Origin of the sequence: Bacillus sp. FJAT-50079 (assembly GCF_018343515.1) — a bacterium.
Lineage (GTDB): Bacteria > Bacillota > Bacilli > Bacillales > Bacillaceae_C > Lederbergia.
In genome coordinates this window covers 1-230,686 of sequence record NZ_JAGYPD010000001.1, presented here as the reverse complement: position 1 = coordinate 230,686, position 230,686 = coordinate 1, and the positions used below count along the sequence as shown (strand labels likewise).

Sequence of the window (230,686 nt, the reverse complement as noted above, 5' to 3'; positions counted from 1 at the left end):
TGGATTCCGATTAAAAATCTCAGGACCGCTTTTACAGAACTAATAAATAAAGGAAGATTTTTACCTTTCATAGACCGCCCTAGCATTGTAGTTTCAGATCAAGTGACTCGAGCAACAGATCAGCTCTATCCAACTAAACTTGAAAAACAATTAATAGACACTGTCATTCAAGTGGAAGGTTTGGACCTACATTTTATTACTAATGAATTGTTCCGATACTTTTCAGAAAATCAATTTTTCTTAAAAGAAGTTGTTCAGGTTTGTAGGGGGATGCTCAATAAAATATTGAATCATTACGAATCTCTAGGTGGGACAAAGGTAAATCAATCGGTTTTTCATTACAAGCAGATTGTAAATGTTCATGTAAACAACTCCTATGAACTATTGGAAGAGCTTTTCTATCAGGACCTTTCTATTATTCGCAAGGAACAAGCTGAGTTAAAAAATGTAGACAAACAAGATTTGTTAATCAATCATGCGAAGGAATATATACATGAGTATTACAAAATGAACATTAAAGTTCATGAGGTGGCGGATGTTATTAATATAACGCCAAATTACCTTAGCTCTCTATTCAAGCAGAAAACAGGCGTTAATTTTAATGAATATGTCAACCAATTAAGAGTTGATGAAGCAAAAATATTACTTGTGGAGACTCCATTTAAAGTCAGTGAAATATCGGAACAAGTAGGGTTTCAAGAATATAAGTATTTCGTTGGAGTGTTTAAAAAACTTACGGGAATGACTCCGACAGACTATCGAAAATTTAGAAAGCTACAAGACTAGAAAAACTGGGGAGAGATGAGAAATGGAAAAAGTAACAATGAAGCTACCTGAGGATTTTATCGTTGGAGCGGCGTCTTCAGCTTGGCAAACTGAAGGCTGGTCTGGTAAAAAAGAGTTCCAAGATTCTTATTTAGACCTATGGTATAAAGAGAATAAAAATGTTTGGCATAACGGATATGGTCCGGCTTGCGCAACTGATTTTTACAATCGCTATAAAGAAGATATTGGCTATATGAAGGAAATTGGTCTCACTCATTTTAGAACATCTATTAACTGGTCGCGTTTTTTAGTGGATTATGAGAATGCTGTTGTTGATGAAGAATACGCAACATATATCGGAAATGTGATTGATGAATTAATTAAAAATGGTGTAGAGCCAATGATCTGTCTTGAGCACTATGAACAGCCTGCTTATTTATTTGAAAAATACGGTGGTTGGGGCTCAAAACACGTAGTTGAATTATTTGTAAAATATGCGGAAAAAGTATTCGAACGTTATGGGGATCGTGTAAAGCACTGGTTTGTATTTAATGAGCCAGTCGTTGTCCAAACACGCATATACTTAGATGCCATCCGTTGGCCATATGAACAAAATACAAAAAAATGGATGCAATGGAATTATAACAAAGGACTTGCTACTGCTAAAGTCGTGAAGTTATTTAAGGAAATGGGATTAAAAGAAAAGACAGGAGCGAAAATTGGGTCAATCCTAAACCCAGAAGTTACCTATGCTCGTTCATCTTCTGAACACGATCAAAAAGCGGCTAGAATGTATGATCTTTTCTTCAATCGAGTATTTTTAGATCCAGCGATTAAAGGTGAGTATCCACAGGAATTATTTGAGGTAATGGAAAAACACGATATTACTTTTGAGCATACAGCTGAAGAGCTTCAACTCATTAAGGAAAATACGATTGATTATGCGGGCATTAATCTGTATTTCCCGCATCGCGTAAAAGCTCGTACAACTGCATGGAATGATGAAACACCTTTCCATCCTGAATATTATTATGAAAAACACGAACTAGTAGGTAAGAAAATGAACCCATATCGTGGTTGGGAAATCTACCCACAAATTATGTTTGATATGGCGATCAGAATAAAAGAGAAGTACGGAAACATCGAATGGTTTATTACAGAAAATGGAATGGGCGTAGAAAACGAAGGCCGATTCAAGAATGAAGAACAAATCATTCAAGATGATTACCGAATTGAGTTTATAAGTGAGCATTTGAAATGGCTTCTAAAGGCAATTGATGAAGGAGCCAATTGTAAAGGCTATATGTTATGGGCATTCACGGATAACGTCTCACCAATGAATGCATTCAAAAACCGTTATGGCCTAGTTGAAATAAATCTAGAAGACAATCGAAATCGAGCGCTTAAGAAATCTGCTTACTGGTATAAACAAGTAATTGAAACAAGAGAATTCGAAGCGGAGAACGATGATTTTTATAAATAAGTTGAGATGAATAATCTACCTCCAAGCCCTTGAAATCAATAGATTCCAAGGGTTTGGTCCTATTAAGACAACAAACGAGGGAACTAACATGCAAAAATACATTGCCTTTGATATTGGTGGAACTTTTGTTAAATGTGGCGTTGTCAATGAGAATGCACATATCCTCATATCCAATAAAGAAAAAACTCCAAAGACACTTGACGGTTTATTGAATCTCATTGAAACATATCGCCAATCTTGTCCAGATGCTAAAGGAATTGCGATTAGTATTCCAGGTGCTGTTTCTGAAGAAGGGATCATATACGGCTCAAGTGCGATTCCTTATATACATGGGCCGAATATAAAAGCGTTAGTGTCAGAACGAACAAAACTACCCGTATATATCGCGAATGATGCAAATTGTGCAGGGTACGCAGAAGTATGGAATGGCGCTGCCAAAGGAAAAAACGATGTAATGGTGATGGTGATTGGAACGGGTATTGGTGGATCAATCTTTAAAAATGGACTTTTGCATAAAGGTGCAAACCTGCATGGTGGTGAATTCGGCTATATTCTTCTAAACACAAACATTACAGATAGCAATGACGTGTGGAGCAGAGTAGCCTCTACGAAAGCACTTGTGCGAAAAGTGGCAAAAGCAAAGCAGATCGACCCAGACGAGCTATCAGGAGAAGAAATTTTTTCAATGGCAGAGGCAGGGGACGAAATTTGCATGACGGCCATTGATGAATTTTATCATTTATTAGCTGTTGGGATTTATAATTTACAATATATCTATGACCCAGAAATTATCTTAATCGGCGGCGGCATCAGCGCAAGAGAAGATCTGATTATCAATATAAATAAGAAACTTGATGAGATTATTTCAGCCGTTGACCTAGCGAAAATTAAACCTATCATCGCATCTTGCAAATTACGGCAAGACGCAAATTTATTAGGAGCTGTATATGGATTTATGAAGGAAGAATAGGTGGAGAACATGGGGATGGGACGGATTGCTTATATGTGCAACCGTCCCACAACTATATCCCTGCATTCTTCTTTTTATTTCGATTTATTGTTGCTTTTATATTTTCCCCATTCCTCTAAGAAGTCTTTATGGTAGTGGGCTGTTCTTCTCGATCTTTAATAGTTATTAATAGAGTTGAATTACACGCTTCTGACCCTTCCTTTCGGTGGGATGAATCAATCACATATGGTGATTATGAAAGATACTTAAATGCTTTATGTCTTGTTTACCTGAATCATTTGCTGTGATGGATTACATCTGATACCTAATAGTTAAAAAGAAAAAAGAAGTAGTTTTGATGTTAATGGGAAAATGAGATAGTAAACAACAACGCTTATATTAAATTTTTATAAAACACCAGCTACTTTATATCGACTGTACGCCGTAATCTCTCCGATCATTAATATAACTGACTCCTAAAAAGCAGGCTTACTGAATAAAAAAATTTTTATCTAACCCCCAAAATCTTTTCCATTCATTTTTTATACTTTTAACAGATTGATGAGTCCGTCTATAAACTCCAAATTTTCGCTTCATACTTATTCTTAATTATATTATTTCTTTCTTTTGATCTGTAAGCTAATAAACTGGGATCAACATACTTTTATGAGGGATTTCTTTATAAAAATATTTTGACAAAATAAATAAATCTTTGACCTTGTTTACAACTTCCAATCGAGATCCATGTCAAAGGGAAATTAAAAAGCATCATCTAAGTTTTCGTTTGGTGTACGCTTCCATGTTTAACGCGGGAATATATTGTTAAGGGTGACATTCAATAACAGGATGTCATCCTATTTTATTGATTAATACACAAATCTTTTTAAACATGATCAACTAAAACTAGAAAAAAATATTGACAGACTAATCAAACAGGTATACACTCGTACATAGACGTATATATACGTATATAAAGGAGGAAGAAAAATGACAACAAAAGTTTATACAGTTCAAGAAATTGCAAGTAAAATCCAGCATACGAATGTAAATCCCGATGTATCTAGAGAAGATATTTTAAAACTGTGTGAAGATTGTATGGAATATAAATTTGATGGAGTAATGCTGCAGCCTTGCTGGATTGACGAAGCGAAGGCAATTTTAGCAGGATCAGATGTTAAAGTATGCACAGCGCTTGGTTTTCCAATGGGTGGATTAACTACGACAAGTAAAGCTCGTGAAATGGCTGAGGTAGTAGCACTCGGTGCAGAACAAGTTGATTTTATGCCAAACTTTGGTTTCTTTAAAAGTGGAATGTACGCTGAATTTGAAAGCGAAATCAAGGAGATTGTCAAAGCGGCGGACGGTCGTGTTACAAAAGTTATGCTTGAATTCGGAATGCTAACACAAGACGAAAAGGTGCGAGCTGCTGAAATTGCTTTAAATGCGGGTGTGACTTATTTGAAAAATTCAAGCGGTTGGGGAAAAGGTGGCCATGCAACGGTTGAAGATGTTCAATTGTTAAAGAAAATTGCAGGAGACAAAGCATTAGTCAAAGCATCTGGTGGTATTCGTGACTTCGAAAGTGCCTCCACCATTTTAAATGCGGGTGCAGTATTACTTGGTACAAGTGCAGGTGTGAAAATCGTAACAGGTGCTGGTGAGGCTTTAAGCGATTACTAATAAACCAAATCCCGAGTTTATTATTGTTGGTGGAGCCATCTATTATATAATTTAAACAAAGGTATAATGGTATGGGGAATAAATTCGGGAGGGTATTTTTAATGAACGAACTAATAAATGTAATAAATAAAAATGATCCAAGACCTTTATATAGTCAAATAGCCGATTGGATTCGTGAAAAAGTCTCTACAAAAGAATGGGAGAAAAATCATCAATTACTTGCAGAAGAAGAGTTAGCAAAGCAACTTGATGTTAGTAGGGGGACACTTCGGAAAGCAATTTCTTCATTAATAAAAGAAGGGATTCTAATTCAAATTCAAGGGAAAGGGACGTTTGTTGCGGAACCTAAAATATCACATCCTTTTGGACAAGAATTAATTTCTTTTGCAGAATCAATGGAAAGAGAAGGCATTAAGTTTGAGACGAAAGTAATTGAAAAAAGTATCATACAGCCAAAAGCATCAATTCGGCAAAAGTTTTCATTAAAAGATGGACAAACCGTGCTTTACTTAAAACGTGTCCGATACATCGGAGATGATCCGGTCATTGTACTTGAAAACTATATTGATATGGAACTTTGTCGAGGAATTGAACAAGTTGACTTTGAAAAGACACATTTGTTTGCAGCAATTGAAAAAAACAGCGGTCGAAAAATTAAGTATGGTTTCCGTCAGTTTGAAGCAAGAGCATTAGAAGAGGAACAAGCATTATTTTTATCGTTACCGATAGGTACTCCTGTTCTATATTTGGATCAAATTACGTATTTAGATGAATCAAAACCAGTCGAAATTTCATATGTATGGTTACGTTCTGATAAATATTCAGTGGCTTCTTTTTTACAGCGTGATTAAGATTTACAAGGGGTGAAGAGGTATGGAGACAGAAGCAAAAAAGATTCTAGTAATCGGCAGCTATAATGTCGGTTTAACATGCCAAACTGATCGTGTGCCTGTTTGGGGTGAAACGTTAATCGGGCATAATTTCTCCGAAAGTAATGGTGGAAAAGGAGCTAATCAAGCAGTTGCAGCAGCTAGACTTGGCGGTGATGTAGCGTTTGTTGGCTGTCTGGGAAATGATCGTTATGGAGATGAGGGACTTCGTATGCTCGAAGCTGAAAACATTGATGTTTCGGGCGTACGACGTTCAAACAATAAAAGTACGGGGGTTGGCTTCATTTTTTTAAACGCAGAAGGCGAAAATTGCATTCTGGTTGATCCAGGGGCCAATCATGATCTTTTACCAAATGATGAAAGCGTTTTAAGTAAGGTTGATGAAGCTGATATTATTGTTTGTCAGTTAGAAAATCGTATTGACACCGTAAGATCGGCTTTGCGTTATGCTTGGCAATCAGGAAAAACGGTGATTTTAAATCCTGCTCCTGCCAATATTGAAGCGTTAGAGTTGTTACAATATACAACAATTATTAATCCGAATGAATCGGAGCTGCTTATCCTAAATGGTGAAAATCCAAATGAAGCATTATCTATACAAAAATGCGAAGAACTTGCTTTTAACCTATTAGACAAGGGACCAGAAGCTGTGATTGTAACGCGAGGAGAAAATGGGGCATTAATTGTAACTCAACAAGCTGTGGTACAAGTACCTGCCTATAAAGTGGAAGCTGTTGATACGACGGGAGCGGGTGATTCCTTTACAGGAGCGCTAGCTGTTTATCTTGCGGAGGGACTACCATTGAAGGAAGCCGTGGAGAAGTCAAGTATTGTCGGCTCCTATTGTGTAACGAAGAGAGACGTTATTCCAGGCCTCCCAACAAGGGAGAAGCTTGAAGAATTTGAAAAACAAATTGTAGAGATATAATGAAAAGGATGAAAATAGAGATGACGAAAAAGCATGTTTATTTTAATCACGACGGTGGAGTCGATGATCTTGTTTCATTATTTTTATTATTGAAAATGGATAATGTCGAATTGACAGGAGTATCGGTTATTCCGGCTGATTGTTATTTGGAGCCAGCAGTTTTTGCAAGTCGAAAAATTATTGATCGCTTTGGAAATAGGGAGCTCGATGTAGCAGAATCAAATTCTCGAGGGAAAAATCCATTCCCAAAAGATTGGCGTATGCATGCCTTTTATGTAGATGCACTACCGATTTTAAATGAAGCCGGAAAAATTATCACACCGGTAGCAAAAAAGCCGGCACACCTTCATATGATAGATGCTATTCGTAATACCACTGAAAAAACTACTTTATTATTCACGGGTCCTCTCACTGACCTTGCACGTGCGTTAGATGATGCTCCGGATATTGAAGGGAAAATTGAAAGACTCGTTTGGATGGGTGGCACTTTTCGTGAAGCTGGAAATGTTCACGAACCTGAACATGATGGGACCGCAGAATGGAATGTATTTTGGGACCCAGAAGCCGCGGCTCGGGTATGGGAAAGCAGTATAGAAATTGATTTAGTAGCGCTTGAAAGCACAAATCAAGTACCTTTGACTTTGGATGTGCGTGAACGGTGGGCTAGAGAGCGTAAATATATTGGGGCTGATTTTCTAGGTCAATGTTACGCTATGGTTCCGCCTCTCGTTCATTTTTCAACCAATTCTACGTACTATTTATGGGATGTGTTGACAACTGCGTTTATTGGCAATAGTGATCTGGTTAAAGTGAAAACGGTTAATAGTATTGTCATTACAGATGGACCAAGTCAGGGACGTACGGTTGAAACGGCTGATGGCCGCCGGGTGAATGTAGTTTATGATGTGAATCGCGATGCATTTTTCGATTATATGACGGAATTAGCCAAGTTAAGAACGGAGGGGAATCTAAATGATAGAGAGAAAAAAGGTAATTATTGATACGGATACAGCTGGTGATGATACGATTGCGATATTAACAGCCCTTCATCATTTTCAAGTAGAAGGGATCATGATAACTGGTGGAAATGTCCAATTTGATCAGCAGGTTGAAAATGCGCTCTACACAATTCAGGTCGCTGGAAAAAGTGGACAAGTACCAGTATATAAAGGTTGTGAGCGTCCGTTAATGGGGCTGGGCGAAAGAGAACATCGAACTGTTGAAGATGTCCATGGTAAAGATGGAATGGGTGATTCATTTTTTGAAAAAGCAGTCCAGTCTCCAGCTGAAGGCCATGCTGTTGATTTTCTAATAGAATCTGTTCATAAATATCCTGGAGATATTCATTTATTAGCGATTGCGCCATTGACGAATATAGCAATGGCAATTAAAAAAGATCCTACAATCGTTCCGAAAATTCCTCATCTCTATATCATGGGTGGAACAAACAATGCTTTAGGAAATATTACCCCAAGTGCTGAATATAATTTCTGGGTTGATCCGGAAGCTGCAAAAATTGTCCTTCATTCGGGTATTCCAATCACTATGGTTGGCTGGGAAATGTGTACAAACTATTCAATTATGGATGACAGTGACCACGAGGAAATTGAGAAATTGGCAACAAAAGGGGCAAAGTTTTTCACCGATGTAAATCGGGTTGTTATGAAATTTAATAAAAGTGTCCATCAATTAAACGGCACTACGCATCCGGACACACTTTTAGCTGCGGTTGCAGCAAATGAAGATATAATGACTAAATCTAATCTTTATCATGTAGATATTGAATTAGTTGGCGAACTTACAAGAGGATATAGTCTTGTGGATATTAATAACCGTTTGGAACGAACAAAGAATGTTCGTGTTTGTGAAGCGATTGACCGTCATGCATTCAAAGAAATGCTTTTTGATGTATTGCGTGCGATACAATAGAAAACTTGTGAACATTGTCTACGAGCAAGCTAAAAACAGGCAAATATATAGAAACGGTGTTGCTCAAATTTGTTAAGCATAAGAGGCGGGTAGCCGCCTCTGTATGCTATCTCGTCTGTACATTTTATAATTCGACGATGATGGGGGAGGAAATATGCAATACATCTGGGGAGTCGGAGGAATAATCGGAATTTTGGCATTAGCAGCAGCCCTTTCGAGAAAACGCAATGCCATCAATCTAAGAACAGTCATTGGCGCGTTAGCCATTCAGCTTATTTTTGCATTTGCAGTATTGAAGTGGCAATTGGGAAGAAAGATTCTCCAATATTTTTCAGCGATTGTCCAAAACGTAATCGACTCGTCCAATGCTGGAATTCAGTTCCTGTTTGGAGGAATATTGAACGCAGATAACGCAGGGTTTACCTTTGCATTACAAGTGTTACCAATTATTATTTTCTTTGCATCATTAATATCAGTTCTCTATTATTTAGGAGTCATGCAGTTTGCAACAAAGCTAATAGGTGGCTTTTTGGCAAAAATGCTGAAAACAAGTGAGCCAGAGTCGATGTCAGCGGCAGCGAATATCTTTCTCGGTCCAACAGAAGCCCCATTGGTCATTAAGCCCTATATTGAGAAAATGACAAAATCGGAGTTATTTGCCGTCATGGTAGGAGGTATGGCGTGTGTTTCTGGTTCTGTTTTGGGGGGATATGCAATGCTTGGGGTTCCTTTAGAGTATTTATTAGCGGCTGCTTTTATGGGAGCTCCAGCAGGATTGTTATTAGCAAAGATCATCATGCCACAAACAGAGCAACTAAACACGGATGTGCGCATCCAAATGATCAAAGATGAGGAATCAAGAAATGTAGTAGATGCAGCTGCGCGTGGAGCAGCGGATGGATTAAAAATAGCAGCAGGTGTAGGTGCATTATTACTTGCTTTCATTTCTTTAATCTTTTTGATTAATACAATTATCGGATCAATTGGCGGGATCTTTGGATTTGGAACGTTAACATTAGAACAAATCTTGGGGTACATTTTCTTTCCGCTTGCCGTCCTCATCGGAGTTCCGTGGGATGAAGCGTTACAGGCTGCTTCTTTTATTGGACAGAAGTTTGTGCTAAACGAATTTGTTGCCTACACTGCTTTTGCACCTGAGATTGCTAATCTGTCTGCTAAAAGTGTAGCGATGATTAGCTTCGCGCTTTGCGGTTTTGCCAATCTAGCTGCAATTGCATTAATGATTGGTGGATTAGGAGGAATTGCACCATCAAGAAGACAAGATATTGCAGAGATGGGTTTACTAGCGGTAATAGCGGCGACATTAGCCAACCTGTTAAGCGCAGCAATTGCAGGAATGCTGATTTAAGAGAAGAAGTTTTCTATAATTAGAGGATCGCTTAAAGGGAGAGCTAACAGCGCAATAAATAACTTGAATCATAAAAGAAGCATCTTTAAAAAATAGATGCTTCTTTTTGATGGTAGGATATTAGATAATTGTTTTCGTGAAAAAATACTGGGATGGAATGTAATAATGACTTAATAATAAAAATATCCCGTAGACTACGGAGAGAATTTTATCATCGAATCGATAGGCAGATTCCCCTTACTTCTAGTTCAATGTTTCTACATACATTTCTTTCCGTTTTGTTAAAATGCGGTATATTCTTGAATCCCCATTAGCTATTTATTTCAGCCCACCATCGAATTCTTACTTTGACTCATCCGGATAGCTGTCTCAGTTCATCGTATAAATAATATCACCAACGAGGTCTTTAAAATCGCTCGCTACATTCGTTTGTTTTACGAGAGTAGCATTCGATTCATCCTTTTTATTTTCAAAAATAATAACTTGAACCATCGATCTTAATTTGATAATACCCAACATTATTATGAAAGCCTGCACCCGTTTGATTAAGCTCATGTTCATCTTCGTTACCACCCTCATCAGAGATGGTCATTGTTTTTTCTTTTGAAAAGTGGATCATTGCTTTTTCTCCATCCTCTGAAACAGCAAACCAATCACCGGCATATTTATCCGATGGTTTTCAACCTGCCAATGAAACGAGAGTCAACATGATTACTATTGCTGAACTTATATTTTAAAGCATATTGTCATCCTCCTCTAAATTTTGTTTGAAACTTTAATTCCCCATTTAATCTACGGACACAGAAGAGTTATTTTATGAAAAAATCATAAACGTTACTTGCCTTACATGGATTTATAGATTGAATTAATCGAGGAGTTTTTGTGGGGTTTATAGAAGTGATCGTTAAGGAAGTAGATAAGGGGAAAAGGTCAAAGCGGATTATTCATCCACTACTCATTTTGGAATAAGAGAACAGAGGGGGGGAATGCTTAATGTTCTCCGGGGTTCAAAGGAGTTCGTTATTATACTCCCAAATACAGTTATTTCACCTATGCAAAATAAAAATTATTAGATTTATTAGAAAGTTCTTGACGATTAAAAAGAGGGAGTTTATAATCCTAATTAGTAACACCGGTGGAGTTATTAATTCAAAAAAACGTCATTTTATAAACGAAACATAATAAAAACTACTAAAAATTCAGGAGATACTAATATGATGTTAGAAACTAAACATGATCAAAGTATGGTTAGAAAGCACCACATGTTGTTGTTATTTAAATTAATTAAGAGATTTGGTCCTATTTCAAGGGCAGAGTTGGCGAAAATGACAGAGATGAGTGCAACTAGTACAAGCAGGATCGTCAAAGAGCTGATTGACCAGCATTTTATCGTTGAGGTCGGACAAACAGAGGGAGGGGTTGGCAGAAGAGCAATCCTTTTAGAAGTAAATCCAAAAGGGGGGCTGTTATTAGGAGTAACAATTGAATTAGATTCGATAGAAGTAGGAATTGTTGATTTAAATGGAAGCGTCCTCATTAAACAAAAACAGGAAATAGATGCATCCGATTCACCTTTTGACATTCTTGATATGATTGCAGATTTATTAAACAAAATGAAAAATGAATACATCGATTTTAAAGATAGATTTATGGGGTGTGGTGTTAGTATTCCTGGAATTGTTGATTGGCCGAGTGGGAAAGTTGTGATGATCCCGCAATTTCATTGGAGCAATATTGAGCTAAGGGACTATTTGGAGAAGAAGATAGGAATGTCTGTATTTGTAGATAACCAAGTTAAGGCGATTCTTTTAGGAGAAATATTATACGGAAGTGCAGTGGGAATGGAGAGCGCGGCTTGTATTTATGTAGGGAGTGGACTTGGTGGAGCATTTATGGACAAAGGTGATGTCGTAAGGGGTATTAATAACATCGCTGGAGAAATTGGTCATACAACGATCGATCCGAATGGAATTTTATGCGATTGTGGACGAATTGGATGCTTGCAAACTTATATTTGCAGCTCAGCATTAGAAAAGGAAAGTGGCAAATCGATCAATGAAATTTTTGCTGCTAAACATAATAACGAAAGATGGGCTATAAATCTATTAGATCGAGCATCTGAATATTTAGCTATGACTATATCGAATGTCGCCTGTACATATAATCCGGAAGTGATTGTTTTAGCAGGACCAATGATCGAAAGAGACTCTGACTGGGTAGGCTCTATTAAAAAGAAGCTATCGCTGTTTTTATGGAGTGAAGTAGTTCAAGAGGTTAATATTCATTACCAATCAGAAGGATCAGCAGGAATAATTGGAGCAAGTTGTTTAGTATTAAAGGAATTTTTAGAATCCCCAATAGGGTTGGTTCAACAATAATGATATTTCTATTGAAGGGAGTGATTCATTCCTAAATTACTGATTGTCCTGTATTGCTTCGTTATATATTATCTGAAAAGTGGGGGTATGTAAGATGAACCTAGAATGGAGACAAATAACACTGCCTGAATTTGAAGTTCCACAAGATATTCCGGAGATTCCAAAAGAAGTTTATGAAGAGAGATGCAAAAAGTTATATAAGGAAGCCGAATCTAAATGGGTAATTGTGTATGGTGATCGCGAACATTTTGCCAACTTGCATTATTTAACAGCGTTTGACCCGAGATTTGAGGAAGCAATTTTAGTGCTTGGTCCAAATAATAAAAAGCATCTAATTGTGGGGAATGAGGGGCTTATGTATGTAAGTGTCGCTAAACCGTCATTAGAGGTCATTTTATATCAATCTTTTAGTTTAATGGGACAAGACCGCAGTGAAGCGCCTCGTTTAGATGCAATTTTGAGGAATATTGGAATATCAAAGGGTGACGATTTAGGGGTTTGTGGATGGAAATATTTAGAGGAAGAAGAGAGATCAAATTACTTTGGGATGTATGTACCATCTGTCTTGGTTGATGTTCTTTCCAAGGTTGTAGGAGGGCGTGAAGGCTTAAAGGATGTTACTCACATTTTAATGGATCCAGTTAAAGGTCTGCGGGCAAATAACGAAGTGGAGCAAATCGCTGCATTAGAATGGGGAGCGGCAAGAGCGTCAGCTGCAATTAGAAATATAGTACATGGAACAAAACCCGGTATTAGTGAGTTGGAGGCAGTGTCTCATATGGGATATGCTGGTGAACCGCTATCAGCCCATGTGATGTATGCGTCAGGAAATAGGGATATTGTCGCCCTGCGTAGTCCAAGTGGTAAAACAATCCAACATGGTGAGGGAATTTTCACAGCAGTCGGTTATTGGGGCGGATTATGCTGTCGAGCTGGTTTAGTAGAAGAACATAATGAGGAGTTTATAAAGAAATGGGCGATTCCATATTACAGAGGAATTGCTGCGTGGTATGAAGCGGTATCCGCCGGTTCTATTGGAGGAGAGGTGTATGAGAAAATATCGAACAAATTAGAAATAGGTGGTCTCCGTCCTTTGCTGAACCCAGGGCATTTATCAAGTACAGATGAATGGGTTCATACGATGTTCCAGCCTAATAGCAAGGAGAAAGTGGCCTCAGGAATGGCGATTCAATGTGATATCATTCCTACGCCTATGGATGATGGGATCGTGTTAAATTGTGAGGACACAGTAGTAATTGCGGATCAAGACTTAAGAAACCAATTAGCAGGTAAGTATCCAGATTTATGGAAGCGCATTCAGAATAGAAGGAATTTTATGCGTGAAGAGCTTGGGTTAACGATTAATGAAGATCTATTGCCATTATCAACAATTCCAGGCTATTATACTCCATTGTTCTTATCGTCGGATTATGCTTTGGCAGTGAAGTAATTTACAGAATATTGGTAATTTAAAAACTTAGGGGGTATATCATGAAAGGTCTTGGTAAACGGTTAGTCATCTTAGTGCTGTGTACAGTATTACTTCTTTTAACAGCGTGCCAATCTGAAAATACAGCCACTGGAAAATCTGGAGACAAAAAGATAAAAATTGGATTGGCAATGAAGACAGAAGTTCAGCCTCGCTGGAAATTTGAACTGAAGTTTATGGAGGAAAAAGCAAAAGAATTGGGAGCAGAGATTATTGTTCAATGGGCAAATGATGATGTTACAAAGCAGGGAAATCAAATTGAAAATCTCCTTTCACAAGGAATTGATGCTCTAATCGTTGTACCAGTAACAGATAAAATAGGACCTTATGTTGAAAAGGCCAAAATGGAAGGTGTGCCTGTCGTATCATACGATGCATTGCCTAAAGAAGTAGAGGTAGATCTGTTTGTAACTAGAGATAATTACAAGGTTGGAGAACTTCAAACGATGGCCGCGCTTGACTATGTTGGAGAAGGTGAAAGCAATATTGTTGTTTTGAAAGGAGACCCAGCAAGTACAGTGGCACAAGGGATTGCGGAAGCCTATGATGAAATTTTAAAGGATAAACAAAATATTAAAATTGTTGCAGAACAGTGGCATCAAAACTGGTCTACTGAAGAAGCGTTGAAAACAGCGGAAAATGCATTATCAGCCCAAAATGATAATATTAAGGCATTTTTGTCTTCGAGTGATGGTTTAGCAATGGGTGTTGCCCAAGCAGTGAAAGGAAGGGGCATGCAAGGACAAACATTTATTTCAGGCCTCGATGTAGAACTAGGGAGTGCCCGTATGATCGCTGAAGGTACACAAACGATGTCGATTTGGACAAAAATAGATGATCAAGCAAGAAAAGCTATTATTGGAGCAGTTCAACTTGCGAAAAAAGAAGAGTTAACTTCTGAAAGCACTACCAATAATGGAAAGTACGATGTTCCAACAGTTTTTGCGGATGTGATGCCTGTCGATCAAAACAATTTATGCTCATTTATTAAAGATGACGCCCCTGAAGGTTGGATGAAGATTGAAGATGTCTACAAAGATGTTGAAGCGCCAGAGGGATGTAAATAGGGTTAGAGAATAGGAAAGGGAGAGTTGCGAATAGAAGGCAATTCTCCCCTTTAGGAGGTCATAATATGGTCTTAGAAATGGACTCAATTAGCATTCGTTTTCCAGGTGTGCTTGCTGTCGATAATGCAAACTTGAGTGTGAAGGCTGGAGAAGTAAGATCATTAGTTGGTGAGAATGGAGCTGGGAAGTCAACATTGATGAAGGCACTTTCCGGCGTGCATCCTAGTGGTAATTATGATGGAGAAATTAGACTGGAAGGCAAAACGATGGGTTTTCAGGGAGTGGCCGATGCTGAGAAAAATGGAATTATTATGGTTCCGCAAGAGCTAAACTTAGTCGATGATCTTTCTATCGCTGAAAATTTATTTATGAATCAATTACCAGAAAATAAAGGGTTTATTGATTACTTCAATCTCTATTCAGAAGCAGAAAGAATTATGAAAGAGGTAGGGTTACACGTATCTCCCATAACAAAGGTTAAGGAGCTTGGGGTGGCTCAAAAGCAAATGGTAGTAATCGGAAGAGCCCTCTGGAATAAGGTTAAAGTTCTAATTTTAGATGAGCCGACATCAACCTTATCAAACTTAGAAAGTGAAATTTTATTTGCAAAGATCAAAGAATTTCAACAAAGAGGGATAGCGGTTATTTATATTTCTCATAGATTGGAAGAGGTTCTTGCCATTTCCGATAGCATAACGGTGATGAGGGATGGGAGAATTATCGATACAAAAGATGTTGAAGAGATGAATGAACAAAAAATCGTTTCTCTTATGATAGGAAGGGACTTAGATCAGTTCTTTCCGCCTATCGTTCGTAAATCCGGTAAAGAAATCTTAAATGTTCAAAATTTTACTGTGTATGATCCTAAATTACCAGGCCGTAAATTAGTTGATGATGTGTCATTTGCTCTTAAAGAAGGAGAAATACTAGGTTTGTTTGGCCTTGTCGGGGCAGGCAGAACAGAACTGGCGATGGGACTTATCGGAGCTTGGGATGCAGCGGCGGAAGGAAAAGTTTTTATGGAAGAAAATCTAGTGAAAATTGAGAGTCCTTGGGATGCTATCCAATCTGGGATTGGCTATCTTCCAGAGGATAGAAAAAGTCTTGCTATCATACCTGAACTATCAGTAAGTAAAAATATTTCTGTGTCCACACTTGAAAAGCTCGGTAATTACGGGATGATTGATTCCAAAATAGAATTAATTAAGAATCATAAATTTGTTGAAGATTTAAATATCAAGACGGCAAGTTTGGATACTACGATAAAATCTTTAAGTGGTGGTAATCAACAAAAATGTATTCTCGCGCGGTTAATTGCGGTCAATTCCAAGGTGATGATTTTAGATGAACCGACTCAAGGAGTTGATGTAGGAGCAAAGAGCGAAATATATAATATTCTAGATCAGTTGGCTAAGGAAGGGAAAGCTATTTTAATGATATCCTCCGATTTGCCAGAAGTGCTTGGGGTATCGGATCGTGTGATGATCATGCGCCAAGGGAAATTAGTTTCTACTTTAATCCCGGAAGAAACAGACCGTCAAGTAGCTCTTGAATATGCAACTTTAGGAAAAATCTCATAAGAGAGGAGAAGTAATAATGTCCAATGCAATGATCGTAAATAAAGAAAAACCAAAGGAATTTAAGCTGTTTGGAAAATTGAGTTGGAAACATATAGCTATAATCATCGCGATTGCTCTTATTATGGGGGTATTCAATCATTTAACGAATGGGGTATTTTTGTCACAACGAAATGTCTCTCTCTTATTAAGACAGTCAGCTATTTTGGGAATCGTTTCTTCAGGCATGGTGTTATTAATCATTGCTAGACAGATTGACTTGAGTGCAGGTGCAGCAGTTTACCTAGTGAGTGTCGTTGCAGGGCAATTGTCGGTTACATACCAACTAGGTTTAGTACCTACTATTATTTGTGCCGTTTTAGCAGGGCTCTTAATGGGAGCATTTCAAGGGATGATGGTCGCGAAGTTTAATATTCCTGCTTTTATTGTTACGCTTGCTGGAATGCTTATTTTTAGAGGGATTGGTTATGTGTGGACCAATGCTGCCACTGTCGGTCCCGTCTCTTCTCAATTTATATATCTAAGTGAAGGATATATTTCAATCATTGCTTCTTTTATCATTATCTTTCTAATTGCGTCTATTGCTTTATTTCTTACATTTAGAAATGCGATGAAGTTAAAGCAATGGATTTCATTTAAACAAGGCTTTTGGCTTAAAGCACTACCTATCTTCTTCCTTACAATTCTAGCTTTTTGGATCTTTCTAGGGTACCAAGGTATCCCAATGGCCGTTGTAATTGTTGGCGTTGGGGTTATTATAATGAATTTGGTCATGGCAAAATCTAAATTTGGACGGAATATATACGTTATAGGAGGAAATCCTGATGCAGCGAAATTGTCAGGAGTTAAAGTAACAAAACACTTATTTACCGCATTTTTGGTGATGGGGTTAATATATGGGATTGCTGGAGTGCTCATGACTGCAAGACTTGGGAGTGCGGCTCCGACAGCTGGCCAGTTATTAGAACTCGATGCCATTGCAGCGGCCGTTATCGGTGGGACGAGTCTTTCTGGAGGAATCGGTGTTATTCCGGGCGCATTAATAGGGGCATTATTGCTTTCTGCGATTGATAATTGTATGAGTTTGTTGAACGTATCTTCGTTTCTTCAAATGGTAGTTAAAGGTGTAATATTACTTGCTGCTGTTTGGTTTGATATCTCTATTAGAAAGAAAAAATAATAGACGAAAGCAGTTACTTACTTTTAAAAGAGGTGGTAATTCTATGAAAATCGTTGTTGGATGCCTTTATCATGAATCGAACACATTTAACCCATTTTATACACATTCATCGGACTTTGTATTAATTGAAGGAGAAGAAGTGCTAGATCGATTAGCTAGTACACAAGTGTTTAAAGAAGCAGGGATGGAAGTCATTCCGTCTATATATGCAGTTGGTCTTTCATCAGGAATTGTCACTGAAGAAGCATATAGATATTTCGCAAATAAAATTTTAGAAGTAATAAAGAATGAAGGGGATATTGATGGAATTTGGCTTCATTTACACGGGTCAATGACTGTTGAAAATATAGGTTCTGGAGAATGGCAATTAATTAAGGAAATTAGACAAATAGTAGGTGATGAGGTTCCTATTTCTTTAGCACTTGATATCCATGGAAATCTCCCTTCTGATTTGGTCGATAATGTTAATATTATACGTTCTTATCGTACGGTTCCTCATGTTGATCAACCTGAAACAGAGGTTATTACAGCAAAATTGCTTCAACAGCAAATCATTAACAATGCAAATGTTAGACCTGTTTATTTACGGCTTCCAATCATTATTGGAGGAGATACGGCGATAGGCGCAGAAGATCCATTGAGGACAATTTTTCAAAAAATAGAGGAATTAGAGTTGATGGAAGGAATTGCATCTGCTTCCTTTTTTATCGGCTTTTCTTGGGCGGATACGGAAAATACAGCGTCAACTATTGTAATTGTTCCGGAATCAAATGATGATAGAGAGTATGCACTGGAACAAGCGGTTGAGTTAGGCAACTATATATTTTCAAAGAGAGGTGAATTTACATTTAACTCCATTGCATTAGAACCTGATGATGCTATTAAATATGCGATTGAATCGAATGAGAGTCCGATATTTATTTCAGATACGGGTGACAATACAACAGGTGGAGCGCCTGGAATTAATACAATGATGTTAAAATTATTTGCTAATCAAGAAAATTTAAATGGAAAGAAAGTTTGCATCGCCTCTATATTTGATGAAAAGGCATATGAGCAGGTTGTTGGGAGTTCAGTGGGGGAATTAGTAGAAGTAAATGTGGGGAAAAACTATGACGAAAATAGTCAAAGCATATTTATAAAAGGAAGATTAATAGCGAAAGGTGATTTATTAGGCTACCTTGGAAGTACAAGTGATAAAGTTGGGAAAGTCTGTACTATTTCGATGGGAAATATGGATGTGGTGATCGCAGATAAGGCTGGATCATTTATTACAAATGGACATTTTATTGCTGCTGGTCTTGATCTACACGAATATGATATTGTTATAGTGAAACAAGGATATTTGTTTGCTCAGTTGAGTGAAATTTCGAAAATGAGTATTTTCTCTATTTCTCCAGGAGCAACGTATCAATATTTTAATAAACTAGAGTTTAAAAATATTGCTAGACCGCTTTACCCCTTTGATCATGAAGTAAGTCTAGTACAAGCTAAAACTACAATTCGGTAGATCATACAAAAAACTTCATGTATTAAACCTAAAATCGTTTGCTGAAAAGAGTGGGACGAACGCTTTTATAGAAAGATTCTAGCATAAAGAAGATGGGGAAATTAACCTCCATCTTCTTTATGTTGGGCCTAATGGCTTCAGCTAATCCCAACTAAATTGACAATCGTTGGTAAAGTTATATAATATGTAAACTTAGTTTAATAAATGTTTATATGAGAGGGGCGAGTGTATGTCCACGTTTAATTTGAAATATGATCAAGGACGAGTAAGGAAATATCATTATTTTATGTTATTAAGCTTAATACAAAAACATAAACAAATTTCAAGAACTCAATTAGCAAACTTAACAAAGATGAGTCATACAAGTATTGGAAAAATTATTAAAGAACTGATAAATGATGGGTTAGTAATCGAGGTAGGGCAAATAGAAGGGGAGGTTGGAAGACGGGCGACGCTATTGGAGATAAATCCTAATGGTTCCTACATTGTTGGGGTAGAAGTGGATTGGAACGCAATTAAAATTGGGATCGTCGCTTTAAACGGAAAAGTATTAGATAAACAGTATTTGGAATTTGATGCTAAACAAGGTGCAGAAACCGTGCTAGATAGAATTGCGGAAGGCATTTCCGCATTAATAGAACAGGTTGATCATGAGTTTGCTGAAAAGATTATTGCGGTTGGGATCAGTATACCCGGCCTTATTACGTGGCCAGACGGTGAGGCGCTCATTGTTCCTCAGTTTCACTGGGAAAAAGTTCAAATAAAAGCGTACTTGGAAAAAAAGATCGATTATATTGTATATGTCGATAACCATGTGCGCACTGTACTTTTAGCAGAAAGTTTATTTGGAAATATGACTGAATTTCACGACTCTGTTTGCATTTATATAGGGAGCGGAGTAGGTGGCGCTGTTATGATGAACGGTGAAATTTTACGCGGCCATCTTAATACGCTTGGAGAAATTGGCCATATAACAATGGAACCAAACGGAGCGATGTGTGATTGTGGAAGATTAGGATGTTTGCAGACGTATGTATGTTCCTCCGAAATTGAAAAGCAATCACAAAGACCGATTAAGGAGATTTTTGCTGCTTATGAAAGAGAGGAAAGTTGGGCGGTAACCCTGATTGATCGGGCTCGTCATTATCTTTGCTTAGCGATTGCCAATGTGATTTGTATGTATAACCCTAAAGGAGTTTTGCTGGCCGGTCCAATGATTCAAGAATATCCACTATTAGTGAAGGACATTGAAGCAATAGCGAATAAATATGTTTGGTCACCACTTAATCATTCTTTTCACCTCATCCATCCAAGCATTGGTAAAGATAGTGGAGTAATTGGAGCGAGTGCCCTCGTGTTAAATGAATTTTTGCGATTTTCAAATGATGATATATAGACCTTAAAGAAAACATCCAATTATTTAATTTTCAAATTGCGGTTGTATATTAAATAATTGGATGTTACAATACATTTATTAAACTTAGTTTAACAAATGAGGGGAATTCAATATAACTAAGCTCCTTGTTAACGTATTTATGGATTTTATATCTATTATATTTAAACTTAGTTTAATATGTATTTCAGAAAATATCTTTTTAAAGGAGAAATATCATGAAAATTATTCAAGTAAGAGATTATAAAGAATTATCAAAAGCAGCATTTGACGTAATTGCTGAAACATTAAAGCAAAACGAAAACGCAAGCATTAATACAACAACAGGCGCAAGTTATGACGGCACTTTTGAATTATTGGTTGAAGCAATCAATAATGGCGAGCTTAATATTGCGAATTCAATTTTTACAAATCTTGATGAATACGTTTCCGAGAGAGAGGCAGCTTTTTCAGTTTACACGTACATGCATAAAAACTTCTATGGCTTGATTAAAGAACACCCGAAATACATTGGTCTTTTAGATGGAAGTGTTGAGGATGTAGAAGCAGAACTCAATCGTTATAGAGAAATTCTAGAAAAATATCCACGTGATTTGCAAATTGTTGGACTTGGAACGAACGCACACCTAGCTGCAAATGAACCTGGTACACCATTTAACTCTCGTTTATTTTTAGCGGACAGTGATCAATCTACGATTGATAGTACAATGGGATACCATAATTTGACAGCTGAAGAAGCGCCTACGCAAATGTTGACAATGGGATTAGCCGATATCATGGAGGCAAAACATATTCTTGTCGCTTCATCTGGAGAGAGAAAAGCTGCAGCGGTAAAAGCTACGCTTGAAGGACCAATTAATGAGGATTTCCCTGCATCTATTTTAAGAGCACATCCAAATGTAACATTTATTATGGACGACACGGCAGCTTCTTTGTTAGAAAAAAAATATTAATATTCTATTCTAATCTAGCAAATAAGTAAACATGAAAAACGGTTAGTGCCTAAAAGATGTTTTCTCGTTTTAGGCACTGATCAATTAAATACAGCTAGAGTAAGGGTGACTTCAATGAGTGAAACAATCATTGGAATAGATATCGGAGGAACAACGGTCAAAATCGGTTTCCTGAATATGCAAGGTGATATCATTCATAAATGGGAAATAGAGACAAATAAGGAAAGACAGGGATTTTATATTATTGACGAAATTTGGAATTCAGTTTCTAGTAAGATTACGGAATTTCAAATAACCAATATTTTAGGAATAGGTGTTGGTGCACCAGGATTTGTTGATAAAACAACTGGTATCGTTTACGAGGCGGTAAACATTGGCTGGAAAGACTTTGAACTCGGAAAAGAATTAGAAAAACGGTCTGGTCTACCAGTATATGTCGAAAATGATGTGAATCTAGTTGCCTTGGCTGAGAATTGGATGGGTTCTGGAAATAAAGCGAAAGATCTTATTGCAATTACACTTGGGACAGGCGTAGGCAGTGGCGTGATCGCAAATGGTGAGATTTTAAATGGAATGAATGGTACAGCGGGGGAAATTGGGCATATTATTGCAGATCCAGAAGGATATGCTTGTAATTGCGGCCGTGTGGGGTGCTTAGACACGATTGCATCTGCTACTGGGATTGTGAATCAAGCGATGGATAAAATTGCTGAAAATCCTGAAAGCGGATTAGCGGCTCTGTATCACAAGCAAGGAATATTAGACGCTAAGGATGTTTTTGATCTAGCCAAAAAAGGCGACACGATTAGTGAGAGTGTTATTAACCGAACGGCTGATATTTTGGGATTTTTAATTGCCAATGCGGCTACGATGATTAATCCTTCAAAAATCATTATCGGCGGAGGGGTATCGAAAGCTGGGGAACAGCTGCTTCAACCAGTGACACGGGCTTTTCAAAAGTATTCCCTACCAAGAATTAGCGATAAATGTACAATTGAAATTGCCAAACTAGGTAATGATGCCGGAATGATTGGGGCAGCTTACTTAGTTGAACAAGAAACAGAAGAAGCTTTACATGTATAGAAGATTGATATTTTCTCGATTTGAAGAAAGCGCTTAAAGATGGAGTGGCAGCGAGTATTGAGTAAGAAGTTCTGGGGAAATTTTAACTAACCTGATTTTATTACAACAGAGGGAGTGTGAAGACCTATGGCTATGGAGCGGGCTATACAAAATAATGGAAATGAATTTCCTACTAAAAAGCTAAGTCTGAAAGAAAAAATTAGTTACGGTTACGGAGATATTGCTTCGAATTTTGTGTGGGGAATGGTCAATAGTTATCTATTATACTTTTATACGGATGTTTTCGGAATTACAGCCGCGGCTGTCGGAACACTATTCCTTATTACACGTATTTTCGATGCGCTAAACGACCCAATAATGGGAGTTCTTGTTGATAAAACAAATAGTAGGCATGGGAAGGCACGCCCATATTTACTGTATGTAGCTATTCCTTTTGGGATTTTAAGTGTGATTACCTTTATTACCCCAGATTTATCTTATGCAGGTAAGCTTGTCTATGCTTACATTACGTATACGGTTCTGGGCATTGTTTATACAGCAATTAATATTCCTTACGGGGCCCTGATGCCAATGATGTCAAGGGATTCAAAGGAAAAAGGTGAATTAAATAGTTACCGGGCGATTGGTCGGTCAATTGGAGCTATTATAGTAGCCTCCCTAACACTTCCTTTAGTAAATCTGCTTGGCGGCGGAAATCAGCAATTGGGCTTTCCGATTGTAATGGCTATTTATTCGGTTATTGGAATCATTTTATTCTGGCTTACTTTTAAGTATTGTAAAGAGCGAGTACAACCGCTTAAAGAAGTGAAGAAGAATACGAATGTAAAGCGCTCTATTCGTCAAATGTTTAAAAATAAATATTGGGTGCTTACTTCAATAAACTCATTTTTATGGTTTGTTAGATTAGGGATTATGAACGGTGTTCTTATCTATTATGTGAATTACGTACTGGAACAACCTAGTATGGTTCCTTATTATCTTACTCTATTAAACGCTGCTAATTTAGCAGGTGGTTTCTTTGCCCTATCTATTTTAAGAAAGTTCAGCAGTCGTAATTCAAGTATGCTTTTCTATGCGATTGCAGCAGTATTACTTGCTTCCCTTTATTTTGTGGATGGTCAATCCATCGTATTATTCTCTGTTATTTTCTTTATTGCCAATATTCTAATTGGTTACGGAGACCCTGCGAACCTTACGATGCTTGGTGATACGATTGATTATCAGGAATATAAGTTTGGCGAACGACCAGAAGGCTTACTCGTATCAAGTTACAGCTTTTCTACAAAGTTTGGTGTAGCACTTGGTTCGGCATTGCTTGCTTACGCTTTGGGGTGGGCTGGTTATAATCCAGCGGCAATTACAGATCAGGTGAAAAATATGATCTTGATACTAATGTTAGCGTTGCCTATTATCATCACCGTTCTTCAAGTCGTCGTATTATTCTTCTATAAATTGGATAAAGAACATGGAGACATTGTTAATGCTTTGAAACAAAAATAAGGAGGACATTAAAATGAAAGTAGTTGTGGGCTGCCTATATCACGAAACAAACACATTTAATCCGATCCTAACAGATATACATGATTTTGTATTAGCGGAGGGCGAAGATGCTGCTAGCCGTCTTGCTGGAACAGAAGTATTTAGAGAAAATGGCATTGAAGTTATCCCAAGTATTTATGCAACCGCATTATCATCAGGCATTGTCAAAAAAGAAGCCTATCGCTACTTTGCAGATAAATTTATTTCCACGTTAAAGCAAAATCCAGATATCGATGGGATTTGGTTACATCTGCACGGAGCGATGGTTGTTGAGGAAATTGGTTCAGGTGAACTGGCACTCGTGAAAGAAATACGTGAATGTGTTAGCCTGGAAATTCCGATCTCTTTAACAATGGATATTCATGGTAATATTGCATTAGACTATTATAAGTACATCAATATTGTGAAAGCATACCGCACAGTTCCGCATGTTGATCAGCTTGAGGTCGAGAAAGAGACCGCCCAACTATTAGTAGATTGTTTAAAAAATAATACAAAGATCAAACCAGCGTTTACTAGATTGCCAATGATTATTCCGGGTGAAAAGGCACTTGGGAAAAGTGAACCGCTCCGTTCGATTTTTGAAAAATTATATGAGATTGAAAAAATTAAAGGAATTTCAACGGCATCATTTTTCATTTGTCACGCATGGAGTGACTCAGAAAACACAGCTTCTTCCATTTTCGTTATTCCTGAATCAGAAGAATACGAAGAGTTAGCTGAGAAAGTAAAGGGAGAATTAGCTGACTATGTGTTTAGCAAACGCCATGAATTTGATTTTGATGCGGTTGTACTTGACCCAGAAGAATCAGTAGAAAGGGCGCTGAATGAACAGCTTAAACCAGTCTTCATTTCTGATTCTGGAGATAATACAACTGCTGGCGCAATTGGGATGAGCACCTTGCTGTTGGATTTATTTAAGAATAAGGATTTAGGCGACAAGAAGGTATTAATTTCCGCCATTTCCGATCCTGCCGCTTATGAAAAACTGAACTCTTACGAAGTTGGAGAAGCTGTCACGGTTGAAGTCGGAACAAAAATCGATGAAAATAGTCAACCTATTTTGTTAGAAGGAACACTTAAAGCAAAGGGTGATCTTCTAGGCTATTTAAACGCAACAAGCGACAAAGTAGGAGATGTATGCACAGTTTCTAATGGTAACTTAGATTTGGTTGTTGCGAATCGCGGTGAGTCGTTTATTACATTAAACCACTTTACCCGTGCCGGATTAAATTGGAAGGATTACGACATTATTGTAGTCAAACAAGGTTACTTGTTTAATGAGTTAAGTGCTGTTTCCAAGTTGGACATTCTCTCCATGACACTTGGAGCGACATATCAACGAATTGAGAAAATCAACTATCAGCATGTCCCAAGACCGTTATTTCCGTTGGATTAACATTCATATCTCAACGTGCAGCAATTAAATTCATTGCTGCACGTTTTTGCGTTTAGTAAAATGATTATATAAGTAAATCAAAGGGTTAACTCAATCGGCTTTAAGCAATAATAATAATAAATGCCCTACTACTTGATTTTTGGGGGTCAGTTAGAAAGTATGAGGGGTATGTAGGAGGTCATCCTGATGAATCTGGAAGCATTAATTAATAAATATTATAACGATTTAAACGAAAATGACTTACATGTCGTTAGTTATATTAGTCAAAATATAGAGCTGTGTAAGGATAAGACGGTTACAGAGATTGCAAAGTATTGTAATGTTTCACCTTCTACAATTATTCGTACGACAAAAAAGTTAGGTTTTAATGGTTATAGTGAATTTCGCTATTTTCTAAAAGAAGAAGCGGAAAGAATAAAAGAAATCAAAGTGCCTGACAACCAATATTTTAACAGTTCCGTTTTATTAAAAGATGTGGAAGAAACGATTAAGCTTTTTGAAGAAGATAAAAGCTTGGAGAAAATTTATAAATTATTTTTAGAGTCAAATCGTATTTTTGCTTATGGAACCGGACATGGGCAAAATTTAATGCTTAAAGAGTTTTCGAGATGCTTATTGAATAATAATATTTATTTAAATATCATACCTAGCAAAACGGAGCTTGAATTAATTTCCCATACAATCACTCCGAATGATATGTTGATCGTTGCATCTCTTTCTGGAAATATGAAATCGATTGATTCGATGATAAAAAATATTGCCGTTAAGCAAGTGCCAATGGTTTCTGTTACTGTTTTTTCAAGAAACGATCTTGCCTATTTAGCAGACTATAATCTCTATTATCAGGTTTCAAATTTAAACAAAGTTAATCAATTAAATAACACGTCATTTTGTACATTAAATCTCGTAATGAGCTTATTATACGAAGGATTTACAAACTATGTGAAAGGAAATGAGTAACTGGAGGGGAATGGACTGTCTAACGATCGATTGAGTGAAATGATAAAATGAGCAGTTAAAAAAGATAAAGGAGAGGCTATTTCAAAGGTATTTAAACAGCCCCTCCGATCGCAAATTCGTATTCAATTTAAAGAACAGATAGCCTAGGATTCACTAGCTGACGGATTTCTTAAAGGCTAAATATGTGAGGTAATGAGCATTGCATTACCTTCTAGCTCGAATTCACCTGCTTGTGCTGGAATGATAAAATGCTCGCCCTTTGTAATAGGATACTTGCACTCGTTCAATGTTAAAATAGCTTCGCCTTCTAGGACGGTTGCAAGTAAAAAGGGGGTAAATTTAAAACGAGCTTTTCCGGAAATGTCCCATTTATATACTGTAAAATAAGGTAATTCCACAAACTTTGTAATCTCGGCCCCTTGAATTATCGTTGTTTCAGGTGTTGATTTCGCATTTTTGTGAGGAATCATCGTTACATCGATTGATTTATCAATATGTAATTCTCGTAGATTTCCATTTTGATCTACACGGTCGTAATCATACAAACGATATGTTGTATCTGAGCTTTGTTGCGTTTCTAAGACGATTGTTCCCTTACCCAAAGCATGGATCGTTCCACTCGGAATATAGAAAAAATCCCCCGGTTTAATTTTCACTCGCTTAAGAAGGTGATTCCATTCGCTTTTTTCAATGCTTTCAATAAATTCTTCTTTTGTTTCAGCTGTGTGGCCAAAAATAATCTCAGCATCTTGCTCACAATCAACAATGTACCAACACTCGGTTTTACCTAATTCCCCATTTTCATGTACGTTTGCGTATTCATCGTCTGGATGGACTTGAACAGATAAATCTGTATTTGCGTCTAAAATTTTTGTAAGTAATGGAAATACATCTGATTGATGATGACCAAATAAGTGTGGCTGTTTCTTCCATAAATCAGTTAATGATTGCCTGGCATACTTCCCATTTTTCACGATTGATTGTCCGTTCGGATGTGCGGAAATACCCCAACATTCCCCCGTATAATCTGAAGGTATATCGTAACCAAACTTATCCTTTAGCGCAGTGCCTCCCCAAATTCTCTCTTGAAAAACGGGCTGTAAAAATAATGGCTCTGCCATTCTTATCATCCTTTCTATTTATCCTTTGAATAAATACAACGGTGTAAACATTGATATATTATAAGCACTCATCCTTCACATCTAGGCGGGGGATGAGTGCTAATTAGCCGTCCAACTATTTTATATTTATTGTTAAAACGGTTGTGTCTTTTGTTGTAGCGCCATAGTTATATTCAATATCAGAGACTTTGTCCATATTTGTGAAAATTAGAGGTGTGATGACAGATTTAGCTTTTTCCTTAATAAGGTCGATATCAAAAGTGATTAATTTTTGGCCGGCAGTGACCTTATCACCCGCATTCACAAAGCTCTCGAAACCTTCGCCGGATAAGTTTACCGTATCAATTCCGATATGTAATAATATTTCTACACCATTATCTGCTTTGATTCCTACTGCGTGCAAAGTCGGGAATACTTGAACGATCTCACCATCAATCGGTGCATATAAACCATTTTCAGTAGGTTCAAAAGCCATTCCATCTCCCATCATTTTTGAAGCAAATACTTCATCAGGAACTTCAGAAAGAGGAACCGCTGTTCCAACAATTGGAGCTTTTATTTCCATCTTTTTATTCTTTTTTAAAAAACTTAGCATTTGTTTTCCCTCCGTAAATGTAAAAATATGAGCGGGAATTGAAGAACTACATGATCCCGCCCAATGATAAACTGCAAGCGATTTTTAAAATAACCTATTATTTACAAAGCTTCAATACTAAATGCATCATTACATCAATGCCTTTTTTAATATCTTCATAGTCAGTCCATTCATCTGGATCATGTGAAATGCCATCTTTGCTTGGCACGTATATAAAGTTAGTAGGAGCGAAATCTGTCATGATCATTGCATCATGGCCGGTTCCGTTATTGATGATCGTATATTTATAGCCTAACTCCTTACATATGTTTTCCAGGATGTCTACATTTTCTTTGACCATCACGCTAGGTGGAGTAGGGTTGCTATAGCCAATTCGAGCCAATTCGATTAATTCGATCTCTACATTTGTCTCTTCTTGAATCTTGTTTATTTCTGCAATTAATAGATCTTTTAAATTAACATTTTTAAGAGTTTCTACGTCAAACGTTCTAATTTCTACTTTAGCTTGAACATATTCCGGAACAAATTGGTGTGAATTAGGCGAGATTTCCATTTCTCCTACCATTCCGGCAATTCCAGGTCCTAAAGATTTGACGATTTGATTCACAGCTAATGTAAATTGTGATGCTGCAAGCAGTGCATCCTTCCTGCTATCCATTGGTGCTGTCGAGTCAGCTAATTTGCCATGAAATTTCACTTTATATCTTCCGATTCCTGGGAGATACTCGACTAAACCAATGTCGATGTTATTATTATCAAGAACAGGTCCTTGTTCTATATGAAGTTCGATAAAGTTTTTAATCGAACCTTTTTCTCTTTTAGCAGCTTCCAAATCAGGAATAAGGCCGTATTCTTTCATTGCTTCTCTTTTCGTTAAACCATGTCTATTTTTAACGGTGTCGAGTTCTTTCTCTGTTAACGTTCCAACCATGGCGCGAGAATTGGAAACCCCAGTACTTGGTCCAAATGTTTCTCCCTCTTCGGCATTCATCGCGATGATTTCGATTGGATACTCATTTTTAATATTATTTTCATGGAAAACGCGAAGAATTTCCAACGCTGCGACAGTGCCAGCAACTCCGTCAAAAGCGCCTCCATTTACAACAGAATCATAATGGGATCCAATCATAATCACTGGTGCTTCTGGATTTTTCCCTTCTCTGCGTCCAAATAAAGTTGAGAATCCATCTTCCCATACTTGAAGGCCGATTTTTTCCATTTCTTTTCTCAAATATTCTTTTGCTAATGTATCTTCATGTGAATAGGATGATCGAGTTACTCCGTTGCCGGGGGTTGCAGTAAAAGTAGCTAATGTCTCGATGTCTCTAATGACCCTATCTAGATTAACGTTCATACTAATCTTCCCTTTCGAGTATATAAATTATATAGCTTTTCGAAACAATCGTAGCACTACATAATTAGAGGAACAACGGATGGCGGGCAATCAGATTTTTTATTCTGATTCTGAATAAAATTTCATCTTCGTAAAAAATAATATAGGTGAAAGAAAACTTCAGAAAAGAAGCCAGTGATGCGTTAAATATGATATGACTGTCTTTTTTTTAGTTGTGAATTAGATTTTATGGGGAGGAGAATCTGAATGTGTACTTATGTGGATGAAAATACATTTTTGTATATTCAAATATTGTTCCATTTTGGAAGATAGAAATGATATTCAACGATAAAATCGGATCATTGTTGTCTGGTTTTAGTGATTTTATCCAGTTAGATAAAGAAAAATGTTAATGATGAATCTCATGTGATTAATGGAAGAGAAAATGCAATTAAAGAAATGTGCGAAAAATCATTGCTCAGCAATTATTGGATAACGTTACATTAGAAGCTGGTTTGCGATGGTATCCATCTGGTAAAAACAGCAGCTTCTATTTTCTTTAATTTAAACAATATCTTTATCGAAATCGTGGAGAATAATGGAATAATTTCTAACATACCTAATGATGAGTACCGGCAATATTTACAGCCGGCAGGCCTAAACCATTTCAGTAGGTGAGATTCCCCCCTTCTATAAAGGATTGATCGAGAATCAATTTGCCTATGAAAAATTGGTCATGGAAGCTTATTTTGAGAATAGTTATCTTAAAGCATTTCGAGCACTTACCCTAAATAGAAGAACTATTCATGCGCCGAAAGCTAAAGCAATTTTGAATGATTTAAATAGAAGTAAATAAAAATTATTGGCCTTTATTGAAGTAAAGCCAAGGTTTTATCAAAAAATGGCAAACATCCTTTTTTTGATCGTAAAAGAAAGGGATGTTTTTTTATGGGGAAAAGTAGTTGAATATAAGCGCTGGGCCGCTGAATAATTTTTCACGATATGGATTAATATTCAGAATGAGATTAAGAAGTTTTAATGATGAAAATATATTGTTTGTACATTTTTTAAGTGTTAGTATGACCTCAGAAAGTCAATATGAAAAGGCTTCCCTAAATTGGTGGCAATCTCTAGAGATAAAAAGAGTATGTTTCCGGAAACATACTCATATTCAAGGGGGAATTCAACATTCTTAAGGTAAAGTAAATGAATGGATTTTTAATTAAGAATATATTACTTTTCTACATCAAAATTAGTGGGTGAGGATTATATGAGAACAAGTATCCAAAAATTTGGAAAAACACTAATGGGACCGTTATCTATCATAGTAGCATCAGGATTGCTTTTAGGTATTGTCTCGATCTTACAAAATCCATCTCTTGTCGGTGAGACGATTTCTAATGCTGTTATTATTCAAAATTTCATAGGCGGCGTACGGGCAATAGTTGGGATGATGTTTAGTTTGTTGCCGATTTTGTTTGCTATATCAGTTGCAACGGGAATGGCAAGAGAGGATAAAGAAATCGCCGGCTTTGCTGTAGTTATTGCTTTTATTATCTTCCATGTTGTAATCGGTTATTTATTAAAACTAAAAGGTATTACGCTCGACACTACGTCAGTCGAATATCTCGTAAAACAGGGATTAACTCAAATTCAAGCGTTTGAGATTTCAAATGCTTATGAAACGATGTTAGGTGTATTTACGTACCGAATGGGAGTATTTGGCGGTATCCTAGTTGGATTATGGACTGCTTTTATCCATAACAGATATCATACAAAACAACTTCCGACTGCTTTAAGTTTCTTTAGTGGAAACCGTTTTGTGCCAATCATGATCATTGTTACAATTCCGTTCATTTCCATTATTACTTACTTTATATGGCCATATTTTAGTACGGCTATCAATGGACTCGGAGGTTTGATTGGTAAAGCTGGGGCATTCGGCACGTTTATGTATGGATTTTCCGAACGTTTGCTCATCCCAACTGGATTGCATCACGTACTCAACCAGTTGATTCGTTTTACGCCAATCGGCGGTACTGCGGTTGTTGACGGTGAAACAGTATCTGGGGCATTAACGATCTTTAATGCTGTATTGGCATCACCACAACCAGATATTGATACATTAAGAATGTCAACTCGCTTTTTAACCCAAGGTTACCATCCATTCATGTTATTTGGATTACCAGCAGCATGTTATGCGATGTATAAAACAGCTTATTTTGAACAAAGACCAAAAATCAAAGGAATGCTTCTTGCAGCAGCATTAACGTCTTTTGTAACCGGTATTACTGAGCCAATCGAATTTGCCTTTATCTTTATCTCTCCAGTTCTCTGGGTATTCCATGCATTCATGGCTGGATTGTCATTCTTCCTAATGACGATAATGAATACTGCTGTTGGGAATGCTGGAGGGGGGATGATTGACTTAACGATTTTTGGAATTTTACAAGGTACTTACACTAGATGGTACCTGGTCGTGTTAGTCGGTCTTGCTTATGCAGTGATTTATTACTACGTCTTTAAATTTGTCATTCTGAAATTTAACGTTAAAACTCCTGGTAGAAGTGATGACACTGATTTAGACGAAGGAGAGTCAGCTGTAGAATCGGATGGCGACAGTTTGGGAGCTAATATCCTACAAGCCTTGGGCGGTAAAGAAAATATCGTCGAAATTGATAATTGTTTTTCAAGATTAAGATTAGTATTAAATGACACTTCAGTCATCGATGAATCAAAGCTCAAAGCAACTGGATCGATGGGAATGGTTAAAATTGATAGTAAAAATCTTCAAGTCGTTTATGGTCCAAAGGTTGAACAAGCAGCGCGTTCTTTAAAAAATGAAGTAAGAAAATAATTAGTGAAAAAGGGCTCGTCTTCATGACGTGACCTTTCATATATTAACATCCATAAGGAGGGAAGCTCATTAAAGCGATGATGCTTTGATGAAACAACATATGAAAACAATTTTTGTAAAAGATTATGATGAAATGTCTAAAAAAGGCTATGAACTAATTAAAAAAGTGATAGAAACAAACGAGGCACCGGTCGTATCTATGACTACGGGTGGAACACCAAGAGGTTTATTTAAGCTACTTGTTGAAGGGATTAATAATGGCTTAGATTTTAGCAATACGACGATGATGAACTTAGATGAATACATGGGTCCTAAAGATGCTGTGTATACGGTAAGAACATTTATGTATAAAAATTTATATAATATAATTGATACAAAACCTAAAAATATTTTCCTAATCGATGGGGAAGCTCAAGACACAGATAAAGAAATTGCTAGATATAAAGAAATCCTTGACCAATATCCTCGCGATATTCAAATTTTAGGACTAGGAACAAATGGTCATGTTGGTGCAAATGAGCCAGGAACTCCTTTTGATTCAACAATGTTCTTAGCAGAGCATGATGAGTCTACTATTCAAAGTACGATGAAAGAATATGGCATCTCAAAAGAAGAGTCTCCAACGGAAATGCTAACTCTTGGATTTACTGAAATATTAGCAGCGAAAAAAGTCGTACTGCTTGTATCTGGAAAACATAAAGCAGAGGCAGTAAAAGCTTTACTTGAAGGAGAAATCACTACCGACTGTCCTGCCACAGCATTAAGAAATAGTGATAATGCAATTGTAATCATTGATGAAGACGCTGCTTCACTTTTAGAAAAGGATTACAAATAAACCGTAGTAGATTTGTATGAAAAGACATAATATGTATCAGGCAATCTCCCAAAGCTCTAAGTAGGCTTTGGGAGATTTATTATTTACTTTTTGTATTGAATCTGTGGGGCTCCAATACTCGGAAACCGCATCCTGTTTTTAGGTTTGAAGCAATCATCCTCTTATCAAATACAGCCGTTTTGTATTGTTAATTTTTTTGATTTCTCTAGTTGATTGAATGAAGTGATAGGTGTAGGGGGTGTATTCTCTTATCATAAAACTCCCATCTGGAGCTTTGTTTGAAACATATGTAATTTCCTTTTTTCTATTTTGTAAAGTTGTTTGTAGTTCCCGGGCTAGATGAATTTTCTTTCTAAAGCGCTTTGTACTGCTAACAACTGTGATGGAGTGCCCAAATTTTAAGAGCACTTTCGTTTCGGTCTTAGCTTGAAACATAATATCTCGGATTTGAGTGAGCGCAAACCAAATGCAATGTTCTTTAGAGGGAGAATGGCTTGGAAACCAATACATGTCTAAGTCGCCACAAATCTGAACGGGAGCCATGTCGACTCCTCCAAGTATTAATTTAGAAGCTTTCTTAGCTCCGGCGTAGTCATTTCCATAATAGATGATGCTATGTTTAATGACTTCAAGAGGAGTCATCTTAACAAGAAAAGACTTTGTTTCTTCAATCACTTGAGTTATTGGGTTTCCCAACGTATCGAACTTCGGTATTAAAGCAGCAGTCCTCGGCTTAATAATATAATCCTCATACATTTTCATATCGATCGCTCCTTCATAGTAATTAAAATAAAATAATTGGTCTGAAGATCTCGATGGTGGATGATGAGTAACATTCACTTATGCAACAAATGGACATTTTTCCGGATTTATCCTCTATTCAATGTAGACAGAAAGTGCTTTCAAGGATGTTGAAGTTTTCACAATCCTTTTCCATTGCTATAAGAGGATGAACACTGTGCGATGGAGGGATAAGTCACGGTATTATATTTTTTAATTTTCACCTCCAAGCTAAACGATATAGAACGTTAGTTCTTGTTTAGTGTACAATAAAATAGGTCAAATGTCACGTGTAAAAAGGATGTGTTTTCATAAAAGGGAATAGTTGATAGATGAAATCAGCTTAATATTACAGTATATAGCAACAAATTAATATAAACGGAACACGCATCTAGTATAAAAGGTACTGCGTCAAGAAAATGTACCGATAAATTCCTTTTTCGCTAAATATTAATTACTCAAATCCTTCGTTTTTTCCCAAAAAAAGTATTTTTTGCTTAATAAATTTCTATTTTTGCTATTCGCTTGAAACGGCCATTTTTTCTATTGTATGGGTACCCGGGAATATAATAGAAAGCGCGCTTTCCAGGAAGGATTCTGAATGGAAAAGTTCGAAGATGTCGTGGAGCAGTTTACACCGATGATTTACCATGTGATTCACTCGCTAAATATTTATAAGAATATCGATGAGTTTTTTCAAACGGGGATGATTGCTCTTTGGGAGGCGAAGCAACGCTTTGACCCAGATAAAGGAAAGTTTAGCACATATGCTTATTCATATATTAAAGGGAGAATCATGACAGAACTGAGTAAACATAGGAAGGCGGAGGAGGTGAGTGTCTATCCTGATGAGGAATTTTGGGAAATGGCGGGTGATGCGGACGTAGATGTACCGTTTGAGCTAGCGACGTTGCTTTCGTATTGTGTGAATCTGACGGAGAGACAAAGAATGTGGGTCGTTTATTCGTTTTATTTTGGTATGACGACGAGGGAGATTGCAGAGCATGAGGGAGTGACAGTATCAGCGGTGAAGAAGTGGAGAGTGGGAGCGATGGAAAGGATTAGGGGGATATGGAAATAGCTTTAACCTATGCGGCGGAGGGGGGAACTTTGAAGGAGGTCTGGATTCGTGAAGTGCTTGATACTCCTCAGACTTTAATAAAATATTGTATCTTTGTATTTACTCAAAGTATAAGAGCTTAGCGTCCTGTTATTTGAATTGCTTTAACAAAATACTTCAAGTCCCAGCCTTACCAAAGGCGGGACTATTTAAGATTTATGCATATATTCAACAAAAATGATCCCCCTATGTAACCAACTATTTACAGAAGGATAAAAGAAAATTGACGTATATTGACTAATTATGCAGAAAATATTAAAAATACAAAATATTATTGACACCCTAAAAAATATGTGTTTATATAAATGTATGCTGTCGACAGTATGGTGTTATACAGTCTACTTAAAATAAAAGGAAGGAACATATTATGATTGAACTTAAACGAGAGATACCTTTATATGAACAGATTTACCAAAATATTTCGAAATTGATTTTAGAAAGAGAAATGGATCCTGGTGAACGGTTGATTGACACAAATATTGCGAAAAAGTTTAATGTAAGCAGGGCTCCAGTAAGAGAAGCTTTTCGGAAATTGGAACAAGATGGACTTGTTATAAATAATAAAGGGGTTATTACTATTTTAACACCGTCCTTAGAAGATGCATTGGAGTTATATCAGGTTCGCATCGGATTGGAATCAATTGCTGCATATTTAGCTGCGGAATTAGTTACTGAGGATGAGATTAATGAAATTGAGCAAACACTTATTGAAACAGAAAAAGCATTGAGAAAAAATGACCGCTCTAAAGTAATTTCATTGAATACCATTTTTCACGAACAAATTTTTGATATAAGCAAAAATGAACGACTCATTATGATGTTGGATAATATTAGATCCTTGAATTTTTATTGCCGCAATACGATCATCAAACATTATAACCGTGAAGAGTCTTTCCTAAAAGAACATTATGAAGTATTTGAAGCAATCAAATCTAAAAATCCTGAAGAAGCAGAAAGAGTAATAAAAAAACATATCAGAAATGAAATGGATTTTTTTAAACAAAAATATATGGAAACAACGTCGAAAGAAAATAACAATTGGTCGTAATAAAGACCAATTGTTTGTAAGTTATGTAAGCGTTAACAATTTGTTGAACTCAGAAGGGTTTGGGGTTTTCCCCTTATTTATAAAATACATGGAGGTAAATGATTATGGGAACCAACCAAGGGAAAGTTAGCAAATTTAAGGAAATAATGGGTTGCTATCCGACCGGTGTAACCGTAATAACTACATTTGACAATGAGAATAAGCCAGTAGGAATGACGGTTAATTCCTTTTCATCTGTATCGATTGATCCATTGCTCATATTATGGTCAATCAGAAAGAATGCAACAGAATTTGATACCTATATAAAAGCTAAGAAATTTGCTGTTAATATTCTGGACGGAAGTAATACAAAAGCTTGTAAAGTGTTCGCCAGTAAAGATAAAGATGAGCGCTTTGAACAGATAGATTGGCGTGTATCGAATTATGGATTGCCGCTGCTCAATGAAGTATATGGGATCATGGAATGTAAGACAATTCAACAAATAGATGCCGGAGATCATATCATAATCGTTGGACAGGTGACAGAATTGGAAAAACTAAGCGATACACCGATGTTATATTACAAGCGAGAAATGGGGCACATACCTTCTAATTGGGTAAAAAATGCTTAATAATTAGTGGACGAAAATATAATTAATAGAAGGTGAGCTTATGGAAAGTAAAGAAACTCCACTAAAAAATGTAAAAGTGCTTGAATTGGGAACATTAATTGCGGGTCCTTTTGCTTCAAAAATATTGGCAGAATTTGGAGCTGAAGTAATTAAAGTCGAATCACCTGAAAAAGGGGATCCACTTAGAAATTGGCGAATTTTGCATCAAGACACGTCCTTATGGTGGTATGTGCAATCGAGAAATAAGAAATCATTAACTTTAAATTTAAAATCCAAAGAAGGACAAGAAATTATAAAAAAGCTAGTTAGGGATATTGATATATTAATAGAAAACTTTCGTCCTGGAACATTGGAAAAATGGGGAATTGGTTGGGAGGATCTAAAGAAAATAAATCCCCATCTAATAATGGTAAGAGTTTCAGGGTATGGACAGTCGGGACCTTATAAGGATAAGCCTGGATTTGGTTCGATTGGTGAATCCATGGGAGGTTTGCGGTATTTAACCGGTTATCCTGATCGTGCACCGGTTCGAGTAGGTATAAGTTTAGGAGATTCATTGGCTGCTTTATACGGTGCGATTGGGGCACTAATGGCAATATATTATCGCGATGTAAATAACGGGACTGGTCAATTTATTGATGTAGCACTTTATGAATCCGTTTTCAGTGTGATGGAAGGTCTATTACCGGAATATAACTTTTCTAATTTTATTAGGGAAAGAACAGGAAGTTCCCTTGCAGGAATTGCGCCATCAAATACATACAAATGCTCAGATGGCAAATATGTCATTATTGCAGGAAATGGCGACAGTATTTTTAATCGATTAATGAAGGCAATTAACGAAGAAGCGGCAGCTAATGATGTTAGGTACGCTGACAACCAAGGTCGTGTAAAGCATTCCAAAGAGATAGACAAATTAATCGAGAATTGGACAATACAGCATACGCTAGATCAAGTTTTGGAAGTTTTAGATGAGGCTAATGTACCGTGCGGGAAAATTTACAGTGTGGAAGATATCGTTGATGATCCACATTATATAGAACGTGACATGATCATCGAAAAAGAGATGAAGGATGGCAACAACATTAAAGTACCAGGGATTGTACCAAAGTTAAGTGAAACACCGGGGATAATAAACTCTCTTGGACCTGAATTAGGTGAACATAATGCAGAAATACTAGAAAAACTTGGATTTGATGAGACTGAACAAATGGTTTTAAAGGAAAACGGCATTGTGTAAAAAAGAGGAGGGATTATTATATCTAAAACATTATTTGATAAAGTATGGGATCTACACATCGTCGACTCTTCACAAGATCAAGATTTGCTTTATATAGATCTACACCTCATTCATGAAGTTACTTCACCACAAGCATTTTCCTTATTAAGGGAGCAAAACAGAAAAGTTAGACGTCCTGATTTAACGTTTGCCACCGCAGATCATAATGTACCCACAAAAGATCGAGATGAACCGATTAAAGATTATTTATCTAGAAAACAGGTTGAGTTTTTGCAACGGAATTGCGAAGAGTTCAACATTCCCATATTTGATTTAAATCATCAAGATAACGGAATTGTCCATGTCATTGGACCGGAACTTGGTTTAACTTTACCGGGAAAAACGATTGTATGTGGTGATAGTCATACATCCACACATGGTGCTTTTGGTGCACTTGCATTTGGGATTGGCTCAAGTGAGATTACCCATGTCCTTGCAACACAAACATTGCCACAAACGAAACCAAAGACTATGCATATCCAATTAAAGGGAGATTTAAAAGACAATATTACGAGTAAAGATATTATTTTATACATTATTAGAACAATAGGTACAAATGGTGGATCAGGTTTTGTATTGGAATTTACGGGAGAGGCCATTGAAAAAATGTCAATGGAAGCCCGGATGACACTTTGTAATATGGCGATAGAAGCAGGTGCACGATCGGCTATGATTGCACCTGATGAAGTAACCTTTAAATATTTAAAGGATAGAAAGTTTACACCAAAAGGTGATCAATGGGAAGAAGCGCTCTCTTTTTGGAAGCAACTTAAAAGCGATGACGATGCCCAGTATGACCAATCTATAAGTATAAATGTTTCTGATATTAAACCGCAGATTACTTGGGGGACGAACCCTGGGCAAGTTATTTCAATAGGGGAAAAGATCCCTTCCTATAAGGAGGTTTCTCAAAATTTAACCCACAGTGAATATACGAAAATATTAGATTACATGGGAGTTAGTGAAAATCAATCTATCAATAGCTTATGTATCGATAAAGTATTCATAGGTTCCTGTACAAATTCACGTATCGAAGATTTACGGTTAGCATCCAAGATTGTTAAGGGATATAAGGTGCATGAAGGGATACATGCAATTGTTGTACCTGGCTCCTATCATGTAAAAAGAAAAGCAGAAGAAGAAGGCTTGGATGTCATTTTTAAAGAAGCCGGATTTGAATGGCGGGAACCTGGGTGCAGTATGTGTCTGGGAATGAATCCGGACTATTTAAAAGAGGGTGAACGGTGCGCATCCACTTCAAATCGAAATTTTGAAGGAAGACAAGGAAAAGGCGGTCGAAGTCATCTTGTTAGTCCTTTAATGGCCGCAGCTGCTGCAATAAAGGGGCGCTTTATAGATGTTCGCGAGTGGCAAGTAAATTAAAAATGAGGTGATTATCATCGAACCTTTCACAATTACGACGGGATTAGTTGCCCCACTTCCAAGATCCAATATTGATACAGACATTATTATTCCTAAGGAGTTTTTGAAGCGGATTGAGAGAAATGGATTTGATCAATTTCTCATGTATGACTGGCGCTTTGATAATAAGGGAAATAAAAAGGAAGATTTTGTATTAAATAGAGAAGAATATGCAAATTCAAGTATTTTATTAACAAAAAAGAACTTTGGAATTGGTTCTTCGCATGAAAATGCAGTGTGGGCGTTAAAAGATTTTGGCTTTAAAGTCATTATTGCAGAATCCTTTGCAGACATTTTTAAAATAAATTGCAGCAAAAACGGCATACTGCTAGTTGAACTGAATGAGCGGGTCGTTGATTATTTATTTGATGCAGAGTCAAAAGTGGATGGTGGATTATATTTAAAGATTGATTTGGAAAAGGAAATAATTACAAATGAAAATAGCGGAAGTACAATTGTGTTTAATATAAACCCACATTTAAAAACTAAGTTCTTAAATGGTTGGAATGATATTGATATGACGATACAGTCTCTTCATCAAATTGAACGGTATGAAAGAGAACGTCCAAGTTATTTAAGCCCTTCTATTTAAGTTAAGCAAAAGAATGGCCGTAAAAGGAGGCGTAACATGGGATTCCCAATTGAAGTAAATATTGTAGAAGTAGGGCCTCGTGACGGATTACAGAACATAGAGAAAAACTTGGAAACAAGTAAAAAAATAGATTTAATTAAAGGGTTAGTTGAGGCAGGAGTAACTGAAATAGAAGCAACATCTTTTGTTCATCCTAAATGGATTCCAAACTTAGCGGATGCGGAGGAAGTAATTAAAAAAGTACGAGATTTACCTGCAACGATGTTCGCGTTAGTACCGAATGAAGTTGGTTACAACAGAGCAAAAGAGGTTGGTGTCGACGGGGTAACGCTTGTTATGTCAGCAACAGACGGTCATAATCTCAAAAATTTAAATAGAGATACAGAGGCCTCTATACAGGAAACCATTCGCCTGCTTAACATAACAGAACGAGATCAAATGAAGGCACGAGTATCAATTTCGGTCGCTTTTGGATGTCCATTTCAAGAGAAGGTTGAGTTGGACGAAATTGTTAATATAGTAGAGAGACTTGCCGAAAATGGCGCAAAGCGTATAGGTTTTTGCGACACGATAGGGGTAGCAAATCCTAGACAGGTTAGCGAATGGATGAAAGTAATTACAAAACTATATCCACATATTTTATTTGAACTCCACTTTCATAATACTTATGGTCGCGGGTTGGCAAATATTGTTGCTGGTTTGGAGGGGGGAATAACCCACTTTGATGCTAGCATTGGAGGGTTGGGGGGGTGTCCCTATGCACCGAATGCTTCCGGAAATATTGCCACGGAAGATGTATTGAATATGATGGCGGAAATGAACATTAAAACAAACATAAATGAGGAAAAAATATTAGAGGTAACACAAAAGTTATTTCAATCATTGCATTGTGAAGTTGATAGTCAAGTATATAAAGTGAAACAAAAGACGATTAATATTTAATTTAAAAAGGGGAAATTTTTATGAATATGTTAACCGAAAGAACAGTTATTCATTATCCCGATCTTTATTTTGCGCAGTATTGTATCAACAATTTTGATATTAATCGTGGAATTTATAATGTTATTGACAGATGGTTTTTTGAAAAGAACTTTTTTAATGTAATAGAAAGAAGAAAAGTGATTATTGAATTTCTCATTTATATAAACGAGGAAAATACAACTAATCAAAGGATTAAATTTGGAAAGGGTGGTGTTTCTGATAGTCTAACAAATTTTTGGGAATGCATACATTATTCAGGACAATATTCATTAAAAAGAGAATGCTTCTAAGGTAATTTGAAAGTTTTACAATAATTTAATCTTAATTAAGGAGTGGTTAAATTGGCAACAGAAACCAAAACAAAAACAATCTATGAATCACCTTATAAGGGCATTAAAGAATATAAAATGTTTATTAATAATGAGTGGGTCGATAGTACCTCGGGTAAAATGTTTGATTCGGTAAATCCGTTCACTGGAAAGGTTTGGGCAAGAGCACCGGAAGGTACCAGTGAAGACATTGACCGCGCAGTACAAGCTGCAAAAACAGCATTTGAAAAGGGTGAATGGTCGAAGTTTACTGGTCTCCAAAGGGCTGAGTTGCTAAGAAGACTGGGTGATTTGATGAAGGAAAATGCGGAAAAACTCGCAATCTCAGAAGTAATGGATAACGGAAAGTTAATTAGGGAAATGCTTGGGCAAACGAAATCGTTGCCTAACTGGCTTTACTATTATGCGGGCTTGGCAGATAAAATTCAAGGTGAGACTATACCGATAGATGTACCGAACATGATTAACTATACCGTTAGAGAACCACTTGGTGTAGTTGGAGCAATTATTCCATGGAACTCGCCATTATTATTAACCTTGTTTAAATTAGGACCAGCAATTGCTGCCGGAAATACAATGGTGATTAAACCTTCCGAAGTAACACCAGCATCTTTACTTGAATTTGCTGAATTAGTGGAAGAAGCAGGTTTCCCGCCTGGAGTTATAAATATTGTGACAGGATTTGGTCTACCAGCAGGAGAAGCATTGGCACAACATCCTGATGTTAGGAAGCTTGCCTTCACTGGTTCAACAGCGACAGGGAAATCAATTGTAAGAAATTCTGCCGACAACTTCAAACAAGTGTCATTGGAGTTGGGCGGGAAATCACCAAACATTATCTTTGCGGATGCGGATTTATCCAACGCAGTAAATGGTGTGCTTGCTGGTGTATTTGCTGCATCTGGTCAAACATGTATGGCAGGATCTCGTGTATTAATCCAAGAATCGATCTATGAGGAATTTGTTGATAGATTAAAAGAAAGAACGAGCAAAATTAAACTCGGAAATCCACTAGATATGGATTCGGAAATGGGAACGGTAGCTTTTGAGGGACAATATAACAAGGTATTAAGCTACATTAAAATTGGACAGGAAGAAGGCGCTACACTTGTTTATGGCGGCAAAAAACCTAGCGATGAAGAACTGAAAAATGGTTTCTTTATTGAACCAACTATTTTTGGTGATGTCAGTAATGATATGCGGATTGCTCAAGAGGAGGTATTTGGACCAGTCGTATGTTTAATCAAATTTAAAGATGAGCAGGAGGCGCTTCAAATCGCAAACGATACACAATATGGTTTAGCGTCAGCTGTGTGGACAAAGGATGTACAGCGTGCTCATAGAATGGCAGGCAAGATAAATGCCGGTACTGTTTGGATAAATAACTACCGAAAAATTAGTTATCAGTCACCATTCGGCGGTTATAAAGCAAGTGGGCTTGGAAGAGAAAATGGTATACAAGCGGTTGAGGCGTATACCCAAATTAAAAGTGTATGGGTAGATACAGGTAATGTCATTACAGATCCATTTAAAGTTCTATAATCATATCCATTAAGGGGGAAGTACAAATGATAGAGATTGCAAATTCCGAAATGACCACATTTGAAAAGTTTAAAAAAGCTGGAAACCCGATGTTTAATGACAATAAGTTAAAGCTAGGCATTTTTGGTCCTAACGTAAATCAGTCCTGCTCCATGTCATTGGCAGAAACATCATTTGCACCCGATTTTAATACAAATGTTCAAATCGCAAAGATGATGGAGGATGCAGGGTACGAGTGCATCGTTCCCGTTGCGAGATGGCGTGGGTTTGGAGGGCCAAGTAACTTTAATGGAGTTTGTATGGAAACGCTATCATGGTCAGCGGCAATGGCAGCGGTAACGAAGGATATTTATCTTTTCTGTACTGCCCATTTACCAGCGATACATCCAATTGTAGCATCGAAAATGATTTCAACCATCGATAATATTTCTGGCGGTCGAATTGGTCTAAATACGGTAATGGGTTGGTTTGAAAGAGAAATGACAATGTTTGGTGAAGAAAAAAGAACCGAGGACCGATATGAATTTGCTACAGAATGGTTGGAAGTTGCAATCAAGATGTGGACTGAACAATTTTTCGATTATAAAGGAAAATTCTTTAATATTAAAGATGGGTGGCAGGCACCAAAGCCAATACAAGACCCGCGTCCGGTTTTAATCAACGCTGGTTCTTCTAAAAAAGGAAGAGAATTTGCCGCGAAGTATACCGATTTTCATTTTTCATTTATCGAATCAATGGAGCAGGCTAAAGATTGGACTGATTCCATGAAAAAGTTAGCTTGGGAAGAGTACAGAAAAGAAATCAATACATTTACTACTTGTTTTGTAGTTTGCCGCCCTACTGAAAAAGAGGCTCAAGAGTATTATAACTACTTTGTAAGGGAAAAAGGCGATGATGAAGTTACAGATATGATCACAAGATTATTTAACCTTGAATCAGCAACTCAATCAGCCGAATATAACCAGAAATTCAGAGAAAACTTTATTGCTGGATGGGGCGGCTATGCATTGGTTGGTACACCAGAACAAATCGCAGATAAGCTTATTAACATTTCAAAAGCTGGTGTTTCTGGAACCCTTGTTACCTTCCACGATTATATGAAAGAGATGCCATATTTTAATGAAACCGTTTTACCTCTATTGGAACAAGCAGGAGTTAGAAATCCTGTCATTAAAAAAGATTGAATAAAAGCAGTTTAATGATCGAAAAGTAATTATAATGGAGGTTTTATTTATGAGTCAGTGGAGATTTTATAGCAAGTCAGGGAATCCGCAATCAGATTTAATTGAGTCATGGCTAAGAAATAATGCAATACCAGTTGATCAAAAAAGTATATTTATGATAGATAAGGAGGAAGTACAAGAATTAATTATTCGAAATGGTGGAGATATTAGAAGTCTAGTATACCCAGATGAATTTTCGTACAAGCTCATTTTTCCGCAAAAGAAAAAAGAATTGCCATACCTTGAGAAAATACGAAATGGGGAAATAAATAAAGAAGAGGCTATTGATGTACTTACTCTGTATCCATCCATGTTGATGACGCCTATTTTGATGAGTGAAGATGAATTTATTGTAGGCTATGATTTGGAAAGTCTAGATACCCTCGTAAGGGAAGTAAAAGTTAAATAAAAACATTCATTAAGTAGACTCCATTTGGATTTTATCACTAAGTTTACAGGTGATATGCAGCGTATCGTTTGCAAAAAAAGAAGTTATCCTATTATATCAAAGAGGTTTGACTTCTTTTTTTGCTGTTGAAATTAATTATAGTAATTAGCCAAGCTATGTAAAAAATGATAAATGTGATGAGTCTATTAAGAAGCCAAAGTAAATACCCTCTATTCCAAATGATTAAAAAAGATTATTTATTTCCATTAAGAAGGTGCTTAATTTGAAAATTATTGGTGTGAGTGGAAGTGCGGCAACAAGTCGGCGAACCCGCGCTTTGATTAATGAGGTATTAAGGTCTGTTCGTGGACATGGTATTGAAACCGAGGTTATTGATCTAGCTGATACACAACTCGAATTTTGTGATGGCCGACCTTTTGATCATTATAATAGCAGTACAAAAGATGTTCTAGAAAAAATTCGCGATGCGGATGCTTATATATTCGGTTCACCAATGTATCGAGGAACGATGACAGGAGCTTTGAAAAATCTGATTGATTTGCTTCCAACTGAATTTATGAAAGGAAAGGCCGCTGGTTTAATTGCAACGGGAGGAAGTGACCATCATTATTTAGGATTGGAATTAGGCTTTAGAACGGCTTTATCGTTTTTTCAGGTTCACACAATACCCGGGATTTTATATTGTTCTAAGGTCGAAGTGATAAATGGTGAAATTGCTGATGAACATATTAAAAAAAAGGCCTATGAGTTAGGTGAGGATATCGTGAATTTGGCCAAATCAACGCGTGGTAAGGCCCTTGGCCCCAGTCTATATTAAAAGAATTATTATCCTAAATTGCGATAAATCTTTATAAATAAATTAATTGGAGGTAGTAAATTGAACCGATTTGAAAGATTTAAAGAAGCTGGAAATCCAATGTTTAATGATAATAAATTTAAATTGGGTATATTTGGTCCAAATGTAAATAACTCTTGCGCGATGACATTAGCTGATACTACATTTACACCTAATTTTGAGACAAATGTTAGAATTGCTAAAATGATGGAAAATGCGGGATATGAGTGTATTGTGCCTGTTGCTAGGTGGAGAGGGTTTGGTGGGGCAAGTAATTTTAATGGAACTTGTATGGAGACATTTACGTGGGCGGCAGCCATGGCTGCTGTAACTGAAAAAATTTATTTATTTACCACATCACATGTTCCAACCGTACATCCCATTGCAGCAGCGAAAATGATTTCAACTATTGATGATATATCAAAAGGTAGAATTGGGCTTAATACAGTTGTTGGCTGGTTCCCCCCAGAAATGAAGATGTTCAATGGAACAAAAATGGATCATGCAACAGGATATCGTTACGTTAATGAATGGATGGAGATTGTTCTAAAATTATGGTCAGAGCAATATTTCGACTATGAGGGAGAATTCTTTACCATTAAAGATGGCTGGCAATCACCAAAACCAAGTCAAAGCCCTAGACCAGTTTTAATAAGTGCGGGCACTTCGCCAGCTGGCAGGGATTATGCGGCTAGATTCACTGATTTTAACTTTGGTTTTACGGAATCAATTGATTATGCAAAAGAGTGGACTAAAAGTATTAAGAAGTACGCTTGGGAAGAGTATAAGCGCCAGATTAATACGTTCACAACTAGTTTCGTAGTTTGTCGGCCTACGGAAAAAGAAGCTTGGGATTTTTATGATTACTACGTCAGAGAACAAGGTGACTGGGAAGCTGGAAATATAATTGCTGATATGTTCGGTATTGAATCAGGATCTAACTCTAAGGAGTTTTTAGTCCAAGCAAGAGAGAACTTTATGGCTGGATGGGCAGGTTGGCCACTAGTTGGTACACCTGAACAAGTAACAGAAAAAATAATTGAGTTGTCCGATACTGGGTTGTCAGGTTCACTAATTTCATTCCTTGATTACGAAGAAGAAATGCCCTATTTTAATGAAACCGTTTTACCAATGTTAGAACAAGCGGGATATAGGAAACTAGTAGAAGAGGCCTTAGTCACTAGTAAATAAAAAACTAATCATCTTTGGGGGTAATTTTATGAGTTGGACAATGTATGGAAGCCGTGGGAATCCGTCATCTGAGATTACAAGAAAATGGTTGAAAAATAATGATTTGCCGTTTGAAGAGAAAAGTATCTATCGAATAACGAAAGAGGAAATTGAGAGAATTGATAAGTTATTAGAAGGTGGCATTCAATCGGCCGTTTATCCGGATGTTTTTTCTTATTTATTAGTTAACCCAAATAGAGGTAAAGAAAAGGAAGGAATCAACCAAATCCAAAACAATAAGATTTCAAAAGATGAAATGATTGATTTATTGGAAGTGCATCCATTTTTACTAATGACCCCTATATTAATTAAAGGTGAAGGTGAACAGGTAATTGTGGGTTATGATTATGATTTATTAAGTAAAGTATTCAAAAATACGGTGACAAATGAACACATCCACAATGGTTTAAGAAAGTTAATAACTCAATAGCAATTAATAAAAATTACCATAAATGAGCACATTAATTCAGATATTTCTCCACATTATTTAAATGGAGAAGCTGGAATGATGTGCTTTTTCACTTTATTTCAGAGTATGCAAAATTCGCGAACGACTTGATGCAGGTTGAATATAAAAGGAGTAAATGCGCTGTGCTTATTCCTATATAATATATCTTGCCCTCTCCCTAGTTGAATTGGAAAACGTGGCCGTGTTGACATTCAAGTAGGATAAAAATTGAGCTATACTGATTATCCTTTTCCTTAGTCATTAAAATTTAGATCCTTTATTAAGGAGTCGATTGGCTTATATTTTATGTGCTGGAAGTTAAAAAAACTCGAACATTAGATTTAATTTACCTAATTATAACATTCCGGAAATTTCAGCAATTGTAGTTAGTTTTGTTCTTTTAGGAGTGTGTTTATACTCCTTGCATGCATACTTGATTTAAGTATCATTGCGTGAATACTATCTTAAAACATTTCATTTTTATCCTACTATAAATCACCTCATAGGAATCTCCGCTATTTTAATTTCATTTAAGAGGTTACTCCAAAAATAGCAGGCGTTGCAGCCGATTAATTTATTTAAGTAATAAAAATGTCAACATGAACTCTGAAAATTATGACACTATGAATGATTGATGTTTAAATTATGTCATTCTATCATTATTAGTAAGCGCTTACTGATGAAAGAGGAGGACGAATAAGTGAAAACTTAATAATGTTTGTTCACGTTGATTTTTTTCTTTATAAAGATCGTAATTCACTTTTATACGAAAATTTGAGGGGGTTGTTGGGATGGAACTTGAAATGAATGGTGCAATGGCGGCGACAGCTAAGGAGCCAAAACTTTCATTTAGAGCCAGAGTTCAAAAAATGGGTGGGTTTTTAAGTGCGATGGTCATGCCCAATATAGGAGCATTTATTGCTTGGGGATTATTGGCTGCATTATTTATACCGACAGGATGGTTACCAAATGAACATTTGAATCAATTGGTTGGCCCGACGCTTACATATCTGTTGCCCGTTTTAATCGGTTTTACAGGTGGTTATAACGTTTATGGAAGAAGAGGCGGTGTCATTGGCGCAATTGCGACGATGGGTGTTGTTATCGGTGCTGACATTACAATGCTTATTGGTGGCATGATTATGGGGCCATTGGGAGCTATAATCATGAAAAAGATTGATGGAATTTTCAAAGGTAAAATAAAACCAGGGATGGAAATGTTAGTTGATAATTTTTCTTTAGGAATTTTCGGAGCAATGATCATGCTCATTGGTTTCGTTGCCGTTGAACCAATTTTCTCTATTATTCTAAACGTATTATCTACTGGAGTAGATTGGGCGACTACTCGGAATCTTATTCCGTTGACAAGTATATTTGTTCAACCGGCACAGGTGTTGTTTTTAAATAACGCAGTGAATCATGGGATTATGATTCCGTTAGGGATTGAGCAAGCAGCAAGTACGGGAAGATCGATTTTATTTTTAGTTGAAGCGAACGGTGGAACTTGGCTTGGATTATTATTGGCATTTTGTTTTTTTGGTAAAGGAGTGGCAAAAAAATCTGCACCGGCTGCGTCTGGAATTTTATTTCTCGGAGGGATTGGTGAAGTAGCTTTTCCTTATGCTTTAATGAAACCAGTCGTTATTTTAGGTCCTATTATTGGAAATGCCCTCGCCTTGCTAATTTTACAACTATTTCATGGAGGAACTGTTGCGGCTGTGTCACCAGGTAGTTTTCTTGCTTTATTAATGATGACTCCTAAAGGGGCCTTTATTATTAATATTACTGCTTATTTCGTTGCAGTCTTAGCCTCATTTCTCGTCGTTACATTTTTCTTAAAGCTTGATAAATCAAAAGTGATTGAGGATGAGGATAATGCTATCGCGACCTCATCAATCAATCAGTTTTCAAATGTAACGGCTCATCAACAGAAAGAAGAGACTAATCAAGATTCCCTTCTTAAAGGAAAAGCGATTCATCAAGTTATTATTGCGTGCGATGCTGGGATGGGTTCTAGTGTTATGGGAGCGTCCATTTTAAAAACAAAAGCTAGGAAAGCGATGCTTAATATAGACATTAAAAATGTCTCTGTTGATCATATTCCAAACGATGTAGATGTCATTATTACAAATGCAATATTAGAAGATCGTGTCCGTTCTATTATAAAAAATAAGGATATTCCGCTCTTTACGATTGAAAATTTTTTAGATAACAGTGAATATGATCGGATTGTTGAAAAGCTAAAAAAATATCAGTAAGTAGGTGGTTTCTATGGTTGTTTCATCTCGTACTCGGGCGGTGATTCATTTATTAATAAGATCCAACGGGTATATGACGGTTAAAGATATTGCGAATAAATTACAATTGACGGAGCGAACAATTTACAGAGAGATCCCTGATATTACAACCTTTTTAAATCGTCATCATATTAGATTAGAAACCGTTCCGGGGAAAGGGATGAAATTGCTTGGAAAGAGGGAATGGATTGATTCGATGAATACTTCCCTCAATGAATCAACGATTGGCTATGAATATAGCCCGCAAGAAAGACGTGATTTACTGTTAATCGAGTTATTACATCAAAACGATTATATAAAGGCCCAAGCAATGGCGATTAATTTAGAAGTTTCTATACAAACAATTAGAAATGATTTACGTGAAGTAGAGCAGATGGTTAAAGATCTAAACGTGACTTTTAGAAGGAAACGGGGAGAAGGCTTTTTTATAGACGGAAATCCTATTTTAAAAAACCACTATATAACAGGATTAATTTTGAGGAATGTTGAGTTTGATATATTTTTTGATTGGATTTTAAATGATGCCAGTTATCCCAATCAAATGTTTCTTTCGCTTTTAGAAAAGTATCAGTATAAGAAGCCATTAAAAGAGGTTTATCTATTTACCCGTGAACTAATTAAAGATGTTCAAATTAAAAGTACAGACCCACACTTTAAGGAATTTGTGTTTTTGTTAACTAGAATGATTTTATCGAAAGCTAAAGAAAGTGACTACATGCATTTCAATACGTCTATTCCTAAAGACTCTTATTATCATGATATGGTAAATAGATTGGAAAATTTTCTTAAGAAATGCTTTGAAATCAATCTTAATACAAGTGAAAAGAAATATTTAACATGGATGATTGGTATTACATTAGATAAAGACTCACGCCATTATTTTAATGGTTTAGCCGAAGATAATCTTACACAAAAAGTTAGAGAGCTCATTTATGAGGTTGAAAATAAACTAGGTTTTCATTTTAGTGGTGATCATAATTTATTTGAAAGCATTCGAAAACATTTAGATAAGACACTTTTAAGAATTGAACAAGGAATTATTTTATCGAATCCAATGCAGGAGGAAATCGAAACAACATATAAGAGCCTCTATGAAGCTGTTAAAGCGAGTATTGAACAAGTCTTCTCAAGAGAACGATTTCCTTCTTCAGAGATAGGATATCTAACTCTATATTTTATTGTTTCGAAGGATAAAGGCACGGAAAAAATTTTGAACATTTTGGTAGTTTGTTCGAGTGGGATGGGCTCTTCGAAAATGTTAGCTAGTAGGTTAGAAAGAGAGAGCCCGGAAATTTTTATTAAGAAGATCATTCCACTCATTCATCTGCACGAGGAAAATCTAGAGGAATATGATTTAGTTGTTTCCACGATCCCGTTATTTTTACCTGAAAACCAATATATCATGGTATCTCCCTTACTCAATTCAAAAGAAGTGAGTCAAATAAAGGAGAGGATTTTAAAACTGAAAAATGAGAAAAGGCGAAACCAAAGCCAAATGAATATTCGTCAAATAAAACAACGACGAGAAATCACGTTATCTTTAAAAGAAATAAGGGAGATGACGAATTGGGGTATCCATTTACTAGACAACTTTGAAGTGATTTCAGTTTTAAAGAGAGAAGCAAATGTGTTGGAGCTTATTCAGGATGATTTGTTTAAGAGAAAGGTTATTCTTACTGCAAATGAAATTACAGAGGCTATAAAAGATAAGAATCATTATTTTGTCATACCTAATACTAGTCTCGCTTATTTTGAATTTTTTTCAAAGAAACTAAAAAATCCATATTTATCCGTTTTAAGACTGGAGAAAGATGGGGATTACACGTTTGGCTCGAAAAATATTTCCAACATTCGATCGATCATTGCGATGGTATATCCGGCTGATAGTCATGTACTTTTAATTAACCTTTTAAGTGATGTAACGATGATGATGATTGATGATCCAGCTATTGTTCATTCTTTTGAGACAGATAAAAAGGAGAAATTAAAACTTATCATCGAACAAAGAATCAAGGAGCATCTAATTGAAAAAGTATAGAAGGGACTTTATATAATGAAAAGTATTTTTGATGAAAAAAATATCCAAATGAATGCATCTTTTAATAATAAGACAGAGGCGATTAAAGCAGCTGGGGAGATCTTAGTCAACAATGACTATGTTACTGAAGATTATATTTTGGATATGCTGCAACGGGAGGAGATTATGTCTACTTACATGGGCAACCATGTGTCAATTCCCCATGGAGTAAATGAATCACAGAGTAAAATAAAGCGCTCCGGTATTTCTTTTGTGCAAGTTCCCGAAGGTGTGAGTTTTGGAGAGGATAAATTGGCTTATATTATTATCGGAATTGCGGGAAAAGAGAATGAGCATTTAGAAATATTAAGTAATATTGCCCTAGTCTGTTCAGAGTTGGATAATATCGAAATATTAAAAAATGCTGAAACGAAAGAAGAAATTATCGAGTTACTTAAGGGGGCGTTATAGTGGGAAAAGCAATTCATTTTGGGGCTGGAGCAATAGGCAGAGGTTTTATAGGGGATCTACTTTTTGATTCCGGCTATGAAATCATCTTTGTAGATGTTTCTGCGGAACTAATAACTCAAATTAATGAGACACAAACGTACGACCTTTATTATCTAGAGGAAGGATATCGTAAAAAGGTCATTTCAAATGTAAGTGCTTTATCTCCAAGAACGGATGAAAGTAAGGTGATTGAGGCGATTGTTGAAGCTGAAACTTTAACGACTTCAGTATGGGCAGATAATTTAGTTAAAGTCGCACCGTTAATTGCAAAGGGGTTAAAAATCCGTCTGGAAAAAAATAAGAAAAAATTGAATGTGCTCGCTTGTGAGAATGCATTATTTGCCTCAGATATATTAAAAAAGGCCATTTTAGACAGCCAAGTCCCGATTACCTTAGATGAACTGAAGCAAATCGCTTGTTTTCCTAATACTGCCGTAGATCGAATGGTTTTTGAAGTAGAAATAAATGGTGGTAAAGCAGTTGAAATTGGCAATGATTATGAATTGGTCATTGAAAAAAGTAAACTGACAAATCCTTTAAAGGAACCGATCAAAGGGGCCATTTATACGACAAATCTTCAAAAGTACTTAGAAAGAAAATTGTATATTACGAATTGTGCCCATGCAATTGCCGCCTATTTAGGGTATTTGGAAGGATACGAGTTTGTGCAAGAAGCATTTGCAGATAAGAAAATTTACGAGAATGTAGTAGCAGCGGTAAACGAATCTGCTGAAATGCTTTCTGTTAAATATGGATTTTCTTGGGAGGACTTGCAAGCGTACATTACATTCGTTCTCGGTAGGTTTATGACTGATGGTGTTCAAGATCCGATTTCACGTGTAGCACGGTCACCAATTCGGAAGCTTCATCCAAATGATCGGTTAGTTGGACCAGCCTTGGCATGCGAAGAATTTAATATAAATAATCAAGCTTTGTGTAAAGGAATTGCTGCTGCCTTTCTTTTTGATTATCCAAATGATAAACAAGCAATAGAATTACAACATTATATAGCAACGGAAGGAATGGAGCAGGCTCTTGTTTATTATACGAATATAGATCCAAGCTCTAATCTCTTCACTTCTATTCTAGCGATGTGTGATGAACTGCAATCAATCAAAAATAAGTAAAATGGAGATGATGTTATGAAACTACAATTAGCTTTAGATGAGTTAACATTAGTCGATTCTCTTTTATTAGTCGAGAAGGTGAAAGACTACATAGATATTATTGAAATAGGGACCCCACTTGTTATGAGAGAAGGAATGAGAGCCGTTCGGGAAATGAAAAGGTATTTTCCGAATAAGGAAATATTGGCTGATCTGAAAATTATGGATGGAGGATACTTCGAGGCGAAAATGGCTTTTGAAGCTGGAGCCGATTATGCAACGGTACTAGGTGTAACGGATATTTTAACAGCAAAAGCGAGTATTGAAGCAGCTTATAAGCACGGAAAGCAAATCGTGGTCGATATGATTTGTATCCAAGATTTACCTAGTAAAATACGAGAAATGGAGGAAATAAAAGCTCATTATGTAGCAGTCCATACAGGTGCCGATCAGCAAGCGGCAGGAAGACAACCGCTTGACGATTTGAAATTGATGAAAAAGCATGTAAAAGAGGCGAAGATTGCTGTTGCTGGCGGAATAAACCGACATACGGTCGATTTATATGTCGCCCACCAACCAGATGTGATTATCGTTGGATCAGGCATCACAAATGCAGAAGATCCCGTAGCTGAGGCAATGGCAATAAAAAATGCAATGGTAAAGGGAGGTAAAAATGGTGAGCCAAAGAAATCACTTATTAACGATTATTCAAGAGCTTGAAGAAGATGCAAAAGAAGTAAATCAGGATCAGCTCGATGCTTTAGTAGAAGCAATTATTAAAGCAAAGAGAATATTCGTAGCAGGTGCTGGCCGTTCTGGTTTTGTTGCTCGAGCATTTTCAAATCGATTAATGCATCTAGGTTTTATCGTTTTCTTTGTTGGAGAGCCAACGACCCCGTCAATCCAAAAGGGAGATTTGTTAATAATTGGATCCGGTTCAGGTGAAACAAAGAGCTTAGTAACGATGGCTGAAACAGCTTTTACAAAGGGAGTTGACCTAGCAACAGTCACTATTTTTCCAGAGCATACGATTGGACGTTTAGCTTCGACGATCATTAAACTTCCGGGTGTTACAGCAAAATCGGACAATAAAACGGATAAAATCGCTTCTGTTCAACCACTAGGCTCTTCTTTTGAACAACTAACCTGGCTCGTATATGACAGTATTATTCTAGAGCTTCAGATCAGAACTGGACAAACAAATGAGCAAATGTTTGCAAGACATGCAAATTTAGAATAGGTGTCTTTAAAAGGAGGTGGATCGCCGCCTCCTTTTTGGAGCATGAAGTTAAGAAGGGAGTTTTTCTATGATAAAATCTGTCATTTTTGACTTCGATGGATTAATTTTAGATACGGAAACTGCTATTATTAAAGCATACGAAGAATTCTATAATGAGCATCAATTAATTTTTCCAATAAAGGAATGGGGAAAGAATATTGGCGGCGCGATGGTATTTGACCCTTATGAAACATTGTTAACTCACTATCCAACTGAAAATAAAAAGAATCTTGAAAGTCAATTTAATAAAAGATATCAACTGTTATTGGAGGGGACAGTGCCGCGAGAAGGAGTGATCGATTATTTAAAACGGGCGAGAGAAATAGGCCTGCGCACAGCAGTCGCATCTAGCTCTTCTAAAGACTGGATTGAAACTCATATGAAACGATTGGGAATAAGAGATTATTTTGACTTTATTTGCACGGCAGACGATGTAAGTAAAATTAAACCAGATCCGGAGCTTTATCAGACGGTCCTCGATTATTTTAACATTCATCCAAACGAGGCAGTTGTTTTCGAGGATTCTCCAAACGGCTCTTTAGCAGCGATTAAAGCGGGAATTCCATGTGTAATCGTACCAAACGAAGCTACCAAAATTTTAACCTTTGATGAGAGAGTACTCTTTAAAATGAAGTCAAAAAATGATATGACATTAGATGAAGTGATTAAAAGAGTAGTGAATTTTTATAATAAGTAATACATTATACCATTGGGGAAAAAGGGGGAAACGATTTGGAGAATTTTACGTACAGTCAACCAACAAATATTATTTTTGGAAAGAATACGCATGTAAATATTGGAGAGGAAGTAAAAAAGTATAGTAATAATATTTTGCTTCATTATGGAGGAGGGAGTATTAAAAATAATGGAGTTTATGATGCGATTATTTCATCGCTGAAAAAAGAAGGTATTAAATATCAGGAGTTATCGGATGTAAAGCCTAATCCTAGACTAACACTTGTCCGGCAGGGAATAGAAATATGTAAAACGCACGATATTGATTTTATTCTTGCTGTTGGCGGTGGTAGCGTAATTGATTCCGCAAAGGCCATTGGTGTAGGAATGCGATATAAAGGTGACGTATGGGATTTTTATACAAAAAAGGCCCTGCCTAAAGAAACATTGCCGATAGGTGTTGTATTAACTATTGCGGCGGCAGGCAGTGAGGCGAGTGGAAGCTCAGTCATAACGAATGAAGATGGTTGGTATAAGCGTCCTTTGGATACTGACGTCATTAAACCAGCTTTTGCTATTTTAAATCCAGAACTTACGTATACGTTGCCTAAATTCCAAACAATGTGTGGGGTGGCAGATATTATGTCACATGTAATGGAACGCTACTTTACGAATGTGGAACATACCGATTTAACTGATCGTTTGTGTGAAGCGACCTTAAAGACAGTTATTGATCAAGCGCGTATCGTACTAGAAGAACCAGAGAATTATGATGCAAGAGCAGAAATTATGTGGGCCGGAACACTTGCTCATAATGGGCTGTTAGATACGGGCCGAGTAGGCGATTGGGGAACACATATGATTGAGCACGAAGTAAGCGGCATATATGATGTAGCACATGGAGCAGGCTTGGCTGCCATCTTTCCAGGCTGGATGAGATATGTATACAAAGAAAATCCTGAGCGGTTTGTTCAATTTTCCACTAGAGTATGGGATGTTGAACACTCATTCGGAGACGAAGAATCGATCATATTAGAAGGAATTAGCCGATATGAAAATTTTCTAAAAGAAATTGCTTTACCGACCAAGCTAAGCGAACTAAACATTTCAAATGAAAAATTTGAAGAAATGGCAGAAAAATGTGTGAAGTACGGACCGATAGGAAACTTTAAGAAGCTTAATCAGGATGATGTATTCCGGATATTGGAGTTGTGTTTGTAAAGGAGTGTATGTCACTCCTTTATTTTTTTGTGATAAATAAAAAACAAGATTGGAATGAGGAGAGTGCTGCTATTTTTCCCTGAGATAAATTTTGTAGAAAAAGTAGAATATGGATTGGTTTCCTTAAATTATGAATTTTTGCAATTTTCCCTATTGAAAAACGAAAGTTAGTGTAGTATATTTTAATTAATTACGAATGAAACGTTTCACTCTATTAAAAACTGATTATTTTTAATAATTAACAACATATCTCGAGATATGTTGTGTAAGGGGGAAGGTTTTGAAATAATGAAACGTTTCATTATGAGGTGATTTGTTATTAATTCAACAATGAAAGATGTTGCAAAAGCGGCTGGAGTTTCATTAGGAACTGTATCAAAAGTTGTGAATAGGTCGGGATACGTTAGTCCGGAAATTAAAGAAAGAGTATTACTAGCCATTTCTTTATTGAATTATAAGCCGAATGGGATAGCTAGAAGTCTAAAGAACGCAAAAACTAATCTTATTGGGGTGGTATTGCCTAATCTAGAAGATATTTACCTTTTGAGAATTTTAAAATCAATTGAAAGTATTACAGCAAGAATGGGTTATAAAATCATTTACTGTTCCACTAATAATGAGATTAGTAGAGAGATAAAGCTACTCCAATGGCTTATTGAGAAACGGGTGGATGGTATTTTACTATATCCTTCTAGTGAGGAGCTTACTGATGTAGAAATACCATCTTCGATCCCTATTGTTTTATTGGAAAGGAGTCTGAAGCAATATCAAATTACAACGGTTATGCATGAAAATGTAGATATTTGTAGAAAGCTTATTGAACCGCTGGTTTTTAAGGGAAACCAAAACTTTATATTTTTACACGGTCCTCAAAGTGATTCGATTGAATTATCACGTATTAAAGGGTTTAAAAAGACAATTGAACATTTTGGACTTAATAAAGCCAATCAAATATTCGTAGAAATAGATATTAGAAACGGATGTAATGACTTAGCTAGTTATATTAAGGAGCAATTACATAGAGCAGAAATGGCAGAATGTATCATTGCTTCGAATCCTGTTTTATTAGCGGAAGCTGTTAAAATTTTAAGTAAATGGGACAAGAATATGGAGGTATCTGGCTTTGGGGAAGTAGATCCCTATGGTTTATTATCACCTAAACTACGGACAGCAATAGAGCAACCAGATGAATTAGTAAGTGTAGCGTTAGATGTGTTATTTGACAAAATTATCGATCAAACAAAAATAACAAGTAAATACTTTTACATAACATTAAAAATTAATGAGTAAAGTGTTTCTTTTTAAAGGAGGTGAAGGATGAAAGATTAAAAGGTAACTTTCTAATAAAATTGAAAATGAGGGGATTAAAATGAGGAAAAGCTTAATATTAATGGTAGTTTTGGCTGTTCTATTTTTAGTGGCATGTAATTCTGAAGAGGGAGCAACTGGGGAAACCAAAACAGATAATGGAAATGATAAAGATAAGGTGAAAATTGGTTTATCTAATTCAACACAAGATATAGATTTTTTTGTAGCGTTAAAGCAAGGAGTGGAACAAGGTGCTGAGCAGCAAGGTTTTGAACTGATTAGTGTAAACGCTAACAATGATAGTGCTAAACAAATTTCGGATATTGAAGATCTTGTACAACAGGGAGTCGATGCTATATTAGTGAATCCACAAGATGCTGAAGCAATTGTTCCAGCAATTGAGGTAGCTAATGCTGCTGATATACCAGTAGTTGCGATCGACCGCGGTGCAACTGCCGGAGAACTGCTAGCATTTTTAGAAACAGATAATGTGGAGATGGGAATGAAAGCAGCTGACTATATAGCGGAGCAGTTAAAAGAACGCTACGGTGATTATACAGGGAATGTTGTTGAACTTCAAGGTTTACAAGGTTCTACAGCCGCAAGAGACCGGGGAGAAGGCTTTAATAAACAAATGGAAGAAAAGTATCCGAATATAAAAATAATAGCAAGACAGCCAGCTGATTTTAATCAAGAAAAAGCGCTTAATGTAATGACAAATATTTTACAGGCAAATAGTGATATTGATGCGGTTTTTGGACACAACGATGACAATGCAGTCGGTGCAGCTAATGCAATAGAACAAGCAGGTAGATTTAAACCGCTTGATGATGATAAGCATATTTTTGTTATCGGTATTGATGGAAACCGCCAAGCGATTCAAGGTATTGAGAATGGGTCCATTGATGCAACAATTTCACAAGTACCAATTAAGATGGGCGAGATGGCAGTAGAGTATGTAAAAGAATATTTGGCGGGAAATAGTGTGGAAGAACATACATTTACACGAAATTTCTTAGTTACAAAGGACAACGTTGAAACAGAAGATTTATGGGCTAAGGAGTTAAAATAATTGAATGAAAGAGAGGGGATTTACTCCCCTTTTTATATAAATAAGGGGGATGGAATGTTTGAAAAAAACTTTACTGTCTATGAAAAATATTTCTAAAGGCTTCCCCGGAGTACAGGCGTTAGAATCGGTAAATTTTACTATAAATACTGGCGAGGTACTTGGGTTATTAGGTGAGAATGGGGCAGGAAAGTCTACATTAATGAAAATTCTCAGCGGGGTGTACACCCCTGACCAAGGAGAAATTTATCTAGAAGGAAATAAAGTTCTGTTAATTAATACGAAGGAAGCGCAAAAATTTGGTATCAGCATTATTCATCAAGAATTGAATCTATTACCTTTCTTATCTGTCGCTGAAAATATTTATATTCATTCTTTGCCTAGAAATGGGATCAACTTAAATAGAAAAAAGCTATATAGAGATACAAAGGAATTACTCGATGAATTAGGATTTCATATTGATCCTAACGCAATTGTAGGAGAAATGACAGTAGCGAGCCAACAATTAGTAGAAATAGCAAAAGCATTATCTTTTAATTCGAAGATCCTCGTAATGGACGAACCTACGTCAGCGATTACTGAACAAGAAGCGAAAAAATTATTTGATATTATTAGAGCCTTAAAGAAAAAGGGAATTGCCATAGTTTATATTTCCCATCGTATGGAAGAAATTTATGAAATTTGTGATCGTGTACTTGTTTTACGCGACGGAAAAAATGCTGGAGAAGGACTGACAAGTGAATTAACAACGGATGAAATTGTAAAGATGCTAGTTGGAAGAGCAATGACTAGTATTTATCCGGAAAGAAACTACATAAATAAACAAAAGGAAGTAGCATTAGAAGTTAAAAAATTAACGATAAAGGGAGTGATCGATAACGCCTCCTTTAAACTGTATAAAGGAGAAATACTTGGCTTCTCTGGTCTTATGGGTGCCGGAAGAACAGAATTAATGGAGGGGTTATTTGGCTTTAGAAAAAAGGACTGGGGCGAAACTTATATTAATGGAAAGAAAGTTTCTATAAAATCTACTAGGGATTCGATTCGATTAAAAATAGGATTTGTTCCAGAAGATCGCAGACAACAAGGAATGATAGGGGATTTTTCTGTTGCTGAAAATATAAGTATAGTAGTTTTAAAAAATATTCTAGGATCTTTTAAGAATATTAAATTTGTAAAAGAAAAGATGATTGCTGATCGCTACATTTCTAAACTAGAGATAAAAACCCCTTCTTCGAAGGCTAAGCTATCAAACTTGAGTGGTGGCAATCAACAAAAAGCTATCATTGCCAAATGGTTGGAGACTAAGCCCGAAATTTTAATTCTTGATGAACCTACGAGAGGAATTGACATAAGAGCTAAGCAAGAAATATATAAAATTATGAATGAAATTACACGAATGGGTACATCAATTATCATGATTTCTTCAGAGTTACCCGAGGTTCTAGGGATTAGTGATCGTGTTGTAGTAATGGCAAGAGGGAAAATAACTGGTGAATATAAGAAAGAGGAAGTTACTGCTGAGAAAATAATGAAATTGGCAACGAAAGGGGTGTAAGGAATTGGAAGTCAGGAAATCAATAACCCATGACTTAGATAATACGAATCCTCAATCAGGAATCAATAATGAAAATAAACAAAACATTGCCTTAGAATTATTATTTAAAAATAAAGTATTATTAGCTCTTCTTTTAATTTGTTGTATTTTATCAGTTACATCGGGACAATTTTTATCACTAAATAACTTTACTAATATTCTACTCCAGAGTGCAATCATGGGAGTCGTGGCAATAGGTATGACATTTGTCATCATTACCTCGGGGATTGATCTAGGAGTGGGTGCTGTTTTAGGACTAACCAGTGTTATTGCTGCAGGTATGGTTAGCGGTGGGGTACCCATATTTGTTGTATTAATAGCTACCATATTTATTGGTGCGGTTTGTGGCTTAATTAATGGCTTTTTCATCACACGATTTAATATGGCACCATTTATTGTAACACTCGCTATGATGGCTGCTGCCAGATCCGTCGCGATGGTATATACCGATGCAAAGACCATTTCTATTTATGATAACGCCTTTTTTAAATATTTAAGATCCGGAGAAATTATAGGGATACCAATAATGATATTGATACCAGTTACAATATTTCTCATTTCTCATTATATCCTGCGGTATACCATTTTTGGAAGACATGTTTACGCAATTGGAAATAATAAAAAGTCAGCAGAGCTTTCTGGAATTAATGTTAAACGAATTGAATTATCGGTTTATATCATTGCAGGTTTTCTATCTGGGATCGCTGGCATACTTATGACTGCTCGTTTAGGTTCTGGGACCCCATTAGCGGGATCAAATCTTGAGTTAATGGCTATTGCTGCCGTTGTTATTGGCGGGTCTAGTTTGATGGGAGGACGAGGAACAGTTTACGGAACGATGGTGGGAGTACTCTTAATCAATGTGATCAATACTGGTATGAATTTAATGAATATTTCTTCACATTATCAAGGTCTTATGATGGGACTTGTAATTCTGTTAGCGGCTTTAATTGATTCATATGGTAATAAAAAATAAAAATTATTTATAGGGGGATTTGTAATGCCGGAAATTAAACATGCAATGAAGAAGATTATTAATGATCCAGAAAGAGTCGTTGATGAAATGTTAGAAGGTCTGCTGTTAGCTCATCCTGATAAATTAAAAAGTATTAGAACTGATAATCGTTCACTAGTTCGTGTGGATTCACCGGTTCAAAATAAGGTCGGTATTGTCACGGGTGGTGGTTCTGGGCATCTTCCATTGTTTTTAGGATATGTCGGTAGTGGAATGTTAGATGGAGTTGCTGTTGGAGATATTTTCCAATCACCGAGTTCACAACAAATGCTTGATGTAATTCGTGCGGTTAACAGTGGAGCAGGGGTACTAGCACTTTATGGAAACTATGGTGGAGACGTTATGAACTTTGATATGGCTACTGAACTAGCAGACATGGAGAATATTAGGGTGGAAAGCGTTGTTGCAACCGACGATATAGCCTCCATGCCAAAAGGCGGTGAAGATAAACGGCGTGGAGTAGCAGGTATGTTCTTTATGTATAAATTAGCCGCCGCTATGTCAGAAACGGGCGCTGGTTTAGATGAGGTAAAGCGAATCGCCGAGAAAGCGAATGCCTCTGTTAGAACAATGGGGGTGGCATTATCTCCATGTACACTTCCGGAGGTAGGAAGACCGACATTTAACATTAATGAAGGTGAAATGGAAATTGGTATGGGGATTCATGGGGAACCAGGAGTTAAAAAGGGGAAATTAGAATCAGCTGATAGCATTGCAGAGACATTAGTGAATTCTATTCTTGAAGATATGCCAATATCGAAAGGAAGTAAAGTTTCGGTATTAATTAATGGATTGGGGGCTACACCTCTTGAAGAATTATATATTGTTTATAGAAAGGTTCATAATATTCTAGAAGCAGAAGGGATTCATATACATAAACGTTACATTGGAGAGTATGCAACTTCGTTAGAGATGGTAGGCCTATCCGTTTCAATTTTAAAGTTAGATGATGAGCTTGAGGAATTGATAGATGCACCGTTTAGTACACCATTTTTTCAACAGATATAATAGGAGGATTACTTGTGATAAATACACTTACAGCCAATGAAATAAATGATATATTTACTAGAATCAGTGAAATTATGGATCAGAATAGAGATTATCTGTGCCAACTTGATGGCGCCTTAGGAGATGGCGATCTTGGGTTAACGATGTCTAAAGGATTTAAGGGAATCAAAAAACATTTAGATACTACAAATGAGAAGGATATTGGCGTTCTTTTAATGCAAAGTGGATTAGAAATGGCCAATAATGCTGCCTCTACTATGGGAACGTTAATAGCTACTGCATTGATGCGTGCGGGAAAAATTTCACAAGGAAAAACAGAATTTAATTTGGAATCTCTCGCCAGTGCTTTTAATGCTATGGTGGATGGCATTAAAGATCGAGGGAAAGCGCAAATAGGGGATAAAACGATTTTAGATTCTATCGGACCTGCTGCGGTAGCTATGCAAGAAGCTGTTAATAATGGTGATTCATTGAAAGATGCAATTATCAATGCTTCAAAAGCTGCTTCAAAAGGTATGACTGACACAATTTATATGCAATCTAAACATGGCAGGGCAGGACGCTATTTAGAAAAATCAATTGGTCATCAAGACCCGGGAGCGACAGTAGGCGCCCTTTTTCTTCGGGGATTTGAGGAATATATTAATAGCAGGGTAAATAAATGATCGTGAATGACTAAGAGATCATTTGTAATATGACAAGTGTTTTTTCTCTTTAACGTTGAACAAGTGAGAAACTTTCAGGTTGGAAATGTATGAAATACTTTTAGAAATTAAATAAAGTTTAAGTGATAAGAGTATTATAAAAGTTAGTGAACACCGACTTTTATGATACTCATTTTTTTATTGGACCAACGTAGTTGCAAATTTTTCTAATACTATTGGAGACATTAACAGATAACTATGGTGCGGATCTCGTCTTATCAACGAAAGAACAGAAAATTATTGTCCAAGCGAAACGTTATAAGCGAAAAGTGGGAATAAAAGCAGTGCAAGAAGTAGCTTCAGCTAAAAATCATTACAAAGCAGATGAGTGTTGGGTGATAACGAATAATTATTTTACTGAACCAGCCAGAAAATTGGCTCACTCCAACGAGGTTAAATTGATTGATCGAAAGCAGTTGATGAATTGGATGCTGGAGATGAGTAGGGGAGCGTAGCTAAAAGGATTGGATGTTGATGTATGGCCATATAGCAATAGGATACTTTTTTATACATACATTACTCCTTACTTGGTGAACCAAAAATTCACAAAGTAATTCGTAACTATGTTATAAGGATTTGCCAATTGTTTTTATAAATTCTTGGGTCTTCTCTAATTGGAGAAGACCTTGTTTGTTTTATTCTCTAGTCTTTTGACACTGTAAGTTTTAAAAAAGGTAAACTTCTAGGACTTAACGTAACCCTACCTAGAATCAATCCTTTTTATATAAAGTAACTTTCACATATTTTAGGGAAGATCTTATCAGGGAATTTAACAGAGTCGCACGTTTTTTTCGCCAACTATTCTGTTTCTACCGCAAGGGGATATATGTATCGCAATTTCAACTAAGCAAAATATTAATGGCCACATTCATTAATATTTTGATATTGAATTGTTATTTAATAAAAAGTCGATAACTTCTTGGGCTGTCCCCAATTCAAATGATGAGCGTTTGCGTAATAAAGTTAAATTTCGAGGTACCCGAAAAGTGGAGCAATTAGCAATTGCCAAGAGCCCATGTTCTAATTCTAGTTGAATGGTAGAATACGGTAACATTGAAACGCCTAATCCATGGATGATTGCTGCTTTTATTGCTTCGAGATTGGATAACTCTAATACAACATTTACTGTGTTTCCAGACAGTATATTTTCCATAATGGATCGGATAAATAATTCCTTAGAATGAAATATAAATGGCAATGTTAATATTTCCTCAAAAGAGATGATTTGACCGTTGGCCCAAGGATGTTTTCCTGGTAAAACTAGCACTAGTTCATCTTGAGTAATACGAGATATTTGTATTTCATCTCTTAAAATTACGCTTTCGTAATTTATCGCTAAATCAATTTGATTATTAATGAGTTTCTCAATCAAATCTGCATTGCTTTCTTCTAGGGTAACATTAAATCTAACATATGGATTTGTCTCCATAAAATTAGATATAAAGCCTGGAAGAAAGTATGTCCCTGGAATTGTAGAGGTCCCAATAAAGAGCTTTTCTTTATGCTTACCACTCCTAACTAATGCATTTTCGGCTTCTTCTACCATATTAAAAATTCTACGTCCATATTCTAAAAGGACCTCACCGTGATTTGTTAATTTGAACAATCTACCTCGCCTTTCAATTAACTTTTTACCTAAAGTAAATTCTAAATTATTAATATGTTGCGAGATGGCAGGTTGGCTTATGTTAATTTTTTTTGATGCTTTGGTAAAACTTTTCATTTCAGATACAGCACAGAAAATATATAGATGGTGCAGATTCATCAAGTACACTCCTTTTGTATAAGTAAAACTTATGAAAAGGTAAGTTTTATATATTTTACACTATGATAACGCTATCATACAATGAAAGTGTGAAAGATTTGAATATTTTATATTTACGGAAACCTAGGGGGTAAAGGAATGTTCAGAATGAATAAGGTCGGAATAACATCATTACTAATAGCTTTAGTCCTGTTTACAGTAGGTTGTAGCTCTGGCAATACAAAAGAGGTTCAAAGCGAATCTACTAATTTATCTGAAGGAAAACAAGGTTCTGGCGAATTTGATTGGAAACAATTTTCGGGACAAGAAATATCATTACTTGCTAATAAACAACCATGGATTACGACATTAGAGCCACATCTTAAGGAATTTGAACAGCTCACTGGAATTAAGGTTAATATGATGATTTTTCCCGAGGATCAAGTACGACAAAAGGCATTGATTTCATTGCAAGCAAAAAGTGATGAGTTTGATATTTTAATGTCCCTTAAATCAAGAGAAGGACTGCAATACTATAATGCAGGTTTTTATGAAAATTTGGATGAATATGTATCAAATAAACAAATTACCTCTCCAGACTTTGATATGGAGGATTTCTTTGAAGGACCTTTAAACGGTGAGAAAATCGATGGAAATCTTATTGGTCTTCCTATCAATGTTGAGGGACCAGTACTTTATTACAACAAAGAGTTGTTTGAAGAATATGGGGCTGAAGTACCTAGCAAACTTGAAGATATTGAAAGTGCAGCAAGTAAAATAGTTAAGGGTTCAAAAGGGAAAATTCATGGAGTTACTTTAAGGGGGGTTCCAGGGGCTTTACCGTATACATTCGGTAATTTTATATATAACAATGGAAAGACATGGTTGGATGAGGGGAAATCGAATTTTCAAGATCCCGATAGGATAAGGGCTATTCAGCAGTATGCCGATTTGGCCAAAAATTATGGTCCTCCGGGGGTAATACAGTACACTTTTTATCAATCTTCCGCATTGTTTGCTCAAGGCAAAGTAGCTATGGAAATAGAGTCTACGAACGAACTTAATACTATTATCGATCCAAAAAGTTCTACAGTAATCGATAAAATTGGGGTTATACCAGTGCCACCAGGACCTGGAGGTAGTAAATTGACGCAATTGCAATGGGGAATCTCCATCAATAAATTTGCAAAAAATAAAGAAGCTGCCTGGTTATTTTTACAATGGGCTACATCGAAGGAAATGCAGCTTGAAATGGCACTTAATGGAATAGCGAGTCCAAGGCAATCCACTTGGGAAGATGAGAAGTTCATTTCTTCGATGGATACACCTTTAAAGAAAGAATGGGTAGAGGCGCTGAAGTTCATTATGAATAATGCTAATCCAGATGTTGGTCCACCAGCAGAAGATCAAGCTCAAGTAAGACAAATTATTGGAGAAATGGTTGGTAAAGTTATTTTAGGTGATAAGAGTGCTGAGGATGCAGCTAAAGAAGCAGATGCCAAATTAACGGAGGTTCTAAACCACAAATGAATCTAAGTTATTTAAAATCAATAGACCGTTGGTTACCTAAGAAAAAGGAGCACAAAAACTCACCTAGATCCCTAGATAGATTTGCTCCAATGATTATGGTACTACCTTCAGTAGTATTTACTTTATTGCTAATAGGCTTCCCCTTAATTTATGTGATTTATTTAATGTTTACTAAATGGTCCCCAGGTGTGTCATTCTGGGGTCTCCCATTTGTAGGTTTTGATAATATTTTACTAACTTTTAAAGATGCGCTTTTTTGGAAGGCGACATGGATTACATTGAAGATTTCTGGGATCTCTTTATTTTTTGAATTAGTTTTAGGGGTATACTTAGGTATTTTATTAAGCAAAGCCGTTCGGGGAATAAAAGTATTACGGATATTATTTTTCTTTCCAGCCATTATACCTTCCGTGGCAGCAGGTATGGTATGGGTTCAGTTATTTGAACCATCTCTTGGTTTTGTAAACTATGTCTTGCAAACTTTCAATTTACCAGCTGGAAAATGGCTAAACGATCCGGGTTCGGTAATTTATGCACTTTCAATCGTCGATATTTGGCAATGGACTCCATTTATTGCGTTAATTGTTTTAGGTGGTGTACAAGCCCTGCCAGAAGAACCATTTGAGGCAGCGTATATAGATGGAGCGAACAAAGCTCAAACTTTATTTTACATTATTTTACCAATGTTAAAACAAACGATTCTTATAGCCTTGATGTTAAGGTCGGTAGATATGTTGCGAATATTTGACACTATTTATGTTATGACCCAGGGAGGGCCGATTAACTCATCTACATCATTGAATATCTATGCTTACCAACAAGGTTTCCTTTATACGAATATGGGACAAGCGAGTACGATGATGTTGGTGTTATTGTTTATCGTTATGGGATTTAGCTATTTGTTAACTAGCTGGAGAAAGAGGTATGTATAATGAAAAACTCAACTTGGAAATCCAAACTAGCTATTTATATTCAATTAGCAATCTGTTTTGTAATTTTTATATTTCCAATACTTTGGATGTTATTATCCGCGTTTAAGCAAAATGTTGATATTACTTCATATCCGCCAAAGTTTTTATTTACGCCGACATTAGATCATTTTAGGGGATTGTTTAGCGCCTATCCATTTGGACAATATATATTAAATAGCATAATAATTACAGCTGGATCAACACTTTTGGGACTGATTTTAGGGGTTCCGGCAGCCTATGCAGCTGCTCGTTACAATTTGCAATGGACTGCATTTTTAAGTCTGATTGCTCGAATGGCTCCTGGAATTTTGTTTTTAATTCCTTGGTATGTGATCGCATCTCAATTAGGGTTAACTGATAATTATTTAACCTTAATCGTAACTCATACGGTAATTACAATGCCATTAATTGTTTGGTTAATGCTTTCTTATTTTCAAGGTATTTCAAAAGAAATAGAAGAATCAGCCATGATAGATGGTTGCGGGCCATTTAGGGTGCTTTGGCAGATTACTCTTCCTCTTGCACTTCCTGGCTTGTCCGTAGCAACAGCATTAGCATTTATTTTTTCTTGGAACTACTTTTTATTTTCATTAGTGCTTTCCGGATCTAAAACAACCCCTTTAACAGTAGCAGCATTTAACTTTATTGGAGTAGCAGCGGTTGATTGGGGAGGTTTAATGGCGGCAGCTACCTTAATTACAGTTCCAGTACTTATTATCGTTTCTTTTGTACAACGTTGGCTTGTCAGTGGATTAACAAGTGGTGCTGTAAAATAGCAAACTTTCTTGAAAGATTCATTATAGATTGCAAATAAGAGGGTGGGAAATTATGAGGAGTGCAAGATTTGTAGGTGAAAATAAAATTGAGATCAAAGATATAGAACTTCCTACATTATTTAATGAGGATGATGTAATTGTTAAGGTAACATGTTGTGGATTATGTGGTTCGGATAAAAGACTATTTAAAGAAGGTTCCCCTTATACTCCAGGGCATGAAATAGCCGGAATCGTTCACAAGGTTGGTCCCAAAGCACAAATAAAACCAGGTACTAGAGTCATTATATATATACCAATTTTTTGTGGAAATTGTAAGTTTTGTTTGGCTGGAGAAACAAATCGATGCCAACATATAGATGGCTTGATTGGATGGCAACGGGATGGTGGGTATGCGGAATACGTCTTAGTACCGTCCAAAAATCTTATACCGATTCCCGACGATATAACGGATAGTGATGGGGTATTACTACTAGATACCGTAGGAACGGCAGCCCATGCAATACGAATGGCAACTCGCTTAAATGTCAGCCCAACATCTGATAGTAAGGTTCTAGTTGTAGGATGCGGGCCACTAGGGTTAGGCACAATTTTGACATTTCAGGCGATGGGATATTCTGAAATATACGCTGTGGATCCCGTAGAAGATCGATTAACAATTGCAGAGGAATTTGGGGCAACTAGATATACTTCGGATATTGATCTTAAAGGAGAGTTTTCTATTGTTATTGAAGCTAGTGGAAGTGCCCCTGGTCGGAAAACAGCTATTTATGCAGTTGAACCGGGGGGAGCGGTAGTTATATTGGGGGAGAGCAATGATCCATTTGTCATTCATCCTACTCCACAATTAAGAAGAAAAGACTTTTATCTTATTCGTTCCTTCTATTTTAACTTGAATGAAGTGAAGGATAACATCGAATTATATAGAAAAAATCAAAACTCATTTCAAAAATTAGTTAGTAAAATAGTAACTTTTGATCAGTTGCAAGATACATTTATCGAATTTAGCCAGGGTAAAACAATTAAACCGTTCGTAAAGTTAAATTCATAGAAGCGCAAGTAATGGAAGGTGATTAAGATGAAGTACCTTGCAGCACAATATCAAGGGAATCAAAAATTACAGTTGGTGGAAAAAGAAATTCCAATCTTAGGGGAACAAGATGTACTTATTCGCATTGCAGCAGCCACTATATGCGGAACAGATTTTAAAATAATTGAAGGGAATTTTCCAGCTGAGCCTCCAGTAGTAATTGGACATGAATTCTCTGGATATGTAGAGGAAGTGGGCAGTGGGGTGAAATCGGTGCGCCCTAATGACCTTGTAACGATAGAGCCACATATTTTTTGTGGACTCTGTAAATATTGCCGAATTGGAAAAGAGCATCTATGCGCAAACAAAAAAGGGTTTGGGGTGCGCTTAGATGGTGGATTTGCTGAATACTGTGTAATCCCAGAAAAAACGGTTTATAAAATTCCAGATTATATGTCATCATCAGTAGCGGCACTAACTGAAAATGTAGGCTGCTGTATTCACGGAATCGAAAGGGCAAAGATTGATATTGGTGATCATGTGGCAATATTGGGCGGTGGCTTTGCAGGCATTGTATTAGCAGAACTGGCACGTATGAATGGTGCAGGGCAAGTTTATATAATAGAACCTAATTCATATCGCTTAGCGGAAGCGAAAAAGAGAGGATTCTTAACCATAGATCCAACGATAGAAAATGTCGCCGATAATCTTTTGAGGGCAACACACGGATTAGGCGCGGATGTGGTAATCGAAGCAGCTGGTAGGATAGAAACAGCAAGACAAGCTATGCAACTTATTTGCAAAGGGGGAACCATTTTGTTTTTTGGTGTAGTTCCTCCAAACGAATTCATGGAGTTTTCTCCTAATGATATTTTTTTAAAAGAGTTGACTGTACTGGGATCACACATTAACCCTTATAGTCATTATAAAGCTCTCGAGATTATTGAGAATCTTAATTTAGAAAGTTTAATTACGGCCCGATTTAACTTAGAACAGATTGAAGATGCATTTATATATGCTAAAAGTGGAAGAGGATTTAAGGTGGCTGTGTATCCGCACGGGGTACCTATATAAAATTAATAGCTTCATATTGGAGGAACATATGAGAATAAAAGAATCAGTGTTTATTGGATTAGATATAGGCTCAACCCATATAAAAGCCGCCGCATATAATAGGATGGGAGATATAAAAGCGATAGCACGAACATCTACACCAGCACATGTTACGAAAGATGGTGGAATCTATCATCTTGCAGAGGAGCTATGGGAAAATACAGTTAATGCTATTCAAACATGCATAGAACAAATAAGCACAAATGGATACAAAATTAAAGCAATTGGAATTGCAAGTGTTGCAGAAGCGGGTGTATTACTAGACGAAGAAGGGGAACCATTGGGTCCAATATTAGCGTGGTATGATCAACGCCCTAATCAATATTTAAATATGGTTAAAAGTCGTGTTAATCCTTTAGATTTTTATAGGAAAACGGGTTTATATCCCCAAGCAAAGTACTCTTTAATGAAGTTTATATGGATGAAGGAGTATATGTCGGAAAAGTGGAAAAAAGGAAGAGCTTGGTTACATATAGCGGAATACATAGCTTATTGCCTAACTGGTAAAATGCGAACTGAGGTATCTCTTGCAAGTCGTACAATGCTGTTTAATGTTAATCATCGTAAATGGGACGATGAATTGCTTATGGAATTTGATATTAACAAAGACTTGCTTCAGAAAACTATAAATGCAGGGGAAATTGTCGGTTCTGTACAGAAGAAAGTAAGTCAATATGTGAAAGTACCTGAAGGTATCCCGGTAACAATAGCTGGCCATGACCATATTGTAGGTGCATTTGGTATTGGTAGTACACTTGACGGAGATGTAACGAATTCATGTGGAACCGCTGAAACTCTTGTAATTAATATGCCTCACGTTGATATGGATCAATTTACTGGAGTACCGAACTTTACAATCGGTTGTCATGTAATTCCTGGTCGATACTACGCTTTACTCCCAGTTGGTACGACAGGAGGAATTGTTGAATGGTTTTTATCAATCACTGGTTGGAATTATGACCAATTTACAACTGTACTATCCCAAGAAAAAGGAAATCAAGATAGCATTGGATTTTACCCATCACCATTAGGCGATAGTGACTCCGAAAAACATGTACAAATGGCGTGGTTTGGCGGTGCACTTACTAATAGTTATTCTGCACAAATGGCAACATCTATTATTCAAGGATTAAGCTGTTTGTTCAGAAATAGAATTGAGGTACTGCAAGCTTTAAAAATCAGAATGGAAAGATTATTAGTAACTGGTGGGGCTACACAGAATCCATATTGGATGCAAACTAAAGCAAATATTTTAAATCGTTCGTTACAAATTGTTCGAGACTCTGAAGGTGTTGCAAGAGGCGCTGCTATACTAGCTGCAAAAGCAAGTGAAGAACTTGATGAGATCCCAGTTCCATCATCACTTACACTAACGCCTGATGTAATTCAAGCAAAAAAGATTGATCATTACTATATCAATGATTATTCAAAAAAAATTGAGATTGCTAAAGAGTTAATGGCTCTTTAAAAATTTGTTTTGATACAAATACAGAAGGGGAGATAAACATGACTTTAGTTTCTGGTTTAAGTTTACTTAATCACGCTCATAAACATCAATATGCGATTGGAGCTTTTAGCGTGGACCATATTGACAGTATAGATGCAGTAATACGCACGGCGGAAGAATTGGATTCTCCGGTAATCATTCAAACCGGACAAGCTACATTAAAACATACTCCTATGAATGTTTTAGCTGCCGCTGCCATAGAAAAAGCAACCCATGCAAAGATTCCGGTGATACTTCACCTCGATCATGGTAATGGATTTTCTCAGGCGATTCAAGCTATTCGTTATGGATACACGTCCCTAATGTTCGATGGTTCCCAGTTGCCAATTGAAGATAATATCTATATTACAAAGCAAATTAAGGAGGCGGCCAATGCAATCGGAATACCGCTAGAAGCGGAACTTGGCAGGGTTGGTACCCGTGGAAAAGATGAGATAAGACAGCTGACAGATCCTGATGAAGCAGTTCAGTTTGTCCGTGAAACATCTGTTGATAGCTTAGCAATTGCTTTAGGTAATATTCATGCTGCTTATGGAGAAAGCGTGCCAATCGATTTGGGCCACCTAAAAAAAGTTCACGATCTAGTTGGAGTACCTATTGTCTTACATGGGGGAACAGGAATCCCAGCCAATGATGTGAAAACAGCAATATCATATGGAGTTAGTAAAGTTAATATTGCTACTGAGTGGAGGAGAGCAACAATCGATTATTTACGAGAGAACCTATCCAATGCAGATAATAACGATTTTTTTGCTTTGATAGAAGGAGTCCGTCAAACAATAAGCGACATTGTAAGGGAAAAAATACAATTACTTGGCAGTGCGGGAAGAGCATGGGAGGGAAATGAAAATGACAGGGTATATGTACTATGATGGTCAGTGGCAGAAAAGTATTAGTGGAAGCACCTATGTTGTAAATGATCCAGCTTCCGGAAAAAAAATTAATGATGTCTTTTTAGGAGAAAGGGAAGATGTAGCTCTAGCAATAAATTCCGCAGAGCGGGGATTTAAAGCATGGTCTAAAATGACCGCGATGGAACGTTCAATTCCCTTATACAATGCATATAAACTACTAATTGAGCGAAAGGATCATATCGCTCGAATATTAACAAAAGAGCAGGGGAAACCATTAGCAGAAGCGCAAGGAGAAATCATCCAAGCTGCTGAGTTTCTACGTTGGTACAGTGAAGAAGCGAAACGAATTTATGGAGAAATCATACCGGCATCGACAGCCAATAAACGTGCGCATGTAATTAGACAACCGATCGGAGTTGTTGCTGCAATTACACCGTGGAATTTTCCCGCGTCTATGATTACCCGTAAAATAGCACCTGCACTGGCAGCTGGTTGTTCAGTCGTGGTCAAGCCTGCTGAAGCAACGCCACTTACGGCAATTGCTTTATTCGAGGTATTTCATGAATCAGGATTTCCAAAAGGTGTGCTAAATTTGGTTATTGGCGACGGTTCAACGATGGGAACAGAATTTCTTGAAAATAGAAAGGTGAAAAAGATCGCATTTACAGGTTCGACGAGAGTTGGAAAACAGTTAATAAGTGGTTCAGCAGAACAAGTAAAGAAGGTTTCTTTGGAATTAGGAGGGCATGCACCGTTTATTGTTTTTTCTGATGCCGATATAGATCATGCTGTGGAGGCATGTATTATTAGTAAATATAGAAATGCTGGGCAAACATGTATATGCACAAATCGAATTTATGTTCAAGAAGACATAGAGGAAATCTTTTCTAGTAAATTAGCCAAACGTGTTCAATCTTTACAATTAGGACATGGATTAGAGGATAATATTGAAATTGGACCATTAATAAATGAATCGGCTTATAGGAAGGTGCAAGAGCATGTAGAAGATGCTTTAGCGAAGGGAGGAAAGTTATTAACAGGGGGGGGAAGAAAGTTAATTGATGGAATGGCAGGTTTCTTTTATGAACCTACATTAATTTCAAATGCAAACGATCAGATGAAAATTTGTAATGAGGAAACGTTTGGACCAGTTGCACCCATTATAAAATTTAAGTCAGAAGAAGAAGTGATTGAGGCAGCTAATAATAGTGTTTATGGTCTTGCTGCTTATGTATTTACACATGATTTAGGACGGACCTATCGTGTTGGAGAAGCCCTAGAATACGGAATCATTGGTATTAATGATGCATTACCAGGTGCTCCTCAAGTTCCATTTGGGGGATGGAAAGAGAGTGGAATTGGGAGAGAAGGTGGGCATTACGGGCTAGATGCATTTTTAGAAATAAAATATATATCAATAGAGTTAAATGAAAGTGAAAAATGAAGGAGTAGTCATAATCTATGAAAGTAGTCTCGTTTAAACATCGAGTTGTTTCTATTCCAGTTCGTTACCCGGTAGTCTCTTGTGTTCGAAAATCGAAAAATATCGTTTTTGTCTTACTAGATGTTTTTACTGATGAAGGTTTTACTGGGATATCATATGCTCAAGCTTTTCATAAAGATGCTGCACAGGCTATATGTTCATGTTTAGATTATTTGGAACCAATTATTAAAGAGGAAGATCCGCGGAATATTGAAAAGATATGGTATAAAATGCTTGATGCGATAAAATTATTAGGTCATCAAGGCTTGCCAATGTTTGCATTATCAATGATCGATATTGCATTGTGGGATATATTGGGGAAAATTGCAAACCTTCCAGTATGTCGTTTATTAGGGGGGGAGCCACAAAACTTTGAGGCATATCAAAGTGATGGCTTGTGGCTTGTGTCCCCTAACGAGGCCGCTATTCAAGCTGATGAGTTTGTATCACAAGGATATAAAGCGATTAAAATGCGTTTAGGTAGACCAGATTTAGAAGATGATTTAAAGGCAATTCGAGAAATAAGAAATGTAATTGGTGAAAATATAGAGTTGATTGCTGATGTGAATCAAGGATGGACAATGGAAACTGCAACTGCAATGATCGAGAAAATGCGAAGCTATAACCTAAGGTGGGTTGAGGAACCTATTGAAGCTAACAACACGGACGGCTATTATAAATTGGTAAATAAGATGACGACATCTATTCCTATTGCTACGGGTGAAAATTTGTATGGGGTTGCTTCGTTTCATCATTTCTTAAAAAAAGACGCAGCGAGTGTTTATACTCCTGATTTACAACGAACTGGAGGAATTACCGGATGGAAGCGCATTAATACATTGCTTGAACAATATAATAAGCCCTCAAGTATACATTTATTTCCTGAATACGCGGTACATTTATTTCCGGTGATTCGAAATCATCTTAAAGTTGAATGGATGAGTTGGGCAAGCCCGTTGTTTAAAGAGCGAATTGAATGTAAAGACGGAATGTTAAGGACTCCTGAGCGGGCAGGTTTCGGTCTTGAGTGGGATGAAGTTGCTGTGTCAAAATATAAGATCGAAATGTAATTTAATAGATAGTTATAGGTGAAAACATAATATTACTTAAGGTGAAATTTGGATTTGTGAAAGATATTTATATAGATACTTACTCGAATTTTAGGGTAACATTATTATTTATTCCTACAAGGGAGATGCAATCAATAAGAAGTTGCTAATGGTGATCTGTTGTGATATTTTTTAAAATTTTAATACCCATATTTATAATATTTTTAGTTGGGTTTATTGGACAAAAGAGAATTGGCTTTGATGTACGCAACCTTTCCATAATGGCACTTTATCTTATGTCACCGTTTTTAGCTTTTAGGACATTCTACCAAACATCTCTGGATACCCAATATTTATTTATGCTCATTTATTCTATTATACTATGCTTTCTTTTAATTATTTTGGTTAAATTCATTGGCAAGTGTATGAGGTATACATATTCAGAAAAATGCGGAACAATTCTAGCAGCTGCTTTTATGAACAATGGGAATTATGGAACCCCTGTTGCATTATTTGTTTTTGGAGCAGCAGGTTTGGACTATGCAGTAGTCTTAATGGTTCTTCAAACTTTTTTGATGAGTACAGTCGGTCTGTACTTTGCTGCAAAAGGTGGAAGTCAAGGTGATGGAATAAAGGAAGCGCTTAAATCTGTTGTAAAAATGCCAATTATTTATGGTGCCTTAGGTGGTTTGTTTTTACAAGTAAGTAAAATATCAATTCCTGATTATGTCTTTACTGCTGTTGATTTTATAGCGGATGCGACTGTACCTACTATTATGATTATTTTAGGAATGCAACTGGCATTAATTTCACTTAAATGTATCCCTTTTAAAAAGGTTTCAATTGCTTTATTAATTAGATTAGTAATTTCGCCTTTTATTGCCTATATAATTACATTAGCTTTACCCGTAGATGATACTTTGGCAAAACTTATGATTCTAATGGCAGGAATGCCGACGGCAGCTAATACCACAATCTACTCACTTCAGTTTAATACTGAGCCAGATCTTGTTTCTAGCAGTACTTTAATTAGTACTCTATTTAGTCTTATTACTCTGCCTGTCTGGTTGTGGATTTTATTGTAGATGACTAGTTATAATGATATCTCATTTTTCAGGTTTTCCAACTGTGTGGGGATTGTGGCTTAAACGTAATTTATATAAACACACGGCATATTACGGATGTGACTTTGCCAAGGAACAACATTGTAGTTATAGTGGGATGTATCATTGAGATGCCATAATTTCGCCATTTTGTATTGTACAATGTAGCTTGATTAATAATGATAATGATTTTTCCCAATGGGATGTCTAAAAAGTTAGTTTCAATAACTTTCTAGACATCCTTTTTAGTTTATTTTTCATTATACATAAAATTAAAGAACTGGCCCTGACATTCTTTGAATAATCATGAAAGATAGACAAACTCATTTTTCCAGACTATTAATTTGCTAATAATAAATGAAGAATTGGAGTTTTTATTGGAAAGGGGAATGTGGTAAATGAGTAGGAGCATTGTTACAGCTAATCGCATTACTGAGCTACCCGATGAAAACTACTTCAAAAGCTTAGATCTAGTTCTAACATTCACGGCTAATTGTTTCGAATCAGGGATAGTTGAGATTTTAAAAGAAGTAGCAGAAAAGGAGTTGGAAAGCATCCGTATATTGAACAATCGGAATATGCTAAAAGGATCACTAAAAAAGTAGAGAAGGATTAAAATGATCTAAAAAAAGAATTAACTCCTGAGTTAGAAGACCTTTTAGAGATTTATGCTGAATCTTTTCATCATTTAATAGCAATTGAAAGTGAGGATCGTTTTATTGACAAATAATTTTTCAGTACTTTTGAGTTTAGGATGGATCGGTTCAATATATCATCCGATTTAATACGTGAATAGGAGATGTCGCGGAATTGTTAGGGAACAAGGCTTTTCTTTAGATTCAGGAGGGCTGAAGGGAAGCATGGACATTGTATGATTTTCCTCTTGTTAGCAATACCTGGGTGGTGATAAGTATTTGGAAGAACCTAAAAAATAAGGGGAAGCAAGAGCGCTTTTGGTAAGTCAGGCATTGTATGAACTATGTTAAAGAAACGAGAGAGGGAATAATGAGGTTTTAAAAGAAAGAATGGTGGCTGATGCCGCCCTTTTATGAGATCGTCCGCGTTCTTCTATTACCTAATTGAATATCCTTTACAAGGTGATGGAAAAAGGGCCCTCGTCAACATTTTCCTTTACAATCTCGTAAACTTCCGATATGATGGTGCCGACTAAGAAAACTGCATAGATCTGTTGCACTAGGGGTGCCGTAAAGGCTGAGATGGAATGAGGAGGAGCATTCTGGTCCCTTATTACCCGATCTGGATAATACCAGCGTGGGGAAGTGCAGCCGTTTTACGGATGACTTTACCGTATACAGCTGCATCTTCCAAAAGATGCAGTTTTTTTGTTGTCAATAATATATTTGCGGGAATCCGCAAGTCATGAGGAGGAATTTTATTATGTCAGAGTTTGTATGTGGAACGAGTAGAATTGTCGGGTTTAGGTTTTCACTTTATCCGATGAGTGATCGATTCGTCGACATTATTAAATCAACTTTGCAGGAAGTGGATACGAGTAAAGTTTGGTTGCAGACGGATGATATTAGTACTTGTATTCGCGGGAAGGTGGAACATGTCTTTGATGTAGCAAAGGCTGTTTACTTAATTGCTGCGAAAACGGGGGAGCATGTTGTTTTAAACGGAACGTTCTCTATCGGTTGTCCTGGTGATACGGAAGGAGATTCATATATGTCGGTAGACGATGTGCGAAATAATGACCTGAAGGTTGCTAATATTCAAATTGAAGCACCAACACAATTTGCTTTGTATCCAATGAACGATACGCGATATATGGAAATTATCGCGGATGTATGCAAAATCGCTCAGGAAAAAGGCACCTTCACTGGCGGAGTTCATTATGCAAGCCGCTTGGATGGGGATGCACATGATGTATTTTCAACATTGGAGGAAGCATTTGTTTTTACGCAAGAACAAGTGAGTCACACGACGATGACAGTGAATATTTCTGCGAATAGTCCATCGAGAAAATAAGAGTATATAAAGGAGGAAATCCATATGTTTAAATGGAATTTACGTGAAATCGTCGTTATGTCTGCTCTTGCCGTCGTTTTTGCTATTGTTTATTTACTTTTTTTTCAGGTTGGCAATGTCATGGTTGGAATAATGGGACCGATCGGGTATGAGCCAATATTTGGAATATGGTTTATCGTTTCTATTATTGCCGCCTATATTATTCGGAAGCCTGGTGCCGCGTTTATAGCCGAGACAATCGCGGCTTTCGTGGAGGTGTTAATTGGCAATGTCAACGGGCCAAGGTTAATTGTCTCAGGAATGATTCAAGGGTTAGGTGCCGAAATTGTATTCGCGGCAACGGGATGGAAACGTTATTCAGTCTGGGTGCTCATGGCTGCAGGTATGGGCTCTTCCGTTTTTAGTTTTGCTTGGGGCTATTATTTATCAGGTTTTGCAGCTCTATCTCCGACCTATGTGTTTTGGATGTTTACAATCCGGCTGATTTCAGGGGCAGTGCTTGCTGGACTATTGGGGAAATATATTAGCGACACATTGGCAAAAACAGGTGTCTTACATGGAATGGCATTGGGCAAAGAGTTGAAAAGGAAGCAAGCCGCATGACCACACCACTGTTGAATATTGAGGATTTCTCTTTCTCCTATGAAGAAACAATAATTTTAGAAGAGATTTCTTTCACGGTTCAAAAAGGGGAAACCTTAATGGTGCTAGGTCCAAGCGGTTCAGGAAAAAGTTCGCTTGCTTTATGTCTAAACGGTCTCTATCCGAATGCAGTGGACGGCCATAAGGAAGGGATGATATACCTTTCTGGGAAAAAAATCGAGGATTATTCGCCGGGGGAAGTTAGTCAACAAATTGGAGTTGTGTTTCAAGACCCGGAAGCGCAATTTTGTATGTTAACCGTAGAAGATGAAGTTGCATTTGGTTTGGAAAATATGAACATTCCCCAAGTGGAAATTCGCGATCGAATCGACTGGGCTCTTTCTCTCGTTGATTTGGAGGATTATTATTCTGCGAAAATAGCGACACTTTCAGGTGGAATGAAGCAAAAGTTAGCGTTAGCTTGTGTTCTCGCAATGAAGCCAAGCGTCATTATATTAGACGAGCCGACAGCGATGCTTGATCCATTGACAACGAGAGAATTTGCACAAATGATGAAAAAATTGCAGGTCGAACTACAATTTTCTCTTATCGTCATTGAACATAAGCTTGATCACTGGATTTCATTTATGGATCGATGCGTTGTGATCACGCAAAATGGACGCATCACCTTTGATGGCACACCACAAGATTGCTTTCAATTTTTTTTCGATGAACTGCATCAACAAGGAATTTGGCTCCCTAAATCACTTTTATTGAGTAATCAAATGGGCTTAGATGGAAATGTTCCGCTGACGGAAGAAGATTTGCTGAAAATAATGCATCTTAAAGGCTATTCACCAGATGATCTTCCCTTTTTCCCTTGCAAAGGGGAAATGGGGGAAGCGATTATGAAGGTTAAGCAGCTTACTTATAAACATATTTTACAAGGAATTGACCTTTCTATTCCAAAAGGGAAATTAACTGCCATAGTAGGTCCGAACGGTGCGGGGAAAACAACATTATCTTACGCTCTAGCTGGTCTTATAAAGCCTTCTTCCGGGGAAGTGTTTTTCAAAGAATCCTTACTGACAGATGTTGAAGCAAACCGAGCAGTCGGTTATGTTTTTCAAAATCCAGAGCATCAATTTATTGCAAATACGGTCTATGATGAGATTGCTTTTTCTTTGCATATGCAACAAAAGAGTATAGAAGAAATCAAACCTATCGTGGAACGAATATTAATAGCCTGCCATTTGGAGAAGCTTGCGAATCAACATCCATTTCAACTAAGTCAAGGACAGAAGCGTCGATTAAGTGTTGCAACGATGCTGGTCGACGAACAACCGATGCTTATCTTAGATGAACCAACCTACGGGCAAGATGCACGGACCGCAGAGGAACTCATGAAAATGATAAACGCTCAGATTGATGAAGGTTTTTCCGCTTTAATGATTACACATGATATGGAGCTGGTTGCTTCATATGCCGATCACGTAATTGTCATTGTTAATGGGACTGTTTTATATGCAGGAACGGCTCATGCATTATTTTTACAACATACGGAACTGCTTAAAAAGGCACATCTAGAACTGCCGCTTGTCTATTCTCTGCATGAAAAATTAATACGGGGTGAAAAACTTGCATCTGCACACGCTTAATCCAAGCATCAAAGCATTGACAGTCATCGTACTTGTCACTTTCATTTCTATTGTTTTCGATCCCGTTACTACGTTTTTATATTGGTTGTTTATTTTGGCCGTCACTTTTATTTTCGGTAAAGTTGAATTTCGCAAATGGCTGCTTATTTTCATTCCTTTTTTATTTGTTGCACTTGGTTATGTTTGGACAGCCATTGCATTTTCAAAACCTCCGCAAGGGACGGAATTGATTAGTTATTTAACAATTGGACCTATTAATGTAACGAATTATGGCATTTCTAGTGGCCTAGGTCTCGGAATGAGGGTGCTTTGCTTTGCTGGCTTGTCCATGCTATTTATCCTAACGACAGATCCAGTGAAATTTATATTAAGCCTTGTTCAGCAATGTAAATTGCCGCCAAAACTGGCTTACGGAATACTCGCTGGTTATCGCTTTTTACCATTATTGACGGAGGAAATCCGCATCATCCGCCATGCTCACAAAGTACGGGGAGCGAATCGAGAAACTGGAATGAAAGCAAAGCTGTTAACGGTAAAAAGATATGCGATCCCATTACTTGCAAGCGCCATCCGTAAAGCAGAGCGGGCCGCGATAGCAATGGAGTCAAAAGGATTTACCGGATCACGTAACCGAACCTATTACAAACGTTTGTATGTTAAATGGCAAGATTGGCTGTTCCTTAGCATAATGGTTTTTTTGTTCCTTGTTTGCGTGTTCGTTTCTATGAAACTGGGAACCTTTCGATCAGTTGGAGAATTTTTATAAGTTGTTGAGGTTAAGTCAATGATCACTGGCTTTCGCGAAAAAAAGAAAGAATATAATTTTGATTTTACCACGGCTTTGCTGTGGTAGTTTTTTATGGATAAAAAAATATAATTCGACATATCTTTTTGATCACCATCAACATTGGAAATCGTTTAAAAACAAACATGGAGTTAAAGTCCGTCCTCTTGTTATAGCCACTACGAATATTGCACAAGGAATTGCCTATATTTATAGCGGGGGTCAGTCTGTAAGGATTATAAATGATGCATTTACTTTAATTGGAACAGGAAAAATATTGGGCTTTCTTCCTTTGCCTGTGCTCTATATGATTATCTTGATTTTTATTTTTACTATGTTGCTAAATAAAACAAAATTTGGCCTATATGTGTAACAATTGAATACTCCAGATTTGCGAGATTCCCATGTTAGAGTGGCCTAGTGAAAAGAGATTTTTCACCAGGCTGTTTTTGATTTCACTAAAAATTATTGCTAAACAATTGGGAATTTGCAATCTATTGAATATTACAGAGAGTTAGTCGAGCAACGCTTTAACCAAAGAAAAAGATACGTAAAAATGATATATTACAACTGGATTACTTTGTATATATGAGAACTTTTTCTTGTTATCCTGCTGTTCAAAATGGAGGTCCTACTCGGAGAATACCAGATTATGTGCCAACAATTGCTTCTATGATGTTTATTCTATGTTTAGTATAAAGGGAATTATAAAGATGTTTCTCCTTAAGAGAGATATTTCAATAGATTCGTCATTACAAATTTAGATTTCTTACACTCTGTAAAGTTCAGATTTTTGGGATAATCCCAAAATATTGAACATTTGAAGAAGATATTAGACTTACATAATATATTTTAATCCTTAAAATTAAAGGTAGATGTAAGCGCTGTACATCCTTGCTGTCAAATACAGATATAGGGGGGAAAAGATGAAAAAGATAGTTGTCTTTTTAGCAATATTAATTGCTTTATTAATGTTGGCTATAGGATGTAGTAATGAAGTGGGTAACAAGAGTTCAAATGGTGGCACAGGTGAGTTGAACGATTCGCCAAAGAAGGTTCTGCGATTTATGACTAACGGAAATGACAATAGCGATAGTTTTAGGGCAATTACATCTATAGCTAAAAAATATCAGGAAGAAGTAAATCCTAATTTTTCTATGGAAATTGAATCTATACCTAATCAAAGTCAGTACTTTCAAAAGTTGCAAACGTATATTGCTAGTAATCAGATGCCAGATTTTTTTAAACTTCCCAACGGGCCAATAGCAGAGACTCTGGTAAAAGAAAACAAATTAGTAGATATTAAAGCAACACTCCGGGAGTTTGGGCAATTCGAAAATTATCATGAATCAGTTATTGATTTTCTTTCTTTTAAGGATGGAAGTTTATATCTTTTGCCAGAAGGAAGATACGGTGAGGCATTTTGGTATTATACTGAGCCCTTTAAAGAACTTGGTATTGAGGAACCGACTACATTTGAAGAATTCTTGGATATAAGTCAAAAATTAAAGGATGCCGGTTATACTCCGATTAATGTGGCGGGAAAGGAAAGATGGCAGTTAATCAGGTATTTATCTCATATCCCCCTCAGATTAACACACTATGATTTTATTGATGAACTTAAAACAGGAGAAATATCTCTCACCTCAGAAATTGGGATGAAATCTCTCAACTTTTTATATGATTTAGGACAAATGAAAGCTTTTCAAACCGGTTTTAGCAATACAGATTATACCGACTCAATCAACCAATTCTTAGGTGGTAAAGCCGTAATGCATTATAACGGTAGCTGGGAAATATCACAATTTGCGGAGAAATATGCAGATGGAGAAATAGATTACTTTTTTATACCTGACGTTGAAAGTGATGATAATAAAGGTCCAAATACATCCATAACTGCTGGCCTTGCATATGCCTTTAATGCAGAGACATTTGACGAACCTACAAAAGATTTCTTTAAGTATGTTGTTGAAAATTATCACCAAAGTGCTTTAGTTGAAGGATTTATGTCCCCGCTGAAGGGTGAATTACCTGAAGATGCAACTAAATTGTTGGAAGACTTTTCAAATGATCTAGATAAAGTTTTGCTTGGTGGTCTTTCATGGGATGACAAGCTAGATCCTGCAAGCACCGAAGCAATGGGGGTAGCAGCAAATGAATTAGCACTTGGAATGATCACTCCAGAAGAGTTTGCTAAGAGACTAGATAAAACCATTGCTGAAAATGCTCCTGCCTTCTTTAATATTGATTAAGCTACAAAAATTCAACTGCTGTAAAAGGCGGTTGAGAAAAACTAAAATTAAAATTAAGGATAGGATTCTATGTATAAGCATTTAAGCAACAAAACAGCGATATCAATATTTTTGTTACCAGCTATTTTAATATATGTAGCTACGGTATTTATACCCTTAATTTGGTCGCTAGGATACAGTTTTTTCAACTGGAATGGGTTAACGCCAATGAAGTTCAATGGTCTTGCTAACTATCAAAAGTTATTTTTCCATGATAGTACATTTTGGAAAACGATTTGGAATACAGGGAAATTCACTATATTAAACACTTTTATTCAGGTATTCTTTGGCCTATTCATGGCAATTTTACTAACTGCAATTCGAAGAGGGAGGGAATTTTTTCAAACAATATATTTTACACCTGTTATTATTTCAAGCGTGGCAATAGTGGAGATTTTTAATAATATTTATTCAGTTGAGCCACTGGGGTTGCTTAACTCTTTATTAGGAATGATAAATAGTGAGTTCCACAACATTGAATGGTTAACAAATCCAAATCTGTCCCTTTTATCAGGAACAATTGCGGAAGGATTTAGATACGCTGGAGTTTATATGGTTATCTTTTATGCTGCACTTGTTGCAATACCTGAAGAGATTATAGAGGCAGCAAAGATTGATGGAGCTTCTGGATGGAGTTTATTTAGAAAAATTAAATTACCATTGATAAAACCGGTCTTTATAACCTGTGTTGTGCTAGTTCTCAACGGCTCTCTTAAAGCATTCGATGTACCGTACCTGCTAACCCAAGGTGGACCCGGCACTTCAAGTGAATTAACCATTACGTATATGTATAAAGAGGCATTTAGTTCTTTATCATATGGATATGGCAGTGCAATAGCTGTATTTATAGCTGTTATGAGCTTCTTAGTTGTTATATTGGTAATGACACTTTCGACAAATAGAGGTGAGAAGCTATGATGACACCTAAAACCGCCATGACAACACCTACTAAGACAAATGAAGTATCAATAAAGATAAAGTTTTCAAAAGCTATATTTAAGAAAGCGCCGTTAAGCATTGCTGTCCTTTTCGTGCTCATTATTACCGTTTATCCGATCGTTTGGGTAATTTTGTCCAGCTTTAAAAATCTCGAAGAATTTCAAATCAACAATCCGTTTTCATTGCCGAAATCTTTTAATCTAAGTAACTATTTAAATGTATTTCAAAACAGCAATATTATGGTTTACTTTCTTAATAGTTTTATAGTTTTAATAGGAGTCGTAATAGGAATTTTATTCTTAAGTTCAACGGCTGCCTTCGCTATAGAAAAATTAAGATTTAAACATAATAATAAGGTATTACTATTCTTTTTATTAGGAATTATGGTACCTCTGCAAATTGCTTTGATCCCATTGTTTCAGATATACAGCAAACTTGGTTTTCTAAATTCATATCTGAGTATCATACTTCCTCAAATTGGGTTTGGACTTCCTATTGCTTTATATTTATTCGTAGCCTTTTTCAAAAACATTCCTGATGAAATTATTGAGTCGGCTACTATTGATGGATGTTCAGTTTATAGAATGTACTTCAGCATAATTTTACCCATGTCAAAAAGCATAATAGTTACCGTAGCAACATTGTTTGGCGTGTTTACATGGAATGAATTTATTTTCGCCTTTACATTTATTAGTGATCCAAGTATGTATACCGTAACCATAGGATTACGTGACTTTGTAGGTAATTATGGTCTTACGGATTGGGGACAAACATATTCGGCGATAACCCTAACGGTACTACCAACTTATTTTATTTACTTTTTTCTAAGCAAACATGTGATGAAGGGTATGACTGCTGGAGCTGTAAAATAAGGGGTCAATAAAATAATTGATGATAAATAAAAATAGATTATTAATTTTATCTGAAAGGATGATTGTTTATGCACAAACTATATTATCAGCCGGAAGGTTATTGGTTTGGAGATTGTATGCCCTTCTATTATGAGGGGAAATTCTACTTATTTCATCAAAGAGATGCAAGAAATCCTGGTCCATTGCCGCTTTGCGCACCATTTGGTTGGGATTTGGTCTTGACTTCTGATTTCGTACATTACGAAGATAAAGGTGAAGCCCTGAAAAAAGGTAAAGATGACGCTCAAGACCAATTTATTTATGCCGGGAGTGTCTATGAAGCAAATGGTACCTTCCATGCCATGTACACCGGTTTTAACAGAGACTATCCGAAGTACGGAAAAGATTCACAGGTATTGATGAAAGCCACTAGTACCGACCTCTTGAACTGGGAGAAAACTAATGAAATTCTAGTATCACCCCAAGAAGGATACGACCCAGATGATTGGAGAGATCCCTTTGTTTTTTGGGATGATGACTCTCAGGAATATATTATGATTCTTGGTGCTAGAAAGCTCCAAGGGAATAAAGTTCTTACAGGTTGCACGGTCTATTTTACCTCAAAGGATTTTGATAATTGGGATTTTAAAGGTGACCTGTGGGCTCCAAACTTATATTCAATGCATGAAATGCCAGATATGTTCAAAATGGGTGAATACTGGTATCAACTAATTACCGAATATAGTAATGAAAGCAAAACAATATATAGAATGAGTAAATCACTTGACGGACCATGGGTTGCTCCAGTTGATGACGCCTTTGATGGAAGGGCTTATTACGCTGCAAGGTCTTTCTCCGATGGGGATAAAAGGTATCTTTTTGGATGGGTCGCAACTAAAGAGAATGAAGACGATTTAGGAAATTGGCAATGGGGAGGCACACTTGTTGTTCATGAAGTATATCAGCGTGAAGATGGATCGCTAGGAGTCAAAATACCAGACAGTGTTTATGACGCCTTTGATAATAAGGAAAAATTGAATGATGAGCCCATTAGATTATCTACCGTTGATTCTAGTGAAGAAGTCCATTTAGCAAAAGATATAGGAGATTTCTTTAAATTTGAAGCTACAATAAAATTTTCTCCCGGAACCAGATCTATTGGCATTCGATTATTTGAAGACATCGATACGGGCGATGCGTATGAGTACATGTTAAATATAGGGGAAAATAAGTTGAATTTTGACAGAACACCTAATCAGCCATGGAACAGATACTTTGATAAGGGATTGGAAAGACTCATTCAGTTAAAGGGAAATAAAGAATATAATATTCAAATTATAGTTGATGGCACTATCGCTACCCTTTATGTCGATGGGGTTGCTCTAAATGTTCGGATGTATTCAAAGCCGGGATCATCCCTAGGCATACATGTGGTGGATGGGGATTTAGAAATCAAAAATACATCTATCGAAAAAAGCTTGAAATAACGAATTCTTATAAATGAAATTTAAGTAATGACTTTATGAAGCATCCTATTCCTCTGTTAAAATCGTGGAAAAAGGATGCTTTATTTAAAGAGAGACCTATACAAAAAAACAATGTATAGGTGCTCAGTATGTGATATCTTAAACTTCGAGAAGGGTGAAGGAAAGCTTCCATATTTTTTAAAAAAACAATAAATTAACCTTTGCAAATGCAGCTGCACTATTGCGACAACAAAAAAGGTAAGCAGAACTTTTAAATCAATCGAAGGTTGTTGTTTATGAAATTTTTAAAATTCTATTATAAATCAAAGTCGATAAACGTTAAAATCTTTTTGCTAGCTACCTTGTCATCGTTGATACCTCTATCAATTTTAACTATTTTTAGCTTCTTTTATTTTAGTCATGTAGCAGAAAAACAGGTTTCAACTACGACTACTAATTTTTTGGAAATTGCGGATTGGAATACAAATACATTTATCGTGGATATTGAAAGCATTGGTAATATGCTTCTGGGTGCCGGTTATGTCCAGGACTTTTTAAAACAGAAAACTCAAGAATCTTACAATTTACAAATAGCAACAAGGGATCTATTAATAAATGTGATTAACAATAAGGAATATATAAACGGAATATACTTAGGAAATGAAAATATTGAATATATTATTAAAAATAATGGGCATATCAAATATACAGATGAAATTTATGGTGAATTAAAAAATACACATACATTTCAGAAGATAAGATGGAATAAGGGGAGAGGCTCTTTATATATAGAAGATGATATTAATTTAATCAGGGATATGAACTCCATAAGTTATGGTAAAACAATTAACGACATAAATACATTTCGAAGTATTGGAATTCTACTCATAAGTTTTGATGATAGGGTTTTTAAAAAAATGTTCGGAGATATAATAACAGATGGAAATATTGTTGTTGCTGGGCAAGATATGCAAGTTTATTATAACAAAGACAGTGGAATGTTCACAAAAGGGCAACTGGATAATATACTCTCGGGTTTAAACAAAGAAGGTTTAATAAAAAAGGAGATTGATGGAAAGCAATATATCATTAATTATAAAACTAATTCCAAGACTAATTGGAAAATAGTAAGTATTATGCCCTATAAAAGTTTAATAAGCAGTACAATTAATCATCGCAATATTACCATAATTTTAATTGCCTTTTCTTTTATTCTAGCATTAATTAGTTCATCTTTTATTACAAATAGAATAACACACCAGTTGAATATTTTAAAAAGAGTAACTAAAAAAATGGAATCGGGTAATGGGAAAATTGACCGGTTATCTTTTGATATTGAAGATGAGATAGGAAGAATAGGCAATAAATTAATTACTTTATATAACAGGAATAACAAGCTGATAATTAAATTATATGAATCAAGGTTGAAAACCAAGGAAGTTCAATTATTAAATTTACAAAACAATATTAATCCACATTTCTTGTATAATACATTAAATTCAATGTATTTAATGTCAGAAAAATATAATGCAAAACCCGTAGCAAAAATGGCACTAAGTATGTCCGAATATTTTAGGTTAGTATTAAATAATGGTGATTTCATTACTACCATCCATAACGAAATTGAGCAGATAAAAAGATATCTAGAAATAATGAATGTAAGATACGGCGGTAAAATAAACATATCTATTGATATTGACCCACATATTGTAAATGAAAAAATAATTAAACTGCTTATTCAGCCGTTAGTCGAGAATGCTATCATACATGGTTTAGCGATGAAAGAGGGGAGGAAGGATCTGAAGATTGTTGGAAAGAAGTCAAAAAGTATAATAACTTTAGAAGTAATTGACAATGGTGTGGGGTTCGACTACAAACAAATCATAAGTATTGATAAAGGGTATGCACTTAAAAATATTGATAATAGAATAAAACTTTACTATGGGAATGATTTTGGGTTAACGATAGAAAGTAATATCGATAAGGGAACTATTGCAAGAATAACGGTTAATACAGAAGTCTGAGATCATAGAGGGTGTTATGATGTATACCATGATTATTATTGATGATGAAGATCTTGTCATTGAATCACTCATGTCGATTGTAGAATGGGATAAACATATGATTAATGTTGTAGGTACAGCAACTAATGGTCAAACAGGGATGAATATGATTCTTAATAAAAATCCCGATATAGTATTGACTGATATTAGAATGCCTGGTTTAAATGGTCTTGAATTAATAGCTGAATCCAAAAAACATCTACCCGATACAATATTTATAATTATTAGTGGGCATGCAGAGTTTAATTATGCTAAAAGTGCAATTGAGCTAGAAGTAATAGACTATTTAATTAAACCCATAGAAATAGACAGTATAATAAACGTAATTAAAAAGGCTATTCATCAGCGAGAACAGAAAAATAATGTACTTTTAAGAGGTGAGCAAATAAAAAAGTATAGAATTGCCTTGGTAGAAAAATACTTTTTAGACTTATTGTTAGGTATAAAAGTAAATAACGTAGAATTAAAACAAGAATACTCCAGCTTTGCGGTGTTTTGTATAGGACACAAGGATAAAAATTGGGCAAGTAAGTTTAATTTAAATGCCGCAAAAGAAAGAATGAGACATATATTAGACGATAGTAACTTTCAAGCTTTCCCTTATTTAATCGATGAGAAGGTTATTATAATAATAGCCCATATAAATCAAAGTTTTGATAATATAAAACTTGCTGAAAAAATAAATATACTAATTCAAAAAGAGATGTCTATACTCCCGACAATAGGGATAGGAAATATATACAGCGAGGAATTAGATATATATAACTCTTATAAAGAATCACAAAAAGCATTTCAGACAGGATTATATTTAGATAAAGATATCGTCCATTTCTCCGAATTTCTTAATATGAATAAAAATCTTCCATCAAATTACATAAAAGAAACTGAGGTTTTTTTCAGAACTAAAAAAGTGAATTACCAACTAAGTTGTCAACTTATTGATATCCTAATTGATGATGCTATTAAAGAAAGGCTCTCTTCTTCCACCTTAAGGAAAATTGGTTATGAATTTCTAAATCAATTAGAAGGCTTTTTTAAGGAGGAATATGGAATTGATATAAAATACTTTTTTAAAGAGAAATACTCCCTTTATGAACAATTAGACAACTTAATTTGTATAAATGAAACTAGGGAATTTCTTAAGAGAATAGTAAAATTATTTTTTGATCATGTAGAAAAAAATAGAGTATCACCGAAGGAAAAATTAATACTAGATGTAAAAAAGTATTTAGAGGATAACTATGAGAACGCAATTAACCTCGATGAAATTGCTAAAAATTTTTATATTAGCTCTTCCTATCTTAGTAGTTTGTTTTCAGAGTTTGTTGGACTTACAATTTCAGATTATCTATTGAAACTTCGAATGAATAGGGCAAAAGAATTATTGAGAACAACCAATCTTAAGGTTGATAAAATATCTAAATTAGTTGGATATGAAAATTATAGATATTTTAGTCAAGTATTTAAAAAAAATGTTAAAACAACACCCAGTCTTTATCGTTTACAACGATTAATTAAAAGATGAAACACTCCGGACCTAGTGCGGAGTGTTTGTGATTACGGACAGCGATTATTACTTCCTCTGCCATCTTTTTCCCTAGTGTTTCCCAACCATTACCACAAAAAGATTAACTTGCTTTATGGCCAAAGCAGTACAAACGGTTAATTCGCCACTATTGACCTAACTCTTGTCAGTGTTGTGGAACGATCGCCGGTACGGAAAATAATGCTTAATTGGTACCGTCTGCTAAAATAGGATAATATGGACAAGGCGATTCTAAGTAATTCGCTGGCTGAGCCATCTCTGTGCTTTATTTCAACCTACGTTTATATTTCATAGGTGTAACCCCCACGGCCTTCTTAAACACCTTACTGAAATATCTTCCATCTTGATATCCGACTGCATATGCCACATCTGAAATGTTTAACTCACTATTCATAAGGAGAACTTTTGCATTTTCAATACGAATGTTCTCAATGTAGTTAGAAGCATTTAGACCGAATTCTTGTTTGAACTTACGAGATATGTATTCCCTGCTAACAAAAAACTGGTCTGCAATGGATTGAAGTAATAAATGTTCATCAAAATGGTTATCTATATATCTTTTGATATCGAATATAATATTATGATTTTTCCTAAGTTCTTCTGCTAGGTCTCTAGCAAACAGTTTGCAATTTTGTACTAACTCTTTTTCAAGTAGGTCGATAGAAAGTCTTCCTTCTTTATTTAATGGGAAATAGAGCTGTTGGTCAACGGCTTCGGACTTTTCTTCGAAGAAAATCTCCTTAAAAAGATATGACTTCATTAGCAAAAACTCATGTCTCCAATATTCGAACTGATCAAGTGTGATAAAGTCTAATTTTTTAATCGCTTGAATAAATTTCCCAATCGCCTTTTCAATTTTTTCATTATCATTACTTTTAATAGCTATTACAATGGCCTCGCTATAATCTGAAAAAAATAGGTCATTCCGTTTGTCAGAATCTATATCTTTGAACGAATGAATCAATTGAGTGCCACATACATAGTTGCTTTGTCTTAAGGCAATCTTTGCTTCCCTATAACCTGTTTGTAAATCCTCAGGTAATTGATGGATTGTACTTATGCCAAAGTGAAAGGGGGTATGAAGAATCTCAACAAACGCTTTATTCATCTTCTGAAGGTTTTGTTGAAAGTGACTGAAATTTTCCCAAGTTATAATCAATATTTCGTTTTCTTTATTTAAGTGTTTAAATGCGTATCCCTCATGATATATAATCTCGTTACAAATATTTAGTATAATGGAATCAAGGCTATCAATCTGATTCGTAAATTTTTGAATGACCGTTTCTTGGAGCATATCAGTTCTAATGATAGCCAATTGAAATTTATTATATTTAGTAAGATTAAATTCTTTGTCTAGTTCATGAAAAGCTTCTTGATTCGGCTGTGATTGTAAAAGTAGATTAGAGAACATTTTGTCCAAAAATACCGGCTTTGTCTGGGAGATTACTAGTCCGCGCTGAATGTCATTACTCCTTTTGGCTTCATCTTTCTTCCAGTTGGTTATCGCATTTTCAAAGGATTTAATGATTTCGTTACGGTCTATTGGCTTTAATATATAGTCCAATCCACCGCTTTTAAGTGTATGTTGTACATATTGGAAGTCATCATGACCGCTTATCACAATCGTTTTACTATGCTGGTGATACTCTTGAATCCAACTAAGTAATTCCATCCCATTTTTACTAGGCATGATGATGTCTGTAAAAATAATTTCTGGCCTTTCGCTCTTGATTAACTCAATCGCATTGTTGCCATCATGAGCCTCTAATATTGTGTTGACTCCAGATTTATCCCAAGGAATAAGTAAGCGTATGGATGCCCTTACATCCTCTTCATCATCAACAATAAGTACTTTCATGCTATTACTCCTTCCTTAATGGAACCGATAATACAATTTTAAAACCATTTGGATTACGATTCGATATTTCGATTTGAGCTTGTTCATGAAAATATAGTTGTATTCTAGAAAGTACATTGTGTAAACCTATACTTTCGCTTTTCCCAATTGTTTGAGGGTCTTTTAACATTTGTTGAACAGATTGAAGTTTTCTTGAATCCATTCCGATTCCGTTATCTTCGACCGTTATAATTAATAGCTTTGCGTTTTGGTTTTCTATATTAATCCAGATTTCTCCTGGATATACATCCTGTTTAAATCCATGTTTAAAATAGTTCTCAACCAGAGGTTGAAGAATCATCTTTGGGATGAGCAAGTCTTTCAATTCATTTTCTAAATTGATATGATAGATTAAATTTTGTTTAAATCTTTGCTTTTGAAGTTCTAAATAGTCTTTAATATGATCAATTTCCTTTGCCAATGGCACAATGGGTTCACTAGTATTCATATTATATCGCATCATTTTACCAAAAGAGGTTGTTAGATCATATATTCTTGGGACATCATTTTGTAAAGCTATTGTTCCAATTGATTGCAAAGTATTATAGATGAAATGGGGATTGATTTGTGCCTGTAGTGCCTTTAACTGGTTGTCTTTGTTAGCAATCTCTAGGCGATATTCTTTCATGAATAAAGTATCAATTGTTCCAACCATGTTCTTTATTGTTTGGGCTAGTATACCAACTTCATCTGTACTATTCGTATTAATATCTAGTTTCATATCTTTTTGCTTAATCTCTTTAATTGATTTAATTAATTCTTTGATAGGAGATGTCAATCTTAATGAGATAAAAATTGTAGCAATAATGACTATAATTAATGAGACGGAAATTACCAAAGCATTAATTAAGACAAGTTGATTGGCGTTTTTATACAGTACTTGGTTTGGCATACGCTTAGCAAGCATCCAACTTTGGTTACCGTGCTTGACAGTCTCGTAAATGGTTATCCCACTAAACTCTCTGCTTTCTGATTCAAAATAACCCGAAGGTTTTTGTGTATTATGCAATGTTTGTGCCCATTCATCAGTGAGTTTCGTACCAATCAGATCTTCTTTAGAAGAATAAATCACTTTATTTTTATTATCAATCAAATAAATATCCTCTGAATTCTTCGAGTAAAGCAAGTCGCTCATCGATTTTATTGAATCCAATTTAAAGTCAATTGAAATGTAGCCGAGATATTCCCTTAAAGGTACTTCATAAATAGGTTTGTGGATCGTGATAACCTGATCTTTAGGTGCATATGGGAAGTCATTCATTTCGTAATTATGTGCCATATGAGTTGATTCGATATATGGATCTATTTTATTATCTGAAAAATCATCTGACTGTAATTTCGGATATATCTCATTTGTTCGTTTGAAAAAACCGTCAATCATGAGATAGCTTAATTGATTGCTATTAATATGCAGGTAAACTTGTACAATATCCTTGCTTTTTTTAGAAATGGAATTAAGGTTTTGGTATATTTCCTTTTCCATAATATAGTTTTTGTTTTTTGCAATGATATTTTGGTATAGGCTACTAGGGGCGTCGATATTATTATAGACATTCTGTGAAATATGATTAATAAGTTCAAGATATTCTTGAATACTGCTCGTTCCTTGGAAAACAGTATTTGCATTTTCTCTAATAAAGTCCCTCTTAAGAGATTCTTTCGTGTACATATAGGATACAAAGATGGACATTAACATGGGTACTATAATAGCTGTAAGTAAAAAGACAATCAGTTTATTCCGAATACTCCTGCGAACAAAATTCACTTTCAGCACTACCTCTCTTAACATTTTTCAATATAATAAGTATGAGATTAAAATATCTTTTTTTGTATCTAGCTTCAATTTCATAAGCGTTCAAAGAGCAACTTCCTCGTCTAGGGCTATGATGAAGGCACTTACGCTATTTTCGATTATATCATCTCATCCAAAACAAAAATCGGCATGTCAATATATTACACTAATCATGTCAGTACACGGTATAGAGAGATAATCGATCAAAAATAGTAAGGGAAAGGGTCTAATGAGATAAATCTTACTCTAACATAAGGTAGGCCTTTGAATTTAGCGTAATCACAAAATTCCACATTTTTGTTCACGAAAATATGTATTTATAATTTTTATTACTAGTTATAATTTATGCATAAGCTGAATTCTTACAGAGGTGCTTATAAATGAAACAGTTTACATGGGGGCTATTCTTTGCAGTGTTGATTTTGCTGCTTATTGGCTGTAGTAATACTAACCGTGATAAAAGAACAGCTCCTACTAAAAACGAGCTTGATCAAGAACAAGTAACCTTAAAAATATTTAATTTTAAAGTAGAGATGGCTGAACAATTAGATATGTTGGTACAAGAGTACGAAGTAGAACATCCTGAAGTTAATATTTTGATGGAAACGTGTGGGGGCGGTTGTGATTATAGTTCTGTCTTGAAAACTAAATTTAGTTCTGGAGATAAACCCGATATTTTTTTTGTTGCAGGATATAATGATTTGGATTTGTGGATAGAACAACTTGAAGATCTCAGTGATCAGCCTTGGGCAGAGGATGTGTTCGACTTCGCAAAAGACCCTATGACAAAAGATGGTAAGCTATATGGAATGCCACTGAATATAGAAGGCTGGGGTTATATTTACAATAAAGATTTATTTGAACAAGCGGGTATCACACAATTGCCAAAAACATTATCTGAGTTAACTGCCGCCGTGGAAAGTCTCGAAAAGGCTAATATTACCCCATTTATGAATGGTTATGGAGAATGGTGGATTCTAGGTAATCACTTTCTAAACATCGGATTCGCTCAGCAAGAGAATCCGATCGAATATGTTGAAGCGGTAAAGCAAGGAACCGAGAAGTTCAAATTTAATAAGACGTTTAATGATTGGGTAAATTTGCTAGATGTAACGATTAAATATGGGAACAGCAATCCTTTGCAAACGGATTACAATACACAGGTGACATCATTTGCGAGTGGTCAAGCTGCTATGATTCAGCAAGGGAATTGGATTGAAATACAATTACTAAAACTAAATCCTGATTTTGAATACGGTTATCTACCAATGCCGATCAATGATGATGCAGAGACGATGGATCGATTACCAGTCGGCGTAGCAAACAGCTGGGTAGTCCATAAGAACTCAACAGTAAAAGAAGAGGCAAAGGAATTTATAAATTGGATAGCTACTTCGGATATTGGTAAACGTTACATTATTGAAGAATTTAAATTTATACCAGCACTTGAAACAATCGAAGTTGATAGGAGTAAGTTAGGACCGCTAGCGTCTGACATTGTTGATTACATGGATAACAATAAAACAATTCCGTGGTTGTGGCAACGATATCCTGGATATGAAGCTAATAGTGCCCAAATGGCAAGTGCCATTCAGGCATATATTGGTGGGGGGGTAACAAAGGAAGAAATGTTTGAACAGTTTCAAAAAATTTGGGATGGATATTCTGAACAGGAAGAGTAATCTGGATGGTTTATCCCTTGTTAAAAGAGTACAAGCAGTTTTTTCTAGTGATGAAACAATCATGTGATGATGAAGGAAGTTGGCTTGTACTCTTTTTTATAAATTGTGATTTTCCTAATAATCAAATCAAAAGTAGAAAAGGGTAATATGATAATTTTATAATTCTGAATATTAGGAATTGTTTTATGCCTGGGCGTAATTCTTTTAAATTGATGGAGGTGGTGTAAAAAAATATAAATCGCATCATTAAATTAGATTTTAAACAAATAAAGGGGGATTAAAATGCAAAAGAAGTCATTGTCTATTATTGCGATCATTACAACACTTATCGTTTTCATTGCAGCTTGCTCAAGTTCTAATACAGGATCGAACACAGAAAAAGGAAATTCTAAATCTGGGGCTAAAGATGAAATTACGCTTTATACTATTCAATCAACTACTCCAGGTTTTGATGAATGGTTGAAGGAAGCTGAAGAAAAAAGTGGAGTGAAAATCAAGTGGGTTGCGGCTCCGACAGACTCTGATACTCGTCAACAAAAAATCTCGACTATTCTTTCATCGGGTGATGCCACTGTGGATGTTCTCGAAATTAATGATGAAATGGCTACTTCTTTTAAAAATACTGGTTGGCTTGATTCGTTGCAAGGTTCTGTTTTAACGGATGATATCATGGATCAGTTTCCTCAAGGGTATATGAAAGATATGTTAACCACTACTAATGAAGATGTGATTGGAATACCGGGTTATTCGGGATATCTTGCTCTTTGGGTTGATCAACAGAAATTAGATGAGGCTGGCATGACCTCTATCGAAAACAAAGACGATTTCGTGAAGTTTATGAAGGCGACGACAAAGGATGGTCAATATGGATATGGCGGTTCATGGGAAAAAACATATGTATTTAATGAGATTGCAACCTTTGTAAACCTTTTCGGTGGCGATTATTATGATTGGACAAATGAAGGAAGCCGTGAAGCAGTTAAATTTATGTATGACATGGCTAATACTTGGAAGGTAACTCCTGTTGATCAACTTGCTGATAAATATGAGCAAATGAACCAAAAGTTCATTGATGGCAAGTATGGAATGGTCCTTATGTGGGGAACAGGCAATGATTACCGTGAAGCAGGCCGCTATGGCCTAGACCAAATCCACATGATTAATATGCCGGAGTTTGAAAGGCGTGCGATTTTCACTGACTCTTGGAGCTATGTATTAAATTCCGCATCTAAAAATAAAGAAGCGGCCGAAAAATTCCTTAAATATGTAGCAAGTGAAGAAGGCGGATTAAATGGTTGGAACAACTTTAGTCGTTACCCAGCTAGAGCTGATGTGGCAAGTAACGAAGAAGTAACAAGTGATGTTAAAGAAGTATATACACAAATTCAACAAACAGCCGAAATTAATGGTCGTCCAATGCTTCCTCAGACGATGGAATTTATCAATGAAATAGGAACACTTTTCCATAACTATATTCAAGATAAAATTACGCTAGATGACTTTTGTGCTAAAGCTCAAGAGGCTGTTGAAAAGTATAAATAAACTGAATGTGTATAGATAATACGTAAGCATTGCCTTTTATCTATGCAAGAAAGGTGAGTTAGCATGTATGCAAGCAAAAGATATCTGTTAATCGCGTGGATATTTGTTCTTCCAGCACTGTTAATCAGATTTTTCACGACAGTATATCCTGTAATTGAAACCTTTCGAGTCAGTTTTTATAACGTAAATTTATTAAGAGGGATTAATGAATTTATAGGGTTTCAAAATTATTTTAGTATTTTTCAGGATGAAAAAATGATTACTTCCATTTACTTCACAGCAATCTTTGTCGTTGGCTCGATGATTGGGCATATCGTATTTGGAATTGGATTGGCATTAATATTAAATATGAAAATGGCTGGACAAAAGGTGTTACGAACAATCGTGTTACTGCCGTGGGCAATGCCCATGGTAGTAATCGCGATAGCGTCAAAGTGGGCCTTTAATAATGAATATGGCTTAGTAAATGACTTTATACGTTGGTTTAATCCTAATTTTAGTCTAGATTGGCTTATTCACACTGATACGGCGCGTGCAGCAGTAATTGCTGTAGATTTGTGGAAGGACGTTCCGTTTTTTGCAATTCTTGTTCTTGCTGGTCTTCAGTTTATTCCCCGGGATATGTATGAGGCGGCCAAAATTGATGGTGCTGGGGTACTTCAATCATTCTTTAGGATTACTCTTCCACTTATTTCAAGAAACATTTTGCTTTTAAGTATCTTTTTTACAATGTGGAGAATTACATCGTTTGATATTGTCTATGCAATGACAAGCGGAGGGCCGGGAGAAGATACAGCTTTGGTGGCTTATCGAATCACAACGGAAGCTTTTACGAATCTAAATACTGGTTATGCAGCATCCATAGCCATCGTGTTATTCATAGTAATGGCAATTTTAAGTGGTCTTAGTATGTATGGAGCAAAGAAAGTAAATTACTAGTCTAATCATTACCCTTTACTACTAGGGAGTAAGAAGTTAATAAGATATAGAAAATCTGAATTTTTAGTAGGTGAATAAAGTATGTTTGCCAAAATAGCACGGGAGAGAAAATCTAAAATTACAGTAAGTGAGTCACGGGTATATCCTAAAAGTGTAAAAAATATGATGTTTGAACTGTTTAAGTGGGCATTGGCAATTATTGTAGGGTTTCTTATCCTTTTTCCATTATGGTGGATTTTTGTTTCATCAATTACTCCATCGGGAGAGTTATTTTCAAATCCAATTAAATATTGGCCAGAAAACCCAACCCTTGAAAGCTATCGCTATTTAATTGAAAATGCAGGTTTATTCCGGAAAATTTGGGATACGGCTGTAATCGTAGGATTATCAATTTCCATTGGTATGATTGTCTCGGTAATGGCAGCTTTCAGCTTTGCTAGATTTAAAAGTAGAGGGTTATCACTTGCTGTAATCTTTTTATTAGGTTCTATGCTTATTCCTGATGTTGTAACAGCTCGTCCTTTATACGACTTTTTAAGATACGTGCAGTTGTACGACACATACACAGGTTTAATTATTCTCTATATCAGCAGTATCATCCCTTTTTCAATTCTAATTCTTCAAAGCTTTCTTAGTGATATACCAGCTTCTATTGAAGAAGCAGCATTAATCGATGGATGTAGTTTTTTTCAGTCATTATTTTATGTGACATTGCCAATCTTAAAACCCGCAATCGCAACCGTTTGTATTGTGAATTTTATTCTCTGTTTAAACAACTTTTTCACACCTTTATTTTATTCAAACGGCATCTCGGTTTTATCAACGGCAATTACCCAATTACCATTGAGAGATAATATGTATGCTGTACCTTGGGATCTTGTAAGTGCGATGGGCTTTATTATTATCTTGCCAATTACTATTTTTGTCGGTGTATTTCAAAGACAAATCATGGAAGGTATTATGGCAGGTGGCGTAAAAGGATAAGAAAAACACCTGATTATTAATATCAAAGGAGATATGTAAAATGAATATTAATGCATTTATGAATGGTTTATCGACCCTTCCTTTAATGAATAATGGGAGAACAAGAACAATTACCGCTGAAAATCCGCATGGTGAAAAAGGAAAAGGTGGTATTGCTGCTAGTAATCTAGGACCTTCTAGAAAAGGATCACCATGTCTTCGTGATGTAAAATCTGGCGAAACCGCTGTTTTGTGTGATGTAGCGGGTCCCGGTGTGATCCAACATATTTGGATCACAGTGACAGATCAAACAGAGAAAGATGTCTTTGTTTTAAGAGACCTTGTCTTACGCATGTATTGGGATGATGAGACTGTTCCTTCAGTTGAAAGCCCATTAGGTGATTTCTTTTGTAACGGATTTGCGAGAGGATGTACGGTTAATTCTTTACCAATCGTCGTGAATCCAACACGTGGGTTTAATTGCTATTTTCCAATGCCATTTCATAAAAAGGCAAAAATCACAATCGAGAATCAACATGAAGCAAGTATCCCGGCACTATTTTTCCAAATTGATTATTGTTTATATGATGAACTCCCAGAAAATACAGCATACTTCCATGCTCAATGGAACCGCCAAAAAATCACAAATATTGGAGAAGATTATGTTATTGTTGACAATATCAAAGGAAAAGGTCAATACGTTGGAACATACCTTGGGCTTGCAACACTAGAAAGATATTGGTGGGGTGAAGGTGAAGTAAAAATGTTCATTGACGGCGATGAAGAGTATCCGACGATTTGTGGTACAGGAACTGAAGATTATTTCGGAGGAGCATGGAGCTTTGCCACACAAAAAGATGGAAAAACGGTCGAAAATACATACAGTACACCTTATATGGGATATCCATATTATTCAAAAAGCGATGATGCAGTTCATAACTTTTACCATAATGACGATGTACCTCCAATGAGAGGATTTTACCGGTGGCACATTCTAGACCCAATCCGCTTCGAAAAAGATCTAAAAGTTACCATCCAACAAATCGGTGTATGTAAAAAGGGATTATTCGAGCGCCAAGATGATGTATCAACGGTTGCTTATTGGTATCAAACAGAACCTCATGAAGCATTTAAACCACTTGTTAAGAAAGAAGATAGATGGCCAAGATAACTTTTGTAAAAACAGTAGTTTTATAAGAAAGTAAACGCCCTCAGATTTGAGGGCGTTTCATTGATATAAATTGTTGGCTAACCATTTTTGTTCAAAGGAATAGTTTCACAAATATAATGGATTTTTGAATCAAGAAGATAGAATTAATGATAAAGCAAGTCAGGAGTGGGAAAATGTTCGATATTGTCGCTTTGGGAGAGTTATTAATCGATTTTACTCCTTCTGGAGAAACCGGAAATGGCAATCCATTATTTGAACAAAATGCCGGAGGAGCACCGGCAAATGTTTTGGCAGCCTTATCTAAACTAGGAAAAAAGACGGCGTTTATTGGTAAAGTCGGAGATGATGCATTCGGGAAGTTTTTAGAGGAATCATTAAAAAAGGCTCATATAGATCCGAAAGGGCTCGTTTTTTCAAAAGAGATTCCTACAACATTGGCATTCGTACACTTAGATAAGGATGGGGACCGTAGCTTTAGTTTTTATAGGCAACCTGGAGCTGATATGATGTTAGCTCAAGAAGATATTCCAATTGAAGTTATCGAAAAATCTAAGATGTTTCATTTCGGCTCCATCTCATTGACGCATGAAATATCAGCCGAAGCAACGCTTTACGCAGTTCAAAAAGCAAAGGAAGAAAACAAACGTATTTCATTTGATCCTAATTTAAGGGCTAGCCTTTGGGATGATCTGTCCCATGCTAAGCATATGATTAACCTAGGTTTACAATTTGCAGATATTTTAAAAGTGTCGGAAGAAGAACTCACTTTTTTAACCGGTGAATCTGACATGGATAAAGCAACGAATATGATTTATTGTCAATATGATATCCCTCTAATCTTTGTGACACTAGGTGAGAAGGGGTGTTATTATCGGCATGGCAGTTTAACTGGGCATGTACCGGGTTTTTCTGTGAAGGTCGTTGACACGACGGGGGCAGGCGACGCTTTTTTAGGTGGAGTGTTGTATAAACTTCTATATGTAGAAAACATATCGGCGTTATTGGATTCTGATGTAAGGGAGATCGTCACGTTCGCAAATGCGGTTGGTGCACTGGCGACTACGCAAAAAGGTGCTATTTCAAGCATGCCAACACTCGCTCAGGTGCATTCACTGTTAAATAATGAACGTATTTGATTTGAAGTGGAGGGCTTATCCCCATTATTAAGATCACTCTGTTGGTAAGTAAATAACTTTCATTCATAAAATGCTCTAAGATTAGGAGGTTTCTCCGATTGTGCTCTAGGTTTGACAATCGAATAATACAAATTTTGGTAGAGGCTTTACATTATTTTACTATCGGTAGTATTTAGACATAATCGGTAGTAACCGGAGCATAATCGGTAGTAATGCTTTGTTAATCGGTAGTAATATTGAAATTGTTTGCAAAATGTCGAAGGAGCGCGTGAAAGCGCAGCAATAAACTTCATCGTTCAAAAGAAAACCACCTCCACCGTCGCAAGGTAATAGGGTAGTTCTCGAAAAGGGGTTTCAAGTAGAAGTGTTAACAACACTTCTCTTTTTTTATAGTAAGCAATCAGTTAGCAAGGATAAATAATAATAGTTGTGCATTTAAATTCCTCATCTTTATACTTCTAAATTTTCTTACATCATATTAAAACTTCCCCAACTTTCAAATTTTTCCAAGAAAATAATTAACCACTTCCCGTTGTCTAAAGTAGACAATTGTGTTTAATTGTGACATTGTAACCGCTTACCACCAGGCGTATACTATGAATAAATCAAAAAGGGGGAGATTTATTCATGAAAAAATGGTTTAGTATTTTAAGTGTTTTGTGTCTTTGTCTATTCATAGCTGCATGTAGCAATGGTGGCGATAAAAAAGCCGACAGTGATAAATTGGTTATTTATTCTCCGAATAGTGAAGACATCATTAATACGCTTATACCGATGTTTGAAAAAGAATCGGGTGTTAAGGTGGAACTCATATCTGCGGGGACTGGGGAATTAATTAAACGAATTCAGTCTGAAAAAGATAATCCGTATGCGGATATTATGTTTGGTGGAAGTAAGGCGCAGGCATTAGGTTATCCCGAGCTGTTTGAAGAATATGTCTCAAAAAATAATGATGATATGTTACCTGATCATCGCAATGTCGATGGTTTTCTAACTCCTTATATTGCTGATGGAAGTGTGATTCTTGTGAATACGGATTTGATTGGCGATATAAAAATCGAAGGGTATGAGGATTTATTAAATCCAGAATTAAAAGGCAAGATTGCCGCAGCAGACCCAGCTAGCTCCAGTTCAGCCTTTGCTCAATTAACGAATATGTTAAAAGCGATGGGCGGAGATTACACATCAGATAAGGGCTGGGATTACGTTGGAAAACTGATTGAAAATCTTGATGGGAAAGTGGCCAGTGGTTCGGGAGCTGTTCATAAAGGAGTGGCAGATGGAGAATATGTCGTTGGTTTAACATATGAAGATCCTTCTGCAAGCTATGTCCGTGACGGAGCACCGGTGAAAATCGTTTATCCGAAAGAGGGAGCTGTTTTCCTAGATGCGGGCGTTGAAATTATTAAAGGGTCAAAAAATCTAGATAACGCGAAAAAGTTTATTGACTTTATTACATCAAAAGAGGCTCAAGATGCTTTTGGTACACAATTAACGAACCGTCCATTAAGAACGGATGTTGAACTTGGTGATCATATGACGCCGCTTGCGGACATTAACATCATTGAAGAAGACGAAGACTATGTGAAAGAACACCGTGACGATATTGTGAAAAAATACATTGATGTTTTCACTGAGGCACAACAATAAATCGCTTTTGCATGAGGAGGATTAACAGTGAGTATATCAATTCATTTTAATGACGTAGTGAAAAAATATAATGATACGACTGTTATCCCTGGAATCTCATTTGAAATCAAGAAGGGTGAGTTTTTCACTCTTCTTGGTCCTTCTGGTTGTGGAAAAACAACATTATTAAGGATGGTTGCGGGGTTTAACAGTATTGAGGGCGGAGAAATCGCATTTGATGATAAAGTGATGAATCATATAGCGCCACAGCATCGAAATATTGGGATGGTATTCCAAAATTATGCGATCTTTCCGCATTTAAATGTGAAGCAAAATGTTGCTTTTGGTCTTGGAAATCGTAAACTGCCTAAAGCTGAAATTGAAGAAAGAGTATCAGAGATGTTGGATATCGTTCAAATTAAGCAATATGAAAATCGTTTGCCAGAAAATTTATCTGGTGGACAACAGCAGCGTATTGCACTTGCGAGAGCGATTGTGATTGAACCTAGCGTATTATTGATGGATGAACCGCTTTCCAACTTAGATGCAAAATTACGAATTGAGATGCGCGAAGCGATTAAGGAGATACAAAGGAAAGTGGGAATCACAACAGTTTATGTAACGCATGACCAAGAAGAGGCAATGGCCGTATCAGATCGGATTGCCGTTATGAATTCGGGTGTGATCCAGCAGCTAGCCACACCACAGGAAATTTATCTTCGGCCTGCGAATGTATTTGTTGCTAGTTTTATAGGAAGGACAAATATTCTTGAACGAAAAGTGATGAAGCATAATGGAGAATATCATTTGATTTTTGATGATCAATATCGGGTTAGAGCAACCAATTTAAATTCCGATACGAAGGCAAATGAGTTCAAAGTGAAAGTATCTGTTCGTCCTGAAGAATTTATTATTAGCGAAGATCATGATGGGATGGAAGGTGTTGTAGTAGATAACGTCTTCTTGGGCATGAATATCCAATATTTTGTTGAGCTGAAGAGCGGTGAGAAAGTTCAAATTACGCAGGAATCGACGATTAAGGGAACGCTCAAACCGGGAACGAAGGTGAAATTGCGAGTAAAAGAAGAGAAGATTAATATTTTTGATTTTGCTAGTGAAAATAATATTTTAGAGGGTGTTACAAATGGCATCAACTAAAAGAAGAGATATGTGGACGTTCATTACGTTAGGAATTTTTATCCTTTATTTATTGGTGCTTGTGTTCCCTCTGTTTACTTTATTAAAAGAAAGTTTTAATAAAGGCGGAGCTTTTACTCTGGACTATTTCTATCAATTTTTCGGGAAAAAATATTATTATAGTGCTTTGTTCAATAGTTTAAAAGTGACGATTGCGGTGACGATATGTGCAGTTATTTTAGCTACACCACTTGCTTATATTATGACTACCTTTAAAATTAAAGGAAAGTTGTTTTTACAAATATTGATTTTAATTTCCTCGATGGCGCCTCCTTTTATCGGTGCGTATTCATGGATTTTATTATTAGGCAGAAATGGTGTCGTCACAAATTTTATGAAAGATTATTTGAATATCCATACGCCCGATATTTATGGATTCACGGGAATTCTAATTGTACTAACCTTGCAATTGACCCCATTGATCTATATGTATTTGATGGGAGCGTTAAAAAGCATTGACAATTCCTTGCTAGAAGCGGCAGAAAGTATGGGATATACAGGATTGAAAAAAATGGTGAAGGTGGTCATTCCACTCATCGTTCCAACCCTTTTAGCAGGTGCCTTACTCGTATTTATGAGAGCCTTGGCTGATTTTGGAACACCAATGCTTATCGGTGAAGGCTATAAAACAATGCCTGTACTTATCTTCAATGAGTTTATTAGTGAAATGGGTGGAGATGATGGTTTTGCGGCTGCCATCAGTGTGATTGTCATCATTTTAGCATTGGCTGTTTTTCTTGTTCAAAAATTCATCTCCAATCGAAAGGCATTTTCAATGAGCGCTTTGCACCCGATTAAAGAGAAACAAGAAAAAGGTTTGAAAAACATTTTAGGCCATCTATATGTTTACGGATTTCTTGCATTTGCAATTCTTCCGCAAATGTATGTCATTTATACCGCTTTTTTAAAGACATCAGGGCGCGTGTTTGTTAAAGGTTACTCTCTGGAAAGTTTTAAATTAGCTTTTGAACGTGGCGGAGATTCCATCTTTAATACGTTTCTGCTTGGGTTTATCGCTTTATTTTTTGTTGTGTTAATTGCGATATTAATCGCTTATGTAACAGTGAGAAGAAGGAATACAATGACGAATGGACTGGATGTTATCTCTATGGTCCCGTATATTGTTCCAGGATCTGTTCTAGGGATAGCTCTATTGCTTGCCTTTAATAGTAAGCCCCTTCTATTAAGCGGTACCGCCGCCATTCTTATCATTTCTTTTGTGATTAGAAGGCTGCCTTATACGATTCGATCGAGTGCAGCGATCGTTCATCAAATTAGTCCAAGTGTAGAAGAAGCAGCAGCAAGTTTAGGTACTTCTAATATGAAAACCTTCTTTAGAATTACATTGCCGATGATGCTGCCAGGGGTTATATCTGGCGCGATATTAAGCTGGGTTACCATTATTAGTGAATTAAGTACATCGATTATTCTTTATACAGCTCATACGAAAACAATGACGATTGCCATTTATACAGAAGTCATTCGCGGTAATTATGGAACAGCCGCGGCGCTTTCAACCATTTTAATGTTCATTACGATTGTTTCATTATTACTTTTCTTTAAACTAACGGGTAAAAAAGAAGTCGCGATTTAAAAAATACGATAGGGGTGACAATATGTGGATATGAAAAAGGGGAATTTTAAGGAAACAACAAAATCTCTTTTTCTTAAATATACGGTCATCCCTATTTTATTTGTTATTATCATTTTTAGCGTTTTTACTGCTTTTATTTTTAAAATAAAAATCATTCATGACTCTAATCAAGCGGCAACCGTAATCGAGGATGCAATTAGTCATGTATATCAAACATATATAGATGAAGCAATGAGGATGTCGGAGTCAGAAGTTTTAAAGAACTATTTGGATACTCGCAGGCATAGTCATTTAGTATATGAGGATTTTTATCAATTTAACAACAAGCAAGAAGTGAAAAGTGCATTTTATTTGATTGATCAAAACTATATTTTTTTAGCTTCTACAACGGAGTCGGATAGTGAACGTAATAAAGCGATTCTTAATGGGATTGTCCCTCAAATAAATAAAAATCCTGAAGAAATGTATATGGAAGTAGGTAAAATAGAACTTTCGCACAGCAAAACAGCGGTGATTACAATCGGGAAAGCCGTCATTGAAGAGAATGAAATAAAAGGCTATTTGATTTACATGCTTTATGAAGAAGATTTGCAAAACCTCGTCTTTGGCGAGAAGGTAGATATTGTTGTAGTAACCGATTATTATGATAATATTCTTATCACTTCCCATGAAATTGTAAGGGGTTTGATGAATAAGTTTCGTCCAACCTACGAAGCGAAGTCGACAGTAAAAATAAAGGATGCTCATTACTATATGAAAGAAATAAATAATGCTTATCACTCCTTTAAAGTTTACACATTGAAAAATGAAAACAACGATCGCTTATTTTGGTTCATTTATTTCGGCTTTTTACTTATTATCGGCGGATCGCTATACTTCCTTATAAGAAATTTAGCGGAGAAAATGTCTAGTAAAAATGTCGAATCGATTGAAAAGTTAATGGCGGCTGTTTCACGTTTAGAAAAAGGAGATTTGAAGTCTTATGTCGATATTCATACAGGCGATGAGTTTGAAATTTTAGCCAATCAATACAATGTCATGTTGGATAATTTAAATCGGTTAATGATGAAAAATAAGGAGCTATCTGATATTCGCAGGATTAACGAGATCAAGCTTCTTCAAGGTCAATTTAATCCTCATTTCTTATTTAATGTTTTAGAAACGATTCGTTATACGATGCTTCATAACATTGATAAAGCGCAGGAAATTATTTTTTCCTTGTCTAGATTATTAAGATATAGCTTAAAAGAGCAATCACAGATGGTTGCGCTTGAAAAAGATATGGAATACATTATTGACTATTTAACACTTCATAAATATCGTTTTAATGACCGATTAGAATATGAAATCGATATTCCCGACAAACTAAGGGAGGTATTCGTCCCAAAATTACTCATTCAGCCGCTCATAGAAAACTCCATAAAATATGGCTATAAAAGTAAAATGAATCTTAAAATTACGATTCAAGCGGAAATGTATGAAGGTCATATTTTAATTGCCGTGATGGATGATGGTCCAGGCATTGAAAAAAATCAGTTAGAGAGCATCAAAAAAAGACTGTATGAACATAAAGATGATCAAGTCGGTATTGGTCTGATTAATACGCATCGCAGACTTGTTTTACAATATGGTCCAGGCTTTGGCCTATCGATTCAAAGTGTGATTAACAAAGGAACAAAGGTAGAATTGATCATTCCATTTCATAAAGGAGTGGAGTAAAGTGTATAAAATTCTCATTGTTGAAGATGAAGATGTCATTCGTAAAGGTCTAATTTATTCGATTGACTGGGTAAGCATTAATTGCGTCATTGTCGGTGAAGCGGTAAATGGAGCGGAGGGCTGTGAGAAAATCATTCAATTACAGCCGGATATCGTCTTGTTGGATGTGAATATGCCGATAAAAAATGGCATAGACATGCTGAAGGAAAGCGTTGATAAACATATATTCAGCTCAATTATCCTTTCTGGATATGATGATTTTCAATATGCAAAAAGTGCTTTGAAATATGAGGTATGCGATTATTTACTTAAGCCCATCGTTCACGATGAATTGCTTCTTGCGATCGAAAAAGCAAAAGAAACGATTAATCATCGTAAGAAATATAGAGCGATCCAAAATAAAGCAGAAAATCTTGATGATCATTCTGTTTTAAACTTGCTCGTATGGAATTCAAATCGAGACAAATCAAAGCATGTAAATGCAATCATTGATTATATTCAAGAAAACTATCAAGAAAAAATCAGCATTGAAGACCTTGTTGAAGAGCTGGGAGTTAGTACAACGTATTTAAACAAAAAATTTAAAGAGAGTACGAACTACACGTTCAATGAATTTTTAAACCGCTACCGTATCCAAAAAGCAATTGAGTTGATTGAAAGGGGCGAGGATAAAATTTCGATGATTGCCCTTGATGTAGGTTATAGCAATTATCGGTATTTTATTAAGGTTTTTAAGAAATATACGAATTTCCTGCCAAGTGATTTCGGGCGCTAATGTAAACAGGTTAGGTCGGTGGCTAACTAATTGCCACTGACCTATTTGTTTTTGATATGAAAAGGTTGTTCTAGGTGTTACTAATTTTTTCTAACCATTGAAGTTTTTCTGTGAAGGTCGTTGATACGACCGGTGCGGGTGATGCCTTTTTAGGAGGTGCAAAAATGGATGTAGAAAATATATCTTCGTTAGTGAATTCTGCTATAAGGGAGATCGTCACGTTCGCAAATGCGGTTGGTGCACTGGCGACTACGAAAAAAGGTGCTATTTTTTCATTCACTGTTAAATAATGAAGCTGTTTGACTCGATGTGGAAACCTTTAGGATCACTCTGCTGGATGATTTTCATTGTGATCTGAGATTAGGGGATTTACCCACTTGTGTCCTGGATTTAGCAATCAAATCCCGGTGGTGAATTTACGTTATTTTACAATCGGTAGTATTTAGACAATAATCGATAGTAATCGAGGCATAATCGGTAGTAACACCGTGTTAATCGGTAGTAAAACCGAAATTGTGTGCGAAATGTTGAAGGAGCGCGACACATCTCTTTCAAAAAGGTTGGTTGGCACACTAAACTCATCTAGCTCTAGGAAAGAATTAGAAAAGTAGAGTGTAGGTTCAATAATTGATGAACCCTAAATTGTAAATTCCCCGTGAAAAGCCTAAATAGGTCAGTGGCTAACATATTTGCCACTGACCTATTTGTTCTGAAATAATCGCTCATGTTACGTCTTTTTAACGTTAGTCAACTCCATGTTTCCCTTTTCAAATATCGTGCTAAGTCAAAATCTAAATAGGAGTCGATCATCCTGGTATTTTGGTGGAAGGTAAGATTTTTCGTCATGTCATTAGGAATAATCAGGCAGTTGATGCCCGCTTTAATCGCTGCGAGCGATCCGTTTGCTGAATCTTCCACTGCAATTGCTTCATTTGGTTCAACCCCAAGCGCTTCTAACGTTTTAATGTAAAGAGCGGGATTTGGTTTTACTTCTTCAACATCTTCGGCTGTAAAGATGATTGGAAAATCATCAATGAGCCTATGCTTGTCAAGAAATCCAACAACCCATTCACGATTAGAACTACTCGCTAGAGCGAGCTTTGTGCCGCTATTTTTAATCCCGTTTAATATGTCTAGAAATCCGTTTCTAAGGGGGAGATCGTCTTTTATTTTTAAATAATGTGAGCGAGCTTTTTCCTTGAATTGTTGGCGATCAATCGGATGTGTAAGTGATTGGTCGATCAAATCGAATAATGAGCCATTCGTTGTTCCGATCACCCTTGCAAATGCCTCTAATGGCAAATCAAAATCATAATCCATCTTCAATAATTCTCGATATATTTCAAACCATGGTGTTTCAGTATCGATAATCGTTCCATCGAAATCAAATATGACTGCTTTTATCACTGTATTTCCCCCTCTAAATATCATTGCTCTATCTAATCACGCTTTTCTCTATCATATCAAAGTCACTACCTTGTATAAATATATGTAATATTGCACTAATATTGGTGCAATATTGCGTATGGATAGAATCGGATAATGATAATATCATTTAGTTATTACAAGAAGAGGTGATTGTATGGATATGATAAACACCATAGAACGGATTCCAGTACAATTAAACAAAATATTAAATAATAAGGTGGTCATTGAAAAAAATTTACTGGATTACTTGAAAGCGGATTCTAAGGTAAAGAAAATAGTTTTTATCGCTTCTGGAACTTCGTATAATGCTGCGTTTACAACGAAGACATTCGCTGAAGAATTTACCGGAATCCCAGTTGAAATTATATATCCTAATATATTTGTAAACTATTATAACCATTCTTTATTAAATGATGAGACTCTTTATATCTTCATATCTCAAGGTGGAAAAACAAAACTTGTATATGACGCATTAGAAATAGTGAAAGCTAAAGGATTCCTGAATATTTCTATTACGGAAAGTCTAGATAGTCCAATTGCCAAACTTTCCGATTTGCCCTTAGAGATGGGGTCCGAAAATGAAGAATATATTTTTAGAACGTTAGGATATTCTGCAACATGTGCGACGTTATATTGGATTTTTATCTCAATAGGTAAAATATATGACGGGATTACTGAGTCGATGGAACAATTTTTAATTGAAGATTACTTGAATATGGTGAATAATCTACCAGGGATAAGAAACACTACGCTTAAATGGTATGAGCAAAATAAATTCCAACTAATGCAAAAGAACAAATTCATCTTTTCAGGTACGAATGATCTATGGGCAGTATCTCAAGAAGCAGATATAAAATTTATGGAAATGTTGCCTGTATTTACGAATAGTTTTGAGCTAGAAGAATTAATTCATGGGCCGCAAAATGCGTTTGATAGCATGACGGGTTATTTCCTACTAAGCAGGAAAGATGAAGATTCAGATAAAATAGAACGGATTTCAGATTTCATCAATACTGAAATTTCACAGTGTATGGTGGTCGGAGAAGGCACTTCGAGAGAAGTAGATCTAAGCTTTTCTCCTAGAAGTAAGTATTTTAGTAGTTTAGAATATATTACAGTTTTCCAAGTATTGGCCTATCAATTGTCTACGGACAAAGGGCGTGATTTAACGAAAGGGGTTTACCCTCAAATTACAAAATATATTAATAAATTTGTTTAACATTTACCAATAAGGTCAAGGTGGTTTTGAGTTATGAAAAAAGTATTAATTGCTACACACGGGAAGTTGGCAGAAGGCATTGTTTCATCAGCGGAAATCATATTAGGAAAGCAAGAGAATGTATATTTTATCAATGCTTATGTTGACGAAATTCCTTTTAATGAAAAAATCGAGGATTTTCTAGAAAAAAATATAAGCGATGACGACCATTTAATCATTCTTACGGATGTGTTTGGTGGGAGTGTGAATCAAACGTCGTTACGTTATATTTCCAATGAACAAGTTAATATTATTACCGGGTTCAACTTGCCATTATTATTAGAAATATTAATGTTAAGTGAGGCTGATATCACTACGGAAAAGATCAAAGAAATTATTACTAATTCGAAAGAGCAAATTATCTATGTTAATGAAGAACTATTAAAAATAAATGAAACGGATGAATTTGATCTATAATATTTTTTCTAAAAGGGGAGTTAAAAGATGATTGTAAAAGTGAGAATTGATGATCGATTGTTACATGGCCAAGTAGCGTATAGTTGGAAATCAGCATTAGCATATAATGCAATTGTGATTGCCAGTAATGAAGCGGCAAATGATGATATTAGAAAAATGGCCCTTAAATTAAGCTGTCCTGATGGAGTAAAACTTGCCACAAGAACAATAGAGGATGCAGCAAAATTACTGAAGAACCCACAATTAGAATCGATGAAAGTATTTGTTATTTGTTCAAAGCCAAAAGATGCTTATGAATTATTAGAGCTTATTGAAGATAAGCCGGTTTTAAATGTCGGTGGTATGCAAATGAATGATGGAAAAGTATTGTTATCACCAGCGGTTTATGTATCAGAAGAGGATTTGCTTTATTTAGACAAAATTCAAGATAAGGGAATTGAAATTGAAGTTAGACAAGTTCCATCAGAAAATCCAAAAGACTATTCTTCATTAAAAAGAAAAATATCATTTTAATGATTAATTAAAAAGAAGGGGGACAACTATGCAAACCGCATTGTTAGTAGGTTCAATACTAGGAGTACTTTGGTTTTTTGAAAAAATGCTAGGAACACCGATGCTCATTAGACCAATTGTTGTATCTTCCATTATAGGTTTATGTTTGGGAGATTTAAAAACGGGGTTATTGGTAGGAGCAACGCTCGAATTAGTTTTTATGGGAGCGATCCAAGTTGGAGGCGCAGTGCCGCCAGATGTATTAGTAGGTGCAGGTTTAGGAACGTCATTTGCCATATTAAGTGGTAATGGTGCGGAGGTTGCTTTAGCATTGGCCTTGCCGATTGCCATTTTGGCTCAGTCATTAAAAGTAGTTGTTTTCATCGTTAGAAGTTGGTTTATGAATTTTGCCATGAAACTAGCGAAGGAAGCAAATATTAAAGGACTTATTACCTTAAATATGGCAGGGTTAATTCTCCAGTGTCTCATGTATTTCGCAGTAGGATTTGTAGCGATATTATTTGGTTCAGCGGCAGTTGAAACATTTGTAAATAATATTCCTGAAAAAATTATGAATGGATTAACGGTTGCCGGCGGATTATTACCAGCAGTTGGTTTCGGTCTACTATTACTACCAATGATGAACAAGTTTAATATTTTATATTTTATTTTCGGATTTGTTTTAGTAGCGTATTTAGAATTGCCTATCTTAGCAATTACACTGTTTGGAATTGTCGTGGCATTTGTTGTGACCTATGAAATGAAAGGGAAAACAGTTACAGCTGCCACTTCAAATGGTATAGAGGAGGATCTGTTTGATGACTGAGAAAAAGAAACTATCAAAAGATGAAAAAAAATTAATGCGTGAAATTTTTTGGAATTCCTTTATGCTAGAAGCTTCATATAACTATGAAAGGCAACAAGCTCTAGGATTTGCTATCGGAATGTGGCCAGCGATTAAGAGATATCATAAAACAAAAGAAGCGCAAGCCGAGGCGCTAACTCGACATATGAGTATCTTTAATACGACTCCCCATGTCGTTACAACGATTACTGGTGTTGCTACCGCATTAGAAAAAGAAGCAAGTGAAAAGCCTTCTTTCGATAAAAGCATTATTAATAATGTGAAAGTAGGATTAATGGGCCCATTTGCTGGAATCGGGGATTCTCTTTTCTGGGGAACGATACGTATTATTGCAGTAGGAATTGGGTTGTCTCTCGCTCAACAAGGTAGTATTTTAGGGCCGATCTTATTTTTATTACTTTTTAATATTCCGCATATGCTAGTTAGGTATTATGGTGGAGTGTTCGGATACAAATTCGGCACAAGTATTATGCAGACAGCTGATAATTCTGGAATCATGGCAATGATTTCAAAAGGAGCAACGATCGTCGGCTTAATGGTTATCGGGGGAATGACCGCCTCGATGGTCAAACTCAAATCGACATTGGTGTTCTCTGTCGGAGAAACGGAATTTCCAATGCAGGATTATTTAGATCAAATATTCCCGATGTTATTGCCACTTCTTTACACATTATTCATGTTCCGTTTATTAAAAAAGGGATACAAATCAACGACGATTTTATTGATTACAATCATTTTTGGTATCGTTGGATCTCTAATCGGTATTATATAATTTCTAGTTCATTATTGTGATATCATTACTGTAATCTGAGAAAACTTAGATTACAGTAATTTTTTTAGGAGATAGAATTTATGCCATATTTTACTCGCAGACAGCTGCTGATTCTAAATGAATTATTCCTTAAAGATACTTTGACATCAAATGAATTGGCCCTTTTAGTCGACTCGTCCGTTAGAACGATAAAGACGGAAATTTCTTATATTAGAACGGAATTGAAGCAATACGGGATCATGATTGAGTCAAAAACGAATAAGGGGTACACGCTTATTTTTACTGAAAAATCCAGTATGAATTTTTTAACGAATCTGCTCAAGTCAAGTAAGGTGAAAAGACTTAATAAGTTTAAGAAAAACAATTATGCACGTATTTTTTTTGTGATTCGACGTTTACTATTAGAGGATTCGTACATTAAATTGGATGAACTAGCCAATGAAATGTTCATTAGTCGATCATCGTTAAATACAGATATGATCGAAACGAAAAAAATCTTAAAAAAGTATCAACTGACTGTTAAATCAAAAGTAAACTATGGCATCAAAATACAGGGAACTGAGATGAATAAGCGGTTATGTATAGCTGAATATTTTTATCATAAAGATATTGGATTCGACTATAAAAACGATCATGGCATCCCGTATTTACAAGAAAATAATGATAAATATGTCCAATCCATTGAAAGCCAACTTAGAAAAATTTGCGAAGAGTTTAACATCATACTATCTGATTTTTCTTTAAAAAACATAGCTATTCATGTGCTGATTTCCATTCATAGAAACCGTATGGGGAATAAAATAACTGTACCAAGATCCTTTATTGAAAAAAACTATACTAAAAAAGCTTTTCAGGCAAGTCAAATCCTTTGTGAAAGACTAAATGCGATGTTTGGCTGTCATTTTCAAGAGGTGGATTGTGCATACATTTTTATGCATTTTGATAGTAAGCAATTAATAAATGACGTTACGAGCATTAAAGAAAAAGAGCAAATGGAAGTTAATCATGTCTTAGAGAAAATATTTGTGGAAATCAAAAATAACTTTGATATTGATATTTCAAAGGACGAAACACTGCGGACATTTTTAGCTCTACACATCCCTCAAATGATTAAGCGTATTCGAATTAATATGGTGATAAGAAATCCTGTTGTTCATGAAAACCTTCAAAGGTATTTATATGCAACTAAAGTTACGATATCAGCAACGGAGATCATTCAAAAACATTACAATGTAGAAATTAGCTTGGATGAATTTGGCTATTTGGTCCTTTATTTTAATGTAGCATTAAGGAACCTTCAAAAGAAACGCAAAATAACAATTGGTTTAATGAGTGGGCGAGGCAGAGCCGAAACCATCATGTATGTAGATGAACTTAATGAAAACTTTTCGAAGGAAAAATATGAATTAATTAATTTTCTTTCGAAAGAGGATATGATGAAAAATATAGAAGATATCGATATATTACTTTCTTCATATCCGATAGAATTATCTAGATCTATATTGCAAGTGGCTATTGAAAACGGAAATTATGTTGAGAAAATAAGGGAGTACTCGAATAAAATAGATCTTTATAAATTAGATATTGATACGTATTTCCAACCTCAATATTCGGATTTTTATCTGGAAGGAAAAGATAAAGAAAGTGTTTTGCATAACTTAATGAAAAAACTTCAATCCTTGGATATTATCGATCCCGATGTACAGATGGATGTGCCATTTGTTGCTCATGAAATCGGAAATAATATTTTGCATCTTCAAGACCTCTATAAAATATGTCATAAACCATTTTGTTTTATTGTCGTACTAAAGAACCCGATCATTTGGGATAAGGATATTATTAGGGTTTTGTTTATGATTAAAACGAAACGGGATGGAGATCATAAATTAAATATTTTATGTGATATGTTCTCTTATTGGACGAGAAACAAGGAGAAAGTAAATAGACTTATTCATAACAAAAGCTATGATTTATTTTTAAAAGATATTCAAAAATATTGAATAGATGTAACTAATCATTAAGGACGAGATCGCTATGAAAAAGACGAGTCAGAATGTATTGCTCATCGCAATTGGGTCACTTATTTTTTCAATTGGTGTAAATTTTTATATCATCCCTAATCAACTTTCAGAAGGTGGGATTCTTGGACTAACCATTATCGCGCATTATTTGTTCCAATGGTCACCTGGGTTCATCAATTTTATCTTAAACATATTATTATTTTTAATTGGATATAAGTTTTTTGATAAAAGGACGATTTTATATACAATCCTTTCAATCATTTTTAGCTCCGTGTTTCTATATGTTACGGAGGGGGCAAGAGAGCCGTTAACAAACGATACATTACTAGCTGCCATTTTTGCGGGATTGTTTGTAGGGATGGGTTTAGGAATCATATTTCGCGCGGGTGGAACGACCGGTGGAACAACCGTATTAGCGAGGTTGGCTAATCAATTATGGGGATGGAGCCTTGGAAAGGCGATGCTTATCATTGATATTGTTGTCGTTGCTGGCTCCATTTTAATTATTGGATTAGATAAATCGATGTACACGTTAATTACAGTATACATTGGTGCGAAGGCGATTGATTTTATTGTTGAAGGGTTAGATGAAAGAGTCGCGGTGCTAATCATTTCAAATTCTCCAGATCAAGTGTTAAATGAAGTGACGAATACGATGTCGAGAGGAATTACCGTTTTAGAAGGTAGAGGCGGTTATACTGGAGCCAATAAAGAAGTGTTATACATCGTTATTAATCGACAGGAAATTGTTGCCCTAAAAAACATTATTAAAGAAATTGATGAAAACGCATATGTTACGGTGCATAACGTCCATGAAGTAATGGGGAAAGGGTATAAGGCTAGTAAAGTTAGCTGAACTATATATAAGGAGGCTATCTTTTTAATTCGAGAAAATATCTGATTCTGGATTTGACGTAGCGTTTGATGGATGATACTTCATGTGAAAATAAAATATTAATTTATCTGATTTACGAATGCGAAGGTTTTACAGTGGAATAATGTAAATTCTTACGATGGATTTACACTATTTTACAATCGCTAGTATTTAGATAATAATCGGAAGTAATCCCGTGTTAATCGGTAGTAACTAGGGCATAATCGGAAGTAAAGCTGGAAATGTCGAAGGAGCGCGGCATATCTCTTTCGAAAAAACGTAATCGATCAAAAGAAAACCACCCATTAAGCTATGAACTGCTCCTCCCAATGTTAGATTTGTGTCTAACAATTGGCGGTGCAGTTCATTATCACGGGTGGTTTTTATTTTATAAATAATTAAGAATTTAAAACGGCTTATTTACATCGCTACCAGATAAAACATAGTAAATCTCTTCGTCATCGTTCTCCGGATTAAATAAGGCGAAATGATATTTATTATTGAATACATGATGAGCATGGATTGTATTTGCGTTCGTTTCTAATTCGATTTTTTCATAGATTTCGCCTGTATGAATGTCTAATGAAACGACATAGAATATCTCGCTTTCATCCTCGGTATTTTCGCTGACGATCGCATAAATGCGGTCGTCCGTTGCCGTCATATAACGCACAGCGCATTCGCCAAGCTCCACCCGATGTTGTACAGCTGATAAGTCAGTTTCATACCAAACGATCCCTTCGTTATCTGCATAAATTAATGATTCAGATGTGGCTGCTGGCTGAATCAATTGATAATACTCGAAACTAATTTGTGGATTTACTTCCTTAAGCAATGTTCCGTTAAAGTCATACAATTTAATGACGTTTTCGCGAAAATCCAAAAAGTAGATGCCATGTTCATTGGCGACTGGTTTATCGTTAAGCGTGTCAGCGGTAATTTGATATATTTCATTGCCAGTATTTTTATCGTATACGTGGGACGTTTGATCTGTGGCAATGGCAATTCCTCCTGATTCAAAGTAATTAACGAGAAGAAATCCATCATCAAGCTCAACAATCGGACGATGGTTAGATACAGCCGCGGTAGGGGTGGTCCATAAAAGTTCCTCCGTCTGCAAGTCGACAACTAATAAGTCTTCATTATGTTCGTCGGGTTCATTTGTTCTATCTATTAATTTAGATATGAATAACATATAGTTATCCGAAAGTGTTAGGTGATTTGCCATCTCATGGTCATTAAAATCATAGTTATGAAGGATCTTGCCATCTTCAATCGAAATTGCGGACACCATCGCATAAGCATTTGATTCTTCTGTCTGTGTAACATAAAAAACTCCATTATGCATTCCAGAATCAACGCTTCGATATGGCAATTCCCAGACGACTTTATCCTCCCTAAGATCATAGCGATAAATGCCGTCATCTTTAGCGGCCGTAATAAGTTCTTGATCGCCGTAATACATATAAAAGCGTAATTGCTCGGCATCATATGGATCTGCCCAATCTTTAGGGAATAATTTAACTGCCGTTTTTCCGTCAATATTTTCAAACGGGGTGACTGGCGCTTCGCTGATCGTCATCTCTTTTTCGATTTCTACAGGATCGTTACTCTTTTTTTCATCAGCTTCTATATTGTTATCCGCTTGTTCCGCTTTTTCTTTTCCGCATCCTCCAAGCACTAACAAGAGTGCTAAGAAAAGTAAACCGATATATTTTTTTATTTTCACCAATCCCTTTCAACAGTTAATTTATTTAAGTATGGCATATTTTAAAAAGGTGCAAAACTGCACTTTCGTCATAGTTAGGAGTACCTAAAAAAGGAAGGAGCAAATTTATAAAGTGCTTAAAAGATTCCTGGAAGAAGATCGTATGTAGAATGTTAAGAGTGAAGGATACGATTAAAGAAGTTGCGTTGGCTGCATTCATGGGATATACGGGAGCGTGGGAGGATTCACGCTCATTACATTAGGATAGAAGCAGCACTATATAACAATAATAATGCCATAATTAGGTTAAATTGCTTCTGATATTTTGCTATAAATGATTGAAAAAACGAACCAAACACACTCCATGTTGATGTTGAAAGAAAGCCGACAAATGCTAAAAGCAATGAAAAAATAAACAAGCTAACATGCGAATGATAATAGGGAAGGATAAATGTAGCAACAACTGTAATCCCATATAAAATCCCTTTCGGATTTATAAATTGTAAAATCATCCCCGAAAAAAAGTTATTGTACTTTTCTCCGCTATCATCTTCATTCGCAGAACTGCTTTTCAGTATAATAATTGCCAAATACACCATATATCCCGCGCCCAGAATCATCATGGGAAGTTCGATTTTAGGGATAAAGTTGCTTAGAAGCAAGTTAAAATAACTAGAGAAAATCATAATGACAAAGAAGCCTGCGCATACGCCGAAGCAAAATTTAAGCGTCTTTTTAAATCCAAATTTATTCGCGAATACCATCGCCATAATATTATTTGGCCCCGGCGTGAAGCTTGTAACAAATACATAGATAAGAAATGATAATAAAGGCATGTTCGACCCCTTTTTAAAAATTAATTTTTAATTTCATCTTATATTAGAGAATAAATGTTGTAAATTGGCATAGAGGGCAAGATGGGGATTCAAGTAACTAACGGCAATAATTTTCGCCAATCAAACCATACTATTTTTGAGGTGAAAAAATGTATAAATTATTGTCTCATAATGATTTGGATGGAGTTGGATGCGGCATTTTAGCAAAGCTTGCATTCGGCAAAGAAGTGAAAGTGCGCTATCAATCCGTATCTTCTATTAATCGTGAAGTGGAATGGTTTTTTGAACACGAAGGCAAGGATGTTTTTTTGTTTATAACGGATTTAGGTGTAAATGAAGAAAATGAAAAAAAGCTAGAGCAATTTTATCAAGCGGGTGGAAAGGTTCAGTTGCTTGATCACCATAAAACATCTTTGCATTTCAGCGATTATGAGTGGGGGCATGTCGCAGTTGAGGATAGTAGCGGAAATTTAACCTCAGCGACATCGTTGTTTTATGAATACCTTGTTCACCAACATTTAATGGAATCATCCCATGCAATTGATGAGTTTGTAGAGCTTGTTAGGCAATATGATACGTGGGAATGGGAGAAAAATAACAATGACCAAGCCCATCGTCTCAATGCCCTCTTTTATTTAATGTCAATTGAGGAATTTGAGGAAAAAATGATTCGTCGTCTTCAAGGGAAGGATCATTTTAGCTTCGATGAATTCGAACAGAAAATTTTAGATATGGAAGAAACGAAAATCGAGCGCTATATTCAGCGGAAAAAACGAGAGATTGTTCAAACTGAAGTAAATGGACATTTCGCAGGAGTCGTTTATGCGGAATCATATCATTCAGAGCTCGGAAATGAATTAGGAAAAGAGTACCCGCATCTCGATTACATTGCAATTCTAAATATGGGTGGGAAGCGAGTCGGCTTTCGAACGATTCATGATCATATCGATGTAGCTGAAGTGGCTGGCCAATTTGGCGGAGGCGGTCATGCAAAAGCATCCGGCTGCACATTAACAGAAGAAGCGTACAAGCAATTCGTTATCGATGCATTTCATTTAGAGTCATTGCGGGAGGATGCGAAACGAAATCGTTATAATGTGAAACGCTCGCCATTTGGATCTCTTTATAAAAACCGTAAAGAGGAAGTCTTTCTTCTATATTCTATAAACGAATGTGATTGGGCGATCGATCATTATCACACTAAATTAGATGAAGTGTTTCCAAGCTTTGAGAAAGCTGAAACATTTTTGAAGCGAAATTTTGCCGCATGGCTTGTAAGAGATGAGATTTTTGTTCAGTATTTGATGGACGAAGTCAAAAGTATGAAAAAGGAATAAGGAAGAGCGGACATAGAATCAAGCGGTTGAGGAATGATAATAGAAAGAACGAATAAAGTGAGGATATTGTATGAAAAAGTTTGCGATGTTTTTTCTTTGTCTCATTATCTTCCTTCTCCCATCACAAGCTTCGGCGGCCCGGAAAATACCTATTTTGATTTATCATTCGATCGACGAATTTAAGGGGCACGGATCTAAGGATCTTTACGTCCGTCCAGACAATTTTGAAAAGCAGATGATCTATTTGCGCGATCACGGCTATACATTATTAACGTTTGAGCAATGGGAAGACAGAAATAAGGTAGACAAACCTATCTTTATTACCTTTGATGATGGGTACAAAAATAATTTAAATGCATTTGCGATCTTTAAAAAATTAAAAAGTAATACATTTAAACCGAGAGGAACTATTTTCGTTATTTCAGACTTTATCGGCCGCTCCAACCGATTATCCAAATCGGATTTAAAAATGATGGTCGATTCAGGTCTGATCTCTATTCAATCTCATACCGCTACACATCCCGAATTAACAAAATCTAAAAACGTTAAATATGAACTTGAAAATTCGAAAGATAAAATTGAAAGAATAACTAGAAAACCTGTCATTGCGCTCGCATATCCATACGGGCTTTATAATAACAAAATAATAGAAGAAACGAAAAAGTATTATCAGTTTGGTCTTACAACTATTCCACAGCTATTTATCGAAAAGCGGAAGCCGAATGAGCTATATCTATTGCCGCGCATATATGTGAAGTACTCAACGACGTTAGAAGAATTTGCGCAGATTGTTGATGAAGGAGAAAAGTATTAAGAATTTAGTGCTTTTCTTTTTCCCTATACTTCTCGGCAGTCAGTCTCAATCTGAAAATATGTGATATACTTTTTTGGAATGATGTTTAAAGGACCAAATAGCAGGGTAGACAAATGATGCACAAGCTCTTTAAACACTGCTTTTATTTATATATATCTTTTTTGAAAAAAGGTGTTGACTTCTATTTGATAGAGTAGTATTATTTATAACTGTCGCTGCTATTCAAAGGAATTAGCGACAACGAAAAAAATTGAAAAATGTTTTTTAAAAAGTGGTTGACGCCACTGTGATAAGATGTTAATATAAATCTTGTCGCAAAAAACAACATAGTTCTTTGAAAACTAAACAAAACAGAAACGTCAATAATTTTTAAACAATGGTTTTAACCATTGCCAGCAAGAGTAAGGATCAACGACTAAGAACGTCACATCCTGTGACAATGTCGTTGTGACTCGCATTGTGCGAGCCTAAACTTCTTTTATGAGAGTTTGATCCTGGCTCAGGACGAACGCTGGCGGCGTGCCTAATACATGCAAGTCGAGCGAATGGATGGGAGCTTGCTCCCTGAAGTTAGCGGCGGACGGGTGAGTAACACGTGGGCAACCTGCCTGTAAGACTGGGATAACTTCGGGAAACCGGAGCTAATACCGGATAATTTCTTTCCTCGCATGGGGAAAGGTTGAAAGGCGGCTTCGGCTGTCACTTACAGATGGGCCCGCGGCGCATTAGCTAGTTGGTGAGGTAACGGCTCACCAAGGCAACGATGCGTAGCCGACCTGAGAGGGTGATCGGCCACACTGGGACTGAGACACGGCCCAGACTCCTACGGGAGGCAGCAGTAGGGAATCTTCCGCAATGGACGAAAGTCTGACGGAGCAACGCCGCGTGAGTGATGAAGGTCTTCGGATCGTAAAACTCTGTTATCAGGGAAGAACAAGTATCGGAGTAACTGCCGGTACCTTGACGGTACCTGACCAGAAAGCCACGGCTAACTACGTGCCAGCAGCCGCGGTAATACGTAGGTGGCAAGCGTTGTCCGGAATTATTGGGCGTAAAGCGCGCGCAGGCGGTCTCTTAAGTCTGATGTGAAAGCCCACGGCTCAACCGTGGAGGGTCATTGGAAACTGGGAGACTTGAGTGCAGAAGAGAAGAGCGGAATTCCACGTGTAGCGGTGAAATGCGTAGAGATGTGGAGGAACACCAGTGGCGAAGGCGGCTCTTTGGTCTGTAACTGACGCTGAGGCGCGAAAGCGTGGGGAGCGAACAGGATTAGATACCCTGGTAGTCCACGCCGTAAACGATGAGTGCTAAGTGTTAGAGGGTTTCCGCCCTTTAGTGCTGCAGCAAACGCATTAAGCACTCCGCCTGGGGAGTACGGCCGCAAGGCTGAAACTCAAAGGAATTGACGGGGACCCGCACAAGCGGTGGAGCATGTGGTTTAATTCGAAGCAACGCGAAGAACCTTACCAGGTCTTGACATCCTCTGACAACCTTAGAGATAAGGCGTTCCCCTTCGGGGGACAGAGTGACAGGTGGTGCATGGTTGTCGTCAGCTCGTGTCGTGAGATGTTGGGTTAAGTCCCGCAACGAGCGCAACCCTTGATCTTAGTTGCCAGCATTTAGTTGGGCACTCTAAGGTGACTGCCGGTGACAAACCGGAGGAAGGTGGGGATGACGTCAAATCATCATGCCCCTTATGACCTGGGCTACACACGTGCTACAATGGATGGTACAAAGGGCTGCAAGACCGCGAGGTTTAGCCAATCCCATAAAACCATTCTCAGTTCGGATTGCAGGCTGCAACTCGCCTGCATGAAGCCGGAATCGCTAGTAATCGTGGATCAGCATGCCACGGTGAATACGTTCCCGGGTCTTGTACACACCGCCCGTCACACCACGAGAGTTTGTAACACCCGAAGTCGGTGGGGTAACCCTTTTGGGAGCCAGCCGCCGAAGGTGGGACAGATGATTGGGGTGAAGTCGTAACAAGGTAGCCGTATCGGAAGGTGCGGCTGGATCACCTCCTTTCTAAGGAATATTGTTGGCAGCTAGGCCAACAAAAAAGACGTTTCTGTTTTTGTTTAGTTTTGAGAGAATTAACTCTCAAAATTTGTTCTTTGAAAACTAGATAACAATTGACAAGACATCATAAAAACAAGTAAGTTCTTTTTAATTTTTTTTGAAAATGGTCAGATAAAAGGCAGTTGACGAAGATAAGGTCGCTGAATTTTAACTGAATGATTAAGTTAATAAGGGCGCACGGCGGATGCCTTGGCACTAGGAGCCGATGAAGGACGGGACTAACACCGATATGCTTCGGGGAGCTGTAAGCAAGCGTTGATCCGGAGATTTCCGAATGGGGAAACCCACTGCTCGTAATGGAGTAGTATCCATTTCTGAATACATAGGAAATGGAAGGCAGACCCGGGGAACTGAAACATCTAAGTACCCGGAGGAAGAGAAAGAAACATCGATTCCCTAAGTAGCGGCGAGCGAAACGGGAAGAGCCCAAACCAAGAGGCTTGCCTCTTGGGGTTGTAGGACACTCTACACGGAGTTACAAAGGAACGAAGTAGATGAAGCGGTCTGGAAAGACCCGCCAGAGAAGGTAACAGCCCTGTATTCGAAACTTCGTTCCCTCCAGAGTGGATCCTGAGTACGGCGGGACACGTGAAATCCCGTCGGAAGCAGGGAGGACCATCTCCCAAGGCTAAATACTCCCTAGTGACCGATAGTGAACCAGTACCGTGAGGGAAAGGTGAAAAGCACCCCGGAAGGGGAGTGAAAAAGATCCTGAAACCGTGTGCCTACAAGTAGTCAGAGCACATTCATGTGTGATGGCGTGCCTTTTGTAGAATGAACCGGCGAGTTGCGATTTCATGCAAGGTTAAGTTGAAGAGACGGAGCCGCAGCGAAAGCGAGTCTGAATAGGGCGAATAAGTATGAGGTCGCAGACCCGAAACCAGGTGATCTACCCATGTCCAGGGTGAAGGTAAGGTAACACTTACTGGAGGCCCGAACCCACGTACGTTGAAAAGTGCGGGGATGAGGTGTGGGTAGCGGTGAAATTCCAATCGAACCTGGAGATAGCTGGTTCTCTCCGAAATAGCTTTAGGGCTAGCCTCAAGGTAAGAGTGTTGGAGGTAGAGCACTGTTTGGACTAGGGGCCCTCATCGGGTTACCGAATTCAGACAAACTCCGAATGCCAATTACTTGTCCTTGGGAGTCAGACTGCGAGTGATAAGATCCGTAGTCGAGAGGGAAACAACCCAGACCGCCAGCTAAGGTCCCAAAGTATACGTTAAGTGGAAAAGGATGTGGAGTTGCTTAGACAACCAGGATGTTGGCTTAGAAGCAGCCACCATTTAAAGAGTGCGTAATAGCTCACTGGTCGAGTGACTCTGCGCCGAAAATGTACCGGGGCTAAACGTATCACCGAAGCTGCGGATTGACACCTTCTGGTGTCAATGGTAGGAGAGCGTTCTAAGGGCTGTGAAGCCAGATCGTAAGGACTGGTGGAGCGCTTAGAAGTGAGAATGCCGGTATGAGTAGCGAAAGAAGGGTGAGAATCCCTTCCACCGAATGCCTAAGGTTTCCTGAGGAAGGCTCGTCCGCTCAGGGTTAGTCGGGGCCTAAGCCGAGGCCGAAAGGCGTAGGCGATGGACAACAGGTTGATATTCCTGTACCACCTAATTTCCGTTTGAGTAATGGGGGGACGCAGGAGGATAGGGTAAGCGCGCTGCTGGATTAGCGCGTCCAAGCAGGTAGGCTGGGAGTGAGGCAAATCCTTACTCCTAAGGCTGAACTGTGATGGCGAGGGAAATATAGTACCGAAGTTCCTGATTCCACACTGCCAAGAAAAGCCTCTAGCGAGGAAATGGGTGCCCGTACCGCAAACCGACACAGGTAGGCGAGGAGAGAATCCTAAGGTGATCGAGAGAACTCTCGTTAAGGAACTCGGCAAAATGACCCCGTAACTTCGGGAGAAGGGGTGCTCCCGCGAGTGAAAGCTTGCGGAAGCCGCAGTGAATAGGCCCAGGCGACTGTTTAGCAAAAACACAGGTCTCTGCGAAGCCGTAAGGCGAAGTATAGGGGCTGACGCCTGCCCGGTGCTGGAAGGTTAAGAGGAGCGCTTAGACTTCGGTCGAAGGTGCGAATTGAAGCCCCAGTAAACGGCGGCCGTAACTATAACGGTCCTAAGGTAGCGAAATTCCTTGTCGGGTAAGTTCCGACCCGCACGAAAGGCGCAACGATCTGGGCACTGTCTCAACGAGAGACTCGGTGAAATTATAGTACCTGTGAAGATGCAGGTTACCCGCGACAGGACGGAAAGACCCCGTGGAGCTTTACTGCAGCCTGATATTGAATGTTGGTGCAGCTTGTACAGGATAGGTAGGAGCCTTGGAAACCGGAGCGCCAGCTTCGGTGGAGGCATTGGTGGGATACTACCCTTGCTGTATTGACATTCTAACCCGCAGCCGTGATCCGGCTGGGAGACAGTGTCTGGCAGGCAGTTTGACTGGGGCGGTCGCCTCCTAAAATGTAACGGAGGCGCCCAAAGGTTCCCTCAGAATGGTTGGAAATCATTCGCAGAGTGTAAAGGCACAAGGGAGCTTGACTGCGAGACCTACAAGTCGAGCAGGGACGAAAGTCGGGCTTAGTGATCCGGTGGTTCCGCATGGAAGGGCCATCGCTCAACGGATAAAAGCTACCCCGGGGATAACAGGCTTATCTCCCCCAAGAGTTCACATCGACGGGGAGGTTTGGCACCTCGATGTCGGCTCATCGCATCCTGGGGCTGTAGTCGGTCCCAAGGGTTGGGCTGTTCGCCCATTAAAGCGGTACGCGAGCTGGGTTCAGAACGTCGTGAGACAGTTCGGTCCCTATCCGTCGTGGGCGCAGGAAATTTGAGAGGAGCTGTCCTTAGTACGAGAGGACCGGGATGGACGCACCGCTGGTGTACCAGTTGTTCCGCCAGGAGCATCGCTGGGTAGCTATGTGCGGACGGGATAAGTGCTGAAAGCATCTAAGCATGAAGCCCCCCTCAAGATGAGATTTCCCATAGCGCAAGCTAGTAAGATCCCTGAAAGATGATCAGGTTGATAGGTCCGGTGTGGAAGTGTGGTGACACATGGAGCTGACGGATACTAATCGATCGAGGACTTAATCTATACAATCAATGATGTTTGTCATGTTATCTAGTTTTGAGAGAATAAATATATTCTCTGAAGATGGATGAGCAACGTAACAGTTAGCGATTCCTGTGCATGTCTGGTGGCGATAGCGAAGAGGTCACACCCGTTCCCATCTCGAACACGGCAGTTAAGCTCTTCAGCGCCGATGGTAGTTGGGGGATTCCCCCTGCAAGAGTAGGACGTTGCCAGGCAAAGCCCCATCAGGGGCTATTGTTTTGCTTTTAAGTTTTTAAATCAAATTACATAAGGGCCCCTTGGTCAAGCGGTTAAGACACCGCCCTTTCACGGCGGTAACACGGGTTCGAATCCCGTAGGGGTCACCAATTTTTATTAAGGCATGTTAAATGCGCGACGTCCTGTCGTAACATATGTACTTGCATATTTTTGCATTGGAGGATTAGCTCAGCTGGGAGAGCATCTGCCTTACAAGCAGAGGGTCGGCGGTTCGATCCCGTCATCCTCCACCATATTAAATATGCCGGCCTAGCTCAATTGGTAGAGCAACTGACTTGTAATCAGTAGGTTGGGGGTTCAAGTCCTCTGGCCGGCACCATTTTCTTGAGTGGGTTGAAGTTCTTCTTAATAAAACGGGAAGTAGCTCAGCTTGGTAGAGCACTTGGTTTGGGACCAAGGGGTCGCAGGTTCGAATCCTGTCTTCCCGACCATTACGGGGCCTTAGCTCAGCTGGGAGAGCGCCTGCCTTGCACGCAGGAGGTCAGCGGTTCGATCCCGCTAGGCTCCACCATAAAGAAAATTAATCCTATATTGGCGGCGTAGCTCAGCTGGCTAGAGCGTACGGTTCATACCCGTAAGGTCGTGGGTTCGATCCCCTCCGCCGCTACCATATTTATAATTGGAGGTATACCCAAGTCTGGCTGAAGGGATCGGTCTTGAAAACCGACAGGCGGGTCAAACCGCGCGGGGGTTCGAATCCCTCTACCTCCTCCATATTTCATATCGTTTATTATTATCGCGGGGTGGAGCAACGAGCGTTACTTCACTGAATAAACTGCGAGTTGTACCGATCGAAATACTGCTTGAATGAGCTTCCTGAGATCGGGACAGTCAATATGTGTTGTGCATGCAGACATTAGTATAATTATTATTATCGCGGGGTGGAGCAGTCTGGCAGCTCGTCGGGCTCATAACCCGAAGGTCGCAGGTTCAAATCCTGCCCCCGCAACCAAGGTCCCGTGGTGTAGCGGTTAACATGCCTGCCTGTCACGCAGGAGATCGCGGGTTCGATTCCCGTCGGGACCGCCATTTTATATTTTTTACATAGATGTGGCTCAGTAGCTTAGTCGGTAGAGCAGCGAAGCAAAGCTTCCCTGAAATGGCTTCGAGCCGTACCCATCGAGCGACTTCTTGGTTGATCCTTCCGAGATGGGGACGAAGGACAACTAGTATCAAGGTAAGCGTGTTATTACATATTTGGCTCAGTAGCTCAGTCGGTAGAGCAAAGGACTGAAAATCCTTGTGTCGGCGGTTCGATTCCGTCCTGAGCCACCATTTTAAATAAAAGAATACAATGGCGACTGTGGCGAAGTGGTTAACGCATCGGATTGTGGCTCCGACACTCGTGGGTTCGATTCCCATCAGTCGCCCCATTTTTATGCGGGTGTAGTTTAGTGGTAAAACCTCAGCCTTCCAAGCTGATGATGAGGGTTCGATTCCCTTCACCCGCTCCATATTTTTATATGGGCCTGTAGCTCAGCTGGTTAGAGCACACGCCTGATAAGCGTGAGGTCGGTGGTTCGAGTCCACTCAGGCCCACCATTCCGCAGTAGCTCAGTGGTAGAGCTATCGGCTGTTAACCGATCGGTCGTAGGTTCGAATCCTACCTGCGGAGTTATTTTTATTTATATGCGCCTTTAGCTCAGCAGGATAGAGCAACAGCCTTCTAAGCTGTGGGTCAGAGGTTCGAATCCTCTAAGGCGCGTCCTATCATAAAAGAGCTGTCCAGAAAGTTAGTGATACTAGCATTCTGGACAGCTCTTTTGTTTGTGAATCCATCCCTTTTCTTTGGTGCAGAAGGGAAGAGTGTATTGGGGCTATTTTGAAAAATAGGGTTGAAGAAGAACGTATATATCATTCTTTTTTTGTATCGTTACTTGGTTTTTCTACAATATTAAAATGTTTACGGATGAATGCTTTTTCTTCCTCCGGAGACAATATGCCATACGCTTTTCCTATTGTTCCACCTTGTAATTCCCATATTGCATTATGATCTTTATCTACTGATGAGAAATCACTTTTTTCCCAACGTCTAAGAATGTCCAAATAAATATTAGAATGATTGTACTCTTTTTCATTTTTTTCAACAACTTCAATTAACCTTTTGACTCGATCTTGAGTTAAAGGAAGGAATCCCCATTTTTCATCTGCTTTGACCTTTTGGTGTGACATCGCATGGATTGCGTCTTGTACAGCATACTCAGTCATAAGTTCAGGCATTTCTTCTTCCAATGCTACAACCTTTTTTTCATCAATCTCAATGATTGTTTCCTCGATATTTGCTCCATCCTCATTTTTTGTAACAGCTACTTTTTCTTCAACGGTAACCCTTCCTTGATTTAGCTCGATGAAAAGAGTGTATGCGGTCAAACCTAGAACAATAATCCCAAATACAATTAGAAACGTTTTTTTGTTTTTCAAGAATATTCACTCCTAAATTAATAGTAATACACTAAATTTTGGAAGGCAATCGGAATTTGGGGAATCATTGAATGGGCTGCCCTTTTTCATTTGGCTGCATACGATAATATCATGCAGAAGCTAAGGGAGTGGACGCAAAAATGGGGTTATTTATGAATAAAAATGAGCATCCGGACATGTTTGAAAATGAGGATGGAATTCGAGCAACAAATCAAGCTTTTCATAAAATCGATTATTTTTCTGAATTTGTGGAAGAGCAAAAAAAGGCAAATGATTTATTGCAACGCGAATTTGATCAATTAAAAGATAAACATGAACAAGGGGAAGTTGGAATTCGCAATCAATTAAATGAGCTGAAAGCAAATAACCAAGAACAGAAGCAGTTTGAACGTGATGTTATGACGTTATTAAGGAAATTTGAAGGGAAAGTAGAAACTGAGCTCATTGAGCAATTGGAAAGTTTAAAGAAAACAAATCAAGAAATTGTAGAACGATTGGAAAAGTTTGAAGCGGAAAATGAACAGTTGACGAATAAAATGAACGAGTACTTACAGATTCAATCAAAAGTTGTAGATCAAATGTCCAAGCAGGAAGAAAGTCAAAAAGAAGTAATAAATCGTATGGAAAACCAAGAAGCATTAACAGAGAAGCTTATAAGACAAATGGATCATTTCCGTTCCATTTTCTTCGAACGTACACATTATATCGTAGATAAAGTTGAAAATGGATTTGAGCTGACAACTGCTTACATTCATAAATTAATGACTGGTTCTGATCAACCGATTACCCTGATGATCAAGAAAAAGCAAAACAGCTCTGAGTAATGGCGGCAAGATTCATTCGTGGACAATGTAATTTTTTTCATGTGAATATAGGAGTTGCATCGCATAATCCTTCGTAGATTGCCAACAATAATTTTTGAGGAGATAAAGCGTAAGTAATCCTCTGGCAAATGAACAAGGCTAGGAGGAAAAATGTGTGAAACAATTCGTATTCATTATTGGAATGGGCCTGGTATTCCTGGCCTCAGTTGTCCAGCATTCTTTTGCGGAGGAAAAGGGAAGAGCTTATTATGAGAAAACAGGAGATGTGATTTGGGACGTTAAAACAGATGAAAAAGTGATTGCTCTTACATTTGATGATGGCCCTCATTCCAAGTTTACACCGCAAATTTTAGATTTACTTGCCAAATACAATGCAAAGGCTACCTTTTTTGTCATTGGTGAACATGCAGAAGAATATCCCGACCTTATTCTTAGAGAAAAAAAGGAAGGACATGAAATTGCTAATCATACGTACACTCATCCTCATTCAGGTACAGTGGCTGAGTTAGAGAAGGAATTAATAAAAACAGACCAAGCAATTTTTAAAATTACTGGCACATATCCCATTTTTTATCGACCGGTAGGAGGAAATTATAACGAACGCATTATAAATACAGCTGTGCAAAATGGGCTTAGGGTCGTAATGTGGTCTTGGCATCAGGATACGGAGGATTGGAAAAGACCTGGAGTAAACCAAATCGTTTCCAAAGTATTGTCCGGTGCTAAAGCTGGTGATGTCGTCCTATTTCACGATGCTGGCGGTGATCGTTCTCAAACCGTACGAGCATTGGAAGAAATATTACCTGCTCTAAAGGAAAAAGGATATGAATTTGTTACTGTTTCAGAATTGATTAATAAAACAGGTATAGAGGTTTTACAATAGCGGAAAAAGTACATCACAATAGGAGTGGTGTACTTTTTCTGTTATTGCTACCCTCTTATAACTTACATACAATAGAGTGAAGGAGAAGAGGTGAGTAGTTTTGAAAGAGCTAGAAAAAAGGCTTGTGTATTTATTTACGGGAGAGTTTTTTTCAGTAATCGTTTTTGTCTTTCTTTATATGTATTCACTTCATCCAAATCAACATTATTCAATTCAATATGTATTCTTGATTTTAATTTTTATATTGCTGCAAGGGAGTTTTTATTGGTTTATTAAATGGAGACGATTAAAAACTAAAGCAAACGTATTACCTAACTTGAACAAAATTTATAGTAACCTAAAAAAGATGAATCTTATCCTTATATATATTGCACCTGTAATATTTCTAATTCATATGATTCAGGGTGTGTATGGTTCATTTATTCAGTGGTCCCTGACCGTATTCATTTATGTTTTTGCCATCATCGAATATGTTAACTATTATCATATCCAATTGACTAAATATAAAAAGGGGAGAGGAAAAAAATCTTCCATTGCTAAAGAGTTAACAATTAGAAAATAATCTGCAAATGAGGTGGTGATTTTTTGAAAGGCTGGATTATTCGCTTGGTAGTATTCGCCACAATTTGGATATGTTTTTTAGTGGAAAATATCGAGGATGATTTGACTTTTTCCTTATTATTAATCGGATGTGCGATTTCCTTTGCAATGTATTTTTTTCTTCCTGTCATGAAAAATCCGGTTTGGCTATATGTTTTTTTACATAGTCTACATTTTAGTCTTTTATTTTTGAAAGTTGATTTTGCGTGGATCTGGCTGTTTGTATTGTACATTACAATGGAGGCTGTCTTTCAATTACGAGCGAGAGCCTATCGATTTTTCGTAGCATATAGTTTTATTTTAATTGTTTTACTATGTATTTTAAAACAGGAATGGCAATTAACGTTTCTTTTTATTACATGTTTCTTCTTATTTTTGGCGCTTCGGCTTCATCAATATGTAGGGGAACGAGAGGAACAAAGGGAGATGTACGAACACTTACTTACAGAATATCGAAATGTAAAAAGATTGAATCTTGAAAATGAACGAGTGGCTCGTCTAGAAGAGCGGACACGGATTGCTCGAGATATGCATGATTCTGTTGGTCATAAGTTAACGGCCCTTCTTATGCAAGTAGAAATGCTCTCGATCCAAAACCGATCGACTGATTATGCCGATTTGAAGCAATTGGCTTTGCAAAGCTTAGAAGAAACGAGAATGGCTGTAAAAACGTTAAAACATGAAGAAGTGGCAGGCATTGCTTCGGTATTACAATTAATTCGCAAGCTTGAGGCAGAGAATCATTTGCTTGTCCGTTTTACAACAAAGCAAGGGGTGCTGATGACGGAATTAACAAATGTGCAAAGTGTTGTATTGTATCGATCAATTCAGGAAGGGCTAACGAATGTAATGAAACATAGCCCATCGAAAAAAGTGGAAGTAACCTTAGGACGCTCAGCAATTGGTGATATTGAATGGGTGATTGCCAATCCGATTTCTCATCCGAATTCATTTGAGATTGGCTTCGGATTAACGGCGATGCGAGAACGGGTAGAGGAGCAAGGTGGCAGGCTGCGAATTTATCAAACAGATCAGGAATTTATTATTGAAGGATCAATGCCAGTGAAGGAGAAAGCGTCATGAAGGTGAAAATTTTACTTGTGGAAGATCAGTTGATTGTGAGAAAGGGATTGCGAATGATTGTCGAGCAAGAGGAGCTGTTTATCGTCGTTGCCGAGGCAGGGACGGGTGAAGAAGCAATGGAAATGATGGAAAAACATGAAGTGGATGTCGTTTTAATGGATATTCGCATGCCGCAAATGAATGGAATTGAGGCAACAAAATGGATTAAACAGCGCTGGCCACATGTAAAAATCCTTGTTTTGACAACTTTTAACGATGATGAAGCAGCGATGGAAACATTAAAGGACGGAGCAAGTGGCTTTTTATTAAAGACAGCAGAGCCGGAAAAGCTTATTCAAGCGGTTCATAGCTGTTTGAAAGGTGGACTTGTATTAAATGAAGAGGTGGCAGCAAGAATGGTTCCTCGTCTTCTAGATAAAAGAAAAGTCGAGCCAGTTCAGGTTCCATTTTTAACAACGCGAGAACTTGAGATTGCTAAACTTGTCGGAGAAGGAAAAACAAATAAAGAAATTGCAAGCCACCTATATCTATCAGTTGGTACAGTGAAAAATCATATCACACAAATATTACAGCAATTAAATTTGCGCGATCGAACCCAACTTGCCATTTATGCAGTGAAAAATAACCTCGTATAATACTGTCCCATTTAATGGGGCAGTTTTTTTGTAGCGTGATTGTGATCAATTCTTTTTCTGTGAAAAGATTAATGAGAGTGATGTTTATGGAGCGAGGATAATGTTTTTTAAACTAGAAGGTAGAAAAAGATGGTTCAAATCGCCCTTCCAACTCGTTTTAATTGGAAGAAGGTAGAAAAGGATGATTCTAATCGCCCTTCTAAGGCGTTTTAATGAGAAGAAGGTAGATAAGGTCATTTCTAATCGCCCTTCCAAGTCGTTTTAATAGGAAGAAGGTAGAAAAAGATGGTTCAAATCGCCCTTCCAACTCGTTTTAATGAGAAGAAGGTAGATAAGGTCATTTCTAATCTCCCTTCCAACTCGTTTTAATGAGAAGAAGGTAGAAAAGGATGATTCTAATCGCCCTTCCAAGTCATTTTAGTAAGAAGAAGGTAGAAAAAGATGGTTCAAATCGCCCTTCCAACTCGTTTTAATGAGAAGAAAGTAGATAAGGTCATTTCTAATCGCCCTTCCAAGTCGTTTTAATGAGAAGAAGGTAGAAAAGGATGGTTCTAATCTCCCTTCCAAGTCGTTTTAATTGGAAGAAGGTAGAAAAGGATGGTTCTAATCGCCCCTCCAAGTCGTTTTAGTGAGAAGAAGGTAGAAAAGGATGGTTCAAATCGCCCTTCCAAGTCGTTTTAATTGGAAGAAGGTAGAAAAAGATGGTTCTAATCTCCCTTCCAACTCGATTTAATGAGAAGAAGGTAGATAAGGTCATTTCTAATCGCCCTTCCAAGTCGTTTTAATAGGAAGAAGGTAGAAAAGGATGGTTCTAATCGCCCTTCTAAGTCGTTTTAATGAGAAGCAGGTAGATAAGGCTCGCTTAATGATCTGAGAAATACCGTATTTATGAAAATAAGGTCAACCACGCTCATGATTGATTTTACTACCGTGCAACTAGCGGGCATCTCTGATCATTCATGATCAGAAAATGACTAAGGTCACCTCGATTTCATGACGAGCGGCAGTAGGAATGTCATTGGTATCACCGTAGAATGAAGTTAACGAGAAAGGGGAGGATAGAATGCTTGAAGTGGTCGAATTGACGAAGCATTTTAAACAACATAAGGCTGTTCAAGGGATAAACCTCTATTTAGAGCGGGGAGAAATTGTCGGGCTGCTTGGCCCAAACGGTGCAGGAAAATCGACAGCGATCGCTATGATGTCATCACTTATTTCACCGACGGCTGGAGAGGTTCGCTTTCAGCAAGTCGATGTGTTGAAAAATCCGCAACTGTTACGGGCGAAGTTAGGAGTCGTTCCGCAAGAGCTTGCTTTATATGAAGATCTTACAGCTAGGGAAAATTTGGAGTTTTTCGGGCGCATTCAAAAAATGAAGAATCCGGAGTTGAAAAGAAAAATAGATGAGGTGCTCACACTGATCGGGCTTGATGATCAAGGTAAAAAGCTTGTGAAGCATTTTTCGGGTGGAATGAAGCGGCGATTGAATATTGGTGCGGCACTTTTGCATGAGCCAGAAATATTAATTATGGATGAGCCGACGGTAGGCATTGATCCTCAATCACGAAATTATATTTTGGATTCGGTCAAACGATTAAACAAGGAATTAAATATGACGATTTTGTACACGAGCCATTATATGGAGGAAGTTGAGTTTCTTTGTGACCGTATTTATATTATGGATCGCGGCACGATTATTGCTGCTGGGACAAAAGATGAGATTAAACATATTTTAGCGGCTGAACAAACAATACAAGTGCGGATTGAGCGGCATAATCAGGCCTTTATTCACATGTTAAAGGCAGAGCCCGTTATTTCAAGTGTCGATGAGCGTGACCAGTTGATGACAATTGTTGCTTCGAAAGATGTTCCGTTATTTTCAACCATCTTTTCACTTGCGGAGGAAACGGGGGCAGTCATCCTCGGCATTGAGATTCAAACACCTACACTTGAAGATGTGTTTCTTCACTTAACGGGAAGGGCGTTGAGGAATTGACGATGTTATTATCTTTTATAAAAAAAGAATTATTGCTGCTTATTCGAAATCCGCAAGAATTGCTCGTCCTCGTTGCCATGCCTTTTATATTGATCATCATTCTTGGTTTTGCCTTAGGAAGTGTACTTAATGGGGAAGGGCAAGTGATCGAGGGAAAAGTCGGATTGGTGATGCATTCGAATGATGAAGAGGAGCTAACGAAGTTCAAAGAAGATCTTGAAAAGCTTCCAATTCCTGTTGAGATGAAAGAACAGCTCTTGCAGCAGGCTGAGCATGTATTACCGATTCCGATGCTCGCAGATACTATATTTGGCAGTGATGAGCTACGTTCAGTGATGACGTTGGAGGAACTGCCAATCGATCAGTTCCAAGCGGCAAAAAAGGAAGGGGAATATTCAGCGATCATTGAAGTGCCCGAACAGTTTACGAGTCAGTTGCTTTACTCTGCTTTTATTGAACAAACGGACGTGCCAGCATTAATGATCTATTCGAATGAAGGAAAGGAACTGTCTGCCTCGATCGTTGAGGATGTTATAACGGTTTTCCAAGAACAGTATACGCTTAGTGCGATGCTCGGCAAAGAATTGCAATCAGAAGAAGTCATATCTGTACCAAATGTAAAGGGATCAATTGAGACGGTTGCTAATCGCGAGCCAATTAGTGCTTTTAATTATTACGCAGTTGGAATGGGTGTCATGTTTGTATTATTTATTGCGTCAACAATTAGTGCGCGGACGTTTATAGAGAAGAAGGAACATCTATTTGATCGCATTTTACTTGCCAACGTACCTAGCTGGACATATTTAGGAAGTGTGTTTTTCTCGGCGATCGTGATTGCATTGTTGCAGCTTGGCATTTTATTCGGTGGTGCGGCCCTCTTTTTCAAGGTGTATTGGCCGAATTTCCTTTCCTTCCTATGTGTCACGATATCACTATGCGTGGCGGTTGCTGGCATTACCGTTTTACTCACGGCGCTTAATCATTATTTCAATACAGATGTGGCATCCAAATTATTTATGACCTCTTTTGTTGCCGTACTTTCCTTTGTTGGTGGGAGCTTTGTACCGGTTATGACGATGTCGGAAGTGTTGGAGCAAGTTGGACAATATACACCAAATGGGGCAGCGATGTCCGCATATTTAAATATCTTTCAAGGGGCTGGAGTGACTGAAGTGATCGATCATATTACTGTGTTGCTTCTATTTACAACAATCGTATCGGCGATCGCTTGGTTTGTTTTTTCAAGGAAGGGGGTGGCCGTATGAAGGGAATCATCCTAACGAAATTTCGTTTATTTAAGCGGAAGCCATGGTTGTTTTTGCTGATGACAGCCGTTTGCATGATGTTTGCTTTCTTTGTTGGAAAAAATGATGATGGCAAGGTGAAAATTCCTGTGTATAGTGAGCTGACGCAGGGGGAGTTTCATCAATTAAAGGAATCAGAGCTGTTTTTCTTTCAATCGATGAACGAAAGTGATTTGCGGAAGGCTGTGAAAGAGGGGAAGGTTGAAGCGGGGTTACTCGCCTATGATGATCACTATACCATTCTTATTACAACTCAATCAGCTAATATCCCTTTGCTTGATCAATATGTTAAAGCGGTATATTCTGAGAAAATACAAAAGGCTGAGCTGATTGCTTCCTTCGATAAGAAAAAAGTTGATCAAATTTGGGAGACGGCTGCGGCCAATCCACTCTTTGATATTAAGATCGGTAACTTTCAAAATAACGAGTTAAAGATGATTGATGCCTCTCTTCAAGGGATATTCGGCTTTTCCTTATTTTTTGTTATTTATACGATTGCTTATAATGTCATTCATATTTTAGATGAAAAGCGTGAACGGATATGGGATCGGATGATTGTGACGCCGACGAAAAAATGGGAAATGTATGTCGGAAATCTTTTGTACAGCTTTATGATGGGATACGCTCAAGTCGTTCTCGTTTTTGTTAGCTTTCGTTATTTTGCTGGAGTCGACTTCCACGGTGGCTTTGCTAAAACGCTCATTATTCTTATTCCATATGTCTTAACAATCGTTTCGCTCTGTATGTTGGTCGCGGCTTTATCAAAATCGACGCGCCATTTTAATGCGCTCATTCCGCTCCTATCTGTTAGCCTTGCGATGCTTGGAGGCGCCTATTGGCCGATTGAAATTGTTTCATCAGAAATCATGCTTTTATTGGGAAAATTCTCCCCGCTCCTTTATGGAATGGAGCTTTTAAAGGGGGCGACCATCCATGGATATGGCTATATTGAATTACTTAAACCGGCGAGTATTTTGCTGTTAATGTCTGTCGTCATGATGGGTGTTGGGATTAATGTGATGGAAAAAAGAAATGGATAGAAAGCAAAAAATCCCTGGAATTTTCTTCAGGGATTTTTTAAACCATACGTACTACTTATTCTTTTCATTGTTATGACCAAATTGTTTGCTTTTATTACGTTGCAAAAACTCTTCAAAATCAGCAAATGGATCTTCTTTAATCGGCTCTTCCAATTCAGGAGTTTTTTCTAACTCATCCGGATAAAACAGATAATCAATCTGAGTTGAAGTCTCTTCTTCTTCCGCGTTGATAGCTGGTCGATCCAATTCTTCAACAGCGGAAGGAATCAATTCTTCCATTTCAGGCTCCTTCTCTAACTCATCTGGATAAAACAGATAATCAAACGTAGTTGAATTCTCCTCCTCCATACGCGAGGAAACTTCTTCTTCTACCACAGCGTTAGATGGATGAGCCAACACTCCAGCAACGGATGGAATCGTCTTTTTTCTTTCAGCAGAATGATATCCATCTTTATCTGCGTCCTTCATTGCATTATTCATGATCACAAACCATTGCCTCATTTCATTGATGTGCTGGCGATATTTCAATTCGGAGTTAAATTTATGTAGGACTCCAGTCGTTTGATTACCAAAAAAGCGAATCATATGAATCGGTTTAGCCGGATCGTTGACAAGTATTTTGAGCACCATCGTTTCAATCCGTTCGGGAATGAACTGACTTGTCGCACGTTTTCCAAAATTCTCCTCATATTCTTTTCTTAAATCTATCTCCAATAAAAATCGCGCAGCTGATGAACGCCTTGTTGCTGTGGCGATTGGAAAGCCATTCTCAGAAATTTCAACAGCTAGTAAATCGGAATAGTCATATAAAAATACGTCATATGGCATTTTTTTATATGTTTGTGTCGTTAGTTTTACATGTTTCTCTATTGGTGCCAAAATACCAATTCGTTTCCCACTCTCATCATACGCGATTCTCGTTAAGGCATCGGAGGAAATGAATGATTGTGTTTCTTTAAAATCCTTATCAAGAGGAAGAAATGTCAACAAATATTTCTCATGCTCTTTTAAGATATGATCTTTTACTGCCAAAGAGCTAAATAAAAAGATGGATAATAATATCGATATGAAAATAATGAGAATTCCAGTTAGCACGTTTCCATTCGTTAAAAAAAAGATCATCAAAGCAAGCCCAATGCTGGGAACGAGGCAGCCGAACCCGACCGATTGATTCGCTGTCATGGAACATCCTCCTTTCTCTAAAAAGGCTCATATGAATACTACGATTGAATAATAAGAAGGTTCCAAAAGAAAATGACAGATGTCATCTCGATTTCATTACATAATCAACTAATCAACTTTTCTATCCTTGTTTAAAATGGCAGTAAGAGGTGATTGTTAATGGAGACGGTAGTAAAAATAAAAGAATTAACGAAAATGTTTAAAGATAAGAAGGCCGTAAATCATGTTTCATTTTCAATTAAGCAAGGTGAAGTTGTAGCGATTCTTGGACCGAATGGAGCTGGAAAATCGACGACAATGCTTATGATGCTTGGACTGTTGCATCCAACGAATGGTGAAGTAAAATTATTTCATCAAGAAGCAACGAGTAAGACAGTTCGTGAAAAAATTGGTGTTATGCTGCAGGAAGTAAGTTTAATGGATGGATTAAAAGTGAAAGAATTAATTAAGTTATGTAGGAGCTACTATCCAAACCCATTATCAATGGAGCTGTTGATCAAGCTGACTGGGCTGAATCAGGAAGAATTAAATAAAAGAACAGAGAAATTATCGGGCGGACAAAAGCGAAGAGTGGGATTTGCACTCGCATTAGCAGGTAATCCGGATTTAATGTTTTTTGATGAGCCGACAGTAGGGATGGATATTTCAGCACGAAAGGTTTTTTGGGACACAGTAAGGGGACTCGCAAATCAAGGAAAGACGATCCTTTTTTCTACTCATTATTTACAGGAAGCAGACGATATTGCTGACCGGATTATTTTATTCGATAAAGGGGTAGTCATCGCTGATGGTGATCCTAAAGATATAAAAGGGAAGTTATTAAAGCAGTCCGTTTCCTTTATCGCTAGATGTACAATTTCAAAGGAAGATTGGATCAAACTGCCTTTTATCGCTGAGGTGTTTGAGCAAGAAGGCCGAACCTTTATGATTACGGATGACACGGATGCGGTGCTTACAAAAATTTTTGAAGAAAGACTAAATATAGAGGACATCCAGATTGAAAAAGGCCGGCTTGAAGAAGCATTCGAACAATTGACCGAAGAAAGGGAGGCGATGTAAATGGCTATTTTCATTCATCAATGCAAAATAGAGATCATCCGTATCCTTCGTAATCCATACTATATTTTTTGGTCTCTTTTCATGCCGATTGTCTTTTACATTATTTTCACAAAGGTGATGAATCTTGATGTTCCAGATAAATCATTGTGGGATGCCCATTTTTTAATGTCGATAACGACATTCAGCGTGATGGGCAGTGCGATCATGACATTAGGAATCCGAATGGTAGAAGAAAATAAGGAGGGGTGGACAAGGTTCATCAAGGTGACGCCATTGTCAGGAAGCGTATATTTCTGTGCCAAAATGATCGGCCAGACGATGATCCATGTCTTATCGATTTTGATCATTTTTTTAACAGGTGTGTTAGTGAATGGAGTCTCTTTATCCGCTTTACAGTGGATCATGAGTGGGATCTGGATTTTACTTGCCTCGCTCCCTTTCTTAGCGATGGGTGTATTATTCGGCATGATGAAACGAGTGGATACAGCTGCGGGGGTAAGCAATGTTGTATATATGGTGCTCGCGATTACCGGCGGAATGTGGATGCCAATGGAGGTTTTACCAAAAACGATTCAGTCCATTAGTGCTTGGCTCCCAGCTTTTCATTTCGCGAATGGTGCATGGGAAATTATCCGCGGTCACGGCCCTCAATTCAGGAATTTTGCTGTTTTAGCGGCATACCTTCTATTATTCATGTTACTATCAACATATATAAGAAGGAAACAGGAAGCGGTGTAGGATTTGAAGAATTTTCGAATGTTCCCGGAAGCATTAGGCGTTTTCCCATATGTTTTTTTAATCTATTTAGTGATGCCGTTATTTTATATTTCACAATTAACAGGGACAAAAATGGTACTTGGCTATGCCCTTATCTTGCTATTTTTAGTGACATACAGGCAGCTTTACAGTCCAATATCAATCAAAGCCTATTCATATTGGCTCACTGTGCAGATTGGCATCATCGTTATCCTTAGTTTAGCGTATCATCCGAATAACTTATTTATGGGCTTCTTCCCGGCTAATTTTATCGGCTGGTTCGGAACGAAAAAGTATTTTGATCGCGCCTTGATTTTTTTTATCGTCGTATTATCTTTGACTACATTGATACTCTCGATCCAAGGGCTTATGGGGGAAATGCTTTATTTTTACCCCTTTTTACTTGTCATGTTTCTTTCTCCTTTTGGCATTCGATCAATAAATAAACGAATGGAATTGGAGAAGGAGCTTAAGGAAGCGAATGAACAAATTAGAAACTTAATTAAGCGAGAGGAACGGGTGCGAATTGCTCGGGATTTACACGACACATTGGGACATACGCTGTCACTCATTACTTTGCAAAGCCAGCTCGTACAACGATTAGCAGAAAAAGATCCGGAGAAGGTAAAGTCAGAAGCAAAGGAAATTGAAATGACATCTCGTTCAGCTTTACGGCAAGTGCGTGAGCTTGTCTCTGACATGAGAACGATGACAGTCGCCGATGAACTAGCTGATATGCAGCAAATATTTTCAGCTGCTCGTATTTCCGTTTATATTGAAGGTGAGTCAAACGTATCTGATATGCCGTTGTTGCAGCAAAATATTATCGGGATGTGCCTTCGTGAAGCAGCAACGAATATTGTGAAGCATAGTAAAGCAGCACATTGCTTTATTGAGTTTCGAAAAACTAGAGGGAGCTACACGATTATAGTGAAGGATGACGGAGTTGGATTTACCGGGCAAGAAATGAACAAAGGCAATGGGCTAAAAGGGATGAAAGAGAGGCTGGCGCTAATTGATGCGGAGCTCGATGTCAACCCAAGCCAGGGCACAAGCATTACAATGAACATACCAGTGGTGATGAAGGAAAAGAAAGCAGAGGTTGCCTTATGATACGGATCGTTATAGCCGAAGATCAGAGATTGTTAAGAGGAGCGCTTGGTGCATTGCTTGATTTTGAAGAGGACATAGAAGTGGTTGGTCAAGCAGAAAATGGTGAAGAAGCGTTAAAGCTCGTGCTGGACTTGCAGCCGGATATTTGTGTAATGGACATTGAAATGCCGTTAATGAGTGGGCTGGAAGTCGCTACTGAATTAAAGCAGAGGGCCTCTAATTGCAAAGTAATCATATTAACGACCTTTGCGCGCCCAGGTTATTTTGAACGGGCAGTGAAGGCTGGTGTCCATGGATATTTATTAAAAGATGGTTCGATTGAGGAATTGGCGGAAAGCATTCGGAGAGTGATTCAAGGGAAACGCGAATTTGCACATGAGTTAATTATGAATTCCTATCATGAGGATAATCCATTAACAGAGCGTGAGATTGATATTTTGCGATTAGCGGCAGCGGGGAAGACATCAAAGGAAATATCTAAAGAACGATTCCTATCGGCGGGCACTGTGAGAAATTATATGTCAGAGATTATCCAAAAGCTAGACTGTAAAAATAAAATCGAAGCAATAACGGTTGCCCGGGATAAAGGGTGGATTTAGCTTATTTTTATACCACATTCGTTGCAAATGGATATAAAATGAACTCTTGATGTGGATAACTTTACATGAACGCTTGTGGATAATATCAGGTAATATTGCGATTTATCTGTTTATAATGTGTATAAGCCTGTGGATAAGGGATGGAAAAAGGAGAAAACAATGAATTTTCTCCTTTTTCTATCTTCTATTCGGTTGTGCGCATATTTTTAATTGGTGAAATGACAAATTTACTTATTCCAATGATTTGCTTTTCCTCGATATATCCTAAACCATTTCGGCTATCCATGCTTCTATGGCGATTATCCCCCATGACAAAATAATGTTCTTTAGGAACGGTAATGGGACCGAAGTCTTCTGTTAATTTCATGTATTTTTCATTAGCAATTAATTTGTATTCATGAAGATAGCTTTCTTGCACCTGTTTATTGTTCACATACAGCTGATCATTCCTCATTTCAAGCGTATCTCCAGGTAAGCCGATGACTCTTTTCACATAATTATCACTGGAGCCTTTGATAATGACAATATCGCTTCTTTTCACATCGCCAATCCAGTTGCTTGTTTTACTTACAACGATACGTTCCCTATCATGAAGCGTTGGCTCCATAGAGGCGCCTTTTACTGTATATGGAGAAAATAAAAAGGTACGAACAACGATTACGATAATAACCGCTAATAAAATGGGCTTTAACCAGCCTGAATCTTTCGTTTGAGTAGTTAACATTTTTATCTCCTTTCACTAATTCTTTACTTTTTATTTTCCTTGAAAATAGGAGAGGTTTCAAGGAGGAAAAATGAAGGAAATACAATTGGCTAAAAGAAATTCTTCTTTAAAGTGAATAAAGTCCCTTGAAAATTTTGCTGAGTTTTGTAGAATAGTGGTACATTTTATAGGAGGAATGTATCATGTGGGAAGAGTTTAAGAAATTTGCGGTTCAAGGAAATGTATTAGATTTAGCTGTTGCTGTTGTGATCGGAGCGGCTTTTGGCAAAATTGTTTCATCATTAGTAGATGATATCATTATGCCACTCGTTGGATTATTGCTCGGCGGTCGAAGTTTTGAAAAAATGGCATATACGCATAATGAGACGGTCATTGGATACGGGATGTTCATTCAAAGCATTGTCGATTTCTTCCTCATCGCTCTATCTATCTTTATTTTTATTAAGCTAATTGGAAAATTGAAACGGAAGAAAGAAGAGGAAGTGATTGAAGAAGAAGTGGAAGTCGCCCCAGAAATCGAGCTATTGACGGAAATTCGTGATCTGTTAAAAAACCAAAAATAAATCGAAAAAATCCGGAGCAAATAGGTGAATGCTCCGGATTTTTTTGTTTATGGAATTAAATCATTATGTTTAAAAACTACTTAATTAGGGGAATCCCTTATTAAGCTTCTTTCGCTGCTTGAATTTCAAGATTGATTTTTACGTCATCACTAACAAGCACGCCGCCTGTTTCAAGTGCTGCGTTCCAATTTAATCCATATTCGCTGCGTTTAATCGTACCTTCTACGCTAAATCCTGCTTTTTCAGCGCCGCTCATTGGATCTTTTGCAACACCTTCGAATGTAACGGTAAATGTTTCGGGCTTTGTTACGCCATGTAAAGAAACATCGCCAGTAACAGCATATGTGTCGTCGCTTTTTCTTTCAATAGCAGTTGAAGTGAATGTTAAATTTGGGTGATTTTCTACATCAAAAAAGTCAGCAGAACGCAGGTGGTTGTCACGATCTTCATTTTTTGTATCGATGCTTGCTACATCAATAGTGAAGCTAATATTAGCTGTTGTTAAGTCAGCTGGATCTGCTTCAATATTCGCAGTGAAGTCTTTGAATGATCCTCTTACTCTAGAAACCATCATATGTCTTACTGAAAAATCAACGTTAGAATGCACATTATCAAGATTCCATTTTGAAACTGCCATTATAAATCCCTCCAATTAATGTTGTTACAAAAAGTAAGTTACTAATGTAATTATAGATGCTATTATTTGAAATGTAAAGGATAAGTTTTCAGACTTTGACATTGTATACGATTCACTTAATAATCAAAGATAAGAAAGTACATACTTTTTATTTACCTTTATTGAGAAGAGGATAAACTATTAGTAAAGGTCATTAGTTAAAAAGGAGTGATAAACAATGCGAATGGTTGATATTTTAGTGAAAAAAAGAGATGGTTTCGAGCTTGGCTCCGAGGAAATTCGATTTGTTGTGAATGGCTATACGAACGAAACGATTCCTGATTATCAAATGTCCGCTTTTTTAATGGCGGTTTATTTCCGCGGGATGACCGCAAAGGAAACAGCGGATTTGACGATGGCGATGGTGGAGTCAGGCGATCAAATCGATCTATCGGCGATTGATGGTGTGAAAGTGGATAAACATTCAACCGGAGGGGTCGGTGATACGACAACACTCGTGCTCGCTCCGCTCGTTGCGGCTGTCGGTGTTCCTGTTGCGAAAATGTCGGGACGCGGACTCGGGCATACAGGGGGAACGATTGATAAATTAGAAGCGGTGCCTGGCTTCCACGTTGAAATAAGTGAGCAGGAATTTATTGATCTCGTTAATCGTAATAAAATTGCGGTCGTTGGTCAGTCAGGAAATTTAACCCCTGCCGATAAAAAGATTTACGGGCTGCGTGACGTAACGGCGACGGTGAACTCGATCCCGTTGATTGCGAGTTCAATTATGAGCAAGAAAATTGCGGCGGGTGCTGATGCGATTGTTTTAGATGTCAAAGTCGGTGCCGGCGCGTTTATGAAAAATATCGATGATGCAAAAAAATTGGCTGAGGCTATGGTCGAGATTGGAAATAATGTCGGGCGTAAGACGATGGCGATTATTTCGAATATGAACGAGCCGCTCGGTTTTGCGGTTGGAAATGCGTTGGAAGTGAAGGAAGCGGTTGATACATTACAAGGAAAAGGGCCTGCCGACTTATTGGAATTATGCCTTATTCTTGGAAGCAAGATGGTTCTTTTAGCAGGAAAAGCTCAAACTGAAGATGAAGCGAGAAAGAAATTAGAAGAAGTAATCGCCAATGGCAAGGCGTTGGAGCAATTTAAAACATTCCTTGCAGCACAAGGCGGGGATGTTTCGGTCATTGATGATGTTGAGAAGCTTGCACAAGCATCATATAAACTGGAAGTAAAGGCAGCAGAAAATGGCTTCGTCTCGGCGATTGTTGCGGATGAAATTGGGGTAGCGGCAAGCATGCTTGGGGCCGGAAGAGCGACGAAGGAATCGGCGATTGATTTAAGCGTTGGGATTATCTTACATAAAAAGATCGCTGACCAAGTTGTTGTGGGAGATGTAATTGCAACGATCCATAGCAACAAGGAAGATGTCGAAGTTGTGAAAAAGCGCATCATTCAGGCGTATCAAATTTCACAGGAACAACCAGAACGTCCTGTTTTAATTTATCAATAATTCCATTGCTACCCAAATGTGAAAATATATGATAGGATAAATGAAAATGATTCTCAATGTTTGAGGGACAAATAGGAGGACTTTATTGAATGGCTGTTGAAACAAAAACGATTACGGATGTTATTAAAGAAAGAACATCGGTAAAAACGGGTTATATTGATAAAGAAATAAGTCAAGAATTGGTCTTATCATTATTGGATGATGCCGTCTGGGCACCAACACATGGGTTACGCGAACCATGGCGTTTTATTTTTGTAGCAGGTGATCGAAAGGAAGCGTTTATTGAAGCGGTTTTGCAATGCCATGATAAGGCTAGACATGAAGCCGTTCGCAGTAAGTTTGCAGATGTACCAGCCTTTTTAGTCGTTGTAATGAATGAAGATCCGCGCCAAAAAGTGCGTGAGGAAGATTTTGCTGCAACAAGCTGTATGTTACAAAACTTCCAGCTTCTTGCATGGGAACAAGATCTAGGTGTCGTATGGAAAACGCCGAACCATATTTATGATCCAAAATTCCGTGAGTCACTTGGAGTTCAAGCAGGAGAGAAAATCGTTGGTGTATTGAACATCGGTTATTTTGATAAAGAGATTGTCGCGAAGAAAGTTCGCAAGAGAACGAACCCAGCTGAAAAAATGAGTGCGTTTTAACGATCTGCCAGCGTTGTTACTTATGTTGAATCGCCTACTTGTGTTTGTAGATACAGAGCCTATTTTTCAGCGGTGTCCAGTGACAACGAACGGAAAAAATATCTGTTTTAAATGTTCTTTTTAAAAATAGGTTGACTATTTTTAAAGTACTGATTATACTCATAGCAGGTCGAGAAAGTATTTTCACTAATTAAAAATTAATAGCAAACTCTTATCAAGAGAGGCGGAGGGACTGACCCGATGATACCTCAGCAACCAGCAATTATTATTGCACGGTGCTAATTTCAGAAGAATACGATTGTATTCTAAAGATGAGAATGTGTAAGGATGTATATATGAATACAGCCCTTCTCTCATCTTCATGAGGGGAGGGCTTTTGACTTTATAGGATCATTTTTTTGATTAAAGTTAACTAAACAGATAGGAATAATAGAAAGGCGGATATGAAAGTATCGGCGTCTTTTTAAAAGATAACAGTATAAACTAGTGCCTACTAGACAACTAGCGGCCCTCAATTTAAAGATTTCTTTATTCGTTTAAGAAATTCTTTAAAATGAGGGCCCTTTTAATTCAAAAATCATTGGAGGAATGGAAAATGGCGAAAAAACGAATTTATTTAAACGCATTTGAAATGAATTGTGCAGGTCATCAATCACCGGGATTATGGACACATCCGGAAGACGAGTCTCATCGTTATAAGGATTTGCAATATTGGGTTGAACTCGCAAAAACATTAGAAAAGGGGCAATTTGATGCCATTTTTTTAGCTGATGTATTAGGAACATATGATGTTTATAAGGATTCAAGGGATCCTGCAATTAGGCAAGCAGCCCAAACACCGGTCAATGATCCACTTTTACTCGTACCAGCAATGGCTTCAGTAACGAAACATCTCGGTTTTGGGGTGACTGCATCCGTCACGCATGAGCATCCATATACTTTTGCCCGCCGCATCTCTACATTAGATCATTTAACTAATGGACGGGTGGGATGGAATATTGTCACCTCATATTTAAAAAGCGCTGCTTTGAATATGGGATTAGACGGACAAATTAAACATGATGAACGTTATAACATCGCGGAAGAATATTTAGAGGTTTGCTTCAAATTATGGGAAGGTAGCTGGGAAGATGATGCAGTAGTCAGAGACATTGAGAAGAAAGTTTTTACAGATCCTGATAAAGTTCATGACATTGAACATGAAGGAAAATATTTTACTGTCCCTGGGGCTCATCTTTGTGAACCATCACCACAAAGAACGCCTGTCATTTTTCAAGCAGGATCATCGTCGAGAGGAAGAGAATTCGCAGCTAAAAATGCAGAATGTGTATTCATTTCTACGCCGACGATTCCAATTGCGAAAAATTATGTACAAAAACTGCGTGATGAAGCAAAGGAAATTGGCAGAAAGCCAGAGGGAATTAAGATTCTTAGTTTATTTACCCCAATTGTCGGTAGAACGCAGGAAGAAGCAGAAGCAAAGTACCAAGATTACAAGCAGCATATTAGCTATGAGGGGGCATTAAGTTTATTTGGCGGATGGACTGGAATTGATTTATCTAATTATGAACCGCATGAAACGTTGCGTCATGAAACGAATGATGCGATTCATTCCGCGGTAGAGACGTTTACGAAAATCGACCCTAATAAGCAATGGACGGTTCAGGAAATTGCTGAATTTGTAGGAATTGGTGGCATTGGTCCCGTTGTCGTTGGGACTCCTGAAACGATTGTAGATGAAATGGAAAAATGGGTTGATGAAGCAGGAGTAGATGGATTTAATATCGCTTATGCTGTTACGCCGGGTACATTTACGGATTTTGCGGAGTTAGTAACGCCAGTCTTGCAGGAAAGAGGGTTAATTAGGTCGGAATATGATGGCAACACATTAAGAGGTAATTTATTTGGATATAATCAGTTGCCACATACGCATCCGGCAAAACAATTTACTAAACAACTATCAGTAACAAAATAAAAGGAGGGTGACTATGTCAGTAGCGATTGAAAAAGAGATAACCGCCGATAATATTCGCGTGAAAATACGAAAACTTGTTGAAGAAGTGATCCGCCCAAATGCAGAAATCATTGACAGAGAAAAGAAGTTTCCTAGAGAAAATCTTCAAGCATTAGCAAAGGACGGATGGAATAGCTTGCTTTTACCAAAAGAGCTTGGCGGACTTAATCTTGACTATACAGCGCTTGGAATTGCCGTCCAGGAAATTGCCAAAGCATGCCCATCAACTGCTCTTATTTATACGATGAATGTGGAAGCGACGTTGATTATTTATAAATTTGGTAATGAGGAACAATGGCATCGTTGGCTCAAACCTGTCCGTGAAGGGAAAATTGGCACAACTGCGACTAGTGAAAAAGCATCAGGAGGGCAGTATTGGATTAATCTTAGTCGAGCAGAGCACGCTGAAAACGGCTATACTTTCAACTTTGAAAAATCATTTGCTACGAGTAGTGGCCAAGCCGATTTTTATATTATTCAAACTGGGTCACCGAATGCCATTAGGTCGGATGATTTAAGTTATTTCATTGTTGATGCAAAGCGATCGGGGATTGAAACAGGTGAATGGGATGCTTTAGGTGTAAGAGGAAACTATAGTTCCTCCATTACATTTAATAATTTCTTTGTTCCTGAACAAGACCGGATTGGAGAAGAAGGGATCGGCAGAGAAGTCATTGGCAGCGGGGTTGGATATTTGCTCGGGATTGGGGCTACTTGGACAGGGACAGCAATTGGAATTTACGAAGAAGTAGTTGCTTATGCTAAACATACAATTCACCGAAACGCTCATAAAAATCTTGCGGATTATCAAGTGATTCGTCATCAGTTAACGAATGCAAAAATAGTAATAGAAAGTTTAAAAGCTTGGCAAAAGGAGCTTTCTTATCAACTAGATGAATGGCAGCGTTCAGGAGAAAAATCTCCGCCAAGTGAACTGGTTTTTACGTTATTAGAATTTAAAGTGCATGCATCGGAAGCAGCCAATACAGTTGCCCAAATTTCAATGGATGTGGCCGGTGGATACGGTTATAAAAAGGGAACGTTAGAGCGGTTATATCGGGATGCAAGAGCGGGAATCGTTATGGGTCCATCGAATAATTTGGCAAAAGAAATTATTAGTAAACATCTTGTTGGACTAGATGCTGATCTGTGGGCATTGTCCAACTGATAATAGACTCTCGGAATTTCGAGTGGTAAATTTGCTGAATTTCCAAAAGTTTACTGGGAATTGAGCTAAATTGAAAATTTGGTATTCATTTTCAAAACTTTTTTCAAAAAAAGACACACCAAAGAAGCGTCACATATTTATTTTTTTAAAAGGATGTTTTGTAAACATTGTACTTACCAAGATAGTGCATGGCTGATTTCCGCTACAGTTGCTCGCTTTCCGCGGGGCGGGCGGTGAGCCTCTTCGGCGTAAACGCCTGTGGGGTCTCACCTGTCCCGCTGATCCCGCAGGAGCTCCAATCAACCTTCATCGGATTTTGTTTTAAAAGCAACAAACCTTTGGATAAAATCCTTTAAAAAGAAGCGGCCATTGAAGAGAAAATATGAGCTTTTAGGAATGATAGTTCATCTTTTTGATGGTCAAACCAGGCGTCTATGTGTTGGCACATCATAATGGCGTAAGTCCGTATGTACCACATTTTTGTAGAGCGATGCCGACCAGATTCCAAGTGATAATCAACTTTTCCCGTTTGTTTGAACGTTCTACCGGTGTTCGTCTTTAATAAACGAGCTTCCACTTTTCAGACGTTCTGGGAGTGAAGTTTTGATCATCTTTATGTGCAATAATGGTAGGCTTCAATTGCAACACCTCAATCGCAGTTAGTAAGGAAATAAACCCCTTCACCTGCGATTATTGAGCCTTTTTAAAAAGTCAAGTGTTTTCGACAAAATCAAGAACAAAATTCACTGTATGACTAACAAACTTAAGCACATGAGCAAAAGAATATCTTAGTTGATTGAAGTGGAAAGCGTCCGCCTGGAACGGAAATTAACGGTGGCTAGCTCTCACGTTGTATGTAGGTTATTAACTCGTTCAATATAGAACAGGTAATTTTACCAATAAAAAGCGAAATATCCCCCTATTAAATAGGAGGGGAAATAAAAAAACGGTACTAGAAAGCCTTGTACCATCTAACTCGGTGAATGCCGAGAGTCTATGATAAATAATGGAGGAAAACAAAGTGAAAATATTAAAAAAAACTAGAAATATCATCGGTGCTTTTGGCATTATTTTTGGCCTCATCCTTTTATCGGCTTGTACGATTGAAACAGGAAAGGCAAATGTAACGGAAAATGGTGGCACGCAACAAGAGACAGAAAAAAGCGCATCTAAGACAGTAAGTTCGAATGTGACAGGAGTTGTCGACGACTTACCAGTACCATCGCTTGAAGGGAAGAAAATTGGAGTTGCGGTAATTGGAACAACTCATAACTTTGATCGCCGTGCATATCAAGGGATGCTTGACAGAATTGAAGAACTAGGTGGGACAGCAATTCCAGTTGATGGAGAACGAAACGATCAGAAACATATTGCCGATATAGAAAACTTAATTACACAGAAACCGGATGCAATTATTAAAGAGCTTGGTGATACAGAAGTGTATGAACCCGTATTGAAAAAGGTTCATGATGCTCATATTCCTTTATTGACAGTGGACCATTCTAGCCCATATAGCATTACTAATCATTTATCCGATAACTATTACATTGGAGAAGCGTTAGCGAGACAAGTGTTTGAGGATATCGGTGGTAAGGGGAAAATTGTTGTTTTTAATGGTTTTAGTGGAGTAAGGGTATGTGAGATTCGTTACGATATGTTGAAATACGTTGCAAAGGATTACCCGGAAATTGAGTTTATCGAACCAGAATTACAAGATATTATACCAGGAACAGTTGAAGATGCGCGCAAAAAAATTCAAGATTTACTTGTAAAATATCCGAACAAAGGTGATATTGCCGCAATTTGGGCTGCATGGGACCTGCCAAGTATTGGTGCAGCACAAGCTGTTGATGCTGCTGGTCGCTCAGAAATTAAAGTATATGGAGTGGACGCAGAACCGGCGGCAATAGAGCTTGTCGCTGACCCTAATAGTTCTTTTGCGGCGGATGTGGCACAGGATCCATATAAGATTGGTCAAGCAGCTGTTGATTCAACCGCACGTCATCTATCAGGGCAAGATCTACCAAAATCAATATATGTAGAGTCTAAAATGATCACTAAGACCAATGCCGAGGCATACCTTGCTGAAATTGAAAATGAAGAATAAGAACTTTTTAATAGAAAGAAGGTGAAGCTCATGTCAGACCAACTGCCAATTGAAATGAAATCTGTAAGTAAAAGTTTCCCGGGAGTAAAGGCATTGCAAGCTGTTGATTTTCAGCTGGCGAGTGGTGAGATTCACGGTTTACTCGGTGAAAATGGGGCGGGGAAATCAACTTTAATGAAAGTTTTAGCCGGTCTTTATGAACATGATCGTGGGGAAATCTTCATTCATGGACAAAAACAGGAAAAATTAACGCCCAAGCTACTTGAAACGCTTGGTGTGCAATTTATTCATCAAGAAAGGCTGATGATACAAACCTTCACAGTCGCCCAAACTTTATTTTTAGGGAATGAACGGACTACTCGATTTTTGAAATTAGCAAGGCGTAAAGCGATGGAAAAAGAAGCAGAAAAAATTATTGAATATACAGTTGGATCGGTGATTCCTGGAAACAAACTAATCTCTGAATTAACGGTCGGAGAACTTCAATTGCTGCAAATTAGCCGTGCATTAATGAAGGAGCCAAAAGTGATTGTGTTTGATGAGCCAACGGCAGTATTAGCAAAAAAAGAGGCGGAAAAGTTATTTTCCATCATCCAACAACTGAAAGAACGAGGCTTATCTATTATTTATATTTCACACTATTTTAAAGAAGTATTGGCGTTATGTGATCGTATTACTGTTTTGCGTGATGGAAAAAAGGTTGCGACTGAGAGTGTTGCTGGACTGACAGTTGAAGATTTAGTATACAAGGTGGCAGGAAAACAAATAGAGCATCAATTTCCAAACAAAGATTGGGAATACGGGAAGACGCTGCTTTCAGTCGAGGATTTACATCATAAGCATGATTTTCGCAATATCAGTTTTGATATTAGACGAGGCGAAATTGTTGGTTTAACAGGTTTAATGGGATCTGGCTATACGAGTGTAGGCAAGGCGCTATTTGATCAGAAAGCAATTACCCATGGGAAGGTCGTATTCAATGGAAAAGAGGTTAATCGTTTGCGCCCTGAAAAGGCAGTGAGCTTAGGGATCGCCTATGTACCGGAAGATCGGCGAAATCTTGGCATTATTAAAAGCATGTCTGTTAAAGAAAATATTACTCTTACGAACTTAAGAGGGGTAAGCGATCGGTTGGGATTGATAAAAAATTCAAAAGAAAAAACAGCAGCTGACGCATTCATCAATGAGTTATCGATTCGGACACCTAATAGCGATGAGGAAATAAATGGATTAAGTGGAGGAAACCAGCAAAAAGCAGTCATCGCTAAATGGCTAAATAGCGAGGCAAAATTATATATTTTAAATCAACCGACTTCGGCCGTAGATGTAGGAGCGAAAGCAGAGATTTATCAGTTAATCGGAAAAATGGCGAAAGAAGGGGCAGCTGTACTACTCATTTCGCAAGACCTACAAGAACTGGAAGGTTTATGTGATCGCACATTCATCATGTACCGCGGTGAAGTAACCGAAGAGTTATCAGGCATTGACATGACAGCTGAAAAAATGATGATTTCACTGATGGGAGGGGATAAACATGCAACAAGCAGCGTTGGCTAAATCATTTCTGCGGGGAAGAGACCTATTCCAGTACAGTGGGTTGATTACATTTATAGGAGTCGCGTTATTCTTTTCATTGAGCTCATCTTTTTTTCTTACTGCAGAAAACGTCTTAAATATTTTAGTGCAATCAAGTGCATTAGGCATCGCTGCCTGTGGATTGACAGCCGTCTTAATGGGAGGCGGCAACGATGTGATCAAGGGCGGGATGGATTTATCGATTGCGAATAACCTTGCTTTCAATACGGCGCTTACTGCCGTATTAATTGGAGCAGGTCATTCATTCTTTATTGCTTTTGGGATTGCATGTTTGTGCAGTATTGCAGTAGGAATCATCAATGCGTTTACCGTTGTTAAATTTGGCATCATTCCCTTACTTGCGACATTAGTTATGATGTATTTACTTCAAGGGATTGAATTATTGCTGACTAAGAATACAACAGTCAGTGTGCCTGATCCGATCTTAAACGCGGTGGCGAATGGAAAATTATTCGGTATCCCGGTTCCGATTATCATTTTTGCAATCACAGTAACCATTTTGCATCTTGTTTTTAGTAAATCACAGTTAGGTCAATGGGTTCATGCAGTTGGTGGAAATACCGAAGCAGCTAGAAGTGCAGGCATTAATATTAAAGCAATCGTTAGTTTTACATATATTATCGCAGGAGTAACAGCGGCGGTTGCCAGCTTGCTCGTCTCCTCAAGAATTGCTGGCAGTGTCCCAGGTATAGGCGATATGATGCTTATGGATATTTTACTTGCCGGATTATTAAGTTCTATTTTTACGCGTCTATCGATTCCGAATATCCCAGGTACGATTGTCAGTGCTATTTTTGTCGGTATGCTCACGAATGGATTTACACTTATTCATGTACCAACGTATTGGATTTATGCGATTAAAGGTGTATTAATTCTTGTAGTCGTATCTGTGACGACAATTAGACAAAGGAGGGCTAGCAGCTATGCATAAGGCGGTATTGGAAGGTAAGTTACAAGCTAAGAATTTTGTGAAAACGAAAAAAGACTGGTCACAATACAGTACGCTATTTGCATTCATTGGTTTGGTTTTTGTTTTTTCTATCATCACTCCATCCTTTGTAGGATGGACTAATATCGCAAATATTCTTAGTCAATCAGCAATTCTTGCCCTCGTTGCGATCGGACTGACATTTGTTATTGCAAGCGGTGGTATCGATCTTTCCGTTGCTGCTTATTATGATGTCGGGGCGCTCGTTTCAATCATTAGTTTGCAAGCGGGGCTTGGTTGGATTCCGGCTCTTCTTTTAGGAATTGTAGCTGGCGCGCTTGTTGGTGCTTTTAACGGTGCATTTGTTGTCATTACTAAAATCAATCCTTTTTTAGTCACACTCGGAACCTTGTTTATTATAGAAAGTGTCGAAAAAATTATAACTACAGGCGGTGAATCAATTTATTTATCGCGAATGGATGATCTGTTCAAGTGGCTTGGTCAAGGCAGTATTTTGCTAATCACAACAGCTAGCGGAGGAAGAATCGATTTTAAATTTTCAATTATTTTGGTCATCGTTATTGGGGTAATTGCTCATATGTTGTTGAAAAAGACGATCTTTGGCAGACGCTTATTTGCACTTGGTTTTCAAAAAGAAGCGGCCGCTTTATCAGGTGTGCCAGTTGGAAGATACACGATTTATGCTTTTATTGTTTGTGCTGTCATATGTTCATTTGCCGGAATGATCGGTGCTTCTGTTCTTTCGTCGTTTACGCCTGGAAGCGGTCGTTATTATTTACTTGATGCGATTGGAGCCGTGTTTATCGGTAGCACTTTACATAAGCGCGGCTCTGCGAATATTTTAGGAACATTGATTGGCGTATTGATTTTTATTACCGTATCGAATGGACTTAATATTGCCGGTGTCAATTATTACTGGCAAAACGTAGCAAGAGGGATATTAATTTTTGGCATCTTATTACTAGATTCGTATTTAGCAAAGAAAAGGAGAAAAATGAAATGACAGTGGCAGTGAAAGATTATTTACAAGTGGTGAAAGAATTAAATGATTGGTTTGCATTAGATGTGATTAAGCGCGATAAAGAGGGAGGAGTTGCGAAGACACAAAAAGATGCAATTAGAGAAGCGGGATTGCTACATTTATTAACACCGAAGGAATACGGTGGTGCAGGTGAAAAGTGGTCAACTGTTCTTCGACTGGTCAGAGAGTTTGCGAAAGTAGATCCGTCAGTAGCCCATTTATATGGATATCATTTTTTGCAATTGGTTGCCCCGCATATGTCATCGTCAAAGGAGCAAAAGGCATTCTATTACAGTGAATCGGTAAAAAATAATTGGTTTTGGGGAAATGCCTTTAATCCATTAGAGAGGAAATTGATTGCTAGCAAAGACGGTGATCGTCTCATATTGAATGGATCAAAAACGTTTAGTACAGGGTCACAGGACGCAGATGTTTTGTTAGTTTCATGGGTGACTGAAGTAGGAGAAGCAAATGTAACGGACACAGTTAGTGGTGCAGCAGTGATTCCGCTCCCGCGAAAAGGCGTGACAGTCCACCATAATTGGGATGGCATTGGCCAGCGGCAAACAGAGAGCGGATCAGTTACATTTGATAATGTTGCTGTGGAGCTTCATGAACAATTGGACTATGTATATGAAAATAAATCACATTTTTCAAAACTATCGGCAGTTCTTTCACAAATTATATTAGCAAATGTATTTGCCGGAATTGCTGAAGGGGCGATCACTTCAGCCCGCGATTATACAAAATATAAAAGTCGCCCATGGATTCAATCCAATGTACAGGAAGCATCAGAGGATCCGTATATATTGCATTCTTATGGAGAGTTTTATATAAAATTGCAAGCAGCTATTAGTTTGGTAGAAAAAGCGAATGAAAAAGTGGATAGCATTTGGCATAAAGATCATCAATTAACGGAAAATGAAAGAGGCAATTGTGCATTACTTACTTCGTCCGCTAATGCTTTTGCAGGAGAATTGGCGTTAGAGGTGAGTAATGGTATTTTTGCAGTAATGGGTGCGAGGTCTGCGACAACGTCAAATGGATTCGATCGATTTTGGAGAAATGCACGCACGCACACACTGCACAATCCAGTCTCTTACAAGAAAAAGAACATAGGGAACTGGTTCCTTAATGGTGCTTATCCAAAACCGGGGGCATATTCCTAAAATCGCAATTGTTAAAAACAAGACAAAAAGCTGCCTCAAAGTGAGATAGCTTCTTTGTCTTTTGTAGAAATATAACGCCAAAAAAATGGTAAAGAAACGGAATTGCGTAACTTGCGGGGAGAATTGCGTATCTTTTTAATTAATTGCGTAAGTTTCGGCTTAATTGCGTAACTTTCTAATTTCGCGCAATTACTTTCCTCTTTTTGTGAAGCGGCGACCACCAATTCAGATCTCCCATCAATTTCATCAGTGAAGGGACAAGGATCATTCGTACAATCGTCGCGTCGATAAATATGGCCAATGCGACCGTGGCACCCATTTGCTGAACTGGGACAATGCCGGTGAAGGCGAAAGCCCCCGTAATCACGATCATAATCGCTGCTGCAGATGTAATAATTTTACTTGTAGAAATCAATCCTTCAAGTGTGGAACGATCATTATCTCCGGTTTCTTGATAAATTTCATACATGCGTGAAATTAAAAATACTTCATAGTCCATGCTCAGTCCAAAGACGATGCTAAAAGCAAAGATTGGAATCATTAATGCGATATCAGATGGGGCGCTGCCGAGATGTCCGCCTTGGAATAGCCAGACGATAATCCCAAATGTACAGCTTAAGCTAATTACATTCATAATGATGGCCTTTAATGGAATTAACACCGATTTGAACGCGAAAAAGAGCACGATGTACGTAGAAATTAAAATGAACGCAAGGCTGTATCCAATTTTATCGTAAATTTCATCAAAGATTTCTTGTTGGAACTTCGAAAAACCACCAACTTTTATATCTAAATCATGTTGTTTGTCATTCCAATCACTTACCCAGTTTTTCGCTTTTTCTGATGAACCATCTGCCTGTAATTGAACTTGCAGAAGTGCTCGTTCTCCGTTCGTAAGCTGGTCAAAAGCTGGTTCTACCTGTGCTCGCATTTCTGGAATTTCAAGGGCGAACACAAGCTCATCGGCTGTCATATTTGTTGCGGATAGAACGGAATCGACCTTAGTAACGAGCGGATCATCCTTTAACGCAGCAATTAGGTCTTCTAATTTTTCAAGTGAAGCAGTTTCGGTCATTTCCTCGGTTGCTTTTGCGATTAAAGGAACCGTCGTCGCTCCCTTATCAGCAAAGGTTTCCTCGTACTTTTCAAATGTTGTCCGCGATTCATAAGAAGTTGGGAGCGCATCTGCTTCTGGGATGGTCAGCTTCATGTTTCCAACCGGAAGTGCGCCGATTATAAGTAAGCCGGTCGCAACGATCGCCATGATGACTGGACGCTTCATGACAAACGCCGCAAATCGATGCCAGCCGCTTATTCGTTTTTCTTTTATTTTTAAAATTGTCCACTTATTAATATGCGGACCTAATACAGACAATAATGCCGGTAAAAAAGTGACCGCGGCAAGTACTGATGTGAACACAACGGCAACACCGCCTAATGCGACCGATTGGAAAATCCCGACTTGAATAAATAGCATCGCAACGAGACCAAGTAGCACACAAAAGCCAGAGAAAACAATCGCCCTTCCAGATGTAAGCACCGTTTTTACCGTCGCATCCTTCACAGCCTGCTGGTCTAATTCTTCTCGAAAACGATTGACGAATAGGAGCGCGAAATCGATTCCTAATGCAAGCCCAATCATCGGTGCCGTATTTAACACAAAAATCGATAAATCTATTTTTTGTCCGGTAAAATAAAGCAGGCCCATTGCGATGACGACACTAACAAAGCCAGTAATGAGCGGGATCAGTGCTGCAACGATTCCTCGAAATGCAAGGAGAAGCACGATAAGGGCAATTGGAATTCCGATTAATTCGGCGCGAACTAAATCATCTTGTGACGCCTTATTCATATCTTCGGCAATAACAGCCCCGCCTGTTAAACCAACGGAAATTGACGCTTCATCAGTGAGATTGGAGCGAATTTCTTTGATCGTTTCCACTCGTTTTTCATCAGGTCCGTCATAAGAAAGAATCGCATACGAGCGATTGTCTTTCATCTCAGATGGCGGACTATACAAATGTACATGTTTGATGTTCACAATATGGTCCAATTTTTCATCTATAAAAAGGGAGAAATTGTCATCTGTTGCATCTTTCTCCTTTTCAAAAAGCAAAATCATCGAAGTAGCAGGAATTTCGAAATCAGATTGCATCATTTCTTCAACTTCCGCATACGTTCCTGCGTATTCAAAACCATCTCCATTCAAAACGGTAGGAAGTTTTAAAGCGAAAAATCCAAAAAATAAGACGAGCACAGCCCAAAGGACAAGGACTAATTTTCGATATTTGTATGTAAATGAAGCAAGACTTTTCATAACAATCCCCATTTCCTAAACGATAATTTCATCATAATGGATTAAAAGAATGGTTGCTAGTAAGATGTGACAAAGGGGAGAATGCAATGGCCGATGTACGAAAGGATGTTTCAATGGAAATGTCCATTGCATGTATTGAGGGAAAATTTGAACGTGGCTGTATTTAATGAACTTTTAAATTTATGGCATACCTGCGAAAACAAATAAGCAGGGGATTCTAATCCCCTGCTGTTTGCTTAAAACTTGTAAGTGATTGAATCGCTTGGTCTTCAGTTAAGAAAAAGGCAGTGCTTCCAAGTGTTTCATATAATCCGCTCTTTTTAAATAAATCGATTCCCCAACTTGGCAATCCGGCAATAAGCACATCCCCGCCGTTTTTCTTTACTCCAGCTATAAAGGAAGCGAGCTTTTCTTCTCCTGTCGCATCAATCATTGATACTTCACTCATATTAAGGATAATCGCATTTGGAGCACGTTGTAATGTCGAATGGAGTGAATGTTCAAGCGCTTGTGCCGTCCCGAAAAATAACGGACCTTTTACCGCGAATGTTCGATAATTAAAATGGGCGGTTAAATCCAATTTACGATCATTGAATTGAAGCGATTCGCTTTTCTTTTTTATAAAAGAAAGAACAGCAAGCAGTAATCCCGCTTGAACCGCGACCGTTAAATTGACGAAAACGGTCAATACAAAAGTGGTCAGTAACACGAGCGAGTCACTCGTTTTTATTTTTAAAATATGGCCGAATGCTCGATATTCACTCATGTTCCAAGCGACAAACATTAGCAGTGGAGCCATTGCAGCGAGTGGGATATGTGAAGCGTATGGTGCCAATAATAGTAAGGTCAATAATACAAATACACTATGAATAATCCCCGATAAAGGGCTGACAGCTCCGGAGCGAATATTTGTAGCCGTTCTCGCGATGGCTCCTGTCGCTGGAATTCCGCCGAAAAGAGGAGTAATGATATTGGCGATCCCCTGTCCGAATAATTCACGGTTTGAATGATGTCTCTTTCCAGTCATGCCATCGGCAACAACCGCTGAAAGCAAGGACTCAATTGCACCAAGTGCAGCAATGACGAGTGCGGCAGACCAAAGCTCTGTTATTTTACCAAAAGTAATTTCAGGAAACTTAAATTTCGGTAACGATTGCGGGATTTCACCAAAAACGGTTCCGATTGTATCCAATTTATTCGGATAAAAATAGACAGCAATCAATGTCGGAATAATTAATGCTACGAGCAAGACTGGTACACGCGGTGCATAGCGCGTCACGACAATAATGACGAGTAGCCCAATTAAAGCGGTGAGAATGCTATATCCGTTCAATTGTGAAAAATGCTTGAAAATTTCCAGCATATTTTGATGAAAATATTCCTTTTTCTCAAGCTCAGAAAGACCGAGAAAATTTCCAAGCTGGCCCGTAAAAATAATGACAGCAATCCCTGTTGTAAAGCCGATCGTTACCGATCTAGGAATATAGTGGATGAGACTGCCGAGCTTGAAGAACCCCATGATGACGAGTATAATCCCCGCCATAAAGCCAGCGATTAATAAATCTTCGTATCCATACTGAAGAACGACAGCTAGTAAAATAGGAATAAACGCTCCCGTTGGACCAGCAATTTGGAAGCGAGAGCCACCGAGCAAAGCAACAATCAAACCTGCGATAATCGTCGTATAAATTCCATATTCAGGCTTTACGCCTGAAGCGATGGCAAAAGCCATCCCAAGAGGAATGGCCACAATACCGACAGTAATCCCAGAAATGAAGTCTTTGCGCAGATTTGCAGGTTCATACCCGCGAAACCGATCATCAGCAAACAAATAGCTTCACCTCGAATAATTTTATGTGAAAAGATGAACAAATGTAAAATGAAATTATGTTAAACTATTATAATTATATCAAAAAATAGGTGTAATTTCAAATAACCGGATGAAAGTGCATTCATTTCAAAACTTTTCTCAGCCTCATCCATCTAAACAGAAATGAAAAAATGAAGGTGGGATGAATTCCTTGCCTGATTATGATAAACAAGCAATTTCTCAATAGTAGCGTCTCCTATCAGCTAGTTAATGAATGATGGCCATCAAATCGCTTTCTAAAGGAATGGCTCAATATGAAGTATTATATATTCCGACAGACACCTATATTTGGCATATATATGGGGAAACGTATGAAGAATTAATTAAACTTGCGAATTTATTTAAATTTGATTAATAAAAATCATTTTTCCATTGCTCGTCGCGATGGGGAAATGATTTTTTTCTTATTTGAACGAACTTTTCTATCCAGAAATGCATGGCCAAATAGATTTCCAAACTAAATTATTCCACTTGCTTAAGAAAGAAATGATTACCGATTTATGTCGATCCAATTATAATGGAGAAATCGGTGAATGCGCTTTTCTGTGAAGGAGGGAAGATATGATAGGAAATCTATGTAAAAAAATAACAGAATAAGAAAATAGGAGTGATGGGAAATGATTATTACAACAGAGCTAGCGCAACCAATTGTCAATAAAATGATGAAAGTAGTAGACAATAATATTAATATAATGAATCACGAAGGAATTATTATGGCAAGTGGAGATAAAGGGAGACTTTATAAAAAACATCAAGGGGCTATCGAGGCTATCGAATTAAAACGTGAGAGAATAATATATTTGTCTGAAACAAATAATATGGCTGGAACGCAGCCAGGGGTAAATTTGCCGATTGAGTTTAATCGTGAAATCATCGGGACAGTAGGCATTACTGGTGATCCAACAAAAATATATAAGCTATCCCATATTGTAAAAGTAACGGTAGAATCTTTAATTCATCAGCAATACCTTAGCGATAAGCTTAGGTATAGACAACGGGCAGTTGAAGAATGGGTGCTAGACGTTATCAATCCTAACTATCATCGTTTGGATGAACTTCTTGCTCGAACAACTTATTTAAATCTTAATATTACGACATCATGCCTTGTAATGATGATTGAAGTGAAAAATTTAATGGTTCAAAAGACAACTAATTTAGTCCTTTATGAAGATATTCAACATCTTGAGCAGCGTTTTATACAAACGGTTCAGTTTATTTATCCAGATCTTCATTTTATTGCGAGTATTGGCAAAGGAAATTTTTTGGCCGCTATCCCGGCGAGTAGCTCGGCAGTCAAAATATTTAATCAGCTTGAGAGGGAAAATTGGCAAGTGAAGATTGGTGTTAGTAATCCTCAAAACGGCATTCAAGGTTATCGATTGGGCTACTTTCAATCACAAACAAGCTTAGCTATTATGAAAAAGCTAGAAACGGAAAGAAAGATATCGAACATAGATGAGTGGGGAATCATTCAATATATTTATAAAATACCAGAGGAGGCTAGAAATACATTGGTCGATCACCTTGTTAAGAAGGATGGATATTTAGATTCTGAACTGTCTAATACGCTTGAAAGCTTTTTTAAAAATAATAAAAGTATTGCTGAAACGGCCTCTGAGCTCCATATACATCGAAATACTCTGTTGTATAGGTTAGAAAAAATTAAGCAAATTTTGGGTCTTGATCCGAGAAATTTTCAAGATGCAATTACTTTGCAAATAATAAATTGGTGTATAAAGCTTCGTTAGTTTTGTATATTTGCACAAAAATACCTCGTAAAAACGTGAAAAATTCGGGGAAATCTATAATGTATTTGGATAAATTATTTGATTAAATAATAGTTAACTTCTTACTAGTGTTACTTTTCGGAATATTAGTAATAGGTTTAGAAGTTAGAAAAATCTAATAGTGTGGAGGCGGAACCGTATATGAAAAGGAGATTTTGGCAGCTGCTTGTATTCGCTTTAGCAATTTCCATTGTGCTTGTTGGCTGTGGAGGTGAGCCATCTAGCAAAAACTCAAGCGGAGATGACGTTATTAAGCTAGGGGTGTTAGAGGATAGGTCGGGGGATTTTGCTTTAGTAGGTGTGCAGAAATATCATGCTGTTGAATTGGCCGTAGAGGAAATCAATAATCAAGGCGGTCTTCTTGGAAAGCAGATAGAAATCGTTGCTCCAGATACACAATCAGATGATAAGCGATATCAAGAAATGGCTAGAAAACTTATTCTAGATGATAAGGTTGATGTAATCATGGGTGCCTTTTCGAGCGCATCACGTGAAGCGATACGTCCGATTATGGAGCAAAATAAGATGCTATATTTTTATAATAATCAATATGAGGGCGGAGTTGCAAGTAAGTATACATTTCCAACTGGCGCAGTTCCCGAGCATCAAGTAATGCCTCTAATCGAATATATGATTAAAGAATATGGGCCAAAGGGATATATTATCGCGGCTGATTACAACTTTGGACAAATTACTGCGGATTGGGTTCGGGTTGCATCAGAACAATATGGCGGAGAAATTGTAGGAGAAGAATTTATTCCGTTAGGAGTTTCGCAGTTTAGTAGTAATATTAGCCGAATTCAAAAAGCGAAACCCGACTATTTAGTCGTGCTTTTAACAGGGGCTAAACAATCTTCCTTTTATGAACAGTGGAATACGTCAGGGATAAAAGACTTACCTATGGCTACAACGATTAATATGGCGCAGCAATATGAACATAAACGATTTAACCCTCCAGCTCTTGCCAATATGTATGTAACCGCCCCTTTTATGGAGGAACTGGACACGGATGAAGCTAAAGAGTTTGTCAAAAAATGGCGGGATAAGTTTCCGGATGATGATTATATCGGAATGGAAGCAGAAGCACAGTATACCGGAGTTTATTTATGGGCAAAAGCAGTGGAACAGGCTGGTACAACAGATACAGAAAAGGTTATTGAAGCTTTAGAAAGCGGATTGAGTGTTGAGGGACCTGCCGGCAAGGTAACGATTGATCCAGAGTCACATCATGCAATTAAGGATGTTTATTTAGTACATGCGGACGAGCAACATAACATAACTTTTCCGTATAAGTGGGAGCAAATTAAACCATATTGGCTCTCTCAAGAAAAGAATGTTGATTTAACAAAGGATTCGCCAAATAAGCAGTTTACTCCACTTGATTAACAATTCTAGAATTGGAGAAGGTATATATGGGAATTTTTGAAAGTGCTTTCAATGTGCTTTATATTTTTATTGATCATTTTGCGTTTTTAATCCTAGCAGCGATTGGATTAGCGATTATTTTTGGGATGATGGGAATCATTAATCTGGCGCATGGTGAGTTTATAATGCTAGGTGCCTACATTACGACATTTTGCGTTTTATCTGGTATTCCGTTGCCAATATCAATATTAATCGCTTCTCTTGGCGTTGGTCTATTCGGATTAATCATCGATCGACTTGTGATTAGACATCTTTATGGACGCCCGCTTGATTCAGTTGTAGCCACCTGGGGGATCAGCCTCATAATGAGTCAAGGGATGCTTATATTGATGGGACCGACTTTGCAAGGAACATCAACTCCTTTAGGATCCTTTGCTGTAGGAGAGATCACTTATTCCACGTATAGAGTTGTATTATTTTTTATATCAGTAGCATTGCTTCTATTCATGTATTGGATTTTCATGCATACGAAGTTTGGCCTTCGTTCACGAGCGACGATGCAAAATAGTGAAATAGCACGAAGTTTAGGAACAAATACAACAAAAATGTATGCGGTTACTTTTGTTATTGGGTCAGCATTTGCTGGCCTTGCCGGTGGACTTTATGCACCAACTACAGCAATTAGTCCAAGCTTTGGGACAGGTTTTCTAATGGAAAGCTTTGTCACAGTAATTGTAGGTGGGGCAAATCCATTAATTGGAACAATTATGGCGGGTGGATCATTAGGTGTTGTTAACAGTGCATTATCTTATCTATTTGGAACGTTTATTGGCAGGCTTGGTCTACTCGTCGTGGCAATTATATTTATTAGAGTTTGGCCATTTGGATTTTCTGGGCTAGTTGAGAAAAGAATGATGCAGGTGAAAGCAAAATGAAAAAATTGAATACTGAAAATATCGTTGCATTGTTACTTTTTATAGGATTACTTTTATATCCTATCATCGCATCTGGGTATAGTGTATTAAATATGACCTATTTTCTTACGATGATCTTCCTTTCTCTTAGTTTAGCGTTTATTTGGGGATTTACAGGTATTTTTAGCTTTGGTCAAACGGCGTTTTTTGGAATCGGCGGGTATTCATACGCTTTAATCACTTTAAATATGAATACGACTTCATTTAATATATTTGCATTGATTTTGGCGATACTTATTGCCGGTCTTGTTGCTTGGGTTCTAGGCTGGTTCATGTTTTATGGTGGCGTTAATGATGTTTTTGTAGGTCTAGTTACGTTATGTGTAACGTTAGTTCTTTCAACTTTTTTAGCTCAATCTGCGGGTTCTCAATGGAAAGTATTTAATGTTCCATTAGGTGGGGATAATGGGATCAACAATATCCCGCCTATATCCCTTGGTGTCGAACTAATTGGGAATCCTCTATATTATTTTATTTTAGTGTTGCTAATTATTATTTACTTAACGTTACGGAAATTACTTAACTCTAAGATGGGATATAGCATGTTAGCGATTCGCGAAAATCGTGAACGAAGTAAACTGTTCGGATATAACATCCCGCTTCTACAAACACTCGTATTTTCAATAGGTGGCATTTTAGCCGGACTTAGTGGTGTTCTTTATGCAACGTGGGGAGGATATATGGCGCCATCTACAATGAGTATTTCAGCGGCAGCATTGCCAGTTGTTCTGGTAGCAGCGGCTGGCCGGAAAAACTTAACGGCAGTAATGTTATTTACAATTATTTACTATTTATTTTCTCAATATCTTTCTGTTAGTGGTAGTGAATACGCATTAGTCATTTTAGGGTTTACATTAGTAGTTGTTATCCTATTAGTCCCGCAAGGAGTAATTTTGACTTTATTCAATATCGTTGATCGATTTTTTTTCAAAGATAGAAAGTTAGATCTCTCTTTAAAAAGAAAGGAGAGCGTGCATGGACAAAGTGAAGCAAATAAACTATAAGGCTAGTCAATTAAAAACGGAGCAAATGTTGAAGCTTGAGGGAGTATCAAAAGATTTTGGTGGCATTAAAGCCGTTGATCAAGTGAACCTAACTGTTAATAAAGGGGAATTACGTTGTTTAATTGGTCCAAACGGTGCCGGAAAAAGTACCATTTTTAAATTGATTATGGGAATTTATGAAGTAAGTAGCGGCAGGATTCTGTTCAATGGGCAAGATATTACTAGATTTCCAGTTTGGAAAAGATCTCGATCCGGATTAAGCATTAAAATGCAAATACCTGGAGTGTACGGAGAATTAACGCTTAGGGAAAATATTCGGATTGCAGCTCAAAACTTTGTTTCTAAACAAGAACTTGAAGATGAAATTGATCGATTAATTGATCTTGTTGGGATTACCCATTTAGGGAATCCCTTAGTTCGGAATCTTTCACATGGTCAACAGCAATGGTTGGAAATTGCGATGTCATTGGCATCAAAGCCTGATTTATTATTATTAGACGAACCTGCCGCAGGGATGGGACCGGAAGAAACGGAATTTACCGCTCAAATTATTCGAAGATTGAATAAAAGTGGGTTAACCATTATTTTTATTGACCATGATATGGAATTCGTTCGTGAGATTGCTGAAAAAATAACAGTATTACATTATGGTCGGCTCTTTGCGGAGGGGACATTGGCCGAAATCGAATCAAATGAAGAAGTAGTGAGCATTTATTTAGGTAATGATTAGCATCCGTTCATTGGAGGGAATTCCATGTTAAATGTCGAAGGTGTTACTTCAGGATATGGAAAAGTAACGATCATTAGAGATATTAATATAAAAGTTGAAAAAGGCGAAATTGTTTCGATTATTGGGAGAAATGGTGTAGGGAAGAGTACATTTATAAAAAGTATCATTGGTCTGCTTAAATCAAATGCTGGAAAAATCGTATTTGACAATCAGGACATTACGAAATTAGATTCTTTTGAACGTGCTCGATTAGGCATTGGCTATATACCTCAGGGGCACGGAATCTTCCCGAAGTTGACTGTTGAAGAAAACCTTAAGATGGGTGAACAAATAAATATACGCGCGCAAAATGAAGATTACGATGTTATATACCATTACTTTCCTCGTTTAAAAGAAAGGTTGAAACAAAGGGCAGGTACATTAAGTGGAGGAGAACAAGCTCAGCTGGCGATTGGCAGGGCTTTGATTGGTAAACCGATGTTACTATTACTGGACGAACCATCCGAAGGAATACAGCCAAATATTATTAGTATGATTAGGGATATTATTCATCAAATTAATCGAGAGCTTGGATTGACGGTACTATTTGTAGAACAACATATTGGCTTGATACTAAAAATGTCTGATCGATGCTATGCAATCGATAAAGGGAGCATTATAGGCGAACATAAAGGAAAAGAAATTTCACCTGAAATGATAAAAAAGTATTTATCCGTATAGGAGGTATTTTATAATGGAGAAAATTAAAAATAGGAAAGAAATTAAACAACCAGGTGCTCATAGTTATGTTTTTAGCCGATATTTAGAACCAATTGCCAGTGTAAAGCCAGGAGAAGAAGTAGTCATCTTTACAGAGGATGCATTTGAAAATAGAATTACAAAAGAGTCTGATCTACCATCTAAAGTTTTAGGAGAATATTTGAATCCACAAACTGGTCCAGTGTATATTGAGGGGGCCGAGCCAGGGGATACACTCGTTGTACATATACTAGATATTGAACCTACACGTGATTGGGCTGTTAGTGTATTGAATCCTCACTTTGGTGGTTTAACAGCAACAAATACGACCCGACTTCTCCATGAGCCGCTTCCAGAGAAAGTATGGATTTATCAATTAGAAGACGGGCTGCTTAGTTATAATGAAAGATTAACCTTTCCTTGGAATCCCTTCCTTGGAACAATTGGAACCGCGCCCAATTTAGAGGCACTTTCAGCATTAACACCTCTAGACCATGGTGGAAACATGGATGTACCGGATGTAAAGCCGGGAAATAGTATTTATTTACCTGTAAATGTAGAAGGCGCTCATTTCTTTACTGGAGATTGCCATGCTGCCCAGGGAGAAGGTGAATTATGCGGTGTTGCCCTAGAGATTTCTGCAAAAGTAACGTTAAAATTTGATTTAATCAAGAATAAAAAAATTAATTGGCCAAGAATTGAAAGTCCTACCGAATTTATGACGGTTGGCAGTGCTCGTCCTATGGAAGATGCCGCAAGAATCGCTTATGCTGAATTGATTGAATGGTTAGAAGAATTAGGTTGGGATCGCTTGGAAGCTTATCAAGCTCTTACACAAATCGGAAAGCTTTACGTCGGTAATATGGTAGATACGAATTATTCATTGGTTGCTAAAGTCGAAAAAAAATATGCATTAATATAAAAGTTTTTAAGAGTGATAGAAAAGAGGGCATTGTGATGAAGATTGTGGTAGCTCCTGATTCTTTTAAGGGAAGTCTTCCGTCTGCAAAAGTGGGAGAAATTATTAAAAAGGCTCTCATTCAGGAGATTCCGGATGTAGATGTAGAAGTCATTCCGATGGCTGATGGAGGGGAAGGAACGATTGATTCCTTTCTCTCTACGCTCAATGGTGAAAAAAAGAAAATTGTAGTATCTGGACCAACGGGGAAAAAGATTGAAACATATTTTGGAGTTTTAGACAAAGAGCAAATCGCTGTAATAGAAATTGCGTCAATCGCAGGTTTTTCGATGGTTCCTGAAAACGAACGTGATCCATTTGTATTAACGACATATGGACTTGGAGAATGTATAAAACAAGCTTTAGAGCAAGGGTATAAAAAGCTTATTATTGGTTTGGGAGGTAGCGCTACAAATGACGGTGGTTTAGGAATGTTACAAGCGTTAGGAGTTTCTTTTTATGATAAAGATCATAAGCCATTACCTCCTATTACGTCTTCTTTAAGTAAAGTACAGTATGTTGATTATACTTCTATTCATCCACAAATTAGTGATGTGGAAATCTGTATAGCAAGTGATGTGAACAATCCTTTATGTGGGGAGAACGGAGCCTCCGCTATTTTTGGACCGCAAAAAGGAGCAACAACTGAACAGATTAAGGTGCTAGATCATTCATTAGAAATGTATGCGAATCGCATAGAAAAACATTTAGGGAAGGCATATAAAGATTTACCGGGATCAGGGGCAGCGGGAGGAATCGGTTTCGCATTATTAACTTTAGGTGCGAAAATTATACCAGGGGCTGCTTTACTAACTGAAATGATAGATTTTAAAAGAAAACTAGATGGAGTAGATTGGCTAATCACGGGGGAAGGGAAGACAGATGAACAAACGCTAAGTGGTAAGTTACCGCTCGAATTAGCATCCCAGGCGAAAGAAGAAGGGATTCCAACCATCTTACTTTCAGGGGCAGTGGATATAGAGCTTGAAGCTTTATATCAATATTTTCAAAGCATTCATTCGATCAGTAATGGTCCGTTAACGTTGCAAGAATCTTTAGAGCAGGTCGAACGCTTATTACATCATAAAACACGAAATATAGCTAGATTAATTAAGGTGAATCCCTTGTAATTACCTGATAAGGCAGTAATGTTTTATGAATACGATTGCTCCTGAATAGGGCGTGAATGTTAGATTGTTGCTAAAATTTATTTTAATGCTTTTATCATATACTGTCATTGGATACATAATTGAGTATCAAATACGCCCTTTGTTTGTATAACAAAGGGGATTTTTTTTATGAATGTATATATTTACATTTTTGAAGGGGGAAAAGTATATGCAAACGACACTTTTATATGGTAAAGAAAATATGACCCTAAATGTGCCTGATCATTCTCAAGTAATTGAGCCAAATCATTTACCGGCATTACCTGATGAAATAAAAGGATTAAGACAATCATTAAGAAATCCAATAGGAACAGCTGCTTTGAAGCGCATGGTGAAAGCAACGGATAAAGTTGCGATTGTTATTAGTGACATTACACGGCCCACACCGAATGATAAATTGGTACCGGTAATCATAGAGGAATTAGAGCATGTTCCGCATGAGAATTTTGTGATTATCAATGGTACCGGAACACATCGTGACCAAACACGTGAAGAATTTGTGCAAATGCTCGGAGAGTGGGTAGTTGATAATATAAAAATTATTAATCACCAATGCCATAATTATGCCATGCTTGAGAATGTTGGGAAAAGTACATTTGGATGCGATGTTTATTTGAACAAAGAATATGTAAACGCTGACTTTCGAATCGTTACTGGATTTATTGAGCCACATTTTTTTGCTGGTTTTTCTGGTGGGCCAAAAGGAATTATGCCTGGAATTGCGGGAATTGAAACGATCATGACTTTTCATAATGCAAGAATGATCGGAGACCCGCTTTCAACATGGGGGAACATAGAAAACAATCCACTTCAGGATATGGCTCGCGAAGTAAATGGGATGTGTAAACCTCATTTTATATTGAATGTAACGTTAAATCGCGAGAAGGAAATTACAAATGTGTTCGCAGGTGAATTAATTGAAGCTCATAACCAAGGATGTGAATATGTAAAAAAACATGCAATGACAAAATGCGAGAAGCGATTTGATGTTGTGATTACGTCCAATTCTGGCTACCCGCTTGATCAAAACTTATATCAAGCGGTTAAAGGGATGAGTGCTGCCCATAAAATTGTAAAAAAGGGTGGTACGATTATTATTGCATCTGAATGTTCAGACGGTCTTCCGAATCATGGTCATTACTCTGATATATTGAAACTCGCTCAAACCCCACAAGACATATTAGATCTAATCAGTGATCCAGCATTTAAACAGTTTGATCAGTGGCAGGTTCAAAAGCAAGCATCGATACAAGTTTGGGCAGATGTGTACGTGTATTCATTGTTAACAGAGGAACAGGTAAAACAGGCAATGCTACATCCGACAAAAAGCATTGAAAACACATTGGATGAACTAAAAGAGAAGTATGGAGAAAACATGACCATAGCGGTCCTTCCGCTTGGACCATTAACAATTCCATATATAGAAGCAGAAACAATTGTCAATACAAAATAGCTATCATTTGTGGTATCTTTAAGGAAGGAAAAAGTACAAAAATAGCAAAGAGTCAATAACTTGCCGCCTATGTGCGGTTGTTTAAAGGTGGATAAAATGGAACAATCACTACAAGAGAAAAAACAACGTTTGATTGAAGTTTTACAGAAAATGGACGATGTACTTGTCGCTTTTTCAGGAGGCGTAGACAGTACGTTTTTATTAGCGGTTGCAAAAGAAGCGCTTGGTGATAAGGTGCTTTCTGTGACCGCGGCATCAGATACATTTCCAGATAGAGAATTTCAACTTGCGAGGAGTCTCGCTTCTGAATTACAAGTACAGCACATTGAAACAAGGGTAAGTGAACTTGCCAATCCAGATTTTGTAATTAATGATGCAAATCGTTGTTTCCATTGTAAAAACGGTTTATATAATCATTTATTAGAATTAGTGACGAAATACGGAGATCGTTATACCGTTGTGGATGGTTCGATTATGGATGACCTTGGAGAACACCGACCTGGAATGAATGCAGCCCGGGCGCTCGGAGTGCGCAGTCCGCTTCAAGAAGCGAAATTTTATAAAGAGGAAATTAGGCAGCTTTCAAAGGAGATGGGGCTTAGAACATGGGATAAGCCATCTTTTGCTTGTTTGTCGTCAAGAATTCCGTATGGTACAAAGATTACCCAGGAAAAGATTAACCAGCTTGATCTCGCGGAAGATTTCCTAATTGGGCTCGGCTTATATCAAGTGCGTGTTCGCCATCACGATCAAGTTGCTCGCATAGAAGTTGATCCACAAGATATGTTGAAAGCTGTTGCACAACGCGAGGCGATTACGCGCGCATTGCAATCGTTTGGATTTCCGTATGTGACGCTTGATTTACAAGGATATCGCTCGGGAAGTATGAACGAAGTATTGAAAGAGGATGCGACCGTATGAAGATGGAATTAACAGATGTTTTACGCCAAGTCGAGCAAGGGAATCTATCTGCGGAAAAGGCGGAACAAATGCTTCGCCCGAAAGAAGAACTCGGCTACGCCACACTTGATTTAGATCGAGAAGAACGGACAGGCTTTCCAGAGGTGATTTTTGGCGAAGGAAAAACGCCTGAACAAATATTGGGGATTTTTAGGAAGTTAATGGAACACCATCAAAAAGTGTTAGCAACCCGCGTTGATCAGGAAAAAGCTACTTATGTATTGGAACAATTGCAGCAAGAACATCCACAAGAGACGTTTTATTATCATGATGCGGCAAAAACCCTCCACTGGATTGCTTCTGATTATGAAGAAACGTGGAAAGAGGGTTATATTGCAGTTGTTTGCGCAGGCACATCCGATCTTCCAGTTGCAGAAGAAGCTGCGATTACGGCTGAATTAATGGGCAATCGAGTGAAAAGAATAAACGATATTGGTGTGGCCGGCTTACATCGTTTATTGGATAAAGCAAAAGAAATTCAAGAGGCAAATGCGGTGATCGTTGTCGCTGGAATGGAAGGGGCACTCGCAAGTGTTGTTGGGGGCTTAATATCGAAACCAGTAGTTGCCGTGCCGACCAGTGTAGGCTACGGTGCAAGCATGAACGGTATTGCTGCCTTGCTCGCGATGCTATCAAGCTGTGCGAGCGGTGTATCTGTCGTCAATATTGATAACGGATTCGGTGCTGGATATTTTGCGGGGACGATGACGAATACGATCGATGCAGCTGTACAAGCAGCTTTGACAAAGAAAGGGTTGGAATGAGTGAAGGTTCTATATATTGACTGCTTTTCAGGAATAAGCGGGGACATGATGGTTGGCGCCTTAATCGATGCAGGTGCCTCGCCGGAAAAAATTGAAACAGAACTTAGAAAGTTGAATATATCAGGCTATCAACTAGCATGGAAAAAGATTGTTAAAGCTGGGATTAGCTCAATAAAATTTGATGTGATTTTGAGTGATGATCATAGCCATGGCCATACTCATCATCATGAACATCATCATGGACATCATCATGTGCATGACCACGATCATGAGCACACGCATCATCATGAACATCATCATGTGCATGACCACGACCATGAGCACACGCATGATCATGAACATCACCATGTGCATGACCACGACCATGAGCACACGCATGATCATGAACATCACCATGTGCATGATCACGACCATGAGCATACGCATGATCACGAACATAGTCATGAACACGGGCATCATCATGATCATGGCTGCTATGCAGATATAGTAAAACTAATCGATGATTCTGAGCTCAATCTGCGTGTCAAGGAAAGAAGCAAACAAATTTTCGCGCCGATTGCTAGAGCAGAGGCGAAAATACATAATATGACGATTGACGATGTTCATTTTCATGAGGTGGGAGCGGTCGATTCAATTGTCGATATTGTGGCAACTGCGATTGCTTTAGAAGAATTAGAAATTGAAAAAGTGATCACTTCACATGTGCCGCTCGGATCGGGGAAAATTCGCATCGACCATGGCATTTATCCTGTACCAGCACCAGCAACGCTTGAAATGATGAGAAATGTACCCATTGCCGCGAGCGATTTAACATTTGAGATGACAACTCCGACCGGGGCAGGTATTGTGGTTAGTCAAACCGATTCGTTTGGGACAATGCCGTCAATGACCGTTGAATCGGTTGGATATGGAGCCGGAACAAAGGATATTCCGGGGCGCCCGAATGTGTTGCGGGTTATGGTTGGTGAACTTTTACAAGGGGATGAACCATCTGAAACGATCACGGTCATTGAATGTCAGCTTGATGATATGACAGGGGAAGCGTTTGGGCATGTTATGGATCAGTTATTGGACGCCGGGGCACTTGATGTTTACTATACCCCTATTTTTATGAAAAAAAACCGACCAGGAACGCTAATCACCGTCCTTGCTCCAAATGAGCGGGAGGCCAAGTTAATGGATGTGCTTTTTAAAGAAACAACGACACTCGGTGTCCGGAAAAACACGTGGTCACGCAGCATTTTGCAGCGCAACATTGTCACGGTTGAAACAAAATTTGGACCTATTCGATTAAAGCAGGCGATAAAAAAGGGAGAAGTATTACGAGAAGTTCCCGAATACGAAGATGTGAAAAAGGCAGCGGAGTTGTACGGGGTACCTTTCCAAGAAGTGTACAAAGTAGCATTGCAAATACGATCTGAATGAATACAGCAAAGACCGATCACCCAACAGGTAGTGAATCGGTCTTTTATTTACTATTTAATAAAGGCTAGGCTAGCGTTAATGTCTTATGATCTATCAAAAATTGCAAATTCAGTTTGTAAGGTTGTTCCTAATCGCCGATACTCGGTGAAAACTCGTGAATGTTGTCTAAAAGGCCGTTCCTAATCGCCGGTACTCCGTGGAAACTCGTGAATGTTGTCTAAAAGGCCGTTCCTAATCGCCGATACTCCATGGAAACTCGTGAATGTTGTCTAAAAGGCCGTTCCTAATCGCCGATACTCCGTGGAAACTCGTGAATGTTGTCTAAAAGGCCGTTCCTAATCGCCGGTACTCGGTGAAAACTCGTGAACGTTGTCTAAAAGGCTGCTCCTAATCGCCGATACTCCGTGGAAACTCGTGAATGTTGTCTATAAGGCCGTTTCTAATCGCCGATACTCCGTGGAAACTCGTAAACGTTGTCTAAAAGGCCGTTCCTAATCGCCGGTACTCCGTGGAAACTCGTAAACGCTGTCTATAAGAGCGTTCCTAATCGCCGGTACTCGGTGAAAACTCGTGAATGTTGTCCATAAGGTTATTCCTAATCGCCGATACTCGGTGAAAACTCGTGAATGTTGTCTATAAGGCCGTTTCTAATCGCCGGTACTCCGTGAAAACTCGTGAATGTTGTCTATAAGGATGTTTCTAATCGCCGGTACTCGGTGGAAACTCGTGAATGTTGTCTATAAGGCCGTTTCTAATCGCCGATACTCCGTGGAAACTCGTAAACGCTGTCTATAAGAACGTTCCTAATCGCCGGTACTCGGTGAAAACTCGTAAACGTTGTCCATTAGGCAGCCCATACTTGCCTCCACCCGTCTAAATTCAAAGAAATTCTCCATTAATGTCGTTATTTTTTTGTGGGGAGTCTTTTTCTAAGTCTAGTTGATTTTCTGTGAAATGTAGCACCTACATTAAAAAAAGGGAGATGATCAATATGCACATCTTAATTGCTGGTGGAAGTGGTTTTGTCGGCCAAATTTTGCAAGAAAAATTACTTGCAAATGGAATGAATGTGACGATTTTAACTAGAACCCCAAGTAAAATCAATCAAACTGAGCAATTGCGTGCGGTTGAGTGGCTTACACCTAATAGCAAGCCGGAAGCGAAACTCTCGCATGTTGATGCGATCATTAATTTAGCAGGGGAATCGATTAATGGGCTACGGTGGACGAATGCTAAAAAGCAAAGAATCATGGACAGCAGGATGAAAGCAACCAGGGAAATTATTCGCTTGCTCACCGCCCTTGAAACAAAGCCAGAAGTATTAGTTAATGCATCAGCTGTCGGTTATTATGGAATGTCTAATACAGAAATTTTTACAGAAAAATCGATGACAGATGCTCATGATTTTCTTGCGACTGTTGTTCGGATGTGGGAAAAAGAAGCGGCGGTTGCGCAATCACTTGGGGTTCGTACTGTTTTTGCTCGATTGGGAATCGTTCTTGGTAGAGGAGGGGCGTTGCCGCTAATGGCGCTTCCATATAGGTTTGGGGCTGGTGGGACGGTCGGATCAGGGGAACAGTGGGTATCATGGATTCATGTAGAGGATGTAGCGGGATTAATCCAATTTGCAATAAAGCAAAAAAATCTTTCAGGGCCATTAAATGTGACGGCTCCTGAGCCGGTAAAGATGCGAGAGTTTGGTAAGACAATTGGACGCGTGCTTCATCGTCCGCATTGGCTTCCGGTTCCAAGCTTTGCGATGAAGGCTTTGCTTGGAGAAATGAGTGAAATGCTTCTTCAGGGTCAAAAGGCGTTGCCGGAAAAAGCACTCGAGCATAGGTATGTGTATAAATATCCTAATTTAGAAAAAGCATTGAATAAAAGTCTTAAATAATTGCTAAGTCCAACTAATCTAATATCTTTCGACACTTTTTTGCCCAATTAAAAAAATAGCTTCTTTCTAGGAATCTGATATAATAGATAATGAATTAAATATGGAATGTGGGGGAACCGGTGTGGCCGGTTGAGATAGTGTCCATAAGATGCTGACCCTTTGAACCTGCTCTGGCTCATACCAGCGAAGGGAACGTGAAATTCATTTTGTCTAATGAGTGTTCTTTCGGACGCCCGCGGTTCTAACGCAGGGTGTCCTTTTTTCGTTCAGCGGTTCACTTCCTTTAAAACAACGAGGGGGAAAAACATGAAGAAGTGGTTTGCTAGTTTGATCGTTTTATTGTTTTTAGCAGGATGTAGTGGGAATAATGAAAATGGGATGAAAAAAGTATCCGTAGTGTTGGACTGGACACCTAATACAAATCATACTGGTCTTTATGTGGCTAAAGAAAAAGGCTATTTTGAGGATGAAGGCTTGGATGTAGAAATTATTTTACCGGGTGAGGCGGGTGCGGATCAGCTCGTTGCTTCGGGGAAAGCGGAATTTGGAATTAGTTATCAAGAAAGTATTACAGAAGCTCGCGTACAGGATGTGCCGGTCGTTTCCATTGCGGCGATCATTCAGCATAATACATCGGGATTTGCTTCGCCTGTCGAGAAAAATATTACATCACCGAAGGATTTTGAAGGAAAAACATACGGCGGCTGGGGTGCACCAGTTGAGCAAGCAGTGCTATCGTCTTTGATGGCAACCGAAAATGCCGATATTCATCAACTTGAAACGGTAAATATGGGGGATACAGACTTTTTTACAGCTGTAAAAAGAGACATTGATTTCGCGTGGATTTACTATGCATGGACAGGCATTGAAGCGGAAATTCGCGGCGATGAACTGAACATGATCTATTTAACCGACTACTCGGATAAACTGGATTATTATACACCAGTTATTGCTACAAGTGAAAAAATGATTAAAGACGATCCTGAAACGGTGAAAGCTTTTATGGCAGCCGTATCGAAAGGATATGAATTTGCGATCGACAATCATGAAGAAGCGGCTACTATTTTAATCAAAGAAGTACCTGATCTCGACGAAGAACTTGTAAAAAGAAGTCAGGAATGGCTAGCTTCACGTTATCAAGATGATGCACCAAAATGGGGCGAACAAAAACAGGAAGTATGGGAAAACTATGCGAACTGGATGTTCGATCATGAGTTACTTGATAAAGAGCTAGACGCAGAAAAAGCATTTACAAATGAATTTTTACCAGAATAAGGAGAGATGAAGAATGGCGAATGCATTAATTAGTATTCAAATTATCCCTAAAACAAAAAATGGCGAAGATGTGATCCCGTATGTCGACGAAGCAATTAAAATCATTGATGAATCAGGAGTTAAATATCAAGTGAATCCATTGGAAACAACAATGGAAGGTGAGTTATACGAATTAATGAATATCATTGGTAAGATGAATGAGCGGATGACTGAAATGGGGAGTCCGAGCATCATTTCTCAAGTGAAAATTTTATACAATCCAGCGGGTGCAAGCATGGATCGACTAACGGAGAAATACCGCTAATGTCTTCTTTCATAAAAAAAGGATGGAAGCCGGTAGCGGTTCTCATCCTTTTATTAATTATTTGGGAAAGTGCGGTAAGGCTGATGGATGTGCCGAAATGGTTGTTGCCGGCGCCGAGTGCCATTTGGAAAGAAGCGGTTAGTGGGTTTGAGCAATTTTATCCGCATGTCACTTCCACGATTGGACTGGCGATTCTTGGATTTCTTATCGGATGCTCGATTGGACTGGCGACGGCTACTGTCCTTCATCTATTGCCTGGTGTCCGTGAAGCGGTTTATCCGTTGCTGATTTTATCGCAAAATGTTCCAACCATTGTGCTCGCCCCATTGCTCGTCATTTGGTTTGGCTTTGGCATGCTGCCGAAGATGATCGTCATTACGCTCGTCTGCTTTTTTCCGGTCACGATCGCCGCGCTTGGCGGATTTCGGAATACACCGCCTGAGATGAAACATTATATGCTTATGGCTGGTGCGTCAAAAACACAGCTTTTTGCAAAGTTGGAATGGCCTCACGCGTTGCCGGCTGTTTTTTCTGGTTTAAAAATATCGGCAACATATAGCATGTTAGGTGCTGTTATTTCCGAGTGGCTTGGGGCGAAAAAGGGAATTGGTGTGTATATGACGCTTGCATCCTCTTCCTTCCGTACGGAGCGTGTATTTGTGGCGATTATCGTTATTATGATATTAAGCCTATGCTTTTTTGGCATCATTACAGTCGTGGAGCGCTATTTAGTGAAATGGAACGGGAAGGAGGGGCAATGATGAGTATATTGCAAATCAAGGATGTATCGAAAAGCTTTGATGATCGTGAAGTGTTAAAAAATATTGACCTATCGATGAAAGAAGGCGAGTTTCTGACGATACTTGGTCCTTCTGGCAGTGGAAAAAGCACATTATTTCGTTTAATTGGCGGCTTGTTAGAGCCTGATCATGGCGCGATTTATTTGGATGGGGAGCATATGAGTGGCAAGCGTGGCTTAATTAGCTATATGCCACAGCAGCCGGCGTTGTTTCCGTGGCGAACCGTTTTGCAAAATGTTCTGTTAGGGCAAGAATTACATGGGAAGAGCGATGAAACGAAAGCATTGCAGATGATCAAGCGGGCAGGTCTTTCTGGATATGAGCAAGCACTTCCGGCTGAACTTTCCGGGGGGATGAAACAGCGGGTCGCTTTTATTCGAGCTTTATTAAGTCCACAATCATTGATTTGTTTGGATGAGCCATTTTCCGCTTTGGATGATTTTACTCGATTGGAAATGCATTTATGGTTGCTCTCGATTTGGGAGGAGTATAAAAAAACGATCGTATTCGTAACCCATAATCTTGATGAGGCCCTCTTTTTATCGGACCGAATCATTGTTCTTTCGTCAAATCCAGCGACAGTGCGAGCTGAATTTCAGGTTCCTTTCCCGCGCCCACGTAACGAAGAATTGTTGCTGACAGAAGAATTTCTTAATTGGAAACGGGAAGTTAGTGGAGCAATTTTTCCAAAAGGAGCGAGCCGATGAAAATCATTGATGCCCATATTCATTTAGATCATTATGAGGACGATGAAATTACTGCTTTAATAGGTTCATTACAACAATCTAGCTGTGAAAAAGTGATTTCGGTCTCGTATGATTTACAATCTTGTAAACGGAATAAAGAGCTGGCGAAAAAGTATAAGGCAGTTGAAACGGCCTTCGGCTTTCATCCTGAGCAGGAACTGCCGACTGATGAACAATTAGCAGATTTACTTGCATGGATGGAGGCAAATCGCGACCGAATGTGTGCGATTGGAGAAATCGGATTGCCATATTATACGGGAAAAAGTGATCAAACGGGCTATATCGAGTTGTTAGATGGCTTTTTACAGAAGGCGAAAAAATGGAAAAAACCTGTTGTTCTGCATGCGGTTTATGAAGACGCTCCCGTCGTCTGTCGTCTGCTGGAAAAACATCAAATCATTGATGCCCATTTTCACTGGTTTAAAGGTGATCAAGCAACGATCGAGCGAATGATCGAAAACGGTTATTATATTTCGATCACACCAGATGTGTTGTATGAACAAGAAATCCGCCAGCTCGTCCAACGCTATCCACTTGAACAAATGATGGTTGAAACTGATGGACCGTGGCAGTTTGAAGGGGAATTTTCAGAGGAAATGACGCATCCGAAGATGATCCATCATTCGATTGCGGCAATTGCTGAACTGAAAAAGATCGATCGTTCGGCGGTGTATCAGAAGCTTTACCTAAATACAAAATCATTTTATCACATTTAAAACCCCGGCTCAGATCCACTGAACCGGGGTTTATCATATTATTCTACAAATTGTACGTTTTTCAATTGGTAGATACCAGATGTATCAATATCGAATCCAGTAATTTTGTTGCTAACTCCTGTTAAGTATTCTTGGTGGTGAATGAATACCATTGGAGCATCTTCAACTAAATATTCTTGAACTTTATTGTACATTTCAAAACGTTTTTCTGGATCTGCTTCACGGCGACCTTCATCTAGTAATTTATCTACTTCTGGATTTTCGTAGAATGAGCGGTTACCAGGGTTACCTTTTTGTGAAGAGTGGAATAAAGCGTATAATCCGTAATCAGCATCGCCTGTTGGGTTAGACCAACCAAGGATGTACATATCATGTTCACCAGCTGCTGATTTTTCTAAGTATGCACCAAATTCCATTACTTCAACTTCAACATCGATGTTTGCTTCTTTTAGTCTTTGTTGAACTAAAATAGCTGTGTCCATACGTTGTTGGTTATCGTTTGTCCAGATCGATGTTTTAAAGCCATTTTCGTAGCCAGCTTCTTTTAATAATTCTTTTGCTTTTTCAACGTTATGCTCAACAACTGGTACATCTTTATTGAATCCGAAAATGCCAGGTGCAAGTGGGCCTACTGCCGGAATTCCAAAGCCTTCGTAAACACCTTCAATGATTTCGTTTTTGTCGACGAGCATTGCGATTGCTTGACGAACTCTTACGTCATTGAAAGGTTCTTTTTCTGTGTTAAAACCAATATAAGATAAGCTTGAAGATGGTTTTTGATTTACTGTTGCGTTGCCGGAGTCATTGACACGTTTTACTTCGTTTGGCTCAACTGGATCTGCGATATGTGCGTAACCAGTTTCTAAATCTGCAATTCTCGTTGCACTTTCAGGAACAACTTTGAATGTAACAGAATCAACAATTGCTGGTGTGTCCCAGTAGTCTTCGTTTTTAACAAGCTTAATTTGTGAACCTGCATCCCAGCTATCAAATTTAAAGTAACCAGTTCCAGCTGGGTTTTCAGAAATAACTGCGCCTGGCTCTTTATCGTTTTCCATACCTTCATAGTCAGCTGCAATTGTTTTCGGACTCATCATGCCGCCGCCATTATGTGAAAGGTGAGCAAGTAATGGTGCGAATGGGTATTCAGTCTTAATGCGAACTGTATATTCATCAACTACTTCTACATCTGTAATCATTTCAAATAGGAAAAATCTTGGTGAAGCAACTTTTGGATCGCGAATGCGGTCTAAGTTAGCTTTTACTGCTTCAGCATTGAATTTTTCTCCATCGTGGAATGTTACATTTTCACGAAGTTTGAACTCCCATGTTAAATCATCGATTTGCTCCCATGATTCCGCAAGACTAGGTTCAATCTCGTTATTGTCATTACGCTTTACTAATGATTCATAAATATTTGCATGAATATTAGAAGAAACAACATCATTTGAGCCGTGAGCATCTAATGATGATGCATCTGATAATACATCAAGAATCAGGTCGCCGCCTTCTTTTGCTTCTCCTGATTTATTCTCTTGTTCCTTTTCAGCTTCTTTGTCGCTTCCGCCTGCACATGCAGCTAGGAACGCCGAAAGGACAAGGGTTAAGGCTAGTAGCCAAAACTTGTTACGTTTACTCATGTTTTTTTCCTCCTATGTAAAATTAAATAATGAGTAGTCAGAAAAAATATAACACACATTATATTCTGTAACAACTATTTAAGAATAATATTATCGATTACTAATATTCAGATAAAACAGAAGATATATAATCGACTTTAAACTATAAAACGTTGATTTAATTGCGTTATTTTTTTGACTTTTGGGCAAATAGGGATTACTCAATTAACGGTAATTAATTATTCAAAAATAGCACTTTTGTCATTTTCAATGTTTACTTTCAAATGATAAATACGTTAATATAGGATAGATGAAAATTAATATAAATAGGCTGAAAGGAGTGTTACTGTATGACTCAAGAAACGATTCAGCCTGCTGTTCGCAAAAAACGGTCAAATCCACGTTTGGAATACTATAAAACGATTTGGAGCCGACTGAAGAAGAATAAAGCAGCGGTAGTCGGAGGCATATTAATACTATTATTTATAATTACAGCAATTATCGGACCATTTTTGACAACGAAGGATCCATTTGAGTTAGATGTTACGAATAAAATTCAACCACCTTCAGCAGAGCATTGGTTCGGAACAGATAATTTTGGCAGGGACATTTTTACTAGAATCATCCATGGGATGGGGCTTACATTATATGTCGGCTTTTTTTCTGTTTTTATTGGTGGAGTTATTGGTGTTTTCTTCGGTGTCATTTCCGGATATTATGGTGGAAAGCTTGATACCGTCATTATGCGTATCATGGATATTTTACTTGCTTTTCCTGGGATCATCTTAGCTTTAGCGATTGTCAGTGTTCTTGGTGGAAGTTTAACCAATGTGATCATTGCAGTCGGAGTCTTCTCCATCCCAGCATTTGCAAGGATTGTGAGAGGGTCAACCTTAACTGTCCGAAAATTAGAATACATTGATGCAATGAGAGCATTAGGGGCATCTGATGCGCGAATTATTTTTAAACATATTTTACCAAACGTCATGTCGCCTATAATTGTACAAGCGACTCTACGTATTGCAACAGCCGTATTAACAGCGAGTGGCTTGTCCTTCCTTGGCTTGGGAGCAAAACCACCAGCTCCAGAGTGGGGAGCGATGTTAAGTGATGGACGTTCGTATATGGCTGACGCTCCACATATGGTTTTAGTGCCGGGAATTATGATTGTGCTAGTAGTACTAGCTTTTAATATTTTCGGAGATGGGTTGAGGGATGCACTCGATCCTAAAATGAAGAAGTAAGGGAGGGTGCAAGAACTTGACGAAATTTATTATTAGACGTTTATTACAAACGATTCCCGTATTATTTGGGGTAACGATTTTAGTATTTTCATTGATGTATCTTATTCCTGGTGACCCTGCACAGATCATTGCCGGGGAGGGAGCATCGGAAAAGACTGTTGAGCAAATTCGTGAGCGACTTGGATTGAATGAACCAGTCCATGTCCAATATGTTTCATACATTTCCAATGCGCTGCAAGGTGATTTAGGTAATTCAATCCGCAGTGGACGTCCTGTAATGGATGAGATTCAAGCGCGGTTTTGGGTAACGGTAGAGCTAGCCTTTTATGCTACTGTCCTCGCTGTGTTTATCGGGCTGATTGCAGGAATTATTTCAGCGGTACGCCACTATACATTGTCAGATATTTCGATCATGATCGTTGCGTTGTTTGGATTATCAATGCCGAGTTTCTGGATGGGACTTGTGTTAATTCAATGGTTTGCCGTTGGTGTAGATTGGCTGCCACTTCCTGAATTTTTGAAAATGCGACCTTCAGGTTGGGGGGATGATTGGCGACAAGTTATATTACCAGTCATTACGCTCGGTACAGGGGGAGCGGCGATTATTGCACGAATGACACGATCATCTATGTTAGAGGTCATTGGACAAGATTATATTCGGACTGCTCGGGCTAAAGGAGTTTCTGAGCGTTTGGTCATTTATAAACACGCATTAAAAAATGCGATGATTCCAGTTATTACTGTAGTTGGTCTCGAGTTTGGATCATTCCTTGGTGGAGCAGTGTTAACGGAAACGATCTTCGCGATTAATGGAATGGGAAGGTTGACCGTTGATGCGATCAGTCAACGTGATTTTCCAATCGTTCAAGGAACCGTCCTCGTTATTTCCGTTGTTTTTGTACTAGTAAACTTACTCGTCGATATCTCGTATCGAATGTTGAATAAACGAATTGATTTAGATTGAGAATTGAGGTGAATAATCAATGAAACAACATACTGAACAGCCTGTATTAGATGTCCGTGATTTAAGAACTTCTTTTGATACAGACAATGGTGAGGTTCGGGCAGTAGACGGAGTTACTTTTTCCGTGCCGGCAGGAAAAACACTTGGTATTGTTGGTGAATCGGGTTCGGGAAAAAGTATTACATCGCTCTCGCTTATGCAACTGCTTCCGAGCAACGGAAGGATTAAAGGCGGGGAAGTGCTTTTTAAAGGGAAAAATCTACTGGACTTAACAGATAAAGAAATGCGCAAAGTTCGTGGAAATGTCATTTCGATGATTTTCCAAGAACCGATGACTTCATTGAACCCTGCCTTCACGGTTGGTCAACAAATTAGTGAAGCATTAGTCATTCATGAAAGTTTGTCAAAAAAAGAAGCAATGAAAAAGGCAGTTGAATTGCTGACACTTGTAGGTATTCCTTCCCCGCAGCAACGGGTAAAACAATATCCATTCGAATTATCAGGTGGGATGCGTCAACGTGTCATGATCGCGATGGCACTTGCATGTAATCCAGAGATTTTAATTGCGGATGAGCCGACAACTGCGCTCGACGTAACAATTCAGGCGCAAATTTTACGTTTAATTAAAGATTTGCAGCAAAAAATGGGCATGTCCGTCATCTTTATCACTCATGATCTTGGAGTTGTAGCGGAAACATGTGACTTTGTCACCGTTATGTATGCGGGACAAGTTGTAGAATACTCTGATGTAAAATCTTTATTTAAGCAACCTAAACATCCATATACAGTAGGGCTATTAAATTCACTTCCGCGTCATGATATTGATCAGGAAAAGCTCATTCCAATTAAGGGGAATGTACCGAATCCACATGAAATGCCAGTAGGATGTCGATTTGCACCGCGTTGCCCGGCTGCAACCGATCTATGCAGAGCGAAGATGCCAGAGTTAATGACTGATGAAAAAGGCAATCAAATTCGTTGCTGGATTTATTCAGACGAATGGGAAGGCGATCCGGAGGTGAAGCTTTATGGCGAAAAAAGAACTGCTCAAGGTTGAAGGGCTTAAACAATATTTCCCAATCAAAGGTGGATTTCTAGGGAGAACCGTTAACCACGTTAAGGCGGTAGATGATATTAATTTTACCGTATATGAAGGTGAAACAGTTAGTATCGTTGGAGAATCAGGTTGTGGAAAATCAACAACAGGAAGAGCGATTTTACGTTTAGAAGAGCCGACAGATGGAAAAGTAACGTTCCAAGATGTTGATCTTGCATCTCTGTCGAAAAAAGAAATGCGCAAATATCGTAAAGACTTACAAATTATTTTCCAAGATCCGTATGCATCGATTAACCCTCGGCAAACAGTGTCGGAAATTTTAACGGAAGCGATGGAAATCCAAAATTCAGTACCGAGGGCACAGCGCCGTGAGCGTGTCCTCGAATTACTAGAAACGGTTGGGTTAAATGAGTTCCAAGCAGATCGCTATCCTCATGAATTTTCTGGTGGACAGAGACAAAGAATAGGGATTGCACGCGCACTCTCAGTTAATCCAAAACTGATTATTTGTGACGAAGCAGTTTCTGCATTGGACGTATCGATTCAAGCACAAGTATTAAACTTACTTGAAGAATTACAAGAGGAATATAAATTAACGTATTTATTTATCTCACATGACCTCGGTGTCGTCCGACATATTTCAGATCGGGTCATTGTTATGTACTTAGGGAAAATTGTTGAAATTGCTGATAAGGATTCATTATTTGATAGTCCAAAACATCCGTATACGAAAGCCTTGCTTTCAGCGATCCCTGTCCCAGATCCTGAACATGAAAAATCACATATCGTTCTGAAAGGAGATGTTCCATCTCCAATCAATCCGCCGACAGGCTGTCGTTTCCATACACGCTGCCCATTTGCCCAAGAGCGTTGTCGGAATGAAGTGCCACAACTAAAGACTCATGCAACAATGAAAGAAGGCCATGAAGCTGCTTGTCACTTTGTGGAAGAAATCGAAAGCGGAAAAATTAAAGCGAATATCTGATAATAAAGCAATTTCATAAACATGATCGACCAACCTTTTTACAGGTTGGTCTTTTTTTTATAGATAATTGTTTTCATTTCAATGGAGGGATATTTTTGTATAAATCTAGGTGCCATCGCTCGAGGTCACAAGCCCAAGAAAGGCGATTTTAAAGATTATTCGACTCGCTTTGTGTCCACTTCTGTTTCTCGGCTATCACTTGTGCTTTTCTAAAAAGAGAAGAAATGTCGGGTTTTACGAAGGGGAAAATGCAAACTCGTCTATGGGGAGTTCTCTAATAGACGGTTTCTTGTTAAAATCGTGAACTTTGTCCATAAGGAGTGTTCTAATAGACAGTTTCTTAATGAAAATCGTAAACCTTGTCCAAAAGGCGTTCTCTAATAGACAATTTCTTAATAAAATCGTGAACTTTGTCTATAAGGCGTTCTCTAATAGACAGCTTCTTAATGAAAATCGTAAACCTTGTCCATAAGGATTTCTCTAATAGACAGTTTCTCAATGAAAATCGTAAACCTTGTCCATAAGGATTTCTCTAATAGACAATTTCTTAATAAAATCGTGAACTTTGTCTATAAGGCGTTCTCTAATAGACAGTTTCTTAATGAAAATCGTAAATCTTGTCCATAAGGAGTGTTCTAATAGACAGTTTCTTAATGAAAATCGTAAATCTTGTCCATGAGGAGTGTTCTAATAGACAGCTACTTAATGAAAATCGTAAATCTTGTCCATAAGGATTTCTCTAATAGACAGTTTCTTAATGAAAATCATAAACCTTGTCCATAAGGAGTGTTCTAATAGACAGCTTCTCAATGAAAATCGTAAATCTTGTCCATAAGGATTTCTCTAATAGACAGTTTCTTAATGAAAATCATAAACCTTGTCCATAAGGAGTGTTCTAATAGACAGCTTCTCAATGAAAATCGTAAATCTTGTCCATGAGGAGTTCTCTAATAGACAATTTCTTAATAAAATCGTGAACTTTGTCTATAAGGCGTTCTCTAATAGACAGCTTCTCAATGAAAATCGTAAATCTTGTCCATAAGGATTTCTCTAATAGACAGTTTCTTAATGAAAATCATAAACCTTGTCCATAAGGAGTGTTCTAATAGACAGTTTCTTAATGAAAATCGTAAACCTTGTCCATAAGGAGTGTTCTAATAGACAGTTTCTTAATGAAAATCGTAAATCTTGTCCATGAGGAGTTCTCTAATAGACAGCTTCTCAATGAAAATCGTAAATCTTGTCCATAAGGAGTGTTCTAATAGACAGTTTCTTATTGAAAATCGTAAATCTTGTCCATGAGGAGTTCTCTAATAGACAGTTACTTAATGAAAATCGTAAATCTTGTCCATGAGGATTTCTCTAATAGACAGCTTCTCAATGAAAATCGTAAATCTTGTCCATAAGGAGTGTTCTAATAGACAGTTTCTTATTGAAAATCGTAAATCTTGTCCATGAGGATTTCTCTAATAGACAGCTTCTTAATAAAATCGTGAACTTTGTCCATAAGGAGTTCTCTAATAGACAGTTTCCCAATGAAAATCGCAACCAATGTCATAAAGAGTTCAATCGATTTTGTTATTTGGTTCACATGCGTAAAATCGCCTAAATTAACTGGGCTGGAGTGAATCTTATTAAAGTGTTAGATAGAGCTCTAAAAATTGATCTAATTTTTAGTGGGGAAACAGCGAGCGCGTTAAGGAGACAAATGAATCGTTCAGCATAGAAAAATCCGGTCATCTTTTCAGTAGAGATGACCGGATTTTCATTAAGCAGATTGTAATTGTGAATCGATGGCTTTTTTGTGTACTTGTTTGTCCAACCGTCTACGCTGGAATATATTATTAAGCAATAATCCGGCAACGACGAGGAGGATGCCGCTAATTTCGAAAATCGATAATGCGTATCCTTGAATAAAGGTGATGAGCACGGTTGTAATGGGAACGAAGTTAATAAATAGCAGGCCATTTACAGGTTGGATAATACTCACACCGACGTTCCAGCCGAGCAATGCGATAATTCCTGGAAATATTATCATAAAGGCAAGATCCCATTTGACTGCCTTTATTGCTGTTAGATTTGGTGGATCAACAAAATCGAATGCCGTTCCAAATAGAACGATTGCGGTAGATGTTGCTGTTCCATATAAGCAAGTGAGCGCGGAGTACCGCAGGACGGACCAATTAGAAAAGCCGCTGCCGCCTAGTGTATAAATGACCCAACCGATGACGGACGCTAAAAGAGCGATGAGCGGAACAACTTGCTTTCCGATGGATGCGAAAGTTGTCATATCTCCTTTTGTGATAACGAGTAAAACACCGACAAAAGCGATAAGGATGCAAATGATCGTCGTGATGCTTGGACGGGCTCCGCGTAGCATCCACAAAATAAGAACTGAGATGAGTGGCATAAGTGCTTCCATAATCGATGCTAAGAGGACGCCTGAATCACCGAGCGAATGTTGTCCCCAAAAGATGAATAGATTATAGACGGTAAATGCCATTGTCCCAAAAAACCAGAGGGACCACCCTTTCCCTTCTGTCTTAAATGCTTGTTTTCCCTCTTTTACCCAAAGCATGATCACTAAAATCAATGCGACGGGAATGTAGCGGAAAATCGTAAAGTAAAAAGGTTCAATATATTGAAAGGAATGATGCGCGACTGGAAACATGGCACCCCAAGATATACTAGCAATTAAACATAAAAGACTACCGTATAAAAAGCGATTCTTCAATATATTCCCTCCATGTGTAAATCCTTCAGTGTAATAACTTTATTTAACAATAGAATGAATATCATGTAAAATGAATAATGGAGATAACAGGTATCGTTATTTGTGATGACAGTTTGATTGGAGGGGACATCATGGATTTAAAAGATTTAAGTATTTTCATGAAAGTAGTCGAATTTGGAAATATAAGTAAAGCGGCGAAAGAATTAAATTATGTTCAATCCAATGTATCAGCAAGAATTCAAAAATTGGAAGAGGAATTACACACACCGCTCTTTCATCGGCATAATCGTGGAATGGTGATGACGCCTGAAGGAAGGCAATTATTGGAGTATGCCGAGAAAATCGTGTCGCTCGTAACGGATATGAAAAAAGCATTTCATCATTCGGAAACGCCAACGGGGAAGCTTGAAATTGGCTCAGTCGAAACGGTTATAAAATTGCCGTTTATTTTATCCAGTTACAATAAAAGATATGAACATATTGATTTATCCTTAACGACGGGGGTGACTGATCAATTAATTGATGAGGTGTTGAACTATCGTCTGGACGGAGCTTTTGTAACTGGAAGGGGAAGCAGGGTTCATCCGGACCTGATCCAATACGATGTATTTGATGAAGAATTAGTCCTTATTTCCGATACGAATCCGGCCACATTGGAACAGTTAAAAGAGAGGCCGTTTCTCGTTTTTAACAGAGGATGTGGATATCGCTCAAAGCTGGAGGAATGGTTAAGGGATGAGCAAGTTGCCCCTTCAAAATTGATGGAAATGGGGACGCTTGAAACAATTTTAGGAAGTGTGTATTCTGGACTAGGCGTCTCATTTGTACCGCGATCAACCGTTAAGCATCATGAAGAAAGAGGATTGATTCAATGCCATGAAGTACCGGAACAATATAGTAAAATTCAAACCGTCTTTATTCGCAAAAAAGACGCATTTCTTACCGCTTCATTAGAGAAGTTTATCGATACGATTCACGATTGCAAGAGTAAGGAAGGATATAATTTTCCCTTTTTATAAAAGATTTTAAAGGTAGGTATGATCATTATTGTGAAAACAAAAAGTATTTATTTCGATTATGTGCAAGTGATTTTTGGTGCGGCACTTGTCGCGCTATCCTATAATATGTTCTTATTGCCTTCAAGACTTGCGGCTGGAGGAATATCTGGGGTTAGTACGATTTTATATGAGCTTTATGCGTGGAATCCAGCGCTCGTTCAATTTAGTTTTAGTTTCCCGTTATTTTTTGTGGGATTATTTCTGCTTGGAAAAGAATTCAGTGCAAAAACATTAGTTGGGACGCTTTGTGTTCCGTTTGTGATCTGGTTAACACAAGGAATTGACCTCCATATACACGAACCAATGCTTGGTGCCATTTATGGGGGAATTGTGCTTGGGATTGGGTTAGGTATTGTGTATCGTGGTGGCGGCTCAACGGGTGGGACAGCGATTGTCGCCCAGCTGTTGAAGAAATATACCGGATTTTCGAGTGGTTTTTCCCAGTTGCTTGTAGATGGATTCGTTGTTGCTGCGTCAGCGATTGTCTTCAACTTAGAGCTCGCTTTGTTTGCAATGATTGCGATTTATGTAACGAGCAAAGTGATCGATTTCGTGCAGCTGCACACATCGCCTACGAAGCTCGTTATGATCATTACGGAAAAAGAAGAAATGATTCAACGAATTATTAAAGGAGAAATTGATCGCGGACTGACGAAGGTGAAATCGATTGGTGGCTATTCAAATAAAGAAAAGACAATCATCCTTTGTGTTGTCGAACAATCCGAGGCGATTTATTTGAAAAAAATACTCCAAGAACAAGAGCCGAAGTCATTTGTTATTTTCCTGAATGCCTCGGAAATACTGGGCAGCGGCTTCTCTCGTGAAAAAGTTTATATCGATTAAGGTGAAAAGTTCACCTGGAAAAATAGAACATATGTAATACTGTTGATTTACGCTCCAGGCGGACGTGCGGTGAGCTTCGGGCCAACAGGATGTTGGTCACGAAGCCATTGACATACGATGTGGCGACTTTAGGCTTCGTTCCTTAAAATACGCTCCTGCGGGATCTGACCTGTCACGCTAATAATTCCCCAGGAGTCACCGCCTTCCGCTTCAATCAACGGAGCATGCTAACATCATGTTTCAAGCTTTATAAAAGTATAATTTTTGCCTCAAATTCTGAGCGTTTTTACTGAATCCTTTACAACATCTTTATTTGAACTAATCGTCCCTGTTAGTTGAGGAAAGTTAATTCATTGACCTTGCGATATCCAGCATTCTTTCTTTCGACAAACATGAACTATTCATTTCTACATGGGTACCATCTTGCACCCATCTAAGTAAGCCGCCAGTAATAATGTCTCCATGTTTATCGACTTCACCAATTTCATCCCAATTCTGAAAGTAACCATCGTTTCCATTAATATCAACTTTCTCGGAGAAAGGAAAATCTTCATCAGATAATGGAAATCCTCTTCCTAAATGAATACTCACCATCAGTTTGGTATCCTTACTATCCATGTAATGTAGCATTATCCAAGGGGATATTTTGGTATCTAATGTCCAATCATCAGGAATCATTTTTGGCGTTAAAACGTTAAAATCAACATCTTTCTTTATTTCTGAAATAGTTTTGCTGTCGTGATTATACTTAATTTCTTTAGCCATAATTATCAAGGGAGAATAATTTAACAAGAATAAAATAATAAATAAACGAACCAGGAAAAGCAATTTAATGCCTCATTTCTATAATTATGATTTAGGTGTTAGTATATCCAAACAAAATTATTAAGAAGTAAAATTGGTTAGATTATTGATGCAAAAAAAGGCACTGGGAACTGTTTGAGATGTTTTTATATTTGTACCGCGTTGATTGGAGTGGCGGCTGGCGACTCCGGCGGGATGTGAGTGCAGCTTGAGACCCCACAAGAGCGCTTGCGCGACGGGGAGGCTCAAGATACGCCCCGCGGAAAGCGTCCAGCCAGAACGGAAATCAACATCTCGATCTCACCACCGACCTTTTAAGAAATGTACAAAGTTATTAAAAACATCTTGACTTTCTTAAAAAGAGAAGTTAAGATGAAACATAATTCGAACTTAAACAATATTTCTGGCAATGACGAAGAGTAGTAATTATTTTGTCGCATAGAAGAGAGCCGATGGTTGGTGGGAATCGGTATGCAGAAATAATGAATGGACTTCCGAGCTTCCAAACCGAACAATCCTTGGATCAGTAGGCTTTGGCGCATCAGTCTTAGCGTTAAAAAGGCGGGCAATAAGCAAAATATGCTTGTTGCTGTCAAAGTGAGCTGTATTCAGCTAATAAAGGTGGTACCACGGGTTCCTCGTCCTTTGGATGAGGGGCCCTTTTTGTGTTTTTTTAAGCGCTGTTTCTTAGCTTTGCGTGATCCGAGTTAAAATATGTTGCGGCAGAACGTAACGTTTAATCATTTAAATTATTTAAATTATTTAAATCGTTGAGTAAGAGTAGTACGCAAAGCACATTGCTGACAGAGAGCCGGTGTTGGTGGGAATCCGGTGCAGATGGTTTTGCTGAATGGACTTATGAGAGATTGCTTGAACAAAGTAGGGCAATCCGGTTTTCCACCGTTAATGGGAATCGAGATGAAGAGCAATCTTCGAATAGAGGTGGCACCGCGAATGACTCGCCCTCTGTAAACATGTGATCTATGTTTGCAGAGGGCTTTTTTTATTATGTAAATATCCATATCCATTTAAATGAAAAGGAGAGATGATAAAATGAAACCGTACTTACAAAAATTGATGGTTGGAGAAGACTTAACGATGGAAGAAATGACAGAGGCGGCCCGTTTACTATTTACAGGAGAAGCAACAGAAAGTGAAGCTGGAGCTTTGCTCGGTTTACTTGCATTAAAAGGAGAAACAGCTGGGGAAGTGACCGGTTTAGTAAATGCAATCCGCGAGCGTTCAGTTCCGATTGCGACGATGCAAGGAAGCATTATGGATAATTGTGGCACAGGCGGAGATGGATCGAAGAGCTTTAATATTAGTACGACGTCTGCGTTTGTGATCGCTGGAGCGGGAATTACGGTTGCTAAACATGGAAACCGCAGCATCTCAAGTCAAACGGGAAGCGCAGATGTACTCGAGCAATTAGGCGTTTCGATTGACAATCAGCCAGAGGAAACAGCCCAATTGCTTGCTGAAAATGGGATTGCCTTCTTATTTGCTCCGAATGTTCACCCTGCGATGAAGGCAGTCATGAAAGTAAGACGGGATTTGCGCGTGCCAACCATCTTCAATTTGATTGGTCCATTAACGAATCCGCTTCAGCTTGAGACGCAATTGCTCGGCATTTATCGCCGTGATAAATTAAAGCTCATGGGAGAAGTTCTTCATCAGCTTGGAAGAAAACGGGCAGTCATTATTAATGGCGCTAATTATATGGATGAGGCCTCACTAGCAGGTGAAAATCACCTCGTTGTATTGGAAAACGGACAGTTAACGGAAATGACACTTACTCCAAAAGACGTTGGGTTGCCAACGTACACGATTGACGAAATTGCTGGCGGAGATGCGGATCGCAATGCACGGATCATGATGAGCGTTCTTAATGGAGATGAAGGTCCATTTCGCGATACAGTCATTTTGAACGCAGGAATTGGAATTTATGCAAATGGAAAAGCACATTCGATTCAAGAAGGAATAGAGCTTGCAAAAGAGAGTCTTGGCTCGGGAGCAGCTTTGGCGAAGCTAGAATTTTTAATTGAAAAGAGCAAACATTCACAAAAACAAGGAGTGATTTAAACATGACGATACTTGATCGAATTGTAGCGCAAAAGGAAATAGAAGTGAGTGAATTAAAAGTCATTTATGGCTTACAGGAAGTGGAGATGGGAAAGAAGAGGCCTTCATTATATGACAGCTTCCGCAGCAGCGATACGATGAATGTGATTGCAGAAGTAAAACGTGCCTCCCCATCCAAAGGAGATATTAATAGTGAAGTAGACCCGGTTTTACAAGCGCAGCAATATGCGGATGCAGGTGCAGGAGCAATTTCCGTATTAACGGATAAAACATTTTTTAAAGGGTCGATGGCGGATTTATCAGCTGTTTCAAAAGCGGTGGATGTTCCGCTCCTTTGTAAAGACTTCATGATTGATCGCATCCAAATTGATGTAGCAAAAGATCATGGTGCGAGTGTGATTTTGCTTATTGCTGCGGCGCTCCCTGAGGAAAAGCTTCGCGAATTGTATCAATATGCCAAGTCTCTACATTTGGATGTGTTATTCGAAGTTCATGATGAACTTGAAGCAGAGATGGCGCTGCGAATCGGAGCGAACATTATTGGCATTAATAACCGCAATTTAAAAACATTTGAAGTTGATTTAGCTGTGACGGAGCGGGTTGCATCCTTGTTGGCAAAGGAGGATGTACTGCTAGTAAGTGAAAGTGGAATTCGTTATCGGGAAGATGTAACACGGGTAGAAGCGGCGGGAGCTCAAGCCATTTTAGTTGGAGAAACATTGATGAGATCAAGTGATATTGCGAAAACGATGGAGGAAATTCGCATCCCTTTACACAAGGCGGTGAAGTAGGTGCTTGTGAAAATTTGTGGGATTACAACAGATGAAGTAGCGAAAATTGCCTGTGAAGCTGGCGCTGACTTGCTCGGCTTTGTATTTGCGGATAGCTCACGAAAGATTACTCCAGAACGCGCAGCGGCAATTAGTCAAACACTTCCAGCTCACGTCAAAACGGTTGGAGTTTTCGTGAATGAAACACGGGAAAAGATCGACGACATTGCTGAACAAGTAGGGCTTGATTACATTCAATTACATGGAGATGAATCACCTGAGTTTTGCCAGCAATTAAGAAGACCGGTAATTAAAGCTTTTTCGATTAAACAAAAAAGCGATTTAGAGCGTTTAAATGAATATACATGTGCGTATTATTTGGTCGATAGTCCTGGCATCGATTATCGAGGAGGCAGCGGAATTCCGTTTGATTGGGATTTGCTGACAGAAGCGAAGGTACCTCATGAAAAAGTTATTTTAGCAGGTGGACTTCAACGAGAAAATGTCGCTGAAGCGATACGCAAAGTTAGGCCAGCAGCCGTCGATGTATCGAGCGGGGTCGAGACAAATAAACAAAAAGATCCAGAGAAAATAATTGATTTTATAAGAGAAGCGAAAAAAGAGGAGAGTGACTAAGTTGGCAGTATATACAGCACCTGATCAGAAAGGCCGGTACGGGCAGTTTGGTGGCCGTTTTGTACCAGAAACATTAATGACAGCCGTATTAGAATTGGAAGAAGAATATGAAAAGGCGATCACTGATCCGGAATTTCAAGCGCAGATGGATCATTACTTAAAACAATATATTGGAAGAGAAACACCGCTTTATTTTGCGGAAAACTTAACGAAACTCGTAGGTGGACCGAATATTTATTTGAAGCGTGAAGATTTGAACCATACGGGTGCACACAAAATTAACAATACGATTGGTCAGGCATTATTGACGAAAAGAATGGGGAAACAGAAAGTTGTGGCCGAAACAGGAGCAGGTCAGCATGGGGTAGCAACAGCGACGGTTTGTGCATTGTTAGGATTGGAATGTATCGTGTTCATGGGTGAGGAAGATATTCGCAGACAGCAGTTAAACGTCTTTCGAATGGAATTATTAGGAGCAGAAGTAAGAGGAGTATCGCAAGGAAGTGGAACGCTAAAGGACGCTGTTAACGAAGCGTTGCGATACTGGGTTGCCAATGTGGAAGATACGCATTATATTTTAGGATCTGTCGTTGGGCCACATCCATTTCCGCAAATTGTCCGTGATTTCCAAAGTATCATCGGCAAAGAAACGAAACGCCAAATCGTTGAGCATGAAGGGAATTTACCAGATGCAATCGTTGCTTGCATTGGCGGTGGAAGCAATGCGATGGGAATGTTCTATCCATTCGTTGAAGAAACCGATGTGAAAATATACGGAGTGGAAGCGGCTGGTTCAGGAATTGACACAGGGAAGCATTCAGCTGTGTTAACCGCCGGAAAAGCAGGTGTGTTGCATGGGACATTATCATATCTTTTACAAGACGAAAATGGGCAAATTCAAGGGGCTCACTCGATTTCAGCAGGACTTGATTACCCAGGAGTAGGACCAGAGCACGCTCATTTAAAAGATACTGGACGAGTGACATATACGTCTGCAACGGATAAAGAAGCACTGGAGGCATTCCAGCTATTGTCAAAAACGGAAGGAATCATTCCAGCATTGGAAAGCTCACATGCAGTTGCTTTTGCATTAAAATTGGCAAAGCAAATGAATGAAGGAGAAACGATCGTAGTTTGTTTATCAGGGCGTGGCGATAAAGATGTTGATGCTGTAAGAGAATATTTAGGGGGTGTGACGAATGGGTAAAGCACGGATTGATAAGGCATTTAAAGAGGTGCTTGAGCGTGGAGATAAAGCGTTCGTACCGTACATTATGGCTGGAGATGGCGGGCTTGATGCGTTAAAAGAACAAATCTTATTTTTACAAGAAAGTGGAGCAACCGCGGTCGAGCTTGGTATCCCTTTTTCTGATCCCGTCGCGGACGGCCCTATTATTCAAGAGGCCGGACTGCGAGCGCTTGCGAATGGAACGAGCTTAGCGGGTGTTTTAACAAGCTTGGAAGAGTGGAAGGAAACACGGACGATTCCGATCGTACTCATGACATACTTCAATTTAATTTATGCTTACGGTGTCGAGGAATTTGCGCAACGGTGTGAAAATGTGGGTGTTGATGGACTTATTATTCCAGATCTTCCACTTGAAGAGGAAGAGGAAATCTCTCCTATTTTTGAAAAATATGAGATTGCGCTCATTCGTTTGGTGGCGCCGACAAGTCCGAGAAACAGAATTGAGAAGATTGCGGGGCGAACGGAAGGATTTCTTTATGCAGTTACGGTAAAAGGAACAACAGGAGTGAGAACGCAATATGAAGCGGGGCTTGCCGAATACTTGCAACATTTAAAGGAATTTTCATCTGCTCCTGTGCTTGCTGGCTTTGGCGTATCAACACCAGAGCAAGTAGCTGAACTAAGCAGTTATTGTGATGGGGTCATCGTCGGTAGCAAAATTGTTGATCTATTGGCAAAAGGAGAACGTGAAGAAATTAGTGAACTGATTGCAGCAGCGAAAAAGAATGTCATTCAATCGTTATAAATGCCTCTAAATGTCTTCTGATTGTCATCATTTTGTCATCATTTTTACGCTTAAAAAGAGCGAAAAGCGGGTAAAGAAATGGCAAAGGTGAAAAGGAGGCCGATTCATATGGCTAGAGGGTTCAATTCACTGTTTTTATTAGGAGTAGCCGGAATTGTTGGGGCAAAGTATTTTTCAAATCAAGAAAATCGAGATAAAGCGATCGATATGTATGAGTCGATGAAAGGAAAAGTGCGCAACATTTGGGGCGATGATCAACAAAGTGTTCACGAGCAAATGATGGAAAAAGCCGGAAATCCAGACCCTTATGACGTAGAGGATTCAAAAATGGTCGATGAAGGCGCGATGTATAGCGTTGATTATTATAATAAAGAAGCACAACAACCACATCATTAATCATATCCCCTGGGACGATCCAGGGGATTTTTTTTGAAAATAACCGTTATATTCGTATATACCATGTTAAGATGAAAGGACTAAGAATGGTAGGAAGGTATACGATGAAACGAAAAATTATAGTAACGATTATACTCATTATTGCATGTTATCTTTTTTTACATATTAATAATAAATGGCTGCAAACAACCTTTTATACAGTTAAATCGGAACGAATTCCGCAAGCATTTGATGGATTAACTATCGTTCAGCTATCTGACCTTCATGATGCTACATTCGGTGAACAACAATTAACACTCGTTAATAAAGTGAAAAAGTTAAACCCTGATCTTATTTTTATAACAGGAGATTTAATTGATAGCAACCGCTATGATTTGGAAAATAGCTTACAGCTTGTAAAGCAGCTTGTTACGATGACAGATGTTTATTATGTTACGGGCAATCACGAAGTGGCGGTAAACGAAGTTGAGAAAATCAAACATGAATTGACGATGCTTGGTGTTCATGTACTGACAAATGAGACGAATCGTTTGACAAGAAACGGAGAGGAGATCGTTATAGCTGGAATCGATGATCCGTTAATGAAAAATCAATTATCGCCTGATATTGTTGTCGATGAAATGCTTGATCAAGCGTTAACGAAAGCACCACGTGGAGAGTATACGATCTTGCTTTCACATCGGCCTGAAGTGTTTGATGTATACATTGATAAGCAATTAGATCTTGTTTTTACAGGACATGCTCATGGTGGACAGTTGCGCCTGCCCGGCTTTGGTGGATTGATCGCTCCTGGACAAGGGTGGTTTCCATCCTACACTTCAGGCAAACATCAAAGAGGAATAACGGAAATGATTGTAAATAGAGGACTTGGCAATAGTATTTTCCCGTATCGAATTTTTAATCGACCAGAAATTGTCGTTGTGACATTGCGTCATCCTCAATAAAAATGGACTCGAAACTTGTTAGGTGGACTGACAAAAGCTCCTTTCAATCAACAGAATTAGAGAAAGGATACGACAAGGCGGCTGTTGAATATTTAGAGTACATCATTTCAGGAGGGGATTGTCGTGGATCAACTCTTTTCTTCCGAAGCCGCCAAAGTATTAGGGATTGGTGCAAGCACATTACGAAACTATGCTGCTACATTAGAAAGCAAAGGTTACACATTTAAGCGCGGGACAAATAACGGACGGATTTTTCAAAAGGAAGATCTTGAACGGATGGCTGAAATGTCTAATAACATATCGGTAAACGGAATGACTCTTGATGAAGCGGCAACAACGATAGCAAATAATTGTGAGGATCAAAAACCAGATCAAAAGGAAAATATGCAAGTGAATAACGAAGAATTTGAGCGTTTGCTTCAGCATATTACGCAATTGGAAGAACAGCAGGCAAAGTTTGCCGATGTCAACTTAAGTTTGGCGAAGCAGGTTGAACGTCTTACTGAAAAAATGGAGGAAAGAGAAAGGGACCAATTGCTCTTTCAGCGTCTTCAAGAAGCACAAGAAAAAAAGAAAAGAAAAGGGATCGCCTTTTTTCGCCCATCCATGATCGGTGGAAAAAAATGAGTGAACGCAAAAAGTTCACTCATTTTTTATTGCTCTGAATAACTATCTGTTGTATTATAAGTATAACAGATAGTTCGATTAGAAAGGATGTGTCTACGTGCTTTTATCCCTTGATCTCCAATCGGAAACTCCAATTTACATGCAATTACGCAATAAAATTATCGAAGGAATTGCTTCTAAACAATTGCAGCCAGGGGAAGCTTTGCCATCTGTAAGAGTGATGGCGGCAGATCTCGGAGTGAATATGCATACGATTAATAAAGCGTATCAATTATTAAAGCAGGAAGGATTTATTTTAATTCATCGGCAAAAGGGGGTCGTTATCCATCCAGATGGGGTGCCTCTGTTCGACGATCATTTTACTGAACAATTACGTGAACAATTGCGGCCTTTCATTAGCGAAGCGATTTGCAGAGGGATGGATGAGCAACAATTTAATCAAATAGCTAAAGAAATTTTTGAACATATATCATCGAAATGAGGTGTTTTAACATTGGTTTATTTTATCATCTTACTCATGTTTATCCCGACGATTTTCATAAGCGCGATTACTCCGTATATCACGAGAAAGACGGAAAGCTTTGGTGTTTCAATACCCGAAGAGGTTTATGAGCAGGAAGAGTTAGTCGATTTTCGAAGAAAATACGCATGGCAGACAGCTATTTTTGGACTTATTACACTTCTGCTCTCATTAACAAGCGGTCTGCTTGTCAAAGAAGAACAATGGATGTTTCTCTTTATGAGTTTCTTTTTTCTCTTTTTATTTGGCTCCTTCTTTATTTACCTCAATTATCATAAAAAAATGAAACAAATGAAGGCAAATAGCAAATGGGAGCAAGCAAAAACAGCAACAGTTGTCATTGACACGAATTTTAGAAATAGGAAATTAATCCACTCACACGGTTGGTTTGCGATTGCGATCATTATAACAGTTGTCACATTTGCCGTTACCGTCATGTATTATGATCGAATCCCAGCTCAAATTCCGATGCAATATGGCTTTGATGGCGAAGTGACCAATTGGGCAGAAAAATCTTTCGGAAGTGTATTTTCTTTACCACTTATTCAATTGTTTATGGTCGGTTTATTCGTTTTTATTAATTATACAATTGGGCGTAGCCGCCAACAAATCGATGCGGCCAATCCGGAAAAATCAATGATGCAAAATATGATCTTTAGACAAAGATGGTCGGCATTTTTAATTTTTACGGGAACGGCAACGGTTGCTCTCCTCGCGGCCATTCAACTTTCACTTATATTCCCGCTAAACGTTAAGATCATTATGTACGGATCTTTTCTTTTGACAGGCTTGGTCTTGGTTGGTGCTATTGCACTTTCGATTATCACTGGGCAAGGCGGTAGTCGGGTGAAAACGGTTATGGGTAAGCAAGGTGAAATGATCAGCCGAGATGAAGATCAATTTTGGAAGTTAGGTATCTTTTATTTTAATCGTAATGATCCGGCTGTTTGGGTTGAAAAAAGATTTGGAAGCGGATGGACAGTTAATATGGCAAAGCCACAAGCATGGGTCTTTTTTATTATTATTTTAGCAATCCCAATTTGTATTAGTTTGTTCTCTTGAAAAAACCGTGATGCTGTTCAGTTAGCAGCATCACGGTTTAAGGTGGAGTAGTGGTATGGGAGGAAGCGGCTCGTTTGTTGATCATATGTACGCCCATAACCACACAGATCAATTCGGCAGAGGAAAATGAGTCTTTTGAAAGATTAGTAAGCTGAAAAGATGGATTTTGAAAGAACCCATTGATTTTATAAAATTGAGCAATTGGGTCACCGTTTCTTTGAATAATTCGGTATTCTCGCGAAAATGCATCTGATTCAATTTCGACTGCTTCTTCGCTATATGAAGAATAGATAAATTTCTTTGAGAAGAAGCTGAATCTTTGTCTTAGTTCACCTATTTCTCCAATCGGATTGCTAATGACCCATCGATTAGAAAAGGTGCGGAACTTTCCCTCACAAATCATATTTCCATCAAGATCCTGGACAGCTAAGCTGCTAGTAAATGCGGACTTAAGATCTAGACTACCGATCGGTTCTTTGCGGTTATTAAAAATTGTGGTTGTTCCAGCGGAGAAAAAATTATCCGAGAAATAAACAGACTCATCCAATTGATGAACCTCCTTTCTTATAGATTAGTACGTTTTATAACTGGAAAAGGTTTCAAATAAATGGTTACGTTTTATGATTTTTTTTTACAATTTTTGCAAAGATCGGGATTGATCCGAAAAATTTAGGGTATAGTAATTACCAGAAGCATAAAAGTTGACAAATTGATTACGAATCAAAAAAGCGATATACAGTGCAAGGGAATTAAGGTAAAATAGGTACAAGATGTCAAATCTTAAAGAGGTGGTCTTTCTTGGAAAGAGATCATGATCAGTTCAAGAAAGTAATAACCAGTCTGACAGAGATCGGAGTCAAGATTACGAAAACAAAATCCCGGCTTGAACTTATGAAAGTGCTGGAAGATGTTAAACCCATTCATAAGTATTCGGAGCTTCACTCTTAAGGCGGATAAGCTAGGTATGCATGCATTGTGTATGTCTAGCTTGTTTTTTTATTTATATATTATTTCTTGGGAAATAATGTCGAAAACAAGAATGGTAAATTGAAGATTGTATTTGGAGGGTTTTTCTTGAGGAGATATTTAGGCGGACGTGATTTAATTTATATTCATATGAACACTACGGGGAAATACGTATTATCGTACGGAATCGAATTTACTGAATTTATTAGCGGGTTCCCTATTACTCTTCCGAATTTCTTACTGTTGCGCCACGATTTCGAGGATGGCCATTTTAATTTGCATACGAAGCTTGATTATGTTGATAGTGAAATGCTTCCCAATTTATTAACAGAAGATGTGTATAGTTATGGTGACTTTTGTTGGCTTGACTTTGAGGAAGAAGCTGATTTAAATTCGTTAAGCGGACAGGAAATTGCGGAAATTTTATATTTAGGGCATTTTAAAGATCATTTAGCCTCGCCATTTTACGAGAAAATAAGCAATCATGTTGTTTATTTAGCGGGTGATGATGGTTGGTTTAATAAAACATATTATCGTTCATGGGATTATTTTTATGCAATGCTTGGTGCGGTTATTTCAGATAAGTTGAATCATCAGAAAGATCGATCTTTATTTTCCTTTCGGAAAAAGAAAGGTATTCCACCCGTACCTGTTGAAATCCTTCAATCCTTTCAAGGTCAAATGAAAGAAGGGATTGTTTTTTCAATTGAGAAAGCAGGCAGAAACCGTCAGCAAATTGAATTGCCGATTTGGGTGATCGGGGATTATTATGATATGGATTCGATGTACGAAGAGTATGAAATGATGCCGAATCGCACCCCGGATGGAACAATTGTTTTTGACAGAAAAACGGGGGAATGGCAAGCATTCTCTAAACATACGGTCTAACTTGGATCAGTATTCATTCCGCCCTCTATAAGTGGCAGGATAAATGCCAGATTGCCATTTAAAATTAGAGGGCATCGAAATCTTGGCTAATTAAAAAAGGAGAAATTTGCATTCATGCCGATTTCTCCTTTTTTAATGGGCATAAGGTGAGAGAAAAAGGATTAAACAGTTTTTACATTTTCCTTAGAGATAAAAATTGTAACTCTGTCGATAAGGCATTTCCTAATGGACAGCTAATCATTCAAATCGGTGTACAAGGTAGCACAGGCATTCTCTAATGGACAGCTGATCATTCAAATCGGTGCACAAGGTCGCAAAGGCATTCTCTAATGGACAGCTGATCATTCAAATCGGTGTACAAGGTCGCAAAGGCATCCACTAATGAACAGTTGATCATTCAAATCGGTGTACAAGGTCGCAAAGGCATCCTCTAATGGACAGCTGATCATTCAAATTGGTGTACAAGGTCGCAAAGGCATTCTCTAATGGACAGCTAATCATTCAAATCGGTGTACAAGGTCGATATGATGTCCTTTAATGTCTGTCCTATTTTATAGTCATGAGCAATAAGCCTACTGGTTTAGTATCATTCTACCTTCATATGAAGAGGACTTGTGTTTTCCACTATATGTCAATTTCATTCTTCCCTCCATGGTCGAAATGTAAAAGGAATTCCGACCATTTTAGCGGTTAGCTCATCATAGGAAACGAGGTCTTTTTTTGATAGTTCGCTTAAGGAACGCTTCCCCATTGCACGAAGAGCCATTTTCATTTCTTCGGCACTTGCATTCAGAAATTTCTCTGCTGTTTTTGCCCCAGTGTCTGTCTTGAACTGTTTGCTGAATTTACCTTCATTCCAAACGACCTGTGTTGGCGGTTCGAAAGGGAGGGCATCTGTAACTTGGCTATGTGCTACCGCAAATAAAATGGCCGAGCCTAAATAGACAGCATCAGCCCCAAGTGCCAGTACTTTTAAAAAATGTCCCGGAACTAAAAGTCCACCAGAAACGATGAGGCTGACCTGTCCTTTCATTTTTCTTTTGCGCAGATGATTGACTGCTCGTACAACCGCATGCAATGTTGGGATTCCAAAGTCATCAGCTAAAATGGGGGCTCCGGCGTGAGTGGATGCTTGTCCACCATCAATAGCAATGTAATCAATTCCGAGCTCTAATAAGTGATCAATGTCTTCCTCTATTTTCCCACCTGCTCCTATTTTAACGCCAATCGGAACTCCACCAGATAAATTTCGAAGTTGATCAACGAGCTCTTTTAAATCTTGTAATGTTTGATTTTCAAAGAAATGTTCGTAGATGACCGCATCTTCATTTTCTTTTAAGCCCATAATGTCGCGAGCCCGCCCAGTTAAATTTTTAGGAGAAATTTTGGCTCCCATCCCAAGCTTAGCCCCTTGACCGAGCTTTATTTCAATCATATCCGCCCGTTGAAAGAACTCTTCATTTTTTCCCCATTCTGTTTTGGAGAACTGTAATATATATTTCCCAGCAGCCTCCAGTTCTTCTGGTAAAATTCCGCCTTCCCCAGAGTTAATGGCTGTTCCCGCTTTATTGGCGGCTGTCGCTAAAGATAATCTCACTTCTTCACTGAGTCCAACTCCATACGCCATCCCGCTGATCATCAATGGTATTTCGATTTGCATCGGTTTTTTTGCTTTTGGACCGATCGTGACAGTAAGGTCGACCTCATCTTCACTTGAAATGGCAAATGGGGACGTCTGTGCAGGTATAAATGTGATCGGATCTAAATGCGGCCATGTTTTTGAAGAACCGAGCGGTCGATGAAGAACATCGCCTGATTCCGCCCGCAAATTATTTTCGAGCACATTTTGAACGCCCATATGCCGCATGCCAGGTAATAACTCGATCAGGTTCTCTTGATAACTGTCCGATAAAATAATTTTACTTGTGCGCTTGACGATTTTCTGCATGATCCAGCGCCAGCCAAAAACGAGAAAAAGAAAAATAATAAATAAAAAGGCGATCATACCGAAAGTAAGATAGGACAAAATCATCTGCATTCATTTGTTCTCCAATACCGATTCATTTTATTATTTATTTTTTCTAAACAACATAAAATTATGTACCTTTGCTAGAAAAAGTTCGAAGTCACAGAACATAAATACAAAAATCATCGTGTTTATCATATGTAAATTTCAGGAGTAATTGCATAAAACGGCATAAATGTAGAACGCTAGATAAAAGACAAGCTTGCGAATGGGGGACAAGTTTTTGATACGGAATGTGAATAAATTGTTACGTAAAGCTGTTGTAAATAAGAAACAACCTCTTCACGGGAAGCAAGTGCAAGTGAAGCCTAAGGAGGTTTTACATAAAAATTTTCAGCAAAATGAAGAAACATTTCGTTCTATTTACAATAATTGCTCGGATGTTGTGTTCGCCCCTTTTCTCCTTTTTGGAAAGGTGAAAGCAATGATTGTTTATATAGAGGGATTGTCTGATGTGCAGGGGATGGATGAGTTTATATTTGCTTCTTTGAAAAAAGAGATAGCGGATGAAGCGCAACCACTTAGCGTTTTAATTGAAAAGGAGATTTCTATTTCTAAACTTAAAAAAATTCAGTTAATTGCTGATTGTATCGAATCCATCTCACTTGGAGATCCAATCCTCTTTTATGAGGGAGGAGATTCGGCTTATTCCCTTGGTTTAGCTAAATGGGAAAAGCGAGCGATAGAGGAGCCGGAAGCCGAGACCGTTATTAGGGGACCGAGAGGAGGTTTTACTGAAGACTTACAAGTAAACACGTCACAATTACGAAGAATCATTAAAAGTCCTGCTCTTAAAATCCAAACGATGAAAATTGGAAAATATACAAATACAAATGTGTCGATTGTTTATGTTGAAGGACTGGCAGAGCCAACATTGATCGAAGAAGTTAAAAATCGTCTGGAAAGAATTCAAATAGACGGTATTTTAGAGAGTGAATATATCGAAGAGTTGATTGAAGACAATCCGTATTCGCCGTTTCCGCAAATTATGTCTACGGAACGTCCTGATGTCGCTGCGTCCGCTTTAATGGAGGGACGCGTCATCATTTTAACGGATGGAACACCGTTTATTTTAATGGTGCCTGTATCTTTTTTCTCCTTCCTTCAAGCTCCGGATGATTATTATCAGAGAGCTTTAATTGGTTCGTTCACTCGATTCCTTCGAAATGGCTTTCTTGTCATATCATTATTATTTCCATCATTTTATGTAGCGGTCACAACCTTTCATCAGGAAATGATCCCGGATGCGCTCCTTCTAAGTATTTCAGCATCAAGAGAATCCGTCCCTTTTCCTGCGCTAATTGAAGTGCTGCTAATGGAAATCGTATTTGAGGCATTGCGGGAGGCGGGAATTCGGCTACCTAAGCAAATCGGTTCAGCTGTCAGTATCGTTGGAGCACTTGTCATTGGCCAGGCAGCTGTCCAAGCAGGACTCGTCTCGGCACCGATGATTATCGTCGTTGCCAGTACGGGAATTGCCTCTTTTTTAATTCCTCGTTATAACGCTGGGTATTCTGTTCGGATTCTTCGCTTTCCAATTATTTTTTTAGCTGGAACGTTGGGGCTACTTGGCATCATGATGGGGATTCTTGCCATTTTTATTCATCTCTGTACATTGCGGTCATTTGGAGAAGCGTATTTGGCACCATTGGCACCGTTCAAAAAGCATGAGCTAAAGGATACGATTTGGAGATCTCCTTTCTGGATGATGGATACGAGACCGCATTTCACTGGGCAATATAATATGCATCGCCAAGCGCCTGACCAAGAGCCAGGCCCTCAAAAAGGAGGAGAAACGAACAGCTGATGGATGGAGGAGAAGTATAGTGACTCAAATCTTAAGGACGGTAAAATACATTGCACTTTTTACACCAGCTTGTTTGCTCCTGCTTTTGCTAACTGCTTGTTGGGATCGGGTGGAAACGAATGATTTGGCCATTATTACAGCAACTGGGATTGATAAAGCGGATGATGGGCAGATCGAGCTTTCGGTACAAATCTTTATACCGAAAGCCCCAGTTTCCGGATCGGAGGGAATGGGACCGACAAGTAATGGAAGGACAACAATGGTTATGTCGCATAAAGGGGTGAGTCTCGCTGATGCATTGTCAAAGCTACAAGCTGAGCTGTCCCGAAAGGTGTTTTGGGGATTATGTAAAGTGTTTATTTTTGGTGAAGAGATTGCAGTGGACGGCATACAAGATCATTTGGACTTCTTGCTTCGACACCCGGAGCCAAGAGAAAGAGCGTTTATATTCGTTAGTAATGGTAAAGCGAAAAAATACCTTAAATTGAATGCTGACCTAGAACGTTATTCGGCAGAATATGTTCGAGAAATAGCGAGTAAGAGACATGGGATGGGGGTTTCTCTTAAGGATTTAGACGAAATGTTAAGCAATGAGGACAGGTCGGCAGTGCTGCCTTATTTAAAAGAAGTTAATGAGAGCAAGAAATTTATGAAAGTTATCGGGACAGCGATGTTTAAAAAGGATCAGATGATCGGTATCATTTCCGAAGCGACGACTAGAGGCTTACTCTGGCTAAGAAATGAAATTGAGGACTATACGACCATTGTTCAACTTGATAATCAAGGTGAAGTAGCTATCTTTCCGGTGAAGACGGATATTAAGCTAATACCTGAAATCAAAGGTAATGATTGGAAAATGATCGTTAAGATTAATGCGGAAGGATCGATTGTTCAAAATACGACATACTTAAATCTCAGTAACCAAGCTTCATTAGAAAAAATCGAAAAAGCCTTTCAGGAAAAACTACAAAAACGGATTGGAAGTGCGATCGAAGAGTCGAAGAAACTGCAAGTCGATGTTGTTCACTTCGGTAAAGAATTTCACCGTAAATATCCGAAACAATGGAAAAAGGTAGAACCTCGTTGGGAAGAAAAGTTTCCGGAGGTAAAGGTTGAATACATCATTAAAACAAATATTAAGAGAGAAGGATACATTAATCGTCCTGTTAAAGAAAGATAGAGGTGGTATAAGTGGAATGGAAAGTTTTTTTTGCAACAATGCTTATCGTGTTTATTATCATTTTATTTCAGTGGCCCAAAATGAAACAACATCCTAAAAAAGACAAAGGGACTTTTCTGATTCTTCTATTCATTGCATTAATTCTTTCCTCTTTGGATCTTCAAAGACTACCTGGTCCTGTCACATGGGTAAGTACATTATTAAAGCCGCTTGGCACATTTATGCAGCACTGAAATTAAACAAAAAGGGGAAGGTTTGATGGAAACAGGAAAAATTTCATCTGTTCAAATGTCTATATTATTGTATCCGACTATTATCGCCACTGCGATCCTTACCTTTCCAAGTATGTTAGCTGAATATGTTGGACACCAATTATGGATCATTCCAATAGTTGCATCAAGTCTAGGGTTTATTACTATTTTTATCTCCGTCCGATTATACAGGCTTCACCCAGGGAAAACGGTCATCCAAGGTAGTGAAGAAATATTGGGTAAGTTTCCTGGAAAAGTAGTAAGTTTCTTCATTCTTCTTTATTTGCTTCAATCAAGCGGAGAGATATCTAGAGCATATAGTGAATTTATCGTTACATCGTTTTTGTTTAAAACACCGCAAATTGTTGTGATTGGATTGATGGTGTTTCTTTGCGCTTATTGTATATATGGTGGAGTTGAGGTATTGGCGAGAATTAGTCAATTATTAATCCCTTTTTTTATATTGCCGATCTTAATATTACTAATCTTTCTAGGGCCAGATCTAGAATTTCGAAATATCTTACCTTTATTCGATATGGAGATGAAATCTTTCATCAAAGCATTTATTTTGGAAGGTGGATTATTTGCTGAATTTTTCCTTATCCTTTTCCTTTTGCCTTTTTTACAAGATGAGAAAAAAGCAATGAAACATGGAATGTTTTCTGTTATATCTGTCATGATGACATTATTAATTACGAATTTAATCACGTTATTTGTATTAGGCACAACAACAGCTTTTAAAACATATCCATTAATGAATGTCAGTCGATATGTTAGTTTAGGTGGATTTTTTGAAAATATGGAAGCGGTCGTGATGGCAGTTTGGATATCTGGAGCGTTTGTAAAAATATCAGTGTTTTTTTATGCAGCCGTCATCAGCTTGGCGCAATGGTTGAACCTTTCGGATTATCGACCAATCATCTGGCCGACGGGGATTTTGGTCGTGCAGTTAGCCTTTTGGGCTCTTCCTAATACAATGGAGTATAATCGGTTTAATGGTATGATTTTTCCATTTTACTCGATCATTATTCAAATCTTAATTCCGCTCCTCTTATTAATTATTGGCACGGTAAAGCAAAAGAAACGTTCGAAGCAAGTGAGTAAATGAAAAAACGGTGACAGGGTATTTAGTGCTAGATGTGATCGAAAATTAACCAAGCGCTTAACCAGTACGGTGATTGTAGAAAAGAAACATTCGACATGCACCAAATGGGGGAGTGCCTATATACTATTTATAGGAAATGTTTAGATTATACCTTCTCCTCGTGGTAAAATAAAAGACATCTGTACATCATGGAGGATGAGAATGAAAATGAATATTTGTTTATTATACGGGGGAAAATCAGCGGAGCATGACGTATCATTACAGACGGCGATGGCGGTATGCCAAGCGTTAGATATGAATAAATTTGCGGTTTATCCGATTTATATAACAAAAGATGGAAAATGGATGAAAGGTCCTGAGTTGAAAGAGCCAGTTACAGATGTAAAAGAGCTAGTGTTTCAAAATGAAGAAATGGTTCCACATGCATTGAATGCTGCACTAGCACCTGATCAGCAACAAAAATACGATGTAGTTTTCCCATTATTGCACGGGCCAAACGGTGAGGATGGCACAGTTCAAGGAATGCTCGAGCTATTGAACATTCCGTATGTCGGAAACGGAGTGCTTGCATCGTCAGCGGCGATGGACAAAGTAATTATGAAAAACATATTTGCCCAAGCGGGATTGGACCAAGTTAAATATACATGGTTTGTCCGACCAACTTGGGAAGCGGCACCTGAAAAGGCATATGAGCAAGTCGAAGCGGAACTAGGTTATCCATGTTTCGTTAAGCCAGCAAATTTAGGTTCAAGTGTGGGCATTAGTAAATGTGAAAATCGGGAACAATTAGCGGCTGCTTTTACAGAAGCGTTTCAATATGACCGCAGAGTGATTATTGAAGAAGGTGTCGTTGCAAGAGAGATTGAAGTTGGTGTGTTAGGCAATGACTTCCCTGAATGTTCGGTCGCCGGCGAAATTGTTCCAGATAAAGCTTTTTATGATTATGAAGCGAAATATAAGGATGGTAATACATCACTCGTTATTCCGGCAGAAATTTCAACAGAGATAAATGCCAAGATGAAGGATATGGCGATTAAGGCATATAAAGCATTAGATTGCGCAGGCCTTGTCAGAGCGGACTTCTTTGTAACAAATGAAGACAGAATAATCATTAACGAAGTAAACACAATGCCAGGCTTCACTCCATTTAGTATGTTCCCTCTTTTATGGAAGCATACAGGTGTTGATTATCCAGCGCTTATCGAAAAAATGATTGAGCTAGGAATCGAACGTCATCAAGAAAAACAACGAATTATTCACACGTTTTAATTTGAAATAGCCGAAGTTCCTACTTGTCACTCAAAATAGTGGGGCAATCCTGTACCTGACGCTTCGCTTTTCGGTACAAAAAGATTTGTTGATTCAAGTTAAGTCTCCGGTTGATGTCACAGATTTTTTCAGGCGAGCTTTAAACAATCTGGACGTCATTATGCCGAGGTATAAATGTTTTTTAGATGAAAAAAGGTGTCCCATCTACTTAGTTAGGGACACTGTTTTATGTCAGGGGGATGTACCGATGATCAAACGAACAATCGATCAATTAGTAAAAATGATACAAATAGAAAATGATGTCTTTGCATACGCTGATATCGAAATTCACGGAGTGTGCATTGATACGAGAAAGATTCAAAAGGGAAATCTATTCATCCCTTTTAAAGGTGAGAATACGGACGGCCATCGCTTTGTCATGCCAGCAATTGAAGCAGGTGCTTCAGCGGTGCTATGGCAAAAAGACGTCCCGAATCCGCCAAAAAATATTCCAGTTTTAATCGTAGAAGATACATTGCTTGCATTACAGCAACTAGCCCGTTCTTACCGTAACGAGCTTTCAGCGAAAATCATTGGAATTACAGGCAGCAATGGAAAAACGACGACCAAGGATATTGCCGCCGCGATTTTTTCTCAAGCGTATCATGTCCATAAAACAGAAGGGAATTTCAATAATCATATCGGATTACCTCTTACGATTCTTGGGATGGACGAAGCGACAGAAGTAGCTGTGCTTGAAATGGGGATGAGCGGTAAAGGGGAGATTTCCTTATTAACGAAGCTGGCTCGGCCAGATGTAGCGATTATAACGAATATAGGCGAAGCACATATGCAAGATCTTGGCTCCCGAGAGGCGATTGCCGATGCGAAACTAGAAATCGCGGAAGGGTTGAAAGAAGGCGGACTGCTCATTTACCCGGGAAATGAACCATTACTTGTGAAGCGGGTGAGCATGTTAAAGCAGTATCGTACGCGAACCTTTGGTGCATCATCAGAATATGATCTTTATCCAGACCATCTAGACATGAATGATTCAGGGAGTACATTCATTGTTCCAGCTTTATCTGATCAACCATTTTTTCTTCCAATTCCAGGCAAGCATAATATTTTTAACGCATTGGCTGTTTTGCTTGCAGCAGGTGATTTTTTAATTGCGGAAAATGAAATTAGAAACGGCTTAAAGGAAGTTAAATTATCTAATATGAGGATGGAATGGCATGATGGTTTTAAAGAAACGCGAATTTTAAATGATGCGTATAATTCGAGTCCAACGGCCACTCTTGCTGTTATTTCAATGTTTGAGAATATGGGGAATGAACGAGAAAAAATGATTGTGCTAGGCGATATGTTGGAGCTAGGCGAGCAAGCCATTCAATATCATGAAAGGGTCGGAAAAGAAATTGATCCTAAAAAAATTAAATATGTATTTACTTATGGTGAGCTCGGGAAATATATAGCTATGGGGGCAAAAATAAATTTTTCCGAAAACCATGTGTTCCATTTTACCGATCAGGATGAACTTGTATCAGCATTGAAAGAGAAAATAGAGGGTCATGAGGTCATTTTAGTGAAAGCATCGCGTGGGATGAGAATGGAAAAGACGGTCAACGCACTAAGTATAAGCAAAGAGAAATAAAACAATTCGTAAAGATGAATTGTAATCAAAAACAATTAATGGTAGAATTGTCACCATCGTTTACAATTTTTCGCAGCAGCTCTTTGTTTGGAAGTGCATGAAAAAGCACAAATCCGGGAATATTCCTGGTAAATGGCATCAGCCTCGTCTTTTGATGAGGATTTAAAAGGAGATTGAGAAGCATTGACAAAGTTTTCAGATTTAAATATTAGCCCGTCGATACTAAAAGCAGTAAACAGAATGGGCTTTGAGGAAGCAACACCGATACAAGCAAAGACCATTCCTCTAAGTATGGAAGGTAAAGATTTGATTGGACAGGCACAAACAGGTACGGGAAAAACAGCAGCATTCGGGATTCCGTTAATTGAAAAAGTTGACGTGAAATCTGCTCATGTGCAAGGAATTATCATTGCGCCAACAAGAGAACTTGCGATTCAGGTTTCTGAAGAATTGTATAAAATTGGTACGGATGCACGAGTTCGTGTACTTGCGATCTACGGAGGATCAGATATTCAAAGACAAATTCGCTCATTGAAAAGAGGTCCGCATATTATCGTCGGAACTCCGGGAAGAATTCTTGACCATATTAAGCGCCGTACGTTGAAATTAGGAAATGTTCACACGGTCATTCTTGATGAAGCGGACGAAATGCTTAATATGGGCTTCATTGAAGACATTGAAGCGATCTTAGAAACGGTTCCAGAAGAGCGTCAAACATTATTGTTCTCAGCAACAATGCCAGAACCGATTCGTCGAATTGCTACTCGCTTTATGAATGAGCCTGAGATTGTGAAAATTAAAGCGAAAGAAATGACTGTTCCTCTTATTGAACAATATTTCGTTAAAGTGCATGAAAAGGAGAAATTCGACGTTCTTTCGCGCTTGATTGATACACAATCACCTGAGTTAGCGATTGTGTTCGGAAGAACGAAGCGTCGTGTTGACGAATTAGCGAATGCACTAACACTTCGTGGCTATACAGCTGAAGGTATTCACGGAGATTTAACACAAGCAAAACGGATGTCTGTTTTAAAGAAATTTAAAGACGGCAGAGTCGACGTATTAGTCGCTACGGACGTGGCAGCTCGCGGCCTCGACATTTCTGGTGTTACTCATGTGTACAATTATGATATTCCTCAAGATCCAGAAAGCTATGTACACCGCATTGGTAGAACAGGCCGTGCTGGAAAAGAAGGAATGGCGATTACTTTCGTTAGTCCACGGGAAATGGGTTATTTACGCATTGTGGAACAAACAACGAAAAAGCGCATGACACCGATGCAGCCACCAACATGGGATGATGCAATGGAAGGTCAGCAACGAATTACGATGGAAAAGCTTGATGAAGCAATTCGCGAAGGCGATTTAGAAAACTATCAAGCAATTGCAAGTGAGATTTTGAATGAACATGATAATCCATTGCTCGTCGTTGCGGCGGCATTGAAAGTGTTAACGAAAGAGCCAGATAAAACACCAGTTCACATTACCGAAGAGCGTCCATTACCGGCAAAACGCGACCAATACCGCGGTGGCGGTGGTGGGGATAATCGCCATCGTCGTGGAAAATCGGGCCAGCAATCATATAAAGGAAATCGGAAGCCACAGCGTCGAACAGGTGGAAGAAGACCATAAGCGAACGATCCGCTCACGCGAAATGAGCGGAAGCTTGAAAGTGATCAGCCCAATAGCGGGTTGATCACGAAAAAGAGCGCGCTCAAAAAAAGTAAGCGATCAAGCTGTTTTGTAGATTGCAAATTACGAAACAGGCAAAGCAATCGGATATCCACCGATTGCTTTTTTTAGTTACAGGGAAAATATTTGAATTGGCTTGTAAAGTACGTAAAGTGGCTTGTAAAACTAATGAATTGGCTTGTAAAGCCCGTAAGGCGGCTTGTAAATCCATGGAAGCGGCTTGTAAAATCTGTAATAGGGCGTATCATCTAATTCCAATGACTTATTAATTCGCAAAGTGGCATAGAATTCGGGCTCAGCGGCTCATAAATCGCCATCTTTGTTCGGTGAAATCCATCTGAACCTCGAGATAAGGAGGAGATTCGTCGATTCATGACATAATTTTCGCCGCAGCTAAATGCGCAACATAAGAATAATCCTGAAACTAAAGTTTGTCTTTATCCGTATATAAATAAAAAGAACGGAGGGGGAAAAGTGAATATTAATCAGCCGGCAAAAAGAATCTCGAAAAAAGGCTTGAAAGTATGGCGAATTGTTGGAACGATTACGTCAGCGATCATCTGGCTGCTCGTAATCGGTGTGGGGGTCATGTCTTTCTTTTTTGAATGGTCTTTTTTATTTGTAGCGGTCGCGGCTATTGTTGCGGTAATTGGAACAATCTTTTTCGTTAAAATTATCCCTTCTTTACGTTGGAAGTGGTGGCGTTATGAAGTGAGGGAACAGGAAATTGAACTTCAACATGGAATTTTTATTATTACGAGGACACTTGTGCCAATGGTTCGTGTCCAACATGTTGATACGGTTCAAGGACCGCTTTTACGGAAATATCGACTTGCATCGATTGAAATCTCCACAGCGGCATCAAGACATGAAATTCCTGCTGTCGATATAGAGGAAGCAGAGGAATTACGCTATAAGATTTCCAAATTGGCAAGGGTGGCTGAAGAAGATGTTTAATCCGAAGCGGCTACATCCGATTACCATTTTATTGGAATTGTTGGCAGTTATTAGGCAGGTCATTGTTCCGGTCGCTCTTTATTTTATCGTTTTTGCTATGCGTGATGGAAAAGATCAAATGATTCCGATTGAAGGATTGATGGATTGGATCAGACAGTATGGCCCAATGATCGCCATCGGTGTCATCTTATTATTTTCAGTAGGCGCAAGTGTCATTAAGTGGGTTCGGTATACATATCGTGTGGAAGATATGGAATTGCGTATTGAGCATGGACTATTTATAAAAAAGAAACGGTATATCCCATTTGAGCGGATTCAAAGCCTCGATTTTTCGGAAGGGATTTTCCACCGACCATTTGGGCTTGTAAAGGTGAAAGTCGAAACAGCAGGAGGAGCAAAAGAATCGGAAGCAGAAATGAGTGCCATTAAGAAGGAAGATGCGCTTGCGATTCAGCAGCTAATTAATGATGCGAAGGCAAATAAAAACTTCACGGAAGAACTCACGATAGATAAGGAAAATAAAGAGACGATTTTGTATAAAATAACGGGTCGTCAATTATTGTTTTTTGCTTCGACCTCAGGCAGAGCTGGGGTAATCATCTCAGCGGTTGTCGCATTTGGAAGTCAATTTGAAGGGCTTATTCCATTTGAAAAAATATTCAAAGGAATGGGAGAATTGATCCGTACGGGTTATTTACTATTAACATTTATCGTCTTTATTTTGTTCTTATTTGCTTGGATCATTTCTGTCATTATTACCTATTTAAAATACAATGATTTCACTCTAAGAAAGGTGGAGGAAGATCTCGTTATTACTCGGGGCTTGCTTGAAAAACGGACAACGACCATTCCGATCAAAAAAATTCAAGCAGTAAAAATAACGGAAAGTCCGTTTCGACAGCCATTTGGCTATGCAAGTGTAGCGGTGGAATATGCGGGAAGTTCAGTGGAAGAGGAGAAAGCTGACGGGATGCTTATGCCGGTCGTAAAGAAAAAGGCGGTTGCAGCCATGCTCCAAGATGCGCTTCCAGACTACGTGTTTGATCTTGATTTTACACGCGTGCCTAAAAGGGCAAAGCGTCGTTTCTACTTAATTAAAATGGTTCAAGCGTTAATCGTAACCGTCGCTCTTTCTGTGTGGCTTTGGCCGTACGGATTGATTGCTAGTTTATTAATCGCTCTATCATGGGTGATTGGGGTATTACAATATCGCTCGGCGGGGTGGAATATAACGAATAACCAACTTGTCATCAGGTATCGAGATATTCAGCAGCAAACGGTTTATATGAGAAAAAATCGAATTCAATCGATCAAATGCTCAGTAAATTGGTTTCAAAAGCGCGCCGATCTTGCTACGGTAACGACTGCTGTTATGAGCGGCGGGATGTCGAGCTTTTCGATCAAGCATGTAGATGCGAATGAAGCGGCAACGATGTACGAATGGTACCGACCGACGTCTGTCTACCCCGAAAACGAATAATGAGACGAGGCAGACAGCGTCTTAGTAAAAAGTGATTTTACGAAATGATAATAAAAACTTACCGATCAGCAACCCAGCAATTAATCCAAATATATGCCCAGTTACATTCACATTTGCTTGGAAAAAAGTTATGACGACACTAATGACGGCAATTGGAATAATGACTTGTCTTCCATGCGCTGGCATTGCATCTTTTCTAAATAGAAGCACAGCCGCATACACACCAAACAAGCCGAAAATGGCTCCGCTTGCTCCAATATGAACATAATGGGGTGGGTGAATAAAGAACGTGGCAATATTCGCTCCAATTCCACAAGCGAAATAAACAATGACAAACAAAAAAGATCCAAGTGCGCGTTCAAGAGCAGGTCCAAAAAGAATAAGTGAAAATGAGTTGAAAAATAAATGGGCAAAACTAATATGAACGATAATCGGACTAATGAGGCGCCAATATTCGCCATCGGCGATGTAGCCGTTAACTCCTGAAAGTAATTCGAATAGCCAATAATGATTTGCGTTGATCACGAGAAAAACAATCAACTGAATGGTGATAATGATTGAAATCATCGGATACAACTTTAAAAATTGTCCAAAACTTTCTGTTCGAACAAACATATTCATAACTCCTTTCGATATTTAGATTAAAGGAAAAGGCGATTTTGGACAACTAATATTACTATATGTTTAATCATAGATGCTTTAGAAGAGGGGATGTATATGATTCATGGAATCGGATTAGACCTAGTCGAGACAGAAAGGGTAGAAAAGCTAAGAAGGAGGCAGGAACGGTTTCCTTATCGCGTTCTAACAAAAAACGAGCTGTCTACTTATTTTACATTATCAGAAACACGAAAAACGGAATTTCTAGCTGGCAGATTTGCAGCCAAAGAGGCATATGCGAAAGCTGTCGGAACGGGAATAGGAAGCGATTGTTCTTTTCAAGATATTGAGATTATCGCTGATGAAAAAGGAAAACCACATATCGTTGCGTCAACAGATTATAAAATCCATTTATCTATTACACATACGAAAGCATATGCTGCTGCACAAGTGATACTTGAATCAGAAAAGACTTGATCAAATAGCTTGTCAAACCCTTTTCTTTTTTTCAGTGTCTCACTTTAGGCGTCCAGCGACTAACACAATTCACAAACTTTCTATCTAAGTCAACATCGGCTCATTCTTCGCCGTTTTTCCTTTATCTCGATTTTAAGGATCGTCGACTAAGATCGCCACATCCTATGGCAACGTCGATGCACCAACATCCTGTTGGCGCAGTTTTTACGTCGCTAAACGGACACCTTTCGCTTTTCTTGGTATATTGGGGATGGTTGTCTCATATATTTTTAGTGCGTCAGAAGAGACAAAGCTGGTCGAGGGTGTCATTGCCACATTATGCGGGACGTCGCGGTAAAAAATGGTTGGAAAATACCCCGCCGACCCACTTTCTCTCTTCTTTTTGTTCAAATGAGACAATAAAGGGGTTGAAGGAATGAGGAAGGGGTTATGGCTAATTTCGGCTTTAATAGCTTTGAGTGTAGTGCTATCTGCCTGTGGTACAAAATCACAGGAGGACGTGACGAAAGGATTAAAGGAAAAGGTCGGGAATTTAAAAGGGTACAAGGCTACTGCACAAATGACTCTAACGGTTGGAAATGATCCCCAGTCATACGATATTGATGTTTGGCATAATAAACCGGGCGATTACCGAGTTCATTTGAAGAATGAGAAAAAGGATCAAAGTCAAATGATTCTCCGTAATAAAAGCGGTGTGTACGTTGTCACTCCCGCGTTAAACAAAAGCTATCGATTCCAAAGTGAATGGCCGCAAAACAGCAGTCAGGCATATTTGTATGAGTCACTTGTCGCCGATGTTTTAAATGACAAAGAGGCAAAGTTTAAAGCAACAGATGATCATTACGTATTTGAGACGAAAACACGCTATCAAAATAATAAAATGCTGCCATCTCAAGAAATTACGTTCCGGAAAGATACGCTTGAGCCTGTAACCGTCAAAGTGATGGATACGAATCATAATCCGGTAATGACTGTGGAATTCTCCAAAGTGGATTTCAATGCAAAGTTTGATAAAGATGCATTTGAAACAGAGAAAAACATGACAAGCGCGCAAATGGAAGTACCTGTCCTTGCGAATAGTAATAAGGGAGATTTTACCGTCAAATATGTAATGGCTGATATACCGAATGTTTCACTCGCTGATGAAAAAGAGATGGAGACAGATAATGGAAAGCGAATCATCCTTACGTACGGGGGAGATAAGTCCTTTACTTTATTCCAAGAACAAGCACGGGTTGTTCCAGCTACATCGATGAAGATGATTGAGGTCGAAGACGGAGAAATGGTTGATTTAGGAGCTTCAGTTGGAGTGATGACGGAGCAATCGGTTACTTGGAGTGAAAATGGAGTTGACTATATGCTCGTGTCCAATGATCTAACTCCTGATGAAATGGTTATGGCTGCAAAGTCTGTACAAGCGGGAACAGAAAAATAAAAATGACCGAGCAGGCCTCTCCCAATTGGGATCGGGTCTGTTTTTTTGTTTCTGAAATAATGTATTTGTAAAAAATAGATCATCTTCCTCTTGCATATTGTAAGTAACACAGATTCGTCGGGTTTAATTGTCATTTAAAAAATCGATTGTTCATTTATAGTCCCGTCCCATGCACCTTGGAGCCCCTCTGTTCCCCAGCTGTCTTCATTAACCTGCAATCAAACGCATTACATGGAAAAATGATCCAAATAGTGGGACACTATTGTTGTCTGATGGGACTTTGGATATGCCGCTTTTTTTCACTACACATTTCCCTCCGTTTTTCTTATTGACATCTAGCGGTATGAATCAGATAATCAATAAATGGTTATTTTTTGACTCGATGCAATTGAGGAAGTGACAGCATAATGAAAAACTTTTATCGAGATACATGGGCAGAAATTAATCTTGATGGAATATATGAAAATATGACAGCGATTAGAGCAACTGTTCCAAAAGAAACGAGAGTGTTCGCGGCTGTAAAAGCAAATGCGTATGGACATGGAGATATTGAAGTCGCGAAAACCGCCTTAAAAGCAGGAGCGTACGGATTGGTCGTCGCTCTATTAGACGAGGCGCTTGCATTAAGGGAAAGTGGAGTTACTGCACCAATCCTCGTTTTAGGAGCGACAAGATCGGCGGATGCTGGACTTGCTGCTAAAAAAAATATTTCGCTTACTGTTTTTCAAGCGGAATGGTTAGAACAAGCTGAAAATACAATTGAAAAAGGGGAGCGCCTATCTGTTCACATTAAATGTGATACAGGGATGGGGAGAATTGGAATAAGAGAAATAAATGAGCTTCTTAAATTAGAAGAAATGCTCGACCAATCTCCGCGATTTACGTTCGACGGGATTTTTACACATTTTGCGACTGCTGATCAAATAGATGAGCAATATTATAAGTATCAGCTTGAAACATTTAAAGAAATGCTTCGAAGCTTAAGGCACAAGCCACCCTTTATTCATGCAGCAAATAGTGCAGCGGCTCTTTGTCATAATGATTCTATTTTTAACGCAGTGAGAATTGGAATTGCTTTATACGGTTTATCACCTTCGGAAGAAATGAAATCTTTCATACCTCACGCTTTACGTGAAGCTTTCTCATTGCATACAAAAATCGTTCATGTGAAAAAGCTAAAAGCAGGAGATAGCGTCGGCTACGGTTCAAGTTACACTGCTGAAAGCGATGAATGGATTGCAACGATTCCAATCGGATACGCTGATGGGTGGATTCGAAGATTAAGTGGACAAGAAGTACTTGTCGATGGGGAAAGAGTTCCGATTGTCGGGAAAATTTGCATGGATCAAACGATGATCAGACTTTCACGCCATATGCCCCTAGGAACGACGGTAACATTAATCGGAAAACAACAGGATCAGTTCATTTCCGTTGATGAGATTGCAAAAAAGCTCGATACAATCAATTATGAAGTGACATGTACGATCACTGGTCGTGTTCCACGGGTGTATATAAACAAGAAAAAGTAAATTTTCTCGGGAAAGATCAAGTTTTTTGCAAAAAGGGGAAGGACTTTTTCGAAAAAAGTAGAATGTCTTGTAATAGTAATAATTTCATATGACGATAATAGAGAAGAATTGCTAAAGTACCTTTCCAGAGAAAGTGTTTGATGGTATGATTGGAATTGATTTATATTGATGGGCTTGTAGTAATGACGGAGGTGTGGTTGGTGTCAGAATCCAGCGCAACAACAGAAATTATTATACGATTACCGCAGCAGCTGATCGCGGAACTGGACGGTTACGCCGAACAGGAAAATGTGAATCGGAATGAATTTATTTATCGTGCAACAAAAATGTATCTTCGCGAGCGAAAAAAACGTCATATTGTTGAATCGATGAGACGCGGATACATGGAAATGGCCAAAATTAACTTGGCAATTGCATCTGAAGCTCTGCAAGCGGAGTATGAGGCAGAAAACACAGTCGAAAGGCTCGTAAGCGGAGGTTAAATCTTTGGGCGTAAAGCGTGGTGATGTGTATTTCGCCGATTTATCCCCTGTGGTCGGTTCAGAGCAAGGCGGAGTTAGGCCGGTGCTGGTTATTCAAAATGACATTGGGAATCGCTTTAGCCCCACTGTGATTGTTGCTGCAATTACGGCACAGATACAAAAAGCTAAACTTCCCACACATGTGGAAATTGATTCGAAGCGATATAGCTTTGAGCGAGACTCAGTACTGCTACTTGAGCAAATAAGAACAATCGATAAACAACGATTAACAGACAAGATCACGCATCTTGACGAAGAAATGATGGCAAAAGTAGATGAAGCTTTGCAGATAAGTCTGGGTCTCATCGATTTTTAAGGCGCTCTGTTTTGCAGTGGCGCTTTTTTTATTCTATGATAAAGGCGTTAGAAGGGAGAGGAACTTGTGTATTATAAAATTACTGAATATATAAAAAAACATGAAAAAGAGATTCTCCAAATATGGATGGAGAAAATGAAAGAATTCGGTGAGGAGCGCGGACTAAGCATCGTTTCAAGCGACCTCTATTCCAATACATGCAAGGAATTTATTAGCTTCATTGTTTCCCATCTTCCGTTCAAAGAAGAAAATCATCAAAAAAAGGTTGGTAATTTTGCAGAAAAGCTTGTTCGTCTCGGCTGGGATTTAACATTCGTTACATCGGGTCTGCGTACATTAACGTTGATCGTCCATGAGAAAATGCTCAATGAAGAGCATTTTACGCATGAGGAAAAGAATGAATTAATTGTTGGATTTGACCAATGGACAGCCCCTGTCTTCACAAAAATAATTGAAGCATACTCAAATTCATGGGAGAAAATCCTTTCACTTCAGAAAATTGCATTACAAGAATTATCAGCTCCATTAATCCCAGTATTTGAAAAAATATCAATCATGCCCCTTGTTGGGACGATTGATACAGAGAGAGCGCGGCTCATCATGGAAAATTTACTTACAGGTGTTGTGAAACATCGCTCAGAAGTTGTTCTTATTGATATTACTGGTGTTCCAGTTGTTGATACAATGGTTGCACATCACATTATTCAAGCTGCCGATGCAGTAAGACTAGTAGGTGCAAAATGTATGCTCGTTGGAATACGCCCGGAAATTGCTCAAACGATTGTCAACCTAGGCATTGACTTAAACCAAATCACAACAACAAGTACGTTGCGTAAAGGTATAGAACAGGCATTAGCCTTTACAAATAGAAAGATTGTTATGATGGAGGGGGAGCGATGAGAATACCCATTTTAAAATTAGGTGATTGTCTATTAGTATCGATTCAATGGGAATTAGATGACCAAACGGCACTTGAATTTCAAGAAGATCTCTTGCAAAAAATTCACGCTACAAATGCAAGAGGGGTTGTTATTGATATTACTTCCATCGATTTTATCGATTCGTTTATTGCCAAAGTGCTTGGAGACGTAATGGATATGTCCAAGCTTATGGGGACAAGAGTGGTCATTACAGGAATCCAGCCAGCAGTTGCAATTACATTAATCGAATTAGGCATCCGACTTGAAGATGTCATGACTGCCCTTGATTTAGAAAATGGTTTAGAGAAATTACATCGGGAACTGGGGGATTAGCCAATGGAACTGCAGTCCTGCGTAAAAATATCAAATGAATGGGACATCGTGGCAGTTCGCCAGTTGGGGAGAAATGTGGCAAAGGAACTTGGATTCGGCACGGTTGACCAGGCAAGAATTACAACAGCAATAAGTGAATTGGCACGAAATATTTTTCTATATGCCGGTCAAGGCGAAGTATGCATATTAAAAAATTTTGTAGATGGAAAGCGGGGGCTGACCATCATTGCAAAAGATGATGGCCCTGGAATTGCAGATATAAGAAAAGTGATGGAAGATGGATTTACAACATCTGGAGGCATGGGAGCTGGACTACCGGGTGTAAAAAGATTGATGGATGAGTTTGACATTCAATCAAAAGTGAATGAAGGTACAACAATTACCACAGTTAAATGGCTCCGATAGAAAGGAGTATTGGTATGGATTTTATCAAGCCTAAATATAGAGAAATAGTAAACGGGTATTTAAAAAAACAAAATGAACAAATTCTATACCAAGGTCAAAAATTAACGAGGAAATTAATTGAGCATAATATTTCCCCGGAAGAAATTATTAGTTTACATAAATCGATTATGTTGGAAAATGAAGCTTCGAAAGAAAGTTGGATCGCTTCCTTCGATGTGCTGCTTGAGGTCATGATGGGGTATGGATTAGCGTATCGTGAGCACCAAAGCCTTCGGACGGAACAAATTGCATTAAAAAATGAAATTGAAGTAGCGGCGAATATGCAACAAACATTGCTAGGGACATCGATTCCCGAAATGGATGGACTTGATATTGGGGCGGTAAGTATTCCGGCTAGACAAATGAATGGTGATTATCACCATTTTGTCAGAGATGAAGATAATTGCATTGGGATCGCAATTGCAGATGTAATTGGAAAAGGGATCCCAGCGGCATTATCGATGTCGATGATTAAATACGCGATGGATAGTTTCCCAGACCATCTTCATAATCCTGGCGATGTGCTTGAAAATTTAAATCGGGTCGTTGAACAAAACGTTGATCCAAGCATGTTTATTACGATGTGCTACGGGGTTTACGATCCAAGAGATCATCATTTTTGTTATGCGACAGCTGGTCATGAACCAGGTTTTTTTTACATGGCGAACATAGATGCTTATGAGGATTTAAGCGGGCAAGGCTTATTGCTCGGAATTGACAAACGGGCAAAATATGCGGAGTACACACTTAAATTATCCCCAAAAGATATGATCATCCTTTTTTCCGATGGTGTCAGTGAATGTAGAACAGAGGAAGGATTTATTGAACGGGAAGATTTAATTGGCTTTATTGATAAGTATAAACATCTTCCAGCACAAGAAATCGTGACTAATATTTATAAAGATTTAGAAAGAATCCAGGACTTCGAACTTCGTGATGATTTTACCCTAATTATTTTAAAACGTACAAAATAAATGTTTAACGGTTTACTTTAAAGGGTAAATCCAATCATATCAGGTTTAGAGGGGTGGAGGTTATGAATATATTGATTGATATTACGGAAAAAGAACAAGTAATCCACGTGAAGGTAGCTGGAGAAATCGATGCATATACTGCACCAGAATTAAGGGATTCTTTATTTCCCGCGGCAGAAACAAAAGGTGTGAAAATCGTCGTCGATTTATCGGGTGTTATATATATGGATAGCACGGGTCTAGGTGTGTTTGTAGGCTTGTTCAAAGCTCTGAAGTCTCATGAAGGAGAATTGCTTCTCACTGGAATGTCAGACAGATTAAAACGGTTATTTGACATTACTGGATTAGCCGATGTAATGGATATTAATACCGGGGTAGAGGGTGGAGTGTAATGGCGGAAGCTTTTGACTACATTGAAATGAAAATTCCAGCAAAAGCGGAATACGTAGGAGTCATTCGTTTAACGCTGTCCGGAATCGCTAGCAGAATGGGATTTACATACGAATTAATTGAGGATTTGAAAATCGCTGTCAGTGAAGCAACGACAAATGCGGTTCAGCATGCATATAAGGAAGGTGAGGGAGGGGAAATCGTTGTTGGATTTGCCCTTTATGAAGACCGAATTGAAGTGATGGTTGCTGATTCAGGTCAAAGCTTTAATTTACAACAAATACGTGAAGAAACGGGCCCGTATAAGGAAAATGTACAGATTGAATTTTTGCGTGAAGGAGGCTTAGGGCTTTATTTAATTGAAAGTTTAATGGATGAAGTAATCGTTCATCAAAATGAAGGGGTAATCGTGTTCATGACGAAGTATCTCGAAGGAGAGCAGGTGGAGAGGAATGTCGAAACAATCTCAACCTGATCATACAAAAAGCGAAGTGAATAAATGGATAAAGGCTTATCAGCTTTATCAAGATGAAGAGGCCCAAGATCAGTTAGTCTTTCACTATAAAAATTTAGTTGAATCGATTGCCCGAAAATATTCGAAGGGAAAATCGTATCATGAAGATATTTTCCAAGTAGGAGTAATCGGTTTGCTTGGAGCGATCCGAAGATATGATGAATCGTATGGAAAATCGTTTGAAGCATTTGCAATCCCGACCATTATCGGAGAAATTAAACGTTTTTTACGAGATAAAACATGGAGTGTTCATGTTCCGCGTAGAATTAAAGAATTAGGTCCGAAAATTAAAACGACAGTTGAAACATTAACGACTGAACTTCAACGTTCACCGAAAATTGACGAAATCGCCTCGTATTTGGATGTTTCAGAAGAGGAAATTTTAGAGGCAATGGAGATGGGGAAAAGCTATCAAGCACTGTCGGTAGACCATTCAATTGAAGCGGATGCTGATGGAAGTACGGTTACATTGCTCGATATCGTCGGCAGTATCGATGATGGTTATGAAAAAATAAATCAGCGCCTTGTTTTAGAGAAGGTTCTCCACGTCCTATCAGAGAGAGAGAAGAAAATTATTCAATACACATATTTGGAAAACATGAGTCAGAAAGAGGCGGGAGAAATGCTAAATATTTCACAAATGCACGTATCACGCTTGCAAAGGCGTGCGATTAAAAAGTTGCGCGAGGCAATACATGAAGAATCTATAAATACGGAGCGTTCACCTTTATGATGTATTTGAATACTCCCCATCTTGAAGTACATTCTTTTCAAACGGCTAAAGGCGGCAACACTTATTGTGGTGACAGCATCTATATGGAAGCCAATAATGACTTTTTCGTGTGTATTCTAGCTGATGGTCTTGGAAGTGGTGAATTCGCTTATGAAGCGTCACAAGCTGCTGTTTCGATTGTGGAAGCAAATCCTGAAAAATGTGTCGATGCTCTGATCGATGATTGTAATAAAGCAATGGTCGGAAAAAGAGGGGCGGCCGTGGCGATTTTAAAGGTGGATTTTCAGAAGAAACAATTTGAATATAGTTGTGTTGGAAACATACGATTCTACGTCTATCCACCGGCTGGCAAAATGATTTATCCCATGCCTGTGACAGGATATTTATCCGGCAGGAGACAAAGATTTCGTACGCAAACATATCCTTTCGATCCAAAATCAAGGTTTTTAATTCATTCGGATGGGTTTGTAAATGTGAATACAAGGGCATTGCTTACTAGTGAGCATTCCATTACGATCTTGGCGCAGCAACTGAAGGAGAAACAAATCGATGCGTTTGATGATATGTCGTTTATTGTAGGAAACCTACTCTAATGAGAGTAGGTTTCCTCCTGTTCCGGAGTTCTTACTGCGCCAAGGCTGACAATCTTTTTCAATCAGTTCAAACAAATTTATTCATATGGGTATTCATTTTGTAATCTACTCTTTTGGGGTAGTTTTTTTTATTAAGCTAAAATCATAGTCAGTTTTTAGAAAAGAAATATGTATACTTAAGTTGCAGCGGTTTGCTAAAACCATTACACTTCTCCTATGGTAAGATGTGAAAATGATATTGAGAAACGAGGGAAACTCATGATTCAACTTGAAGAAAAAGAGGACAAGCTCGTTCGTCAGCTTTCCGATGAACTAAAATTATCGAAAAAGCAAATTAATAGCGTCATTCAATTATTAGAAGAAGGCAATACCGTCCCTTTTATTGCACGCTACCGAAAAGAGATGACGGGCGCACTTGATGAAGTACAAATTAAGGACATCATGGATAGTTGGAACTATTTGCAAGGATTAGAGCAACGGAAAATCGATGTTATTCGTTTAATAGAAGAACAAGGAAAACTAACAGATGAATTGAAACGGGACATTTTAAAAGCGAATAAACTTCAAATCGTAGAAGATTTATATCGCCCTTATAAACAGAAACGCCGTACAAGGGCAACGGTTGCAAAAGAAAAAGGGTTAGAGCCCTTCGCCGAGTGGTTGCTTACTTTCCCGAAAATAGGGGAGGTTGAAAAAGAGGCTGAGCAATACATTTCAACTGAAAAAGTGGTCTCTACGACGGAAGATGCAATTAAAGGTGCGCAAGATATCATTGCTGAACAAGTGTCAGATGATGCAAATATTCGCCAATGGGTACGAAATGAGACGATGCGCTCTGGAAAAGTGATTGCCACGGTAAAAAATCCGGAGAAGGACGAGAAAAGCATTTTTGAAATGTATTATGAATATGAAGAAGCGGTAAAAAGAATTGTTCCGCACCGCATCTTGGCATTAAACCGTGGAGAAAAAGAAGATGTATTACGAGTTGCGATTAAAGCAGATGTGGCTAATATTTTAACCTATTTAAATAAACGATTTATAAAAAATGTCCACTCGACTGCGGCACCAGTTGTCATTGAAGCGATAGAAGATAGTTATAAACGGTTGATCGAGCCAGCAATTGAGCGTGAAATCCGTAATGAGTTAACGGAGAAGGCGGAAAATCAATCCATTCATATTTTCTCTGAGAACTTAAGGAATTTATTGCTTCAGCCGCCGTTAAAAGGAAAAATGGTGCTTGGTGTTGATCCCGCATACCGAACAGGCTGTAAAATGGCTGTTGTAGATGAGACGGGAAAAATGCTCCACATTGATGTCATTTATCCACATCCACCGAGAGCAAAGCGTGCGGAAGCGAAGGAAAAAATGATTGAAGTGATAAAAAAATATAAGATTGAACTTATTGCGATTGGAAACGGAACAGCATCGCAGGAAACGGAACAATTCACAACTGAGGTATTAAAAGAGCTCCAGTTAGATGTCGCTTATCTCATTGTCAATGAAGCGGGTGCGAGTGTGTACTCAGCGTCAGAGCTTGCGCGTGAGGAATTCCCAGAATTACAGGTCGAAGAAAGAAGTGCGATTTCGATTGCTCGCAGACTGCAAGACCCTTTGGCAGAATTAGTTAAAATTGATCCGAAATCAGTTGGGGTTGGGCAATACCAACATGATGTTTCTCAAAAGAAATTGCATGAATCCTTATCATTTGTCGTTGAAACGGCGGTGAACCAGGTCGGCGTAAACGTCAATACGGCTTCATCTTCCTTGCTTCAATATGTATCAGGACTAAGTAAAACCGTTGCGAATAATATTGTGAAGCATCGCGAGGAACACGGGAAATTTAAATATCGAAGACAGCTAAAAGACATTCCCCGCCTCGGTGCCAAAACATATGAGCAAGCGATTGGTTTTATGCGAATTTTAGATGGAGAAGATCCACTTGATGTAACGCCGATTCATCCGGAAAACTACGACGAAGTAAAAAAACTATTAACGAAAATCGGCATGGCAGCAAAAGATTTAGGAACTCCTGCATTAAGTGAAAAACTGAAGGAAATAAACATGGATGAAATGTCAGAAGAGCTTGGGTTAGGTATTCTAACATTAAATGATATTGTCGACGCATTAATGAAGCCGGGACGAGATTTAAGGGATGAGCTACCAAAACCATTGCTTAAAAAGGATCTTCTAAAACTGGAAGATTTAAAACCTGGTATGGAGCTTCAAGGTACTGTGCGTAATGTTGTTGATTTTGGTGCATTCGTCGATGTTGGTGTAAGTGAAGACGGCTTAGTTCATATTTCAAAGTTAAGCAATCGCTTTGTAAAGCATCCACTCGATGTGGTGGCACTTGGTGATATTGTCACTGTTTGGGTCGAAAACGTAGATGTACAAAAAGGGCGTCTATCATTAACAATGATTAAAACGCCATAGAAGAATAACGGTTGTAAGGAGAAATACGTTCCTCCTACAACCGTATAAGACACTGCTAATTTGCGCAGTGTTTTTTTCTATAAAAATACCAGCATTGATTTAGCAACCTAATTTGATGGAGGTTCTTATCTAAAAATGCTTTTTGAATTTGATTTTGAAACCAAGTAGGCATGGACTAGACCTCCTAATAAGAGTTCTTTTCATTTAATGTATGGAAAAATAGGTTGTCATGTTCTAAGGGGGAAGCATTTTGACTGATGAACAATTGCAAGTATTAACCGAGAAACTATCCATCGAATACTTTGGAAAACCATTCAAGCATATGGCCTATTTTAACTCGCGCTTACGAACAACAGGTGGGCGATATTTACTTTCAAATCATCATATTGAAGTTAATCGCAAGTACTTCGTAGAACATGGATATGAAGAAATTGTAGGGATCATAAAGCATGAATTATGCCATTACCATCTTCATATTGAAGGGAAGGGATATAAGCATGGTGACGCTGATTTCCGACAATTGCTTAAAAAAGTAGGGGCTCCACGTCATTGTTCTCCATTAATGGAAACGATGGAGAAAGTGAAAGTTAATCTTCGTATGTATATATGCTCGAAATGCAAAACGATATACAAGCGGAAAAGAAGGGTTAATATTAATCGTTATGTTTGTGGAAAATGTGAGGGAAAGCTTAAGGAATATCATGATAAATAATTATTTAAAAAAAGTTTAGGATTTCTCTTGACAGTCTGCTAATAGGTATCTATAATCGTAAGAGTCGATTGATCCGCAGTAGCTCAGTGGTAGAGCTATCGGCTGTTAACCGATCGGTCGTAGGTTCGAATCCTACCTGCGGAGTTTTTATTTAGACAAGCTTATGGGGAAGTACTCAAGAGGCTGAAGAGGTGCCCCTGCTAAGGGCATAGGTCGTGTAAACGGCGCGAGGGTTCAAATCCCTCCTTCTCCGCCATAAAAAATATTTTGGCCCCTTGGTCAAGCGGTTAAGACACCGCCCTTTCACGGCGGTAACACGGGTTCGAATCCCGTAGGGGTCATACATTTATTTTAAGAGTTTTCCAAGTGCTTGAAATATAATAAGAAATTTAAAAGGTCCCGTGGTGTAGCGGTTAACATGCCTGCCTGTCACGCAGGAGATCGCGGGTTCGATTCCCGTCGGGACCGCCATTCTTTTTTTTGAAAAACATTGTTGGGCTATAGCCAAGCGGTAAGGCAACGGACTTTGACTCCGTCATTCGTTGGTTCGAATCCAGCTAGCCCAGCCAATGAGCCATTAGCTCAGTCGGTAGAGCATCTGACTTTTAATCAGAGGGTCGCAGGTTCGAATCCTGCATGGCTCACCATTTTAACTTCGAAAAAAGTTATTGACAAATGGATTGCGGTTTGATATTATATAAAATGTTCTTCAAAAGATGCGGTCGTGGCGGAATGGCAGACGCGCTAGGTTGAGGGCCTAGTGGGGGTTAACCCCGTGGAGGTTCAAGTCCTCTCGACCGCACCAAAAAAATATGCGCCCGTAGCTCAATTGGATAGAGCGTTTGACTACGGATCAAAAGGTTAGGGGTTCGACTCCTCTCGGGCGCGCCATTTTTTAATAAAATAAATGCGGGTGTAGTTTAGTGGTAAAACCTCAGCCTTCCAAGCTGATGATGAGGGTTCGATTCCCTTCACCCGCTCCAAAAAAAGTTGTTGACAAGCGGTTTTATAAATGGTAAGATATAAAAGTTGCTATCAAAAACAAGCAAGTTTGATCTTTGAAAACTGAACGAAACGAACGTTAAATTAATTTTTAAACAATGGTTTTAACCATTGCCAGCAAGAGTAAGGATCAACGACTAAGAACGTCACATCCTGTGACAACGTCGTTGTGACTCGCATCGTGCGAGCCTAAACTTCTTTTATGAGAGTTTGATCCTGGCTCAGGACGAACGCTGGCGGCGTGCCTAATACATGCAAGTCGAGCGAATGGATGGGAGCTTGCTCCCTGAAGTTAGCGGCGGACGGGTGAGTAACACGTGGGCAACCTGCCTGTAAGACTGGGATAACTTCGGGAAACCGGAGCTAATACCGGATAATTTCTTTCCTCGCATGGGGAAAGGTTGAAAGGCGGCTTCGGCTGTCACTTACAGATGGGCCCGCGGCGCATTAGCTAGTTGGTGAGGTAACGGCTCACCAAGGCAACGATGCGTAGCCGACCTGAGAGGGTGATCGGCCACACTGGGACTGAGACACGGCCCAGACTCCTACGGGAGGCAGCAGTAGGGAATCTTCCGCAATGGACGAAAGTCTGACGGAGCAACGCCGCGTGAGTGATGAAGGTCTTCGGATCGTAAAACTCTGTTATCAGGGAAGAACAAGTATCGGAGTAACTGCCGGTACCTTGACGGTACCTGACCAGAAAGCCACGGCTAACTACGTGCCAGCAGCCGCGGTAATACGTAGGTGGCAAGCGTTGTCCGGAATTATTGGGCGTAAAGCGCGCGCAGGCGGTCTCTTAAGTCTGATGTGAAAGCCCACGGCTCAACCGTGGAGGGTCATTGGAAACTGGGAGACTTGAGTGCAGAAGAGAAGAGCGGAATTCCACGTGTAGCGGTGAAATGCGTAGAGATGTGGAGGAACACCAGTGGCGAAGGCGGCTCTTTGGTCTGTAACTGACGCTGAGGCGCGAAAGCGTGGGGAGCGAACAGGATTAGATACCCTGGTAGTCCACGCCGTAAACGATGAGTGCTAAGTGTTAGAGGGTTTCCGCCCTTTAGTGCTGCAGCAAACGCATTAAGCACTCCGCCTGGGGAGTACGGCCGCAAGGCTGAAACTCAAAGGAATTGACGGGGACCCGCACAAGCGGTGGAGCATGTGGTTTAATTCGAAGCAACGCGAAGAACCTTACCAGGTCTTGACATCCTCTGACAACCTTAGAGATAAGGCGTTCCCCTTCGGGGGACAGAGTGACAGGTGGTGCATGGTTGTCGTCAGCTCGTGTCGTGAGATGTTGGGTTAAGTCCCGCAACGAGCGCAACCCTTGATCTTAGTTGCCAGCATTTAGTTGGGCACTCTAAGGTGACTGCCGGTGACAAACCGGAGGAAGGTGGGGATGACGTCAAATCATCATGCCCCTTATGACCTGGGCTACACACGTGCTACAATGGATGGTACAAAGGGCTGCAAGACCGCGAGGTTTAGCCAATCCCATAAAACCATTCTCAGTTCGGATTGCAGGCTGCAACTCGCCTGCATGAAGCCGGAATCGCTAGTAATCGTGGATCAGCATGCCACGGTGAATACGTTCCCGGGTCTTGTACACACCGCCCGTCACACCACGAGAGTTTGTAACACCCGAAGTCGGTGGGGTAACCCTTTTGGGAGCCAGCCGCCGAAGGTGGGACAGATGATTGGGGTGAAGTCGTAACAAGGTAGCCGTATCGGAAGGTGCGGCTGGATCACCTCCTTTCTAAGGAATATTGTTGGCAGCTAGGCCAACAAAAA

At 38.2% G+C, this 230,686-nt stretch carries 202 protein-coding genes, 24 tRNA genes, 4 rRNA genes, 3 riboswitches and 2 other annotated features (1 of these 235 cut by a window edge); of the genes, 206 read left to right on the top strand and 24 right to left on the bottom strand.

What is annotated here, in order from left to right; all coding sequences use genetic code 11:
• The 9 genes from KHA95_RS01140 to KHA95_RS01100 form a co-directional block, all read left to right on the top strand.
• A protein-coding gene (locus KHA95_RS01140; RefSeq protein ID WP_213135638.1) for a response regulator transcription factor crosses the window boundary here: on the top strand, positions 1-786 show its 3' portion. The gene continues 768 nt to the left of window position 1, outside the view; the window shows 786 of its 1,554 coding nt (coding positions 769-1,554); its start codon lies beyond the left edge, outside the window; the stop codon is at positions 784-786.
• A gap of 22 nt (positions 787-808) precedes the next feature.
• Positions 809-2,248: a glycoside hydrolase family 1 protein gene (locus KHA95_RS01135; RefSeq protein WP_213135637.1), complete on the top strand. Its 1,440-nt coding sequence runs from the start codon at positions 809-811 to the stop codon at positions 2,246-2,248.
• Positions 2,249-2,336: 88 nt separating this feature from the next.
• On the top strand, positions 2,337-3,218 hold the full coding sequence (locus KHA95_RS01130; RefSeq protein WP_213135636.1) for an ROK family protein: 882 nt from the start codon (positions 2,337-2,339) through the stop codon (positions 3,216-3,218).
• A 966-nt stretch (positions 3,219-4,184) separates the two neighbouring features.
• A complete protein-coding gene (deoC, locus tag KHA95_RS01125; protein WP_213135635.1) occupies positions 4,185-4,877 on the top strand; it encodes a deoxyribose-phosphate aldolase in 693 nt (230 codons plus the stop codon).
• A gap of 101 nt (positions 4,878-4,978) precedes the next feature.
• Positions 4,979-5,728, top strand: a complete 750-nt coding sequence (locus tag KHA95_RS01120) for a GntR family transcriptional regulator (protein WP_213135634.1) — start codon at positions 4,979-4,981, stop codon at positions 5,726-5,728.
• Positions 5,729-5,750: 22 nt separating this feature from the next.
• The gene (rbsK, locus tag KHA95_RS01115) at positions 5,751-6,695 is read left to right on the top strand and encodes a ribokinase (protein ID WP_213135633.1); all 945 of its coding nucleotides are present in this window, start codon (positions 5,751-5,753) and stop codon (positions 6,693-6,695) included.
• A gap of 8 nt (positions 6,696-6,703) precedes the next feature.
• Entirely contained in the window at positions 6,704-7,696 is a 993-nt protein-coding gene (locus KHA95_RS01110) for a nucleoside hydrolase (protein WP_481748403.1), read from the top strand.
• Positions 7,668-8,624, top strand: coding sequence for a nucleoside hydrolase (locus KHA95_RS01105; protein WP_213135631.1), 957 nt, complete (start codon positions 7,668-7,670; stop codon positions 8,622-8,624). Before KHA95_RS01110 ends, KHA95_RS01105 begins: the two co-directional genes overlap by 29 nt.
• Positions 8,625-8,778: 154 nt before the next feature.
• Entirely contained in the window at positions 8,779-9,993 is a 1,215-nt protein-coding gene (locus tag KHA95_RS01100; protein ID WP_213135630.1) for a NupC/NupG family nucleoside CNT transporter, read from the top strand.
• A 369-nt stretch (positions 9,994-10,362) separates the two neighbouring features.
• On the opposite strand, the gene KHA95_RS01095 is transcribed toward KHA95_RS01100, so the two are convergent.
• On the bottom strand, positions 10,363-10,554 hold the full coding sequence (locus tag KHA95_RS01095) for a hypothetical protein (protein ID WP_213135629.1): 192 nt from the start codon (positions 10,552-10,554) through the stop codon (positions 10,363-10,365).
• A 653-nt stretch (positions 10,555-11,207) separates the two neighbouring features.
• Here KHA95_RS01095 and KHA95_RS01090 point away from each other — a divergent pair.
• From KHA95_RS01090 to KHA95_RS01035, 12 genes are all read left to right on the top strand, one after another.
• Entirely contained in the window at positions 11,208-12,371 is a 1,164-nt protein-coding gene (locus KHA95_RS01090; RefSeq protein WP_213135628.1) for an ROK family transcriptional regulator, read from the top strand.
• 94 nt (positions 12,372-12,465) lie between these two features.
• Positions 12,466-13,821, top strand: coding sequence for a M24 family metallopeptidase (locus KHA95_RS01085; protein WP_213135627.1), 1,356 nt, complete (start codon positions 12,466-12,468; stop codon positions 13,819-13,821).
• 41 nt (positions 13,822-13,862) lie between these two features.
• Positions 13,863-14,927: a sugar ABC transporter substrate-binding protein gene (locus KHA95_RS01080; protein WP_213135626.1), complete on the top strand. Its 1,065-nt coding sequence runs from the start codon at positions 13,863-13,865 to the stop codon at positions 14,925-14,927.
• A 65-nt stretch (positions 14,928-14,992) separates the two neighbouring features.
• Positions 14,993-16,507 (top strand): sugar ABC transporter ATP-binding protein, encoded by a 1,515-nt coding sequence (locus KHA95_RS01075; protein WP_349305417.1) that lies wholly within the window; start codon positions 14,993-14,995, stop codon positions 16,505-16,507.
• A gap of 16 nt (positions 16,508-16,523) precedes the next feature.
• A complete protein-coding gene (locus KHA95_RS01070) occupies positions 16,524-17,684 on the top strand; it encodes a sugar ABC transporter permease (RefSeq protein ID WP_213135624.1) in 1,161 nt (386 codons plus the stop codon).
• A 43-nt stretch (positions 17,685-17,727) separates the two neighbouring features.
• Positions 17,728-19,194, top strand: a complete 1,467-nt coding sequence (locus KHA95_RS01065) for a M81 family metallopeptidase (RefSeq protein WP_213135623.1) — start codon at positions 17,728-17,730, stop codon at positions 19,192-19,194.
• A gap of 229 nt (positions 19,195-19,423) precedes the next feature.
• Positions 19,424-20,590: an ROK family transcriptional regulator gene (locus KHA95_RS01060; RefSeq protein ID WP_213135622.1), complete on the top strand. Its 1,167-nt coding sequence runs from the start codon at positions 19,424-19,426 to the stop codon at positions 20,588-20,590.
• A gap of 215 nt (positions 20,591-20,805) precedes the next feature.
• Positions 20,806-21,540, top strand: a complete 735-nt coding sequence (locus KHA95_RS01055; RefSeq protein ID WP_213135621.1) for a glucosamine-6-phosphate deaminase — start codon at positions 20,806-20,808, stop codon at positions 21,538-21,540.
• Positions 21,541-21,654: 114 nt separating this feature from the next.
• Entirely contained in the window at positions 21,655-22,623 is a 969-nt protein-coding gene (locus KHA95_RS01050) for an ROK family glucokinase (RefSeq protein WP_213135620.1), read from the top strand.
• Between the two features lie 126 nt (positions 22,624-22,749).
• Positions 22,750-24,123, top strand: a complete 1,374-nt coding sequence (locus KHA95_RS01045; protein WP_213135619.1) for an MFS transporter — start codon at positions 22,750-22,752, stop codon at positions 24,121-24,123.
• Positions 24,124-24,136: 13 nt separating this feature from the next.
• Positions 24,137-25,561 (top strand): M81 family metallopeptidase, encoded by a 1,425-nt coding sequence (locus KHA95_RS01040; protein ID WP_213135618.1) that lies wholly within the window; start codon positions 24,137-24,139, stop codon positions 25,559-25,561.
• Positions 25,562-25,747: 186 nt separating this feature from the next.
• Complete coding sequence (locus tag KHA95_RS01035) at positions 25,748-26,521, top strand: MurR/RpiR family transcriptional regulator (RefSeq protein WP_213135617.1); 774 nt, start codon at positions 25,748-25,750, stop codon at positions 26,519-26,521.
• Positions 26,522-26,697: 176 nt separating this feature from the next.
• On the opposite strand, the gene manA is transcribed toward KHA95_RS01035, so the two are convergent.
• From manA to KHA95_RS01020, 3 genes are all read right to left on the bottom strand, one after another.
• The gene (gene manA, locus KHA95_RS01030) at positions 26,698-27,642 is read right to left on the bottom strand and encodes a mannose-6-phosphate isomerase, class I (RefSeq protein WP_213135616.1); all 945 of its coding nucleotides are present in this window, start codon (positions 27,640-27,642) and stop codon (positions 26,698-26,700) included.
• Between the two features lie 115 nt (positions 27,643-27,757).
• A complete protein-coding gene (locus KHA95_RS01025) occupies positions 27,758-28,237 on the bottom strand; it encodes a PTS sugar transporter subunit IIA (protein ID WP_213135615.1) in 480 nt (159 codons plus the stop codon).
• A gap of 97 nt (positions 28,238-28,334) precedes the next feature.
• A complete protein-coding gene (locus tag KHA95_RS01020) occupies positions 28,335-29,591 on the bottom strand; it encodes a Zn-dependent hydrolase (RefSeq protein ID WP_213135614.1) in 1,257 nt (418 codons plus the stop codon).
• Positions 29,592-30,234: 643 nt separating this feature from the next.
• On the opposite strand from KHA95_RS01020, the gene KHA95_RS23305 reads away from it, so the two are divergent.
• The 3 genes from KHA95_RS23305 to KHA95_RS01005 all read left to right on the top strand — a co-directional run bounded on the left by KHA95_RS23305 (position 30,235) and on the right by KHA95_RS01005 (position 33,262).
• A complete protein-coding gene (locus tag KHA95_RS23305; RefSeq protein ID WP_481748402.1) occupies positions 30,235-30,426 on the top strand; it encodes a family 4 glycosyl hydrolase in 192 nt (63 codons plus the stop codon).
• Between the two features lie 414 nt (positions 30,427-30,840).
• Positions 30,841-32,427: a PTS transporter subunit EIIC gene (locus KHA95_RS01010; protein WP_249316428.1), complete on the top strand. Its 1,587-nt coding sequence runs from the start codon at positions 30,841-30,843 to the stop codon at positions 32,425-32,427.
• Between the two features lie 100 nt (positions 32,428-32,527).
• Positions 32,528-33,262 (top strand): glucosamine-6-phosphate deaminase, encoded by a 735-nt coding sequence (locus KHA95_RS01005; protein WP_213136113.1) that lies wholly within the window; start codon positions 32,528-32,530, stop codon positions 33,260-33,262.
• A gap of 153 nt (positions 33,263-33,415) precedes the next feature.
• Here the strand turns inward: KHA95_RS01005 and KHA95_RS01000 are convergent, their stop codons facing one another.
• Positions 33,416-34,024 carry a competence protein ComK gene (locus tag KHA95_RS01000; protein WP_213135612.1) on the bottom strand — a complete coding sequence of 203 codons (609 nt, stop codon included), beginning with the start codon at positions 34,022-34,024 and terminating at the stop codon, positions 33,416-33,418.
• 619 nt (positions 34,025-34,643) lie between these two features.
• Here KHA95_RS01000 and KHA95_RS00995 point away from each other — a divergent pair.
• The 29 genes from KHA95_RS00995 (at position 34,644) to KHA95_RS00855 (ending at position 63,372) form a co-directional block, all read left to right on the top strand.
• Positions 34,644-35,123 (top strand): sigma-70 family RNA polymerase sigma factor, encoded by a 480-nt coding sequence (locus KHA95_RS00995; protein ID WP_213135611.1) that lies wholly within the window; start codon positions 34,644-34,646, stop codon positions 35,121-35,123.
• 406 nt (positions 35,124-35,529) lie between these two features.
• Complete coding sequence (locus KHA95_RS00990) at positions 35,530-36,210, top strand: GntR family transcriptional regulator (RefSeq protein ID WP_213135610.1); 681 nt, start codon at positions 35,530-35,532, stop codon at positions 36,208-36,210.
• Between the two features lie 104 nt (positions 36,211-36,314).
• Positions 36,315-36,821, top strand: coding sequence for a flavin reductase family protein (locus KHA95_RS00985; RefSeq protein WP_213135609.1), 507 nt, complete (start codon positions 36,315-36,317; stop codon positions 36,819-36,821).
• Positions 36,822-36,861: 40 nt separating this feature from the next.
• On the top strand, positions 36,862-38,061 hold the full coding sequence (locus tag KHA95_RS00980; RefSeq protein ID WP_213135608.1) for a CaiB/BaiF CoA transferase family protein: 1,200 nt from the start codon (positions 36,862-36,864) through the stop codon (positions 38,059-38,061).
• Between the two features lie 15 nt (positions 38,062-38,076).
• Positions 38,077-39,483 (top strand): 3-isopropylmalate dehydratase large subunit, encoded by a 1,407-nt coding sequence (gene leuC / locus KHA95_RS00975; protein WP_481748401.1) that lies wholly within the window; start codon positions 38,077-38,079, stop codon positions 39,481-39,483.
• Positions 39,484-39,490: 7 nt separating this feature from the next.
• Positions 39,491-40,114, top strand: a complete 624-nt coding sequence (leuD, locus tag KHA95_RS00970) for a 3-isopropylmalate dehydratase small subunit (RefSeq protein WP_349305416.1) — start codon at positions 39,491-39,493, stop codon at positions 40,112-40,114.
• Positions 40,115-40,150: 36 nt separating this feature from the next.
• On the top strand, positions 40,151-41,056 hold the full coding sequence (locus KHA95_RS00965; RefSeq protein WP_213135607.1) for a hydroxymethylglutaryl-CoA lyase: 906 nt from the start codon (positions 40,151-40,153) through the stop codon (positions 41,054-41,056).
• Between the two features lie 20 nt (positions 41,057-41,076).
• Complete coding sequence (locus tag KHA95_RS00960) at positions 41,077-41,385, top strand: hypothetical protein (RefSeq protein WP_213135606.1); 309 nt, start codon at positions 41,077-41,079, stop codon at positions 41,383-41,385.
• Between the two features lie 42 nt (positions 41,386-41,427).
• A complete protein-coding gene (locus KHA95_RS00955; RefSeq protein WP_481748391.1) occupies positions 41,428-42,966 on the top strand; it encodes an aldehyde dehydrogenase in 1,539 nt (512 codons plus the stop codon).
• Positions 42,967-42,992: 26 nt separating this feature from the next.
• The gene (locus tag KHA95_RS00950) at positions 42,993-44,150 is read left to right on the top strand and encodes an LLM class flavin-dependent oxidoreductase (protein ID WP_213135605.1); all 1,158 of its coding nucleotides are present in this window, start codon (positions 42,993-42,995) and stop codon (positions 44,148-44,150) included.
• A 49-nt stretch (positions 44,151-44,199) separates the two neighbouring features.
• Positions 44,200-44,598 carry an arsenate reductase family protein gene (locus KHA95_RS00945; RefSeq protein WP_213135604.1) on the top strand — a complete coding sequence of 133 codons (399 nt, stop codon included), beginning with the start codon at positions 44,200-44,202 and terminating at the stop codon, positions 44,596-44,598.
• A gap of 262 nt (positions 44,599-44,860) precedes the next feature.
• A complete protein-coding gene (locus KHA95_RS00940; protein WP_213135603.1) occupies positions 44,861-45,415 on the top strand; it encodes an NADPH-dependent FMN reductase in 555 nt (184 codons plus the stop codon).
• A 60-nt stretch (positions 45,416-45,475) separates the two neighbouring features.
• Positions 45,476-46,624 (top strand): LLM class flavin-dependent oxidoreductase, encoded by a 1,149-nt coding sequence (locus KHA95_RS00935; RefSeq protein ID WP_213135602.1) that lies wholly within the window; start codon positions 45,476-45,478, stop codon positions 46,622-46,624.
• 28 nt (positions 46,625-46,652) lie between these two features.
• Positions 46,653-47,093, top strand: a complete 441-nt coding sequence (locus tag KHA95_RS00930) for a thioredoxin domain-containing protein (protein WP_213135601.1) — start codon at positions 46,653-46,655, stop codon at positions 47,091-47,093.
• 809 nt (positions 47,094-47,902) lie between these two features.
• Positions 47,903-49,369 (top strand): PTS transporter subunit EIIC, encoded by a 1,467-nt coding sequence (locus tag KHA95_RS00925; RefSeq protein ID WP_249316424.1) that lies wholly within the window; start codon positions 47,903-47,905, stop codon positions 49,367-49,369.
• A gap of 13 nt (positions 49,370-49,382) precedes the next feature.
• On the top strand, positions 49,383-51,446 hold the full coding sequence (locus KHA95_RS00920; protein ID WP_213135600.1) for a BglG family transcription antiterminator: 2,064 nt from the start codon (positions 49,383-49,385) through the stop codon (positions 51,444-51,446).
• A 15-nt stretch (positions 51,447-51,461) separates the two neighbouring features.
• Complete coding sequence (locus KHA95_RS00915; RefSeq protein ID WP_213135599.1) at positions 51,462-51,896, top strand: PTS mannitol transporter subunit IIA; 435 nt, start codon at positions 51,462-51,464, stop codon at positions 51,894-51,896.
• Positions 51,896-53,062 (top strand): mannitol-1-phosphate 5-dehydrogenase, encoded by a 1,167-nt coding sequence (locus tag KHA95_RS22770; protein WP_213135598.1) that lies wholly within the window; start codon positions 51,896-51,898, stop codon positions 53,060-53,062. Before KHA95_RS00915 ends, KHA95_RS22770 begins: the two co-directional genes overlap by 1 nt.
• A 15-nt stretch (positions 53,063-53,077) precedes the next feature.
• A complete protein-coding gene (hxlA, locus tag KHA95_RS00905) occupies positions 53,078-53,761 on the top strand; it encodes a 3-hexulose-6-phosphate synthase (protein WP_213135597.1) in 684 nt (227 codons plus the stop codon).
• A complete protein-coding gene (gene hxlB, locus KHA95_RS00900) occupies positions 53,718-54,281 on the top strand; it encodes a 6-phospho-3-hexuloisomerase (protein WP_349305414.1) in 564 nt (187 codons plus the stop codon). The genes hxlA and hxlB overlap by 44 nt, the downstream gene beginning before the upstream one ends.
• Before the next feature lie 67 nt (positions 54,282-54,348).
• The gene (locus tag KHA95_RS00895) at positions 54,349-55,017 is read left to right on the top strand and encodes an HAD family hydrolase (RefSeq protein WP_213135595.1); all 669 of its coding nucleotides are present in this window, start codon (positions 54,349-54,351) and stop codon (positions 55,015-55,017) included.
• Positions 55,018-55,052: 35 nt separating this feature from the next.
• Positions 55,053-56,216, top strand: coding sequence for an iron-containing alcohol dehydrogenase (locus KHA95_RS00890; RefSeq protein WP_213135594.1), 1,164 nt, complete (start codon positions 55,053-55,055; stop codon positions 56,214-56,216).
• Positions 56,217-56,546: 330 nt separating this feature from the next.
• The gene (locus KHA95_RS00885) at positions 56,547-57,506 is read left to right on the top strand and encodes a LacI family DNA-binding transcriptional regulator (RefSeq protein ID WP_213135593.1); all 960 of its coding nucleotides are present in this window, start codon (positions 56,547-56,549) and stop codon (positions 57,504-57,506) included.
• A gap of 79 nt (positions 57,507-57,585) precedes the next feature.
• On the top strand, positions 57,586-58,596 hold the full coding sequence (locus tag KHA95_RS00880) for a substrate-binding domain-containing protein (RefSeq protein WP_213135592.1): 1,011 nt from the start codon (positions 57,586-57,588) through the stop codon (positions 58,594-58,596).
• A 58-nt stretch (positions 58,597-58,654) separates the two neighbouring features.
• On the top strand, positions 58,655-60,151 hold the full coding sequence (locus KHA95_RS00875) for a sugar ABC transporter ATP-binding protein (protein ID WP_249316423.1): 1,497 nt from the start codon (positions 58,655-58,657) through the stop codon (positions 60,149-60,151).
• A gap of 4 nt (positions 60,152-60,155) precedes the next feature.
• Positions 60,156-61,166, top strand: a complete 1,011-nt coding sequence (locus tag KHA95_RS00870) for an ABC transporter permease (RefSeq protein WP_249316421.1) — start codon at positions 60,156-60,158, stop codon at positions 61,164-61,166.
• 45 nt (positions 61,167-61,211) lie between these two features.
• A complete protein-coding gene (locus tag KHA95_RS00865; protein ID WP_213136107.1) occupies positions 61,212-62,213 on the top strand; it encodes a dihydroxyacetone kinase subunit DhaK in 1,002 nt (333 codons plus the stop codon).
• Positions 62,214-62,227: 14 nt separating this feature from the next.
• On the top strand, positions 62,228-62,878 hold the full coding sequence (gene dhaL, locus KHA95_RS00860; protein WP_213135590.1) for a dihydroxyacetone kinase subunit DhaL: 651 nt from the start codon (positions 62,228-62,230) through the stop codon (positions 62,876-62,878).
• A gap of 194 nt (positions 62,879-63,072) precedes the next feature.
• Positions 63,073-63,372: a restriction endonuclease gene (locus tag KHA95_RS00855; RefSeq protein WP_213135589.1), complete on the top strand. Its 300-nt coding sequence runs from the start codon at positions 63,073-63,075 to the stop codon at positions 63,370-63,372.
• Between the two features lie 416 nt (positions 63,373-63,788).
• On the opposite strand, the gene KHA95_RS00850 is transcribed toward KHA95_RS00855, so the two are convergent.
• Positions 63,789-64,682, bottom strand: coding sequence for a LysR family transcriptional regulator (locus KHA95_RS00850; RefSeq protein WP_213135588.1), 894 nt, complete (start codon positions 64,680-64,682; stop codon positions 63,789-63,791).
• A gap of 138 nt (positions 64,683-64,820) precedes the next feature.
• On the opposite strand from KHA95_RS00850, the gene KHA95_RS00845 reads away from it, so the two are divergent.
• From KHA95_RS00845 to KHA95_RS00745, 21 genes are all read left to right on the top strand, one after another.
• A complete protein-coding gene (locus tag KHA95_RS00845; protein ID WP_213135587.1) occupies positions 64,821-66,191 on the top strand; it encodes an ABC transporter substrate-binding protein in 1,371 nt (456 codons plus the stop codon).
• Positions 66,188-67,123 (top strand): carbohydrate ABC transporter permease, encoded by a 936-nt coding sequence (locus KHA95_RS00840; RefSeq protein WP_213135586.1) that lies wholly within the window; start codon positions 66,188-66,190, stop codon positions 67,121-67,123. Before KHA95_RS00845 ends, KHA95_RS00840 begins: the two co-directional genes overlap by 4 nt.
• On the top strand, positions 67,123-67,938 hold the full coding sequence (locus KHA95_RS00835; RefSeq protein WP_213135585.1) for a carbohydrate ABC transporter permease: 816 nt from the start codon (positions 67,123-67,125) through the stop codon (positions 67,936-67,938). Before KHA95_RS00840 ends, KHA95_RS00835 begins: the two co-directional genes overlap by 1 nt.
• A gap of 52 nt (positions 67,939-67,990) precedes the next feature.
• Complete coding sequence (locus KHA95_RS00830) at positions 67,991-68,986, top strand: alcohol dehydrogenase catalytic domain-containing protein (protein ID WP_213135584.1); 996 nt, start codon at positions 67,991-67,993, stop codon at positions 68,984-68,986.
• A 27-nt stretch (positions 68,987-69,013) separates the two neighbouring features.
• Positions 69,014-70,039: a zinc-dependent alcohol dehydrogenase family protein gene (locus tag KHA95_RS00825; RefSeq protein ID WP_213135583.1), complete on the top strand. Its 1,026-nt coding sequence runs from the start codon at positions 69,014-69,016 to the stop codon at positions 70,037-70,039.
• Between the two features lie 28 nt (positions 70,040-70,067).
• Positions 70,068-71,546, top strand: a complete 1,479-nt coding sequence (locus KHA95_RS00820; RefSeq protein WP_213135582.1) for an FGGY-family carbohydrate kinase — start codon at positions 70,068-70,070, stop codon at positions 71,544-71,546.
• Positions 71,547-71,584: 38 nt separating this feature from the next.
• A complete protein-coding gene (locus KHA95_RS00815; protein ID WP_213135581.1) occupies positions 71,585-72,457 on the top strand; it encodes a class II fructose-bisphosphate aldolase in 873 nt (290 codons plus the stop codon).
• On the top strand, positions 72,447-73,883 hold the full coding sequence (locus tag KHA95_RS00810) for an NAD-dependent succinate-semialdehyde dehydrogenase (protein WP_249316521.1): 1,437 nt from the start codon (positions 72,447-72,449) through the stop codon (positions 73,881-73,883). Before KHA95_RS00815 ends, KHA95_RS00810 begins: the two co-directional genes overlap by 11 nt.
• Before the next feature lie 17 nt (positions 73,884-73,900).
• Positions 73,901-74,992: a mandelate racemase/muconate lactonizing enzyme family protein gene (locus KHA95_RS00805; protein WP_213135579.1), complete on the top strand. Its 1,092-nt coding sequence runs from the start codon at positions 73,901-73,903 to the stop codon at positions 74,990-74,992.
• Between the two features lie 161 nt (positions 74,993-75,153).
• Entirely contained in the window at positions 75,154-76,056 is a 903-nt protein-coding gene (locus KHA95_RS00800; RefSeq protein ID WP_213135578.1) for an AEC family transporter, read from the top strand.
• Between the two features lie 416 nt (positions 76,057-76,472).
• Entirely contained in the window at positions 76,473-76,679 is a 207-nt protein-coding gene (locus KHA95_RS00795) for a hypothetical protein (protein ID WP_213135577.1), read from the top strand.
• Between the two features lie 581 nt (positions 76,680-77,260).
• Positions 77,261-77,370, top strand: a riboswitch (TPP riboswitch).
• A gap of 102 nt (positions 77,371-77,472) precedes the next feature.
• Positions 77,473-78,063, top strand: a complete 591-nt coding sequence (locus KHA95_RS00790) for a Ykof family thiamine-binding protein (protein WP_213135576.1) — start codon at positions 77,473-77,475, stop codon at positions 78,061-78,063.
• Between the two features lie 24 nt (positions 78,064-78,087).
• Complete coding sequence (locus KHA95_RS00785) at positions 78,088-78,666, top strand: ECF transporter S component (protein WP_213135575.1); 579 nt, start codon at positions 78,088-78,090, stop codon at positions 78,664-78,666.
• The gene (locus KHA95_RS00780) at positions 78,663-80,303 is read left to right on the top strand and encodes an ABC transporter ATP-binding protein (protein ID WP_213135574.1); all 1,641 of its coding nucleotides are present in this window, start codon (positions 78,663-78,665) and stop codon (positions 80,301-80,303) included. Before KHA95_RS00785 ends, KHA95_RS00780 begins: the two co-directional genes overlap by 4 nt.
• The gene (locus KHA95_RS00775) at positions 80,284-81,069 is read left to right on the top strand and encodes an energy-coupling factor transporter transmembrane component T family protein (protein WP_213135573.1); all 786 of its coding nucleotides are present in this window, start codon (positions 80,284-80,286) and stop codon (positions 81,067-81,069) included. Before KHA95_RS00780 ends, KHA95_RS00775 begins: the two co-directional genes overlap by 20 nt.
• Before the next feature lie 944 nt (positions 81,070-82,013).
• The gene (locus tag KHA95_RS00770; protein ID WP_213135572.1) at positions 82,014-83,339 is read left to right on the top strand and encodes an ABC transporter substrate-binding protein; all 1,326 of its coding nucleotides are present in this window, start codon (positions 82,014-82,016) and stop codon (positions 83,337-83,339) included.
• Positions 83,340-83,408: 69 nt separating this feature from the next.
• Complete coding sequence (locus KHA95_RS00765; RefSeq protein ID WP_213135571.1) at positions 83,409-84,296, top strand: carbohydrate ABC transporter permease; 888 nt, start codon at positions 83,409-83,411, stop codon at positions 84,294-84,296.
• Positions 84,293-85,189 (top strand): carbohydrate ABC transporter permease, encoded by an 897-nt coding sequence (locus KHA95_RS00760; protein WP_213135570.1) that lies wholly within the window; start codon positions 84,293-84,295, stop codon positions 85,187-85,189. The genes KHA95_RS00765 and KHA95_RS00760 overlap by 4 nt, the downstream gene beginning before the upstream one ends.
• Before the next feature lie 68 nt (positions 85,190-85,257).
• Complete coding sequence (locus KHA95_RS00755; protein WP_213135569.1) at positions 85,258-86,655, top strand: glycoside hydrolase family protein; 1,398 nt, start codon at positions 85,258-85,260, stop codon at positions 86,653-86,655.
• Between the two features lie 275 nt (positions 86,656-86,930).
• On the top strand, positions 86,931-88,658 hold the full coding sequence (locus KHA95_RS00750) for a sensor histidine kinase (RefSeq protein WP_213135568.1): 1,728 nt from the start codon (positions 86,931-86,933) through the stop codon (positions 88,656-88,658).
• 19 nt (positions 88,659-88,677) lie between these two features.
• The gene (locus tag KHA95_RS00745) at positions 88,678-90,222 is read left to right on the top strand and encodes a response regulator (protein WP_213135567.1); all 1,545 of its coding nucleotides are present in this window, start codon (positions 88,678-88,680) and stop codon (positions 90,220-90,222) included.
• Between the two features lie 286 nt (positions 90,223-90,508).
• On the opposite strand, the gene KHA95_RS00740 is transcribed toward KHA95_RS00745, so the two are convergent.
• The gene (locus KHA95_RS00740) at positions 90,509-92,101 is read right to left on the bottom strand and encodes a response regulator (RefSeq protein ID WP_213135566.1); all 1,593 of its coding nucleotides are present in this window, start codon (positions 92,099-92,101) and stop codon (positions 90,509-90,511) included.
• A gap of 4 nt (positions 92,102-92,105) precedes the next feature.
• Positions 92,106-93,905, bottom strand: coding sequence for a cache domain-containing sensor histidine kinase (locus KHA95_RS23220; protein ID WP_213135565.1), 1,800 nt, complete (start codon positions 93,903-93,905; stop codon positions 92,106-92,108).
• Positions 93,906-94,312: 407 nt separating this feature from the next.
• Here KHA95_RS23220 and KHA95_RS00730 point away from each other — a divergent pair, with 407 nt between their 5' ends.
• The 12 genes from KHA95_RS00730 (at position 94,313) to KHA95_RS00675 (ending at position 108,569) form a co-directional block, all read left to right on the top strand.
• The gene (locus KHA95_RS00730; protein ID WP_213135564.1) at positions 94,313-95,614 is read left to right on the top strand and encodes an ABC transporter substrate-binding protein; all 1,302 of its coding nucleotides are present in this window, start codon (positions 94,313-94,315) and stop codon (positions 95,612-95,614) included.
• A gap of 282 nt (positions 95,615-95,896) precedes the next feature.
• A complete protein-coding gene (locus KHA95_RS00725) occupies positions 95,897-97,156 on the top strand; it encodes a sugar ABC transporter substrate-binding protein (protein ID WP_213135563.1) in 1,260 nt (419 codons plus the stop codon).
• A gap of 63 nt (positions 97,157-97,219) precedes the next feature.
• A complete protein-coding gene (locus KHA95_RS00720) occupies positions 97,220-98,095 on the top strand; it encodes a carbohydrate ABC transporter permease (RefSeq protein WP_213135562.1) in 876 nt (291 codons plus the stop codon).
• Positions 98,096-98,176: 81 nt separating this feature from the next.
• Complete coding sequence (locus tag KHA95_RS00715) at positions 98,177-99,079, top strand: carbohydrate ABC transporter permease (RefSeq protein ID WP_213135561.1); 903 nt, start codon at positions 98,177-98,179, stop codon at positions 99,077-99,079.
• A gap of 40 nt (positions 99,080-99,119) precedes the next feature.
• Entirely contained in the window at positions 99,120-100,229 is a 1,110-nt protein-coding gene (locus tag KHA95_RS00710; protein ID WP_249316419.1) for a glycoside hydrolase family 172 protein, read from the top strand.
• 173 nt (positions 100,230-100,402) lie between these two features.
• Positions 100,403-101,365, top strand: coding sequence for a carbohydrate kinase family protein (locus KHA95_RS00705; protein WP_213135560.1), 963 nt, complete (start codon positions 100,403-100,405; stop codon positions 101,363-101,365).
• A gap of 627 nt (positions 101,366-101,992) precedes the next feature.
• On the top strand, positions 101,993-103,015 hold the full coding sequence (locus tag KHA95_RS00700) for an ABC transporter substrate-binding protein (protein WP_213135559.1): 1,023 nt from the start codon (positions 101,993-101,995) through the stop codon (positions 103,013-103,015).
• Positions 103,016-103,042: 27 nt separating this feature from the next.
• Positions 103,043-104,152: an ABC transporter ATP-binding protein gene (locus KHA95_RS00695; RefSeq protein ID WP_213135558.1), complete on the top strand. Its 1,110-nt coding sequence runs from the start codon at positions 103,043-103,045 to the stop codon at positions 104,150-104,152.
• The gene (locus tag KHA95_RS00690; protein ID WP_213135557.1) at positions 104,139-105,785 is read left to right on the top strand and encodes an ABC transporter permease; all 1,647 of its coding nucleotides are present in this window, start codon (positions 104,139-104,141) and stop codon (positions 105,783-105,785) included. Before KHA95_RS00695 ends, KHA95_RS00690 begins: the two co-directional genes overlap by 14 nt.
• Positions 105,786-105,815: 30 nt before the next feature.
• Positions 105,816-107,504 (top strand): sensor histidine kinase, encoded by a 1,689-nt coding sequence (locus KHA95_RS00685; RefSeq protein ID WP_249316519.1) that lies wholly within the window; start codon positions 105,816-105,818, stop codon positions 107,502-107,504.
• A gap of 1 nt (position 107,505) precedes the next feature.
• The gene (locus tag KHA95_RS23215; RefSeq protein WP_213135555.1) at positions 107,506-108,279 is read left to right on the top strand and encodes a response regulator transcription factor; all 774 of its coding nucleotides are present in this window, start codon (positions 107,506-107,508) and stop codon (positions 108,277-108,279) included.
• 110 nt (positions 108,280-108,389) lie between these two features.
• Positions 108,390-108,569, top strand: a complete 180-nt coding sequence (locus tag KHA95_RS00675) for a PfkB family carbohydrate kinase (RefSeq protein WP_213135554.1) — start codon at positions 108,390-108,392, stop codon at positions 108,567-108,569.
• A gap of 457 nt (positions 108,570-109,026) precedes the next feature.
• Here the strand turns inward: KHA95_RS00675 and KHA95_RS00670 are convergent, their stop codons facing one another.
• Positions 109,027-109,686: an HAD family hydrolase gene (locus KHA95_RS00670; protein ID WP_349305412.1), complete on the bottom strand. Its 660-nt coding sequence runs from the start codon at positions 109,684-109,686 to the stop codon at positions 109,027-109,029.
• Positions 109,687-109,861: 175 nt separating this feature from the next.
• Here KHA95_RS00670 and KHA95_RS00665 point away from each other — a divergent pair, with 175 nt between their 5' ends.
• The 7 genes from KHA95_RS00665 to KHA95_RS00635 all read left to right on the top strand — a co-directional run bounded on the left by KHA95_RS00665 (position 109,862) and on the right by KHA95_RS00635 (position 116,388).
• Positions 109,862-110,926: an SIS domain-containing protein gene (locus KHA95_RS00665; RefSeq protein ID WP_213135552.1), complete on the top strand. Its 1,065-nt coding sequence runs from the start codon at positions 109,862-109,864 to the stop codon at positions 110,924-110,926.
• A 33-nt stretch (positions 110,927-110,959) separates the two neighbouring features.
• Positions 110,960-111,382, top strand: a complete 423-nt coding sequence (locus KHA95_RS00660) for a PTS sugar transporter subunit IIA (protein ID WP_213135551.1) — start codon at positions 110,960-110,962, stop codon at positions 111,380-111,382.
• Between the two features lie 27 nt (positions 111,383-111,409).
• Positions 111,410-111,895 (top strand): PTS sugar transporter subunit IIB, encoded by a 486-nt coding sequence (locus KHA95_RS00655; protein WP_213135550.1) that lies wholly within the window; start codon positions 111,410-111,412, stop codon positions 111,893-111,895.
• A 28-nt stretch (positions 111,896-111,923) separates the two neighbouring features.
• Positions 111,924-112,700 (top strand): PTS mannose/fructose/sorbose/N-acetylgalactosamine transporter subunit IIC, encoded by a 777-nt coding sequence (locus KHA95_RS00650; RefSeq protein WP_213135549.1) that lies wholly within the window; start codon positions 111,924-111,926, stop codon positions 112,698-112,700.
• Positions 112,693-113,511, top strand: a complete 819-nt coding sequence (locus KHA95_RS00645) for a PTS system mannose/fructose/sorbose family transporter subunit IID (RefSeq protein ID WP_213135548.1) — start codon at positions 112,693-112,695, stop codon at positions 113,509-113,511. The genes KHA95_RS00650 and KHA95_RS00645 overlap by 8 nt, the downstream gene beginning before the upstream one ends.
• 80 nt (positions 113,512-113,591) lie before the next feature.
• Positions 113,592-115,511: a BglG family transcription antiterminator gene (locus KHA95_RS00640; protein ID WP_213135547.1), complete on the top strand. Its 1,920-nt coding sequence runs from the start codon at positions 113,592-113,594 to the stop codon at positions 115,509-115,511.
• Between the two features lie 34 nt (positions 115,512-115,545).
• A complete protein-coding gene (locus tag KHA95_RS00635) occupies positions 115,546-116,388 on the top strand; it encodes a YitT family protein (RefSeq protein WP_213135546.1) in 843 nt (280 codons plus the stop codon).
• Between the two features lie 424 nt (positions 116,389-116,812).
• On the opposite strand, the gene KHA95_RS00630 is transcribed toward KHA95_RS00635, so the two are convergent.
• Together KHA95_RS00630 and KHA95_RS00625 are read right to left on the bottom strand one after the other, a co-directional pair.
• Positions 116,813-118,135 (bottom strand): YncE family protein, encoded by a 1,323-nt coding sequence (locus KHA95_RS00630; RefSeq protein ID WP_213135545.1) that lies wholly within the window; start codon positions 118,133-118,135, stop codon positions 116,813-116,815.
• A 233-nt stretch (positions 118,136-118,368) separates the two neighbouring features.
• A complete protein-coding gene (locus KHA95_RS00625; protein WP_213135544.1) occupies positions 118,369-118,950 on the bottom strand; it encodes a LysE family transporter in 582 nt (193 codons plus the stop codon).
• Positions 118,951-119,099: 149 nt separating this feature from the next.
• On the opposite strand from KHA95_RS00625, the gene KHA95_RS00620 reads away from it, so the two are divergent.
• The 20 genes from KHA95_RS00620 to KHA95_RS00525 all read left to right on the top strand — a co-directional run bounded on the left by KHA95_RS00620 (position 119,100) and on the right by KHA95_RS00525 (position 128,235).
• Entirely contained in the window at positions 119,100-120,287 is a 1,188-nt protein-coding gene (locus KHA95_RS00620; RefSeq protein WP_213135543.1) for a DHH family phosphoesterase, read from the top strand.
• A gap of 70 nt (positions 120,288-120,357) precedes the next feature.
• Positions 120,358-121,101, top strand: a complete 744-nt coding sequence (locus KHA95_RS00615) for a polysaccharide deacetylase family protein (RefSeq protein WP_213135542.1) — start codon at positions 120,358-120,360, stop codon at positions 121,099-121,101.
• Positions 121,102-121,577: 476 nt separating this feature from the next.
• Positions 121,578-123,129, top strand: a 16S ribosomal RNA gene (locus tag KHA95_RS00610).
• Between the two features lie 211 nt (positions 123,130-123,340).
• Positions 123,341-126,272: ribosomal RNA gene (locus KHA95_RS00605) — 23S ribosomal RNA — on the top strand.
• Between the two features lie 99 nt (positions 126,273-126,371).
• Positions 126,372-126,487 (top strand): 5S ribosomal RNA (gene rrf / locus KHA95_RS00600).
• The 16S, 23S and 5S rRNA genes sit together here with 15 tRNA genes alongside, the layout of an rRNA operon.
• A 57-nt stretch (positions 126,488-126,544) precedes the next feature.
• A tRNA-Glu gene (locus tag KHA95_RS00595) sits at positions 126,545-126,619 on the top strand.
• 68 nt (positions 126,620-126,687) lie between these two features.
• Positions 126,688-126,763 (top strand) — tRNA-Val (locus KHA95_RS00590).
• A gap of 10 nt (positions 126,764-126,773) precedes the next feature.
• Positions 126,774-126,849, top strand: a tRNA-Thr gene (locus KHA95_RS00585).
• A 35-nt stretch (positions 126,850-126,884) separates the two neighbouring features.
• Positions 126,885-126,961 (top strand) — tRNA-Pro (locus KHA95_RS00580).
• A gap of 4 nt (positions 126,962-126,965) precedes the next feature.
• Positions 126,966-127,041: transfer RNA gene (locus tag KHA95_RS00575), tRNA-Ala, on the top strand.
• Between the two features lie 22 nt (positions 127,042-127,063).
• Positions 127,064-127,140, top strand: a tRNA-Met gene (locus KHA95_RS00570).
• Between the two features lie 11 nt (positions 127,141-127,151).
• Positions 127,152-127,244, top strand: a tRNA-Ser gene (locus KHA95_RS00565).
• A 161-nt stretch (positions 127,245-127,405) separates the two neighbouring features.
• A tRNA-Met gene (locus tag KHA95_RS00560) sits at positions 127,406-127,482 on the top strand.
• 1 nt (position 127,483) lies between these two features.
• Positions 127,484-127,559, top strand: a tRNA-Asp gene (locus tag KHA95_RS00555).
• 170 nt (positions 127,560-127,729) lie between these two features.
• A tRNA-Phe gene (locus tag KHA95_RS00550) sits at positions 127,730-127,805 on the top strand.
• 22 nt (positions 127,806-127,827) lie between these two features.
• A tRNA-His gene (locus KHA95_RS00545) sits at positions 127,828-127,903 on the top strand.
• A 7-nt stretch (positions 127,904-127,910) separates the two neighbouring features.
• A tRNA-Gly gene (locus KHA95_RS00540) sits at positions 127,911-127,984 on the top strand.
• 11 nt (positions 127,985-127,995) lie between these two features.
• Positions 127,996-128,072 (top strand) — tRNA-Ile (locus tag KHA95_RS00535).
• A gap of 1 nt (position 128,073) precedes the next feature.
• A tRNA-Asn gene (locus KHA95_RS00530) sits at positions 128,074-128,145 on the top strand.
• 16 nt (positions 128,146-128,161) lie between these two features.
• A tRNA-Arg gene (locus KHA95_RS00525) sits at positions 128,162-128,235 on the top strand.
• A gap of 149 nt (positions 128,236-128,384) precedes the next feature.
• On the opposite strand, the gene KHA95_RS00520 is transcribed toward KHA95_RS00525, so the two are convergent.
• Positions 128,385-128,951, bottom strand: a complete 567-nt coding sequence (locus KHA95_RS00520; RefSeq protein ID WP_213135541.1) for a DUF6241 domain-containing protein — start codon at positions 128,949-128,951, stop codon at positions 128,385-128,387.
• Between the two features lie 140 nt (positions 128,952-129,091).
• Here KHA95_RS00520 and KHA95_RS00515 point away from each other — a divergent pair, with 140 nt between their 5' ends.
• The 8 genes from KHA95_RS00515 (at position 129,092) to KHA95_RS00480 (ending at position 137,316) form a co-directional block, all read left to right on the top strand.
• The gene (locus tag KHA95_RS00515) at positions 129,092-129,775 is read left to right on the top strand and encodes a hypothetical protein (RefSeq protein ID WP_213135540.1); all 684 of its coding nucleotides are present in this window, start codon (positions 129,092-129,094) and stop codon (positions 129,773-129,775) included.
• Between the two features lie 181 nt (positions 129,776-129,956).
• On the top strand, positions 129,957-130,658 hold the full coding sequence (locus tag KHA95_RS00510; RefSeq protein ID WP_213136105.1) for a polysaccharide deacetylase family protein: 702 nt from the start codon (positions 129,957-129,959) through the stop codon (positions 130,656-130,658).
• 100 nt (positions 130,659-130,758) lie between these two features.
• On the top strand, positions 130,759-131,220 hold the full coding sequence (locus KHA95_RS00505; RefSeq protein WP_213135539.1) for a general stress protein: 462 nt from the start codon (positions 130,759-130,761) through the stop codon (positions 131,218-131,220).
• A gap of 23 nt (positions 131,221-131,243) precedes the next feature.
• Positions 131,244-132,341 carry a sensor histidine kinase gene (locus tag KHA95_RS00500; RefSeq protein ID WP_213135538.1) on the top strand — a complete coding sequence of 366 codons (1,098 nt, stop codon included), beginning with the start codon at positions 131,244-131,246 and terminating at the stop codon, positions 132,339-132,341.
• On the top strand, positions 132,338-132,976 hold the full coding sequence (locus tag KHA95_RS00495; protein ID WP_213135537.1) for a response regulator transcription factor: 639 nt from the start codon (positions 132,338-132,340) through the stop codon (positions 132,974-132,976). The genes KHA95_RS00500 and KHA95_RS00495 overlap by 4 nt, the downstream gene beginning before the upstream one ends.
• A gap of 1,063 nt (positions 132,977-134,039) precedes the next feature.
• Positions 134,040-134,972, top strand: a complete 933-nt coding sequence (locus KHA95_RS00490) for an ABC transporter ATP-binding protein (RefSeq protein ID WP_213135536.1) — start codon at positions 134,040-134,042, stop codon at positions 134,970-134,972.
• 2 nt (positions 134,973-134,974) lie between these two features.
• The gene (locus KHA95_RS00485; RefSeq protein ID WP_249316515.1) at positions 134,975-136,237 is read left to right on the top strand and encodes an ABC transporter permease; all 1,263 of its coding nucleotides are present in this window, start codon (positions 134,975-134,977) and stop codon (positions 136,235-136,237) included.
• Complete coding sequence (locus KHA95_RS00480) at positions 136,234-137,316, top strand: ABC transporter permease (RefSeq protein ID WP_213135534.1); 1,083 nt, start codon at positions 136,234-136,236, stop codon at positions 137,314-137,316. Before KHA95_RS00485 ends, KHA95_RS00480 begins: the two co-directional genes overlap by 4 nt.
• Positions 137,317-137,367: 51 nt before the next feature.
• Here KHA95_RS00480 and KHA95_RS00475 read toward each other — a convergent pair whose 3' ends face one another.
• Positions 137,368-138,498 carry a hypothetical protein gene (locus KHA95_RS00475; protein WP_213135533.1) on the bottom strand — a complete coding sequence of 377 codons (1,131 nt, stop codon included), beginning with the start codon at positions 138,496-138,498 and terminating at the stop codon, positions 137,368-137,370.
• A 159-nt stretch (positions 138,499-138,657) separates the two neighbouring features.
• Here KHA95_RS00475 and KHA95_RS00470 point away from each other — a divergent pair, with 159 nt between their 5' ends.
• The 4 genes from KHA95_RS00470 to KHA95_RS00455 are packed head-to-tail and all read left to right on the top strand — an operon-like array spanning position 138,658 to position 142,025.
• Positions 138,658-139,557: an ABC transporter ATP-binding protein gene (locus KHA95_RS00470; RefSeq protein ID WP_213135532.1), complete on the top strand. Its 900-nt coding sequence runs from the start codon at positions 138,658-138,660 to the stop codon at positions 139,555-139,557.
• Positions 139,558-140,295 carry an ABC transporter permease gene (locus KHA95_RS00465; RefSeq protein WP_213135531.1) on the top strand — a complete coding sequence of 246 codons (738 nt, stop codon included), beginning with the start codon at positions 139,558-139,560 and terminating at the stop codon, positions 140,293-140,295.
• Between the two features lie 3 nt (positions 140,296-140,298).
• Positions 140,299-141,426: a sensor histidine kinase gene (locus tag KHA95_RS00460; protein WP_249316415.1), complete on the top strand. Its 1,128-nt coding sequence runs from the start codon at positions 140,299-140,301 to the stop codon at positions 141,424-141,426.
• Positions 141,423-142,025 (top strand): response regulator transcription factor, encoded by a 603-nt coding sequence (locus tag KHA95_RS00455; protein WP_213135530.1) that lies wholly within the window; start codon positions 141,423-141,425, stop codon positions 142,023-142,025. Before KHA95_RS00460 ends, KHA95_RS00455 begins: the two co-directional genes overlap by 4 nt.
• Positions 142,026-142,209: 184 nt before the next feature.
• On the opposite strand, the gene lepB is transcribed toward KHA95_RS00455, so the two are convergent.
• A complete protein-coding gene (lepB, locus tag KHA95_RS00450; protein ID WP_213135529.1) occupies positions 142,210-142,749 on the bottom strand; it encodes a signal peptidase I in 540 nt (179 codons plus the stop codon).
• Between the two features lie 182 nt (positions 142,750-142,931).
• Here lepB and mscL point away from each other — a divergent pair, with 182 nt between their 5' ends.
• The gene (mscL, locus tag KHA95_RS00445) at positions 142,932-143,312 is read left to right on the top strand and encodes a large conductance mechanosensitive channel protein MscL (RefSeq protein ID WP_213135528.1); all 381 of its coding nucleotides are present in this window, start codon (positions 142,932-142,934) and stop codon (positions 143,310-143,312) included.
• Between the two features lie 100 nt (positions 143,313-143,412).
• Here the strand turns inward: mscL and KHA95_RS00440 are convergent, their stop codons facing one another.
• Positions 143,413-143,949 carry a YceI family protein gene (locus KHA95_RS00440; RefSeq protein ID WP_213135527.1) on the bottom strand — a complete coding sequence of 179 codons (537 nt, stop codon included), beginning with the start codon at positions 143,947-143,949 and terminating at the stop codon, positions 143,413-143,415.
• Between the two features lie 217 nt (positions 143,950-144,166).
• Between KHA95_RS00440 and KHA95_RS00435 the strand changes: the two genes are divergently transcribed.
• The 9 genes from KHA95_RS00435 to KHA95_RS00395 all read left to right on the top strand — a co-directional run bounded on the left by KHA95_RS00435 (position 144,167) and on the right by KHA95_RS00395 (position 156,130).
• On the top strand, positions 144,167-145,459 hold the full coding sequence (locus KHA95_RS00435; protein ID WP_213135526.1) for a pyrimidine-nucleoside phosphorylase: 1,293 nt from the start codon (positions 144,167-144,169) through the stop codon (positions 145,457-145,459).
• Positions 145,460-145,548: 89 nt separating this feature from the next.
• Complete coding sequence (locus KHA95_RS00430) at positions 145,549-146,106, top strand: nitroreductase family protein (RefSeq protein WP_213135525.1); 558 nt, start codon at positions 145,549-145,551, stop codon at positions 146,104-146,106.
• 208 nt (positions 146,107-146,314) lie between these two features.
• Positions 146,315-146,424, top strand: a riboswitch (SAM riboswitch).
• 277 nt (positions 146,425-146,701) lie between these two features.
• A complete protein-coding gene (locus KHA95_RS00425) occupies positions 146,702-148,081 on the top strand; it encodes an LLM class flavin-dependent oxidoreductase (RefSeq protein WP_213135524.1) in 1,380 nt (459 codons plus the stop codon).
• A 13-nt stretch (positions 148,082-148,094) separates the two neighbouring features.
• Complete coding sequence (locus KHA95_RS00420; protein ID WP_213135523.1) at positions 148,095-149,288, top strand: acyl-CoA dehydrogenase family protein; 1,194 nt, start codon at positions 148,095-148,097, stop codon at positions 149,286-149,288.
• A 1,021-nt stretch (positions 149,289-150,309) separates the two neighbouring features.
• The gene (locus KHA95_RS00415) at positions 150,310-151,395 is read left to right on the top strand and encodes a sugar ABC transporter substrate-binding protein (RefSeq protein WP_349305411.1); all 1,086 of its coding nucleotides are present in this window, start codon (positions 150,310-150,312) and stop codon (positions 151,393-151,395) included.
• A 30-nt stretch (positions 151,396-151,425) separates the two neighbouring features.
• Complete coding sequence (locus KHA95_RS00410; protein ID WP_213135521.1) at positions 151,426-152,952, top strand: sugar ABC transporter ATP-binding protein; 1,527 nt, start codon at positions 151,426-151,428, stop codon at positions 152,950-152,952.
• Positions 152,930-153,922 carry an ABC transporter permease gene (locus KHA95_RS00405; RefSeq protein WP_213135520.1) on the top strand — a complete coding sequence of 331 codons (993 nt, stop codon included), beginning with the start codon at positions 152,930-152,932 and terminating at the stop codon, positions 153,920-153,922. The genes KHA95_RS00410 and KHA95_RS00405 overlap by 23 nt, the downstream gene beginning before the upstream one ends.
• Positions 153,915-154,943 carry an ABC transporter permease gene (locus KHA95_RS00400; protein WP_213135519.1) on the top strand — a complete coding sequence of 343 codons (1,029 nt, stop codon included), beginning with the start codon at positions 153,915-153,917 and terminating at the stop codon, positions 154,941-154,943. The genes KHA95_RS00405 and KHA95_RS00400 overlap by 8 nt, the downstream gene beginning before the upstream one ends.
• The gene (locus KHA95_RS00395) at positions 154,940-156,130 is read left to right on the top strand and encodes an acyl-CoA dehydrogenase family protein (RefSeq protein ID WP_213135518.1); all 1,191 of its coding nucleotides are present in this window, start codon (positions 154,940-154,942) and stop codon (positions 156,128-156,130) included. Before KHA95_RS00400 ends, KHA95_RS00395 begins: the two co-directional genes overlap by 4 nt.
• A 175-nt stretch (positions 156,131-156,305) precedes the next feature.
• Here KHA95_RS00395 and KHA95_RS00390 read toward each other — a convergent pair whose 3' ends face one another.
• Together KHA95_RS00390 and KHA95_RS00385 are read right to left on the bottom strand one after the other, a co-directional pair.
• On the bottom strand, positions 156,306-158,447 hold the full coding sequence (locus KHA95_RS00390; protein WP_213135517.1) for an MMPL family transporter: 2,142 nt from the start codon (positions 158,445-158,447) through the stop codon (positions 156,306-156,308).
• A gap of 217 nt (positions 158,448-158,664) precedes the next feature.
• A complete protein-coding gene (locus KHA95_RS00385; protein ID WP_213135516.1) occupies positions 158,665-160,278 on the bottom strand; it encodes a SulP family inorganic anion transporter in 1,614 nt (537 codons plus the stop codon).
• Between the two features lie 253 nt (positions 160,279-160,531).
• On the opposite strand from KHA95_RS00385, the gene KHA95_RS00380 reads away from it, so the two are divergent.
• The 19 genes from KHA95_RS00380 (at position 160,532) to KHA95_RS00290 (ending at position 179,379) form a co-directional block, all read left to right on the top strand.
• Complete coding sequence (locus KHA95_RS00380) at positions 160,532-160,672, top strand: hypothetical protein (RefSeq protein WP_213135515.1); 141 nt, start codon at positions 160,532-160,534, stop codon at positions 160,670-160,672.
• A 262-nt stretch (positions 160,673-160,934) separates the two neighbouring features.
• A complete protein-coding gene (locus KHA95_RS00375) occupies positions 160,935-162,065 on the top strand; it encodes a CdaR family transcriptional regulator (RefSeq protein WP_213135514.1) in 1,131 nt (376 codons plus the stop codon).
• Between the two features lie 180 nt (positions 162,066-162,245).
• Positions 162,246-163,490, top strand: a complete 1,245-nt coding sequence (locus KHA95_RS00370) for an urea ABC transporter substrate-binding protein (protein ID WP_213135513.1) — start codon at positions 162,246-162,248, stop codon at positions 163,488-163,490.
• A gap of 26 nt (positions 163,491-163,516) precedes the next feature.
• On the top strand, positions 163,517-164,404 hold the full coding sequence (locus tag KHA95_RS00365) for an ABC transporter permease subunit (RefSeq protein ID WP_213135512.1): 888 nt from the start codon (positions 163,517-163,519) through the stop codon (positions 164,402-164,404).
• On the top strand, positions 164,401-165,447 hold the full coding sequence (locus KHA95_RS00360; RefSeq protein WP_213135511.1) for a branched-chain amino acid ABC transporter permease: 1,047 nt from the start codon (positions 164,401-164,403) through the stop codon (positions 165,445-165,447). The genes KHA95_RS00365 and KHA95_RS00360 overlap by 4 nt, the downstream gene beginning before the upstream one ends.
• The gene (locus KHA95_RS00355) at positions 165,419-166,177 is read left to right on the top strand and encodes an ABC transporter ATP-binding protein (protein ID WP_213135510.1); all 759 of its coding nucleotides are present in this window, start codon (positions 165,419-165,421) and stop codon (positions 166,175-166,177) included. Before KHA95_RS00360 ends, KHA95_RS00355 begins: the two co-directional genes overlap by 29 nt.
• Before the next feature lie 24 nt (positions 166,178-166,201).
• On the top strand, positions 166,202-166,897 hold the full coding sequence (locus KHA95_RS00350) for an ABC transporter ATP-binding protein (RefSeq protein WP_213135509.1): 696 nt from the start codon (positions 166,202-166,204) through the stop codon (positions 166,895-166,897).
• Positions 166,898-166,910: 13 nt separating this feature from the next.
• On the top strand, positions 166,911-167,837 hold the full coding sequence (locus KHA95_RS00345; protein ID WP_213135508.1) for an acetamidase/formamidase family protein: 927 nt from the start codon (positions 166,911-166,913) through the stop codon (positions 167,835-167,837).
• Positions 167,838-167,872: 35 nt separating this feature from the next.
• Entirely contained in the window at positions 167,873-169,003 is a 1,131-nt protein-coding gene (locus KHA95_RS00340) for a glycerate kinase (RefSeq protein ID WP_213135507.1), read from the top strand.
• Between the two features lie 208 nt (positions 169,004-169,211).
• On the top strand, positions 169,212-170,495 hold the full coding sequence (larA, locus tag KHA95_RS00335; RefSeq protein WP_213135506.1) for a nickel-dependent lactate racemase: 1,284 nt from the start codon (positions 169,212-169,214) through the stop codon (positions 170,493-170,495).
• A 96-nt stretch (positions 170,496-170,591) separates the two neighbouring features.
• A complete protein-coding gene (gene larE, locus KHA95_RS00330) occupies positions 170,592-171,416 on the top strand; it encodes an ATP-dependent sacrificial sulfur transferase LarE (RefSeq protein WP_213135505.1) in 825 nt (274 codons plus the stop codon).
• Positions 171,413-172,219, top strand: a complete 807-nt coding sequence (gene larB / locus KHA95_RS00325) for a nickel pincer cofactor biosynthesis protein LarB (RefSeq protein ID WP_213135504.1) — start codon at positions 171,413-171,415, stop codon at positions 172,217-172,219. The genes larE and larB overlap by 4 nt, the downstream gene beginning before the upstream one ends.
• Positions 172,220-173,644 carry a nickel pincer cofactor biosynthesis protein LarC gene (gene larC / locus KHA95_RS00320; RefSeq protein ID WP_213135503.1) on the top strand — a complete coding sequence of 475 codons (1,425 nt, stop codon included), beginning with the start codon at positions 172,220-172,222 and terminating at the stop codon, positions 173,642-173,644.
• Between the two features lie 991 nt (positions 173,645-174,635).
• Positions 174,636-175,538: a TIGR01777 family oxidoreductase gene (locus KHA95_RS00315; RefSeq protein ID WP_213135502.1), complete on the top strand. Its 903-nt coding sequence runs from the start codon at positions 174,636-174,638 to the stop codon at positions 175,536-175,538.
• Between the two features lie 99 nt (positions 175,539-175,637).
• A riboswitch (TPP riboswitch) is annotated at positions 175,638-175,747 on the top strand.
• 97 nt (positions 175,748-175,844) lie between these two features.
• Complete coding sequence (locus KHA95_RS00310) at positions 175,845-176,813, top strand: ABC transporter substrate-binding protein (RefSeq protein WP_213135501.1); 969 nt, start codon at positions 175,845-175,847, stop codon at positions 176,811-176,813.
• A 13-nt stretch (positions 176,814-176,826) separates the two neighbouring features.
• Positions 176,827-177,117: a thiamine-binding protein gene (locus KHA95_RS00305; protein ID WP_213135500.1), complete on the top strand. Its 291-nt coding sequence runs from the start codon at positions 176,827-176,829 to the stop codon at positions 177,115-177,117.
• Positions 177,117-177,878, top strand: a complete 762-nt coding sequence (locus KHA95_RS00300; protein WP_213135499.1) for an ABC transporter permease — start codon at positions 177,117-177,119, stop codon at positions 177,876-177,878. Before KHA95_RS00305 ends, KHA95_RS00300 begins: the two co-directional genes overlap by 1 nt.
• Entirely contained in the window at positions 177,878-178,624 is a 747-nt protein-coding gene (locus tag KHA95_RS00295; protein WP_213135498.1) for an ABC transporter ATP-binding protein, read from the top strand. The genes KHA95_RS00300 and KHA95_RS00295 overlap by 1 nt, the downstream gene beginning before the upstream one ends.
• The gene (locus tag KHA95_RS00290; RefSeq protein WP_213135497.1) at positions 178,621-179,379 is read left to right on the top strand and encodes a TatD family hydrolase; all 759 of its coding nucleotides are present in this window, start codon (positions 178,621-178,623) and stop codon (positions 179,377-179,379) included. Before KHA95_RS00295 ends, KHA95_RS00290 begins: the two co-directional genes overlap by 4 nt.
• A gap of 38 nt (positions 179,380-179,417) precedes the next feature.
• On the opposite strand, the gene KHA95_RS00285 is transcribed toward KHA95_RS00290, so the two are convergent.
• Positions 179,418-181,019, bottom strand: a complete 1,602-nt coding sequence (locus KHA95_RS00285; protein WP_213135496.1) for a glutathione ABC transporter substrate-binding protein — start codon at positions 181,017-181,019, stop codon at positions 179,418-179,420.
• A 329-nt stretch (positions 181,020-181,348) separates the two neighbouring features.
• On the opposite strand from KHA95_RS00285, the gene nikC reads away from it, so the two are divergent.
• From nikC to KHA95_RS00265, 4 genes are read left to right on the top strand one after another with little or no spacing between them, the layout of a single operon-like run.
• Positions 181,349-182,242: a nickel transporter permease gene (nikC, locus tag KHA95_RS00280; protein ID WP_213135495.1), complete on the top strand. Its 894-nt coding sequence runs from the start codon at positions 181,349-181,351 to the stop codon at positions 182,240-182,242.
• A gap of 16 nt (positions 182,243-182,258) precedes the next feature.
• The gene (locus KHA95_RS00275) at positions 182,259-183,206 is read left to right on the top strand and encodes an ABC transporter permease (protein ID WP_213135494.1); all 948 of its coding nucleotides are present in this window, start codon (positions 182,259-182,261) and stop codon (positions 183,204-183,206) included.
• Between the two features lie 19 nt (positions 183,207-183,225).
• Positions 183,226-184,263, top strand: coding sequence for an ABC transporter ATP-binding protein (locus KHA95_RS00270; protein WP_213135493.1), 1,038 nt, complete (start codon positions 183,226-183,228; stop codon positions 184,261-184,263).
• The gene (locus KHA95_RS00265) at positions 184,235-185,248 is read left to right on the top strand and encodes an ABC transporter ATP-binding protein (protein ID WP_213135492.1); all 1,014 of its coding nucleotides are present in this window, start codon (positions 184,235-184,237) and stop codon (positions 185,246-185,248) included. The genes KHA95_RS00270 and KHA95_RS00265 overlap by 29 nt, the downstream gene beginning before the upstream one ends.
• Positions 185,249-187,016: 1,768 nt before the next feature.
• On the opposite strand, the gene KHA95_RS00260 is transcribed toward KHA95_RS00265, so the two are convergent.
• Positions 187,017-187,982 (bottom strand): DMT family transporter, encoded by a 966-nt coding sequence (locus KHA95_RS00260; protein ID WP_213135491.1) that lies wholly within the window; start codon positions 187,980-187,982, stop codon positions 187,017-187,019.
• Between the two features lie 131 nt (positions 187,983-188,113).
• On the opposite strand from KHA95_RS00260, the gene KHA95_RS00255 reads away from it, so the two are divergent.
• Both KHA95_RS00255 and KHA95_RS00250 read left to right on the top strand, forming a co-directional pair.
• Positions 188,114-189,001 carry a LysR family transcriptional regulator gene (locus tag KHA95_RS00255; protein WP_213135490.1) on the top strand — a complete coding sequence of 296 codons (888 nt, stop codon included), beginning with the start codon at positions 188,114-188,116 and terminating at the stop codon, positions 188,999-189,001.
• Positions 189,002-189,031: 30 nt separating this feature from the next.
• A complete protein-coding gene (locus tag KHA95_RS00250; protein WP_349305410.1) occupies positions 189,032-189,883 on the top strand; it encodes a YitT family protein in 852 nt (283 codons plus the stop codon).
• 345 nt (positions 189,884-190,228) lie between these two features.
• On the opposite strand, the gene KHA95_RS00245 is transcribed toward KHA95_RS00250, so the two are convergent.
• Positions 190,229-190,711 carry a DUF4367 domain-containing protein gene (locus tag KHA95_RS00245; protein ID WP_213135488.1) on the bottom strand — a complete coding sequence of 161 codons (483 nt, stop codon included), beginning with the start codon at positions 190,709-190,711 and terminating at the stop codon, positions 190,229-190,231.
• 376 nt (positions 190,712-191,087) lie between these two features.
• Positions 191,088-191,336: a binding site (T-box leader), on the top strand.
• 112 nt (positions 191,337-191,448) lie between these two features.
• Positions 191,449-191,657: a binding site (T-box leader), on the top strand.
• An 83-nt stretch (positions 191,658-191,740) separates the two neighbouring features.
• On the opposite strand from KHA95_RS00245, the gene trpD reads away from it, so the two are divergent.
• From trpD to KHA95_RS00200, 10 genes are all read left to right on the top strand, one after another.
• A complete protein-coding gene (gene trpD / locus KHA95_RS00240; RefSeq protein WP_213135487.1) occupies positions 191,741-192,769 on the top strand; it encodes an anthranilate phosphoribosyltransferase in 1,029 nt (342 codons plus the stop codon).
• A gap of 2 nt (positions 192,770-192,771) precedes the next feature.
• Positions 192,772-193,560 (top strand): indole-3-glycerol phosphate synthase TrpC, encoded by a 789-nt coding sequence (trpC, locus tag KHA95_RS22750; RefSeq protein WP_249316411.1) that lies wholly within the window; start codon positions 192,772-192,774, stop codon positions 193,558-193,560.
• Positions 193,561-194,175, top strand: coding sequence for a phosphoribosylanthranilate isomerase (locus tag KHA95_RS22745; protein WP_349305409.1), 615 nt, complete (start codon positions 193,561-193,563; stop codon positions 194,173-194,175). It abuts the gene before it with no gap.
• Between the two features lies 1 nt (position 194,176).
• Positions 194,177-195,382, top strand: a complete 1,206-nt coding sequence (gene trpB / locus KHA95_RS00230; protein ID WP_213135486.1) for a tryptophan synthase subunit beta — start codon at positions 194,177-194,179, stop codon at positions 195,380-195,382.
• Positions 195,375-196,169, top strand: coding sequence for a tryptophan synthase subunit alpha (gene trpA, locus KHA95_RS00225; protein ID WP_213135485.1), 795 nt, complete (start codon positions 195,375-195,377; stop codon positions 196,167-196,169). Before trpB ends, trpA begins: the two co-directional genes overlap by 8 nt.
• A 108-nt stretch (positions 196,170-196,277) precedes the next feature.
• Positions 196,278-196,565 carry a hypothetical protein gene (locus tag KHA95_RS00220; protein ID WP_213135484.1) on the top strand — a complete coding sequence of 96 codons (288 nt, stop codon included), beginning with the start codon at positions 196,278-196,280 and terminating at the stop codon, positions 196,563-196,565.
• 104 nt (positions 196,566-196,669) lie between these two features.
• Complete coding sequence (locus KHA95_RS00215; RefSeq protein WP_213135483.1) at positions 196,670-197,509, top strand: metallophosphoesterase; 840 nt, start codon at positions 196,670-196,672, stop codon at positions 197,507-197,509.
• 123 nt (positions 197,510-197,632) lie between these two features.
• Positions 197,633-198,136, top strand: coding sequence for a MerR family transcriptional regulator (locus KHA95_RS00210; protein WP_213135482.1), 504 nt, complete (start codon positions 197,633-197,635; stop codon positions 198,134-198,136).
• A gap of 97 nt (positions 198,137-198,233) precedes the next feature.
• Positions 198,234-198,617: a GntR family transcriptional regulator gene (locus KHA95_RS00205; RefSeq protein WP_213135481.1), complete on the top strand. Its 384-nt coding sequence runs from the start codon at positions 198,234-198,236 to the stop codon at positions 198,615-198,617.
• Positions 198,618-198,629: 12 nt separating this feature from the next.
• The gene (locus KHA95_RS00200) at positions 198,630-199,718 is read left to right on the top strand and encodes a DUF1648 domain-containing protein (protein WP_213135480.1); all 1,089 of its coding nucleotides are present in this window, start codon (positions 198,630-198,632) and stop codon (positions 199,716-199,718) included.
• Positions 199,719-199,755: 37 nt separating this feature from the next.
• Here KHA95_RS00200 and KHA95_RS00195 read toward each other — a convergent pair whose 3' ends face one another.
• On the bottom strand, positions 199,756-200,265 hold the full coding sequence (locus tag KHA95_RS00195; protein ID WP_213135479.1) for a hypothetical protein: 510 nt from the start codon (positions 200,263-200,265) through the stop codon (positions 199,756-199,758).
• A 251-nt stretch (positions 200,266-200,516) separates the two neighbouring features.
• Here KHA95_RS00195 and KHA95_RS22740 point away from each other — a divergent pair, with 251 nt between their 5' ends.
• Both KHA95_RS22740 and KHA95_RS00190 read left to right on the top strand, forming a co-directional pair.
• A complete protein-coding gene (locus KHA95_RS22740) occupies positions 200,517-200,666 on the top strand; it encodes an Lmo0850 family protein (protein WP_249316410.1) in 150 nt (49 codons plus the stop codon).
• 126 nt (positions 200,667-200,792) lie between these two features.
• The gene (locus KHA95_RS00190; RefSeq protein WP_213135478.1) at positions 200,793-201,572 is read left to right on the top strand and encodes a hypothetical protein; all 780 of its coding nucleotides are present in this window, start codon (positions 200,793-200,795) and stop codon (positions 201,570-201,572) included.
• Positions 201,573-202,209: 637 nt separating this feature from the next.
• Here KHA95_RS00190 and KHA95_RS00185 read toward each other — a convergent pair.
• Complete coding sequence (locus tag KHA95_RS00185) at positions 202,210-203,610, bottom strand: FMN-binding glutamate synthase family protein (RefSeq protein ID WP_213135477.1); 1,401 nt, start codon at positions 203,608-203,610, stop codon at positions 202,210-202,212.
• A gap of 196 nt (positions 203,611-203,806) precedes the next feature.
• On the opposite strand from KHA95_RS00185, the gene KHA95_RS00180 reads away from it, so the two are divergent.
• The 9 genes from KHA95_RS00180 to KHA95_RS00140 all read left to right on the top strand — a co-directional run bounded on the left by KHA95_RS00180 (position 203,807) and on the right by KHA95_RS00140 (position 214,975).
• Positions 203,807-205,405 (top strand): spore germination protein, encoded by a 1,599-nt coding sequence (locus KHA95_RS00180; RefSeq protein WP_213135476.1) that lies wholly within the window; start codon positions 203,807-203,809, stop codon positions 205,403-205,405.
• Positions 205,406-205,424: 19 nt separating this feature from the next.
• A complete protein-coding gene (locus KHA95_RS00175; RefSeq protein WP_213135475.1) occupies positions 205,425-206,585 on the top strand; it encodes a Ger(x)C family spore germination protein in 1,161 nt (386 codons plus the stop codon).
• An 11-nt stretch (positions 206,586-206,596) separates the two neighbouring features.
• Positions 206,597-206,818 (top strand): hypothetical protein, encoded by a 222-nt coding sequence (locus KHA95_RS00170; protein WP_213135474.1) that lies wholly within the window; start codon positions 206,597-206,599, stop codon positions 206,816-206,818.
• 25 nt (positions 206,819-206,843) lie between these two features.
• Positions 206,844-207,944, top strand: a complete 1,101-nt coding sequence (locus KHA95_RS00165) for a GerAB/ArcD/ProY family transporter (RefSeq protein WP_213135473.1) — start codon at positions 206,844-206,846, stop codon at positions 207,942-207,944.
• 198 nt (positions 207,945-208,142) lie between these two features.
• Entirely contained in the window at positions 208,143-209,210 is a 1,068-nt protein-coding gene (locus KHA95_RS00160; RefSeq protein ID WP_213135472.1) for a D-alanine--D-alanine ligase, read from the top strand.
• Between the two features lie 247 nt (positions 209,211-209,457).
• The gene (locus KHA95_RS00155; protein WP_213135471.1) at positions 209,458-210,846 is read left to right on the top strand and encodes a UDP-N-acetylmuramoyl-tripeptide--D-alanyl-D-alanine ligase; all 1,389 of its coding nucleotides are present in this window, start codon (positions 209,458-209,460) and stop codon (positions 210,844-210,846) included.
• A 183-nt stretch (positions 210,847-211,029) separates the two neighbouring features.
• Positions 211,030-212,478 carry a degradosome RNA helicase CshA gene (gene cshA, locus KHA95_RS00150; RefSeq protein WP_213135470.1) on the top strand — a complete coding sequence of 483 codons (1,449 nt, stop codon included), beginning with the start codon at positions 211,030-211,032 and terminating at the stop codon, positions 212,476-212,478.
• 534 nt (positions 212,479-213,012) lie between these two features.
• A complete protein-coding gene (locus tag KHA95_RS00145; RefSeq protein WP_213135469.1) occupies positions 213,013-213,495 on the top strand; it encodes a PH domain-containing protein in 483 nt (160 codons plus the stop codon).
• On the top strand, positions 213,488-214,975 hold the full coding sequence (locus KHA95_RS00140; RefSeq protein ID WP_213135468.1) for a PH domain-containing protein: 1,488 nt from the start codon (positions 213,488-213,490) through the stop codon (positions 214,973-214,975). Before KHA95_RS00145 ends, KHA95_RS00140 begins: the two co-directional genes overlap by 8 nt.
• 21 nt (positions 214,976-214,996) lie before the next feature.
• Here KHA95_RS00140 and KHA95_RS00135 read toward each other — a convergent pair whose 3' ends face one another.
• Positions 214,997-215,590 carry a rhomboid family intramembrane serine protease gene (locus tag KHA95_RS00135; protein ID WP_213135467.1) on the bottom strand — a complete coding sequence of 198 codons (594 nt, stop codon included), beginning with the start codon at positions 215,588-215,590 and terminating at the stop codon, positions 214,997-214,999.
• Positions 215,591-215,692: 102 nt separating this feature from the next.
• On the opposite strand from KHA95_RS00135, the gene acpS reads away from it, so the two are divergent.
• From acpS to KHA95_RS00065, 14 genes are all read left to right on the top strand, one after another.
• The gene (gene acpS / locus KHA95_RS00130) at positions 215,693-216,052 is read left to right on the top strand and encodes a holo-ACP synthase (RefSeq protein ID WP_213135466.1); all 360 of its coding nucleotides are present in this window, start codon (positions 215,693-215,695) and stop codon (positions 216,050-216,052) included.
• 415 nt (positions 216,053-216,467) lie between these two features.
• Entirely contained in the window at positions 216,468-217,487 is a 1,020-nt protein-coding gene (locus KHA95_RS00125) for a LolA family protein (RefSeq protein ID WP_213135465.1), read from the top strand.
• 407 nt (positions 217,488-217,894) lie between these two features.
• A complete protein-coding gene (gene alr, locus KHA95_RS00120; protein ID WP_213135464.1) occupies positions 217,895-219,016 on the top strand; it encodes an alanine racemase in 1,122 nt (373 codons plus the stop codon).
• A gap of 200 nt (positions 219,017-219,216) precedes the next feature.
• The gene (locus tag KHA95_RS00115) at positions 219,217-219,498 is read left to right on the top strand and encodes a CopG family ribbon-helix-helix protein (RefSeq protein WP_213135463.1); all 282 of its coding nucleotides are present in this window, start codon (positions 219,217-219,219) and stop codon (positions 219,496-219,498) included.
• Positions 219,499-219,502: 4 nt separating this feature from the next.
• Positions 219,503-219,853, top strand: coding sequence for a type II toxin-antitoxin system PemK/MazF family toxin (locus KHA95_RS00110; RefSeq protein ID WP_213135462.1), 351 nt, complete (start codon positions 219,503-219,505; stop codon positions 219,851-219,853).
• 66 nt (positions 219,854-219,919) lie between these two features.
• Complete coding sequence (locus KHA95_RS00105) at positions 219,920-220,753, top strand: STAS domain-containing protein (RefSeq protein WP_213135461.1); 834 nt, start codon at positions 219,920-219,922, stop codon at positions 220,751-220,753.
• The gene (locus KHA95_RS00100; RefSeq protein ID WP_213135460.1) at positions 220,750-221,106 is read left to right on the top strand and encodes an STAS domain-containing protein; all 357 of its coding nucleotides are present in this window, start codon (positions 220,750-220,752) and stop codon (positions 221,104-221,106) included. The genes KHA95_RS00105 and KHA95_RS00100 overlap by 4 nt, the downstream gene beginning before the upstream one ends.
• A gap of 3 nt (positions 221,107-221,109) precedes the next feature.
• Positions 221,110-221,511 (top strand): anti-sigma regulatory factor, encoded by a 402-nt coding sequence (locus tag KHA95_RS00095; RefSeq protein ID WP_213135459.1) that lies wholly within the window; start codon positions 221,110-221,112, stop codon positions 221,509-221,511.
• Positions 221,512-221,525: 14 nt separating this feature from the next.
• Positions 221,526-222,524 carry a PP2C family protein-serine/threonine phosphatase gene (locus KHA95_RS00090; protein ID WP_213135458.1) on the top strand — a complete coding sequence of 333 codons (999 nt, stop codon included), beginning with the start codon at positions 221,526-221,528 and terminating at the stop codon, positions 222,522-222,524.
• 62 nt (positions 222,525-222,586) lie between these two features.
• Complete coding sequence (locus KHA95_RS00085; protein WP_213135457.1) at positions 222,587-222,916, top strand: anti-sigma factor antagonist; 330 nt, start codon at positions 222,587-222,589, stop codon at positions 222,914-222,916.
• Entirely contained in the window at positions 222,916-223,389 is a 474-nt protein-coding gene (rsbW, locus tag KHA95_RS00080) for an anti-sigma B factor RsbW (protein WP_213135456.1), read from the top strand. The genes KHA95_RS00085 and rsbW overlap by 1 nt, the downstream gene beginning before the upstream one ends.
• Positions 223,367-224,161: an RNA polymerase sigma factor SigB gene (gene sigB / locus KHA95_RS00075; RefSeq protein ID WP_213135455.1), complete on the top strand. Its 795-nt coding sequence runs from the start codon at positions 223,367-223,369 to the stop codon at positions 224,159-224,161. The genes rsbW and sigB overlap by 23 nt, the downstream gene beginning before the upstream one ends.
• Complete coding sequence (locus KHA95_RS00070) at positions 224,158-224,754, top strand: PP2C family serine/threonine-protein phosphatase (protein WP_213135454.1); 597 nt, start codon at positions 224,158-224,160, stop codon at positions 224,752-224,754. Before sigB ends, KHA95_RS00070 begins: the two co-directional genes overlap by 4 nt.
• A 258-nt stretch (positions 224,755-225,012) precedes the next feature.
• A complete protein-coding gene (locus KHA95_RS00065; protein ID WP_213135453.1) occupies positions 225,013-227,187 on the top strand; it encodes a Tex family protein in 2,175 nt (724 codons plus the stop codon).
• Between the two features lie 55 nt (positions 227,188-227,242).
• Here the strand turns inward: KHA95_RS00065 and cmpA are convergent, their stop codons facing one another.
• A complete protein-coding gene (gene cmpA, locus KHA95_RS00060; protein WP_213135452.1) occupies positions 227,243-227,359 on the bottom strand; it encodes a cortex morphogenetic protein CmpA in 117 nt (38 codons plus the stop codon).
• A gap of 78 nt (positions 227,360-227,437) precedes the next feature.
• Here cmpA and KHA95_RS00055 point away from each other — a divergent pair, with 78 nt between their 5' ends.
• The 11 genes from KHA95_RS00055 to KHA95_RS00005 all read left to right on the top strand — a co-directional run bounded on the left by KHA95_RS00055 (position 227,438) and on the right by KHA95_RS00005 (position 230,651).
• Entirely contained in the window at positions 227,438-227,899 is a 462-nt protein-coding gene (locus KHA95_RS00055; protein ID WP_213135451.1) for a SprT family protein, read from the top strand.
• Between the two features lie 72 nt (positions 227,900-227,971).
• Positions 227,972-228,043: transfer RNA gene (locus KHA95_RS00050), tRNA-Asn, on the top strand.
• 21 nt (positions 228,044-228,064) lie between these two features.
• Positions 228,065-228,155: transfer RNA gene (locus KHA95_RS00045), tRNA-Ser, on the top strand.
• A gap of 13 nt (positions 228,156-228,168) precedes the next feature.
• Positions 228,169-228,240 (top strand) — tRNA-Glu (locus KHA95_RS00040).
• Positions 228,241-228,294: 54 nt separating this feature from the next.
• A tRNA-Asp gene (locus KHA95_RS00035) sits at positions 228,295-228,370 on the top strand.
• Between the two features lie 23 nt (positions 228,371-228,393).
• Positions 228,394-228,468: transfer RNA gene (locus tag KHA95_RS00030), tRNA-Gln, on the top strand.
• 2 nt (positions 228,469-228,470) lie between these two features.
• Positions 228,471-228,546 (top strand) — tRNA-Lys (locus tag KHA95_RS00025).
• Between the two features lie 71 nt (positions 228,547-228,617).
• A tRNA-Leu gene (locus tag KHA95_RS00020) sits at positions 228,618-228,704 on the top strand.
• A 9-nt stretch (positions 228,705-228,713) separates the two neighbouring features.
• Positions 228,714-228,790 (top strand) — tRNA-Arg (locus KHA95_RS00015).
• A gap of 18 nt (positions 228,791-228,808) precedes the next feature.
• Positions 228,809-228,882 (top strand) — tRNA-Gly (locus KHA95_RS00010).
• Positions 228,883-229,099: 217 nt separating this feature from the next.
• Positions 229,100-230,651: ribosomal RNA gene (locus KHA95_RS00005) — 16S ribosomal RNA — on the top strand.
• The last annotated feature ends 35 nt before the right edge of the window (positions 230,652-230,686 follow it).

Bases quoted from the DNA above. Each gene is read 5' to 3' on its own strand.
- KHA95_RS01135 (WP_213135637.1), top strand. From the start codon at position 809: ATGGAAAAAGTAACAATGAAGCTACCTGAGGATTTTATCGTTGGAGCG.
- KHA95_RS01130 (WP_213135636.1), top strand. From the start codon at position 2,337: ATGCAAAAATACATTGCCTTTGATATTGGTGGAACTTTTGTTAAATGT.
- deoC (WP_213135635.1), top strand. From the start codon at position 4,185: ATGACAACAAAAGTTTATACAGTTCAAGAAATTGCAAGTAAAATCCAG.
- KHA95_RS01120 (WP_213135634.1), top strand. From the start codon at position 4,979: ATGAACGAACTAATAAATGTAATAAATAAAAATGATCCAAGACCTTTA.
- rbsK (WP_213135633.1), top strand. From the start codon at position 5,751: ATGGAGACAGAAGCAAAAAAGATTCTAGTAATCGGCAGCTATAATGTC.
- KHA95_RS01110 (WP_481748403.1), top strand. From the start codon at position 6,704: ATGAAAATAGAGATGACGAAAAAGCATGTTTATTTTAATCACGACGGT.
- KHA95_RS01105 (WP_213135631.1), top strand. From the start codon at position 7,668: ATGATAGAGAGAAAAAAGGTAATTATTGATACGGATACAGCTGGTGAT.
- KHA95_RS01100 (WP_213135630.1), top strand. From the start codon at position 8,779: ATGCAATACATCTGGGGAGTCGGAGGAATAATCGGAATTTTGGCATTA.
- KHA95_RS01095 (WP_213135629.1), bottom strand. From the start codon at position 10,554: ATGAACATGAGCTTAATCAAACGGGTGCAGGCTTTCATAATAATGTTG.
- KHA95_RS01090 (WP_213135628.1), top strand. From the start codon at position 11,208: ATGATGTTAGAAACTAAACATGATCAAAGTATGGTTAGAAAGCACCAC.
- KHA95_RS01085 (WP_213135627.1), top strand. From the start codon at position 12,466: ATGAACCTAGAATGGAGACAAATAACACTGCCTGAATTTGAAGTTCCA.
- KHA95_RS01080 (WP_213135626.1), top strand. From the start codon at position 13,863: ATGAAAGGTCTTGGTAAACGGTTAGTCATCTTAGTGCTGTGTACAGTA.
- KHA95_RS01075 (WP_349305417.1), top strand. From the start codon at position 14,993: ATGGTCTTAGAAATGGACTCAATTAGCATTCGTTTTCCAGGTGTGCTT.
- KHA95_RS01070 (WP_213135624.1), top strand. From the start codon at position 16,524: ATGTCCAATGCAATGATCGTAAATAAAGAAAAACCAAAGGAATTTAAG.
- KHA95_RS01065 (WP_213135623.1), top strand. From the start codon at position 17,728: ATGAAAATCGTTGTTGGATGCCTTTATCATGAATCGAACACATTTAAC.
- KHA95_RS01060 (WP_213135622.1), top strand. From the start codon at position 19,424: ATGTCCACGTTTAATTTGAAATATGATCAAGGACGAGTAAGGAAATAT.
- KHA95_RS01055 (WP_213135621.1), top strand. From the start codon at position 20,806: ATGAAAATTATTCAAGTAAGAGATTATAAAGAATTATCAAAAGCAGCA.
- KHA95_RS01050 (WP_213135620.1), top strand. From the start codon at position 21,655: ATGAGTGAAACAATCATTGGAATAGATATCGGAGGAACAACGGTCAAA.
- KHA95_RS01045 (WP_213135619.1), top strand. From the start codon at position 22,750: ATGGCTATGGAGCGGGCTATACAAAATAATGGAAATGAATTTCCTACT.
- KHA95_RS01040 (WP_213135618.1), top strand. From the start codon at position 24,137: ATGAAAGTAGTTGTGGGCTGCCTATATCACGAAACAAACACATTTAAT.
- KHA95_RS01035 (WP_213135617.1), top strand. From the start codon at position 25,748: ATGAATCTGGAAGCATTAATTAATAAATATTATAACGATTTAAACGAA.
- manA (WP_213135616.1), bottom strand. From the start codon at position 27,642: ATGGCAGAGCCATTATTTTTACAGCCCGTTTTTCAAGAGAGAATTTGG.
- KHA95_RS01025 (WP_213135615.1), bottom strand. From the start codon at position 28,237: ATGCTAAGTTTTTTAAAAAAGAATAAAAAGATGGAAATAAAAGCTCCA.
- KHA95_RS01020 (WP_213135614.1), bottom strand. From the start codon at position 29,591: ATGAACGTTAATCTAGATAGGGTCATTAGAGACATCGAGACATTAGCT.
- KHA95_RS01010 (WP_249316428.1), top strand. From the start codon at position 30,841: ATGAGAACAAGTATCCAAAAATTTGGAAAAACACTAATGGGACCGTTA.
- KHA95_RS01005 (WP_213136113.1), top strand. From the start codon at position 32,528: ATGAAAACAATTTTTGTAAAAGATTATGATGAAATGTCTAAAAAAGGC.
- KHA95_RS01000 (WP_213135612.1), bottom strand. From the start codon at position 34,024: ATGAAAATGTATGAGGATTATATTATTAAGCCGAGGACTGCTGCTTTA.
- KHA95_RS00995 (WP_213135611.1), top strand. From the start codon at position 34,644: ATGGAAAAGTTCGAAGATGTCGTGGAGCAGTTTACACCGATGATTTAC.
- KHA95_RS00990 (WP_213135610.1), top strand. From the start codon at position 35,530: ATGATTGAACTTAAACGAGAGATACCTTTATATGAACAGATTTACCAA.
- KHA95_RS00985 (WP_213135609.1), top strand. From the start codon at position 36,315: ATGGGAACCAACCAAGGGAAAGTTAGCAAATTTAAGGAAATAATGGGT.
- KHA95_RS00980 (WP_213135608.1), top strand. From the start codon at position 36,862: ATGGAAAGTAAAGAAACTCCACTAAAAAATGTAAAAGTGCTTGAATTG.
- KHA95_RS00965 (WP_213135607.1), top strand. From the start codon at position 40,151: ATGGGATTCCCAATTGAAGTAAATATTGTAGAAGTAGGGCCTCGTGAC.
- KHA95_RS00960 (WP_213135606.1), top strand. From the start codon at position 41,077: ATGAATATGTTAACCGAAAGAACAGTTATTCATTATCCCGATCTTTAT.
- KHA95_RS00950 (WP_213135605.1), top strand. From the start codon at position 42,993: ATGATAGAGATTGCAAATTCCGAAATGACCACATTTGAAAAGTTTAAA.
- KHA95_RS00945 (WP_213135604.1), top strand. From the start codon at position 44,200: ATGAGTCAGTGGAGATTTTATAGCAAGTCAGGGAATCCGCAATCAGAT.
- KHA95_RS00930 (WP_213135601.1), top strand. From the start codon at position 46,653: ATGAGTTGGACAATGTATGGAAGCCGTGGGAATCCGTCATCTGAGATT.
- KHA95_RS00925 (WP_249316424.1), top strand. From the start codon at position 47,903: ATGGAACTTGAAATGAATGGTGCAATGGCGGCGACAGCTAAGGAGCCA.
- KHA95_RS00920 (WP_213135600.1), top strand. From the start codon at position 49,383: ATGGTTGTTTCATCTCGTACTCGGGCGGTGATTCATTTATTAATAAGA.
- KHA95_RS00915 (WP_213135599.1), top strand. From the start codon at position 51,462: ATGAAAAGTATTTTTGATGAAAAAAATATCCAAATGAATGCATCTTTT.
- hxlA (WP_213135597.1), top strand. From the start codon at position 53,078: ATGAAACTACAATTAGCTTTAGATGAGTTAACATTAGTCGATTCTCTT.
- KHA95_RS00895 (WP_213135595.1), top strand. From the start codon at position 54,349: ATGATAAAATCTGTCATTTTTGACTTCGATGGATTAATTTTAGATACG.
- KHA95_RS00885 (WP_213135593.1), top strand. From the start codon at position 56,547: ATGAAAGATGTTGCAAAAGCGGCTGGAGTTTCATTAGGAACTGTATCA.
- KHA95_RS00880 (WP_213135592.1), top strand. From the start codon at position 57,586: ATGAGGAAAAGCTTAATATTAATGGTAGTTTTGGCTGTTCTATTTTTA.
- KHA95_RS00865 (WP_213136107.1), top strand. From the start codon at position 61,212: ATGAAGAAGATTATTAATGATCCAGAAAGAGTCGTTGATGAAATGTTA.
- KHA95_RS00850 (WP_213135588.1), bottom strand. From the start codon at position 64,682: ATGAATCTGCACCATCTATATATTTTCTGTGCTGTATCTGAAATGAAA.
- KHA95_RS00845 (WP_213135587.1), top strand. From the start codon at position 64,821: ATGTTCAGAATGAATAAGGTCGGAATAACATCATTACTAATAGCTTTA.
- KHA95_RS00840 (WP_213135586.1), top strand. From the start codon at position 66,188: ATGAATCTAAGTTATTTAAAATCAATAGACCGTTGGTTACCTAAGAAA.
- KHA95_RS00835 (WP_213135585.1), top strand. From the start codon at position 67,123: ATGAAAAACTCAACTTGGAAATCCAAACTAGCTATTTATATTCAATTA.
- KHA95_RS00830 (WP_213135584.1), top strand. From the start codon at position 67,991: ATGAGGAGTGCAAGATTTGTAGGTGAAAATAAAATTGAGATCAAAGAT.
- KHA95_RS00825 (WP_213135583.1), top strand. From the start codon at position 69,014: ATGAAGTACCTTGCAGCACAATATCAAGGGAATCAAAAATTACAGTTG.
- KHA95_RS00820 (WP_213135582.1), top strand. From the start codon at position 70,068: ATGAGAATAAAAGAATCAGTGTTTATTGGATTAGATATAGGCTCAACC.
- KHA95_RS00815 (WP_213135581.1), top strand. From the start codon at position 71,585: ATGACTTTAGTTTCTGGTTTAAGTTTACTTAATCACGCTCATAAACAT.
- KHA95_RS00810 (WP_249316521.1), top strand. From the start codon at position 72,447: ATGTACTATGATGGTCAGTGGCAGAAAAGTATTAGTGGAAGCACCTAT.
- KHA95_RS00805 (WP_213135579.1), top strand. From the start codon at position 73,901: ATGAAAGTAGTCTCGTTTAAACATCGAGTTGTTTCTATTCCAGTTCGT.
- KHA95_RS00795 (WP_213135577.1), top strand. From the start codon at position 76,473: ATGAGTAGGAGCATTGTTACAGCTAATCGCATTACTGAGCTACCCGAT.
- KHA95_RS00790 (WP_213135576.1), top strand. From the start codon at position 77,473: ATGTCAGAGTTTGTATGTGGAACGAGTAGAATTGTCGGGTTTAGGTTT.
- KHA95_RS00785 (WP_213135575.1), top strand. From the start codon at position 78,088: ATGTTTAAATGGAATTTACGTGAAATCGTCGTTATGTCTGCTCTTGCC.
- KHA95_RS00780 (WP_213135574.1), top strand. From the start codon at position 78,663: ATGACCACACCACTGTTGAATATTGAGGATTTCTCTTTCTCCTATGAA.
- KHA95_RS00770 (WP_213135572.1), top strand. From the start codon at position 82,014: ATGAAAAAGATAGTTGTCTTTTTAGCAATATTAATTGCTTTATTAATG.
- KHA95_RS00765 (WP_213135571.1), top strand. From the start codon at position 83,409: ATGTATAAGCATTTAAGCAACAAAACAGCGATATCAATATTTTTGTTA.
- KHA95_RS00760 (WP_213135570.1), top strand. From the start codon at position 84,293: ATGATGACACCTAAAACCGCCATGACAACACCTACTAAGACAAATGAA.
- KHA95_RS00755 (WP_213135569.1), top strand. From the start codon at position 85,258: ATGCACAAACTATATTATCAGCCGGAAGGTTATTGGTTTGGAGATTGT.
- KHA95_RS00750 (WP_213135568.1), top strand. From the start codon at position 86,931: ATGAAATTTTTAAAATTCTATTATAAATCAAAGTCGATAAACGTTAAA.
- KHA95_RS00745 (WP_213135567.1), top strand. From the start codon at position 88,678: ATGTATACCATGATTATTATTGATGATGAAGATCTTGTCATTGAATCA.
- KHA95_RS00740 (WP_213135566.1), bottom strand. From the start codon at position 92,101: ATGAAAGTACTTATTGTTGATGATGAAGAGGATGTAAGGGCATCCATA.
- KHA95_RS00730 (WP_213135564.1), top strand. From the start codon at position 94,313: ATGAAACAGTTTACATGGGGGCTATTCTTTGCAGTGTTGATTTTGCTG.
- KHA95_RS00725 (WP_213135563.1), top strand. From the start codon at position 95,897: ATGCAAAAGAAGTCATTGTCTATTATTGCGATCATTACAACACTTATC.
- KHA95_RS00720 (WP_213135562.1), top strand. From the start codon at position 97,220: ATGTATGCAAGCAAAAGATATCTGTTAATCGCGTGGATATTTGTTCTT.
- KHA95_RS00715 (WP_213135561.1), top strand. From the start codon at position 98,177: ATGTTTGCCAAAATAGCACGGGAGAGAAAATCTAAAATTACAGTAAGT.
- KHA95_RS00710 (WP_249316419.1), top strand. From the start codon at position 99,120: ATGAATATTAATGCATTTATGAATGGTTTATCGACCCTTCCTTTAATG.
- KHA95_RS00705 (WP_213135560.1), top strand. From the start codon at position 100,403: ATGTTCGATATTGTCGCTTTGGGAGAGTTATTAATCGATTTTACTCCT.
- KHA95_RS00700 (WP_213135559.1), top strand. From the start codon at position 101,993: ATGAAAAAATGGTTTAGTATTTTAAGTGTTTTGTGTCTTTGTCTATTC.
- KHA95_RS00690 (WP_213135557.1), top strand. From the start codon at position 104,139: ATGGCATCAACTAAAAGAAGAGATATGTGGACGTTCATTACGTTAGGA.
- KHA95_RS00685 (WP_249316519.1), top strand. From the start codon at position 105,816: ATGAAAAAGGGGAATTTTAAGGAAACAACAAAATCTCTTTTTCTTAAA.
- KHA95_RS00665 (WP_213135552.1), top strand. From the start codon at position 109,862: ATGGATATGATAAACACCATAGAACGGATTCCAGTACAATTAAACAAA.
- KHA95_RS00660 (WP_213135551.1), top strand. From the start codon at position 110,960: ATGAAAAAAGTATTAATTGCTACACACGGGAAGTTGGCAGAAGGCATT.
- KHA95_RS00655 (WP_213135550.1), top strand. From the start codon at position 111,410: ATGATTGTAAAAGTGAGAATTGATGATCGATTGTTACATGGCCAAGTA.
- KHA95_RS00650 (WP_213135549.1), top strand. From the start codon at position 111,924: ATGCAAACCGCATTGTTAGTAGGTTCAATACTAGGAGTACTTTGGTTT.
- KHA95_RS00645 (WP_213135548.1), top strand. From the start codon at position 112,693: ATGACTGAGAAAAAGAAACTATCAAAAGATGAAAAAAAATTAATGCGT.
- KHA95_RS00640 (WP_213135547.1), top strand. From the start codon at position 113,592: ATGCCATATTTTACTCGCAGACAGCTGCTGATTCTAAATGAATTATTC.
- KHA95_RS00635 (WP_213135546.1), top strand. From the start codon at position 115,546: ATGAAAAAGACGAGTCAGAATGTATTGCTCATCGCAATTGGGTCACTT.
- KHA95_RS00625 (WP_213135544.1), bottom strand. From the start codon at position 118,950: ATGCCTTTATTATCATTTCTTATCTATGTATTTGTTACAAGCTTCACG.
- KHA95_RS00620 (WP_213135543.1), top strand. From the start codon at position 119,100: ATGTATAAATTATTGTCTCATAATGATTTGGATGGAGTTGGATGCGGC.
- KHA95_RS00615 (WP_213135542.1), top strand. From the start codon at position 120,358: ATGAAAAAGTTTGCGATGTTTTTTCTTTGTCTCATTATCTTCCTTCTC.
- KHA95_RS00515 (WP_213135540.1), top strand. From the start codon at position 129,092: ATGGGGTTATTTATGAATAAAAATGAGCATCCGGACATGTTTGAAAAT.
- KHA95_RS00510 (WP_213136105.1), top strand. From the start codon at position 129,957: ATGGGCCTGGTATTCCTGGCCTCAGTTGTCCAGCATTCTTTTGCGGAG.
- KHA95_RS00495 (WP_213135537.1), top strand. From the start codon at position 132,338: ATGAAGGTGAAAATTTTACTTGTGGAAGATCAGTTGATTGTGAGAAAG.
- KHA95_RS00490 (WP_213135536.1), top strand. From the start codon at position 134,040: ATGCTTGAAGTGGTCGAATTGACGAAGCATTTTAAACAACATAAGGCT.
- KHA95_RS00485 (WP_249316515.1), top strand. From the start codon at position 134,975: ATGTTATTATCTTTTATAAAAAAAGAATTATTGCTGCTTATTCGAAAT.
- KHA95_RS00480 (WP_213135534.1), top strand. From the start codon at position 136,234: ATGAAGGGAATCATCCTAACGAAATTTCGTTTATTTAAGCGGAAGCCA.
- KHA95_RS00475 (WP_213135533.1), bottom strand. From the start codon at position 138,498: ATGACAGCGAATCAATCGGTCGGGTTCGGCTGCCTCGTTCCCAGCATT.
- KHA95_RS00470 (WP_213135532.1), top strand. From the start codon at position 138,658: ATGGAGACGGTAGTAAAAATAAAAGAATTAACGAAAATGTTTAAAGAT.
- KHA95_RS00465 (WP_213135531.1), top strand. From the start codon at position 139,558: ATGGCTATTTTCATTCATCAATGCAAAATAGAGATCATCCGTATCCTT.
- KHA95_RS00455 (WP_213135530.1), top strand. From the start codon at position 141,423: ATGATACGGATCGTTATAGCCGAAGATCAGAGATTGTTAAGAGGAGCG.
- lepB (WP_213135529.1), bottom strand. From the start codon at position 142,749: ATGTTAACTACTCAAACGAAAGATTCAGGCTGGTTAAAGCCCATTTTA.
- mscL (WP_213135528.1), top strand. From the start codon at position 142,932: ATGTGGGAAGAGTTTAAGAAATTTGCGGTTCAAGGAAATGTATTAGAT.
- KHA95_RS00440 (WP_213135527.1), bottom strand. From the start codon at position 143,949: ATGGCAGTTTCAAAATGGAATCTTGATAATGTGCATTCTAACGTTGAT.
- KHA95_RS00435 (WP_213135526.1), top strand. From the start codon at position 144,167: ATGCGAATGGTTGATATTTTAGTGAAAAAAAGAGATGGTTTCGAGCTT.
- KHA95_RS00430 (WP_213135525.1), top strand. From the start codon at position 145,549: ATGGCTGTTGAAACAAAAACGATTACGGATGTTATTAAAGAAAGAACA.
- KHA95_RS00425 (WP_213135524.1), top strand. From the start codon at position 146,702: ATGGCGAAAAAACGAATTTATTTAAACGCATTTGAAATGAATTGTGCA.
- KHA95_RS00420 (WP_213135523.1), top strand. From the start codon at position 148,095: ATGTCAGTAGCGATTGAAAAAGAGATAACCGCCGATAATATTCGCGTG.
- KHA95_RS00410 (WP_213135521.1), top strand. From the start codon at position 151,426: ATGTCAGACCAACTGCCAATTGAAATGAAATCTGTAAGTAAAAGTTTC.
- KHA95_RS00405 (WP_213135520.1), top strand. From the start codon at position 152,930: ATGCAACAAGCAGCGTTGGCTAAATCATTTCTGCGGGGAAGAGACCTA.
- KHA95_RS00400 (WP_213135519.1), top strand. From the start codon at position 153,915: ATGCATAAGGCGGTATTGGAAGGTAAGTTACAAGCTAAGAATTTTGTG.
- KHA95_RS00395 (WP_213135518.1), top strand. From the start codon at position 154,940: ATGACAGTGGCAGTGAAAGATTATTTACAAGTGGTGAAAGAATTAAAT.
- KHA95_RS00390 (WP_213135517.1), bottom strand. From the start codon at position 158,447: ATGAAAAGTCTTGCTTCATTTACATACAAATATCGAAAATTAGTCCTT.
- KHA95_RS00380 (WP_213135515.1), top strand. From the start codon at position 160,532: ATGATGGCCATCAAATCGCTTTCTAAAGGAATGGCTCAATATGAAGTA.
- KHA95_RS00375 (WP_213135514.1), top strand. From the start codon at position 160,935: ATGATTATTACAACAGAGCTAGCGCAACCAATTGTCAATAAAATGATG.
- KHA95_RS00370 (WP_213135513.1), top strand. From the start codon at position 162,246: ATGAAAAGGAGATTTTGGCAGCTGCTTGTATTCGCTTTAGCAATTTCC.
- KHA95_RS00365 (WP_213135512.1), top strand. From the start codon at position 163,517: ATGGGAATTTTTGAAAGTGCTTTCAATGTGCTTTATATTTTTATTGAT.
- KHA95_RS00360 (WP_213135511.1), top strand. From the start codon at position 164,401: ATGAAAAAATTGAATACTGAAAATATCGTTGCATTGTTACTTTTTATA.
- KHA95_RS00355 (WP_213135510.1), top strand. From the start codon at position 165,419: ATGGACAAAGTGAAGCAAATAAACTATAAGGCTAGTCAATTAAAAACG.
- KHA95_RS00350 (WP_213135509.1), top strand. From the start codon at position 166,202: ATGTTAAATGTCGAAGGTGTTACTTCAGGATATGGAAAAGTAACGATC.
- KHA95_RS00345 (WP_213135508.1), top strand. From the start codon at position 166,911: ATGGAGAAAATTAAAAATAGGAAAGAAATTAAACAACCAGGTGCTCAT.
- KHA95_RS00340 (WP_213135507.1), top strand. From the start codon at position 167,873: ATGAAGATTGTGGTAGCTCCTGATTCTTTTAAGGGAAGTCTTCCGTCT.
- larA (WP_213135506.1), top strand. From the start codon at position 169,212: ATGCAAACGACACTTTTATATGGTAAAGAAAATATGACCCTAAATGTG.
- larE (WP_213135505.1), top strand. From the start codon at position 170,592: ATGGAACAATCACTACAAGAGAAAAAACAACGTTTGATTGAAGTTTTA.
- larB (WP_213135504.1), top strand. From the start codon at position 171,413: ATGAAGATGGAATTAACAGATGTTTTACGCCAAGTCGAGCAAGGGAAT.
- KHA95_RS00315 (WP_213135502.1), top strand. From the start codon at position 174,636: ATGCACATCTTAATTGCTGGTGGAAGTGGTTTTGTCGGCCAAATTTTG.
- KHA95_RS00310 (WP_213135501.1), top strand. From the start codon at position 175,845: ATGAAGAAGTGGTTTGCTAGTTTGATCGTTTTATTGTTTTTAGCAGGA.
- KHA95_RS00305 (WP_213135500.1), top strand. From the start codon at position 176,827: ATGGCGAATGCATTAATTAGTATTCAAATTATCCCTAAAACAAAAAAT.
- KHA95_RS00300 (WP_213135499.1), top strand. From the start codon at position 177,117: ATGTCTTCTTTCATAAAAAAAGGATGGAAGCCGGTAGCGGTTCTCATC.
- KHA95_RS00295 (WP_213135498.1), top strand. From the start codon at position 177,878: ATGAGTATATTGCAAATCAAGGATGTATCGAAAAGCTTTGATGATCGT.
- KHA95_RS00290 (WP_213135497.1), top strand. From the start codon at position 178,621: ATGAAAATCATTGATGCCCATATTCATTTAGATCATTATGAGGACGAT.
- KHA95_RS00285 (WP_213135496.1), bottom strand. From the start codon at position 181,019: ATGAGTAAACGTAACAAGTTTTGGCTACTAGCCTTAACCCTTGTCCTT.
- nikC (WP_213135495.1), top strand. From the start codon at position 181,349: ATGACTCAAGAAACGATTCAGCCTGCTGTTCGCAAAAAACGGTCAAAT.
- KHA95_RS00270 (WP_213135493.1), top strand. From the start codon at position 183,226: ATGAAACAACATACTGAACAGCCTGTATTAGATGTCCGTGATTTAAGA.
- KHA95_RS00265 (WP_213135492.1), top strand. From the start codon at position 184,235: ATGGCGAAAAAAGAACTGCTCAAGGTTGAAGGGCTTAAACAATATTTC.
- KHA95_RS00255 (WP_213135490.1), top strand. From the start codon at position 188,114: ATGGATTTAAAAGATTTAAGTATTTTCATGAAAGTAGTCGAATTTGGA.
- trpD (WP_213135487.1), top strand. From the start codon at position 191,741: ATGAAACCGTACTTACAAAAATTGATGGTTGGAGAAGACTTAACGATG.
- trpC (WP_249316411.1), top strand. From the start codon at position 192,772: ATGACGATACTTGATCGAATTGTAGCGCAAAAGGAAATAGAAGTGAGT.
- trpA (WP_213135485.1), top strand. From the start codon at position 195,375: ATGGGTAAAGCACGGATTGATAAGGCATTTAAAGAGGTGCTTGAGCGT.
- KHA95_RS00220 (WP_213135484.1), top strand. From the start codon at position 196,278: ATGGCTAGAGGGTTCAATTCACTGTTTTTATTAGGAGTAGCCGGAATT.
- KHA95_RS00215 (WP_213135483.1), top strand. From the start codon at position 196,670: ATGAAACGAAAAATTATAGTAACGATTATACTCATTATTGCATGTTAT.
- KHA95_RS00185 (WP_213135477.1), bottom strand. From the start codon at position 203,610: ATGCAGATGATTTTGTCCTATCTTACTTTCGGTATGATCGCCTTTTTA.
- KHA95_RS00180 (WP_213135476.1), top strand. From the start codon at position 203,807: ATGGGGGACAAGTTTTTGATACGGAATGTGAATAAATTGTTACGTAAA.
- KHA95_RS00165 (WP_213135473.1), top strand. From the start codon at position 206,844: ATGGAAACAGGAAAAATTTCATCTGTTCAAATGTCTATATTATTGTAT.
- KHA95_RS00160 (WP_213135472.1), top strand. From the start codon at position 208,143: ATGAAAATGAATATTTGTTTATTATACGGGGGAAAATCAGCGGAGCAT.
- KHA95_RS00155 (WP_213135471.1), top strand. From the start codon at position 209,458: ATGATCAAACGAACAATCGATCAATTAGTAAAAATGATACAAATAGAA.
- KHA95_RS00140 (WP_213135468.1), top strand. From the start codon at position 213,488: ATGTTTAATCCGAAGCGGCTACATCCGATTACCATTTTATTGGAATTG.
- KHA95_RS00135 (WP_213135467.1), bottom strand. From the start codon at position 215,590: ATGTTTGTTCGAACAGAAAGTTTTGGACAATTTTTAAAGTTGTATCCG.
- acpS (WP_213135466.1), top strand. From the start codon at position 215,693: ATGATTCATGGAATCGGATTAGACCTAGTCGAGACAGAAAGGGTAGAA.
- KHA95_RS00125 (WP_213135465.1), top strand. From the start codon at position 216,468: ATGAGGAAGGGGTTATGGCTAATTTCGGCTTTAATAGCTTTGAGTGTA.
- alr (WP_213135464.1), top strand. From the start codon at position 217,895: ATGAAAAACTTTTATCGAGATACATGGGCAGAAATTAATCTTGATGGA.
- KHA95_RS00100 (WP_213135460.1), top strand. From the start codon at position 220,750: ATGAGAATACCCATTTTAAAATTAGGTGATTGTCTATTAGTATCGATT.
- KHA95_RS00095 (WP_213135459.1), top strand. From the start codon at position 221,110: ATGGAACTGCAGTCCTGCGTAAAAATATCAAATGAATGGGACATCGTG.
- KHA95_RS00090 (WP_213135458.1), top strand. From the start codon at position 221,526: ATGGATTTTATCAAGCCTAAATATAGAGAAATAGTAAACGGGTATTTA.
- KHA95_RS00085 (WP_213135457.1), top strand. From the start codon at position 222,587: ATGAATATATTGATTGATATTACGGAAAAAGAACAAGTAATCCACGTG.
- rsbW (WP_213135456.1), top strand. From the start codon at position 222,916: ATGGCGGAAGCTTTTGACTACATTGAAATGAAAATTCCAGCAAAAGCG.
- sigB (WP_213135455.1), top strand. From the start codon at position 223,367: ATGTCGAAACAATCTCAACCTGATCATACAAAAAGCGAAGTGAATAAA.
- KHA95_RS00070 (WP_213135454.1), top strand. From the start codon at position 224,158: ATGATGTATTTGAATACTCCCCATCTTGAAGTACATTCTTTTCAAACG.
- KHA95_RS00065 (WP_213135453.1), top strand. From the start codon at position 225,013: ATGATTCAACTTGAAGAAAAAGAGGACAAGCTCGTTCGTCAGCTTTCC.
- cmpA (WP_213135452.1), bottom strand. From the start codon at position 227,359: ATGCCTACTTGGTTTCAAAATCAAATTCAAAAAGCATTTTTAGATAAG.